Source organism: Thalassospira xiamenensis M-5 = DSM 17429, from assembly GCF_000300235.2.
In the GTDB taxonomy this organism is placed as follows: domain Bacteria; phylum Pseudomonadota; class Alphaproteobacteria; order Rhodospirillales; family Thalassospiraceae; genus Thalassospira; species Thalassospira xiamenensis.
On sequence record NZ_CP004388.1, the window covers coordinates 3,803,895 to 4,034,580 of the forward strand.

Consider the following 230,686-nt stretch of genomic DNA (forward strand, 5'->3'; position numbering starts at 1 on the left):
GCATATGGGAAATGCCGTTGATATCGGGCGTTTCGTTGCGCGCACCCACATCAACCCACGCACCAAGTGCTACGGATTGCACATGTTCAAGGCGGTCGGTCGCAACGATCATCCCGTTGTCAAGCCGGGTGAGCTCGACTGTCATATAGCTTTACTCCTGTGTTTCATTTCATGCCCTCGTATTACTGTATTTCAGGCCGCACGTCGCTTGCCGCGAACATGCGCCATCAATGCACCAACATCATTGGACATGGGCTCAACCTTCTCAGGCCGGTCATATAGGTCAGACAGCCGTTCGGGCAAGTCCGGATAAATCCCCGATGCCTGCTTGACCGCATCCGGGAACTTCGCCGGGTGTGCTGTCGCCAACGCCACCATCGGCACCGATTTGTCGCGATTGCATTTGCGCCCGGCGACAATACCGATCACCGAATGCGGATCAACAAGCTCGCCACTGGTCGAAAGCACATCCCGGATCGCCGCCCGGGTTTCATCATCGCTTAGCCGATAGCCGTCAAAATGTTCCCGCGCCCGGGCAAACTGCCCCTGGGACATTTCCATGATCCCGGTTTCGCGGAACTTCGTCAGCATCCCGGCAATCGCCAGACCATCACGATCATAAAGATCAAACATCAGACGTTCAAAATTCGAACTGACCTGAATATCCATCGACGGGCTGATGGACGGCTCGACACCTTCCATCTTCATCACACCACTTTCGAAAAAGCGTGCCAGAATGTCATTGCGGTTGGCCCCGACCACAAACTGCCTGATCGGAAGCCCCATCTGCATCGCGGCATATCCGGCATAGACATTGCCGAAATTGCCCGACGGGACCGAAAACGATATTTCGCGTTCCGGCGATCCAAGCTGCGCCCCCGCCCAGAAATAATAGGCGATCTGGCACATGATCCGCGCCCAGTTGATCGAATTGACCGCCGAAAGACCGACCTCGTCACGAAACGCATGATCATTGAACAATGCCTTCACAAGGTCCTGACAATCATCAAACGATCCCTCGACCGCGATGTTATGCACATTGTCCGACAGGATGGTCGTCATCTGGCGACGCTGCACTTCGGAAACGCGGCCTTTCGGATGCAGGATGAAAATATCGATATTTTCCCGGTCCCGGCACGCTTCAATCGCGGCCGACCCGGTATCACCCGACGTCGCCCCGACAATCGTGATCCGTTCGCCGCGCTTGGCCAGAACATGGTCAAACAGTCGCCCGACCACCTGCAACGCATAATCCTTGAACGCCAGTGTCGGCCCATGGAAAAGCTCCATCACCCAGTCATTGGCACCAAGCTGTTTAAGCGGTGCAACCGCTTCGTGATCAAACCCGGCATAGGTTTCTTCAAGGATGGTTTTAAGCGCCGCATCATCAACCGATCCGGTCGTAAAGGGCTGTATCACCTTATAGGCAACCTCGGCATAAGTCAGGGTCCGCAGCGCACGAATGTCATCGGCAGTAAAAGTCGGCCAGCTTTCCGGCACATACAATCCACCATCACGGGCCAGACCGGCCAAAAGGACATCATCAAACTGCAAAACCGGCGCGGTTCCCCGCGTGCTGACATAACGCAACGACCTATGCTCCTGAACTGGGCTTTCACAACATTCAGGCACCCCTGCCCCAAACGGGCAAAGACACTCCAAACCGAAAGTTAGTGAGGGGAACAGCCGCCATAGTCAAGGGTCAATCCGGCAGATCAGGCGTGCTTTGCGCAATATCGCGTAACGCCGCGTGATCGCTGCCTATTTATCAAGCTCGATCCCATGTTCCTTGAGCTTGGCTTCCGCCACCGCGGCACGACGCACCACCGTGCGGTAGTTATTCAGCAGAATCCGCAGGATCGCCTTGATGAAGCGATCCGACGCCGCCATTTTCTGCTCAAACGTCTGGCGATTGATCGCAATCAGGACCGTGCGTTCACGCGCCCGCGCCGATGCCATCCGCGGCTGGTTGTCCACCAATGCCAGTTCACCGAAAAGCCCCCCGGCTTCGATGGTGCCAAGGATGACTTCTTCGTTGCCATTCATGGTCTTGAAGATTTCAACCCGGCCTTCCTGCACGACAAAGGCCGTACTGCCGGGTTTTCCTTCCCGGAAGATCACCTGATCGGCGGCATAAACATGCCGATCCATCACATTCTTGTTGCCATCGGTTATTCCCATGACACATCCGGGAAAATGGGCGTTAAATCAGAATATCGTGATGTGGGGCTATTTGCCTGCCGTCACCTGTGCCGGAAGGACGAGTGATGCTAGCAGATACCTATCGCCAATCAATCAGTTTCACCCGCCATATCTGTTTTCCATATGCGCCTTGAAGGCCGCCACGCCAAGCGGTTGACCGGTTGCCTCAATCAGAATCTCGTCGGTTGATTTGCTCGATGCCTTGCCATGGATATTTTCGCCAAGCCACCCCATCAACGGGCTGAAATCGCCCCGTGCCAACGCGCCCGGAATTTCCGGCTTAGCATCTTTGGCGGCGGCAAAAATCTGGGCCGCTGCCATCGCGCCCAGCGTATAGGTCGGGAAATATCCCCACGCCCCCGACGGCCAATGGATATCCTGCAGGCAGCCATCCCTGTCATCGGGCGGCGTAATGCCCAGCAATTTGCCCATCATTTCGTTCCACGCCCCCGGCAGATCGGCAAGCTTCATGTCGCCTTCGATCAGGGCACGCTCCAGCCGATAGCGCAGGATCACATGCGCCGGATATGTCACCTCGTCGGCATCCACGCGGATCAGGCCCGGCTCGACCCGTGTATAAAGCCGATGCAGGTTGCCTGCATTCCATGCCGCGTCATCGCCACCAAACGCCGTCTTGAAGACCGGCCCGGCATAGGTCAGGAATTCTTCCGACCGGCTGGCCTGCATTTCCACCAGAAGCGACTGGCTTTCATGCAGGGTCATGCCGCGCGCCTTGCCCACCGGCTGATTGCGCCACGCGCCGGGCAATCCGCGTTCATACATCGCATGGCCGGTTTCATGCAGAACCCCCATGATCGCCGATGTGAAATCATTCTCGTCATAGCGCGTCGTAATGCGCACATCATCGGGAATGCCGCCACAGAACGGATGATGCGAAATATCCAGACGGCCATGCTCGAAATCAAAACCGACCGCCTGCATCAGATCAAGGCCGACCTTGTTCTGAACCGAAACCGGGAACGGCCCGGTCGGGCTGATCGGGGCCGCTTCGGACTTCTGGCGTTCAATCACCTCGGCGGTGAAAGACGGCAGGAACGATTCCAGTTCGGCAAACAGGCTATCGATCCGATCAGACCGCATCATCGGATCATACTGATCCAGAAGCGCGTCATAAACCGACGTGCCAAGCGCCTCGGCCTTGGCCTTGCCCGCCTCTATCGACAGGTCAAGAACCGTCTGAAGTTTCGGCAGCAGTCCGGCAAAATCATTATCGGCCCGCGCCCCGCGCCATGCGACCTCGCAACTGGTCGCCGCCAGCGACATTTTCTCCACCAGATCAGACGGCACCGCCGTGCCATGCACCCAATTGCGTTTCATTTCCGCCAGATTGGCTTTCTGCCACGCATCAAGGTTTTCACCCCCGGCCGCTTCGATCAGATCCCCCATATCGGGTGCGGTGATCAGTTCATTGGCCATGACATCAAGGGTCGCCAGTTGCTCGGACCGGGCATTGGCCCCGCCATTGGGCATCATTGCCGCCATATCCCAATGCAGCATGCCGCCTATATCGGACAGAACATTGATGCGGCGAAAACGGGCTTCAAGCGATTTATAGGCGTCAGTCATGGAAACTCCTGTTCGGCGGAACCGGAAAACGGGGCAAAAAAAGCACGGCCAACATGCCGCACAATGGCGGCATCCGGCAATCAAAGGGCTGGACCACAGGCAGCCAGATCAGCTGTCTGTGCCATCCTTCTGCGGGCGGCGGTGATACAGAATAAAGATCACAATCAGCGAAAGCGCAAGGCTGTACCATGTGATCGCATATTGAAGATGATTGTTCGGAAGATCGATTTTGGCCTGACCACCAATCGGCAACCCGCCGGGGATTTCCGTTTCGTCAAGTTCAAGATAATAGCGGCTGGCAAGATCCGCCCCGCTATCCTCGGCCATCGCATCGACATCGACAAAGAACCACTGGTTTTCCAGCGGCTCGTTTTCCGGCTGAACCCAGTGTCGGGTCTGCGGCAGGCGCAACACACCCGTCACCCGGACATTGCCCTCAATCAGGCTGTCGGGCCGTGTCGAAGGATCGCGATAATCCTGCGGCACCCAGCCGCGATTGACCAGAATGATCCGGCCATCTTCCTGTTCCAGCGGCGTGATCAGATGAAACCCGATATTGCCCCGGCGTGTGCGCGCCATCAGATACATTTCCTGATCGTTCAGGAAATGGCCGTCGGCATAGGCGGCCCGGAATGCCATCGCCGGGTCCGGTGCCACATCGGTTGGCACGGCAATCGGCGGCTCGGACGCATGCGCCTGACGTTCCGCGATCAGGTTCTGTTTCCAGAACAGGCGATCCACCTGCCAGGACCCAAGTCCCAGAAGGATCACAAGGGCAAGACCGGCACAGATTTTGATCGCAGGGCTGGGGCGTGTCGTCAGAAGGGGCATCTATTGGGTTCAATCCTGTTCGGAAGTCGACCGATGGCGATATTGCAGCGCCACCATGAGGCCTTTTAACGGTCGCAGCAAGGCCAGTGTTACCCCGGTGATGGTCGGAAACCATAACACCGCATGCAACCACAAAGGCGGCATATAGGTCATCTCGACCCAAAGCGCCAGCGGCACCACGACAAAGCCGAGGATGAAAATGATGAAAATCGCCGGGCCATCACCGGCATCATGACCACGAAGGTCAAGACCGCACTGATCACAGCTTTCGCGGACTGTCAGAAAGCCCGAAAACAGCTTTCCCCCACCGCAGCGGGGGCATTTGCATGCCAGCCCGGTGCGTATGGGGGAAAGTGCAGGATAATAATCCGTGGTCATTGGGTGACCGGTATCCTTTATTCGCCGCCCCAGATGTAAACGGCAAAGAACAGGAACAGCCAGACAACGTCAACGAAATGCCAGTACCAGGCTGCGGCTTCCAGACCGAAATGATGATCGGGTTTGAAGCCGTCCTTGATCGCGCGGCCAAGGCACACCGCCAGGAACACCGTACCAACAAACACATGGAAACCGTGGAAACCGGTCGCCATATAGAAGGTCGACGAATAAATGCCATCGGCAAAACCGAATGCGGCATGGCTGTATTCATAAGCCTGAAGACACAGGAAGATAACGCCAAGGGCAACCGTAATCGCCAGCCCCTGCACCATATCCTTTTTCTTGCCTTCAAGGCAGCCATGATGCGCCCAGGTCAGCGTGCAGCCCGACAGAAGCAGGATCAGCGTGTTGAGGAACGGCAAATCCCACGGATCAAGGACTTCAACGCCTGCGGGCGGCCATTCGGTCACGCCGGGGCTGAAAATCACAAACGCGTTGTGGAAGAATGCCCAGAAGAAGGCGACAAAGAACATCACCTCGGACGCGATAAACAGCGACATGCCATACCGCAAGCCGATCTGCACCACCTTGTTGTGGTAGATGCTGGACTCGCTGATCACGTTGCTCCACCAGCGGAACATCACAAAAAGAATGCCCGCCAAACCAAGTGCTGCCAGCCAGAAATCTGTCGGCGCACGATCCGAATGCATGAACATGACCATGCCACCGGTAAACAGCCCTGCCGACATCGCAGCCACCAACGGCCACGGGCTCGGGTCTACCAGATGGAACGGATGTTTCTGAGCGTGATCACTCATTCCTCGCCCCCCTCAATCCTCACAAATGAAACCTTTAAAGCTCTCTTCATTGGAAACCGGGATACCTGCACAATCATCAGGCCCTAGCCTCCATTTTCTTCGTCCCCGTCCGGCCCTTCAACCGATGCCTCGGCCTTATAGAAGGTATAGGACAGGGTAATGGTCTTCACGTCTCGGGTATTCGGGTCTTCTGCAATCGCCGGATCGACATAGAAACTGACCGGCATATCCACACGCTGGCCGGGTTCAAGCGTCTGTTCGTCAAAACAGAAACAGGCGATCTTGCTGAAATACTGTCCGGCCTTAAGCGGCGTTACATTGTAAACCGCCTGACCGGTAACCGGTTTGACCGACATGTTTTCGGCCATGTAATGGGCAAGGTTGTCTTCGCCCAGTTTCACGGTCATTTCGCGCTGCTCGGGCTTGAACTGCCACGGCAGACGGGAATTCACATCGGCATTGAACCGGATTTTGATGGTTTTTTCCGAAACATCGCGCGGCGCATCGGTGCCAACCTGTGTTGTGCCACCATATCCCGTCACCTGACAGAACAGCGCATAAAGCGGGACCGAAGCATAAGACAGGCCAATCATGCCGCCAACAACGGCAACACAACCAAGCAATACGCGCTTGTTGCGCGCCTTTGTTTTGTCCGCATGCTTCTGATCAGCCATATATGCTCTAGCTCATCTTAAGAATGGTGATGGCGAAAAACAGAACCGCCAACCCGCCAAGAATGACAAGAAACGCCCAGTTCTTTTTGCGCCGTTTGGCGTAAAACGCGTCGAGTTCGGCTTTGGTCATTTTGGGCTCGGTCATGCCAGATATCCTCTGATCCAGACATCGGCAACCATCGCCCCGAACAGAACGAACAGATACAGGATCGAATATCCGAACATCTTGTGCGGTGCTTTTTCTTCCGCATTGCGCAACACGCGAACCGCATGACGCAGGAACCACAAACCGGTCAGTCCCGCCGTCACACCGTAAAACACGCCAAGCAACCCGGTCGCGACCGGTACAAACGTGATCGGCAACAACAGGATCGTATAGATCAGCATCTGTTTTTTGGTTGCGGCCTCCCCGGCCACAACCGGCATCATCGGCACACCGACCTTGGCATAATCACCACACCGGAACAGGGCCAGCGCCCAGAAATGCGGCGGCGTCCACATGAAGATGATCAGAAACAGCGCAATCGAATTGATATCGATCCCGCCGGTCACCGACGCCCAGCCGATCATCGGGGGGAATGCCCCGGCTGCACCGCCAATAACGATATTCTGCGGTGTGCTGCGTTTCAGCCACATGGTGTAAACGAACACGTAAAACGCAATCGACACCGCCAGAAGGGCCGCAGCCGCAAAATTGATCGCAACCGCCATGACGGTCACCGAAAGAATGGATAACGCAATCCCCAGCGAAAGCGCCTCGTCGGCGGGCACACGCCCCGCCGGGATCGGGCGGTTCTGGGTGCGTTTCATGTGGATATCAATGTCGCGGTCATACCACATGTTGATCGATGCCGCCGCACCGCTGGCAACGGCAATGCAGGCAATCGCAACCAGTGCCAGGAACGGATGCATTGTTCCCGGTGCAATCAAAAGACCCACGGCACCGGTAAACACCACAAGGGTCATCACACCGGGTTTAAGCAACGCAATATAGTCGCGCACTTCCGACACCGGTAATGCGGCGATGTTATCGATTGCAAGGGTCTGCTGGGCGGCCTGCTTGGTCATGTAATTCTGGTCTTCTTTTCTCGGGGCGGTCGTATGTTCCCCGCCGGGAACCCATGGTCACCGGCGGGGAACGCAAGATCGGATCAATTACTTGATGCGCGGCAGTTCGTCAAAGGTATGGAACGGCGGCGGCGAGCTGACGGTCCATTCCAGTGTATCCGCACCTTCGCCATATGGGTTGGCTTCGGCCTTTTTGCCACGGATGAAGGCATGCGCCACCACCCCGACAAAGAAGATCGTCGCTGCGAATGAAAGATACGCACCATAGGACGAAACAAGGTTCCAGCCCGCAAACGCATCCGGGTAATCGGCATAACGGCGCGGCATGCCGGCCAGCCCCAGGAAGTGCTGCGGGAAGAAGGTCAGGTTGACACCGATAAAGAACAGCCAGAAATGAATCTTGGCGCCCAGATCGGAAATCTCGTAACCCGACATTTTGCTGAACCAGTAATAGAAGCCCGCAAAGATCGAGAACACCGCACCCAGCGACAGCACATAGTGGAAATGCGCCACCACGAAATAGGTATCGTGCAGCGGCAGATCCATGCCGGAGTTCGCCAGGATAACGCCGGTCACACCACCAACGGTGAACAGGAAGATAAAGCCGATCGCCCACAGCATCGGTGCGCGAAGCTCGATCGAGCCGCCCCACATCGTTGCAATCCACGAAAAGATCTTAACCCCGGTCGGCACCGCAATCACCATCGTTGCCGCGGTGAAATAGGCACGCGTGTCAACATCAAGGCCGACGGTATACATGTGGTGTGCCCACACGATGAAACCGACAACACCGATTGCGACCATGGCATAAGCCATCCCGAGATAGCCGAAAATCGGCTTGCGCGAGAAGGTCGAAATGATGTGGCTGATGATGCCAAAGCCCGGCAGGATCATGATGTAAACTTCGGGATGACCAAAGAACCAGAACAGGTGCTGATACAGGATCGGGTCACCGCCACCGGCCGGATTGAAGAAATCCGTGCCAAAGTTACGGTCGGTCAGAAGCATGGTGATCGCACCACCCAGCACCGGCACCGCCAGAAGCAGAAGGAACGCCGTTACCAGCATCGCCCACGCAAACAGCGGCATCTTGTGAAGCGTCATGCCCGGCGCACGCATGTTGAAAATGGTGGTGATGAAGTTCACCGCCCCCAGGATCGAGCTTGCACCGGCAAGGTGCAACGCAAAGATCGCCAGATCAACCGATGCATCGGGATGGCCAAGCGAGGCCGACAGCGGCGGATAAACCGTCCAGCCGGTCCCGGCACCGCTACCGACCACCGCCGACAGCATCAAAAGTGCAAAGGCCGGCACGAGCAGCCAGAACGAAATATTGTTCAGTCGCGGGAACGCCATGTCGGGCGCACCGATCATGATCGGCACGAACCAGTTGCCAAAACCGCCAATCATGGCGGGCATGACAACAAAGAACACCATGATCATGCCATGTGCGGTGACCAGAACATTAAAGAACTGGTGATCTTCGATGATCTGGGTGCCCGGATGGGCCAGTTCCATACGGAACCAGACCGAAAACGCACCACCGATCAGACCGGCAACCAGCGAGAATGCAAGATAGAGCGTGCCGATATCCTTGTGGTTGGTCGAAAGGAACCAACGGGTAAAGAAACCGGGCATGTGATCATCATGCGAATGTGTGTCAGCGTGAGCCATAAATCTCTCCCTCACTCTGCCGAAGCCACGGAAACCGGCGACGGCAGATCAACCGACGCGAACTTCTCCTGGGCCTGTGCGACCCATGCTTCGTATTCTTCCATGGTCACGGCCTTCACCGCGATCGGCATGTAGGCGTGGTTCACGCCACACAGTTCCGAACACTGACCATAGAAGGTGGTGCCTGCATATTCGCCCGGAATGCGGGTCCAGGTTTCGTTCAGGCGGCCCGGCACGGCATCCAGCTTGATGAACAACGACGGCATGGCCCAGTTATGGATCACATCGTCCGATGTCATGATCAGGCGGATATTGGTGTCAACCGGCAGAACGACGGGGTTGTCCACATCCAGAAGGCGCATCTTGCCCTCTGCAACGGCGGTTTCCTCGTCGATCATCAGGGAATCGAACGTGAAATTGCCGCTGTCGGGATATTCATACGTCCAGTACCACTGCTTGCCGATGATCTTCAGCGTCATATCGGCGTCTTCGACGCGGTCTGCGAAATACAGCAGACGGAACGACGGGATCGCAATAATCAGAAGGATCAGGACCGGCGCCACGGTCCATACGATTTCAAGAAGCGTATGGTGGGTGGTCTTGGACGGGATGGGATTCCGTTTCCGGCTAAAGCGGAAAAGAACATAAAGCAACAACAGCAGGACGATCACCGTAACGGCGGTCATCAGCCATGTCAGAAGAATAAAGAAATCATGGCCCTGTACAGCCACCGGCGAAACCGGGTGCTGAAGACCCAGTTGCCATGGCTCAGGCTGACCAACCGCGGCAAGCGCGGCACTATCCAGTCCGGTCAGAACTGCCAATCCCAGCAAAAGAATGGGAAACAGCATCTTGATCGACATGCGAATCTGCCCCCTCGCATTACATCTCAAGGCAATTTGTCCAAAGGAAAGCCACATCGTGACCCTCGACATATACGAACATAACGGGTTGTTCGTTCATCGAAAAGGTATGCCGTGATGACTCAACCATAAATCGGCATAGCCACCAGGATCGCGACGTAACATCAGACAAACCTGATTTTCAAACCCGCATGCACTGCGGCACAACGGTATGGAAGGCGAATAGCCTATCTTAACAGCCTGTTCCAGAAAAAACCTCGCTGCGTTGCACAAAAATATTACTTTTCCTTTCAGGAATTTAGCGCATGGGTTCAATTTTTTTCTAAATCCAATCGCCTACCCTTGCGATAGAAATGGTGCCATTCCTCATCGCGCCGGACCATCATAGCCCGCTTTGCTGCCACGCAACAGACAGGGCAAAATTATCCTTTAGGCGATACAAACCGCAGGTAAAATCCTTATTTAAGTACGGATTTATCGGCATCCCCCGAACGACGCGTGTTTTACCGCCAGAATCACCTCCGTTTGCCCACTTTATCCACAGGCAAAACCATCACAATCAATCATTTACCCTGTTCCGAGTCGTAAAATCATCACTCCCCGTTTCAACACCGGGCCCGGCATGCCCCGACCGCACGCATGAAGTTTTTCGAATGCACCGCACAAAGGTTGATAAACGCGGCGATCTCTGTGATTGTAATCACAAGGAAATCACCGGAAAAAAGCGCACCGGCTTCCGTATTTCGGGACACGAAACCTACATAAAAACGCGCAGATGCCTTTAATTGAGGGAATCTTCCCCAATATCAGGGGAATGGTCTTGCCAAACTGATCGTTTGGCTGAAACCATTCTATGCAAAAGTATTATATTTTTCTGTTCCGGGATGATTTGTCGATTATCATCGGAACAGGATTACCGTGACGTTTCAGATCGAGGTTCGCTCATGTCCCGCCAAGGAAGCAAAAAGCTTTTCACCGCAGAGCTCCGGCTGCTCAACAAGCTGGAAAGTATGAGTGATATCGTCTCCCTGCCGCTACCGGCCCCGTCCCCTGATGGCGGCGGCGCAGTGGGTGGCACGGATATGTCGACACTCCATAATGCGATCGAGGATCTGAAGGCAGAACTTCTGTCCGACATCCGCATCATGATGGAAGAACAGAAGAAGCTGAATGCGCGCGCCGATGATGATGATCAGGACGACGCCCGCAAAGAGCTTCGCATGCTCAAGACCGAAATTCGCGCCCTTGCCAATTCCATTCAGGAAACCAAGCGCGAAATCGCCGCCCTCTATACCGCGCCGGACGACAGCAGCGGCACGCGGATCAACATCGTCAAGGGCGAACTTGATTCCGTCGTCGCCGCGACCGAGGATGCCACCGCCAACATCCTTGAAACCGTCGAAAAAATCGATGCCGTTGCCCATAATATCCGCTCTGCCGCCCCTGATGACTACACGCAAGGGCTTGCCGACGATATCGTCGATCTGGTGGTCAAGGTGTTTGAATCCTGCAACTTCCAGGATCTGACCGGGCAGCGCATCACCAAAGTCGTCAACACCATGAAATATATCGAGGAACGCGTCACCCGCGTGATCGAAATCTGGGGCGAGGATGACTTTGGCGAATTTGATCTGCCCGCCGACCCCAAAGGTCAGGACAATCTCGATAAAACCGTCACCCGCGCACCGCAAAACGTCGAACGCGTCAGTCAGGACGAAATCGATCAGATCTTCTCGCAGGAAGAAATCGACGCCCTGTTTGACTGATCCGTTTACTGGCCTGAAACGTCACCAAAACACCAAAGCCTGCCGGAAACGGCAGGCTTTTCACGTGCAGGGTTTGGTCCCGTGGCCTTAGGCGTGGCCCGCTTCGCCCGAAAGAAGTTCCGGGGCAAAGCCCAGCTTGGCAAAGGCCTGTTCCCATTTGTCTTCGCAATCAACACCAAACAGAAGGTCGGCATCGGCATCGACATGCAGCCAGCCATTGGCAAGAATCTCGTTTTCAAGCTGCCCACTGCGCCATCCGGCATAGCCAAGGGCCAGAATGCTGCTTTTCGGACCTTCGCCCAGCGCAATCTGTTCAAGGATATCGACCGTTGCCGTCACCGAAACACCCGGATCGACATGCAATGTCGCCTCGTTCTCAAAATCGGTGCTGTGCAGAACAAAGCCCCGCCCGCTTTCGACCGGTCCGCCGAAATGCACCTGAATATCTTCAATCGTCGGTGCCGGGCGCGCAATACCAAGCTGTTCAAGCAATTCCGGAAAGGTGATGCTGTCAATCAGCCGGTTGATCACCAGCCCCATCGCCCCATCCTCGTTATGGGCACAGATATAAACCACGCTTTGCGAAAAACGCGGGTCGCGCATGCCCGGCATCGCCACAAGCAGCTTCCCTTCAAGATATTCGCCAGTGTGATCTCTAATTCCCATTCCCGAACTTTTCCTGTGCTGTTCACTCAAGCCTAGCGCGATCCGTCACACATTACCATCGAAAGCCACCCTTGGCGTCGAAACGGGTGAAAAATGACATTGATCAAAGACGCAACGCGCCACTGCGTTACATGTAGGTAGCCTGACACGCAATCGACAGCAACACCGGCATAAAAATATGGTGTTGAAGATCACATCGATGGGCACACTGACCGGCACACCAACCTGCACACATCCCGGTAACGCAGTCGTGCCTTGCCATGAACATCAACAGCTATTAGCCATCGCCACATGGCACAAAGCAGCCGTTTGTGCCATATCCATGAAATGGAACATCATCGTTCCTGCCGCGCCCCGAAAGATGTAAAAAGACTTCACGACCAGAAGGAAGCCACCGTGATCCGATCTTTGTTCCTAGCCCTTGGCCTTGTGATTGCGACTATCCCCCCGTTTGGTGCGGGCGCAAGCGCGCAGACAGCGGCCAGCAACTGGGTTGACGAGGATTTTGCATCACTCCGCCTGATCAGCGCGCGCGATGCCATCAATGGCCGCGATGAAATCCGTCTTGGTCTTGAATTCGAATTGCAGCCCGACTGGAAAATCTATTGGCGCAGTGCCGGGGATGCCGGTTTCCCGCCGCAACTCGACTGGGCCGGATCAACCAATATCGGCGACGGTCAAATCCGCTGGCCCGCCCCGCATCGTTTTTCGATCTTTGGGCTGGAAACCTTCGGCTACAAGGATCACATCATCCTGCCGATTGATGTCCCGGTGACCGATCCCGCACAGGCCGCCCATATCGAGCTTGATGTCGATTATCTGGTCTGTAGCGACGTCTGCATCCCGGCACAGGCAAACTTCACCCTCGATATCCCCGCCAGCCTTTCGGATGGCGCAAACGGCGATACAGCAGGCATCAGCCGCTTTGCCCACGATATCGAAAAATTCGCATCCCGTGTGCCGCTTCGCGGGGACAACCTGCCGATGTCGGTCACCGATATCTGGCAGTCGACCGCACAATCAGGCGAAAATGACCAGACCGTCCTGAATGTCGCGATCACCGGCCTTGATCAGACCGCATCCGACCCGGTCGAAATCCTGATCGAAGGCAATGTCCGCCTTGGCTTTGGCGTGCCGGTCCCGACCGCAACCGATGACGCAACCGGCACACAGCAATTCCGGATTCCGATCTATGGCCTGAAAGACGATCAGACCACGATTGGCGATGACGTGATCGTCACCGTTATTGCAGGCCCCCTTGCCATCGAACAGGACCGCCAGATTGCAGCTTCCCCATCTGGCTCAAGCAGCACCACCAGCAGCAACGCGACGTCTAGCACCAGCATCGCCACCACCAGCCTGTGGTTGCTGGGCGCGCTGGCCCTTCTGGGCGGGTTTATCCTTAATTTCATGCCCTGCGTCCTGCCGGTCCTGTCGCTCAAGGTGATGTCGGCGATGAAGGCCCAAGGTTCTGCGCGCAGTGCGACGCGACGCGGCTTCCTTGCCAGTGCGGCGGGCATCATCACCTCCTTCTGGCTGATCGCGGCCGTCCTGATCGCCATCAAGCTTGCCGGTGGCACGATTGGCTGGGGCATTCAGTTCCAGCAACCCCTGTTCCTGACCGTGATGACGATCATCGTGGCCCTGTTTGCCTTCAATATGTGGGGTCTGTTTGAAATCAATGGCCCGGCCGAACTCGGCAATGCCGCCAACGATACCATCACCGCACGCGAAAAATCCGGTCACCATCTTGGCGGTCACTTCCTGACCGGCATGTTCGCAACCCTGCTGGCAACGCCGTGCTCCGCCCCGTTCCTTGGCACGGCGGTCGGTTTCGCACTGGCCGGCAGCAGCTTTGACATCTTCTGGATATTCACCCTGCTCGGCATCGGGCTGGCCGTGCCCTATCTGGCGATTGCCGCCCGTCCCGAAATCGCCCGCCTTCTGCCCAAACCGGGCCGCTGGATGGGCTTTGTCAAAGGCATTCTGGGCGTGGCCCTTGCTGGCACCGCCATCTGGTTGCTGTCGGTTCTGGCCGTGCAGATCGGGATGGCCGGGGCGATTGCGGTTGGCATCGCCCTTGTCATGGCCGGTATTCTTTTGTTTGCCCGCCATCGCACGACGGTGCAGAAACGCAAATATGTCTTTACCGCACTCGCCACCCTTGGCGTGCTGGCCGCCCTGTTCGCACCGGGCTTTTCCAAGGCCCCGCTCAAGAACACCACATCGCGCACCAGCACCGAAACCCTGCCGTGGCGGCCCTTCGCCCCGGATGAAATCGCCCGCCATGTTGCCGATGGCAAAACCGTGCTGGTCGATATTACCGCCGAATGGTGCGTAACCTGTCAGGTCAATAAAAAGCTGGTCCTTGAAACCGACGATATGACCGCTGCCCTGACCGCCGATGACGTCATCCTGATGCAGGGCGACTGGACCCGTCCCGATCCGGTGATTTCGCAATATCTGGCGGGTTATGGCCGGTATGGCATTCCGTTCAATGCCGTATTCGGGCCCAAGGCACCGGACGGTGTTCTGCTGTCCGAACTGCTCGGCAAACAGGAAGTCCTTGATGCCATCGCCCGCGCATCGGGCGGTACCGACCTTGTGAAAAAGTGATGTGATGCACATCTTTTCGGGATCACGATAAACCGTGACAAAGATTTGAAACCATCGAAACCCCAACGGATATGATTGAAGATCAACCCGTTTTGCTATTTGATGGCCCTAGAGCCTTTTCCGTTTGGATTGAAGCGTTTTGCCGGAGGCATTCTTCTGTCCCGCAAGGAAGGGATCGCAGAGCGTAGCGGGGCTACGGTCAAGATCCCTGACGCTGCGGGGCAGAAGAATGTCCCGGCCCGAAGGGTTCGGGTTTGGCGAACAAAATCGCTTCAATCCCAACGGAAAAGGCTCTACCCAATCACCAGAACAAGGGCGGCAATCAAGCCCCCCGCATGACGGAGAAAACCCCATGACCATCGAAGTCGGCAGCAAACTTCCCGAAGTCACGCTTTTCCGCGCCACCGCCGACGGCCCCGAAGCCGTCAACACCAACGAATTTTTCGCCGGTCGCAAGGTCGTTGTCTTTGCCGTGCCGGGCGCTTTCACCCCGACCTGCTCGGCCAAACATCTGCCGGGCTTCGTTGCCAATGCCGATGCCATCAAGGCAAAGGGTGTTGATGAAATCGTCTGCCTGGCATCGAACGATGCCTTTGTTCTGAACGCCTGGGCAAAGGCCGAAAATGCCGGTGAAAACATCACCATGCTGTCCGATGGCGACCTCGCCTTTGTCAGCAAGACCGGCCTTGAACTCGACCTGACCGGTCGCGGTCTTGGCAAACGCGCCAACCGCTTTGCCATGATTGTCGATGACGGCAAGGTCACTGATCTTGCGGTCGAGGAACCCGGTGCCTTTGACGTGTCGAGTGCCGAAACCGTGCTTGGCAAACTCTAAGCCCGAAACACCTGCAAAAAGCAAAAAGCTCCGCCTGATCCGCGGAGCTTTTTATTTTGATCTCGCATCCTTGCCTTGGGGGCAGGCCCCTAACGCGGCAGCAAAACCGGTATCGGTTCTGACCGGCTGTCAAAATCGCATTCAAAAGTCGGGTCGGTGTGTTTGGCAATGAAATGCACCACACCTTCGCGGAAATCTTCCTTGATCGGCGACCAGCTCATGAAGACACCGCCGCGATTGTCATATTCGCGAATGTCACGGTCATGGGACAGTTCAACAAAACTGTGGCCCAGATCTTCGGTGGCCCCGGCGACAAGCCATGACGGTTTGATCCCGCCATGCCACAGCAGATAGACACCGCCAACATTATCAAGTTTCAGCTCGCTGAAATCATCGATCATGAACAGGCGATAATACTCGCCACGCGGGCTTTTCCGCCATTTGATATCTTGTGCTTTCGGCTGGCGCAAAGTGCCAAGCGACCAGAATCCCATTTCATCCTCCAAGCGCACCAAAACACGCGCAACTGCTCGTTACGCGCATCCCAACGCTGCTTTTGTTTTTATGAACTCGACGATATCCGAAAAATGTAAACTTTTGGTTGACCGATTACAAATCGCGATATCGCAAAATCCTGTTCTTAAACAAGACTTCTTCTGGGTTTCAACCCTGAATATAAGATCATCACCCCGATTTGGAAATACTCAGTCGAACAATTTGTCGATATCGTCCTGACTGATCCCCTCGCCTTCCAACTGCGGACCATTCAGAAGATCGTCATCCTCGTTCTTCGGCGTCCCGTCATCATTTTCGGGAACCGGCAGATCGGTAAAGGCATCCTCGCCCCAGATCAGGATCATGTTGTGAACCCGTTCTTCAACGAATTCAAGGGTCCGAACCACCTTGTTGATACGCTGGCCGGTGATGTCCTGAAAGTTACAGGACTCGAAAACCTTGGTGACCAGAAACGCGATCTGTTCGACATGTTCGGCCACAAAGTCGGATGGTGCCGAATTCTTAAGTGTCATCGCCAGATCGTCGATCTGTTCGGCGGATTCAAGGATCGTATGCGTTGCCATTTCCGTATCCTTGATGATCGCATCAAGTTCGGTGGTCGCACTGACAAGGCGGTCATCCTCGGCCTTCGGATGACGCAGCGACGCGATCTGCATCTTCGCCCTGTGAATATGTTCGTTCATTTCCTCGATCTGCTTGCGGATCAGTTCGAGGTCGTCTTTGTCCGGTTCCGACGCACCCGGACGATTGCTATGGGTAAAATTGCTGCTGACCGGATCGGGCAATACATCCATCGCATCACCATCCGATGCCGGTGCGATATGGGCGGCATCAATACTGCCACCGGCACGCACCGCATCGCGCAGTTGGGCTACTTCCGACCTCAGGGCACGAATTTCATCAAGTACAGCCTGATTGATCCCGGATGCGTCAACGGTCGCAGCCGGTTTCGGCGCTGGCAATGGCGCACCTGCACCCATACCGGTTTCAAGCGTCGGATCGAAAAAGGAATCCGACCAATCTTCGACCACACCACCCGAACGTTCTTTTAAACGGCGTTCTGCGGTGAAAACCTTCTGCACGCGACGTGTCATGGCTGACTTCAATCCTCCGGCAACGGGCTTGACCCGATCCCTGTTCCCCCGATCACCCACCCCCGTGGTCAGATGATCACATTAAAACGAGTATAAGGGTCCAGATTGCTACAAGTCCAATGGGTTTCAAGAACAAGCCCTTGAAAAATAACACCCCGGTCATCTGGCCGGGGTGCGCAAAAAGGTTATGTTGCGTTGCAAATCAAGCAGTTTCAGGCATCCAGCGCAAAACCGGCTTTCTTGCCGCTGCCGTTTCGTCAAGGCGACGACGCGGTGTCAGATACGGCGCATTTTTAAAGAATTCCGCACCACCCGATTCTGCCTTGGCCACCAATGCCAGCACCGCATCGCAGAACTGGTCAATCGATTCCTTGGTTTCCGTTTCCGTCGGCTCGATCAAAAGCGCACCATGCACCACCAGCGGGAAATACATGGTCATCGGGTGGAAGCCCTCATCAATGATCGCCTTGGCAAGATCAAGCGTCGAAACACCGGTATCTTTCAGGAAATCATCGTCAAACAGCGCTTCATGCATGCAATAGCCGGGGAATGCCACGCTCAGCTTGTCTTTCAGACGCGCCAGCAGATAGTTGGCATTCAGAACCGCATCGCCCGACGCCTGACGCAATCCATCCGCACCGTGGCTTTTCATATAGGCCAGCGCACGAATGAACATGCCCATCTGGCCGTGGAACCCTTTCAGACGCCCGAACGGCTTGTTGCCATCCTTCTCGTCTGCCGTTTCCACCAGATGGAATGTCTCGCCCTTGCGCACGACATAGGGGATCGGTGCGAACGGGGCCAGTGCCTCGGAAAACACAACCGGACCCGAACCCGGTCCACCGCCGCCATGCGGGGTCGAAAAGGTTTTATGCAGGTTGATATGCATCGCATCAATGCCAAGATCGGCCGGGCGCACCCGTCCGACAATCGCGTTGAAGTTCGCCCCGTCGCAATAGAAATACCCACCGGCCGCATGGACCAGATCGGCAATCTTGCGAACGTCACGTTCAAACAGGCCACAGGTATTCGGGTTGGTCAGCATGATACCCGCCACATCATCGCCAAGCTTGGCTTCGAACGCGGCAAGGTCGACACGGCCATCTTCGGTGGCCGGGATCGAATCAACCGTGAAACCACATGCCGCGGCGGTTGCCGGGTTGGTCCCGTGGGCCGATTCCGGCACCAGAACACGACGACGGTTTTCACCGCGCGCATCAAGGGCCGCCCGGATCGCCATCATGCCGCAAAGCTCGCCCTGCGCGCCCGCTGCCGGCGACATGGCAACCGCTGGCATCCCGGTCAGAACCAGCAACCAGTGCGCGCAACTGTCAATCAGTTCAAGCGCGCCCTGCACCGTGCTTTCGGGCTGCATCGGATGCAGGTCGGCAAGACCGGGCATCCGCGCAACCTTTTCATTCAGGCGCGGGTTATGTTTCATCGTGCACGAACCCAGCGGGAAGAAGCCAGAATCGATGCCAAAGTTTTTCTGCGACAGGCGCGTGAAATGACGCACCACCTGCGGCTCGGACAGGCCCGGAAGACCAACATCGCTATCGCGATCAAGGCCGCCAAGGCGTGATTTGATGCCCGCTGGCTTCGGAAGGTCAACACCGGTACGACCCGGTTCGCCCATCTCGAAAATCAGCTTTTCCTCGAGCACAAGGCCACGGTTACCGGTATGGGTGGTAAAGCTCATGCCAGCACCTCCTTCAATGCAGACGCAAGGTCCGCGATGTCTTCGTCGGTGTTGGTTTCGGTCGCCGCCACCAGCATGTAATGGTCCAGATCGTCCCGGTTCGGATACAGGCGCGACAACGGAACCCCGCCAAGGACACCCTTGCCAACCAGTGCCTCGACCACCTCGGCTGCCGGTTTGGCAAGCTTGACGGTGAACTCGTTAAAGAAGCTGTCATTGACAAGTTCCGCACCCGGCACCGCATCAATCGCATCGGCGGTCTTGCACGCGGTTTCATGGTTAAGTGTTGCCACACCACGATACCCGTCTTCGCCCAGAAGGCTCATATGCACCGTAAAGGCCAACGAACACAGCCCGGAATTGGTGCAGATGTTCGATGTCGCCTTCTCGCGGCGGATATGCTGCTCACGCGTCGAAAGTGTTAGAACAAAACCACGCTTGCCGTCCTGATCGACCGTTTCACCACACAAACGACCCGGCATCTGGCGTACCAGTTTGCTGGTCGTCGCAAAAAGCCCGACATACGGCCCGCCATAGTTCAGGTTGTTACCAATCGACTGGCCTTCGCCGCAAACGATATCCGCGCCAAAGCTGCCCGGTGACTTGACCGCGCCAAATGCCATGGCCTCGGTAAACACCACGATCAGAAGCGCACCCTTGGCATGGCACGCATCCGCAAGCTTCGTGTGATCCTGAATGCGTCCGAAAACGTCCGGGTACTGGACAACCACACACGCCGTCTGATCATCAATCAGATCGTCAAGCTCATCCGCGGTTGCCTGCTTTTCCGGGTGCCCGTCACGACCGGCAACTTCGGTATCGCTATACTGGCAATAGGTTTCCGTGACTTCACGGTAATGCGGATGCAGACCACCCGACAGAACCGCCTTCTTGCGGCGCGTGGCCCGGCACGCCATCAGAACGGCCTCCGCGCACGACGTTGCCCCGTCCCACATCGATGCGTTGGCCACATCCATGCCGGTGATCGATGCCACCTGGGTCTGGAATTCGAACAGATACTGCAACGTACCTTGCGCGATTTCCGGCTGATACGGGGTATAGGCCGTCAGAAACTCACCGCGCTGGATGATGTAATCGACCGTGGCCGGAACATGGTGGCGATATGCGCCAGCACCCAGGAAACTTGGCACGCTGGCCGTGCCCATGTTTTTGGCGGCCAGTTTCGCCATGTCGCGTTCGACCTGCAATTCACCAAGATGATATGGCAGATCGACCGGCTCGGACAGCAACGCGCCGTCGGGCACGTCGCTATATAACTCGTCAACGGATCCGGCCCCGATGGTTTCAAGCATCGAGGCGCGATCCGCACTGGTTAGCGGAAGATAACGCATATCTTAAAGGCCTTCGACAAAGTCTTTATACGCAGCTTCGTCCATCAGCTCATCAAGCTGGGACTCATCGGAAAGTTCCATGCGGAAGAACCAGCCATCGCTTTCCGGTGCTTCGTTGACCAGTGCCGGATTGTCATCAAGCTCTTCGTTGGCTTCGACAACCACACCATCAAGCGGCGCATAAACGTCGCTGGCGGCCTTGACCGATTCGACAACCGCCGCATCGCCATCCTTGGTCAGCTTTTTGCCAACTTCCGGCAGCTCGACATAAACGATATCGCCAAGCGACTGCTGGGCGTAATCGGTAATGCCAACGGTCGCGACACCGTCTTCATATTCAACCCATTCATGTTCCTGCGAGAATTTTTTAGCCATGGTAATTCGTCCCTGTAAGATCAGTTGTCTCTAAAATCTCGGTATCTTTTGCGGGCCGCAAACGCTGCCCGAACTCTTTTTTTCTGATGATCAGCCGCGATAGTAACGGTGGGCCACAAACGGCAGTTCGACGATTTCCGCCGGGCGTGCCTTGCCGCGCACCATCAGATCGACTTTGGTACCCGGGGCGGCAAATTCAATTGCGACATATCCCATCGCAATCGGGCCATCCACGGTCGGGCCAAAACCACCGCTGGTGATTTCGCCGATTTCTTCACCGTCACTGTTCAAGATCGCGGTATGTTCACGCGCCGGGGCCTTGCCTTCGGGTTTGATCCCGACACGTTTGCGATCCGCGCCATTGGCAAGCTGATCAAGGATGATGTCTGCTCCCTTGAACCCGCCTTCTTCGCGACGACGTTTGTTGATGATCCAGTTAAGGTCGCCTTCGACCGGGGTGGTCGTGGTATCGATATCGTTGCCATACAGGCAAAGACCGGCTTCAAGACGCAGCGAATCACGCGCGCCAAGGCCAATCGCCTCGACCTCTTCCTCGGCCAACAACTTGCGCGCCAGTTCGTCGGCGCGGTCGTTCGGCACGGAAATCTCGTAACCGTCCTCGCCGGTATAGCCCGACCGGGTGACAAAGCATGCGATACCGGCAATGTCGATCTCGGCAAAGCTCATGAATTTCATATCGGCAACCGACGGTGCAAACCGCGCCAGAACCTTGGCCGCGTCCGGGCCCTGCAATGCCATCAATGCGCGGTCATCAATCTCGATCAGCTCGACACCGTTATCCAGATTGGCCCGCATATGGACAATGTCATCATCCTTGCACGCGGCATTGATCACCAGAAACAGGCTGTCGCCCGCATTGGTGATCATCAGATCATCCAAAATCGTGCCATCGTCATTGGTGAATGCGGAATAACGGGTACGGCCGGGTTTGAGGATCGCGATGTCACCGGGTACGAGCTTTTCAAGCTCGGCGACGCGATGTTCGCCGGTCAGGCGGACCTGCCCCATATGCGAAACATCAAACAGACCGGCCTTCGCACGGGTATGCAGATGTTCGCCCTTCACCCCCAGCGGATATTGCACCGGCATGTCATAACCGGCAAACGGCACCATCTTGGCACCCAGTTCCACATGCAAATCATAAAGGGCGGTTTTCAGCAGTTCGGTTTGATGATCGGCCATCAAGGTCTCCAGACAGGCGTTGCGAAACATAGCCGACCAGTGGCCAACCACGTCCCCCTCTGTCTTGGAGCCTGAAAGAATCACAGCCGGTTTGGATACCGGTCTGCTTACATCTTCGGCGAGGCGCACATCGGTTTCTGATGCCGCCTGCTTTCCAGAGTCCCATCTCCCCGCGGTCCGTTTGCCTGAGAGTTTCCGGGGTGGTTGCTCCTTCGGCGTCCGCGCAATCCCTATCGATGTAATCACGCACATCGATCAAGACCGTGGCACTCTCCCACGGGGATCATTTGGGTATGCCTCCTTATACGGATTTGAATCCGACCAGACCAGCCCCAAAAATCATATCCTCTCCACCCCATCCATTGGTATGAGGATTAAAAGCCCTTTTTTGCCCCTCCGGCAAATGCCCATTATTTTGTATGAGGATTACCGAAAACGAACTTTTGTTCAAAAACGAAAATCCCGCCACGCGAGGCGGGCGGGATTTGATTATTCACCAAAAATGAATAATAGGCCGGATTATTAATTTTTTCCGAAGCGTCGATTGTAATCAAGCTGATCGGCACTCAGTTGGAAACCAAGGTAAATTTCATAGTCCGGACCGGCCCAGATATCGTCCAGCGGCACGTTCAAAGTCACCTGCTCGTCGCGATACCGCGCCAGGTTCAAATTGCTCGGAAACGCCATGTCGACATCAAACAGATTCTTCTGGATGAACTCGCCGGACGGGTCCTTAAGTGCCACAAAATACTGGAGTTTTGCGTTGCGGCCCTGTGCGGCCGGGCCCAGTTCGGCATTGATCACCGGGCTGATCACGACGTTCAGGATCTTGTCATCAAGGTCATAACCGCAATCGCCCAGATAACCGCCAAATTCGGCTTCAAGGATCACATCGGTCAGGTCCTTGCCCTGACCGCTGAACTGCACCAGTCGGGCGGTATCATTGGGCAGGAAGGCCCGCGGACATGCCGGAACCGGCTGCTCTTCGAACGGGTTGCTGCTGCACGCCGCCAGAAAACCGGCAAACGACACCAAACCCAATGCACAAACACGCCGCAGTCCGTTCGCAATCGTCATCCAAGCCTCTATAGAACTGGTCAAATTCGCGGTCATCCCCCACCATGGGCACAACCGCGCGCAGTCTATTCGCTCCGATATGGCGACACAACCCGCTTCCGTTTCAAATCGCGGTATGGGGCCTAAATACATGGCCGGACATAGCTGAACATGCATCTTTACACGGTGTCTGTCATTGCGTGCACGGTGCTGGCAGGTTATGTAGCTAGGGTCAGGACCCATTAATTTGGTTGTAATGGCAGGTGTTATATTTGCGAAATCCAAGGAAAAGCCCGCCGTGCGGGTCGGCATCCCGGACAAGGGATTTGACGCCGGAGTTCGCAAATATAACACCTGTCCTTCGGATCAATCAGATTTGCACGGGCTACTTTGTCGCAAAGCCTTGAAAGATAGATATCTTCCTGCGGTTTTGCTTCGCGTATCCGCACAAATCTGATTGACCATTGCAAACAAATTAATGGGTCCTGACCCTACGACATTTGAATAATCGCGCGGCTGGTGTCGCGCATCATGAACATTCGGACCCGTATCATGTCTGACAAAGCCGACCTTCGGATCATCCTTGCCAACCCGCGCGGTTTCTGTGCCGGGGTGGATCGTGCGATCGAGATCGTCGAAAAGGCGCTGGTGAAGTATGGCGCGCCGGTCTATGTCCGCCACGAAATCGTCCACAACAAATTCGTGGTCGACCGCCTGCGCGACATGGGGGCTGTTTTTGTCGATGAACTCGATAGCGTCCCGGACGGCGTGCCAGTAATCTTTTCCGCGCACGGTGTACCGAAATCGGTCCCCGAAGCCGCAGAAAGCCGCCAGCTTGAATATCTTGATGCGACCTGCCCGCTGGTATCCAAGGTCCATCGTGGGGCTGAACGCCACCATGCAGATGGCAAACATATCCTTCTGATCGGCCATGCCGGTCATCCCGAAGTCATCGGCACCATGGGCCAGTTGCCACCGGGCAGCATGACCCTGATCGAGACCGAAGAAGACGCCGAAAACCTTCAGGTCGAAAACCCCGAAAACCTGGCGTTTGTGACCCAGACCACCCTGTCGCTGGACGATACGGCCAAAATCATCTCGATCCTGCAACGCCGCTTCCCGGCGATCGAGGTCCCGAAGAAAGAAGACATCTGCTATGCGACCACCAACCGCCAGCACGCGGTCAAGCTGATCGCGACCGACGCCGATGCCATTCTGGTTCTGGGCGCGCCAAACTCGTCGAACTCGAACCGTCTGGTCGAAGTCGCGAAACGCGAAGGATGTGACCGTTCGGTTCTGGTCGAACGCGCCAAGGATATCGACTGGTCCAAGCTTGACGGTATTTCGACGCTTGGCATTACTGCGGGCGCATCCGCCCCGGAAATTCTGGTCGAGGAAGTCATCGATGCCTGCCGTGAACGTTATAACGTCACGGTCGAAACCCTGACTCTGACCAATGAAAACGTCACCTTCAAGCTGCCCCGCCAGCTTGCCAGCTAACCCCGCCCTGATGCAGGAAGTCCGGATATCCCATGGCCGTCTATACCGACGTTTCTGACGAAGATATCGCCCGTTTTGTTGCCGAATACGATATCGGCAATGTGATTTCGTTCAAGGGAATCGCCGAGGGTGTCGAAAATACCAACTTCCTGCTTCAGACCGATCAGGCATCCTTCATCCTGACCCTGTATGAAAAGCGTGTGAACCCGGATGATCTGCCGTTCTATCTGGGCCTGATGGATCATCTGTCGGCCAAGGGGCTGAATTGCCCGACACCGATCCACGGCAGGGACGGGGTCGCGTTACGCCGTTTGTGCGGACGTCCGGCCGCCATCACATCCTTCCTGAACGGCATGTCGCCGCGCCGGATCATGCCCCATCACTGCACCGGGCTTGGTGCGGCACTGGCACACTTGCACACCGCCGGTCAGGATTTCGACATGTATCTTGGCAATGCGCTAAGCGTTACGGGCTGGCGCCCGCTGTTTGAAAGCTGCCGTACCGATGCTAACGGCGTTCAGCCCGGCCTTGAAAAACTGATCGAGGATGAACTGGCCTTTCTTGAAGCCAACTGGCCCCATCAGTTGCCTGCGGGCGTGATCCATGCCGACCTTTTCCCCGATAATGTGTTTTTCTTCCCGGGCAAGGATGACGTATCGGGCCTGATCGATTTCTATTTCGCGTGCAATGACCTTCTGGCCTATGACATTGCGATCTGCATGAATGCGTGGTGTTTCGAACCTGATAACAGCTTCAACGTCACCAAGGCCCGCAACCTTCTGTCAAGCTATGGCAAGGTGCGTGCATTGTCAGATGACGAACTGGCCGCCCTTCCGATCCTTGCACGCGGGGCGTCTTTGCGGTTCCTGCTGACCCGTCTTTATGACTGGATCAACACGCCCAAGGACGCGCTGGTTACGCCGAAAAACCCGCGCGAATACATCAATAAACTGCGTTTCCATCAACGGATCGACAGTGCCAGTGCCTATGGCCTGGGCGAGGAATAGAATTACATGACCGGAACGGACAATAAACGCGTCGAAATTTATACCGACGGCGCGTGCAGCGGCAATCCCGGCCCCGGTGGCTGGGGCGCGATCCTGCGATTTAATGGCGTGGAAAAGGAAATGTCGGGCGGCGATCCGGAAACCACCAACAACCGCATGGAAATGATGGCCGCCATCAGTGCGCTTGAAGCGTTGAAACGCCCCTGTGTGGTCGATATCTACACCGACAGCAGCTATGTCCGCGACGGAATTACCAAATGGATTTTCGGCTGGCAGAAACGCGGCTGGAAAACGGCGGATAAAAAGCCCGTCAAAAATGTCGAGCTTTGGCAAAGGCTTCTGGAAGCTCTTAAAACGCATAAAGTTGAATGGCACTGGGTCAAAGGACACGCCGGACACCCGGAAAACGAACGATGCGATGAACTAGCCCGTCAGGCCGTGCCGAAATAAATCCGCCCTAAATAAGAAATCCGAAATAAACTGGCATACAAGTGCTTGAAGCTGCTGCACTTCGATCCAAAATAGATGGATCGGATTGCTTTTTGTGAACGCTATATGAAAAAAATGAAATCAAACTTGCTTTTGGGCTGACTTCCAGATTGAGTAACGTCAGTGTCAGGGGTGTTGGACCCCATCCTAAGGTCGGGTATGGTTGCCATTAACTAGTCGATAGTGGGTGCCGAGGAGAAATACGCTTGTCGCGCGGATCGTACGGCTTTTTACAACGGAAGTCGCTTAGCAGCCGATTGCTTTTTATCGCGCTGCCGCTGGTTTCCTTGTTCTCCCTCGCGCTGTTCGTTGTCTTCGGATACGTCAGTTACACGGTTCTGCGTGACGACCTGACTGAAAAAATCGAACAGACCGCCGACATCAATGCCCGCGTTCTGGCGACACCGTTCTGGTATCTGGATGTCGACAATATCGAATCCGCCCTGAATGCCATGAGCCGGGATCGCGATATTGTCGCCGTGCTGGCACTAGGTGCTGACGGCACCGAATTTGCCCATACCGGCGTGTCACAATCCGAACTGAACGACACCCTGCGTCTGTCACGGCGCGTGTTCTTTGAACGCAATAATGTGCGTCATGACGTCGGCGAACTTGTGATTTACTTCACAGAAGCCCGTGTTCAGGATTTGCTGTTCCGCCGGATGGTGATCGACATGATCCTGTTCGGTCTGCTGATTGCGGTTGTCGCCGCCAGCCTTCTGATCGCCAACAAACGGTCGATCAAGGAACCGCTGAACCGGCTTTTGCATTCCATCCGCATGACCAAACATGGCCGCCTGCGCCGCCCGGTGGAATGGAACAGTTCCGATGAACTGGGCCTTCTGATCCGCGAATATAATGAAATGGTGACCCTGCAAGGGCAGGCACAGGAAGAAGCCCAGCGCAAACAGGCCCTTCTCGAAGCAACCCTTCACAATATCGGCCAAGGCATCTGCCTGTTCGATCAGGACCTGAACCTGATGGTCTGGAACGAACGCTATATCGAATTGCTGAACCTGCCGCGCGATCTGGTCAAGGAAGGCACACCGCTTTCCGATATCCTCCGTTACAACGCCGAACGCGGCGAATATGGCGATGTAAGCATTCAGGCCCTGATTTCCGACCGGGTGGCGATTGCGCGCCGTCGCGAACCGTACCGCATGGAACGCACCCGCCCGAATGGCCGGGTCGTTCAGGTGGACCACAACCCGATGCCCGGCGGCGGTTACGTTGCGACCTATACCGACATTACCGAACGCAAACAGACCGAAGCCCGCATGCGCCATCTCGCCGTGCATGACGTCCTGACCAGCCTGCCGAACCGCACCCTGTTCCTTGACCGTCTGCGTCAGGCATTGCTATCCGCCCGCCGGTTCCAGCGCGGGGTCACGGTGCTGTTTGTCGATCTGGACCGATTCAAGGACATCAACGATCACTTTGGCCATGATGTCGGCGATCTGATGATCCAGGAAATGGGGCAGCGCCTGTCGCGGATCATCCGTGATTCCGATACCGCCGCTCGTCTTGGCGGCGACGAATTCGCGATCATCCAGACCGACGTTCAGAATATCGAAGACACCATCGCCCTTGCCCAACGCATCATCGATGAACTGTCCCTGCCCTTCGATTGCCGCGGCATTCGCCTGCATTCAACCGCCAGTGTCGGCATCACCCTGTTCCCCGAAGACGGCGAAAACCCCGAACAGCTGGTCAAAAACGCCGATATGGCGATGTATGCCGCCAAGGCCGAAGGGCGCAACAATTACCGGTTCTTCCTGCCGTCGATGCACGAGAGGGTCAAGGAACGCAAAACCATCGAAGAAGATCTGCGCAACGCGCTCGAATATGATCAGCTTGAACTTTACTATCAGCCGAAAATCGACTGCCGCACCGAGCGGGTTGTCGGGGCGGAGGCACTGGTGCGCTGGCACCACCCGGATCGTGGCCTGATCCTGCCGGGCGAATTCATTTCGGTGGCCGAGGAATGCGGCCTGATCAACCGGCTGGGCGCATGGGTTATGAACAAGGCCTGCCAACAGACGCAAATCTGGCGGGAAACCACGTTGCCGGGCCTTCGGATCGCGGTGAACCTGTCACCGGCACAGTTCCAGGATGCCGAACTGGTCCGTTCTGTTACCAAAATCATGGATCAGACCCGCCTGCCCGATGGCACGCTGGAACTGGAAATCACCGAATCGATCCTGATGAACAACCCGGAAAAGGCCGTTTCAACACTGAACGAGCTCAAGGCCCTTGGCGTGCGGATCGCGATTGACGATTTCGGCACCGGTTATTCATCCCTGAACTATCTGAAACGTTTCCCGGTTTCGTCGATCAAGATCGACCGGTCGTTTGTCAACGACATCCATGTCGATATGGATGACAAGGCAATTGTCGATGCGGTGATCGGCCTAGGCCACAGCCTTAATCTTGAAGTCGTCGCCGAAGGTGTCGAAGAAGTCGAGCAGCACGAATATCTGCGCGACAAGGGATGCGACTTCATTCAGGGCTTCCTGTTTGCCAAACCATTGCCCGCCGCAACCTTTGAAAGCTGGGTTCTTGAACGCCACGGCAGCGAACCGGCACGGGTTGCCGTCAAGAGCTGAGCAAATCCGCAAAACCGCCGCAATCAATAAATCGCCGTTCCGGCCCCTTCCGGCTTGCCTTCGATGTTACGCGGTGCCGGATGTTCGGTTGATTTGCGATCCACCAGATCGACAATTTCGGAAATCACCCGGACCAGTTGGTAATCCTTGGGCGTGTAAACCGCCGATACCCCCATCTGGCGCAGGACAAGCATATCCGCATCCGGGATGATGCCGCCAACAACGACCGGGATATGCCCCGCCCCGTGTGCACGCAACCCATTCACGACTTCGCGCACCAGCGGCACATGCGACCCTGACAGGATCGAAAGCCCGATCACATGCGCGCCTTCGTCGATGGCATTGCGCACCAGTTCATCAGGCGTCCAGCGAATGCCGTCATAAAGCACGTCGATCCCGGCATCGCCTGCCTTGACCGCGATCTGTTCCGCCCCGTTGGAATGCCCATCCAGCCCCGGCTTACCGACCAGCATCTTCATCCGTTCGCCAAGTTTTTCGGAAACCTCGTCCACGCGACTGCGCAGGTTTTTGATGTCATCTGCATCCCCGGTCACGATCATCGATGTGATGCCGGTCGGCGCACGGTATTCGCCAAATACCTGACGCAGCGTTTCCGACCATTCCCCGGTCGTGACCCCGGCATGGGCGCAGGCAATCGAACTTTCCATGATGTTGCGGTCTTCGCGGGCGGCGGCTTCCAGATCGGCAAGGCTTCTGGCAACCGCGGCCGGGTCGCGACCGGCCCGCCATTCTTTCAGTTTTTCGATCTGTTCCTGTTCGGCCATGTCATCGACCGTCAGGATCGATTTTTCCCCCGATGTCAGGGGTGATGCTTCGGTTTCGGTATAGGCATTCACACCGATCACCTTGGTCAGCCCGGTTTCGATATCGGCCAGACGGCGCGCGTTGGATCGCACCAGTTCCTGTTTCATGTAACCAAGATCGACTGCGGCAATCGCCCCGCCCATGGCATCGATTTTCGCCAGTTCTTCGCGTGCACCGTCCTTAAGCAATCCGACCTTGCGTTCAATCGCCGGATTGCCGTCAAACAGGTCGTCATATTCCAGAAGGTCGGTTTCATAGGCCATGATCTGTTGCAGGCGCAGCGACCATTGCTGATCCCATGGGCGTGGCAAACCAAGGGCCTCATTCCACGCCGGAAGCTGCACGGCGCGCGCGCGCGCATTCTTTGACAGCACCACCGACAGCATTTCGATCAGGATGCGATACACATTGTTTTCGGGTTGCTGTTCGGTCAGGCCAAGCGAATTGACCTGCACGCCATAGCGGAACCGGCGATATTTTTCGTCAGAGATACCGTAACGATCCCGCGTGATTTCATCCCACAATTCGCAAAATGCCCGCATCTTGCAAATCTCGGTCACAAACCGGATACCGGCATTCACAAAAAATGAAATGCGCCCGACAACCTTGGCAAAATCTTCTTCGGGCACCTGACCGGATGCCTTGACCGCATCAAGCACGGCAATCGCGGTCGCCAGCGCATAGGCCAGTTCCTGCTCGGCAGTCGCCCCGGCTTCCTGCAAATGGTACGAGCACACATTCATCGGGTTCCATTTCGGCACCTCGCGATAGGTGAAGGCCGCAACATCGGTGATCAGTTTCAGACTGGGTGCCGGCGGGAAGATATAGGTCCCGCGTGACAGATATTCCTTGATGATGTCGTTCTGGGTCGTGCCTTGCAGGCTGTCGCGCGGCGTTCCCTGTTTTTCGGCAACGGCAATATAAAGCGATAAAAGCCATGCCGCCGGTGCGTTGATCGTCATCGATGTGTTCATCTGATCAAGCGGAATAGCCTCAAACAGGGTCATCATGTCGCCCAGATGCGATACAGGCACGCCGACCTTGCCGACCTCGCCGCGCGCCAGAACATGGTCCGAATCGTAACCGGTCTGGGTCGGCAGATCGAACGCGACCGACAGCCCCGTCTGCCCCTTCGCCAGATTCTGGCGATACAGCGCGTTCGATGCGCTGGCCGAACTGTGCCCGGCATAGGTACGGATCAACCACGGGCGGTCGCGTTCCGGCTTTGCTGCACTGCGTTGATTTTCCATCGACATGGCGACCTCGCGTATCTTTATTACCCAAAAGCTTTATGTTTATTACAAGAAAACGTTATTAAATTACCTACTAGACATCACTTGGATAATTATATAACAATTTGTGCAACGCGATAAAAGCAAAAACTAAGAAAGCATTCGGGGAACCCGGCTAAAACCCAAGGGAAACCGGTGCATTTCAGGGAAAATATCACAAGTTCCGTGGCTTGGAGGATTCGTCGACCGCAGCGCACCACAAGGTAATTTTATTACCAGCCATTTACAGCGCATCCCGGATCGACCCCGAACAAGGAGTGAAGGCCATGAATACGACTGCTGAAGTTCTGCCGTTCCGTGGTGGTCATGAAGAAAAAGACCTGTATGAAATCGGCGAAATCCCGCCGCTGGGTCATGTGCCGAAAAATATGTATGGCTGGGCCATTCGCCGTGAACGTCACGGCGAACCCGATACCGCCATGCAATGCGAAGTCCTGCCCGTCATCCAGCCCGACAGCCACGAGGTCCTCGTCCTCGTGATGGCGGCGGGTGTGAACTATAATGGTGTGTGGGCGTCGCTTGGCAAGCCGATCTCGGTCTTTGACGTGCATGACCTGCCCTATCACATCGCGGGATCGGATGCGTCGGGCATTGTCTGGGCGGTCGGGTCAAAGGTCACACGCTGGAAAGTCGGCGATGAGGTCGTCATTCACTGCAATCAGGATGACGGCGATGACGAGGAATGCAACGGCGGCGACCCGATGCTCTCGCCCACCCAGCGCATCTGGGGCTATGAAACACCGGACGGATCCTTTGCCCAGTTCACCTGCGTGCAGGCCCAGCAGCTCATGCCGCGTCCCAAACACCTGACCTGGGAAGAAAGTGCGTGTTACACGCTGACCCTTGCCACCGCCTACCGCATGCTGTTTGGCCATCGCCCGCATATCCTGCGCCCCGGCCACAATGTTCTGGTGTGGGGGGCCTCGGGCGGCCTTGGATCCATGGCGATCCAGCTGATCACCACGGCGGGTGCCAATGCGATTGGCGTGATTTCCGATGAAAGCAAACGCGATTTCGTGCTGGGCCTTGGGGCCAAGGCCGTGATCAATCGCAAGGATTTCAATTGCTGGGGCCAGTTGCCAACCGTAAATGGCCCGGAATTTGGCGACTATATGAAAGAAGTCCGCAAATTCGGCAAGGCGATCTGGGACATCACCGGCAAGGGCAATGACGTTGATATCGTCTTTGAACATCCGGGCGAACAGACCTTCCCCGTATCGTGCAACGTGGTCAAGCGCGGCGGGATGGTCGTGTTCTGTGCCGGGACGACGGGCTTTAACCTGACCTTCGATGCGCGCTTTGTCTGGATGCGCCAGAAACGCATTCAGGGCAGCCACTTTGCCAACCTGAAACAGGCAGCCCAGGCCAACAAGCTGGTGATTGAACGCCGCATCGATCCCAGCATGTCCGAAGTTTTCGGCTGGGACGATATTCCACGTGCGCATATGAAGATGATGCGCAACGAACACAAGCCCGGAAACATGGCCGTTCTGGTTCAGGCCAAACGCCCGGGCATGCGCACCCTTGAAGAAGCAGTCGACGCCTAACCCACATAAAGCGTCGACTGACCGTTGGTGGCCCTGATGCGTTCTCGCCCGATCCGCATCGGGGCTGCCACTTTTCAATCCTTGCCCAACCGGCAGGACAACAATGATAGTCTGCTTCATGCACCAGATGGACCGAACCCGAGGATCAGACCGATGAGCGATAATGCCCTGCTGCCCGAACTGACCCGGCTTTGCGATGATGCGCTGGCGGCCCTTGCCCCGGTGCATCACGCCGCCGAAACCGCCATGCGCGAAAGCGTGACGGTGGATGGCAAAATCGATGCCAGCGCACTGGATGAAAACCAGTATGCCGCCCATGGCTTTGCATGGTTTTCCACCTATGTCACAGCCCTTAAGCAGATGAAGGCATGGTCTGAACGCCTTGAAACGCAGGGCAAATTCGGAACGCTTGAACAATTGATCCTTCAGGCGGCCTTTGGCGAATATCTCGCACAAATTCAGGGCGGCATCGCGATGTCGCAGGGCGAGTTCATCCGTCTTTCAACCCTTGGCGTTCCCGGCGATGTGATAGCCGCCCTTGGCGACAGCCGCGCGGTTGCGACCCTGACCGGTTCGGGCAACAGCGACGCCACCCGGCGCGCCATTGCCGACCAGATCAAGGACAGCCTTGATACCGGCCGCTTTGGCGAAACCGGGCTTGAAGACGAAACCCTTGATATGGTCCGCGACCAGTTCCGGCGCTTTGTCAATGAAAAGGTCAGCCCGCATGCCCATGGCTGGCACGAACGCGATGAACTGATCCCGATTGAAATTATCAACGAGATGTCCGAACTGGGCGTTTTCGGCCTGACCATCCCCGAAGAATACGGCGGGCTTGGCATGGGCAAAACCGCGATGTGCGTCGTGACCGAGGAACTCTCGCGCGGCTATATCGGGGTGGGCTCGCTTGGCACCCGGTCCGAAATTGCCGCCGAACTGATCCGCCTTGGCGGCACCGACGCGCAGAAAGAACATTACCTGCCGAAACTGGCATCGGGTGAAATCCTGCCAACCGCGGTCTTCACCGAACCCAATAACGGATCGGATCTGGCGCATCTGCGCACGCGCGCGACCAAGGATGGCGATACCTATAAGGTCACCGGCAACAAAACATGGATTACCCACGCGGCGCGTTCCGACCTGATGACGCTTCTGGCGCGCACCAACCCCGATGAAACCGGATATCGCGGGCTATCCATGCTGCTTGCCGAAAAGCCGCGCGGCACGAATACCGATCCGTTCCCGGCCAAGGGCATGAGCGGCGGCGAGATCGAGGTGCTTGGCTATCGCGGCATGAAGGAATACGAACTGTCGTTTGACGGCTTCGAAGTCCCGGCCGAAAACCTTCTGGGCGGGGATGAGGGCCAGGGCTTCAAACAATTGATGGCGACCTTTGAATCGGCGCGCATCCAGACGGCTGCGCGTGCCGTTGGCGTCGCCCAGAACGCGCTTGAAATCGGGATGCGCTATGCACAGGACCGCATCCAGTTTTCCAATCCGCTTTACAGCTTCCCGCGGGTTTACGGCAAAATCGCCTGGATGGTGGTTGAAACCATGATCGCGCGCCAACTGACCTATTTTTCCGCCATCGAGAAAGATCAGGATATCCGCTGCGATATCGAGGCCGGCATGGCAAAGCTTCTGGGCGCGCGCGTTGCGTGGTCGAACGCCGATAACGCGCTTCAGATCCATGGCGGCAATGGCTACGCGCTTGAATACCAGATCAGCCGGGTTCTGTGCGATGCCCGCATCCTGAACATTTTCGAAGGGGCGGCCGAAATACAGGCGCATGTGGTGACCCGCGGTCTTCTGGGCCGATAGCCAACGATTGGCCCCCCTGATGTCGTCTCTCTAGCGAACCGTGGCCCCGGTGAAAAACCTGGGCAAACTTGGCCCGTCACCCTTGACGGGCCTCTTTCTTGTGTCAACCTAAAGTATGATATCTCTATACCCACCCGACGGTGGTAACATTACCTTAATCAGCAGGTAAAAAACCGAAAAATCGAAGCCTGCGCGGCCTGATGTGCCGATGGGGAAACAGGGAGAGACGTTTCATGAATCACGCGTCTGCATCACCGGAAAATACAATTTTCACGCGTGCAAATGCTGCGCGTGAAATCTTTGACAAACATGCCGACAAGCTCGCCGAAAGCCTTCTGGCCGAGCTGTTTGGCACAGGCCAAAGCAGCCGCAATCCGCACGATCCGAAGGCCCATGTCAGCGAACTGGCCAAACGCCTGCGCACCTTGATGGCCGCCAATAGCGGATCGGATTTCGATGCCTGCTTTGCCGATCACATTCTGGCCGATGCCATTGCCGGCATCCCCGCCAGCCGCATCGTGCAGGCCTACCACAACACAATCGAAAATTTCGCCAGACTGGCAGCATCCGAGGGACGCGGCCGACGCGATCCCGGCGTTCTCGATGCCTGCCGTTCGATGCTGATGGGCGATATGGCCTGCCTGATGGCCAAGGCCGAACGCCACGCGGCACAGGCAAGGTCGGCATCGGAAATCCAGTCGATGTCGGAAATCATCGAACGCGAAACCGATAACATCATCGCCGAAGTCGGATTTCAGGCCGGGCGCACCAATGACGTCGCGCAAACCATGGCATCCGATGCGCATGATCTGTCGGAACTGGTGGAACGGATCACGTCAACCACCGCCATTGCCAGCAACAATGTCTCCACCGTCGCCTCCGCGACCGAGGAACTGCAGGCATCGAGCGAGGAAATCGCCGATCGCATCCACAAAACCAACGACATCACCAGTCAGGCCGTGACCCGTGCACAGGAAACATCGGTCACGATGAACAGCCTGTCAGACACCGCAAGCGAGATCGGCAAGGTTGTCGATATCGTCAAACGCATTTCCGATCAGACCAAGATGCTGGCGCTTAACGCAACCATCGAAGCCGCCCGCGCGGGCGATGCCGGTAAGGGTTTTGCCGTTGTTGCCAACGAGGTGAAAAACCTCGCATCCCAAACCGAAAAAGCCATTTCCGACATCAACGCCCAGATCACCGCCATTCAGGACGCAACCTCCGACGCCGTTGGCGCGATTGAGGGCATCGGCGGCGCGATTGACGAAGTCAGCCAGCTTTCATCGGATATCGCATCATCCGTCCAGCAACAGACCGCCGCCATCAGCGAGATTTCAACCAGCGCACAGGAAGTGTCCACCCATATGCAGGGCATTTCCAGCGACATCGCACTGGCCAGTGAAAGATCGCACAATGCCAGCAAGACATCGGAAAACCTGCGTATTCTTTCTTCGAATATCCGCAAGGATATCAACGAAATGGAAAACCGGTTCCGCGTTGTTCTGCGCACCAGTGACAGCAGCAACCGCCGCAATCAGGAACGCGTCCCGATTGCCGTTGATATCGAAATGGATTTCGGCAATGGCGACAAACGCAAAGGCGTTTCCGCCGATATGTCGGTTGCCGGTCTTCTGGCGCGCATCAAGGCCAGCGATCAGGACAATGGCAAACCGGTTTCGATCCTGCTTGATGGCAGCACGCGTTTGCATGGCATCCTGAAGGCGGTTTCAGGTCTGGGATCGCATGTCCAATTCACCGAACTGGACGAAGACGCCAACCGCACGATCATGGGGCTTTTGCAAAAAACCCGCGATCACGACAACAAGATCGCCGAACTGGGCGCACCCTTGGCGGCCCAACTGGCAAAGACACTCGAAAACGGTATCCGCAATGGCGAGATCCGCAAAGATGATCTGTTCCGTCCCCGCTACGAACCGATTGAGGGCTCTGATCCGATACAGTTCATGACGCCCTATATCCCCTTTACCGACCGGCATTTCACCCCCTTGCAGGAAGAAATCCTGCAAAAGGACAAACATATCGTGTTTGCCGCCGGGGTGGATATCAACGGCTTCCTGCCGACGCATAACAAGGTTTACAGCCAGCCACAGCGCCCCGGTGAACCGGCATGGAACATGGGCAATTGCCGCAACCGGCGCATCTTTGACGACCGGGCTGGCCTGATGGCGGCGCGCAACACCAAACCCAAACTGTTGCAGACCTATTTCCGCGACATGGGATCGGAAGTCGTGTTCATGAAGGAATGCGACATCCCGGTTGTCGTGAACGGCGAACAATGGGGCAATCTGCGCATCGGATATCGCGCCTGATCAGATCGGGCTGCCCGCCAGATCGCAGATTGAAAAAAGGGGCAGATCACAAGACCTGCCCCTTTTGCATTTTGACCTAGCGAAATTCGAACAGTTCGGTATGGAATGATTTGGCAGGCAACCCCTCGCGGACCAGATCGCGTTTCAGGGCTGCGGCAAACGGCTGTGGCCCACAGAACCAGAAACTGGCGGCATGCCAGTCGGGGATATCGGCTCGAACCCGGTCCGCTTTCAAAAGGCCATCCACATCATCACGCCAGACATGCAGGGTAACACCGGCCTTGTGCGCCAGTTGCCTGATACGGTCCATCAGGGTCGCATCCTCGCTCGGGGCGACCTGATAGAAATCGATCTTCTGTTCGCCCGCAGCCGGTTTCAGCGCGAGTTCTTCAAGTTTTGCAAGGAACGGGGTCAAACCGATACCACCGGCAATCCAGACCTGACGATCATTGCCCTGCCCAAAGGTGAACCGGCCATAGGGCCCTTCAAGCCGGACGTCACCCCCGACGCGCAAATTATCCGGCAATGTTTCCGTATAATCGCCCAGTGCCTTCACCAGCAGGGTTATCTGCGGGAATTCCGGGTTCCAGTGCGAGGAAATCGTAAAGGGATGCGGGCGTTCGTCATCCCCAAAGGCAACGCACGCAAACTGCCCTGCCTTGTGCCCCTTCCAGCCCGCCTCGGGCATGATGGTGATCTGCACGGTATCGATATCAGGCAGACGCACAAGATTGACGATCTTTCCGGCGACCTGCCGGTTACGGCCCACCCGCCCGGCAAGGACAATACATGCCGATATCGTGCCCGCGATCAGAAGCACAGCCGTCACAATGCCAATCGGGCTGATCCAGTTGCCAAATTCAAACAGCAACGTCGCGTGCACCACCAGCACCAGATACGCCGCAGCGATAAAGGTGTGTGTTTTGGCAAACCAGCGATAGGGAAACCATTTGATCAGCGCAATAATCATCAGGGCCGCGGCAACATAGAACGCCCATTCGCCAATCCCCTCGGCAAAGCCGCGCTGACCGGCAAAGAAGCCCTGTAACTGGGAAAATCCGGTCTGATCCCCATGCGACCTGCGCCGACCGCCTTCAATCAGACCAAGGGCCGATGCCCATTTCGGGCCATTCGACCAAAGCCAGTGGATCACGGATGTCACCAGAACCGTAATGCCAAGCCATTTATGCAACCGATAGGTTTTATCCAAGCCGCCAGTATAATCTTCAAGCCATACCGGACGTGTCGCCAGGATCATGATCAGGCTCATGATAGCAATCGACAGGGTGCCAAAATACTGGACCATGAAATTTCGAAGCTGAATGAATTCGGCAACCTCGAACAGGCCCGGATTGGCCGCCAGCCAAAGCAGCGTAATCACAGAAAGAAAACCGGCATAAATGAAGGATATGTTTTTCATGATCGTGGTCCCGAATGTCACCCCGCAGCCGGGAACACCCCGACAACGGAATGAACTAACCAGAAAAACTTCACCATATTATGCCAAATGGGGCATTAACTTGTATCAAACCGTATCAAAATACCGGTTCTGATACAAAAGGCGGGAAATCGATATCCCCGCCCTGTTGCATTTCCCGTCCTGTCAGCTATGCGAATGCAAAACCGCCTCGGCAATTTCGCGTTCGACATCCGCCGGATAGGCATAGAATCCCGGCTTGAATGACGATGCCCCACCCGATGCCAGCCAGTCGATCCCGCGGATCAGAATGGCCGAAAACGGATCAAACAGATCCTTGCCCGATCCCCCCATGCCCGGTGCCAGGTTCAGAAGGCTTCCACGGTTCAGAAGGTAAACTTCCTTGCCATTCTCAAGCGTGAAACGCTCGATATAACGGCGCATGCGGGTGCGTTCCTGCGTATCAAGCCATTTGACGTCAATTTCGGTATTGGAATGCCCGACATTGACCAGAATGACACCACGACGCGCCAGCTTGATCTGATCCGCGCCAAGGATGCCGGAAAAACCCGTCGCGGTAACGACAATCGCACACTCCCGAAGCCCGTCTTCAAGGCCAACAACCCGGCAACCGTGATGCTGGGCTTCAAGGGCCCGGACCGGATCGCGTTCGGCGACCGATACCACCGCACCCAGATTGCGCGCCCGTTCCGCAACGCCGCGCCCGACCGGACCAAAACCGATCACCAGAACCGAACGACCATAAAGCGCCAGACCGGTGACATTGGAAAACACCGGCCACATTTCCTGCGCCACGTGATGGCGATTATGCAGACGATCCTTGATCGCGATATCGTTCCAGTTAAAGACCGGGAAGGTGAAATCAAGCTTTTCAACGCGGTGAACACCCGTCGTGGTCGCTTCAAGCGCGCCATCAACCTTATGGCCCTTTTTCACGAACGCCTCGATCAGCTCCCCACCCATATCGGCCACGATATCGGCCGGGCTGTCTGACAGGATATCGATGCTTTTGGCATATTCATCGGGCGTCATGCCGGAAAAGGCATGAACCTCGACCCCGTTCGCCGCCAGATAGGCCGCCGCAACATCATCGGTACTGTCGGGGTTGCACGCGCCCACCTTGACCGTGGCACCCGCTTTGACAAACGGCAGCAGGGTCGGAATGGTGTCTTCAAGAACGTGCTGGAAACTGACGATGGTTTTGTCACGCAGGTCGCGTTTGGCAACGTAATTGCCGTATTTGGCGGTCACCGGGCAGATCACCTCGCGCCAGGCAAGGGTTTCATCGGTGATATTGGCGGCAAGTGCCGGATCCTTGATACGGCTGGTCGTCGAGGTGGTCATGGGTGGGCTCGCTTGAAACGTGGGACGAATACTGGATTACCCCCATGTGTTAATCCCAGCCCGGCCGGATGAAAAGCATTTCTGACCGGCTGGTCAGATTTTTCATCCGGCGGGCCAATTGATTACACAACCCCGGCAAACTAAGGACGCGCCGGAATTTCCAGACCACGCTTGACCGCCGGTCGCGCAAGCCCGCGTTCAAGCCATGCCGGAACGTTTTTCAGACTGTCATAATCAACCAGTGCCCCGGCATCATAGAAACCGATCAGATTGCGCACCCAGCCAAGGGTCGCGATATCGGCAATGGTATATTCATCACCCATGATCCAGTCACGCCCGGCAAGACGGGTTTCGAGAACCCCCAGCAAACGTTTGGATTCCCCAACATACCGATCCCGCGGGCGTTTATCCTCATACTCGCGCCCGGCAAATTTGTGGAAAAAGCCAAGTTGACCAAATATCGGGCCAATCGCCGCCATCTGGAAAAACACCCACTGGATGGTTTCGATCCGGGCAATCGGATCAGATGGCAGGAATTTTCCGGTTTTTTCCGCCAGATACAAAAGAATTGCCCCCGATTCAAACAGGCCAACCGGTTTTCCATCCGGCCCGTTCGGATCAAGAATGGCCGGAATTTTACCATTCGGGTTCAGCGAAAGGAATTCCGGCGTCCAGGTTTCATCCTTGCCGATATCGATGAAATGCGGCTCGTAATCGATGCCGGTTTCTTCCAGCATGATCGAAACCTTGACCCCGTTCGGCGTCGGCAGGGAATAAAGCTGCAGGATATCGGGGTTCTTCGCTGGCCATCGCTTGGTGATGTCAAATGCGGACAGATCAGCCATCTGATTATTATCCTTCCTGATGAGGGTCATGGCAGTTGATGGGATCGCACATTGCGCCAGACCATCAACCCTTATCCAACGTGATGTCCCCAAGATGCAGGACAAGACGGCCTTCCCGCCAGCGCGAATTTGGCAATTGACTGTTTCCCGCCCTGTTTCAGTCCTGCGACAAAAACAGATCAGGCCAACCCGCACATGCAGATTGGCCTGACTGGACTGCGACATTCGGATCAGTATTCATCCGCTGCCGATATGGGATTGCCTAAACCGCGTGCGATATTACCACGCACGATAAGGCAGGAATTTGCCATCAAGGGTCACAACAACACGATCCCCCTTCGGATCGGCCTTGCGTTCGATATACATTTCGTAATCAATCGCGCTCATGATGCCATCACCGAACTTCTCATGGATGATTTCTTTGATCGTTTCGCCGTAAACGCCCATGATTTCATAAATGCGGTAAACCGCCGGATCGGTCGGCACCGCCTGTTCCCAGATTTTCATCGGGCATTCCTGCAACACGGCGGATGCCTCCGCCGGAAGCTCCAGCAGCGCCACCAGCATATCGGCCTTTTCCTTGGGCGCGGAATTCATGCCAAGGCAGACCGAGGTGGTCCAGACCGGGGACATGCCGATCTTGCTGGCGATTTCTTCCCAGCCAAGGCCCTTGGCTTTTTTGGACGTAATGATCAGTTCTTTCACATCTGCTTTTTTCACAGCTTTTCTCCACTTCACTGTCTGTGTCGTTACGAATTAGTCGGCACCATTCACCACCCGCGCACGCGCAGGTGTTTCCCCGGCACCTTTGTTGGATTTATTGGCGACCGGCCCGTTCAGGCCAAAACGGATGACGTTCGGTTCGGAAACGCCATCCTCGTCGCGTTTTCCGGCCAGTTCGCGGGACCGTTTGGCGAGGAATTCGACCAGATGGTTGCGAATGTCGTAATAGTCGGGATGATGGATGATATCGGCGCGGACACGCGGGCGTTCGATATCGACCTGAACCGATTCCGCGACCCGCGCATAGGGGCCGTTGGTCATCAGAAGGATGCGGTCGGCAAGAAGGATCGCCTCGTCCACATCATGGGTGATCATGAAAACGGTCTGATCCGACCCGGCCCAGATGCGGATCAATTCATCCTGAATGCTGCCCCGCGTCAGGGCATCAAGCGCCCCAAACGGTTCATCCAGCAACAGCAATTCCGGCTGAATGGCAAAGGCCCGCGCAATCGAAACGCGCTGACGCATACCACCTGATAATTGCGATGGCTTGCGAAGCTCCGCCCCGCCGGTCAAGCCCACCATTTCCAGATATTTGATCGAATGATCATGGACCTGCTTCTTGGTCCAGTTGCGATGACGCGCCTGCACGGCAAAGGTCACGTTTTTAAGCGCGGATAACCACGGCAACAGGGAATAGTTCTGAAACACGATGCCGCGATCAAGACTTGGCCCCGATACTTCCTTGCCATTCATGATCACCGCGCCGTCGGTCGGCTCGTCCAGCCCGGCAAGGATATTAAGGATCGTCGATTTGCCGCAGCCCGAATGACCGATGATGCAGACAAATTCGCCCTTTTCGATGCCAAGATTGACGTTTTCAAACACGGTTAACGGATCGGAGCCCTTGGGGCCGGGAAACCGTTTGCTTAGTCCCTGTACGCTCAGGAAGGGTGTTGGCATGGTGCTTTTCCTTATTCCTGGTACTGCACAAGACGGGCGCAATAGGCGAACGCCGTATCAAGAAGCATGCCGACAAGGCCGATCATCAGGATCGAAAAGATCACACTGGTCAGATCCAGATTGTTCCATTCGTTCCAGACGTAATAGCCAATGCCGGTACCCCCCACGAGCATCTCGGCGGCCACAATCACCAGCCACGCAATCCCGATGGAAATCCGCATCCCGGTCAGGATGGTCGGTGCCGCCGCCGGAAGAATGACGATCCACGCGGTTTTAAGCGTGCCAAGCTCATGGGTGCGCGCGACATTGACCCAATCCTTGCGCACACCGGCAACGCCAAAGGCGGTATTGATCAGCATCGGCCAGATCGAACAGATAAAGATCACAAAGATCGCCGATGCCTGACTGTCCTGAATGACAAACAGCGCAAGCGGCATCCACGCCAGCGGCGAGATCGGGCGAAGGATCTGGATGAACGGATCAAGTGCCCGATACATCAATGGCGACATACCGATCAGGAACCCGGCCGGAATGGCAATTGCCGCGGCCAGAAAATAGCCCGACAGCACGCGATAAAGCGAATAACCGATCTGAATGCCAATCCCCTTGTCGTTGGGACCGGCATCATAGAAAGGGTTGGAAAGTTCTTCCCACGCCTTGACGAATACCGCAGATGGCGGCGGCACGGCGGCCTTTGGCTCCGCCCCGCCCATCAGGATTTCATATTCTGTCAGTTCACTGCCCAGTTTCTGCTGGGGGCTGGCGGCCTCCCATATTCCAAGAAGAACCGCCAGCAAAACAGCAGACAACAGCAGCGCCCTGGCATTCAGGGATGCGATCATATCAGCTTACCCCTTTGCCAATCGGGAAGCTGTTGACATAGGCCTCGGGCTGATCAGGATCGAACACTTTGCCCATGATCGTGTATTTCTGATAGGTGCTGTCTGGCGCTTCATAGCCAAGGTCCTTCATGATCTTGGCGCAATCGCTCGCGACATAGACTTCTTCGGCGATTTTCTTGTAATCGACATCGCCGTCGATATAGCCCCAGCGCTTCATCTGCGTCAGAATCCACACCCCCATCGAATGCCATGGGAACGGATCGAAATCGATGCGATCCGGCACGTTTTTGACCTCGCCCAGACCATCGGCATACCGCCCGGTAAGCACCTGCTCGATGACCGGCACCGGCTGGTTCAGATAGTTGGTCGGTGCGATTGCGGCCGAAATTTCCTTGCGGTTTTCCGGCTTGGATGCGTATTGCGTCGCATCGACAATCGATTTCAGAAGCGCGCCATAGGTATTGGGCATTTCATCGGCAAATGCCTTGGAACAGGCAAACGCACAGCACGGATGACCTTCCCAGATATCCTTGGTCAGGGTGTGGATGAAACCGATTTTTTCCCAGACGGCACGCTGGTTGAACGGATCGGGCGACAGATAGCCATCAAGGTTACCCGCACGCAGGTTTGCGACCATTTCGGGCGGCGGAACGACACGGATCTGGATGTCTTTATCCGGATCAAGGCCATGTTCGGCGACGTAATAACGCAGCAGGAAGTTGTGCATCGAATATTCGAACGGCACACCGAACTTGAAGCCCTTCCACTGTTTCGGATCGCGTTTATCAAGGTGGTCGTTATGCAGGACAATCGCCTGCCCGTTGATGTTTTCAACCGCCGGCATCAGGAACGGGGTCGCGGTCGACCCGGCCCCCATGGTGATGGCAAGCGGCATCGGGGTCAGCATATGCGACGCGTCATATTCATTATTCAATGACTTGTCGCGTGCAACCGCCCAGCCCGCGGTTTTGATCACATCAACATCAAGACCGTATTTCTCATAAAAGCCCATCGGCTGGGCCATGATGATCGGGGTCGCACAGGTGATCGGAACAAAACCGATATTAAGCTTGGTCTTTTCCGGCGTGCCCAGATCATCAAGGATGGCCGCCTTGACCTTATCAAGCGGCAGGACGGATGCCAGTGCCGCCATCATCGTGCCGCTACCAACCATTTTGGCAAAGGAACGACGTGAAATCTCGTTATGCCCGAAGACAGAGCGGACCACCGCACTTTCAATCGCGCGATCCAGCATTTCCTCGCTGCTGGCAAGCTTGCCAGACGGTGACGCCGCGCCATCCGCGACCATGTCGCTATGTGCAGGCATCGATGCCAGATCGTATGTGTCTTCGTGATGGTCATGACCGGCATGGTGATGTTTGCCGGTTGCGCAAGCCTCGCAGCCGCACGATTTGCTATGCCGCAGATCGCTTTCGCCACTGAATGGATCGCCCAGACTTTTGATAGACATGTGGTCACCCCCTGTTTTGTTTACGCCGCCCGTCAGGCGACACCGATATTCGGGGTGATAACAGCAACCGGCGTGCCAGATTTGTGCGGCGCGACAAACTCTAGGGAAAGACTGGACTTTGGCCCGAAACAGGCGCAATCTCAGGCCATACGAAATTTCGTAATTTACGATATTTCGTAACCATATTTACGAAATATCGTAGGCCGATCACGATGGATCAGATTGCAAACCCGCCACCCCCAACGGTTTCGGACGCCCTGTATCAACAGGCCCTTGCATCGCATATTCATCCGACTTTGCTGGTGCATCCGCAAAGTGATCGCATCATGTTTGCCAATCAGGCGGCGGCGCATTTGCTGGGCCGCAGCATTACGGACCTTAAATCCACCGCCATGAGCAGCCTGCACAAGGGACAGGTGCCAAGCCTTGTGGTGTTCAGTCAGGCGGCCCTTTATCACGGTTTTGCCTGGACACGGGGCCTGAACCTGATGCATGCGGATGGCACCGAAATCCGGCTTGAACACGAAGCCCGCGCCCTGCATTGGGAGGGCGCGGATTACCTGATCATCATCCTTTGTGATCTCGATGCCCGCCACCGCCGCGACGTTGATGCAGAGGCCGATAATTACCTGCGCGAAGGCATTGCCGAATGGCGGCGCGCCGAACGTTTCTTCCGTGAAATCGAACGCGAAAACCAGTTGATACTGGGTGCGGCGGGCGAAGGCATTTACGGGGTCAACAGCGACGGCGTCACCACCTTTGTCAATCCCGCCGCCGAACGCATGCTGGGCTGGACGGCCGAGGAACTGGTGGGCAAGGAAATCCATTCGATCATCCACCATTCGCATGTCAATGGCGATCCCTACCACGCCGAACATTGCCCGATTTACAATGCGTTTCGCGAAGGCATCGTTCGGCGCGTTGACGACGAAGTCTTCTGGCGCAGCGACGGCAAACCGATCCGGGTTGAATATACCTCCACCCCGATCCGCGATCATGGGCTGGTGATTGGTGCTGTGATCGTGTTTCGCGATATCACCGAACGCAAAATTGCCGAGGAAAAGCTGCATGCCGCCCTGGCCGAGGTTGATCGCCTTCGCGAAAGGCTGGAACTTGAAAACGCCTATCTGCAGGAAGAAATCCTCTCAACCAACAACCACCATGAAATCATCGGCCAGTCCGAGGCGATCAACAGTGCACTTAAACAGATCGATCTGGTCGCACCCACCGATGCCAACGTCCTGATCACCGGGGAATCGGGGACCGGCAAGGAACTGATCGCGCGCGCCATCCATCAGGCAAGCCACCGGCGCGACCGCGTTCTGGTGCGCGTAAACTGTGCCGCCATCCCCCATGAACTGTTCGAAAGCGAGTTTTTCGGCCATGTCCGCGGTGCCTTTACCGGCGCTGTGCGCGACCGCGTCGGCCGGTTCGAACTGGCCGATGGCGGCACACTGTTTCTGGACGAGGTCGGTGAAATTCCGCTGGAGCTACAGGGCAAGCTTTTGCGTGTTTTGCAGGATCAGAAATTCGAACGCATCGGCGAGGAACGCACCCGCGAGGTCAATGTCCGCCTGCTGGCCGCAACCAACCGCGATCTCAAGGAAGAAGTCCGGCTCGGCCGCTTCCGCGAAGACCTGTATTTCCGCCTCAATGTATTTCCCATCGAATGTCGGCCGCTGCGCGAACGGCCCGACGATATCCCGCCATTGGCGACACATTTCCTGCGCAATATCTGCCAGCGGCTGAACATCCCGCAACTGACCCTGACCAACGGGCAGGTCAGAAGCCTGATGAAATATGACTGGCCGGGCAATGCGCGCGAACTTGAAAACATTATCGAACGTGCTGCCATTCTGGCCCGTGATGGTAAACTGAATTTTGACCTGCCCGAACCCAATCGCCGCGAAACCGACCCCGGCAATGCCGACCCCGCGCGTGATCAGATAAACCACGCATCCGCAATCCTCACCGAAGATGACCGGCGCAAACGTGAATATGACAATATCATCCGCGCCCTTGAAACCACACGCGGCCGGATTTTTGGCCCCGATGGCGCGGCGGCCCTTTTGAATGTAAAGCCGACAACACTGGCATCGCGGATCAAAAAGCTTCGGATTGACCGGCGCGATTTCACGCCATCCGGCCAGCAATAGGAACCAGTCATCAGAAATCGCAAAGATTTTTCGATCTGCGACCTTGCCCCCGCCCGCAGTTTGACGCAGCATGTCGCCCCGCCCGGCACATTACCACCGCAAGGGCGGCACAAAGGAGTAGTCCGGTATGGCTGGATTTTTACAGATTGGCGTTCTGATCGCGATGGCCGCGGTCGCGGTTATTCTGGTTCTTGGCATCGTCACCATGGCGCGCGGCAAGGATGCCAGAAAATCCAACAAGCTGATGCAGCTTCGCGTGCTCGTACAGGGGATCGCCCTTTTGCTGCTGGTCATCCTGTCCTTCATGGCGCTTGGCAAATAAGCCCGCCGAAGGTCTAGCCTCAGAAAGTCACGTCTCAGAATAATGGAATTCAAGATGGTTCAACTGACCCGCATCTACACCAAATCCGGCGACAAGGGTAAAACCGCCCTTGGCAATGGCACCCGCGTTGCCAAAAACGATGTCCGCGTTGCGGCCTATGGCACGGTGGACGAAACCAATGCGGTGATCGGGGTTGCCCGCCTGCATGCGACCGGTGACGCTGATGCCATGCTGGCCCGGATCCAGAACGATCTTTTTGATCTTGGGGCTGATCTGTGCACGCCGGGTGACGGCAGCGACGATAACCCGGAACGCCCGGCCCTTCGCATTACGGCCACGCAAACCGAACGGCTTGAGGCCGAAATCGATGCGATCAATGCCGATCTGGACCCGCTGACATCCTTTGTCCTGCCCGGCGGCAGCGCCCTTTCCGCCCAGCTTCATGTCGCGCGCACCGTATCGCGCCGCGCCGAACGGCTGATTGTGGAGCTCTCGGGAATCGAGGCAATCAACCCCGAAGCGGTGCGTTACATCAACCGCCTGTCGGACCATATGTTCGTTCTGGCCCGTCATGCCAATAATGGCGGCAAGGACGATATCCTGTGGCAACCCGGCCTGACCCGCTAGGCAAATATTCGAATAAATCCCTGTCTTTTCGGGGGCTGGTTGCCTATCAATGCCGCCAGATACTTCAGAATTTCAGTAAAGAGGTTATCGTTAACGTTAACCTCTTTACGTAAATTGACAAGCCCCGTAGCACCCCCTATTGTGCATCGCGGGGAAAACAGTAACATCGGGCCCCGCTACGGACTGCCCCGGCAGAACGCAGCAAGCCTATAGCTTCGACAACAAAAACGAACAGGTCTGTCATGAAGGTTCTTGTCGCCGTTAAGCGCGTTGTGGATTACAACGTCAAGATCCGTGTCAAACAGGACCAGTCTGGCGTTGAATTGAACAACGTCAAAATGTCCATGAACCCGTTTGACGAAATCGCCGTTGAAGAGGCCGTCCGCCTCAAGGAAGCCGGCACCGCGACCGAAGTGGTCGCCGTATCGCTGGGTGTGAAACAGTGTCAGGAAACACTGCGTACCGCCCTTGCCATGGGTGCCGATCGCGGCATTCTGGTCGAAACCGACGACGAACTGCAACCGCTTGCCGTTGCCAAACTTCTCAAGGAAGTCGTTGCCAAGGAAAGCCCGGATCTCGTGATCCTCGGCAAACAGGCCATTGATGACGACGCCAACCAGACCGGTCAGATGCTGGCCGCCCTTCTGGACTGGCCGCAGGGCACATTCGCGTCCAAGGTCGCCGTTGCCGATGGCAAGCTTGACGTCACCCGCGAAGTCGATGGTGGCCTTGAAACCATCAAGATCGATCTTCCGGCCATCGTCACCACCGACCTTCGCCTGAACGAGCCGCGCTATGCGTCGCTTCCCAACATCATGAAGGCCAAGAAAAAGCCGCTTGATACGTTAAGCCCGGCTGATCTTGGTGTCGACACCGCGCCGCGCCTGAAAACCCTGAAAGTGACGGAACCACCGGCACGTCAGGCAGGTGTGAAAGTTGCCAGCGTCGCCGAGCTTGTCGACAAGCTTCGCAACGAAGCCAAAGTGATTTAAGCGGGGGCCGATCAAATGAGCATTCTTGTTATTGCCGAACACGACAATACCGAACTGAAGGGCGCAACGCTCAATACCGTTGCCGCCGCACAGAAAATCGGTGGCGACATCACCATTCTGGTCGCGGGCGAAAACTGCCGTGCGGTTGCAGATGCGGCCGCAAAGGTTGCGGACGTCTCGAAGGTTCTGGTTGCCGATAACGCGGCCTATGGCCATTTCCTGGCCGAAAACATGGCGGGTCTGGTCAATGAACTGGCCGGTGATTACAGCCACGTTCTGGTCGCCGCCTCGACCACGGGCAAAAACTTCATGCCCCGCGTTGCAGCACTAAAAGACGTCGCACAGATTTCCGACATCACCGATGTCGAAAGTGCCGATACGTTCGTCCGTCCGATCTATGCCGGAAACGCGATGGCAACCGTTCAGTCGTCCGACAGCCTGAAACTGATCACGGTCCGTACCACGGGCTTTGATCCGGTCGCGGCCGAAGGCGGTTCCGCAACCATCGAAGATATCGCAACTGCGAAAGATGCCGGAAAATCCGCTTTTGTCAGTCAGGAACTGACCGAGTCGGAACGTCCGGAACTGACCGCAGCCAGCGTTATCATCTCTGGCGGTCGCGGTATGGGCTCGGGCGAGAACTTCCACCTGATCGAACCGATTGCCGATAAACTCGGCGCTGCCATTGGTGCTTCGCGCGCCGCCGTCGACGCGGGATACGCCCCGAACGACTGGCAGGTCGGCCAGACCGGCAAAGTTGTTGCACCGCAGCTATACATTGCGGTAGGCATTTCAGGTGCGATTCAGCACCTTGCCGGCATGAAGGACAGTAAGGTCATTGTTGCGATCAACAAGGACGAAGAAGCACCGATCTTCTCGGTTGCCGATTACGGTCTTGTCGCGGACCTGTTCGAGGCCCTTCCCGCATTGGCGAGCGAACTCGACAAATAATCAGATCCCATCTAGGGTCAGAACAATCTAAAGAACGTTGTTCTGACCTTGTTTTGACCCTTGGGGATGAGTGGGGAACAAATGGCTTCGCTTGAAGATATCAAGACCATTGGCGTAATCGGCGCCGGTCAGATGGGCAATGGCATTGCTCATGTGATTGCACTTGCCGACTACGACGTCCGACTGCTTGACGTATCGGCAGAGGCGCTCGACAAGGCGCTTGGCCTGATTGGCAAGAACATGGATCGTCAGGTCAAGAAAGACCTGATCACCGAACAACAGAAAGAAGCAGCCCTCGCCCGGATTACCACGGGTACGGAATACAGCTTCCTGTCTGACTGCGATCTCGTGATCGAGGCCGCAACCGAAAACGAAGAAACCAAGAAACAGATTTTCAAGGCTCTGTGTCCGGTTCTGGGCCCCGAGGCCATCATTGCGACGAACACCTCGTCCATTTCGGTGACGCGTCTGGCATCCTATACTGACCGCCCGTCGAAATTCATGGGCATGCACTTCATGAATCCGGTGCCGCTGATGAAGCTGGTCGAACTGATCCGCGGCATTGCCACGGACGAGCCGACCTATCGCACCATTCATGAATTGACCAAAAAACTGGGCAAAGACACGGCAAGTGCCGAAGATTTCCCGGCCTTCATCGTCAACCGCATTCTGCTGCCGATGATCAACGAGGCGATCTATACGCTTTACGAAGGTGTCGGCAATGTCCGGTCCATCGATGATGCCATGCGCCTTGGCGCAAACCATCCGATGGGGCCGCTGCAACTGGCCGATTTCATTGGTCTGGATACCTGCCTGTCGATCATGCATGTCCTGCATGATGGCTTGGCCGATACCAAATATCGTCCCTGCCCGCTTCTGGTCAAATATGTCGAAGCCGGCTGGCTTGGCCGCAAGGTCGGCCGCGGCTTCTATGACTATAGCGGTGACGAGCCGGTTCCGACCCGCTAATCATTGCCAGGTTACGCATTCAAGGGCCATCGCATCGCTGCGGTGGCCTTTTTGCATTGGATTGATGATTTAACCAACGTGCAAAGCTTTTGATCTTTCGATCAGAAATTGCCCTGCTATGATGACGGCCAAGTAACCAAGACCAAAAAAAGAGTCCAGGTCAGGACCCAGGAGGCCGTCCCACATGTTTCTCGGAATAGATGTCGGCACATCTGCCGTTAAAGCGCTTCTGATGGATGAACATTCGCTCACCGTCGCCGAAACCGATGTGCCCCTGACGCTGAGCAACCCCAAACCATTCTGGAGCGAACAGCACCCCGATGACTGGTGGGCTGCGACCTGCACGGCGCTGGATCAGTTGAAATCATCCAACCCCAAAGCCCTTGCCGCGGTTCGGGCCATCGGCCTGTCCGGCCAGATGCACGGGGCGGTGATCCTTGATGCCGATGATAAACCGCTCCGCCCGGCGATCCTGTGGAATGACGGCCGGGCCAAGGCCGAATGCGATGAATTGCAGGCCGCCCTGCCCGATCTGCCATCGCGGGCCGGTGTGGTTGCCATGCCCGGCATGACCGCGCCCAAACTGATGTGGCTGCGCAAACACGAACCCGAAATCTTTGCCCGAATCAAAACCGTCCTGCTGCCCAAGGATTACATCCGTTTCTGCCTGACCGGCGAAAAGGTCACCGAAATGTCGGATGCCGCCGGTACGCTCTGGCTTGATGAAGAAAGCCGCAGCTGGAATTTTGACGCCATTGCCGCAACCGGCATGGATATCGCCCAACTACCCCGCCTTGCCGAAGGAAGCGACCCCACAGGCCATCTGCGCGGTGAACTGGCCGCGCGCTGGGACATGAAGCCGACCGTGATTGTCGCCGGTGGTGGCGGCGATGCCGCGACCGGTGGCATCGGTGTCGGCGCGGTCAGCCATGGCGACGGCTTCATTTCGCTTGGCACCTCGTCACAGATTTTCGTGGCATCGGACCGTTATCGCCCGAAACCCCACGAACTTCTGCACAGCTTCGCCCATGCCGTGCCGCAGCACTGGTTCCAGATGGCCGTACTGCTTAACGGGGCAAGCTGCCTTTTGTGGGCGGCAAACCTGTTGGGGGAAAAGGATATCGGCGCATTGCTGCAACGGACCGAAGCCGGGCATAAGGCCCCGTCGGATGTTGTGTTCCTGCCCTACCTTAATGGCGAACGGACCCCGCATAACGATCCCTATGCACGCGGCGTGTTCTTTGGCCTTGGCAGTGACACATCGCGCGAAACAATGGTGCAATCGGTACTCGAAGGGGTCGGTTTTGCCCTTCTGGACGGGCAATCGCGCCTGCATGCCGCCGGAACGCATTGCGAATTGCCCGGTGTCATTGGCGGCGGCGCGCGCAGCCGATACTGGATTCAACTGATATCCGACATCATGGGATGTCCGCTTGCCCGATACGAAGGGGCGGCCAAGGGCCCGGCATTTGGCGCGGCCCGTCTGGGGCGGCTGGCACTTGATCACGAAACGGTCGAGGATGTCTGCCAGAAACCGGTCATTCAGGAAGTGATCGAACCCGATATGCGCAAACATGCCGATTATCAGCCGCGATTTGCCAAATTCAGACGAATCTATGCTGCCCTGCGCGATGAATTCCAACCTGTCTGAATACGTCATCAGACCATACCGATTCCCTTACCTGACCGGCCTTTCAGCGGTGTGATGCATTTCACCTGAAATGTTGCATCCGGGTTCTTTAAACACCTGAAAAGATGCCAATATCAGTAAAAGGTATTAGAAATTTTCTAATCGGATAGTCCATGACCATTGCCATCGTCGGAAGTTCCAATATCGATTTTGCCGCCCGCGTTGCCCAATTGCCCAAACCCGGCCAAACCGTATCGGCCAAGGATTACATGACCGGCCCGGGCGGAAAGGGATGCAATCAGGCGATTGCCGTTGCACGACTGGGGCAAATGCCTGTTTTCATTTCCAAAATCGGCAATGATGTTCTGGGACGCAGCCTGATCGATACCCTGAACGCCGAAGGCTTTGACACCAACCAGCTGATCCAGTCGGCCGACGCCCAGACCGGAACCGCCCTGATATCCATCGACGATGCTGGCGAAAACATCATCACGGTGGCCGGTGGGGCAAACATGACCATGAGCCGGGCCGACATCCGCGAAAAACAGGTGTTTCTGGAACATTGCAATTATCTGCTGGTGCAGCTCGAATGCCCGGTTGTTGCCATTGCCTGCGCAATGAAATACGCCCGCGAAGCTGGCGCAACCATCATCCTTGATCCGGCACCGGTGCCCGACCGGGTTGTTTTGCGCGATCTGATGGAACTGACCGACATCGTCACCCCGAATATCAATGAATGTTCTGCCATGACCGGCATTCACCCCGACAATGATGAAACCGCCCACGCGGCCGCATCAAAACTGCACGAAATGGGCGCGCGTATCGTGGTGATCAAAATGGGATCAAGGGGCGCATTTTATTCCGACGGCGACCAGTCGGGCAGGGTCGAACCCTTTGACGTTGCCGCAATTGATACGGTTGCCGCGGGGGATTGCTTTAATGGCGGGCTGGCCGTTGCCCTGCATGACGGACGACCATTGCGTGATGCCGTCCGGTTTGCCTGTGCGACCGGGGCATTGGCGACCACGCGCTATGGTGCTGCCGACGCCGCCCCGACCCTTGATCAGGTACTATCACTGATGGAAAGTGCTGATTGATCCCAATCAGGACGCGGCATCAATCAGATTGTTGAAATAGTCGATAACCCCGTCGGCATCCCATTTGGCCGTGCCTTCCAGTTTGCCGATAACCTGCCCGTTGGCATCGATCACGAAACTGGTCGGAAGGCCGCGCGCGCCAAAGGCCCGTGCGGTTGCCCCGCGCGGATCAAGCACGACATCAAGATGGCCGATTCCGTTTTCATCAAAGAATTCCTGCACGATTTCCGCCCCACCGCGATCCTGACTAAGCGCCAGAACACGGAACGGCTTGCCATCCATTTTCGCCGCCAGTCGATCAAGATCGGGCATTTCTTCAATGCAGGGTGCGCACCATGTCGCCCAAAGATTGACCAGAATAACCTTTCCTTTCAGGTTCTTAAGGTCACTTTCGCTGCCATCGGCCTCGATGAAAACCGCCTTTTCCGGCAGGCTTGAGCCCTCAGGCACCGTCTCCATTTTCGAAAGTTCTTGCGGCAATTGCGTATCTGCAAAGGCAGGGCTTGCATAAATGGCCGATATGGCGACAATCACGCCCAGTTTTACGTAACGAAGCAATGCCTTCACAATACTCACCTTTCCAACGCTTGCGGATCACAATGACCGATCAAAACGCCACCGACCAGAAAAATGCCAACGCCCTGTGGGGAGGCCGCTTTGAAGCGGGCCCGTCCGCCATCATGGAAGAAATCAATGCTTCCATCGGCTTTGACAAACGCCTGTACGCCCAGGACATTCAGGGTTCCAAAGCCCATTGCGCCATGCTGGTCAAGCAGAAGATCATCCCCGCAGAAGATGGCGACAAAATAGTCGCGGGTCTAGACCAGATCCTTCAGGAAATCGAAAACGGCACATTCACCTTCTCGGCTGCCCTTGAAGACATCCACATGAATGTCGAAAGCCGCCTGCGTGATCTGATCGGGCCTGCGGCCGGTCGCCTGCATACCGCGCGCTCCCGCAATGATCAGGTCGCAACCGATTTCAAACTCTGGGTCCGCGACGTGGCACTGGCCGATCTTGAAGCCGGGCTCAAGGGCCTTCAGGAAGCCCTGATCGAACAGGCCGGCACCCATGCCGAAACCATCATGCCGGGCTTTACCCACCTTCAGGCGGCCCAGCCAGTCACCTTTGGCCATCATCTTCTGGCCTATGTCGAAATGTTTGGCCGGGATCGTGGCCGCGTTGCCGATTGCCGCACACGCGCCAATGAAAACCCGCTGGGTTCGGCGGCCCTTGCCGGAACGCCCTATCCGATTGACCGTCACATGACGGCATCATCGCTTGGCTTTGATCGTCCGACCGCGAACTCGCTCGATGCGGTGTCGGATCGTGACTTTGCGCTGGAATATCTGAACGCGGCCTCAATCACCGCCATGCATCTGTCGCGCCTGGCCGAGGAAATGGTGATCTGGTGTTCCGCACAGTTCAAATTTATCGGCATGTCGGACAAATTTTCGACCGGCTCGTCGATCATGCCGCAGAAACGCAACCCCGATGCTGCCGAACTGATCCGCTCCAAGATCGGCCGTATCGTTGGCTGCTATAATTCGCTGATGCTGTCGATGAAGGGGCTGCCGCTGGCCTATTCCAAGGACATGCAGGAAGACAAGGAACCGGTATTCGAAGCCCACGACCATCTGGGTCTTTGTGTCGCCGCCATGACCGGCATGATTGCCGACATGAAGGTGCATAAGGACAACATGCGTGCTGCCGCCGGGGCCGGTTACACCACCGCAACCGATCTGGCCGACTGGCTGGTGGCCGAACTGGGCATGCCGTTCCGCGACGCCCATCACGTGGTCGGTGCGACCGTGAAACTGGCCGAAGGCAAGGGGTGTGATCTCGATCAGCTTTCGCTCGAAGACCTTCAGGGGATCGAACCCAAAATCACCAAGGCCGTTTACGATGTCCTGACCGTCGAGGCATCGGTCAGCGCCCGTCAAAGCTTTGGCGGCACCGCGCCGGTCCGCGTCAGGGAACAGGTCGCAGCGGCAAAGGAAAGGTTCCTGAAATGAGCAACCCGATCTTCAAACGCAGCACAGTGATCGTACTGGCGGTGATGCTGGGCCTGTCTGTTGCCGCGTGTGGCAAAAAAGGCCCGCTTGAACCACCGACCGACGAAGGCCGCAACTATCCACGGACATATCCGGCACAATGAACCATTTTGAATATATTGATGGCGTCCTTCACGCCGAAGGCGTTTCCATCCCCGAGCTTGCCGAAAAAGTCGGCACGCCGTTCTATTGCTATTCCACCGCCACCCTTGAACGTCACTATCACGTTTATGCCAGTGCGTTTGACGGGCTTGATGCCACGGTTTGCTACGCCATCAAGGCGAACTCCAATCAGGCTGTGCTGAAAACGCTGGCCAAACTGGGGGCCGGGGCCGATGTGGTTTCGGTTGGCGAAATGCGCCGTGCCCTACGCGCCGGTGTCGCCCCGGGCAAAGTCATTTTTTCCGGCGTTGGCAAGGCCGATGCCGAAATGCGCGAAGCCCTTGATGCCGATATCGCCCAGATCAATGTCGAAAGCATCCCGGAACTCGAAGAACTCAACCGGGTTGCCCTCGACATGGGCAAAAAGGCCCGCATCGCGATCCGCATCAACCCGCATGTCGATGCCAAAACCCACGAAAAGATCGCCACCGGCAAGGCCGAAAACAAATTCGGCATCGACTGGACCCGCGCGATCGAGGTTTACCGCATGGCCGCCGCCATGGACGGCATCGACGTGACCGGCATTGCCATGCATATCGGATCGCAACTGACCGATCTTGCACCGTTCCGCGAAGCCTTCACCCGTCTTGCCGATCTGGTCGAAAAGCTTCGGGCCGAAGGCATCAATATCCGCAATCTTGATCTTGGTGGCGGGCTTGGCATTGCCTATCAGGGCGAAACACCGCCCCTGCCCGATGCCTATGGCCAGATGGTGCGCGAAACCGTCGGGCACCTTGGCTGTCACATCACGCTCGAACCGGGCCGCCTGATTGCGGGCAATGCCGGTGTGATGATTTCGCGCGTCATGTATATCAAGGATGGCGAGGCCAAACGCTTTGTCATTCTCGATGCCGCGATGAACGATCTGATCCGGCCAACCCTTTACAACGCCTATCACGAAATCATCCCGGTCGATGAACAGGGTGAAGGCGACAAACAGGCAACCGTCGATATCGTCGGCCCGGTCTGCGAAACCGGCGACACCTTCGGCAAGGACCGCAAACTTCCCGATGACCTTAAACCGGGCGATCTGGTCGCCGTCATGTCGGCGGGTGCCTATGGTGCAGTGATGTCATCGACCTACAACACACGCGCCCTGACGCCGGAAGTCCTGGTCAAGGGCGATGAATTCGCCATCGTCCGCCCACGTCAGTCGATTGACGAACTGATCGGTCTGGACCGTATTCCCGACTGGCTGGACTGACCCGGACCGGAATATGCAAACTAACCGGCAATATATTGCCGGTTAGTTTGACGGGGAGCTTGGCCTGTATCAGTATTCGCTATGTTTGAGGCGATATAGGCCGTCAAGATCGGGGTACGCAGATGAGGCGTGGTTATCGGTATTTGTTGCTCTATCTTGACGCATGACTTGGACCGTTGCGGTCATGCCAGCCACCAGTTCTATGCTGGCAGGGATTTTGTCAATTTTGATGCGAACAGGGATCCGTTGGGCAAGACGAACCCATGAAAATGTTGTGGCGACATTGGGGAGGCCGAGATGCCCCGGTGTGTCATTGCTGTTTTCTATGCCGCGGCCAATGCTTTCAACATGACCAAATGCCGGTTGGTCAAAACCCATCAGCTGTATCGATATGGGCGCCCCAATATGAATCCGGCCTATCTTCGTTTCTTCAAAGTATCCGGTGACCCAGAAGCTGGAGGCATCGATGACGGAAATTTTTGTTATACCTGCCGTCGCATAATCGCCTGGGCGGAGCTTTAGATTGGTTACATAGCCGTCAACTGTTGAACGGATTGTCGATCGGGCGAGGTTGAGTTTGGCCAGATCGAGGGAGGCCTGCGCCGATTGATAGGCCGCGCTGGCAACTGCTGCGGCACCATTCGCTTGCTGAATGGCTTCCCGGGATGCGAAATCCTTTAATTGGCGCTGTCGCCGGGCGGTTGCCTGCCGGACAATCATGTCCTGTTGTTTTGCTTCGACATCTGCTTTGGCCAGGGCTACAGCCAGTTCAAGGCGTTCTGGCTCTATCTGATATAGAACGTCGCCCTGTTTTACATATTGGTTATCCGCAACGGAAACAGAACGGATCGTGCCGGAGACTTCCGGGGCGATCTGTACGACATCAACGCCAACGCGGGCGTCTCGGGTCCAGAGTGTTTTGTCATAATGGCTCCAAGCCTTGAACGCGACAAAGGCCGATGCAGCGACCAGACAAAGAGTAACGATGTAGCGGCCGACGAGAGAAATAACAGTTTTCACGGTAAAAATCCGTTTAATGGCAGGTATAGCGTGAGCAGACCGTAAATGGTGATAAAGAGGGCGAGCTCGATGAGCGGTCTGTAGGTAAAGATGCGGGATAAGCGGGTAGCGAACAGCAAGCGTATGGTTGCGATGGTTCCGACCAGTGCCATAGCGGCGAGAACCACCAAGCCGGGAATCAGAACTCCCCAGAAATTGACATCCTGGGTCATGATACGGGTTTTCCCGCCTGCGAAAGGGGCGCTGCACCCAGAGCAGAGCAAAGCAAAGGTCAATGAGCAGATCGCGTATTTGTGTCCGGTTTTTCTTTGGGCCTTGTGTGCTAATCGCCATCACAGTCGCGATGTGCTGGTTAAGCGGCACAGGGTCATGGTTCTTTGTCGGCTTTCTGGCATTGACATAGTTTGCGGTTGCCAAAAGAAGGTCCTTTATCGGGGCTCTTGCTTCGAACGGAAGCAGGGGGATCATCTTGTGGAGCCGACCTGCGACATGGCCGATGCGAAGATGATGCAGCGTGTCGTCCAGGACAGAGCTATAGGCCTTGCCGGATGCCCGAAGTTTGGGCTGCAACAGTGCTGTCCGGTCTATCATCAGGCTGATCCAGCGCGCTTCGTTGGGGGCATGGCCCAATGCGCGGCGTCCGATATCCCGTCGACTAAGGTCGAGCAGTCTTTTGATCGCAGTGTCAGCGCGAACTGTTTGAAACATGGACATGCTTAGTGCCCCGAAGTTTACGGCGACCAAGACTGCAATCGAGATATTGAGCGAGGCAGCAAAGTCACCTGAATAATTGGTGCCGAGGCCTGACAGGATTGGAATGGTCAGGGCAATGCCAAGGGCGGTCATCATGGTGGGCAAGCGTGCCTGAAGGGAGCCCGCGAGCAGGAAAGCCGGTGCGAGAACTGCTACAAGAACGGCGAAATCCGTGACCTGCGGCAGGATGAAGAAACTGTAAAATAGGCTGAAGGCGATGCCATACAATGTGCCAATGGTATATTTGACAACAAAGGGCACCGGCGTATCGAAATTGCCAAACAGGGTGCAACAGACACCGAGAACGGAAACAGCGGTTCCCCCTTCTGTCCAGCCTGACCATATCCAGAATGCACAGCCGCATAAAATGCCCGTAATGGCGCCAAGTGCAGCACGCGCGGCCATCTGGGGGTCCCGGTGATAAACATAGCCCCTGGCATGTTTGGGACCATGCAGCGATCTTGTGTTCCGAAGAGGATTGATAAGAGTTGCACTGAACTTCAATTGCTTGCAGTCATGAAGCAGGCCGATCATCTCGGCAAGATGGCCGGCAAGGTTCGCACCAACCAAATCTACCGAAGATGCCTTTTCTTTCGCCAATTGTTTTTGCACGGTTCGTGCATGCGCGATCAGATCAAACGTTGCGTCGCTCTCATCGGCGATATCTGCGAGTGTGCACCATGTCCTGACATCATCGATCAGGCGGGTAAGTTCGGCAGGGGCAAAGTCGCCATCATGACGCAGAAAATGAATGCGTTCTTCGATTTCTGTCGTGAGCAGAAGCAACCGCGCCAGGCGATCATGAATAAGACGCAGAATTCTGCGATGGGGTATGACAGGTGCCGGATCATAAGGCAGATGGGTGGCCAGATCCTGAAGCGTCAGCAGGTCAAGCGAGAGCTGTTTACGGTCGCTACGGTTTTCTTCTGGCGTGCCATTTAGCGCATCCTTGGCCAGTTGATGCGCATTCTGCATTGTTGTAGCAAGTTTACCGGTAAATAGGCCCGTCATGCGTTTGGGCAGGACATAACGATGTATCAGTACGGCACAGAGAATGCCGATGGAAATTTCCTGCACGCGCAAGGATGCGATGTCGAAAACCGCACCGGGATCAAGGACGCTGGGGAAGCCGATCAGGCTTGCGGTGTAGCCTGCAAGAACGAAGGCATAGGCGCGGGGCGTACGATCAAGCAGCGAAAAGAACAGGCACAAACCAATCCAGCCAGAGAGGATGAGGCTGCATAAAATCGGTTCATTCGCAAAGTTCGGGACGATGGCTACGGTTGCGATAGCCCCGATGAAGGTGCCTGCAAAGCGATATACACCCCGGCTAAGGGATGCACCGGCAGAGGTTTGCGAGACGATATACACCGTTATGATCGCCCAGAACGGGCGGGGCAGCCCGATCCGGAGCGAAATGTAATAGGCCAGCATCGCCGCAATGAAGGTTTTGGCGGAAAATAGGATTGCGTTTGCATCAATCTTCAGGGTGGGAGAACAAAAGAAGTTTATTCCAATTTTTATGGCCTGGGTCAAAAGGGACCTCCTGGAGCGTGTTGTCCTCAATGCCCGCAATTGTGAATGATTTGCAAAAACTAATAAATTCGATATTATGACATAAAATCACTAAAAACTGCCATTCTCATGACGGAATTACGATCTGCTGTTTCTGTTTTTGATCCTGACCTCATACCTGTGCCTGCACTCGCCTATAAGCTGGATTTCTCGGACCACGCTGGTGAAGTACCTTTGCATGTGCATCGCAAAGGGCAGTTGATTTTGGCCTTGCGCGGGGCTGTTACCTGTCGCGCAGGTAACGAGCTTTGGGTGGTGCCACCCAATTGCGGGGTTTGGATTCCGGGTGATGTGCCGCATAGCGCGCGTGCCACGGCGAACGCATGTCTTAATTATCTGTTTGTCGCGCCAGGGGCGGCTGATTTGCCTGCGACCTGTTGTACGTTGTCGATCTCACCGATGATCCGCGAAATGATTGATCGGCTCGCCCGGGATTGCTGTGCGTATCCGCCCGATAGCCATGCGGCGCGGCTTGCGCGTGTCATGCTTGATGAATTGGCCGACATGCCGCGAGAGCGTTTTAATCTGCCAATTTCCAATCATCCAAAAATTAAGCTGATGGCAGATGCCTTGACGCTCGACCCTGCTGATCGCACCACGCTGAAGGATTGGGCCAGGCATGTCGCGATGAGCGAGCGATCTCTCGCCCGTTTGATTGTGCAGGAAACGGGTCTTACCTTTGGGCGCTGGCGACAGCAACTGCATCTGGTTGTTGCCCTGCGGGAGCTGGCCAGTGGTGAGGCGGTGCAGAATGTTGCAGGTGCGCTGGGATATGAGTCCGTGAATGCCTTTATCACAATGTTCAAAAAAGCCCTGGGTAGCACACCAGCTCAGTATTTTGCTCAAAACAGGGATGTCTAGTTATTGTGCCAGAAAAAGAAAGTTCGGTTTCGGAGCTGATAAGAGTATCGGTAACCAGACACCGCGTCGCAAAAATATCGGCGGGAAAGAAAGGTCAGAGCGAACTCATTTCACTCAAATGAACTTGCTCTGCCAATTCTAATTTTATGTGTCGCGTTTCCATTTTTATGCGTCAATTCACACAATGACAGGATAGGAACGCCAAACTCTGGAAGCACGGCAACAGACGGCCCCAACCACTGGCTTACCGCGCGCTCCGGCCACGACCACCGAACCCGGGTCGGACCTCGGACCTCTGCCAGCCTGACCAATGGACGGCTCGCCGACCGCCCGCACCCTCGTTGCCCGCTTCGGCAAAATTCAGCAATGCCGTGACCTCAGAAGCCGAGACACAACTCGGGCCTCCAGCAGCCATCTTCGACGGACAATCAATCGGGCTCTTTGCTGCCTCGATCACCGTCTAGCCACGGCGACAACCTACTACCCCGACGTTCAGACACACCTCGGGCCGCTGCCATTTTCACCGGCAGACGGACTTCGGGCGCACTTGCCCCCAACCTGTCCACCACCGACGGGCCACAATCCGATGCCGTCATCGCTGCCATTGCTGCCGCTTCCGGCAAATCCGGGGTCCCTTCCCCGATAAGACGCACCTCTCCCGTCATGACAAATAAGGGTGTTCGAAACCTGTTAGAACCGGCGCAAAATGCCGCCGTAATGGCTCCGCCATCCGCCGATGAGCATCCTGCGGAGTGCCCCGCCGCCCTGCCTCAATCCTTGCCGCTGCATCCTGATCACCTCTTTGATCCCGCCCCAAAACGCAAAAACCCGCAAGGCACAAGGCCTCGCGGGTTTCGGTCCGGGTGCATTTCTCCCGTTGACTTTGTCCTTATGCCACAACAAAAAGAACAAATCAAGAACTTTCTGAAAAAACTTTATATACCGCCAAAATCCGCCCCATTCGGGCCGGTTTTTATTTTGGCTCACGCGCGATCCTGACTTGACCCGCCACGTCAAAGCCCCAAACTTAGATTAGGGTCTTGCAAGACCCAGCTGGCGTCACATGTCCCGGACACGGGGCGATTGCAGGGGCCGAAATTCGATATGTCGATCATACCACCCAATCCCCGACTGGAACGTCATCTGCGCCTGGCGCGGATGATCATGTCGTGGGAACGGGTATGGCCGCGGCTGATCCCGCCTTTGACAATCGTGATGCTGATTGCCGGTCTAACCCTGACCGGTACGTTTGAAATGCTGCCCGCGACCGGGCATATCATTTTGCTTTCGATCCTCTCGGTTACCGGACTTGTCGCCATCATCCTGCCGTGGCGTCATTTCACATGGCCCAATCGCCGTGCTGTCCTGCAAAGGATCGAACAGGAAAACGGCCTTGAAAACAACCCGCTGCAAAGCCTTGAAGACCATATCGAAGATCGCGACGACCCACTGACCAGCTATCTGTGGCAAAAACAGTTGCAACGCCACGAGGCAATGCTGAACCATCTGCATCTGCCCCGTCCGGTGCCGTCCCTTGCCAGGGTGGATCGATACGGGTTGGTCATCTTGCCCGTATTGCTTCTGAGCGTTGGCCTGTTTGCCGGTCACGACCGCATGAGCGAGCGGTTTTACAAGGCATTCAGCCCGCTGCAACGGCTGGGTGCTGCTGATTTCAGCACGACATTGTGGGTGACCCCCCCGGCCTATACCGGACAAATCCCGCGCGTCCTGCGGTTCGAGCAGGTTAAAGGCCAGCAAAAGCAGGATGATGGCGGCTCTGACGCATCCAGCGCCATTGATGTCGACGTGCCTGTCGGGTCGACACTGGCCGGCAGCATCGGCAGTGTCTGGCAACCGACCCTGCATACGCCGACCGGTGAACGCGACATTTCCGAAAGCAGCGACAACAGCTATGTCCTCTCGACCGCACTTGATCAGGCCGGACCATGGCGCATTTCGGTGTGGGGCACGGATCGGCTGACCCTTAATGTCAATCTGGTTGCCGATAAACCGCCCGCACTTTCATTTGCAAGCCCGCCTTCGATTACCCGGCGCGAACATATCCGGCTGGACTACGTTGCGACCGATGATTACGGCATGAAAAACCTTGAACTGGTTATCACGCCCGCAACCGACGGCGTTGGTCACGAACAGTTTGGCGCCATCGACACTATCCGTATCGATCTGTCTGGTGGTGACACCCCGGGTGGTCCGGCCGCCATGCCGACACGGATCGAAGGCCCCCGTTTCATTGATCTGGTATCCCATCCATGGGCGGGGCTTCCGGTTAATCTGCAACTGGTTTCGCTCGACAACGCCGGACAAAATGGCGAAAGCGACATACGTTCAATCATTCTGCCCGAACGTGAATTCACCCATCCCGTGGCGAAAAAACTGATCACGATCCGCCGCGGATTGCTGCGCTATCCCGACAAGGCACTTGAAATGCGCAACGCCCTTATGCCTGTCATTTATGCCCCGCAGGCATTTAACGGCCATATCGGCATTTTTCTTGCACTTTCCGTGACAGAGGCACGACTTTCGGCCCATCTGCGTGATCGCGACATCCATCAGGACGTGGCCGGTTTGCTTTGGCACATCGCCGAAGAGATCGAACGCGGCAGCTATGGCATGGCCGAACGCAATCTGATGGAGGCTGAGGAACGGCTGCTGGATGCCCTTGCCAACCCGGACGTGACCGAAACCGAAATCGCCGATCTGATCGAAAACTATCGCCGCGCCCTTAACGAATATATGGCCGCCCTCGCCCGCGAGGCACCGCAGAATCAGCAAAACCAGCAACAGGGCCCCGCCGCCATCCTTGAACAGCAGGACCTGTCACGTATCGTCGATCAGATCGAAGCACTCATGCAGGCTGGTGCGCGTGATCAGGCGCGCGCCCTGATCGACCGCCTGCGCGAACTGGTCGAAAACATGCAGGTCACATCGGGCGACGGCGGGGCCGATATCACATCCACCTTGCGCGAAATGCTTGATGGCATTCGCGATCTTGCCCGCCGACAACAGGATCTGATGAATCAGGGGGATAATCCCTCAAGCCCCGGCGGCAATGGCAACCGCGCCCGGCAGCAGCAAAATCTTGCCGGGGACGCACAGAGCCTGACCAACAATTCCGGCTTTGGCCAGTTTGGCAATCTCAGCGGCATAGAAACCGCGATAGAGGCCATGCAACGCGCCGCAGACGCCCTTGACCACAATCGCGCCCACGAAGCCCTGCAACAACAGGGGCTGGCCATGGAAGCCCTGCAACAGGGTATTGGCGAGCTAAGCCGTGCTCTTGAAGGTTTAAGCCAGATGATGCCGATGCTTGATGAACTTCAGGGGTCGGGCAATCGTGATCCGCTTGGTCGGCCGGTGGGCGGCGATGGCACCACCGTCATCCCCGAAGTCGACACGCTTGAACGGGCATGGCGCATCTTGCAGGAACTGCGCCGCCGATCCGGCGACCCGGACCGCCCGGTGATCGAACAGGAATATATTGATCGCTTGCTGAAACGGTTCTAAAGGCCGGTCAAAAGGACGACACAGATAAAACAAAAGGGCAGCGACGGATCGCTGCCCTTGTCATTTTCAGATCAAACCGGTCAGGGTTCGACCGCCTCGCGCGGGTCAAGGAATGTGACCTGCAAACGGGTTGCTGTCGGGTTCGGACGACGGATTTTGGTTTCGACCGTCATGGTTTCGCCAACCGGCAGCATCTGGGCTTCCATCGGCATGTCCGCCCCGCCCTGCACCGCACTTTCGTCATAGATCAGCGGCACTTTTTTGCGCTGAACCACACGATCCAGCGGATCGAGAAGCTCAATCAACAAATAGGGCAACGCCCGGTCGATCTCATCGATATTGACGATCTCGGCGCGAACGACAAGAACATCAACCCCGTCTTCCTCTTCGCGAGTCGGCGGCAATTCACGAATATCAAGGCCTTCGCCAACATGGGGCACATCAAGCCCGACCATGTCATAGACCTTGGCAATCGGCGGCCACAGATTGATCAGGATATCTTTGGCAAAATATCCGCCCGCACCAATCCCGCCAAGGATCAGGAAGAACAGGATCCAGCCAATCACACCCTTTTTCGATTTCGCAGGCGGTTTCGGATTGTTGCGAATCAGCTGCTGCGGGATGGGGGGCGGATCGGGAATTTTGTCCGCATCCTCGAAACCGGGATCAACCTGACCTGGCATCTGATCGGCATTGAAATCGGCACCAAGCGCGCCATCCTGATCGAAAGGCGGCGGCAGCTTGTTTTCCTGCGCTGGCGACGGGGTTTTCATTCCCGGCGGGTCCTGATGCCAGCTATTGCCGCAGTTTTTGCAGCGTACGGTTCTGCCCTTTGGGCCGATCGCCTCTGTTTTCACAGAGTATTTTTTTGAACAATCTGGGCAAGTAATGATCATTGCAAACCTGGCATCTCGATGTCAGCGGCATGAAACCCGGGGCACGGCCATAACCTGAGTGATTTCCGACGATCCCCCGAATTCGCCGGTGTAGGGCAGAACCTACACTATATGTAAATAGCGGCGATTTAACAGACTGTTAAGCACAGATAACTGAAGCTGCCCCAATTTGGATGGCACAGCATTGCACATATGGTGCTTAGATGACATCCGAAGAACTGTTTAAGTCGTCATATTTTCGGCCAATCTATAATGATACCCAATTTGGGATCAGCCAGATCGGACTTTTGCAATTGTTCAAGCGGCCCCATCATTATCATGTTATGTCGGGTCTGATACGTCGTGCTGCGATATGGAGCGCAAGTTTTGACTGAAGTCGTAAGTTTCAGGAATGTGGGTGTCCGCTATGAATCCGGGCCGGAGATTCTGCGCGATCTGAACTTTACCCTGCATCGTGGCAGCTTTCATTTCCTGACCGGGGCTTCTGGTGCGGGCAAATCGACATTGATGCGCCTGCTCTATCTTGCCCTGCGCCAGACACGCGGCGAGATCAATATTTTCGGACGCGACAATATCCGCATTCCGCGCGACGAACTGCCCGCCATCCGCCGCAAGATCGGCGTGGTGTTTCAGGACTTCCGCCTGATCAATCATTTGACGACTTTTGAAAATGTCGCCCTGCCGCTTCGCGTCGCCGGGGTCGAGGATCTGCAAATCCGCAAAAATGTGACCGAACTTCTCGAATGGGTCGGCCTTGGTGATCAGATCAATGCGGTTCCATCGCGGCTTTCCGGCGGGCAGCAGCAACGCGTTGCCATCGCGCGCGCGGTTATCGGCCGCCCGGCTCTGCTTCTGGCTGACGAGCCGACCGGCAACGTTGATGACCGGATCGCCATGCGGCTGTTATATCTTTTTGAAGAACTGAACAAACTTGGCACCACAGTGCTGATCGCCACCCATAACCGGCAACTTGTGCGTCGCTTTGGCCATAATCAATGGCTGCTTGAGGCTGGCACCCTGCACGACATCACGCATAGCGCGTAACCGACCAAACCGACGGCAACTGGCTCAGACAGGACCCAAAATCGATCATGGCTTTTCGTTCGCAACCGTCACATCTGCCACTTGATAGCGACTCATCGACGCGCTTCTTGCCAAGCATCGTCGCATTGATGGTGGCCTTACTGACGTTTTCGATCGTTGGCCTGGCGGCCCTGCATGACAGTGTCGGCAAATGGTCCGGTCAGATCGAAGGCAGCCTTTCGATACAGGTTCCCCCGACCGGCATGGCGGATCGCGACACCGAAGAACGCGAACAGGCTTTGCAGGCAACCGTTGACGATATTATCGAACAGCTCGCCGACATGCCCGGCATCTCCCGGATCGAGGAACTCAGCCCCGAAACCATGTCGGCCCTTCTTGAACCGTGGCTTGGCCCCGATGAAATCGTCAGCGAATTACCAATCCCGCGCATTATCGAAATCACCCCGGAAACCGGGTTTAATTTCGATATGCTTGAACGCCGTCTGGGTGAAATCGCCCCCGAAGCCGTTCTGGATGATCATCGCATCTGGATAGAACGGATTGCCGATGTTGCCTTTTCGGTGGAACTGGCATTGATGGCGTTAATCGTCGTGCTGTTTGGGGCAACCATGCTGTCGGTTGTTTTTGCCACACGTTCGGGTCTTTCAATCCATCGGACGATCATTGAATTGCTGCATCTGATCGGGGCACAGGATTCCTATATCGCGGGCCAGTTTGCCCGCCATAACCTGCGGCTGGCATTTTTCGGGGCATTGATCGGCCTTCTGATCGCCCTGCCGGTTTCGGGTGTGATCGCGTGGCTTGGCATGCGGGCGGGATGGCCTATCCCGACACTGGTTTTCAGCCCGCTTTTCATCGGCATCATCATCGCCATTCCGTTCGTGGTCGCCGGTGTCGCACAGATGACGGCCAAAAGAACTGTGCTGCGTGTCTTGCGCAGAATGTTGTAACCTGCCTCACTCCTCCGTATAGTCGGCCTGCAGCGTCGTGATCATTTACTGTTTCGGATCATGACCTTGTCCCAAAAGGAGAGCCCTGTCGCATGCCAGCGTCCCGTCAGGCCCAATCATATGAATAGGCCGCCCCTTTCCGTTCAGCACCGACGACGCTTTCGCCGGTTCCGGTTTTTGCTATCGACCCTGATCCTGCTGGGGCTGGTCTGGGCGGGTGGGTTTATCTGGTATGTCGACATCATTCCAACTGCGGTTGATGAACCTGATCGCAAGACTGACGCCATCGTTGTTCTGACCGGTGGCAGTGAACGGCTTTCGGAAGGGCGCCGTCTTCTGACCCGCCAGCTTGCCAGAAAGCTGTTTATTTCCGGCGTCTATCGCGGGGTTGAAGTCGACGAGCTTCTATCGGCGGGCAAAGCCGATCCCCGGCTGGTTTCATGCTGTGTGGTTCTGGGTCATGTTGCGGAAAACACCCGCGGCAATGCGCAGGAAACGGCGGTTTGGGTGTATGAGGAAGGCTATAAAAGCCTGCGCATCGTCACGGCAAACTATCACATGCCGAGGTCGCTTCTGGAATTTCGCAGCCTGATGCCCGATGTCGAAATCATCGCCCACCCGGTGTTCCCCGATAACGTCAAGGTCGATAGCTGGTGGCGGTGGCCGGGGAGCGCCAGCCTGATCGCAAGCGAATATAACAAATTCCTGTTTGCCAGCCTCAGGAACTATATCCTGCGGCTGCTGCCAGACGGTGATCGCGCCAACCTGCATGGCCCCGCCCCGACACCAGAACCTTCCGGACAGGATTATTCCGCATCAAATCGCCTGGCACAGAAATCGGGTTGAAGATACAGCGTTTCACTCGTGTCGTATAACTGTTACAAACCCTTTGACTAAGTGTTTGAAGGATCTGTCTGCATGAGAGCCCTGCGCGCGTTTTTGTTTAACGTGTTGTTTTTCGCCGGTACAACAGCACTTTGCATTTGTATGGTTCCCCTGATGCCGTTTGGTCGCAAGGCCAATCAGCTTGTTGGACATATGTGGTGTCATTTGACGCAAGGCGCGTTGGCCATCTCTGTTGGCATGTATAAACGTATTCGCGGCCTTGAAAACCTGCCCAAAGGCCCCTGTATTCTGGTTGCCAAACATCAGTCTGCGTGGGAAACCCTGACCTTTCACACGGTCGTGCCTGACCCGGCCTATATCCTGAAAAAGGAACTGACCCGCATTCCGTTGATGGGGCAGTTCCTGTTGTTTTCCGGGCAGATTGCGGTCGACAGATCGGCTGGATCATCCGCCCTGAAAGACATGATCAAGGGTGCCGAACGTGCGCTTGAGGAGGGCAGGCAGATCGTAATCTTCCCCGAAGGAACCCGCACACCGCCCGGTTCGGATCGGCCGTATCATCCTGGGATTTATGCGCTATACAAGGCGTTCCCCAATACGCCGGTCATTCCGGTTGCCATCAATTCCGGCATGTTCTGGGGACGTCACAGCTTCATGAAATACGGTGGCGAGGTCACCATGGAATTCCTGCCCGCGATTGAGCCGGATCTGGATCGCAAAACATTTATGAAAACGATCAAAAGCAGGATTGATGACCGCACGCGGGAACTTGAACGCGAAGCACAGGCGGAGTTTAATCTGCCGACCCTGACATCACGTGACGTCGAGATCGAGGAAGCCCGCGAAAAAGCCGAAGCCGAACAGCAGGAAGCCAAAACCGCGATTCCGATGAAATCCGTCGACCAGGAAAAAACACCTTCCTGATCATACGGATCGTTCGAACACCCAAAAGGCCGGAGTTTGATCCGGCCTTTTCGATTCTATCCGTCCGGCAGCTTTTATGCTTTCCGGCGTGTCGCCTGCCAGATGCCAAAGGCAATCAATGTGATCCCGCCCAGATGGTAAATATGCAGTTCCTCGCCCAAAAAGATGATGGCAAGGATGCTGGCAAAAACCGGCATCAGATACAGAAACACACCGGCATTTGCCGGGCCGACAACCGCAACCCCCTTGTTCCAGAACAGATAGCCCAAAAAAGCGGGCCCCGCGCCGATATAGAAAATCTTGAGCATATCGGGCCATGCCGGATCAAGATGGGTAAAGAACGGTTCGCCGCGAACAGTCACCGACCAGATATAAAGCGGAGTCAGGAACACCAACCCGATCAGGGCCGAAACAAACACGAGGCTTAGTGGATGCACGCCCTTGGGGGCGCGTTTCAAAAGCATCGAGTATGCCGCCCAGACCATTGCTGAAATCATCGCAAACAGATCGCCCGAGACAAAGTTCATCTCGGCAAAGACCGAAAAGTCGCCTTTGGCAATGATCACCGCCGTCCCGACACCGGCAATCAGCACACCGGCCCACTGGCCAAGCCTGGGTTTATCGGCCGTAAGCACCGCTGCAAATAACAGAACCCAGACCGGGGTTGTCGCATTGAGAAGCCCGGTATTGACCGCCGTTGTGTTGTAAGCCGCCAGATAAATGACGATTGAAAACATGAAAACGCCGGTTGTTCCGATCAGGAACATCGACATTTTATGATCCGCCATCAGCCTCAGATCGCGTTTAAGGTGCGGAATACAAACCGGAAACAGTAATACGGCGGCCACAACCCAACGCCAGAATGCCAATGCTTCAAGCGGCACCGTGGCATTCACCCCGCGTGCAACGACATGGTTTGACCCCCACATCATCGCGCAGGCAACCAGCATCAGATAGGCTGCCATCATCGGTGTGTTTCCACCTTTTGACATCGTGGTGGCATTCGACATCAGATACCGGCTCCCATATTGATTTCACCGTATTCGCGGCGCACCAGATCCATCAGATCATGCAACGGCGGGTCGACAATTCCCATCTCGTCAAGATGGCAGACCGTGTTTTCAAGATATTCCAGGTTCGGGCCAATATTGCCATGTGCCGCAACAATGATTTCAACCGCCGTTCGCACCGGCAGGTTTCCGGCGAACTGTTCATGCGTTGGATCGGCGACATAGGTGTGCGCGATCACCTTGCGTCCGTCGGCAAGCTCGACCTCGACATCGGCGGGAATATAGGTGTTGGTCACCAGTTCGCGTTCATCAAGATAGGCCTTGACCAGCGGCCAGTTGTCAGGCGCGATCCGAAACGCGTTCCCGACACATTCCCCGCCGACATTCAGCCCCAGAACCAACCCCGGATTTTCCGGTGTGCCGCGATAATGATGGGAATAGATACAAAAAGACCGGTGATAGCCGCGCAGCGTCGCGCGTGCCCGTTCTTCAAATTCGAAGCCCGGACGCCACAGCAGCGATCCATATCCAAATACCCATCTTTCCTGGGGCTCAGTCAAAATTTCCTCCGGTCATGCTGGCGTTTTATGTCCGGTTCTGAACCTAGCGTTTCACCATCACCAATGCCACCCCAAGTGCGGCAATTGCAAATCCGGCAAAGCCGAGCATGCCCAGATGTTCATCAAAAAGCAGCCAGGCAAAGAAGGCAGCCGTGGGCGGGACAAGGTAAAACATGCTTGCAACCCGGGTTGCCTCGCCCTGCTTGATCAAAACCATCAGAAGCATGATCGCCCCGATTGACAACACCAGAACCAGCCACGCCATCGCAAGAATGAAGTTCATGCTCCATTCGATCACCAAGGGTTCCTTGATCAGGGCAACCACCCCGACAAAGGCCGCGGCGGCAACATACTGGATGGCCGTACCGCTCATCAGGTCCATGCCCGTGCAGAACCGCTTCTGATAAAGCGTCCCCGCCGTCATGCCAAACAGCGCCATAATGGCAAGCCCGATGCCAAAGGCCGTAATACCGATCCCGTCACCGATTTTGGGCACCAGCACCAACGCCACACCGATCAGGCCAAGAACAAGCCCCGCCCACTGGCGTCCACTGACACGTTCCCCAAGAAGGGCACCGACGACCGATGCGGTCACGACCGGCTGCAATCCGACGATCAAGGCTGCCAAGCCCGACGGAAGTCCCGTATCAATTGCCCAGAAAACACCGCCCAGATAAATCCCGTGCACAAGAACACCGGTCGTGCTGATATGGGCAACCTGCCGCCAGCTTTTGGGCCATTTGGCACCTAGCAACGAAATCACCGGCACCATCAGAACAATCACAATGGCGAAACGGGCAAACAGAAAGGTAAATGGGTCGGCATAGGGAAGTCCGAACTTTGCGCCAACAAAGCCCGTGCTCCAGAGGAACACAAACACGAACGGCATAATCCGTGCAAAAGCCGGATGATCGGTGGCAGGCATGACGTTCCCCTTTTTCCGGCGAAAGATGCTGTTTGGGGCGCATCTTTCCACCCGACGACGGCCTGCCATTTGCAAACCGTGAATTGATTATTTATCGGTCTTGTTTTTGCCCTTGGCGTCGCTTTGGCGGTCTTCACCTTCGGCCGAGAAATTGGTGAAATACTGCCCGGCATCGACAATACCACGGCGGATTTCACGCGTACGGCTGAACAGGTCGAACAGTTTTTCGCCCTCGCCCCAGCGGATCGCGCGTTGCAACGCCATCAAATCTTCCTGAAAACGGCCAAGAACCTCAAGGACCGCTTCGCGGTTGTTCAAAAACACGTCGCGCCACATCGTCGGGTCGGATGCGGCAATACGGGTGAAATCACGGAAACCCGATGCGGAAAACTTGATGACTTCCTGACGCAGTGCATCTTCAAGATCGGTTGCCGTCCCGACGATGGTATAGGCGATCAGATGCGGCAGATGCGATGTGATGCCAAGAATGCGATCATGATGATCGGCATCCATGCACTCAACCTTCATGCCACATGCTTCCCAAAGGGCCTGCACGCGCGCGGTCGCACTTTCCTTTTCACCGGGAACCGGGGTCAGGATGCACCACCGGCCTTCGAACAGTTCGGGAAAACCTGAATCCGGTCCGGAATGTTCGGTCCCGGCCAAAGGATGACCCGGCACGAACGAGACGCCTTCGTCAAGATGCGGCGCAATGTCACGAATGACCGCCTGTTTGACCGACCCGACGTCGGAAACAATCGCACCCTTTTTAAGTTTTCCGGCAAGCTGTGCGCCGATGGCTTCATTGGCCCCCACCGGCGCACAGATCATCACCAGATCGGCATCCTTAACCGCTTCCTTGATGTCGCAATAAGCTTCATCGGCAATACCCAGTTCAAGCACCCGGTCACGGGTGGCTTCGGAACGCACGGCACAGGTGATTTTTTTCGCCAGACCGTCGCGCAGGATACGACGGGCAAGTGACGAGCCAATCAGCCCCATGCCGATAAAGGCAACGGTATCAAAAAGCGGTTCGGATGCGGTGTTGGTCATTTTACCTGTTCACAAAGTCTTTGATCGCCTGAAGGCAGATTTCCATTTCTTCCTTCGTACCGATGGAAATACGCAACATCTGCGGCAGGCCATAAGCACCGATTTTGCGTGGGATAACGCCCTGTGCCATCATGAAATCATTGGCAGCATCGGCGTTTTTGCCTTCTTCCTTGGGGAATTCGACCAGAACAAAGTTGCCATAGCTCGGATGGGCGATCAGCCCGTCAATCGCGTTCACCTGATCGCGGAACCACGCCAGTGTTTCGGCATTGTGACGCACGCAGGCATTGACGAATTCATCATCATCAAGTGCCGCAAGACCGGCTTCCTGTGTCGGAAGGGCCACGTTAAACGGATTGCGCAGGCGTTGCAGAACATCGGCAATATCAACCGGCGCATAGCACCAGCCAAGGCGAATGCCACCAAGACCATAAATCTTGGAAAAGGTGCGGGTCATGACGGTATTTTTACCGGCACGCACCAGTTCTTCACCGGCGGAATAATCTTCCTGACCAGTCATGAATTCGGCATACGCCGCATCAACGACCAGAACGATATCTTCGCGCAAACCATCACGCAGGCGTTTCATTTCCGCATCATTGATGTAGGTGCCCGTTGGATTGTTCGGGTTCGCGACAAAAACGATTTTTGTTTTTTCGGTCACAGCCGCCAGCAACGCATCAACGCTGGTAGTCATATTGGTTTCGGCCGCAGTCACCGGAACCGCACCGACACCCTTGGCCGCAATCGGATACATCAGGAAGCCATGCTGCGAATACAGCACTTCATCCCCCGGACCCGCATAGGCACGGATCAGAAGGGTGATCAACTCGTCCGAGCCGGCACCGCAGACAATCTGATCGGCTTCAATATTGTATTTCTCGGCCAGCTTGTTGCGAAGCGCCTCGCAACCGCCATCGGGATAGCGATGCAGCTTTTCAGCCGCCTTGCGGAGCGCCTCGATGGCCTTGGGGCTCGGGCCAAGCGCGCCTTCGTTCGATGAAAGCTTGATCACGCGGGTTGCACCATCGGTGCGCGACTTGCCGCCAACATAAGGCGCAATATCAAGAATGCCGGGACGTGGGGTGGGCGCAGACATTTCTTAGTTTCTCCCAGTGGGCAGGGCCGGTGACAATCAACCGACCGGTATTATCAACTCAGCGCGTCTTCAGGAATCGGCACGCCATAGGCACCGACAACACTGAGCCCTTCGGGATCAAGTCCCTGATCGGTCAGTGCACGTTGAAACGCTTCGGCGCGATTACAAAAGAATCCCGGCACATCAACAAGAACAAAACGCCGATCACCGGTTTCATCGGCAGAAAAGCCAAGGATTGCCGATCCATCGATGCCATTCGCAATTTTTTTGCGCGCCGTATCCATCGAAATCTCGTTTGGCAGGCTGACGATAAACAGCGTGCGATCATCACCGCTTTCTTCAAGCTCGATTGCCGCAAGGACAAATCCTTCGGTCTGCTCACCCCGTCCGACCGGACGTCCGCCAAATGGCAGTTTCGAGACAATGCGCACCGGGCTGTCATCGGACAACAAGGTCCACCATGGCTGTGCTTCGCCCAGTTCGGGTTTCGGGAACACACCGACCGCCGCGCGCCCTTCTTCAAGGGCATAAAATGCTTCGCGCGGTGTATCGAATTCGACGATTTCGTTCAGGCAGCCAAAGTTAAGGCGCGCAAGTTCCCAGCAATCCACCCCGTCGGCATTGCGGCAAAGGGCGACTGTATAAGGCGCTTCAAGGCGCGTTCCGGCAGCGATCATTTCGCGCCAGATCTGGATCAGGGCCGTTTTCGGAAAGGCACCATCGTGACGATCAACCAGTGTACGCATGATACGGGCTTCACGTGCCGGACGATACGGCACCTTGACCTTGCCACCGGCCGCAATCACCCGGTCCTTATAGGCCCCGACTGCCTGCACAACCTTGGTACGCCGAATGATCAGGGATTGCAGTGCCTGATCGATATCATCGATTTCCGCCCTCAGCCCGTTCAGGTCAAGATTTGCTAAATTTTCGTCGCTTTGCGCCATGATCCGCTCTTTTGTCAAACGGGGCCCAGTATTAGGACAGGGCAACCGAAAAGCAAAGAAAAGATTGACTAAATCCCGGTCTATTCCTAGCTAGAACAGGCTTGTTTTCTTTGATGCCAAGGAACAGCCAGCCCTGCCTGCAACAAAAACAACCTAATCCAAGGGAAACGGACATTCATGTCGACCGCCGCCAGCACAAATCAGCGCAGCAAACTTCCCGGCCATCACATGGTCCTTGGGGAAACGGAAAAGCTGCGTCTTGATAGCGGCATCGAATTCGGGCCGTTCACTATTGCCTATCAGACATATGGTGAACTTAACGCCGACAAGACCAACGCCATTCTGGTGTGCCACGCCTTGACCGGCGATCAGTATGTCGCCGATGAAGTCCACCCGATCACCGGCAAGGAAGGCTGGTGGCGTGAAATCGTCGGGCCGGGCAAAATCATCGATACCAACAAATATTTCGTCATTTGTTCGAACGTGATTGGCGGTTGCCTGGGAAGCACCGGGCCCAAGGAAATCAACCCGGCTACCGGCAAGCCCTGGGGCCTTGATTTCCCGGTGATCACGATTGCCGATATGGTGCGTGCGCAGACCATGCTGATCGATGCATTGGGCATCGATACCCTGTTTGCGGTTATTGGCGGCTCGATGGGCGGCATGCAGGTTCTTGAATGGTGCAAAAGCTATTCCCATCGCGTTTTTGCCGCCGCGCCGATTGCAACCAGCTTCCGCCATTCGGCGCAAAACATTGCGTTTCACGAAGTCGGGCGTCAGGCGGTCATGGCCGATCCGGACTGGTGCGGGGGCAATTACCTGCTTGAAGGCAAAAAGCCTTCCCGCGGGCTGGCCGTGGCGCGGATGACCGCGCACATCACCTATCTGTCGCAACCGGCCCTGCATCGCAAATTCGGCCGCAAGCTTCAGAACCGCGGCGCGATTACCTATAGCTTCGATCATGATTTCCAGATCGAAAGCTATTTGCGCCATCAGGGCAAAAGCTTCGTCGACCGGTTTGATGCCAACAGCTATCTCTATATCACGCGGGCGATGGATTATTTCGATCTGTCCGCCGATGCCGAAGGCCGCCTTGGCGAAGCCTTCGTTGGCTGCAAAACCCGTTTCTGCGTCATTTCGTTTTCCAGCGACTGGTGCTTTACCACCGCCGAAAGCCGCCAGCTTGCCCATGCACTGAATGCGTCGTCATGCAATGTCAGTTGTGTGGAAATCGAAAGCGACAAGGGGCATGATGCCTTCCTGCTCGACGAGCCGGATTTCCATATGGTGTTAAGCGGCTTTATCGAGGGCGCTGCTGAAATCCGGGGATTGAAATAGGTTATGAATCATTCTTTACCAAACGCGACCAGCGTTATCCCTAATGACCGTATTCGTGTCGATCTGCAACTGATTGCCGATATGGTCGAACCGGGTACGCGCGTGCTTGATATCGGGTGCGGCGATGGTGAATTGCTGGGTTATCTGACGCGTAGCAAGGATGTCGACGGTCGCGGGCTTGAACTTTCCAACGAGGGGGTGCGCAATTGCGTGGCACAGGGTCTTCCGGTGATGCAGGGCGATGCGGATCGTGATCTTGGCGATTATCCCGACGGGGCGTTTGATTACGCCATCCTCAGCCAGACATTGCAGGCGACCAATCGCCCGAAACAGGTTCTGAGCGAACTGCTTCGCATCGGTCAGAAGGCCATCGTTTCCTTCCCGAATTTCGGTCACTGGCGTGCGCGGTTTGATTTGATGTTCCGCGGGCGCATGCCCCAAAACCCGAACCTGCCGATCATGTGGTACGAAACCCCGAACATCCATTTTTGTACCGTCCGGGATTTTGTGGCCCTTTGTGATGAATGCGGCTTTAAGATCGAACGGTCAATGGTGCTGAATGAAAGCGGATCAAAAGTCAGTCTGGATAGCCATTCACGGCTTGCCAATTTCTTTGGCAATCAGGCGCTTTTCATGCTGAGCAAGTAGTTCCTGCCAACGCCTTTGTCATTTTTGCCATCACAATTGCCCCCCATCCACGTCAGATGACGAGCATGATCACGTGATGGGGACGTTATGGCAGTTTCATCGATCTACCAATTCACACGCAAGGCAGTTCTGATTATTGGCATCGGGCTCTTGGCCGCCTGTTCGCAAAAGGCCGAAACCCTGAAAATCACGGTCACCCAGTTTGGCAGCGCGACCGAGGATGCCTTTGATGCCTATGGCACGGCACAGACCGCGCAATTTGCGCCATCGCCAAAATCGCAAAACGCCCGGCAATCGGAATTCATCGCGAATATGGAAGCCTTCACAGGCAAGGTGACGCCATCCAATCTGCCCACCCTGCTTGATCCGGATGCGGTTAAAATCGATCCGAATGTTGCGCAACAATGGCAAAAGACACTGGCCAGCCTGCGAAACCAGTATCAGCAATTTGTCGCGATTTTCGATCAGATCGAAGCCGGATCGGCACTTGGGGCATCGGCCGTAACGGATACCGGTCCGATCCTTGAAAAACTACGCAATCAGCTTGACGCCATCACCAGCGATCTGGCCAAAGACCCGCCGCAATTTCTGGTGCGCCGTGACACACTGATTGCCGATTTGAACAAAATCCGTTCCGAACCGAACGATGATGACGATGCCAAATCACTGCGTCTGCAAATCTGGTGGCAGGATTGGAACGCTTTGATGGCCGAAGAAAAACTGCTTCAGGCACATACATTGCGCAGTTTCATGGCGGCATCTGCGTTAGGCAGACATTTGCAAACGCAGATCGATAATTACGCCAAGCTGGATGTAAATGCCCTGATCGGGGCTGCCGAACAAGGCATAACACTGGCCGGAAAAGTGCGCAGCCTGTCCCCAACGGAACTTGTCGCCGAGGGCCGCAATCTGTTTGAGACCGCAACCGGCAGCACAACAGCCACACCGGCACAATAGGGAGATTCCCATGAACAATCTTGATGAATTGATCCGTGCGGCCAAAAACAGCTTTGTTGAAATTGACGCAGCCTATCAGGCAGCCGACATCAACGAAAAACTCGTGATGGCCGAAACGCGCAACAAGGCCGCCGATCAGCTTATAGCGCTTCAGGCCAAGAGACTGATCCGGAATGCATCGGCAATTACCGATGCGGATATAACCGAGATGAAAAGCCTTAAAGACCGGGTCGACGATGCCGCCCAAATCCAGACAGCCCTGCTGCAATTTGTCGGGTTGCTGGCAAAATTTGTCGGTTAATCCGTGTTCCAGCGCTCGGCATCGGCATCGTCCGATGCCTTCGCTGTGACCCAGTGATCGCCTTTGGGGGTTTGTTCGCGTTTCCAAAAGGGTGCACGGGTTTTAAGGAAATCCATGATGAAGTCGCAGGCTTCGAACGCGGCGCGACGATGGGCCGACAACGTGATCACCAGGACAATCCGTTCACCGGGCAACATACGCCCGAACCGATGCACAATCCGCACATCATCAAGCGGCCAGCGTCTGGCGGCCTCGTCTACGATATTTTCAAGTTCGCGTTCGGTCATCCCCGGATAGTGATCAAGGGTCAGAGCCGAAACCTGATCACCGCCATGAATATCACGCACCAGTCCGACGAAACTGACCGCCGCCCCGATATCGGTACGGCCATCGGTCAGGGCTGCCAGTTCGGCGCCCGGATCAAAATCGTTTTCCTGAACGGATACGCGTGCCATGCGGAACCTTATCCTATGCAGCCCTTAGTCGAGATGCTTAAGCCCGGTGCGAAGATAGATATACCCGGTCTGAACCGTCACCAGCCCGGCAATCCATAACAGGATATCACCAATCAGGATCGACGGGATCATGTCCGGCGACGCATCGCCAACCAGAAGAAACCCGATGGCAAGGATTTGCGCCGTGGTTTTCCATTTCGCAAGCACCGTCACCGGCAGCGGTACTTTCAGTTCGGCCAGATGTTCGCGCAGGCCCGACACCATGATTTCCCGGCACATGATGATCACAGCCGGCAAAACAGCCAGACCGGAAATACGTTCAAACGCCACCATCATCATCAGGGCGGCGGCAACCAGAAGCTTGTCCGCGATGGGATCAAGGAACCGGCCAAGCGGCGAAACAACATTCATGCTGCGCGCAAGGTAACCATCAAAAAAGTCCGTTACCCCGGCAAAGGCAAACAGCACAAACCCGATCCAGTTGCCAATCGGCCCGTTGATATAGAAGGACGCGACCAATGCCGGAATCACGATGATGCGCGACAAGGTCAGCAGATTGGGAATCTGGTTTTTCATAAGGGGCCTGTTTGCGGATATGTGCGGCAGTAATAAAATTTCGGATGACCTGTTATGAGCCAAACCGCACAATTATTAAAGTCTTGAATATATGACAACAAGGGCGATGTTTCAGATGTCAAACAACCGAAACATCGCCCTTGCGTTTCAAACGCCTCAGTCTGCGGGGGCCTCGGATGATTTGCGACCAATGCTGAGCAACTGGTAAAGAATGATTGCCGCAAGCGTCGCCGTGCCGATCCCGCCAATCGCGAAACCACCAAATTGCACCGTGAAGTCGCCGCCCCCGAAAATAAGGGTAATACCAACGGTGAACAGATTGCGCGGATCGGAAAAATCGACCCGGTTATCCACCCAAAGGCGCACCATTGCCGCCGCAATAAGTCCAAATACCGCAACACCAAGCCCACCCAGAACCGGCCCCGGGATGGTATGGAGCAACGCCCCGAATTTCGGCGAAAAGCCGAGTAAAATCGCAATTACCGCCGCAATCACAAAGATCAGGGTCGAAAACACGCGCGTTACCGCCATGACACCCATGTTTTCAACATAGGTGGTCACCCCCGTACCGCCACCCGACCCGGCCAGCATGGTTGCCAGACCATCTCCGACAAAGCCGCGCCCGATATAACGGTCCATATTCTGTTTGGTCATGCCACCAATCGCCTTGATATGACCGAGGTTTTCCGCCACCAGAATGAAGGCCACCGGAGCGATCATGAACATTGCCGAACTTTCAAAGCGCGGCGTGACAAAGGATGGCATGCCAAACCACGCTGCCTGCGAGAGTTCTGTAAAGTCAATCGCTGGCATCAGGCCAAACCCGTTCCCCAACACCAGAACCAGCACATAACCCGCCAGAATCCCGATCAGAATCGAAACACGGCGCACTGAAACCGGCGCATAGACAGAAACCATCGCCACCGACAGCAATGTCAGAAGCGCCACCAGCATATGCATGTTATCGCCGGAAATACCGTTGATCCCGACGGGTGCCAGATTAAGACCGATGGCCGCCCCCACCGCCCCCGTCACCGCAGGCGGCATCAGTTTTTCAACCCAGCCCGTCCCGGTTGCCATGACGATCAAACCAATCACGACATAAAGTGCACCCGCCGCAATAATACCGCCAAGCGCGCCACCGATATCCGGGTTGGGGCCAGATCCGGCATAGCCGGTCGCGGCAATCACAACGGCGATAAAGGCAAAGGAAGATCCCAGATAGCTGGGCACACGCCCCGCCGTGCAGATAAAGAAGATCAGCGTGCCGATCCCCGAAAACAGGATCGCAAGGTTCGGATCAAACCCCATCAGAAGCGGGCCAAGAATGGTGGCACCCGACATGGCGACAAGGTGCTGCAAGCCCATCGGGAACATTGCCCCCCACGGCAGACGTTCGTCAGGCATGACGGTAGAAGACCGGGTCAGAGACCAGGAAGGAAAATATCGCATCGGTTTCCTTAAGCTGACTTTTAGACGTTACCCCAGTAACGCACTCTGCCCGATCAGCATGGCGCGTTATCAAACCGCGTCGGGTATCGCGCCCTGACCGGCAAAAAGCAAGATGCCTGCCGCAGGTTTTTTATTCCGTGTCATGAAAATGATCGTAAATCTTGCGGGCAAGGGCGGCACTGATGCCATCCACCGCCTCAAGATCGGTTAAACCGGCATCCGCCACGCCGCGCGCCGATCCGAAATGATGCAGCAACGCCTTTTTGCGTGCCCCACCCACGCCGGGCACATTATCAAGAACGCTTTTGCCGATCTGCTTGGACCGTTTGGCGCGATGCGTGCCAATCGCCCAACGGTGCGCTTCATCGCGCAAACGCTGGATGAAATATAAAACCGGATCCTGCATATCAAGACGCACGGGCGGTTTTCCGGGGATATGCAGCACTTCCTTGCCCGCATTGCGATCAACACCCTTGGCAACGCCGACAAGCATCACGTCTTCGATCCCAAGGTCTTCAAGCACTTCGCGGGCCACGCCAAGCTGCCCCAAGCCACCATCGATCAGGCAAAGGTCCGGCCATGTGCCGTTTTCCCGGTCCGGGTCTTCCTTTTGCGCACGCGCAAAACGCCTGGTCAGAACTTCGCGCATCATGGCAAAATCATCACCCGGCGCGATATCGCCCTTGATATTGAATTTGCGATAGGCACTTTTCATAAACCCCTCAGGTCCGGCAACGATCATGCCGCCCACCATGTTGGTGCCCTGAATATGACTGTTATCGTAAACCTCTATCCGTTCTGGCGTGCCGTCCAGTTCGAGTTTATCGGCCAGATCTTCCAGCAATTTGCGTTGCGAAGCACTTTCGGCCATGCGCCGCCCCAGCGCGTCCTTGGCATTGGTCAACGCATGTTCAACAAGCTTGCGTCGACCGCCACGCTTGGGCACCTGCAAGGTAATCTTACGGTTATTATTGATCGACAATGCGGTTTCGACCAGTTCCTGACCTTCGATCTCATGCGATAGCAGCACCTGTTTCGGGGCCGGTTTATCGGCATAGAACTGCCCGACAAAGGCCGACAGGATTTCGGCAATTTCCGCCCCCTGTTCATGGCGCGGGAAATAGGACCGGTTGCCATAGTTAGAGCCCGAGCGGAAGAAGAAGACCTGAACACAGCTTTGCCCGCCTTCGTGATGCAGGGCGATCACATCGGCCTCTTCAACGCCTTCCAGATTGATGTCCTGATGCGACCTGATCTGGCTTAACGCACGGATACGATCGCGATACATCGCCGCCTGCTCGAAATCCATCCGTTCAGACGCGGCAAGCATGTCGGCTTCAAGCTGCTTGAGGATTTTCTGGCTGCGCCCGGTCAGGAAGTCACGGCAGATATCGACAAGCGCGTCATATTCGGCTTTGGCAACCCGATCCACACACGGCGCGGAACAGCGTTTGATTTGATACAGCAAACACGGACGCGACCGGTTGGAAAATACGGCATCCGTGCAGGAGCGCAGCAAAAAGGCACGCTGCAAATGGTTGATCGTGTTGTTCACCGCCCAAGCGGACGCAAACGGACCAAAGCAACTGCCATCCTTGGCCCGTGCCCCGCGATGTTTGACGATGCGCGGATAATCATGATCCTCGGTGATCAGGATATAGGGGAAACTTTTGTCATCGCGCAGAAGGATGTTGTAACGCGGTTTAAGCTTCTTGATCAGGTTGGATTCAAGAAGAAGCGCCTCGGCTTCGGTGTGGGTGGTGATGATTTCCATCCGCACGGTCTGTGCGACCATACGGGCAATCCGTATCGGCAACTGCATCAGACGGGTATAGGCCACCACGCGCTTTTTAAGGTTCTTGGCCTTGCCGACATAAAGAACCCGGTCCTTGTCATCAATCATGCGATAGACACCGGCCGATCCCGGCATGGTTTTCAGCGCATGTTTGATGGCCTCGACACCGCGCGCAGCCCCCCCGTCATAATCATCGCCTTCAAGCGACAATCCGATTTCCCGAGCGGGGTTTTCGGATGGGGTTTCAGGCTTCATCAGGCGTCTCCGGCAGATTTATTAAAAATCAAAAGTTGTGACGGCTGTCACTTCTCAAAGTGGCTTCCGACAATACCCAAAAAGATTAACGTCGCAACATCACTTCACAGAATCGCAACCCAAAAAAGATGTCCACCAAGGCTGTGGATAAGTTTGTGGGTAATAGGGGGGCTCTTTGCTGCACCCCTTGAGAGTCTTAACGTTCTATGAAGTGCACATTTATTGAGCAAACAATCTAAGTTATTGTTTTTAAACACAAAAAATACTGTCAACCTGAAAACATTCGGTAATACAGGAGTCAAAAAAGAATATTTTCCTTTGATTCCATGCCCCCAGATGCTTGTGCATAAGGGAGACAGCGATTCGGCCTAGAGGAATCACAGAGTCCCCGTCCAAAACCGTTAACAAAAGTAAATTTTAAGCAGATTTACGGATGGGATCAGCGCGCGATATTAAAGCGCTCTATTTCCACTCCGACCGCGGCAACGTCGTCAAAGACATCAAGCTTTTCAACTCGGACGTTTACCTTGCGTACCCGACGATCCGCCAGGCACATATCGGCCAGTTTTTCCCCAAGGGTTTCCACAAGGTTCACATGACCGTCACGGCAAATTTCCCGCGTGCCGGTCACCAGATCTTCGTAGCTTAAAACAGTGGCAATATCGTCATTCTGGACACCCTCGCCTTCCAGAACGGCAAGGTCCAGATTGATACGCACCCGCTGCGGGGCATGTTTTTCATGATCATATACGCCAATGGATGTCTCGACGACCATGTCACGCACGAAGACACGACGCAAACTGCCGGCATGATCTGCGTAGGGCAGTGTCGTAATGTTATCGTCCTGCTTAAGGCCTGCGGTCATGGTCTGGTCTTCCTTGTGCTGCGCTTGGTGCGGCCAGATGTCCGGAACCCAAGCCCGACGCATCATTCCTCTGGCATATTCTGTTCGCCACTGGGCGCCCAATTGAGGTGCTGCCCGCCGTCAAGCGCTAACATTTGCCCGGTGATGGCTGGCGCGGCAAGGAAAAATCGTACCGCGTCGCAAATCTCTTGCGGGTTTGTCCCAATTTTCAGGGGCGTCTGATCGCATTGCTGATCGAAAACTTCCTGTGTTTGCCGGACACTAGGCAGTGCCGGGCCGGGACCAATCGCATTGACCCGGATGTGCGGCGCCAATGCCAGTGCCAGTGTCTGGGTCAGCGTCCAAAGGCCGGCCTTGGACAAGGTATAAGTCATGAAATGCGGTGTCAGATTCCAGACACGCTGATCAATCAGGTTGATGATGACGCCCTTTTGCCCGGCGGGCAGCCGCTTGGCGAAATCCTGCGACAACACAAACGGTGCGCGCAGATTGGCTTCCATATGATAGTCCCAGCCCTCACGCGTGGCGGTGCTGATATCATCATATTCAAAGGTGGATGCATTATTGATCAGCACACCAATCGGGCCAAGTGCAGCCGTTGCTTCGCGTACGACACGGCTGCTGTCTTCTTCCTTGCCAAGATCAGCGGAAATAACGCAGGCGCGACGACCAAGGGACCGGATTTCCTCGGCAAGCTGTTCCGCATCCCTGCGCGAGGAATGGCAATGAAGGGCAACATCATAACCCTGTGTCGCCAGATCAAGCGATAAAGCCCGTCCGATACGCTTGGCAGCCCCGGTTACAAGAGCCGTTTTAGGCATTTTCCCTGTCATCTGGTTTCCATCCCGTTCATCAAGATGCGCCCCTTCCCGGGGAAGGCAGCCCCCTTAAATATCGGCCGCCGTCATTTATGTTTGGTCATTCCGGAACTTACAATCAAACCCGCCAGCCGGTCCATAACCGCATTTATCGCTTCAGGCATGAAGATCAATCATGCCGTAACCAGACTCGCAACATATCCCAGATAAGCCAGAACAAAGACGATCCCGGTGATCCGCGACACTCCGCGCAGGAAATAGCCGACCACCAGCAAAAGAATGGTAACTGCCAGCATGATCCAAAGATCGGATTGCAGAATCTGGTCTGGCACGGCAATCGGCGCAATCAGCGATACACCACCGATGATCACCAGCAGGTTCAAAAGATTGGAACCAACAACATTGCCAAGTGCAACGTCGGAATGCCCGCGGAACGCCGCAACAATCGATGCCGCCAGTTCAGGAAGCGATGTTCCGAATGCGACAAGGGTCAAGCCAATGACGGCTTCGGACACACCGAACTGACGCGCGACAGAAACACCACCATCCACCAGCAGATCCGCCCCATAGGTCAAGGCGACAATCCCGATAACCGTGGCAACAATCGGCTTGAGCCAACCGCTTGGTACTTCACCGACTTCGTCGACTTCTTCTTCATGCAGGTGGCTGGCATCACCCGGGCTTTTTTTGTCATGCTGATAGGTAAAGTACCAGATCGCTGCCAGAACCAGCAGCATCACCGCCCCAGCCCAGCGTTCGACAACGCCAAACATGCAAAGCCCGATGAACAGAACGGTCCCCAGCAGCATGGTGCCGCCATCGCGTACAACCATGGTCCGCGATGCCGTAATCGGTTTTAGAATCGCTGTTGCGCCGAGGATCAAAAGAATATTGGCAATGTTAGAACCAACCACGTTCCCCATCGCGATGTCGCCCGACCCGGCAAGCGCCGCATTCAGCGACACGACAAATTCGGGGGCCGACGTCCCCGCGGCAACCACGGTCAAACCAACAATGATCTTGGAAACCCCCATCAACAGCGCCAGACCGACAGCACCGCGAACAATGAACTCACCACCGGCAGTCAAAAGCACAAGACCACCGATAATCTGCAAATAGGGGATGAACTGTTCCAATTCCGGCCTGCTCGTTTGGGGAAATTTCTGATTGTTTCATGCCCTTTTACGGGCCAGCGGAACATGGCATTGCGAACGCAGAATAGCAAGCTGCGTCGTCCCGTCGTAATACCATTCGTCACATCGGTGTGATGCGGTTCCCACACTGGCACGCATACCGAAAGCAATCGTCGCGGTCGCCTGCTCTTAAGACGTGTCATCCATCACAGATGCCCTCTCATACGCGAAATTTCCATAGAAATCATAGGGGTATTTCCGCTATCCTGATTTGAACGACTTCCTTTACACGCCTATCTGCGCCGGACGCATAATCCATCATGTCACACAGCGTTCTTTTCGAGCTGTTCCTTGTCCTGACCGCCGCGGTGATTGCCGTCCCGCTGGCACAGAAATTACGTGCGAACTCGATCATCGGTTTCCTGATCGGCGGCTTTTGCATCGGCCCTTTCGGTTTTGGCCTGATCAGTGACCGCGAAGACATTTCAACCGTCGCCGAGCTTGGCATTGTCTTTCTGCTGTTCATGATCGGTCTTGAATTGTCGCGCGAACGCTTGCGCGTGATTGGGGGCCGGTTCGCGACCCTTGGTTTCCTGCAGATCGGCGTCACGATGGCCGTGATGTTCGGTGTATTGCTGCTGATTAATTACGATATGCCCGCCTCTATCGTAATTGCCGGGGCACTGGCCCTGTCATCAACAGCCATTATCCTTAAACAGCTTTCCGATGAGCGCCAGTTGCACACACGTTTCGGGCGTGCAGCCCTTGCCATCCTGCTGTTGCAGGACGTTGCGGTTGGTCCCTTCCTGATCATGGTGCAGGCCGCTGGCAATGCCGGGAGCGAAACCAGCCCCTGGATCAGCGCACTAAGCGGTGTGGGGGCGGTTGCTGTATTGTTGCTGACCGGTCGTTATCTGCTGCCGCGACTCTTTCGGTATATTGCGGCTCTTAAAAACCCGGAACTTTTTGCAATCGGGACCCTGTTTGTCGTTCTGGCTGCCAGCACATTGACCGAAGCCGCGGGCCTTTCAATGGCGCTTGGTGCCTTTATCGCCGGGGTAATGTTGGCCGAGACCGAATTCCGCCATCAGATCGAAGCCGACATTTCGCCATTTCGCGGTGTTTTCCTGTCGCTGTTCTTCATGTCTGTGGGAATGTCGGTCAATGCCAATGTGGTCATCGGTCAGGCCGGAACGATCATTTTGTGGCTGATCGGGCTTCTGGTCATAAAGGCAGCGGTTCTTTTCGGATTGTCCCTGCTGATCGGCTTTAACCGTGCATCTTCAATCCGGGTCGCCATGAGCCTGGCCGCCGGTGGTGAATTCGCCTTCGTCATGCTTGCACTGGCATCGCAGAACGGGGCGGTTCCGATTGACATCGCCGTGATGCTGATCCCGGTGGTTGCGATTTCGATGGGTCTGACGCCGACTTTGATTTCGCTCGGCCATCGCATCGAACAGAAGCTTCATCCCAAGGAAACCGATCAGCTAAGCGAGATTTCGGATGAAACCGACGGCATTCAGAAACATGTTCTGGTAATTGGTTGCGGGCGCGTCGGCCGGGTTCTGGCCCGTCTGCTGCGCACCAAGGAAATCCCGTTTATCGTTCTGGAATCCGATGCCCAACAGGTTTCGCGTGGCCGAGCCGAAGGTCTGCCGGTTTATTTTGCCGATGGGTCCCGACCGGAAACATTTCGTGCCGCCCATACCGAACAGGCCCATATTGCCGCCGTTGCCATGGGCAACCCGCACGCAACCGAAAAGACCGTCGCCTTGCTGCGACAGCATTATCCACATCTGAAAATCTTTGCCCGTGCCCAGGACATCACCCATATCGGTCCGCTGTCACGCAGTGGTGCCGATGCGGCCATCCCAGAGGTACTTGAAACCGGTTTACGCCTGTCCGATCACGTTCTGGCGGCCTGCGATATCCCGCAGGAAGATATCGATATCGAAATAGCCAAGTTCCGGCGTGCCGATATGCTGCTGATGAACGAACTTGCCCCGCGCACCGCGCGCCAAAAAACCGAAGACCAGGCACAAAAAACTGCCAAACCGGCAAAATCCAGGAAAAGCACCTGAAACGCAAAGACCCCCATCACAATAATGGGGGTCTTTCGTTTCGTCTTCCGGAATAACCGCAATCAGGCGGCTTCGACATCCAGTGCATAACCCGCGGCACGAACCGTGCGGATCACATCGCGCGTTCCCTTGACGTCATTCAATGCCTTTCGCAGACGACGAATGTGAACATCAACCGTGCGGGTTTCGACATAGATATTCGGCCCCCAAACCGCATTCAGAAGCTGCTCGCGCGAGAAAACCCGCCCCGGATGTTCCAGGAAATAACGCAGCAGACGGAATTCGGTCGGGCCAAGATGGATAGCCTTGCCGTTACGACTGACACGATGGGCGGCCAGATCCATTTCGATATCGGAATAGATCAACTGCCCTTGTGGTTGCGCCGGACCGGATCGACGCAGAAGTGCGCGAATACGGGCCAGCAATTCACCAATCGCAAACGGCTTGGTCACATAATCGTCGGCCCCGGTATCAAGGCCGCGGATGCGGTCACCTTCTTCACCACGCGCCGTGACCATGATCACCGGCAAATCCCGGCTTTCAGGCTTCCGGCGGATCTGGCGGCAAACCTCGATCCCTGACATCACCGGCAGCATCCAGTCCAGAAGGACCAGATCGACATGGGTTTCGGCCAGAATTTTCAACGCTTCGTCACCGTCCCCGGCTTCGACAACCTGCATCCCCTCGCGTTCGAGGTTGTAGCGCAACATGGTTACGATTGCAGCTTCGTCCTCGACGATAAGAACCGTTGGGTCCATCTTCCTATGCTCCAGTGTCACTCATTCGGTTCTACGACGGCAAAGTTCGCCGCGTCATTTTTTGGCCGAGTATCCATCGGCAGGTCTTCGCCCTTGATCCGGTAATAGATCGTTTCGGCAATGTTGGTCGCATGATCGCCAATACGTTCGATATTCTTGGCGATAAACAGCAGATGGGTCGATGCCGTGATGTTACGCGGATCTTCCATCATATAGGTCAGCAGTTCACGGAACAGGGAATTGTACATATCGTCAACTTCCTGATCGCGCGCCCAGACACGCTGGGCCTTTTCCGCATCACCTTCGATATAGGCATCCAGAACGTCCTTGATGATTTCCTGGCACAGCTTGGCCATGTTCGGGATCACCTGAACCGGGCGGATCGGCGGCACCTGGTTAAGAACCTGCGCACGCTTGGCGATGTTTTTCGCCAGATCACCGATACGTTCCAGATCGTTGGACAGTTTAAGCGCGGTCACCACCTGCCGCAGGTCATCTGCCATCGGCTGACGCAGGGCCAGAAGACGAACGGCAAAATCCTGCACTTCCTGTTCCAGCGTATCGATACGGTGATCGGAAAGAATGACCTTCTCGGCCAGTTCCGAATCCCGTTTAACGATCGCACGAATGGCGGAAATCAGCTGGCTTTCGGCAAGCCCGCCCATCTGCGAAATGATGTTGTTAAGACGGGTCAGTTCTTCGTCAAACGAACTGACGATATGATGTTTCTCATCGACCATCGAAAATACTCCTGCCCGGACTTAACCGAAGCGACCCGTAATGTATCCCTTGGTGCGCTCGTCCTTGGGATTGGTGAAAATCTGATCGGTTTCGCCCACTTCGACCAGCTTGCCGAGATGGAAAAACGCCGTGCGCTGCGACACGCGGGCAGCCTGCTGCATGGAGTGCGTCACGATCACAATGGTGTAGTTCGAACGAAGCTCGTCAATCAGTTCCTCGACCTTTGCGGTTGCAATCGGGTCAAGTGCCGAACACGGTTCATCCATCAGGATGACTTCGGGGCTGACGGCAACCGCACGTGCAATGCAAAGGCGCTGCTGCTGCCCACCAGAAAGACCGGTTGCCGGTTCCGGCAGACGGTCTTTGACTTCTTTCAGTAGACCCGCCCGTTCAAGCGAGGTCATGACGATTTCATCGAGCTCGTCGCGCGAATTCACCAGACCGTGAATACGTGGGCCATAGGCCACGTTGTCATAAATCGACTTCGGGAACGGGTTCGGTTTCTGGAACACCATGCCAATGCGCGCGCGCAACTGAACAACGTCGATTGCCTTGTCATAGATATCACGGTCATCAAGCGTTACCTTGCCCTTGATCGTGACACCGTCAATCGTGTCATTCATGCGGTTCATGCACCGCAGGAAGGTTGATTTGCCGCAGCCCGACGGGCCGATAAGTGCTGTGACCTGGCGTTCGACAATGTCAAGATTGACATCAAAAAGCGCCTGGTTGTCGCCGTAGAAAAGATTGAGGTCACGGGCCGTCATTTTCGGGCTAGTGACTGACGGCTCTGCCGTCATTGCGCTTTGAGTTACAACAGCCATTTTACCACTTCCGTTCAAATTTCTTGCGCAGATACACGGCCAATCCGTTCATCAGGATCAGGAAGCCCAGCAAGACCATGATGGCCGCCGAAGTCTTCTCAACAAAGGCACGTTCCGGACTATCCGCCCACAGATAAATCTGCACCGGCAGAACTGTCGCCGGATCGAGTGCCCCGCCCGGGATATCAACAATAAACGCCACCATACCGATCATCAGAAGCGGTGCGGTTTCCCCGAGAGCCTGCGCCATGCCGATGATGGTCCCGGTCAGAATACCGGGCATCGCCAGCGGTAACACATGATGGGTCACCGTCTGAACCGGCGATGCCCCAAGACCAAGGGCAGCCTGCCGGATCGACGGCGGCACTGCCTTGATCGCCGCACGTGATGCGATGATGATGGTCGGCAATGTCATGAGGGCCAACGTCAGACCACCAACAACCGGGGCCGACCGCGGCAGGTGCATGACATTAAGGTAAACCTCAAGCCCAAGAAGACCGAACACGATCGACGGCACAGCCGCAAGGTTGTTGATGTTGACTTCGACAATCGCCGTGAACCGGTTTCGCGGTGCAAATTCTTCCAGATAGATCGCTGCCAGAACACCAATCGGAAACGACAGTATCAATGTCACAACCAGTGTATAGAACGACCCGACCGCAGCGCCCCAGATCCCGGCCAATTCCGGTTCGCGGGAATCACCATTGGTAAAGAACCGCGTATGGAACTGCTTTTCGACCGATCCTTGAGAGACCAGTGTATTATACCAACCAATTTCCTGATCGTTCAGGCGACGGTCGCCTTCGTCTGTGTTTGCACTGATATAACCTTTGTTGAGCATATCAAAGTCGTCACCGGAAATCAGCCAGACCTTCCGGGTCTGTCCGATCAGAGACGGATTTTCAAGCACCCTCTCGCGCAGATCATAAGATGCCCCGCCCGAAACAATGTCATAGAGATCACGCCGTTCGCTACGTCCGCTCACTTCCGGGAACTGTTTGCTCAGTGCATCCCTGATCAGACCATCAAAATTGGCCCGGCCAATAATTGCCGGATCACCTGTTCCGTCCGGATCAATCTTGGCCGGGTCGAAAAAGATTTCCATCTGAACATAGGTCTGGAAAAAGGCACTATAACCTTTCGAAATGATCGAATAGCCAAGCACAACCAGCGCCATAAGGGCGATGGCAATTGCGCTTAAGCCGTAAATCTTGAACCTGCGTTCCGCTGCGTAACGTTTTTTAATGTTACGTGCCAATTTCGGGCTGTCCCAGTCAACCGGCGTGTGCAGATTGCCAGAGATCACTTTTGCGGCGGCTCTGTCTTCCATAAGCGATGCCATATCAGTCATATTTCTCGCGATACTTCTGAACAACCTTAAGGGCAAACACGTTCAGACCCAAGGTGATAAGGAAAAGAAGCAGACCCAGTGCAAATGCCGACAGGGTTTTGGCACTGTCGAATTCCTGGTCACCGACCAGAAGTGTTACGATCTGCACGGTAACAGTGGTCACAGCCTGCAACGGGTTTACCGTCATGTTGGCAGCAAGTCCGGCAGCCATCACAACGATCATGGTTTCACCAATCGCACGCGACACCGCCAGCAATACCGCACCAACAATACCGGGCAGGGCTGCGGGGAAAATCACATGCCGAATGGTTTCAGACCTTGTTGCACCAAGGCCATATGATCCGTCGCGCAACGACTTCGGCACCTGTGACATGACATCATCAGACAGCGATGAGACGAACGGAATGATCATGACCCCCATGACCAGCCCCGCAGCCAGCGCACTTTCGGAACTGACATCAAGTCCAAGCACAGCACCATTGTCGCGCAAGAACGGAGCAACTGTCAGGGCCGCAAAGAAGCCGTACACAACCGTCGGAACACCGGCCAGAATTTCAAGGGCAGGTTTGGCAACCGCCCGGAATTTCGGCGATGCATATTCACCCATATAGATGGCAGAGAACAAACCGACCGGCACCGCCACAAACATTGCAATCAGCGTAATCAGCAATGTTCCAACAAAAAGCGGGATTGCGCCAAATGCACCGTCGGACGCCACCTGATCTGCGCGGATGGCCGTCTGCGGGCTCCATTCCAGACCGAACAGGAAGTCCAGCGGGCTGACCTTGCCAAAGAAATGCAGCGCTTCAAACAAAAGCGAGAAAACAATGCCGACCGTCGACAGGATGGCAATCGCCGAACACACGATCATGATATAGCGAAACAGCCGTTCGACATTGTTTCGCGCACGCATTTCCGAAGAAATCCGGCGGTAAGACAGAGCCAAGCCCACCAGGGCAACAGACACCATCACAACAATAAGAGCAGCATTTGCGATGGTGTTAAGATTGGCAAGCCGATGGCCGGCCTCTACAATCTCGGGAGAAACGGTAAGATGTTCCCCGCCTCCGGCAGCAATTTGCGAGATACTGTTAAGCGCCAAAGATAACAACCCGGAATTGGACGTCACTTCTTCGGGAAGATCGGCAACGATCATTGTCTGAATGATCGTCCCTTCAAACATCATCCAAACCAGCAAAAGGCCCAAAGCCGGCAGGCCGCACCACAACGCCGTATACATCCCGTAATGCGCAGGCAGCGAATGAAGATTGCTGTATCGACCGTTCGACAGGGCCACCGCGCGCTGTCGACCGAAATAAAATGACACGGCACACAGGAGTGCCACAGCAAGCAGCAAATAGGTCAGGGACATTGCGATTAATCCATTTGCCAAAGAATGACCAAAAAACTTGGTGCGCGTTTAAGGCAGGTCCAAGAATAAATCAATTAAAGCCTGAAAACAAAGAAACCGGTGGCAGAAAAGGCTGCCACCGGTTGAAAGATCGCGTTACATGCTCAGCGGAGCAAGGTTCAGCGCAGCATTACGGACTGCTTCACGCTCGGTCGCATCCATCGGGATGAGGCCACGGTCAGCAAGGTAACCTTCGCCACCAAATGCTTTGTCAGAGGTGAATTCGGTCAGATATTCTTTGATACCCGGAATGGTACCAACATGGGCGTTCTTGACATAGAAGTACAGCGAACGCGACACCGGATAAGAACCATCCGAGATGGCTTCGAAGGTCGGCTCGACACCGGCAATCAGGGAACCCTGAAGTTTGTCGCCGTTCTGATCAAGGAACGAGAAGCCGAAGATGCCAAGTGCATCATGGTTTGCTTCGAGTTTCTGAACGATCAGGTTGTCGTTTTCACCGGCTTCGACATAGGCACCGTCTTCACGAACGCCTTTGCAAACTGCACCGTGCTGATCTTTGTTGTCCTTGATTGCCTTGATGGCTTCGAAGGAGTCACAGGCTTCTTCAAGTACCAGTTCGGTGAAAGCGTCACGGGTACCGGAGGTCGGGGGCGGGCCGAGAACTTCAATTTTAACGTCCGGCAGGCTCGGGTCGATTTCGGCCCAGGTGCTGTACGGGTTATCGATCAGCGACTTGCCGTCTTTCGAAGGAACGGTTTTGGCCAGCGCCAGGAAGAGCTGTTCTTTGGTCAGGTCAAGACGCGGAGCATCTTTGGAGTTCGACAGAACGATACCGTCGTAACCGACTTTGACTTCGGTGATTTCGCTGATGCCGTTTTTGGCACAGGTTTCAACTTCGGACTTCTTGATGCGACGCGAAGCATTGGTAATGTCCGGATGCTGTTCGCCAACACCGGCGCAGAACAGCTTCAGACCACCGCCGGAACCGGTCGATTCAATAACCGGCGTCTTGAAGGAGGTGGTTTTACCGAATTCTTCAGCAACCGCAGTTGCGAACGGGAAAACGGTGGACGAACCAACGATACGAATCTGGTCGCGTGCCTGGGCCGCGCCAACAAAGGCAACGCTCATCAGCGCCGCAACAGCAAGAGTCTTCTTCATGGTAAATTCCCCAGTAATTGTTCCAAACCGGAACGGTGCAACGATCTGCGAGGCGGACTCTAACGCTGGGTGCTTACGGTATTGCGTCACTTTTGTTAACGTTATGTGACAACGCATCGGAGATGAAAAAAACCTCGAAAAAACCTTTATTAATCAAAGGTTTTTCTGAAACAGATCCGTGCCGGAATCAAAACTGAAACCGGCATTTTTCCTGTTTCCAGCCGCAGGTTTGACAGCCTTCGTTACATAAACTGTAACATTGCCCTGAAACATCACCCGGACTGGATAGACGACCGCACGGCAGCAGACCGTTAACTGTTTTCGGTTTCCCTGCCTTTACAAAGCCCCCGAAAACACGAAGCTTGTTCATAAGATATCAATCCGTTGGGGAAGTAGCGCAGAACCGCGCAAAAGGGAGACGACCATGAGCACTTCGCTCGACGAGATTCAGGAACTGATCCAGAAGCTTTCCGGTGAACTGGGCGACATGTCCGAGGCCGCATCACGCCACATCGATGACCTGCATGTCGCGGTCAACAACATTGCGTCTCATGTCCTTGCCATGGAAGCCGTCATTGCGGTGATGGCAACAAAGGTCGATGTCAGCGAAGCCGAAGTTCAGAACTGGATTCGCGAAAAAACCGCTGCTTTTGCCGAAGACAGCAGCGTAGGTGGTCGATGGATGGTATCTGATATCGGGGTGCCTGGTCGAAAGTTTCGGCGGGTAGCCAGCATTTACGAGATGCATAAAAGCCCGCACGACGCAACGTCGGCGGGCTTTCAGACCGCTGACAAACCCCGTCATATTTTGGCGGGGTTTTTCTTTTAGAGGTTTTTGAAAGCCGGCTTGAGTGTGCCGAGGGGATTATCCCTCGGCGATTGGCCCCTTGGGGCCCAAAGCCAGGGCTATTTTCTTGATGTTTTGGGCGGCGGCGGCCAGCAGACATTGGCATTTGACATTGATCAGTCCCCGGAACCTTGCATATCGATGACCGTGAAGCTGTTTGGCATCTGCAAAAGAGCGTTCGACCGTCTCTTTTCGGCGCTTGTAAACCCGCTTACCCCACTCTGTCAGACGATAGGCGTCAGCCCGGTCTCTGGCGTCTTGCCAGACATGGCGCGTGACAGTTTTTCGGTGGTGGGCATTGGCGGTACAGGAAGCCAGCACAGGACAGGTGCGGCATTTTTCCGGGTCGCTGTGATAATGGCGGTATCCATTTCGGTCGGTTGTCGCATAAGACAGAAGCTGACCTTCGGGGCAGCGATAAGCATCACGTTCAGGGTCATAAACGTATTTGCGTTTGGGGATGTAGCCTTCCCGAAGGTTCGGGCGGCGATAGCCCGTCACGCCAAGGATGTCACGATCTTCAAGGCCTTTGGCAATCGCGGCGGTCGCATAGCCCGCATCCAGTCCGACGGCGATAACATCAAGGTCAAAACGCTGCCTTTGTCGGTCAAGACGGTCGAGATAGGGAATGCTGTCATGCAGATTGGCCGGGGTGGCGTAACTGTCGGTAATGATCCCAAGCTTGCCATCGACCGTGCGGTGATCGAGATAGAAAAAGCCCTTGGGCTTGCCGTCGCGCACCATATATCCGCTGTCGGGATCGGTTCGGCTGATCTTGGTTTCTTTCTCAACCGGCTGGCGTTCCTTGGCTTTGAGCGGCTTTTTCGCATGAGCCGCCCGGTCTTCCTCAATCGCCAGATCCAGATCATCCCAATAGGCCGCGCGCGATTTGGCAACCACTTCGCGGTCCCATTTGTTCTTGTTGGCATCGGCCTTCAAATGCGTGCTGTCGGTATAGAGAACCTTACCATCCACCAGCCCGTGCCTGATCGCCTGCTCGACGATCTCGTCAAAAATATCCTGCGCAACACTGGCATCATGATATCGACGCCGCCGGTTCTGCGACAGGGTCGAGGCATCAAAGACCTTGTCGGTCAGCTTGAGTTGCAAAAACCAGCGATAGGCGACATTGACCTCAATCTCGCGCACAAGCTGGCGCTCCGAGCGCACGCCAAACAGATAGCCAATGAACAGCGCCTTAAACATCATCACCGGATCAAGGGCGGGACGGCCATTGTTCGCGCAGTACAAATCGGCCACGCGCGCATGGATAAAACTGAAATCGATCACGGCATCGATCTTACGAAGCAAATGATCGCTGGGGACCAAACTGTCGAGTGTCACCATCTCAAGTTCGGTTTGATGTGGGCTGGGTTTCTTAAGCATTCCCCATTGAATCAAAAATCCCCGCCAATGGCGAGGACTTTGTCAGCAGTCTGAAAGCCCGCACGACGCAACGTCGGCGGGCTTTTGTATTTAGACGTCCAAACCGTTGTCTAGGCGATCTTTTCAGCATAATACGGTAAAAGCTTTTCGGGGGTCGGTCCCCCTGCTGCCCAGTCAAGCAATTGCACCGTATGCACAACTTTCAACGCATCGGTTTCAAGCTGCACCATGCAGCCGATATTGCCCGTCGCAACCAGATCCGGTGCCGTGTTTCTGATATTGCCAAGTTTGCGGTCGCGCAGTTTGCCCGCGATTTCAGGCTGCAACAGGTTATAAACCCCTGCCGACCCGCAGCATAAATGCCCTTCGGCAATTTCAAGCACCTCGTACCCGGCCTTTTTCAGAAGGTCGCGCGGTTCACGAATGATCTTCTGACCATGCTGCATCGAACATGCCGAATGATAGGCAACCCGCGCCCCGCCATGAGTCGCCCCGGCAAAACGATCCGCCGGGACATCAATCCCTGCCAGATATTCGGTCACATCACAGGCAAGGTCGGAAATTTTGGCCGCTTTCGCCGCGTAATTCCGATCATGGCGCAACATGTGCCCGTAATCCTTGACCGTTGTGCCACATCCCGATGCTGTAATGACAATCGCATCAAGCCCCTCGCCCGCAAGTTCCCGGCTCCAGGCATCAATGTTGGCTTTGGCCTGTTGATGGGATTGCGCTTCCTTTCCCATATGATGGACAAGCGACCCGCAACAACCCGCCCCTTGGGCCACAACGATTTCGATGCCAAGGCGTGTCAGTAAACGAACGGTTGCCTCGTTTATCTCGGTCTCAAGAACCTGTTGCGCACAGCCGGTCAGGATGGCGACCCGGCCTTTGCGTTGACCAATTGCCGGGATCACCTGCGGCTTGTCGACCCAGCTTGGCGGCGGCATATGGCGCGCCCCCATTTTGACCATGCCCTTCAGACGGCCCGGCAAAAACCGTGCGAATGGCGATGCCAGTTTCGCCCCGATCAGCGAAAGCCTGAAAAGCGTCGGGTTTGGCACGACAATCGATAAAATCCGGCGCAACCATTTATCCGCAAACGGCCGGTCATAGGTTTCTTCGATATGGGCGCGCGCATTGTCGATCAGATGCATGTAATCGACACCCGACGGGCATGTCGTTGTGCAGGACAGGCACGACAGGCACCGATCAAGATGTTTGACCACCTTTTCCGTCGCCGGTTTATCGTTTTCCAGCATGTCCTTGATCAGGTAAATCCGCCCGCGCGGACTATCAAGTTCATCCCCCAAGGTCACAAAAGTCGGGCATGTCGCGGTACAGAACCCGCAATGCACACATTTCCGCAGGATCTGTTCACTTTCGGCAATTGCCGGGTGGGCAAGCTGGGCGGCGGTAAAGTTCGTTTGCATTACGCGTTCCCCCGCTTGGCAATCATGTGTCCGATCCGGCCCGGATTAAGGATACCTTCAGGGTCAAAATTCTCGCGGATTCTCGCATTGATCCGCGCCAAAGCCGCGTCCTCGGCATGGAAAACCGGCACCTGATTTCTAATATCTTCGGGCGCGCGCACCAGAACTGCCCGCGCATCGTAGGACACGGCAATGTCGCGCACTTTATCGGCCATCGCATCACCCCCGGCCAATTGAAGCCAGATTTGCGCCCCGGCCCAATCCATCATGATCTTCCCGCCGGTTTCGTCGGCCAGTTTCGCAGCAATCGCACCGCCAGATGCCGGTGGCCCGGAAACACGCCATAGCAATCCGATCCCCCCTGCAAACGGGACAACATCGGCAACCGCCTGCCAGAACGCGTTGCTGTTGGCGCTATGAAGTTCTTCACTGGCACCGATATCGGCCAGAAGCTTACGCAATGCCTCGCACCGCCAGGCAACCGAGGGTGCAGGACCTTCAACGCGCAGCGCGACAATACCGGTCCCGATGCCGGTCACAATGTCCAGACCAAGTTTTACAACCTGTTCCCGCGCAATCCATGCGGCGGCCGAAACCTCGTTCTCGCTGCCCAGGGCACGCGTCATGGCACTGCCTGCAATTTGCATATCATCACAGGCGATCAGAACGGTTCGGGTTTTCTCGTCGCACGGCATGACTTTCATGGTGATGGTATGCATCACGCTAAGCGTGCCAAACGATCCCGCCATCAGCTTTGACAGATCAAACCCGGTTACGTTCTTCATGACCCGTCCACCGGATTTAAAATCCTCGGCCCGGCCGCTGATGGCTTCAAATCCCAAAAGATGATCGCGTGCCGCACCGACCTTGATCCGGCGCGGCCCGGAAATATTGCACGCAATCAGCCCGCCAATCGTTCCTGCATGATCAGCCACGCCATCGGCCAGCAATCCCGGAAAATTTCCGGGTTCAAAATGGAATTGCTGATTTTTATCGCGCAAGATGCCGTGAATTTCGGCAAGAGACGTTCCGGCACGCACCGACATCACCAGTTCTTCGGGTTCGTAAAACAAAACCCCGGTCAGTTTCGACAGGTCCAGAACATGGCTGGCCGCAACCGCATGCCCGTATGATATCTTGCTGCCCGACCCGATGATTTCCAGCGGGGTTTTTGAGCCAAGCGCCCAACTGATGGCCTCGCGCAATTGTTCGGGCGTGGCGGGGGATATGACTTCCGTCATGACGGTTTCTCTCTTCCTCTCCTGATCCTTGCCGATCGGTTGGTGGGAACCGATGACAGGATTATTTTTCTTCTCGTCTCTCATTCCGGCCTAAAAGCGCGGGATATCCGGGAACTTGCTGGCGACTTCGCGCGCGTGCAGGGTTTTGAGTTCCCCGCAGCCATGCAAGGTCGGGAAAACCTTGCCAGGATTAAGCAATTCATCCTCGTCAAACGCCAGTTTCAGGCGTTCCTGATGCTTCATGTCGTCTTCGGTGAACATTTCAGGCATCAGATCGCGTTTTTCGACGCCAATCCCATGCTCGCCGGATAATACCCCGCCAACCTCGACGCAAAGCTTCAGGATATCCGCCCCAAAGGCTTCCGCCCGTTCCAGTTCACCGGGCTGATTGGCATCAAACATGATGAGCGGATGCAGATTGCCGTCCCCGGCATGGAAAACATTGGCAACCCGCAACCCGTGACGTTGCGACAAAACCTGCATGCCGGTCAGGACTTCGGCCAGACGGCGGCGCGGAATGGTGCCATCCATACAGATATAATCAGGCGAAATGCGCCCAATCGCCGGAAAGGCATTCTTGCGCCCCGACCAGAACAGCAGACGTTCATCCTCGCTTTCGGAAATGCGCGAATAAACCGCACCGCATTCCCTGGCAATCGCGCCGACACGTTCAATCAGATAATCGACCTCGACCTTTGGCCCATCGAGTTCAACAAGCAGCAACGCCTCGACATCAAGCGGATAACCCGCATGCACGAAACCCTCGGTCGCCTTGATGGCCGGGGCGTCCATCATTTCAAGACCGCCCGGAATGATCCCGTCGGCAATGATCCGGGCAACGCAATTGCCACCTTCTTCGCTGCTATTAAAGCCAAGCAGAAGCGCGCGCGCCGTTTCAGGCTTTCGCAGAATCCGCACCGTGACTTCGGTTACAATGCCCAGCAACCCCTCGGACCCGGTAATCACCCCCAAGAGGTCATAGCCCGACTGATCCAGTCCCTTACCCCCGATCCGAAGGATTTCGCCTTCGATCGTGACCATTTCAACACCAAGGACATTGTTGGTGGTTAGTCCGTATTTCAGGGAATGCACACCGCCCGAATTTTCCGCGATATTGCCGCCAATCGAACAGGCGATCTGGCTGGACGGGTCCGGGGCGTAATAAAACCCCTTATGTTCGACCGCGCGCGTGATCCCAAGATTGGTCACACCGGGCTGCACGACGACCGCCCGATTGTCCCAGTCGATATCCAGCACGCGGTTGAATTTCATCATGCTGATCGTGATCGCATCCGCCATCGGCAACGCCCCGCCCGAAAGGCCGGTGCCCGCCCCGCGTGGAACGACACGAATTTTGTGGGTATGGCAATATTTCAGAATGGCCGCGACCTGCCCGGTATTTTCGGGCAGGACCACGATCATCGGAAGCTGGCGATAGGCCATCAACCCGTCGCATTCATAGGGCCTGAGCCGGTCTTCATCGACGATAACCCCGCCTTCGTTCGGAACGATGTCCCGCATGGCGGCGATGATATCCTTGCGACGTGCAAGGGTCGATTGATCCGGCTCAGGCATCCTAAGCATGCGACGTTTACTCCCTTAATTCGATCAGCAGATCCTTGCTGTCGACCTGTGTACCTGCGGGGGCATGAATGGTTGCCACGACCCCGTCCCTTTCCGCATGAACCGCGGTTTCCATTTTCATCGCCTCAAGCGAACACATCACATCGCCCGCCTTGACCTTCTGGCCTTCGGCAACATGGACCTCGACGACAAGGCCCGGCATCGGGGCCGCGATATGAAGCTGGTTACCATCCTCGGCCTTTGGTTTGACCTTGCCGGTGGCGGCCAATGTCTTGTCGGCAACCTTGACTGTCCGGGGCTGGCCGTTCAGTTCAAAGAACACGGTCCGATTACCTTCCTCGTCCCCGCCTTCGGAGGTCGCGAGATAGCGGATCACAAGCGTCTTGCCCTTTTCCAGATCGACGGAAATCTCGTCATTCTGGCTCATGCCATAGAAGAAGATCGGGGTCGGCAGGATCGAGACATCGGCGTTGTGACTACGATGTTCGGCATATTCAAGGAACACCTTGGGATACATCACATAGGATGCAACCTCGGCATCACTGATGCTGCGATGGGTTTTCTTTTCGATTTCCTTGCGGGTTGCTTCGAAATCAATCGGGGCCATGGATTTGCCCGGTCGATCCGAAAGGGCTTCTGCCCCCTTAAGCACCTTGCGCTGAAGGGCTGGCGGGAAGCCACCAACCGGTTGACCGATTTCACCACGGAAGAACGAAATGACACTATCGGGGAATGCGATGTCCTTTTTCGGGTCCAGCACGTCCCTTTCAGTAATACCCGATGTCACCATCGTCAGCGCCATGTCACCGACAACTTTCGAACTTGGCGTCACCTTGACGACATCGCCAAACATCCTGTTGACTGCGGCATAAGCTTTGGACACTTCCGGCCAGCGTTCTTCGATACCAAGGGAACGTGCCTGCTGGCGCAGGTTGGTATATTGGCCGCCGGGCATTTCATGGACATAAACATCCGATGTACCGCTGCGGATATCGCTTTCAAATCCGGCATAATACCGCCGGACCTGTTCCCAATAGGTCGAAACTTCTTTAAGCGCCTCGGTATTAAGCCCCGGATCACGTGGTTGCCCGATATAGTTATTGGCAATCGAACCAAGGTTTGGCTGAGATGTCAGGCCAGACATCGAATCCATGGCTGCATCCACCGCATCCACCCCGGCATCAATCGCGGCAATCACGGTGGCCGCCGAAATGCCGCTGGTATCGTGGGTATGGAAATGGATCGGAATATTGACCGTATCCTTCAACGCCTTGATCAGGGTCGTTGCCGCCGCCGGACGCAGAACCCCCGCCATATCCTTAAGCCCCAGGATATGCGCACCGGATGCCTCAAGCTCCCGGGCCATTTTGACATAGTAATCAAGGTTATATTTCGGGCGTTTCTCGTCAAAGATATCGCCCGTATAGCAAATGGTTGCTTCGCACAGCTTGTCGGTTTTCAGAACCGCATCCATGGCAACCTTCATGTTTTCGACCCAGTTCAGGGAATCGAACACACGGAAAACATCCATGCCGTGTTCTGCCGCCTGCTTGACGAAATACTCGACCGCATTGTCGGGATAGTTGGTGTAACCGACCGCGTTCGACGCCCGCAACAGCATCTGTGTCAGGATATTGGGAACCCGTTCACGCAACTTGACCAGACGATCCCACGGATCTTCCTTAAGGAACCGCATCGCGACGTCAAACGTCGCCCCGCCCCAGCATTCCAGCGAAAACAGCTCCGGCAGCCCATGCGCATAATAAGGCGCGATTTCAAGCATATCGAAGGTCCGCATCCGGGTCGCCAGCAACGACTGATGCGCATCACGCATCGTGGTGTCGGTGATCAGAACGCGTTTCTGATCCTTCATCCAGCGTGAAAAGCCCTCGGCCCCCAACTGGTCAAGCTTCTGCTTGGTGCCCGGGCGGATTTCACCCAGATCAATCGATTTCGGCATCACCGGCGCATGCAGGTTTGTCGGTACCACCCGGCCTTCGACCTCCGGGTTACCGTTGACCGTAACCTCGCCAATGAAACGCAGCAAACGGGTCGCGCGGTCGCGACGGCGCACGAACTTGAACAGTTCAGGCGTTTCATCAATGAACCGCGTGGTATATTCACCGGCCCGGAATTTCGGGTGATTGATCAGGTTCTCAAGGAACGCCAGATTGGTCGCAACACCGCGAATACGAAACTCGCGAAGGGCGCGGTCCATACGGTCGACCGCTTCGCGCGGGGTACTTCCCCATGCGGTGACCTTTTCCAGCATACTGTCATAAAACGGGGTGATCACCGCCCCGGAATAGGCCGTGCCACCATCCAGACGGATGCCAAAACCGTTGGCCCCGCGATACACCTTGATGATCCCGTAATCGGGCACAAAGCTGTTTTCAGGGTTTTCCGTCGTAATGCGGCACTGAAGCGCATGATCACGCAGCTTGATCTTGTCCTGCCACGGAATACCGGTTTCCGACGGGAAACCGATGCGCCCCCCCTGCGCAACAAGGATTTGCGCCTTCACAAGGTCAAATCCGGTCACGCATTCCGTCACGGTATGTTCGACCTGAATGCGGGGATTGACCTCGATGAAGTAAAACTTGGATGTATCAACATCCATCAGGAATTCGACGGTCCCCGCATTGACGTAATTCGCGGCCTTCCCCAGACGAAGGGCTGCTTCGCAAAGTTCTTTGCGCTGTTCTTCGTCAAGGTAGGGGGCGGGTGCGCGTTCAACGACCTTCTGGTTGCGTCGCTGAACCGAACAGTCACGTTCAAACAGATGCACTAAAGTGCCATGCGTATCACCCAGAAGCTGGACTTCGACATGGCGGGCGCGACGGATCAGTTTTTCAAAATAAACCTCGTCATTGCCAAATGCAGCGGCGGCTTCGCGTTTGGCGGCCAGAACCTGCTTGGAAAGATCCTTGGAATTCTCGATGACGCGCATCCCGCGGCCACCACCACCCCAACTGGCCTTCAGCATGATCGGATAACCGACCTGATCGGCGATGCGGGTAACTTCATTCATATCGTCAGGCAATGCACCCGATGCCGGCATTACGGGCACACCGGCACTTTCTGCCAGATTACGCGCGGCAACCTTGTTACCCAATGTCCGCATGACTTCGGAATCAGGACCGATAAACGTTATTCCGGCCTCGGCACAGGCGTCGGCAAAATCGGGGTTCTCAGACAGAAACCCATAGCCCGGGTGAATGGCATCAACACCGGCTTCGCGGGCAACACGCAGGATATCCTCGATATCAAGATAGGCCCGAATGGGTTTGTTGCCCTTGCCAACGGTGTAACTTTCGTCGGCCTTGAACCTGTGCAGGGCAAAACGGTCTTCGTCGGAAAAGATGGCAACTGTGCGAATGCCAAGCTCGTTGGCGGCACGCAGAACACGAATCGCGATTTCACCGCGGTTCGCGACCAGAAGTTTACGGATACGCTTTGGTGCAGAACGCGTCATGGACACCGGGCTCCTACCAGATTTGTAGGGCAGGTGCGTCCCTGTGCGCCCCTGCCGAAAACCAAGAGAAACGCCACGATATGATCCCGGAATGCGTTGCGGTGCGGGATGCCTGCAACGCCATACCATCTGTGGCGATAAAGGATGTCTGTCACGTTAAAACGCGTGCAGCGCATCCAGGGTTCCTGGCGCCCGGTGGGCAGGCGACGTGTCTGATATATGCGCAATGCGCTGCCTCTGTCAAAGCATGATCTTCGAAATTGGTAATACCAGTTTCACTTTACCGCAGCCAGTGTCTTTTCACCATGTGGAAAATCGCGCCCGAACCTAATGCAACCCAAAGGTTCGAAACCTGTTATCAGGCGCAGACTTTTGGTGCTTTTGTGATATTGTCCGGCCCGAAAATTCTTCCTGTATCCGAGACTGTTGTGCCCATGCGGAAAATCAATCTTCGACTAAAGTTTTTGCTGCTGTCGATCCTGCCACTGGTTCTGGCCGCTGCGGCAATATCGTATCTGGTATTTGCACAGGCCGAACGACTGGCCGAAGCAGAAATCAGAACGTTCGAACGCAACATTCTCGAAGCCCGCAAGGAAGAGCTTAAAAGCTATCTTGAACTCGCCCTTGCTTCGATAGATCACATTTATTCGGTCGCAAGCCCGCTGGATGCCGTTTCCAAGGAACGGGTCAAAAGCATCATCGAAGACCTGTCCTATGGCGAGGATGGCTATTTCTTTATCTATGACCGCGATGGTACGGCCCTTGTCGACCCGCCACAGCCATGGCGTCTGGGTCGCACATATTGGAACCTGCGCGATTTGAATGGAAATTCCGTCATTCAGGCGCTGATTTTCAATGCCGAAAAAGGTGGTGGTTTCCTGCGCCATGTCTGGGAAAAACCGTCAACCGGCGAACCCGCCGAAAAAATCGCCTATTCCCTGATGCTTGAAAAATGGGGTTGGATGATCGGTACCGGGATTTATATCGATGACATTTCCGAACAGGTGAAGGAAATCGAGACCGAGGTATCATCCCACATCCGTGACACGACCATATCAATTGTCGGAATCACCATTCTTGCGGTTTTGCTGGTTGGTATTTCGGGCACTGTCGTCACGCTTTCAGAACGCAAACTTGCCGATTCCAAGCTAAAGGAACTGACCCATCGGGTTGTCGACGTTCAGGAACAGGAACGTTTGCGAGTGTCGCGCGAATTGCATGACGGCATCAGTCAGATTCTTGTTTCCGTCAAATATTCGATCGAAACCGCAATCGCACGCCTGGGACCGGAAAAGAATGCCGCGACCGAACCGATGGAAAAGGCCGCCAAGCGATTGCAGGATGCCATCCACGAAGTCCGTCGCATATCGCGCGACCTGCGCCCGGCGGTTCTTGATGATCTTGGCCTGCGCCCCGCGATTGAAAGCATGTGCAAGGAACTGGCAGACCGGTCCGACATGCAGATTGATGTCAAATCGGACAATATCGATGTGGTTCTCGATATCGCAAAGAAAACGACACTGTATCGCGTCTTGCAGGAAACCCTGACCAATATCGAACGTCACGCCGATGCCACGCATATCAAGGTCACGATCCGCCGCGAAGGTCAAAGTGTCGTGATGAAAATCATCGATAACGGTGTCGGATTTGAAACCAACCGGTATATTCGCAACCGTGATCCGCGTGCGGGGATCGGCCTTCGCAATATGCGCGAACGCATGGAATTCCATGGTGGGGGCATGACCGTCAAATCCGAACCGGACGATGGAACAACCATAACTGCCTATATTCCGGTTTCGCGTGATAATGATCTACCCGTCACCGTCATCAGCGGCTAAGGTGGCAACAGATGTTTCGGCCCAGATGTTTCAGCAATGTGACAGAGAACTGAATTGACCATGAGCAGCGCAAATACCCCCTATTCGCCCAACCGTCCCATTCGTGTTTTGCTGTGCGACGACCATGCGCTGGTCATGGATGGCATTCGTTCGCGTCTTGAATGCTATGACCATATCGATATCGTCGGCGAGGCTGGAAACGGCATGGAAGCCCTGTCGCTGGCCGGAAATGTCAAACCCGACATCGTTCTGATGGATATCTCGATGCCGGTCATGAACGGGCTGGAAGCCGCCGAAAAATTCCGCGAAACCATGCCCGATATCAAGGTCATCATCCTGACCATGCATGAGAATCCGGAATATCTTCGTACTGCCCGACTGGCAGGTGCGCGCGGCTTTATACTGAAAGATGTATCGTCAAACGACATGGTGCGCGCGATCGAGGCAATTGCAAATGGCGGCGAAGCTTACAGTCCGACATTTGATCGCATCAGCAACACCGAAGGCGTGCCTGACGATGGCATGCCGCTGACCACGCGGGAACGCACCGTCTTGCGGCTTCTGGCCAAAGGTGCCAGCAACAAACATGTCGCCCGCGAACTTGATATCAGTGTGCGTACCGTGGAAACCCATCGCCGCAACATCAAGCGCAAGCTCGACATCGACAGCTCCGCCGGCCTCGTGCGTTATGCGATAGAAAAGGGCCTTGTCACCCTGGACAGCACCGCCTGACGGCACGCCCGAAAAAGTCGTACTATTGTGATGTTTTTCACCTTTTGATCGCTATTAGGTTGAATTTACAAACCAATAGGGTAGATTGCTCAAAGATTTAGAGTGCTTCCATTTAACAGCCTGCGGCGACCGATCCTGCATCTGTCCCGTTCCGTCAGGGGGTTTTGTGAATTACTCCGCGCCGCAATCAACCATGCCAGACATGTTGCGCTGCCGCCGATGCGGCGTCCGGCAACTTGCGCTTTTCAACGATCTGACGGATGACGATTTCAAACTGGTTCATCTGCCGATTGAGGACATGGCAATTGCCAAACGCGCGATCCTTTACAATGCCGGGGACACTGCAAACGCGCTGTTCACCTTGCGCAGCGGTCTGATCAAATTGACGCATTATCTGGCCGATGGTTCACAACGGGTTGTGCGCCTCGTCCGCCCCGGTGGCACAATCGGCCTTGAAGCCCTCGTCAGCGACAGTTTTGCCCATCACGCCGAAGCCCTTCAGGACAGCGCGTTATGTCGGATTCCGGTTGCGGTTGTTGAAAAACTTGATCGCGAAAGCCCCCATTTACACAAACAGTTGCTCACACGCTGGCATCAGGCGGTAATGGAATCAGATAACTGGTTGACCCAGATGTCGACCGGATCTGCCCGGGAACGGGTTGCACGGCTGTGCCTTTATCTGTGTGATCATGCGGATGACAGTTGCGTTCTGCCCGGTCGGGAAGATATTGGCGCAATGTTGGGTATCACCACCGAAACCGCCAGCAGGATCATCGCCGAATTTCGCCGAAACGGTCATCTAAACCCGCGCTGCCGTTCGGAATTCGATCTTGATGTCAAAGCACTTCAGGTCGTCGCCGGACTTGATCACGAAGCAGCCTGATCAGATTGTGCAAAATCCGTCAGCGCATTGCATCGGGCAATGTTGTCTGGAATGCCGAATTTGGCCCGCACGCCTTCGATAGCCGTTCATATTCATCCGGGGTATCTATCGCGCGATGGTCTTCGCGCCGCGCAAGATCGATGGCGCGCAAACGGCGTTTGAAATCCTGTCCATACTGGTTCAGTAACCGCCGTTGCAGGCGTTGCACCTCGCCCGCACCAACTGGTCGCATGGCGGCAAAGTCCGCCATAATTTCGGAGACCATGGCATCAAGTTCCCGCTGGATATCCTGTTCCATATGCTGATTGATCTGCACGTGCTGCCCTTCATGGGCATAGACCACGTCATATTCACATGTGCCACGCTCTAGCTCGGATGCGACATACACCAGATGCTTGATCACTTCGACCTCGGGGTTAATCCGGATCGGATACAGACAGAATGCCCCAACGCCGACCTCGACCGGCTCAAGGCGCATGTCAAACCGCGCCTGAAGTTCATATTCGGTCAGGCCGGTCACCAGATAACGACTTCCCTGATTGGCCCGGTTGTTAAGCCAGCGCACAGACCGATGACGATCCAGCATCGGGTCCTGATTGATAAATGACAGGCTTGCAACAGGCGCACGCGCAACCGCACAACTGTTTTGCTGTGCGGAGGCATGATCGTTGGGCGTCACAAACAGAAACACCGCGATCAGAATGCATACTGCAACCGCGCCCCACCTGATCGATGATTTGGGTGCAACGTGTTTCGCCCTTTGATCTGCCATATAAAAGATACGTTAATTCGGTCTGACCGGTTTGATCAATCCGTCCCTAACTGTGTTTGACATGGGCAGCGCAATCAACGCAAAGCGGTGTGGTCGGGTCAAATTCCAGACGCTTCTTCTCGATTTCTTCGCCACAATTGTGGCAGAAGCCGTAATCGGCATGCTCGATCCGGGCCAGCGTCTTTTCGATGCGATCAAGTTCGGCAGCACGACGACGCTCCTGTTCCAGATGCATTTGCTGATCCTGAAGCGCATCCATCCGTGACAGGCGGCCGACGGCCTGCTGATCAAGCTCGACCGGCTTTCGATAATCTTCCGAATGATTTGAATGGGCACTTATATCCGCGCGCCGGTCTTCAAGTCGCTGACGCAAGAATGCAATGTCAATATCGCTACGCTCAGACATTCTGGTCCCTCATCGATTTGTTGCCGCCATAAAACATATATATGGGTAGCGACCGATGCATTTCGCCAAGGGGGGATACGAATTTGTTCCACCCCGGCATTCAGCCTTGCCTAGCCACAGTTTCCGCAGGCATCCAACAGCTTCTCCATCGCCGCCTCCGCTTCGTCATCATCGAGTTTTTCGGCCTTCATCTTTTTCTGGATATTGCAGCACAGTGCAGGACCATCGGCAAAGGCATGGTCGGTCCAGAACGGAATATCTGTGCCGAAATATCCAATCTGATCAAGGAACGACACACCATAATAATACGCCGACCCAACCGAATTATAAAAAGTCGGGTCATCGATGAACCCGCCATCCGGCGTCATGGATTTGGTCAGACACCAGTCCAGGATCGTGGAAATATCGGCTGATGCCAATTTCTGACTATCGCTGTCGACTTCCGCCCAGCCAAGGTCAAAGATTTTGGCAACGTCATAATTGTTGTGATTGTTGAAGTCACCATTGTGCTTCCAGCCAAACGGATAGGCATCATCACGGATCGCCAGTGTCGTTTTGAAAATAGCGGGCCAAAGCCCGACCTTGCCATGCTGATACGAAATATTGTGGAACGTCAGACTAAGGTCCGGGCTTTTCAGAATATCGCCCGTATCTGTTTCAAACCAGCCGCCCCAATATCCCGATTGCGCGTCCTGCCAATCATCCAGCCAGCTTTTATAAGCTGCGATATAATCGTCGCTAAGATCGAAACCTTTGACATACTGGCGGAAATAATCGCGGATTTCGCTTTTGAAGCACATTTCCGACAAGGCGGCACTGACCGCGCCCAATGCATCGCGGCGATCCAGACCATCGGCAAAAATCCGTGATGTTTTCTGACTGTCCAGCCAGGCAACAAGATCGGCGGGTTTGGCAATCGGCGACAGAAAAGTCAGCGGATAATCCGGTGCAATCCCCTCGTCTGCCAGCGCGTTGATCGCATCGATCATCGCATCCACCTTCAGGAACCACTGGTCATAGCATGGTCCCCACGAACCATCGCTTGCCACCTGTTCCTCGGCCCAGTCCTGATCCTTGTTTTTCAGCGATTTTTCAAACTGGGCTATCTTCTTTTCCAGCCCATCCCAGTCAGCGGTATAAAGCAGCAACCACTTGCACTCGATCATATACTGATCGGACGCGGCCATGCTGTTGCCGGTCTGCTGGGCCGCAATCAGTTTTTCTTCCAGCGGGGCAAGCTTGTCGGCATAGGCACCTTTTCTATCGGAATAGTCCGGATCAAAAGCACTGAACTGCTGCTCTATCAAGGAATTGAAATCTGTCACGCTGGCCCCCTGTCATCGGTGTGTTCGACGACTTAAAACAGGTGCCGCCCGAAATGCAAAGTGAAACAGAAACAAAGATCAGAAACGACCATCAGTTCTGGGCCAACCAATTTCTGATCACACGCAATGCCTGTCCAGGATCGGTATCGACAATCCGGTTTGCAATATTGGCCTTGCGACGATCAATTTTCCCGTCGATACCGGCCACAGAAAAACTGCCAGCATCAATACCATCTCCCTCATCGTTCGGGCGATGACGGCCCGGCGATGATCCCGGCTGATAACGCGGGATCGGTGCAGACGGCTTTGGCCCGGGCAGATACCCCGGATCAGAAGAAGCCTGCCCGGATGATGCAGATTTTTTTGCCATTCAGAAATTGTCTCTCCGATCCGCTCGTTCTGACAAGAAGAATCACAATTGGTGTCTTTGACGTCAAATGCCCCACGAAACGGCCCAGAACGAAATTGATCGCCGAAAGCTTATATGATGGCAGTACCCATATTAGGTTATGTTAAACTTTAGTCGAATTCGCCGTTGATCGGGGCAAAAGATCATTCCTGTCCAAATGGTCGGGAAACCGGCACAGATCAAGGTCAAAACTCTTGACCTTGGCGTAACCGGGGCCCTTCAATCGCTTCATTTCACATGGTTCAAGCGAAAACACGGCGGACCGATATGTTGTTTATCGATCCCAAAAGGTGCAAATAGGAAAATTATCCGCCTTTGCGTTGTAAAAACGAACAGCTCGCGCATCTTTAAAAGATCAGGGGAAAATCCGCTTTCAGAACTTTACCCGGAAATGGCTTTAGGATATTCACCACCTAAGAGTAGGATAATCGATACCTTTCGATAAGCATAAGAAATTCAGGGGAAGCCCGAAGTGTACAGGGTAGTGGGTTGCTTTATATCGCTGGTATTATTGCTGGCCGTGGTTTTGACCGCGCCCCGGAATAATGCATATGCAGCCGAATTCGGCGAAGCGCCGATGCTTGCCGAGATGGTGGCGAACGGCACATTGCCCCCGGCCGCAGAACGCCTGCCCAAGACCCCGATGATTGTTACCCCGACTGACAAGCTTGGCCAGTATGGCGGCACCTGGATGATGGCGCAAAATTCGGAACGCGATCACGCCCTTCTGATCAGGACGATCGGCTATGAACCGCTTCTGCGCTGGACCCCGCAATGGACAGACACGGTTCCCAACGTTGCTCTTTCGATGCAGGCCAACAGTGACGCCACGGAATTTGTCTTCCGGTTGCGTCCGGGCATGCGCTGGTCGGATGGTGCGCCTTTTACCGCCGAGGATATATCCTTCTGGTACGACGACATTTTACGCAATCCGGCTTTTGGCAATGCGACGCCTGAATGGCTGACCGCAGGCGGAAATCCGGTGCATGTTGAAAAAATCGACGAAACCACGGTCGCGTTCCGCTTCGACACGCCCTATGGGCTGTTTCCGACCTTTCTTGCCCGGCCCGAAGGTGTCGAACCGGTAAGCTATCCCGCCCATTTCCTGAGGCCCCTGCTTCCGAAATATAACAGGCACGCAGATGCCGATGCGCAAAAGCTTGGCTTCAAGGATTGGAAAGATCGCTTCCTTTCGGTGTTCGGAATGCCGGGCACCATAGACGATCCCAGCCGCTGGATGAACCCGCAGGTTCCGACCCTGAACGGCTGGATTCTGACCGGGACATATGGCAAAGACGATCCGCTGGTTGCGGTTCGCAATCCGTTTTATTGGAAAATCGATCCGGGCGGACGTCAGTTACCCTATATTGATCGGGTTTCCTTTGATCTGGTCGGCAGCAAAGATGAAGCCGGTGACACCGCCATCACAGGCAGGGTCAATATGCAGGAACGCCATATTGGCCGCCGCGTGGACGAAATTCTTGCGGCCAATAACAATCTGCAATCCTTCACGCTGATTGAAAGCGACATGAATATCCTGACCCTGTCGCTTAATCTGAACGACAGGGACCCGGTGCTTCGCGACATATTCCAGAACAAGGAATTCCGCGTGGCCCTGTCGCATGCCATCGACCGCGACAGCATCATTGGCCGGTTCGTTCCCGGTGCCCTGCCCCATCAGGCCGCACCACGTCCCGAAAGCCCGCTTTACCACACGGTTCTCGCACGCCAGTTCATTACCTATGATCCGGTACTTGCCGCAAGCCATCTGGCGAATGCCGGTTTGACACGCAAAGACGACGAAGGTTTCCTTCTGCGTCCCGATGGCAAAAGGCTGTCCTTTACCATCGATACCGAAGGCGCATCCCGCTTCGAAATGCTCTCTGCCGTTATCGATTACTGGCGTGATGTCGGACTTGATGTGACCGCCCGCGACTTATCGCGTGATGTATTTGTCGATATGCGTGAAAAAAACAATCACCATGCCAGCGCATGGGGCGGTGATGGCGGGCTTGATGCCATGGTTCTGCCGATCAACTACCTGCCAGTATCCAGTGAATCATCTTGGTACGCCACCGGTTGGGCACAATGGTATTCCGACCCGGAAAATCCCGACGCGGTTGAGCCCCCGGCCGAGGTTATCCGTCAACTGGAACTCTATAACCAGTTGAAAGCCACCGCAGATGCAGAAAAACAGAATAAACTTATGCGCGATATTCTCGACATCAGCGCAAATCAGTTTTACGTTATGGGAATTGCCTTGCCGCCCAATCGCAAAGGGCTTGTGGCAAAGAACTTCAAGAATGTTCCCAAGGTCATCCCGGCGGCTTGGAGCTATGCCACACCGGCACCAACCAATCCATCCCAGTATTATCTTGAGAGCCAATAACAGAATTCACCGGCAATCAGGCTGGGCCAGGGTTTAGAGGTTGGCGTGAAGAAGCTTTTTGACCGCCTGTTTGGCAGTCTGGTTTTCAAGATCGGGATCGCAATTGTCATTGTCGAAACCATACTGCTTGGCCTATTTGGTGGTTACTATGTTCAATATTTCGGTGCAGAAATTGATCGGCGGATCGCCGAACAGATCAGTGCGCCCGGTCGCCTGATTCAGGATGAACAGCTCAAGATTTCCGTCATTAGCGATCCCAAGCAGCTTGAACTGCTGTTGGGACCGCATCTTCGCGAAGCCATGGCCATAGGCTTTGATGGTACGATCTATCACGCTATGGACCCGATGCTGATCGGATCCGATATTGCCTCTGTACCGGATTTCCCCAAAGACCGGCTTTCTGCCGATTTGCGCAGTCAGGTGCTGTTTACCACCGATGGCCCGGATGGCCGCAACATGGTCAGCATCACACCCCTGTTCAGCCTGAATGCCAACCAGCCCTTCATGTTTGCTTATTTCAAGGTCTCGACCCTCGGTCTGGAACAAAGCCAGCGACAGATGCAGTCGGTTCTGCTGATCGGCTCGGTTCTGTGCATTCTGATGACGTCGGGACTGATTTTCCTTTTCATGCAGCAAACCGTTCTGCGTCGCCTGATCACGGCCGCGCAATTTGTTTCTGAAATCCAGTTTGGAAAGCTTAGCGCCCGACTGAAACCGGCTGGTCGCGACGAAATCGGCGCGCTTGAACGTGGCCTGAACACCATGGCCGAAAGCCTGGAGCGGCGCACCAACCAGCACCAGATCGCCCAAGAGGCCCTTCGCGATAGCGAGGAACGTTTCCGCGACTTTACCCTGTCGTCCGCCGACTGGTACTGGGAAATGGGGCCGGACCTTAAAATCGCGTTTGCATCCTACAAATTCTATCAGCTGATCGAAGAACTGAACGGCTCCCCGCAGGGTCAATCCTTTGATAAACTGGGCCTCAAAGCTGAAACAGATCATAGCTGGAACAGTCTGATCAAACGGCTCGAAAGTCATCTTGCATTCCAGAATTTCGAATTTTCCTGGATGTCGCGGGACGGACAAAAACATTTCGGGCGCATCAATGGCGTCCCGGTTTTTGATCTTGATGGCTCGTTCAAGGGGTATCGTGGCACCGGTAGTGACGTCACATCACAGCACCGCGCGACCGAAGAACAGCATGCCCTGCAACGTCAGCTCGCCACGTCACAAAAACTCGAAGCCGTCGGTCAGATGGCAGGCGGCGTGGCGCATGAATTCAACAATTGCCTTGCAGGTATTCTAAGCTTTGCCGAAGTAGCTCGCGCGAAAATTGATGATCCCGAACGGGTCAAGGAATATCTGGACCATGTGATTTCCCTTGGTGAACGCGCCACCAGTGTCGCCGATCAGCTTCTGATGTTCTCGCGCCGCCGGATTGATCAGCCGACCGTCGTTCAGGTCGATACAGCCATTACCGAAATGGAAAAGCTGCTGATCACGCTGCTGGAACACCGTATTGAATTGCAAATCTGGGCCAATGATGCTCCGCTTTACACCTGCGTTGATCCGACACAGCTTTCGGCCTGCATCCTGAACCTTGCGATCAATGCCCGTGATGCGATGCCCGATGGCGGTACATTGCAGATTTCCTGCTATGGCGCGACAATCCCGCCTGCGGATGAACGCTCCCCCGATGACGAAGATGACATCTTCCCGAAGGCCGCCGCAGGCGACTATGTCGTGGTAACAGTTCAGGATACCGGCACGGGCATCCCTGCCGACATTCTTGGCAACATCTTCGAACCCTTCTTCTCGACCAAGGAACCCGGCAAGGGCACCGGGCTAGGACTGTCGATTGTTCATAGCTGGGTCGAAGAATCGAACGGCTTTATCGATGTCGAAAGCGTCGAGGGCGAAGGCACGACCTTCTCGATCTATCTGCCGCGCTCCGAAGCCGGAAAGGTCAAGGCATCCGCCTTGCAGGAAATCGACTATTTTCCGGGCAATGGCGAACGGGTTCTGATTGTTGATGATGAGCAATCCCTGCGCACGACCGCCAAGATCATCCTTGAAGATGCCGGCTTTGATGCCCTTGTGGCCCGCAGTGCCGAAGAAGCCCTACAAATCATTACCGAATCCCAGAAAACAGATCGCATTGATGTCATTCTGACCGACGTTGTGATGTCGGGACTGAGCGGACCGCAACTTGCGATCGAAGCACAACGTCAATATCCCGATCTGGCCGTCGTCTTCATGTCGGGCTATCCGGCACGCACACGCAAGGAAATGGAAAAGATGCTGGGCGACTATATCTTTGTCAAAAAACCGTTCCGCCCGGCCCAATTGCAAAAAGCCATTCACGAGGCCCTGGCCCATAAAACCGAACGCCAGCGTCTTTAGAAACCTTGTTCGATTCGTTCAAGCTCATCCAATGTTCTGGTCTTCCGCACGGCAAGCCCCCCCCCCGCACGCAAAAATTTTATTATTCCAGCCATAGATAACCCATTGATATAAAACGGCTCACAAAAATGTCATCGGGTTCAAATGCCACATTGTGACAGCTGTCACTTTAAAAGTGTTAATTGAAACCTAATCTCTAAGTCAGAAGCAGCAATATCTGATTTTACAGATACTCAACTTCACGAAATTTGAGGCGAGGACACAATGGTCGGTTCAGTAGGTTCAGGACTGAGTTCAGCAGCTCAAGCCGTGAGTAACGCAATCACACCCGGAACTGGTGTATCTGCGCCGCTTGATGCGGCAATGTCTGCAACCAAGAAGGCACAAGGCCTTACCGAAATGATTGGGTCGATTATCACCGACTATCAGCCACTTGAAACCAGCGGCCCACGTGGCACCCGCGTCAATCTTCTAGCGTGATTTTTCCCTCTCGTTAGCTTCCTTGGGTGGTTTTGACCACCCCTTTTTCTGTGTGCGTCCCTGTCCACAACGGTCCCACCCGCTACCCGCTTCAACGTCATGACAAAACCCGTTGATCATGCTAATGTTTTTGCAGTTTCAGAACGGATAAACTCATGGCAACCAACCGGATTGGCAGCAGCGCCACACAAACGGGCCTTCTTGATGCCCGATCCATGCCGCAAGGCGTGCCTTCGGGTACGCGCGGCCGTGTTGCCGCGAACATGGATCAACCTTCATCCGACAGCTTCATCGCCGCCCAACTTGCCCGTCTGCGCAATCTGATCGCTGCTGACCAGATTGACCACAACGCGCGGCGCGGGACATATCTGAACATTGTCCTTTGATCAGGCCTTATCCCGGCCTATCCTTGCCTTGTGGGATGACCAAAAACCCGGATGTAACGTTCGACCTGCCTGGGATCGCCAGAAATCTTTTCCGGATTGTCTGAAAGCTTGACCGCCGGATGACCATTGGCACTTGTCACCTTGCACACCAGTGACATCGGCTCAAGCCCTTGTTCCCCCGCCGGATCACAACCGCGAAAATCATTGGTCAGGTTCGTGCCCCAGCCAAAGCTCATGCGGACCCTGCCATGGAAATGCAGATAGGTTTCGATAATCGCATCAATGTCGAGATTGTCAGAAAACACCAGAAGCTTCTCGCGCGGGTCCCTGCCATGTTCTTCCCACCATCGGATGATCTGTTCGCCACCCTCAATCGGTGGCGCACTGTCGGGGCGAAATCCGGTCCAGTCTGCCAGCCAGTCGGGCGCGCCTTCTAGGAACGCCGCCGTTCCATATGTATCGGGCAACGCGATCAGAAGATTGCCGCTGTAATGCTGGCGCCATTGCTCCAGCACCCGATAAGGCGAAGCCGCAAGTTCGTCATCATTCTTGGAAATCGCCGCTTCGACCATCGGCAATTCATGGGCGTTGGTACCAATCGCCTCGATATCCGCGGTCATTGCCAGCAACACATTTGACGTGCCGATGAACCGGTTGCCGATCCCCTCTTTCAGGGCTTCGACACACCAGCGCTGCCACAAAAAACCATGCCGCCGCCGGGTGCCGAAATCGGCAAGAACAAGGTCTGGCAAATCGCGAAGCCGTTCAACCTTTTCCCAAAGCTTGGCCTTGGCACGCGCATACAGCACATCAAGTTCGAACCGCCCGCGATTGCGCAACACAGCACGCGACCGCAATTCGGTAATGATCGCAAGGGCCGGTGTTTCCCACATAGAACTATGCGTCCATGGCCCCGTAAAATGCAGTTCAAACTGCCCGTCGATCTTGCGCAATTCATATTCCGGCAATTGGAAATCGCCAAGCCAGCGGATAAATTCCGGCTTGAACATATGGTTGCGCCCGTAAAATGTCGCCCCCGCCAGCCAGATCAGTTCCTGGCGGGTAAAACGCAGGCTGCGTGCATGGTCAAGCTGCGCACGTAATTCGCCTTCATCGATGATATCGCCAAGCCTTATATGTCGGCTGCGATTGATCAGCGAAAAGGTAACGTCCACATCCGGGTGTTCCTGCCAGATCGCCTGCAACATCAGAAGCTTGTAAAAATCGGTATCCAGAAGACTGCGGATGATCGGATCAAGCTTGAAATTGTGGTTATAGGTCCGTGTGGCAATATCGGTAACGGTCATGAACCACCTGTCAGATTGGCAAAGATGTTCGCTTTGACATAAGTATCAATGTCCCCCGGCGAAAGCGCCACCCCGCAAACATCCCGACCGGCAAAAAAAGAAGCCCCGTACAAAGTACGGGGCCAGTTTGTTTGTCCGGGTGTATGGACAAGGGAGCTTGCGCAAAAGCGTGAAAAATGGTTCACGCAGTTGCCTGGTTTTCGCTCATCGAGCGAATGGGGTTTTCCAGCTTGTCGACGATTTCTTTCGGCACGATCTGCCAGAAATTGCCGCGTTCGCGATCCCAATTGTCAAGGATGGTGCGTGCAAAACCGCTATCGGTTTCCGCAACATGCTCTTCAATCAGCGAACGACAGACTTCGTCCCAATGCTGGGTTTCAATACGTTGGTACAGGATGGAGCCATCGTTGACGACATCGCCAAAGGTGCCCTCGACGTCATAGATGAACGCCATGCCGCCGGTCATGCCTGCACCAAAGTTCTCGCCAACCGCGCCAAGGATCACGGCGGTACCGCCAGTCATGTATTCACAACCGTTCGAACCACATCCTTCGACCACAACCGTCGCGCCCGAGTTACGAACGCAGAAACGTTCCCCGGCCTGACCGGCTGCAAACAGCTTGCCCGCCGTTGCACCATAAAGGATGGTGTTGCCGATAATCGTGTTTTCGTTGGTCTTAAGCGGGCTTGATGGCCGCGGGCGCAAGACGATGGTACCGCCCGAAAGACCCTTGCCGACATAATCGTTGGCATCGCCCTGAACTTCGATTTTCAGCCCCTGAACCGAAAACGCGCCCAGCGACTGACCGGCAGAACCGCGCAAACGCACATGCAGATGGCCCGGTTTCAGGCCGGTCATGCCATATTTCTGCGTGATCAGCGACGAAATACGCGTCCCGATAGCACGCTGCGTGTTCTGAATGTTGTATTGCAGCTGCATCTTTTCGCCGTCTTCAAGCAATGCGCGCGCATCCTTGATCATCTGGGCGTCAAGCGTATCGGGCACTTCGTTGCGCCCCTCAATCGTGCAGTAACGCTTGTGATCACCGGCATCGGCCTGTGCAAGCAGCGGGTTCAGGTCAAGGTCAACAAGGTCCTTCGCACCGCGGTGAACCTGCTGCAGCAGATCCGAACGACCGATGATTTCCTGCAGGTTGTCATAGCCAAGCTCGGCCAGGATATCCTTGACCTCTTCGGCCATAAACGTGAACAGGTTGACCAGTTTGTCCGCCGTGCCGACGAACTTGGCACGCAATGCCGGGTCCTGGGTACAAACGCCAACCGGACAGGTGTTCGAATGGCACTGACGCACCATGATGCAGCCAAGCGCGATCAGGGATGCGGTACCGATACCGAATTCCTCAGCACCCAGCATCGCACCGATCACCACGTCGCGGCCGGTTTTGAACCCGCCATCGACACGCAGTTTCACCTTGCTGCGCAGATTGTTCAGCGTCAGAACCTGGTTGACTTCCGAAAGGCCCATTTCCCACGGAATACCGGCATATTTGATCGAGGTCTGCGGGCTGGCACCGGTGCCGCCATCATAACCTGAAATCAGGATGACGTCGGCCTTTGCCTTTGCCACACCGGCCGCAATCGTGCCGACCCCCGAACGCGACACCAGCTTGACGCAAACGCGGCAACGCGGGTTGATCTGTTTCAGGTCATAGATCAGCTGCGCCAGATCTTCGATGGAATAAATATCGTGATGCGGCGGCGGCGAAATCAGGGTCACACCCGGCGTCGCATGACGCAGCTGTGCGATTTCAACCGTAACCTTAAAGCCCGGAAGCTGACCACCTTCGCCCGGTTTTGCACCCTGGGCGACCTTGATCTGGATTTCTTCACAGTTGTTCAGATATTCGGCAGTCACACCGAAACGACCCGATGCCACCTGCTTGATCGATGAACGCGCATTATCCCCGTTCGAACGCGGACGGAAACGTTCACGCGATTCACCGCCCTCGCCAGAGTTCGATTTCGCACCGATGCGGTTCATCGCAATCGCCAGCGCCTCGTGGGCTTCGGTCGAAAGCGCACCGTGGGACATGCCCGGCGTTACGAACCGTTTGCGGATTTCGGTGATGCTTTCAACCTGTTCCTGACGAACCGGCTTACGGTCGGAACGGAAATCAAGCAAATCACGAAGATGAAGCGGTTCACGCGAACGAAGCCCCTCCGAAAACTTGCGGAAGGTATTATACGACCCCGTGGTGACGGATGACTGCAACGTATGGATCAGCGGACCGGTCCAGACATGGCGCTCACCCGAACGGCGATATTTGTAAAGACCACCGACCGGGAGGGTCACGACATTGCCGTTAAACGCTTCCTTGTGCTGGGCAATGCAACGACGCTGGATACCCTGAAGGCCGATACCCGAAATGCGCGACGGCATACCCGGGAAGAATTCCGCCACCAGCGACCGCGACAGGCCGATACTTTCAAAGTTATAGCCACCGCGATAGGAACTGATGATCGAAATGCCCATCTTGGACATGATCTTGAGCAGTCCGGCATCAATCGCCGCCTTGAAACGCTGCATGACTTCGGCCGTGCTGCCGACATTGGGGAACAGCCCGCGCGCATAACGGTCCAGAAGACCTTCCTGCGCCAGATAGGCGTTCACCGTCGTCGCACCTACACCGATCAGAACCGCAAAGTAATGCACATCCATGCATTCCGCCGAACGGACGTTAAGCGAGATATAGGTACGCAGCGACGTTTTCACGAGATAGCTGTGCACACCACCCGTCGCCAGAACCATCGGGATTGCGGCACGCTCGGCCGAAATGCCCTCGTCAGTCAGGATGATATGAAGCGCGCCACCACGAACGGCTTCTTCGGCTTCGCGCTGGATGCGGGTAATCGCATCGCGCAGTGCTGACGCGCCGCCATTAATGTCGAACGTGGTGTCGATTTCGACCGCCGTATCGCCCATATAGCCGCGCATCGCGTCATACTCGGCATTGGTCAGAACCGGGCTTTCAAGCTGAAGCAGGTCACACTGGCTTTCATCCTCGTCAAGGATGTTGCCAAGGTTGCCAAGGCGCGTTTTCAGGCTCATGACGCGGGCTTCGCGCAAAGAGTCAATCGGCGGGTTGGTTACCTGCGAAAAGTTCTGGCGGAAGAAGTGATGCAAACCGCGATACCGATCCGAAAGGATCGCAAGCGGGGTATCATCCCCCATCGAGCCAATGGCTTCCTTGCCGTCTTCACCCATCGGATGCAGGATCAGTTCAAGGTCTTCGTGCGTAAGACCCATTGCCTTCTGCAACCGCAGAAGCGCTTCCTTGCCGAGGCGCGCGGGTTCAGTGTGCTCCGGCGAAATCAGGTCATCAAGCACCTTGGTGCGACCCACCCATTTCGACCAGTCACGACGGTTCGCAAGCTTATCCTTAAGCTCGCTGTCATGGTACAGCTTGCCTTCTTCAAGGTTGATGGCAATCATCTGCCCCGGGCCAAGCCGCCCTTTTTCAAGGCAGCTTTCCTCGTCGATATGCACCATGCCTGCTTCGGAACCGGCAATCAGAAGACCATTGCCCGTCACCGCATAACGCAGCGGACGAAGACCATTGCGGTCGGTCCCCCCCATCAACCACTTGCCGCCATAAGCTGCCAGTGCCGCCGGGCCGTCCCACGGTTCCATCACCGCGTTGCAATAGGCATAAAGGTTTTTATAGCTGTCCGGCGTCGATGCCTTTTTCGACCATGCTTCGGGGACCATCATGGTTTTCACCATCGGCAGGTCACGACCGGCACGCACCATCAGTTCGAACACGGCATCAAGGGCGGCCGAGTCCGATGACCCCGGCTGAATGACCGGTTTCAGATCTTCGATGGTGTCGGAAAATGCCTCGTGCGCCATGCGGGCTTCGTGGCTTTTCATCCAGTTGACGTTACCGCGCAGCGTGTTGATCTCGCCGTTATGGGCCAGAACACGGAACGGCTGCGCCAACGGCCAGCTCGGGAAGGTGTTGGTCGAATAACGCTGATGATAGACGCAGAAATTCGAAACAAACCGCTCGTCACGCAAATCCGGATAGAAAATGTCGACCTGCTCGGCAAGGAACATGCCCTTGTAGATGATCGAACGGCACGACATCGAACAGATATAGAAATCCTTGATCGCTTCGGACAGGACCGCTTTCTCGACACGACGACGGATGGTGTAAAGATCGACCTCGAACTGGTCTTCATCAACGTCACCCCGCGCACCGATCAGAACCTGTTCGATTTCAGGCCGCGTCTGGTTGGCTTTTTCACCGACAACCGAAACATCCACCGGAACCTGACGCCAGCCAAGAATGCCGTAACCCTGTTTCAGGATTTCGGTTTCAACGATGGCACGGCACCGTTCCTGTGCCGACATATCGATACGCGGCAGGAATACCTGACCAACCGCAATCAGGCTTTCCGGGGCTTCCTGATTGATAACCTTCAGATACGCCTTGAAGAAATCCTGCGGGATTTGCAGGTGAATGCCTGCGCCATCGCCGGTTTTGCCGTCGGCATCAACGGCACCACGATGCCAGATCGCCTTAAGCGCTTCGATACCGGCTTCAACCACCTCGCGACGTGGCTTGCCATCAATCGCACCGACAAGACCCACACCACAGTTGGCATGTTCTTCGGCCGGGTCATACATACCGTTTACCGACAGATGTTCGGCATTCTTTTCAAAACGGGCGATCTCTTGCGCGCCACGGTCATGAATAATCTTGTTCATAACTCTCTCTCCTAATGCGGCAGCGGGCTTAAGCAGCAGCTTCTTTGCGCGCCAGCAGATATTCATCGATCCGGTCAGCCGCATCGCGACCGTCACGGATGGCCCAAACCACCAGCGACGCACCGCGCGCAATATCACCGGCGGCAAAAACGCCATCCAGATTGGTCATCATCGAACGGAAATCGATTTTAACCGTGCCCCAGCGCGACACACCGAGTTCCGGCGCATCAAACAGGGTCGGCAGGTCTTCCGGCTCAAAACCAAGTGCCAGAATGACCATGTCGGCATCCATGGTGTAGTTCGAACCTTCGATCAGTTCCGGGCTCTGGCGGCCACCGGCATCCGGGGCACCAAGGCGCATCTTGACCGCACGCACACCGGTCACCTTGTCGTCGCCAACAAAGGCTTCCGGGTTGGTCAGCCAGACAAACTCAACGCCTTCTTCCTCGGCATTGGCCACTTCGCGCTGGGATCCCGGCATATTCGCACGGTCACGGCGATAAAGACATTTGACCGACTTCGCACCCTGACGGATCGCGGTACGAACACAGTCCATGGCCGTATCGCCACCGCCAATAACCACAACGTTTTTGTCTTTGGCATTCAGCGTGCCATCGTCATAGGCGGCAACCGTGTCGCCAAGGCCGATGCGGTTCGACGTGGTCAGATATTCAAGTGCTGGATAGATATTGCCAAGACCAACACCGGGCAGCTTCAGATCGCGGGACTTGTAAACACCCGTAGCGATCAGAACGCTGTCATGTTTGCGGCGCAGTTCATCAAGCGTCGCGTCGCGGCCAACCTCGAATTCGGTGTGCATGACGACACCACCTTCTTCAAGCAGCTTCACCCGGCGTTCAACGATATGTTTTTCAAGCTTGAAACCCGGAATCCCGTAAACCAGCAACCCGCCCATGCGGTCATAGCGGTCATAGATATGGACTTCATATCCTTTAAGGCGCAGTTGTTCCGCCGCCGCCATGCCTGCCGGACCACCACCGATGATCCCGACCGACATGCCGTTTTCCTGCGTCGGCTTGGGTGCCTTGACCCAGCCATTCGCAAAGGCGGTATCGGTAATGTATTTCTCGACCGACCCAATCGTGACTGCACCGTGCGTTGACTGTTCGATCACGCAATTGCCTTCGCACAGGCGATCCTGCGGGCAGATGCGGCCGGTCACTTCGGGCATGTTGTTGGTGGCCGCCGAAATGGCATAGGCTTCTTCCATGCGACCTTCGGTCGTCAGGCGCAGCCAGTCCGGGATGTTATTATACAAAGGACAATGGGCCTGACAGAACGGCACGCCACATTGCGAGCAGCGCGCAGACTGATCCGCCGCGGCTTCTGTCTCGAAACCTTCGTAAATTTCATTGAAGTCCGTGCGACGCTCGGATGCTTCTCTCTTGTGCGGATATTTTTGTTCAAGATGAACAAACTTCAGCATCTTTTCTGTCATAGCGGCCCTCTAAAAGGGTTTTATGTTGCGGGTTGGCTTTTGTATACGCGCCGGTTTTGCAAGAATCCAGCACAAAATGCACGATAGGTCAACATTACTGACCATTATATCCCCAAATAAAATCAGGACATCGGGAATTTCGGGATTTAAAGCGCTGAAAGAAAGTTTCATTAGTACCACAATGGTACTATTAATGCATTTCGTCTGTTTGCGCTAAGCTGCTATAAGCGGTGAGTTTTTGCCGATAACAGCGATCGAGGCCGGGGTGACGTTACAACATATAATTCTTCTGGCGGTCATCCAGGGGATCACGGAATTCCTGCCCATCAGTTCATCGGGTCACCTGATCCTGACCCCCGCCCTGACAGGGGCCGCAGATCAGGGTTTGTTGGTAGATGTTGCCGTTCATGTCGGTACACTGGCCGCCGTCCTGATCTATTTCTGGCGCGATGTTTTCGCGATGATCGGCGGATTCTTCTTCCTTTTGTCCGGTCGGATCAACCCCGGGGCCCGACTCGCCCTGCACATCATCCTTGCCACCATCCCGGTTGTAGCGGTCGGATTCTATCTGAAGGTCTCCGGAATCGAAGAACAGATGCGCTCGGTCGAAATCATTGCTTGGACCACACTTGTATTTGGCATCGTGCTTTGGATTGCCGACAAGATCGGCATGACGATCAACCGGCTTGAACATATGCGTTGGGGCGGGGCGCTGTTCATCGGCCTTGCACAGGTCATTGCCCTTATTCCCGGCACCAGCCGTTCGGGCATCACCATGACGGCCGCACGCCTGATGGGCTATGAACGCGCCGATGCCGCACAGTTTTCCATGCTGCTGTCGATTCCGGTTATTCTGGGCGCGGGTCTTCTGGCCGGTATTGACCTGCAACAGTCCGGTGACATGGCCCTGACCATGGATGTCCTTCTCGCGGCGGGCCTGTCCTTCATTACCGCCCTGATTGCCATTGCCATGCTGATGAGCTGGCTTAAACGCTCCACCTTCACACCGTTCGCAATCTATCGCATCCTTCTGGGCGGCGGTTTGCTGGTGTGGATCTATGGCTATGGCGGCGGTCCGATCCCGTTCCTTGGGTAAAACCGCAACTGACCATGTGATTGACGATGCCAACCCGAATGTTTCTGAGTCCGCTTGATCCTGTTGCTGACGGTGCGGCACTCCACGCCATTTTTGGTGATCTGGAATGCTGCACATGGCTTCCCGAACCGGCCTTTGCATCGGTCACGGATACCATTGCAAAGCTCAAACACTGGAACAGCGGCTTTGAAAAGACGTCATGGGTGGTCGCCGCGTCGCCGGATGGCCCAGCCCTTGGCCGCATCGCCCTTTATAATACCGGCGATGATCCTGACGTGTGGGAAGCTGCCTGCATGATTTCCCCTGCGGCACGCGGGCAAAACCATGCCGCCCGTGCCCTGTCCCATGCAGTTGGATATCTGTTTGAAACGACAAGCGCACGTCGCGTTTTTGCCGATATCGATCCGGATAACATTGCATCAATCCGGGTATTTGAAAAACTGAGCTTTACCCGCGAAGGTCTGCTTCGCGGGACCTGGAACACCCATATCGGCATTCGGGATTCGGTCATCTTTGGATTGATGAAAACAGATCCGATGCCCGATATCGGCCCGGCCCCCGTCGTGATGATATGAATCCGGTCCGACAACACGACCGGAAGGCATCAATCCTGCCAGATCGGCCCACCCGAAAGGATGACTTGCGCGCGCGCCGGGTCTTCCGGTGCATAACCGCTATCTTCGGCAAAACGCATTAAAAACGGCTCATGCGACATTAAAAAGTCAATCGCACCCAGTTGGACTTCATTGCTGGTAATCCCGGCTTTCAGGTCATCAAGCCCCATACCGGTTTGCGCAAAAAGCCCCTCCAGCAACTCGTCATCACCTACAATATGCGCGATTGCCCGAATGGCAAGCGTTTCTGCTGCTTCCTTGTTCATCGTCCATCTGCCCTTTGCCGCAAGACCTGTTTGTTGACCAAAAGTACTAGCTGAACCACTTGGCCTTGGCCAACGCACGCCAGACAACCAGCCCGGCAATCACGATCAGAACCGTGCCGATCATACCGAAATTCTGCCCAAGCAACACGACAAGCCCCCAGAACCCGATAGTACCAAACCCGACAGCAAGTGCGAGGAATGCCGATTTTGTAAGGCTATCCTGATTTTTCTGGGCGGCTTCGGCGCGTTTGAGTTCGTCAACAATCTCGTACCAGGCAATCTGTTGCCAGCGGGAATATTTAAGGCCCTTGCGCGGACCTTTGCGCAGGAACTCGTCAAGCAGCTTGACGATATTGTTCGCGCGCTCCTCGGGTACGACATATTTGCCGAACCGCTCTTTCTTGCGCGGGCCTTCGTCTTCACTATCGATATCGTTCACCCAACCACTCCGAAAGCTGCCCGTTTTCAGGCCATGTCATCGGTCATAAGCGTTTCTGATTTATATCCGGTAAATCAGAAACGCCATGATGACGATCACACAGCACTTTATGTCCCGCAATGGATTGCAGGAAAAAGATCACGGCAGAAACCAGACGGTTGGAAATGTCCAGGCTCAGGCAACAACCATTGCGGTAATTGCAATCACGCCAAATGCAAGAAGATGGATCATCATTTTCTCCTGTTGCTAGGGACATTCGTCCCGGTCAAACGTATGCATCTTACGTTTGTTCCTGATCCCTAATCTGCAAAACAGGTAATTTGATGGCGCAATTCCGCGCCAAAAACGGTGATCAAACAATCGTGACTGGGGGATATGGTGCGGGCGGCCGGACTTGAACCGGCAAGGTCTTTAAGGACCGGCGGATTTTAAGTCCGCTGCGTATACCAATTTCGCCACGCCCGCAAAGCGCTTACAAGGTTGGTGTCCAACCGGCAGAACAGGGTTCTAGCGCGGCTTTAAAAACGGCGCAATACCGGAATGCCTGATTTTATCAATCCGTAAAAGCCGAAATCCGATGCCATCGCACAAAAGCGAATGCGGCATTGCGACAGAATTGCCTGTCTTTCACCATATTACCCCCATTTTTCTGCGACACGGTTGCAAGGATCCCATCGGAATCAAACAGGCGTACCGGTTGACCGTGAAGAGGCGCAGATACATTTCACTGGCTATCTCAGCATGTCTGGCACTTGCCATGCTTGGCCTTTTGCTGCGTCACGAAATCGTCCCGAATGCCAATGCCGAAGATGACGGCTCCGGTCGCCCCGACGCCCCGATTTTGCGCAGCGAAACACTGAACCGCGCCGCCAACCAGCAACGCCATATCGACCGCCTGTATGACAAGATGGAAAATGACCTGCTGGGCAGCACCATCGGGCCCCTGTTTCTTGACGATTCTGTTCCCGCGCCCGAACAGCCGCCCAATGCCCTTGCGCTTGGCACCGGGAATGCGACCACGATTGAAACCTTTGGCGGGCGCTCGGCACTGGCATCCATCGCCAAGAAACTGGATTTCGATACCGCAAATGGCACCTTCCCCAACCAGACCCGCCGCGGTGCCTCCCCGATCAGCCTTTGGGTCCATGGCAGCCAGACCGACATCGAAAACAGGGTTACCGAGACCGGCTATAACCCGAACCTCAGCGGCGACGTCATTTCAATCGATACCGGGGTCGATTATCTGGTGGATGACAGCCTGATCATCGGGCTTGGCGTTGGCTGGGGCAGCACGCTTAGCGAGGCCGCCGCCCGTCAGGTACTGTATCGGGAAAACAACGTGACCTTTTCCCCCTATTTCGTGTCGCGCATGACCGAATGGCTTAACATTCGTGGCAGTGTGGGGATGGGCACAAGTACCATCACCCAGTCCGCCATTGATGGCGGCCCGAATGATCTCAGTTACGCCGAAAATCTTGAAAGTTCGACACTATCAAGCTCGATCGGTTTTGGCACCGAATACGACCTTGGTTTCCTGCCCGTCACCGTAAGCCTTGATGGCGACATCATCACCGCCCGCGAAGAATTTGAAAGCGCACGCGGTGCCGACGGGTCACTGATCCCCGCCCGAACAGCCCTGACCCAGCTTTTCGACAGCACCGCCGAGGCCCGCTACAACCTCGTGCTGGGTGATCATCGCCTTGTGCCCTTCGCCGGACAGGATCAAACCATCACCCTGATGAACCAGGGATACGGTCGATCCACCAATCGCCGCTACTTTGCCGGAAGCGAATATGCCTATGACCCGTGGAATTTCGGTTTATCACTCGAAGGATTCCGCGAATTTGCCCCCAATACCGATCCCTTGGAAGGTGTTCGCTCGGAACTCAGCCTCAGTTCCGAACTCCCCTATGGCTACGGTATTCTAAGCCCCTATGTGACAAGTGAAAATACCAGTACCTATTCACAGCTGGGCGGCGGCATCACCCATGACTGGGGTGGCATTCCCGGCCAGATGAGTCTCGAAGTACAGCGCAAACTGACCTTTGCGACCGAACACAACAACCTGTCAGGGCTGATGACAATCCATTTCGATTTCTGATGCTTTCCCATGCGCGCCCCCATCTTGTGTCTTGGCGTAATAGTGCTGTGCGGTTAGGGTGCACAAAGAATTGAAACCGCCAAGACCAGCAGGTTCGCGCCATGACCCGATCCGATCGCGATGCGCCCGATACGTCCGACGCGCCCAACGCGCCCACCGCGACAGATACACTGACCCCGCCGGTGTTTGATCGCACCTTTCAAAAACAGTTCATCGATCTGTTGTTATGGCGGCGTGACGTGCGGCGTTTTCGCACCGATCCGATCCCCGGGGACGATATTGACGACCTGATCAAGGAAGCCTGCCTTGCGCCATCTGTTGGCAACTGTCAGCCATGGCGCTTTGTAAAGGTCAACGATCCCGACCGCCGCAAAACCATCCGCGACAGTTTCGAACGCGCCAATCAGCAGGCGCTTAACGACTATCACGGCGAACGTGCCAGACTTTATGCGTCGCTGAAATTGCAGGGCATGGATCAGGCCCCCATACAGCTCGCCGTTTTCGCCGACGAGGAAACCGAGGCTGGCATGGGACTGGGCCGCAAAACCATGCCCGAAATGCTCGATTATTCCGCCGTCGCCGCCGTACAGCTTTTGTGGCTGGCCGCGCGCGTCAAGGGCATCGGGGTCGGCTGGGTTTCGATCCTTGAACCCGAAACCGTTCTCAAAACGCTAGACGTTCCGTCGCACTGGCGTCTGATCGCCTATCTGTGCATCGGCTATCCCGAAGAAGACCACGTCGTTCCCGAACTCGTCCGCGAAGGCTGGCAGGATCGCATCGATCCGGCTGCCCTGACGCTTGAACGCTAACCAAATTCGATCACCAAAGGAAACCCCGATGTCCGCCGACAAAGGCCAACCGACCAATCCCGAACAACCCGCCAAGAAAAGCCTGCCGAACGGTCACTATTTCAAGATCATGGGCTATCTGCTGACTGCGGCATGGGTCGGCTACATTCTGGCGATTTCCGGGGGCGATACCACGCACCCGATGTTTGATTATATCTTTGTCGTTCCGCTGGCATTCTGGATTGGCGGCATGATCATCGGCAAAATCCTGCGCGCGCGCAGTGGTGCAGATCGGCCCTAGAGCCTTTTTATTCGCCCCTGCCGTCATTGCGGTCATTCCGGTGGCTTTTGCGTTCGTCCTCATAACGGTCGTTATCGGAAAAACCGCCCAGATTCATGATCCCGATGCCAAGACTGATGCCGCCAAACGTGATGAACAACCCGAAAAACAGCAACATGATAAAGATCGGCGCATCGCGTGATGCCATGGCAAGGCTGTAAATCCCGCCAATATCAAAAAACAGCACCAAGGCACCAAAAACCAGCGCGCCGAACCCGCCATAGGCGGTATGTTCAATCATGAATTTGACAATCGACCGGGCTTCGCGCGCAGCCCGGCTGTTGCGAATTTCATCCGTTTCCTTCGGGTCACCTGTCATACCGGTCCCTCCAACGCACCCTCAAACGATTGTCATAGCCGCAATGATAGCCCCGCCAAAATGATCAATTGCAATCCGCACGTTACGAAACGGCACCACTATCTTCGATAATCTCGCGGCCCAGCTCAATGATCACCGCGCGAATGCGCTCTGATGCAAGGTCAACATCCTTGGCCTCTTCGCCCCGCACCACAAGCGTCGTGCCCAGCTTCCCTTCGCGCAGGAACGGATAGGACCCGATATCGGTATCGGGGAAATCATGCTGGATCTCGCCCAGCACCTTGGCAATCGCGCCTTCCGGGATATAACCGCCAACCGATCGCGATACCATTGGTCGCCCGCCGGTCAGCTGATGTTTGATCCCCTGGAACATCGCCTGCATGATCATCGGCACACCGGCCATGACATAGACATTTTCCATCCGGAACCCTGGTGCCTTGGAAACCGGGTTATCAATCAGCTCCGCCCCCACCGGAATATGCGCCATGCGCAGCCGCGCCTCGTTCAGGTCGGCAGGGTTCTCATAATGGCTTTTCAGCAATTCATGCGCTTGCGGGTTCAGTTCGATCTCGACCCCGAACGCACGCGCCACACAGGGCGATGTAATATCATCATGGGTCGGACCTATGCCGCCCGTGGTAAAGACATAGTCGAACTTTGCCCGGCATTCATTGACCGTCTCGATGATCGTGGTTTCGATATCGGGAATTACCCGCGTTTCTGCCAGGCGAATTCCAAGCTTGTTCAGCTCCTCCGCCAGATAAGGCAGATTCTTGTCATGGGTCCGTCCCGACAGGATTTCATTGCCGATAATGATCAGACAGGCCCGAACCGCTTCAGACATCACAACCTCGCAAACTTGAACTCAGTATTCAAATACGACCGCCAAGAGGGGTCGGATCGTCACAGAAAATCGCGCAACATCGCCACCAGCGGCACATCGGCCGGCGGCATCGGATAATCACCCAACCGGATCGGGCGCACCCATTTTACCTGCTGGCCTTCCATCGGGGTGATTTCCCCTTTCCAGACCCGGCACAGATAAAGCGGCATCATCAGATGGAAATCATCATAGGTAAATGACGCAAAGGTAAAAGGTGCCAGACAGCTTTCGGTAATATCAATGCCAAGCTCTTCCTTAAGCTCCCGCACCAATGCCATTTCCGGCGTCTCGCCGGCCTCGACCTTGCCGCCGGGAAATTCCCAAAGCCCCGCCATGGATTTGCCTTCGGGGCGTTGTGCGATCAAGACACGATGATCGGCATCCACCAGCGCCACCGCACTGACAAACACCGTTTTTTCGGGGATTTTTCCCTGCCGCAAGTCCACCGACATGCAGCCTCTTTCTGGATTTTGAATGGTCATGCGATTGTTTTATCCTGCATGGCGGCTTTCGCCAAGAGATGCATTTGACGGATACCCGCCCCTTCCCGATCCGGGTTGAAACGGCAATATCCTTTGCGTCATATTTCCCTGAAATAAAAAAGAACCCGATAGCGGGCTATCGCGTACAACAGTCAAAATCAAATCAATAATATCTGTTTTACGGTGACAATGCGCGTATTCAAACTGACGGCAAATGCCCTCATCGCGGCCCTGTTTCTCGCCGGTTGCGATAAGCTCGCCGCATTCAATCACCTTCAGGCTGGCGACTATCAGCCGACCCTTGCCGATCTGCAATATGGCGATGCGGATCGCCAGAAACTTGATCTTTATCTGCCTGCTGATCGCACAAAACCGGCCCCGTTGATCGTCTGGTTTTATGGCGGATCATGGGATTCGGGCGATAAGGCAAAATACGCTTTCGTCGCCAAACGCTTTACCGAAATGGGCTATGCCGTCGCCATCCCCGATTATCGTCTGGTGCCTGAAATCCGTTTCCCGGAATTCATCAAGGACGGCGCAAAAGCCCTCGCCTTCATCAAGCAATACAGCCATGACCATCCCGACCGCATCACCACAGGTCCAATCATCCTGGCCGGTCATTCCGCCGGTGCCTATAACGCGGTTCAACTGGTGGCCGATCAATCCTATCTGGCATCCGTGGGGATGACCGCCAACGACATTGCCGGGATCATCGGGCTGTCCGGCCCCTATGATTTCTATCCCTACGACGTCAAGGCAACCCAAATCGCCTTTGGCGATACCCCCGCCGCCCAAAGCCAGCCGGTCGAGCAGGATTTATTCCACATGCCGCCGATGCTTCTGATCACCGGCAACCGCGATCACACGGTCTATCCCCGCAATTCCCGCCGATTGGCCGAACTCGCCCCGGATACGAAACTCGTGATTGTCAAGGACACCGGCCACGCCGGAACTCTGATTGCTCTTGGGAGCGTCCTGACCGAAAACCGGGCAGTACTGGACCCTGTTGGGGAATTTCTCGACACACGGATCGTAAAACCAGCGCCTTCAAAATCGGAACCGTAATCTGCCCCCCCAAAAAAAACAAAACGCGCCGATGGTAAACAGCGCGTTTTGTCTATCAAGTTCCGTTTAAGGCAGCCTTACGCCAGCTGACCGTGGCAATGCTTGTACTTTTTGCCTGATCCACACGGGCAGGCGGCATTGCGTGCAACACGGCCCCAGGTCGATGGATCGTTCGGATCAACATTACCCGATGCAGCCCGCGAATGGACCGTTGCGCTGTCACCACCCTCACCTGCCATGGCTTCGGGTTCCGGGTGATTTTCGTGCATTTCCTGCGGCGCGCGGCGCGGTTCCAGATCTTCCGGGCGGGGTGTCGATTGCAATTCAACATGTGACAGCATCTGGGTCACGCGTTCGCGCAATGTCACCAGCATGCCTTCAAACAGGTTGAACGCCTCGCGCTTGAACTCGTTTAACGGATCGCGCTGGCCATAAGCACGAAGCCCGATGCCCTGACGCAAATGGTCAAGGGCGAGAAGATGCTCTTTCCATGTCTGATCAAGCAGCTGAAGCACAAGGCTCTTTTCAACCTGGCGCATGATATCGGCACCATAATTGGCAACCTTGGCCGCCATCTTGCTCTCGACCGCCTGCTCGATCCGCTGGCGCATGACTTCGACATCAATGCCTTCTTCCTTGACCCACTCGGCCACCGGAAGATCAAGACCGAACAGACGTGTGCATTCTTCATGCAGGCTGGCGGCTTCCCACTGTTCCGGATAAACCTTTTCCGGGCAGTATTTGGTCACAAGGTCTTCGACAACCTCGCTGCGCATATCCGCCACATCTTCGGCAACATTCTTGGCCTGCATCAGATCGCGGCGCTGTTCATAAATGACCTTGCGCTGGTCATTCATCACATCATCGAATTTCAGTACGTTCTTACGAATATCGAAGTTACGCGCCTCGACCTTCTGCTGTGCCTTTTCAAGCGCCTTGTTGATCCACGGATGATAGATCGCCTCGCCTTCCTGAAGGCCAAGCTTCTGAAGCATCCCGTCCATGCGCTCGGACCCGAAAATACGCATCAGGTCATCTTCAAGCGACAGGAAGAATTTCGATCCCCCCGGGTCACCCTGACGGCCAGAACGACCGCGAAGCTGGTTATCAACGCGGCGCGATTCATGGCGCTCGGTACCGATCACAAACAGACCACCGGCATCAAGAACCTTCTGCTGATCGGCTTTGACCTCGGCCTTGATCCGCTCGATCCCCTCGGCGCGCTTTGCGTCGTCTTCGATATTGGCAAGCTCGATCTCGGCACGCATTTCAACGTTGCCACCAAGCTTGATGTCAGTACCACGACCGGCCATGTTGGTGGCAATCGTGATCGCGCCCGGCGCACCGGCCTGTGCCACGATGAACGCTTCGCGTTCATGCTGCTTGGCGTTCAGGACCTCGTGCGGGACTTTTCGTTCTTTCAGCAACGCGCCAAGAATTTCCGACTTTTCAATCGACACCGTGCCGACAAGGGCCGGCTGGCCGCGTTTGTGGCAATCTTCCAGAAGATCGGCAATCGCGTTCCATTTTTCCTTGGCCGTCCGATAAATTTCATCATCGGCGTCTTTACGGGCAATCGGGCGATGGGTCGGGATTTCGACAACCTGAAGATTGTAGATTTCCTCGAATTCCTCGGCCTCGGTCATTGCCGTACCGGTCATGCCCGCAAGGGTCGGATAAAGACGGAAATAGTTCTGGAAGGTGATCGATGCCAGGGTCTGGTTTTCGTTCTGGATCTTGACCTTTTCCTTGGCTTCCAGCGCCTGATGCAAACCGTCCGAATACCGGCGGCCTTCCATCATGCGGCCGGTGAATTCGTCAATGATCACGACCTTGTCGTCCTTGACGATGTAATCGGTATCCTTCTGGAACAGCTTGTGCGCCTTAAGCGCCTGATTGACGTGATGCACCAGATGCACGTTGGCAACGTCATAAAGCGTGCCTTCGGTCAGGATGCCCATCTGCTGCAAAAGCTGCTCGGCATTCTCGGTGCCATCTTCGGTCAGGGTGACGGCACGTGCCTTTTCATCCTTCTCGTAATCGTCCTCGGTCAGTTTCGGGATCAGCGCATCAATCGCGCGATACAACTCCGAACTGTCTTCGGCCGGGCCGGAAATGATCAGCGGCGTCCGTGCTTCGTCAATCAGGATGCTGTCAACCTCATCGACAATGGCAAAGTTGAACGGGCGCTGCACCATGTCTTCAAGGCGGAACTTCATGTTATCGCGCAGATAATCAAAGCCCAGCTCGTTATTGGTCGCATAGGTGATATCACATGCATAGGCCGCACGCCGCTGGTCATCGGTCATGCCATGCATGATCACGCCAACAGAAAGCCCCAGGAAGCCGTAAACCTGCCCCATCCATTCCGCGTCACGACGCGCAAGGTAATCGTTGACCGTCACAACATGGACGCCCTTGCCTTCGATCGCGTTCAGATAAACCGGAAGCGTCGAAACAAGCGTTTTACCTTCACCGGTTTTCATCTCGGCGATCTTGCCAAGTGTCAGAACCATGCCGCCCATCAGCTGCACATCGTAATGACGTTCGCCGCGGACACGCTTGGCAGCCTCGCGAACGGTGGCAAATGCGTCAGGAAGAATATCCTTCAGAGTCTCGCCCTTGGACAGACGTTCGCGCAGCCAATCGGTACGGGCGCGCAGTTCGTCGTCACTAAGCTTCTCGACTTCGGGTTCCAGGGCATTGACTTGCTCGACCGTGGCCCGCAGGGCTTTGACTTCACGATCGTTAGCTGAACCGAAAATTTTCCGGGCAATTACGCCGAGCATTAAAACGTTCCTGAACAAATGAAAAAACAGTTATGGGGCAACGGCTATATACCGAGGCCCGATCACAGATAGAACCCTGTCTGCCATCTGTCAACGGAACGAACCATTATCACTAATATGTTCACGTCCAGCAGCGAAAACCATCGCCCTCAAAAATGGTACTCGCCCCCTGTCCTTCGCGCTTGAGCAAACCATAAAAAACACGTATATTCCATGTTCAACCCAGAATTTGAGAGCAAGTAGCTCACCTTTCGTAAAGAGACGACAGATTTCTTTGCGGAAAAACCTCAGGAGGAGGAAATGGTGAATCTCACCACGCTAAATCCCTTTCAAAGGGGGCAATCGCCCCAGACTGACTCGCGTCAGTTGGTAAACGCATCGGACAGGCAAGCTGATCCGAATGCGGCAAAGTCCGACAAAAATTCCCGTCAGATCGTCGATCCCGTTGATTTGTCCACGGACGCGGTTGCGGCCAAAGCATCCGATGACAAAGCCGTGCAGACATCAGCGGCAACCGAAGAACTGTCAACCAAAGACCTGTTTGAACGCGCACTCAATGCCGCCCTTGAACTGATCAAGGATGACGTGATCGAAATGTTCAGACTAAGCGGCATGGACGGCCGCGAAGCCATGCTCGCCACCGATGCATTGTTCGAAGGCATCCGCGGCATGTTCTCTGACGATGGCAATGTTGATTTCAACTTCCAACAAGCCGTCGCAAAATATTCGCGCACCGAAATTGCCTATGCTGGGTCCAAGGGTGCCGGTGCTGCGGTTTCCGAATCCGCGATGATGGGGGTGCAGTCCCTGAACATCAACATCAACAGCACCACGGGCGAATTCCTGTTTGATTTTAAGACCGCCAAGGTCGAAGTTGTCACCACCAAAGCCGTCGCCATCGGTGATAGCACCGCTGGCGTCATGGGGGCGATTGACTCCATGATGGACGGTCTTAAAAACAACAATCTGGTGGATATGCTGGGCAATCCGACAAGTGCGGATAAAGGCGGCCTCATGTTCGATATGAATGACGGCGGTGTTGCCGAATTCATCCGTCAGCTTATGGCCGACACCACCGGCACGCAAACCGCGGCCGCAACACCAGACGAAAAAACCGATGCCGCAAGCGGTGCGGATGACGCCGCCATGATGGCCGAACTGATCCAAAGCCGCATGGCAAAACTCAATGCACAGATCATGGAACAGGCGGGCGCCATCGTCCGCGGCATTTCCCAATCCACGGCTCCCGATGGATCGGGCAATAAGATGCTTAATCTGTCTGTTGATATGATCTTGCCGATGGGCATCTTCGGACAAAACGAAAACGGTGCAACCTTCCAATTCCCAAAAGGTGAAACTGTCGCCGTGGCCGATCCCAGCCAGGAACAGGACGTTCTGGCTTAATCGTAAATGCTGGATCGGGGGGCAATCCCCGATCCCACAGCATTTCGTCAAAATGCCTTCAGGAAGGAGGCGACCAAATGTTTGAACATTCCGATTTTTCACGTCCCCGCGCCGACCGGTCTGCGCATCGCGATCTTGGCCTGTCGGGAAAAATGGCTAATAAAACCGCCAACGATGATCCCACGGTCGATGTCGACGAAGACATCAGCCGTCTGCGTCGCATTGTCGATAATATCGATATCAGTCTCGAAGCATCCAAACGCCTTCAGAAACTGACCAAGCAGGCAACCGAGGTAACTTCCCCACCCTGGAGCAAAATGCCCGATTTCCTGCGCCTCAGCGAAATATCATATGACGAGGTTATGGACAAAATCCAAACCGACGCGCTGATTTTGTTTGCGATGTTGGGAATCCCGCCTGAAAAAGCCCGCGCAATGGCAAGGGAACTGACAGGCACCTCCCCCGAGGATGTCACCTTTACCGGCTTTCAGGATTATATCCGGGCGCTCGTCGGGCAAAAAGTCCCGTTCTCGGCAAACCAGCTCGCCGCGATCGGAACCTTCAGCGGCACCGCCGTTATATCGCAAACCGTGCAAATCAATCTGTCACAGATCGAAGGTCATCTATCGTTCTCCGGCGACGAGACCAACGCCAGTTGGTCCTACACCGAGGTTAATGTCGAAATCAGTAAACTTCGCGTCGAATTCGGCCAGGTGGACCCGCTGATCCTTGATCTTGACGGGGACGGCATCACCACCTCACACGTCAATGATAACAAACAGTTCGATATTGATGGCGATGGAACTGTTGATCAGACCGCATGGGTTGACGGCAATGATGCCTTGCTGGCGCTTGATCGCAACGATGATGGCATCATCAATGATGGCACCGAATTGTTTGGCGATCAAAACGGTGCCAAGGACGGCTTTGCCGAACTCGCCAAATATGACGACAACAATGATGGCGTGATCGACAGCAAGGACAAGGTCTTTTCCTCTTTGGTCCTGCTGCGTGCTGATGGCAGCCAAAGCTCGCTTGAAAACGAAGGCATCAAATCGATTTCGCTGACAATGATCACCCCGCTTGATCAGCGTCTGATCGGTGGTGATCTGGTTGCCAAATCACAATTTGAGCGCGATGACGGCACCACCGGCACCGTCGGCGAAGTCTTTTTTGACGTTCGCGCCTGACGGCTATTTCTGGATTCTGGCAGAAACCGTTGGGCAAGGGCGCGAAATCCCCCTTGCCCGCGCCATTATATTTTCCGCACTACATCAGCATTTCACATTTTAGCCAGATTGCTTTGAAAAAACCGTGACATCCGAGGGGAACCCTTGTGTGTCACGAGCGGATGTGATTTATCCGTGGGGTGAGGCATGGGGAAAAATCCCCCTTAAATGAAAAGTCTGGAGAAAATATGCTGCGCAAAACCCTACTCGCTGCGTCACTTGCGACCGTCATGTTTGCAAGCCCGGTTATGGCACAGGACGCTGCACCGGCCGAAGACCAGGTTCTTGCAACCGTCAATGGCGAGGAAATCCTGGAATCCGAAGTGCGCGCGACACAACAGGGCCTGCCCCAACAGTATCGCCAGCTCCCGTTTGAAATGCTCAAGCCGATGCTTGTCGACCGCGAAATCAATCAGCGCCTGCTGATGCTTGCCGGTCAGGATGCGGGTCTTGCCGACGATGAAGAGGTCAAGAATCAGCTCGCCGCCCTTGAGCGCCGCCTCGTTGCCGAAACCTATCTTGAGCGCGCAATCGCCGAGAAAGTCACCGACGACGCGATCAAAGCCCATTACGACGAATTCATCAAAACCAACGAGCCAGAGCCGCAGGTTCACGCGCGTCACATCCTTCTGGAAAACGAAGACGACGCCAAAGCCGTGATTGCCGAGCTCGATGACGGTGCCGATTTCGTCGAACTCGCCAAAGAAAAATCAACCGGCCCGTCCGGTCCCAATGGTGGTGATCTTGGCTTCTTCAACAAGGGCGACATGGTCGCACCGTTCGCCGAAGCCGCCTTCGCGATGGAGCCGGGCACATACAGCAAGGAACCGGTTCAGACCCAGTTCGGCTGGCACGTGATCCTAGTTGAAGAGAAAAAAGACGGCGTCCAGCCGACCCTGGAAGAAATCCGTCAGCAGATGGAAGCAGAAGTCACCCAGCAGGCCGTTCAGGACCTGATTGAAGAACTTCGATCTGATGCCGAGGTGGTGAACAACACCGAAACCCCGGCCACAGACGACAGCGCAGAAACCCCGAAAAACTAAGCCCCACGGCTTAACCGGTTTCAAAGCTGAGATCCAAAACGGGGTGAGCCGTCCGGCATCGCCCCGTTTTTTTGTCATCCACCCGTGCCAAATGCGCTACCTTTGGATTAATGGCAGGGTTACGTTCAACGAAGGAAATTGAACAGATGGTTGCGACGTCGCTTTCTCCGCTGGCCCCGGCCGGCTTCCCCGATCTTCCGGCAATTCCCGGTGTCAAACTGCATACCGTGACCCTTGGTATCCGCTACAAGGGCCGCCCCGATGTCCTTCTGGCCGAACTCGAACCGGGCACACAGGTTGCGGGGGTCTTCACCACCTCGACCACGGCATCGGCCGCTGTTCGCTGGGGACGCGAGGCGCTTAAAGGCGGCACCGGTCGGGCATTCTTTGTCAATGCCGGTAACTCGGTTGCCTTCACCGGCAAGGCGGGCGAAAAATTCGTCGCAGACAAGGTCGAAGCCGCCGCAAAGGCGCTGGGCTGCGACAAGACCGAGATTTTCACCGCCTCCACCGGTGTCATCGGCGAGCCGACCACCGCAAACCGCATCACCGATGCCCTGCCCGATCTTCTGGCAAATGACGCTGGCTGGCTTGATGCCGCCAAGGCGATCATGACCACCGACACCTTCCCCAAGGGCGCATCGGCCACCGCCACCATCCACGGTGCCAAGGTCAGCATTGCCGGTTTTGCCAAGGGTTCAGGCATGATCGAACCCAACATGGCCACCATGCTTGGCTTCATCTTTACCGATGCCGCCGTGCCCCATGCCGTGCTGCAATCCCTGCTTGCCGATTGCACCAACCGGTCGTTCAATGCGATCACGGTCGATAGCGATACCTCGACATCCGATACCGTCCTTCTGGCGGCAACCGGCAAGGCCGGTAATGCTGCCGTCACCGGCATTGATGATCCGGCACTGGCCGGTTTCAAAACCGCGCTTGAAGACGTCATGCGTGATCTTGCCCATCAGGTCGTGCGCGACGGCGAAGGGGCGTCGAAATTCATCACCGTCAATGTCACCGGCGCCATCAGCGAAGCAGAAGCCAAAATCACCGCCAAGGCGATTGCGAACTCTCCGCTGGTCAAAACCGCGATTGCCGGTGAAGACGCCAACTGGGGCCGCATCGTCATGGCGGTTGGCAAATGCGGCGTGCAGGCCGACCCGAACAAACTGACCGTTTCCATCGGTGGTATTATTCTGGCGAAAAACGGCGAACGCGTCGCCGATTATGACGAAGCCCCGGTCGCAGCCCACATCAAGGGCCAGTATATCGATATCGATGTCGATCTTGGCTTTGGCGATGGCACGGCCACCGTCTGGACCTGCGATCTGACACATGGCTATATCTCGATCAATGCGGATTACCGCAGCTGATCAGCTTGCCAGACCCCAAAAGATCAAATCCGCCTTTCACCCGAAAGGCGGATTTTTTACAGATACCCCCGACCTTCAAAATCAGGCGTGATCGGGCAAACGCCCATTCAGGGCCGCGGCTACATTGGCTCCGGCAAAATCCACACTGCTCAGGTCCGTTTCACCAAATGCAACGCCGGAAATATTGGCGCGCACCATTTTGACTTCCGCCATCTTTGGCTGGCTGAAACTGGCATTGCGCATATCGGCCTTGGAAAAATCCGCACCGCTCAGATCGGCATACCAGATCACACCTGTTTTTTGCCCATTGCCATCACGTTGTTCAACGGCACCAAACCGCGCGCCCTGGAATATCGCCTTCTGGCAGTTGGCTCCGTTCAACCGCACACCGTTTAATATCGCACTATTGAATTTCGCCAGTTTAAGGTCTGCCCGCCGCAGTGATGCCATGGCAAGAATGGTGTCGACGAACAACGCACCGCGTAAAACGCAATTTTCAAAACATGCCGCCGAAAGATCCAGGCCCGAAAAATCCATCCCCGAAAGGTCACGCCCGGTCGCATCCAACGGCTTGCCCTGTCGTCCACCGGTCGAAAGCCATTCGCTATGTGCATTGACCAGATCGCGAATATCTTCGGGCAAAGGGGCCACTGCCTTGCTGCCAAGGCTGTTGGCGGTATTGGCCTGCGAAAGATCGACACCGTTCAGATCGACATTGCGAAGGTTCGCTCCGCTTAAATCGGTACCGGCCAGAACTGCATTATGAAGCTTCGCCCCCTTGAGGTTGGCGTTCTTCATCTTCGCCCCCGAAAGATTGCAGCCCGTTAAATCCGCCCCGGCAAGATTGACGGCAAACATGTTTGCATCACTCAGGTCGGCATCCACCAGGCTGGAACCCGACATATTGGCTTCCGAAAGATTGGCCCCCGCCATCATCGACCCTGCCATGTCGGCATTGCCAAGATCGGTGGCCCGTTTGACCCGGCGTTCCCGCCCGGCATCCATCACGATCATCACTCCGGACCGAAGGTCGGCCGCCTTGAGACTGGCGTTTCGCAACTTGGCCCGCGCCATATTCGCCCCGCGCAAATCGGCCCGCTCAAAGCTTGATCCTTCAAGATCGGCTTCGACAAAGTTGGTTCCAAACAGGTCACAGAAATTGAAACTGACATCCTTGATCACGGCCTGGATGAAGTTTGCTCCGGGCAGGATGGCGTCTTCAAGGCTGATCTTGCTCATTTTGATACGCGAAAGGTTCCCGTTGCGAAGCTGCATGCGCTTGCCACCGGGCTGCTTTAAAACATATCGCTGATGCTTTTTGATCGCCTCGATCAGCTCCGGTCGTGACACCATGTGATAGAATCAATCCCCTAGCAACCTGCCCCAACCGCAAAATGCAACGTTACAAAATTAGTATAGCCGGGCCGGGCCCGTTATTTTCTGACACTATATGACATCTTGGAATTTGCCGGGCGCTTTCCAACAACCAGCCAACATAAATTGTAAAACAATTATGCTCGCCCGGGGCCTGTTCGATGCGGCATTGATCGACCCTGTATCGCCTGTGCACGACTCGCGGCCCGCCGCCGAAATGCGCCATCACATCCTGAACGTGCAGAATGTCTTTTCCTGCAATTTTATTTAAATGTGATCGAGACCTTTGATCTGGCGGACAAAATCACCAAATTCATAGTCAGTTCTCGTGGCATGGACCTATTTTATGAATAATATCCTGTTCGTTGATGATGACGAAAACATCCTGAACGGCCTGCGGCGGCGGTTGCGCGGCATGCGTCCGGACTGGCACATGGTTTTTGCCACCAGTGCGGCTGCCGCCATTGAACTTGCAAGTCACGAAGAATTCGATGTGGTCGTATCGGATATGCGGATGCCAGGTATGGATGGCGCAACGTTGCTGAGCACCCTGCAAAAATCCCATCCACACGCCACCCGCATCATCCTTTCGGGCTTCGCCGAGGAAGAGGCCGTTCTGCGAACCGTCGGGCCAGCCCATCAATATCTTGCCAAACCGTGCGAAGACCTGGTGCTGATCGAAACCATCGAAAACGCGCTTGATTTGCGCAGTCTGCTGACCCGACCGGAATTGCGGTCCCTCGTTGCCAGCATCGACACACTCAGTTCCCCGCCCGATACTTACCTTCGGCTGGTCAAGGCACTCGAAGACCCGAAAATATCCCAGGATCAGATCACCCGGATCGTTTCATCCGATATCGCCCTGACCGCCGAAGTCCTGAAACTGACCAACTCCGCCTATTTCGCCATCGCCCAGAAAATCAGTTCCGTCTCCCATGCCGTACGCATGATCGGGACCGAGACGCTAAAAGCACTGGCCCTTTTTGTTGGCATTTTCCGCGGATTTGATGGCCCCAAAAGCGAAGCCGACAAATTGCTGCGCCTCTGCCATCGCAGCCAGCAGATCGGCGTCACCGCCGCCCTGATTGCCGAATATGAAAAACTGCCGCGCGCCATCTGCCACGCTGTTCCCTCGACCGGCATGCTCAGCCACGTCGGCAGCCTGATCCTTTATGCCAACCGCAATGCCGAAATGGCCAAGGTGATTGATCGGGTCGAACAGGAACATATCCCCATCGAACAGGCCGAAATCGAGCAGTTCGGCGCCGGTCATCCGGAAATAGGCGCCTATCTTCTGGGTTTATGGGGCTTCCCGGCACCCGTGGTACAGGCCGTTGCCTATCACCACCGCCCGATGGATACCCCGCATCGCGAAATGAACGTCCTTACCGCAATTTATGTCGCACAGGACCTCACCCGGCAGGTTGCCGCCGAAGAAACCGGCAAACAGGTCGAAAGCCATATCGACATGGAATATCTGAAAACCATCGGCAAAGCTGACCAGCTTGACGAATGGCGCATGATCGCGCGCGTTGTCGCCGACAAATACAAAACCCTGACCCAGTAAAGATCCGTGGCCATGGAAAAAAGCAAAGTCCTTTTCGTTGATGACGACAAAAACCTGCTGCATGCCCTGCAACGCAAGATGCGCCACAAATACGATTTTGAAATCGCCATTGGCGGGCAGGAAGCCCTACGTATCCTGATGGAAGACGGTCCCTTTGCCGTCTGCATCGCCGATATGCGGATGCCCGGCATGGACGGTGTGAAACTTCTGACCGAAATCGGGCGCGTCAGTCCCGATACGGTTCGCATGATGCTGACCGGCAATGCCGACCAGCACACCGCCGTCGAGGCCATCAATCGCGGCCATATTTTCCGGTTTTTCAGCAAACCCTGCGATGACGAGGTGCTGGAACAGGGGATCAACGATGCCATCCGCCAATATCATCTGATCACGGCGGAACGCGATCTTCTGGAACAGACACTGGCAGGCAGCGTCAAGGTTCTGACCGATGTTCTGGCCCAGCTTAATCCCCTGATATTCGGCCGGTCCATGCGGGTGAAATCATGGTGCGACATGATTGCGCGCGATATTGGCTATCCCCAGCCGTGGGAACTTGGTCTGGCCGCCCTTCTTGCGCCGATTGGCCTGGTCTCGCTACCACCTGAAACGCTGGCGCGTCTGGCCATGGGCAAGGTTCTGCAACCGCTTGAACGCGACCTTTTGAAACGCACGCCAGAGGTCGGAAAACGACTGATTTCCAATATCCCGCGTTTGAACCATATCGGCGAAATCGTCTATCTTCAGTTCCGCAATTTTGACGGGACGGGCTTCCCCACCGACAACAGTCCGAAGGGTACGGATATTCCTCTTGGCGCGCGCGTGCTGCGTATCCTCAATGACCTTGCCGAAATCAGCACCAGCGACATGCCACTGGCCCAGAATTTCGATGAATTGAAAGAACACCCGCATCGCTACGATCCGGAACTTTTCGGTCAGATTTCCGACCTGCTGGCAATAGTTGACGACTCTTACGATGTCGATATCCATCCCAAGGGCCGCGAACAGGATATCTTGCTGAAATCGCTGCGTGTGCACGACTTCCTGATGACCGATATCGAAACCGTCGATGGTCATGTGCTGCTGACCCACGGCAACCACGTTTCCGAGGTCCAGTTGCAGCGCCTGCGCGTGTTTCAACAGATCCACAAATTCCATGAACCGATCCGCATTCGTCGTGGCGGCATGAAACCTTCGCAAAACGGTTGAAACACGGAAAGCCGGTATGAACGACACACACCACAATGACGAAAACCTCAAGGTCATCCACCCGACCAGCGATTCGGCGGGTACCGACGACTTGCTCGACGCGATTGATCAACTTGATGTCAGCCCCGAAGCCCTGAAGCAGATTCATGCTCTTCTGAACGAACAGAAGAAACGCGAAACCGAGTCAAATCAGCGGCTTAAAACCATCCTCAACAGCGTTGTCGAAGGCATTCTGGTCATTGATGGTGCCGGGATGATTTGCGATTGCAACGAGTCCGCACTCAATCTGATGCGGGGCACAATGTCCGATATGCTGGGCCGGTCGGTTGATGCATTGTTTGTCGATCGAAAATCGACCGTGCGTCACAAATTACTCAACCGTTGCATCAATATCAGCAGCGGCACACTACGCTATGATTATACCGAAACCATGGGACAGCGCCTTGATGGCGATACCTTTCCGATGGAAATCACCGTAAGCCCCGCCAATTTCACCGGCGAAATGAGCTACCTTTACATTTTCCGCGATATCACGCGCCGCAAACAGGCCGAAGAATCGCATCAAAAGCTCGAAGGTGAATTGCGCGAAGCCTTGAAACTCGAAGCCATCGGTCATCTTGCCGGGGGCATTGCCCATGAAATCAATACGCCCAGCCAGTATATCCGCGACAACCTGAAATTCCTCAATGACGGCTATGGGGCGCTGTCGCGCATTCTGGGGCTGGCCTTGCAAACGCTGTGGCAGAATCGCGACCGGTTGCCTGAAAACACCTTCAATAATTTTGCCCGCAAAATGCGCGATGCCGATCTGGAATTCCTGCTTGATGAAATCCCGCACGCCACCCAGCAATCCCTTGACGGCATCAATCAGGTGGCCCGCATTGTGCTGTCGATGAAGGAATTTTCCCATCCGGGCGGGGCGGAAAAAACCGCGACCGATATCAATCGCGTCCTGTCAAACGTCACCGTGATTTCGCGTAACGAATGGAAACATTACGCGCAGCTCGTCGAAAATTACGAACCGGAACTGCCGCATATCCCGTGCCACATCAACGAAATCAATCAGGTCTTCCTCAACCTGCTCGTGAATGCCGCCCAGGCGATTGACGCCGCCGGACGCACGCCCGAAGAAGGCGAGATCAGGATCAAAACCACCTTCCTCGATGACAGTGTCCTGATCAGTATTTCCGATAACGGCACGGGCATCGCCAAGGAAAACCGATCCAAAATCTTCAACCCGTTCTTCACCACCAAGGAAGTCGGCAAGGGCACCGGTCAGGGCCTTGCCATCACCCACGACATCGTGCAGGTCAAGCATGGCGGGCGCATCTGGTTTGAAACCGAAATGGGCAAGGGCACAACCTTCCATGTCCTGCTCCCGGCCGAGGATCGAACAGGCAAAGCCGATACGGTCAAAAAACCGGTTAACGCGGTGCGAACAAAATGATCCCCGCCCCGACCAGACAGACCGCAACCCCGGTCATGTCCCATCTATCGGGCATTTTACCCTCAATCAGCCATAACCAGCCCAACGACGCCGCGATGTAAACCCCGCCATAGGCCGCATAGGCCCGCCCGGCAAAATCGCTTTCAACCCTGGTCAACGCCCAGGCAAACACAATCAGCGATAAAATGCCCGGCACGATCCAGAATGCGGATTTGCCAAGCCGCAGCCACGCCCAGAACGCAAAGCATCCGGCGATTTCGGCAATTGCTGCACCGGCATAGGCCGCAATGCTGTGCATCTTTCCCCCAAATCAGAATGCGGGTCGCAGATCCCCGGCATATTTGCCCGCCCAGTTGGTCAGAACCGGCGTCAGATAATTTTTAAGTGTTTCGGCGCGGGCATCATCAATCACGCCATGCTGGCGCAGGATCGCGCCCATTGCGACCTCGGCCCCGCGCTGGGTGCCATCATCGATCTTAAGCGCAACGCCAAGACCCTGTTTGGGGAATGCTGCGCAATAAACGCCTTCCGCCCCAACCTTGACCAGCGCATCCTCGCCGCACACTTCCATGATCCCGGTGCAAAAACGCCCGGTGCCCGCCACCATGAACGGGGCTTGCGCACATCCCTTGCGAATACGTTTGATCGCCTCAATACGTTTCGGTGCCAATCCGCTCGGATCGGCCATCCGCGCCATCGCAAGGCCAAGGTCACGCAACCGCATCCCGATCACCGGAATGCCGCATCCATCAATGCCACGTGGCGTGGACGACAGATCGCAATCGCCCATTTCCTCCAGAACCCGGATCAGGCGCTGCTGAACCGGATGGGCTTCCTCGATATACCCTTGCGGATCATCGCCCAGATACTGCGCGGTCGTCAGGAACCCCGAATGCTTGCCCGAACAATTGTTATGCGCCTTTGAAAGCTTCACATGATCAGACGCCTGCTTGATCGCCGCATTCAGGCTTAACGAATAATGCGGCGCGCATTCCAGCGTATCGACCGACAACCCGATTTTCTCAAGCCACGCCGCCACCGTCCGGGCATGTTCTTCCTCGCCATTATGCGACGAACAGGCCAGTGCAATATGCTTATCCTCAAGCCCGAACGCATCCGCCGCCCCGCTTTCAACCAGCGGGATCGCCAGCAACGGCTTGATCGCGGATCGCGGATACATCAGCGCGTCGATATCCCCGCCCTCGGCAACCACCGTGCCATCGGCCTTCATCACGACATACCGCCCGCGATGGAAACTTTCGACCATTTCGCCACGGGTGGCTTCGACAAGGATCGGATTGGCAGCAATCTGGTTGGCAGAATTGGCAGACATCTTGGGGCTCTCCATGACTGGGCACATTCAAAGACCTGGCGCATTCAGAACAGGATCAAACCTATGCCCGAAATCACCAACCAAAAGCAAGCATCACCCGTGACGCAGTGCAGCGCGATCAAAACGATCACCCGCCCGCCAGATGACCAACCGGGATGGCCGTCTGGTTTTTGTATTCCTTGAGCACAAGGCTTGACTGCACATCACGCACATTGGGCATCGAGAGCAGCTTGTGCGTCACGAAATCCCCAAAGCTTTCAATATCGCGCGCCAACGCCACCAGAAGGAAATCCTGCCGCCCGGTCATCGCCCAGCAGGACATGATCTGCGGCAGGTCGTTCATCGCCTTGGCAAAATCCTCCGCCCCTTCTTCGGTGTGGCGTTGCAGGCGGACCTGAATGGTTGCCAGCACGCCAAGCCCGGCCTTCCTGCGGTCCAGCAACGCCACCGTCTGGCGAATGATGCCCGATGCCTCAAGCTGCTTGACCCGGCGCAGGCAGGGTGAAGGCGACATGCCGACCTTTTCGGCCAGCTGCACATTGCTGATCGATGCGTCGCGCTGAAGGATTTGCAGGATTTTGATGTCGGTCGGGCTTAACAGCACATCGGTCATTTTTCGCCCTCAAAATGGTTTATACGGTCATATTTGATCAACCATAACGCATTTTGATCCCTATATCGCGCGAAAATGACATTTGAATTGATGTAAAATAGTCCATGCAGAAAGTCTCATCAGGGAGCAAACGAGGACCGCTATGGACCAGAACAAAAATCTGCGCGGCGATTACAGCCACATCAATGATGACTACACCGTGGCCCAGGACTGGGCATCCTATTCTGAGGCCGAACATGACCTTTGGCGCAAACTTTATGCCCGTCAGAAGGCGATCCTGCCGGGCTATGCCGCCCCGGACTATATCCGCAATCTTGAAAAACTTGATGCCGCCGATGGCATTCCGCATTTCGGCCGGGTCAGTGAGAAGCTCCATGCCGCCACTGGCTGGCACCTTGTCGCGGTGCCGGGGCTGGTGCCCGATGATGTGTTTTTCGATCATCTCGCCAACCGGCGTTTTCCGGTGACCGTCTGGCTGCGCAAGCCGGAGGAGATCGACTATCTCGTCGAACCCGACATCTTCCATGACTTCTTTGGTCATGTGCCGATGCTTTATGCCCCGGTCTTTGCCGATTATCTGGCGGCCTATGGTGCCAAGGGCCCCGAAGCCATTGCCAAAGGCGGGCTCAAGAAACTCGCCCGGATGTACTGGTACATGGTCGAGTTCGGCCTGATCATGACCGACCATGGATTGCGCGCCTATGGGGCGGGCATGCTGTCATCGCAAACGGAAACCATCTATTCCGTCACCGATCCAACCCCCAACCGGGTGGCGTTTGACCTCGAACGGGTGATGGCAACCGACTATGCGATTGACGATTTCCAGAAAACCTATTTCGTGCTGACCGACTATCAGCAGCTTTTCGATGCGATGGATGCCGATTTTGCGGCACTCTATGACCGCCTTGCCCAACGTCCGACCATTGATCCGTCGGTCACACTTGCCGGTGATCAGCTTTATCATGTCCACGGGGACGAAAACCACACGATCACCATGCCATCAGGTGATCCGGCGCAGCTTCGCCACGCCTGAGATGGCATTTAAATAGTATGATATGAGGAATACGAAAAATCGGGTCCAACGGCATTTTTTGCCAAAAGACCCGACTTTTTGATTATTCACTGAAAATGAAAAATGCAGGCGATTACCAAAAACAGCTCAGCAATGGCTCATGGATTTATCAAGCGCCCGGTTAAGCTGCTCGATCACCACCATCGGGCTGGCGTCCTTGCTGATAAAGTCCGCCGCGCCAAGGGCATCGGCCTGGGCCCGCGTATCGGCATCATAATGGGCCGAGAAGAACAGAACCGGCACTTCAACCGCGTTCGGATAGCGGCGGCGAATCTCGCAAAAGGCTTCAAACCCGCTCATCCCGGGCATTTCAAGATCCAGAATGATCGCCCGCGGATAAAGACCGTCCAGCTGGTCGATCAGATCGTCGGCACAATCAAACCCTGCCACGTCATAGCCGGCACGGCGCAAAACGGTTTCAAGAGCCGCCTTGGCGCTGGGGCTGTCGTCGGCAAACACCACCAGACCGTCATTCATTGGTCGGGGCGGCACGGCGCTAAGCGCATTCATGGATGGCAATACTCCGAGATTTGGGACAGCGCCAATCTGGCAGACGAAAATGTCAAATTGGTTAAACCCCGCAATTTTTCCCAGAAACCATCACAATCCGGCCAAAGTATAATGGCAGCGGCACGCCATTAATATCCGTTCATCAATCTCGTCCTTGGCAGAAAACAACCATTTTTCAGAAGGATAACGTTACGGAATGCTGATGGATGACCGCGACATTGACCTAAATAGGTATTTCCATGCCTATTTACGTAATTATGGGCGGGTGCTATAAACACCGCCATGTCGCAGATGCGATATGAAACATTCTTTCGGGAATTCGGTGCGGTCCGGCGCATGTCCGCGATCAAGGCCGAAGCTGCCCTCGCAACTGTAAATGCGCCGTTTTTGGCGGCGCATAAGCCAGATACCGAAAGATGGCTCTTGTTTCTGCCGGACCGGGCGGGGTGTACCGGGCGGAGGGAATCCGTTGTAAAATAGATATCGGCCCAGATCCGAAAGATCCGACCGCGACCGGGAGAGAGCATGACAGACCCGTTAAAGCTGGCCTCAGAGTTTCCAGCCGCCGATTATGCAAGCTGGCGTCAACTGGCGGAATCCGGCCTGAAAGGCGCATCCTTTGACAAGAAACTGGTCACAAGGATGCTTGACGGTTTCGCGATGCAGCCGCTTTACACCAACGACGATCAGGACGACGCAACCCGCCTGATCCATCAGGTCCTGTGTGCCGCGGTCGATGCCAAGGACGCCGCCAGCGGCTGGGACATCCGCCAGCTTCATGCCCATCCCGATCCCAAATCGGTCAATGCCGCGATTCTCGATGATCTGGAAAACGGCGCAACGTCGGTCCTGCTACGTCTGGATGCCGCCGCACGCACGGGCGCGGATATCACATCGGGCGATGCTGGCATTGACGGCATTGCCATTCACTGCCTTGCCGATCTCGATGCCACACTTGACGATGTCTATACCAACCTTGCGACCGTTGCACTTGATGCCGGTGCCGCCGCAATCCCGGCCGCCGCCCTTTTGGCCGCGCGCCTTGAAAAGGATGGGCAAAACAGCGCCGACGCGGATGACGATTTTGCAAGCGACGCCGCACCGGCCTTCAACATCGATCCGATTGGCACCTTGGCCGCAACAGGGTGCCTTCCGGTTTCAGTCGATGATGCGATCAAACAGGCCACCGATATTGCCGCTGATCTGATCGACCGTTTCCCGCATGCCACCGCCATCACGGTAAATGGCGCGCCGTTTTACAATGCCGGTGCAACCGATGGGCAGGAACTCGCCTGCCTGCTGGCAGGTGGTGTGACCTACCTTCGCGCGCTGACCGATACCGGTATGGTGATTGATCAGGCGGCAGGCGCGATTGCGTTCAATGTGGCGGTTGGCACCGATTTCTTTGCCGGGATTGCCAAGCTTCGTGCGCTTCGCCTGATGTGGAGCCGGGTTCTTTCGGCATCGGGTGTCGATGATGCCACTATCACGATCAATGCGGTATCGGCCGAAATGTCGCTGTCGAAGGTTGATCCGTGGGTCAATATGCTGCGCACCACCGTCACCAGCCTGAGCGCCGGTCTGGGCGGTGCCGATAGCGTTATCTGCCTGCCCTATGATCATCTGATCGGCCTGTCTGATGGCTTTGCGCGCCGCATTGCGCGCAACACCCAACTGATCCTTCAGGAAGAAAGCAACGTTCATCGTGTGATCGACCCGGCGGGCGGTTCATGGTTCATCGAAAACCTGACCCGCGAACTGGCATCCAATACCTGGGGCCGGTTCCAGTCACTTGAAGCCAAGGGCGGCATTATCAAGGCCCTTGCCGACGGGTCCCTGCAAAAGGAGATTTCGGAAATCTGGCAGGCCCGCGAAAGCCGCGCTGCCACCCGGCGCGATCCGCTGACCGGCGTGTCGGAATTCCCCAACATCACAGAGGCCAAAGTCACCTGCGATGCGCCAGACCTGACGACAATTCGCAAGGAAGCCAAAGCCCGCCAGACCGGGTTTAAGGATGCAATCGGCATCAGCCTTGAGGATCTGATCACGGCGGCCAAATCCGGTGCAACCATCGCACAGATGTATGAAGCCCTTTATGGCAAGGCCGCGGGCACACATATCGATCCGCTGCCAACCCATCGTCTTTCGGAAAGTTTCGAAACCCTGCGGGATCGTGCGGATGGCCACAAGGCATCAACCGGCAAATTTCCGCAAATCTTTCTGGCCAATCTGGGCCCGGTTGCCAAACATACCGCGCGCGCCATGTTTGCCCGAAACTTCTTCGAAGCTGGCGGGATCGAGGCGATTACCAATAACGGCTTTGCCGATGCCAGCGATGCCGCCAAGGCATTTGTTGAAAGTGGTGCCAGGATCGCAGTCATTTGCGGATCGGACCCGCAATATGCCGAAATGGCCGCCGATGCCGCCAAGGCCCTTAAACAGGCCGGGGCGACCCGCATTTACCTTGCCGGGCATCCCGGCGATGCGAGGGCCGATTACGAGGCGGCGGGTATTGATGATTTCATTTTTATCGGGGCGGATGTTCTTGCGATCTGCGAGACGGCCCTTTCACATCTGGGGGTAAAATAACCATGACCCGGATTCCGGACTTTTCCAATCTGCCGCTGTTTGATCGTGCTACTTCCGGCCCGACCAGCCCGGTCAATACAGCGCCCTGGACCACGCCCGAAGGCATCGATGTCAAAGCGGTGTTTGGCGCGGATGATCTGGTGGGACTTGATCATCTCAACACCATGCCGGGCATGCCGCCCTTCCTGCGCGGTCCCTATCCGACCATGTATGTCCAGCAACCCTGGACGATCCGGCAATATGCCGGTTTTTCGACCGCCGAAGAATCCAACGCATTTTATCGCCGAAACCTCGCCGCCGGCCAAAAGGGCCTGTCGATTGCCTTCGACCTTGCCACCCATCGCGGCTATGACAGCGACCACCCGCGGGTAACCGGTGATGTCGGCATGGCCGGTGTGGCAATTGACAGCATCTATGACATGCGGACCCTTTTTGATGGCATTCCGCTCGATCAGATGTCGGTCTCCATGACCATGAATGGTGCGGTCCTGCCGGTGATGGCGCTGTATATCGCGGCTGCCGAAGAACAGGGCGTGAAACATGAACAGCTTTCAGGCACCATTCAGAATGACATTCTGAAGGAATTCATGGTCCGCAATACCTATATCTATCCGCCGAAACCCTCGATGCGGATCATTTCGGACATCTTTGCCTTTACCTCGCAAAACATGCCGAAATTCAATTCGATCTCGATTTCCGGCTATCACATGCAGGAAGCTGGGGCCACGGCGGACCTTGAACTGGCCTATACCCTGGCCGATGGCATCGAATATGCCCGTGCCGGTCAGGCTGCTGGTCTTCCGATTGATAAATTCGCGCCGCGTCTGTCGTTCTTCTGGGCGATTGGCATGAATTTCTTTATGGAAATCGCCAAAATGCGCGCCGCCCGCATGATCTGGGCCAAGCTGATCAAACAGTTCGATCCGCAGAACCCCAAATCCCTGTCACTGCGCACGCACAGTCAGACATCGGGCTGGTCACTGACAGCACAGGATGTATTTAACAACGTCATCAGAACATGCGTTGAGGCAATGGCATCAACCCAAGGCCACACGCAGTCGCTTCATACCAACGCCCTTGACGAGGCATTGGCCCTGCCGACCGATTTTTCGGCCCGCATTGCCCGCAATACGCAGCTTTTCCTGCAACAGGAAAGCGGCACGACCAAGGTCATCGATCCGTGGGGCGGGTCCTATTATGTTGAACGTCTGACCCGTGATCTGGCGGAAAAGGCATGGGCCCATATTCTTGAGGTCGAAGAACAGGGCGGCATGGCCAAGGCGATTGAAGCCGGCATTCCGAAAATGCGCATCGAAGAAGCGGCTGCGCGCACACAGGCCCGCATCGATAGCGGCCGACAGACACTGGTCGGTGTGAACAAATACCGTGCTACCGATGATCGCCCGGTCGATGTTTTGCAGGTCGATAATGCCGAAGTCCGCCGTCAGCAGATCGCCAAGCTGGAACGTCTGCGTGCCGAACGCAACAATGCGGATGTTGAAGCCGCCCTTACCGCCCTGACCAATGCCGCCGATCAGGGGAATGGCAACCTTCTTGATCTTGCCGTGCAGGCCGCCCGGTCGAAATGCACGGTGGGCGAGATTTCCGACGCGCTTGAAAAGGTTTATGGCCGTCATCAGGCGGTGATCCGGTCAATTTCGGGGGTCTATAAAACCGAAGTCGGTGCCGATAACGAAGCACTGGCCAAGGTTGACCGGCTGGTAAACGAGTTCGAACAATCCGAAGGCCGCCGCCCGCGCATCCTGATTGCCAAAATGGGGCAGGACGGGCATGACCGCGGCCAGAAAGTCATCGCAACCGCCTTTGCCGATCTTGGCTTTGACGTCGATATCGGCCCGCTGTTCCAGACACCCGAAGAAGCCGCGCGGCAGGCGGTTGAAAACGATGTCCATATCGTCGGTGCCAGTTCGCTTGCAGCCGGTCACCTGACACTCGTGCCGCAGCTTCGTGCGGAACTGGACAAGCTTGGCCGCGAAGACATCATGATCGTTGCCGGTGGTGTTATCCCACCGCAGGACTTTGACAAACTTTACGAAGCCGGGGCAGAGGCGATCTTCCCGCCGGGAACCGTGATTGCCGAAGCGGCCTGTGACCTGTTAGAAAAGCTGAAGGAATCAACGTCCGAGGAAGCGGCCTGATTGTGAAGGCAAGATCGTGACAGAAACCGCGCCAAAGAGTGTACCCCAAAATGCACCGGAAACACTGCGCACCGTATCGGGCGGTCCCAAGGGCCAGCCCCGCAAAACGGTGCGCAGGCGGGTTCTTTCAACCGACGAGATTGTTGATGGCATTCTGGCCGGTGACCGCACCATTCTGTCACGCGCGATCACGCTGGTCGAAAGCCGCAATGCCAGACATTTTGATCAGGCGCAGGACGTTCTTTCGCGCCTGATGCCCCATACCGGCGGATCACAGCGGATCGGCATTACCGGCGTGCCCGGTGTCGGCAAATCCACCTTTATCGAGGCCTTTGGCAAAAACCTGACCAAGGCGGGCAAAAAGGTCGCCGTGCTGGCGGTTGACCCGACAAGTGCGCGGTCAGGTGGATCGATCCTGGGTGACAAGACCCGGATGAATGAACTTTCCATCGATCCCAATGCCTATATCCGCCCATCGCCCAGCAGCGGCTATCTTGGCGGGGTCAATCGCATGACCCGCGAAACCATTTTGCTATGCGAGGCGGCCGGTTTTGACGTGGTTCTGGTCGAAACCGTCGGGGCCGGTCAAAGCGAAACCATGGTCGCCCAGATGACCGATTTCTTTCTGGTCCTGATGCTGCCCGGTGCCGGGGACGAATTGCAGGGGATCAAGAAAGGCGTTCTTGAAATCGCCGATCTGATCGCGGTCAACAAGGCCGATGCCGACCCGGCCAAGGCGCGCGAAGCCAAACGCGAATATTCATCCGCCCTTCGCATCCTGCAACCCAGCAGCCATCATTGGCGACCGCAATCGATCATGGTTTCCGCCCTGATCAATGACGGCCTTGATCAGGTCTGGGATTTGATCAACCAGCACCGCACCATCATGGAAAACGAAGGCGAGTTCACTGCGAAACGGGCGCGTCAGCAACGCGACTGGATGTGGACCATGTTGCGCGATCGTTTGCTTGAAACCTTTACCGCCCGCGAAGATGTCGCCGGACGCCTCAAAGCCCTAGAAGCCGATGTTCTGGCCGGGTCAACCAACCCGACCGCCGCGGTCGAGGAAATGCTTGGGCTGATCAAGACACCACATGCTTGAAATAGTCGGCAATTAGTCATTTATTTCAGTGCCTTCCAATCGCCCTGCGTGTAAAAGCTTTAACACACTCTGCATGATTTCATTTGTATGAAGGCACTGATGCAATCACAAAAGACTGTATACGTGCTTGGCGGTTATGGCCTGATCGGTTCCGCCTGTATCAGAGCCCTTGTAAGAGACGGCTTTTCCGTTGTTGGAATTGGCCGGTCGATAGACAAGGGAAAGCAATCCAATCCGGCGATAGAATGGCGAGAAATCAATATTTCCACTGCCAGCACCCAAGATTGGCGGGAATTGCTGTCCAATGCCGACATCATCGTCAATGCCGCAGGCGCACTGCAAAATGGCGCGCGTGACAACCTGATTGCGATTCATGAAACATCCATTGCCAGAATCACGGAAGCGATTGGAGATTCTGGCAAAAAATTCATTCAGATATCAGCCGTTGGTGCAGACATTCAGGCATCAACAGATTTCATGCGCACCAAAGCCCGCGGCGACCAGATCATCATGCAGTCCAAACTGGAATGGTATGTGTTACGCCCCAGTCTGGTGATCGCTCGTGACGCATATGGCGGCACGGCACTTCTACGTGCAGCATCGGCATTTCCCATCGTCAATATGCGCATCTTTCCTGAAGTCCCGGTTCAAATCGTCTCTGTTGACGATGTTGCAGATGCCGTGGTTCAGGCAGCGTCAGGATCAATACGGCCAAAACTGCTGACCGATATTACAGCGGACGAGTGTTATGCGTTTGATCAATTGAAGACAATAATCCGCAAATGGCTCGGCTTCCCGGACTGGCGATACCGTTTTGATTTTCCGCCCTTCCTGTTAAAAGCCATTGGCGCGTTTGCCGATATTCTGGGGTGGTTTGGCTGGCGATCCCCGCTGCGTAGCAATGCTCTTGCGGTACTCGATACAGGCATCACAGGCAATTCGAGTACGTGGATTTCAAATGGTGGCAGGCCATGCAAACCCCTTGAACAGGTACTTGATACGATGCCTGCAACCATTCAGGAACGCTGGTTTTCTCGTATCTATCTGTTGGTTCCTTTTTCTATCGCGATCTTGTCGCTGTTTTGGATTTCGTCAGGCTTGATCGGATTTTATGCGCAGCAAAATGCGCAAAACCTGCTGATTTCGCGTGGCGTTGAACCTTCCCTTGCGCACCTGTTTGTTTTTGGCGGTTCAGTCGCCGACCTTTTGCTTGGCCTATGCGCCCTTGCAAAAAGGACCTGCAAAAGCGCCTGCCTTGCAATGATAGGTTTATCGCTGTGTTACGTGTTTGGCAGTATCGTTATAGCACCCGACCTTTGGCTTGATCCAATGGGACCCATGATAAAAGTATTTCCGGGGATTGCCCTTTCCATGATCACACTGGCGGTTCTAAACGAAAGATGATTTACGAAATCGTTTTGTTCCTGCACGTTATCGGGGCGTTTGTTCTGTTTGGAACCGGTGCGGGAATAGCTTTCTTCTTCGTGATTTCAAACCGTTCAGGAAATCCCGCATTCATCGCGCACACAGCTGGCACTGTTGTTCTGGCAGATGGTATTTTCACCGCAACAGCAGCAGTCGCCCAACCCATTTCGGGTTATATCCTGACGCAGCTCGTTGGCTGGGAGCTGAGCGAAGGGTGGATTGCGCTGTCTTTGGGGTTATACGTGTTTGTCGGGCTATTCTGGCTTCCTGTCGTCTGGATTCAAATCAAACTCCGTGATTTGGCAAGAATTGCAGATTCCGAACAAATTCCCTTACAACCAGCCTATCGCCGTCTTTATCGCATTTGGTTCGCCTTTGGGTTTCCCGCATTTTTCGCGGTTCTGGCGATCATTTGGCTTATGCTGACCAAGCCTTCTTTCTGATAAAAAGGCCGCGCAAAAGCGCGACCTTTGATCGGATAGATCATCGCAGCAGGTCTTATTTCTTTTCGCCCGCTGCTTCGAGTTTTGCCTTAAGAATTTTCAGCTTTTCGACGGCTTCATTGATTTCGGTGTCGAGATGCGCCAGGTCTTCGCGCTTGTCACGCGGCATGGCTTCGATCTCGTTCAAAGCTTTTTCGATGATATAAAGCAAATTCTGTCCTCCGTTATTGGCTGCCGGTTATATGACAGCTCGAAATCTCTTTGTCTTAAGCAGGCCGTAATTCGGCCTGTCATAATCGCCACCGTCATAGCCCGGTTTGCTGTCAGCCCCCATGATCCTGATCAACAATCCGGTCAAACCGGGTCAACGGCTTATGGGTGGCGCACCCGTTTTAGTGCGCACCAATGAGCCGCCCGGATCGTATGCCGGACCTGCGCGTTATTCTACCCAAAACAGGGGTAAAGAAACAGGGATACAAGACAATGTCTGGTGAAAAAAGACCGGCAGGCTAACCGTTGGTGACAGGCTGTTCGAGTTTGTCTTTGAGGATTTTCAGATTTTGCGCCGTTGATTTCATCACGGTTTCAAGACGTGACAGTTTTTCACGGGCATCGCGCGATACGGCTTCGACTTCGTCCAGCGCACTTTCGATGACATACAGCATTTCCACACTCTCCTGCCCGAACCATTCGTTCGGGTCGTTTTATTGTGATTAGACCTTATGAAGGTGGGCGGGAAATTCGCTGAAACCTTGTCGGAAATAAGCCAAATCGGCCTTAATTCGCCGATCCTGCTGTTGGCAAGGCAAACCTGATCTGTGATTTTTGACCGGCATGATGTTGCGGTTTGTGTTAAAAGCCGCGCACTTGATTTCATGAAACGGGATAATCGGCACATGACGCATCTGGTGCTTGCACCAATGGAAGGACTGGTCGACTGGCGCGTTCGGCAATTGCTGAGTGCGACGGGCGGGTTTGACCTGTGCGTGACCGAGTTTATCCGTGTGTCGCAAAACCTGTTTCCGGCCCATGTGTTTTACCGTTACTGCCCCGAATTGCTTCAGGGCGGCAAAACGGCATCGGGCACGCCGGTTCTGGTGCAGTTGATGGGGCATGATCCCGAACTGATGGGTGAAAATGCCGCCTTTGCCGCATCCCTTGGCGCACCGGGGATCGATATCAATTTCGGCTGTCCGTCCAAGACGGTGAATAAACGCGAAGCCGGTGCATCGCTTTTGAAATGCCCCGACAACCTGTTCAACATTGTTTCGGCCGTTCGCCGTGCGGTTCCCGATCATATCCCGGTCAGTGCAAAAATCCGTCTGGGTTATGCCGACAAGGAACTGTTTCTGGACAATTCGCGCGCGGTTGAGGCCGCCGGTGCCCAGCACCTGACAGTGCATGCCCGCACCAAGCTTGAGGGATACAAACCGCCCGCACATTGGGAATATCTGGCGCGCATCCGCGACGCCATTTCAATCCCGATGACCGCCAATGGCGAAATCTGGACGGTCGAGGATTACGCGAAATGCCGCGATATTTCCGGCTGCACATCCTTCATGCTGGGCCGCGGGGCGATTGCCGCCCCGGATATCGCCAATCGGATCAAGGCGTTTGAGACCGGTCAGAATCTCGAAAAACAAAGCTGGTCAGATGTCCTGACGATGCTTTTGACCTATATCGATCTGATGAGTGCCGATGACACCACCGAAAACCATCAGGCCGGGCGCATCAAGCAATGGGTGGCGATGATCCGCAAGGGGCATGAACAGGCCGCCGATTGCTTTGACGAGATCAAGCGCATTCGCGACATTCACGAACTTCGCGCCAAACTGACCATAGACCGCGATAACCCGGAAAATCAGCGGCCAAATGTTCCGATTGCCGCCGAATAGCCGGTAAAGACAGACAATCAAAAGAAAAGGCAGCATGGTTGGCTGCCTTTGTCATTTCCGGGTCAGGTGATCCAAACGATCCGCGATCAGGTGCCGAACCCGAAATCATCAGCATCAAGATCATCGGTATCATGGACGCCCATCAGGGTGACAGACGCATCATTGCCAAGTTCAATCACGACATTGCCATCGGTATCAAGATGCATGTCATTTTTGATCTGGTTGAAATTGCTGTAATTCCATTCCGACAGATTGATGATGTCCTCGCCCGGCGTGAAGTCGGTGATGATGTCGTGACCGTTGGTTTTGCCGATCTCGAATTCATCCCAGCCCGAACCACCGGTCAGGGTATCGTCACCGGCACTGCCATACAGTCGGTCGTTGCCTGCACCGCCCAGAAGCACATCGTCACCCGAATTGCTCCAGAGGATGTCATTGCCGTTGCCACCATCCAGCGTAACATTGTCATAGGTTTCATAGGAGCTGGTCAGATCGATGATGTCATCGCCATCACCGGCCTCGATCACCTCGATATTGCGGATGCGCGGCGAAATGCCCGGATCGCTGACCGTATCGGCAAGGAATAGCGCGTCATTACCGCTGGTCAGTTTCAGGGTATCGGTGCCATCGCCACCTTCGAAGATGTCATTCGACTGGTTATAGCCGTTCAGATTGACATATTCGCCAGTCCCGGAATCGCCACTGTAATCATGGCCCCAACCGTTACCGTGATGGCCGGTATGGCCCCAGCCGGTATTGTTGTCATGGCCGTCTTCGCCCGGCGCGCCATCATTAAGCGCATGCCAGTTCGAGCTCCAGGTGTCGTCGGCATTGTATTGCAGAACGTCATCACCCGCACCACCATTCAGGATGTCGATCCCGGCACCACCGGCAAGAGTGTCATTGCCCGCACCACCCCAAAGCGTGTCGTTGCCTTCGCCGCCATCAAGGACGTCGTCACCGGCGTTGCTCCAGATGATGTCATTGCCGGTTCCGCCAAGAACTGTCACATCGCCATAAGACTGGGTTTCGCTGGTCAGGTCGACGATGTCGTCGCCATTACCGGCATCGATGACTTCGATATTCGAAATGCGCGGCGAAACGCCCGGATCGGTGATCTTGTCGTCAAGGAACAGGGCATCATTGCCGCTGGTCAGGGACAGGGTATCGGTCCCATCGCCACCGTCGAAGATATCCTGCGAACGGGTATAGCCTTGCAGATTGATCTGTTCGTTGGTGCCGTCCATATCCGGATCGCCGACATTCTTTGCGGCATAGCTGCCCGACCAGGTCGCGTCTTTCTGATATTCGATGACGTCATCACCGGCACCGGCATCGATCAGATCGCTGCCCGATCCGCCATTGATGACGTCATTGCCATCGCCCCCCCAGATGGTGTCATTACCGCCATCGCCGCCCAGAACGTCATCGCCCGACAGGCCCGACAGCAGGTTCGCACCGTCATCGCCAAACAGATAATCGTTGAAGTTCGACCCGATCAGATCTTCGATCGAAGACAGAACGTCATATCCGTCACCACCAACGGCGGTACCGTTTTTCAGGCTGACACCAACCGCGGATGTTGCATTGGCATAGCTTGCGGTATCGCGGCCCGATCCACCCGAAAGGGTATCGTTGCCCTGACCACCCATCAGGGTGTCATTGCCGCCATCACCATAAAGCTTGTCATCGCCCGATCCGCCGAACAGGGTATCGTTGCCTTCGCCGCCCCACAGGCGGTCGTTGTTTTCGCCGCCATCCAGAACGTCGTTACCGTCCCCGCCAAGGATCGAGTCATCACCGGTGCCGCCGTTGATCACGTCATTGCCGGCTTCGCCATACAGCCTGTCCTGACCCTGACCGCCCAGCAGCGTATCGGCCCCGTTTCCACCCCAGACGCGGTCATCACCCGACCCGCCATCCAGCGTATCGTCGCCTTCGCCGCCGGTGATGCTGTCCTGACCGCTGCCGCCGTCGATAAAGTCATTACCGCCGTCACCATACAGCTTGTCGTCGCCATCACCGCCATAAAGGCTGTCATTGCCATCCATGCCCGACAGCGTGTCCTGACCATTCAGGCCAAAGACGGTATCGTCACCCGCAAGGGCGGCAATCGTGTCATTGTTGCTGGTGCCATACAGGACATCGTCATAGGGCGTCGGCCCGGTCGAGGCTTCGACACCGACAAACATGTTCGCATTAAGATCGCTAATCGCGACACCCAGCAGGGTCAGGGTACCCTGACCATTCAGGTTGATAACGGTGTTGCCATTGACCTCGGACATCAAGCTGCGCAACTCGGCCCAGTTATCAACATCAAGCGCAGACAGATTGATCTGGTCACTTGCCCGATTGAAATCGGTGACGACCTTGTCGCCGGAATTATCCGATACGATGATCTGATCCGAACCGGCGCCACCGGTATAGGTATCGTTGCCAGCCCCGCCATCAAGCGTATCGTTGCCGTCCCCGCCCAGCAGCGTGTCGTTACCGGCATCGCCCGACAGGGTGTCGCTTCCGATACCGCCTTCGAGCAGGTCATTGTCATTTCCGCCCGACAGGACATCATTGCCGCTACCACCCGAAAGGGTATCGGCGCCATCGCCGCCAGAAATGACATCATCACCCGCTTCGCCCGAAAGCTGGTCATCACCGGCCGCGCCATAGATCGTATCGGTATCATCACCGCCGGTGACAACATCGTCGCCATCCATCGCATCGATGAAGTCCGAACCGCCACCGCCGGAAATCACATCGTTGCCCGATCCACCGATCAGGGTGTCATTGCCCGCACCACCCGCGATCACGTCATGGCCGTCATTACCATTCAGGCTGTCGTCGCCATCGCCACCGTCAATCACGTCATTGCCGTTGCCGCCCGAAATCGTATCGTTCCCGGCACCACCCGACAGGTTATCGTCGCCGTCATTGCCAAGGATGGTGTCATTGCCATCCCCACCATCGACCACGTCATTCCCGGCAAGCGCATCGATATAATCATCTTCGCTGGTGCCCAGCAGGACATCATCAAACGGCGTCGCGCCAACAGGGCCTTCGATGCCGACAAACATATCGGACGTGACTTCGTTCAGGCGCACACCCAGCAGCGTGACCGAGCCATCCGGGCCCAGATCGATCACGGTATTGCCATTGACCTGACTCAGACGCGGGGCCAGTTCGGACCATTCGGAAATGCCAAGGGCATCAAGGGAAATCTGATCAACGCTTGTGTTGAAATCGGTAACAACCTTGTCGCCGACAAGGCTTGTGACCTTGACCAGATCGGCACCCGACCCGGTCGAGATCCGGTCATTCCCCGATCCGCCATCCAGCGTATCGTTGCCATCGCCGCCCACAAGGCTGTCATTACCAGCCCCACCGTCAAGCGTGTCGTCGCCTTTTTCGCCGTTCAGATAATCGTTGCCATTGCCACCGATCAGGGTATCGGCGCCATCGCCGGTCCAGATCGTGTCATTGCCTTCGCCGCCATCGACTGTATCGGCACTGACATCGGCTTCGACATTGTCAAACGTATCGTTGCCATCGCCCAGATCGACAACGTTGTTCTGGCTGTTGCCATAGACATAGTCATCATGCGCCGACGCAATGACGCGTTCGAAATTGGCAAGAATATCGCCCGCGGCATCACCGCCAAACGCACGGCCACCTTCGCCCGGTGCTCTGGCATTGCCATCGGTATCGCCAAGATAAATCTCGACCCCGGCGCTTGAACCCTCATAGCTGATGGTATCAATGCCATCGCCACCATCAAGCGTATCGGCACCCGCACCGCCTTCGATGGTGTCATCCCCGGCACCGCCCGAAAAGACGTTATCGCCATCCGATCCGGTAATGTCGTCATTGCCCGCCGATCCGATGACATTTTCAAAACCGGAAATAGTGTCGTTGCCGGTTTCGGCACTGCTTGCGGTACCGGCCGACAGATCGACCGTGGCACCACTTGCCGCCTGTGTCAGGTCAAGGGTATCGGTGCCCGCACCACCCGAAAGCGTATCATTCCCGGCACCGGCGATAATGGTGTCGTTACCGGCCCCGCCATAAACGGAGTCATCACCCGCACCGCCGTCCAGAACGTCATCACCATCCGCACCAGACAGGACGTTTGCCCCGCTCGATCCGATAAGCGTATCCGCCCCCGCCGTGCCCAGAACATTCTCGAAGCCGGAAATGGCGTCCGTACCGGTGGCATCGCTGCTTGCGGTGCCGGTCGACAGGTCAACCGTCACACCATTGGCGGCAGCGAAATCAAGGGTGTCGGTGCCATCACCACCGGCAAGGATATCGTTGCCCGCACCGGCAACAACCGTGTCATCACCCCTACCCGCATCAACCGTATCTGCACCGGCACCTGCGGTGATGACGTCATTGCCATCGCCCGCCAGAATAACGTCGTCGCCCGCCCCGGCATCAAGGGTATCGTTACCAGCACCCCCGTCCAACGTATCATTGCCTGCCCCGCCATAAAGGCGATCAGCACCGTCGCCGCCAGTCAGGATGTCATCACCATCGCCACCATCGAGCATGTCGTTGCCGATACCACCATCAAGGGTATCGTTGCCGCCATTGCCGATCAGGCTGTCATTGCCCGCACCGCCCGAAAGCAGGTTATCGCCATTCGATCCGGTCAGGGTGTCGCTGCCGCCCGAACCAATCAGGTTTTCAATGCTGGTCAGGGTGTCTTCTTCGCCATTGGCAAGCTGTGCGGTACCGGTTGCAAGGTTCGCACGAACCGCCGCGGCCGAATTGCTGTAATCCGCCGTATCGTTGCCATCACCACCGCGCAGCGCATCATTCCCGGCACCACCCGAAAGGGTGTCATCACCAGAACCGCCATCCAGCGTGTTGTTCTGCGCATCCCCCCTGATGATGTCATCATGGGCAGATCCGACAACGTTTTCGACCCAGTAGATGCCGTCATTCCCGGCACCACCCGTTGCGGTGTAATTGGCCAGATCGACATTCACGCCCGATGCCGCGTCGTCATAGGTCACGGTATCGATGTCACCACCTCCATGGATGATATCGTCGCCTTCACCACCGCGAAGCGTATCGTTACCCGCACCACCGATCAGCGTATCATTGCCTTCGGCACCATCAAGGACATCACGGCCATAACCACCATCAAGATAGTCGTCACCCGCACCGCCATAAAGATTGTCGTCGCCAAGTTCGCCATTGATGCGGTCATTGCCTTCATTGGCCCAAAGCGTATCGTTGCCGCCGCCACCATTGATGGTGACATCGCCATAGGCAATCGTATCGCTGGTCAGATCGACAACGTCATTGCCTTCGCCCGCGTTGATAACCTCGACGCCGTCAAGGCGCGCGCCGTCGGTGACAGTTTCTTCGACCACCGCATCAAAGGTGATGGAACGCACGAAATAGTCGCTGCTGTCACCACCCGATGAACCATCGGCGTAAGGTTCGCTTTCGAAGGCGAGGTAACGGAATTCAACCGGATTGCCGAGACTGTCGGTAACACTGATCGTTGCCGTGCCGACACCGCCACTGGTGTAACTGATCGTGCTTTCGTCAAGCACACCCGATGCCACCAGATTGCCATCGGCATCAAAGGCCTGCCACGAACCGACTTCGCCGCCATGTTCGGCCGCGATCAGGTTGGAAACCTGAACCTTGGCATTCCGCGCATTGGCACCAAGATCGACAACAACGGCTTCGCTTTCGCCGGTATTGCCATTGTGGTTGATCTGGCTTCCGGCCGGTGAACCGCCGTTATTGCCAATACCGTTGCCATCAAAGGTCACGGTGTCATCGGCCGCGGCAAGGTTCAGTTTGCCGTCTTCACCGACATAGGATGTGCCAAAATCAAAGGCATAAAGATTTGCATCCGACCATGCGGCCTGCACGGCACCCGATGATGCCGAATCCGTCAGGCCCAATGTCCGGGTTTCAATCGTGCTACCCGTCGTCTGGCCATCGCCCAGTTTGCTGCCATCAAGGATCAGCGCATCACTGCCACCGGTCAGGTTCAGGGTATCGGTACCATCACCACCGACAAAGGTATCGTCCGAGATGTTCTTGCCACCGATATCGGCAAGATCGCCGGTACCATCGACGCCCGGGCTGCCGGTATTTTCGGTGGTGTCACCGCTTGCGCCCGTGCCATCGGCTTCAAAGTTCAGGACATCGTCGCCAGATCCACCATCAAGGGTGTCGTCACCCGATCCACCCGAAAGCGTATCCGCACCATCGCCGCCACTCAGTTCATCATTGCCGGTGCCGCCGCCAAGCGTATCCGAACCGGTCCCGCCATCGACCGTGTCATCGCCCGAACCACCCGTCAGGGTATCGTTGCCCGCACCACCATCAATCGTGTCATCACCGGCACCACCATCGACAACATCGTCACCGGCAAGGGCATCAATGACATCATCGCCATCGCCGCCGGTCAGGCTGTCGTCATAAGGCGTCCCGCCATCGGTAACCCCGGTGAAATCATCGGCTGAAAGATCAAGCGGATTGACACCTTGCAGCGTGATCGTGCCGCCGGACGGCAGATTGATCACCGCATCACCAAGCGAATTGCCGGTGATCAGATCACGAAGCTGGGTCCAGGTTTCAATGCCCGTGCCATCAAGGGTCAGCTTGTCGGTCCCGACTTCAAAGTCGGTGACAACATCATCATCGGTGCCATCGGCAAAGATAAAGCTGTCATTGCCAGCCCCGCCCGAAAGCGTATCGTCGCCAGCCCCACCATCAAGGGTGTCGTTACCCGCTCCTGCGGCCATGACGTTATTGGCGTCCGATCCGGTCAGTTCATCATAGCCCGAACCGGTTGTGACATTTTCAAAGTTCGAAATGCTGTCCGAACCGGTTTCCACCGATTGCGCCGAACCTGCTGCCAGATTGACCGTGGCACCATTGGTTGCGTTGCGCATGTCGATGGTGTCATTACCCTGGCCACCATCAAGACTGTCATCACCGGCACCCGCGATAACCGTGTCATCGCCCGCACCGGCATCGACATAGTCACTGCCTGCACCATCAGACACGACATCATTGCCGTCACCGGCCACGATCCGGTCATTGCCATCGGCACCGTCAATCGTATCGTTTCCTGCGCCGGACGATATGGTGTCATCGGCGGAACTTCCGGAAATCGTATCGTCACCAGCACCCGTAACGACCTGTTCAAAGCCCGAAATGGTATCAGAACCGGTTTCCGTGCTGCTTGCCGTGCCATTTTCAAGATCAATGACGGCCCCGCCATCGGCATTGGTCAGATCAAGCGTATCGGTGCCATCGCCACCGGCAAGAATATCATTCCCGGCATCACCGATAACGCTATCGTCACCCGCACCGGCATCGACCGTATCATTGCCATCACCCGACGAAATCACATCGTTGCCGTCACCCGCAGCAATCACATCATCGCCAGAACCCGCCGCGATATCGTCATCACCCGCCCCGGCGTCAATCACGTCACTGCCAGAACCCGTATTGATATGGTCATTGCCATCACCGGCAAGGACGCTGTCATCCCCGGCACTGGTCCAGATGGTATCGTTGCCAGCCCCGCCATCAACCGTGACATCGCCATAGGAATGCACCTGGCTGGTCAGATCGACAACGTCATCACCGTCGCCGGTTTCAATGATTTCAACGCCACTGATTGACGGATTGGCAGCACCATTTTCATGATCGCGATCCAGAATGATCGCATCACCGCCCGACGTGCCCACCAGCGTATCGATGCCGTCACCGCCATCATACTGATCATCACTGACGCCAAGCCCGTCAAGATCGGCAATTTCGCCGGTGCCATCGACACCCGGACTGCCCGCATGATCGGTGGTATCACCCGATTGGCCGGTGCGATCCGCGCCAAATTCCAGAACGTCATCACCCGCACCACCGGCAAGCGTATCCGTGCCAGGCCCGCCGATCAGGGTGTCGTTGCCGTCACCACCGTCGAGCGTGTCATCACCATCCCCGCCATCAACCGTATCGTCCCCGGCACCACCACCAACAGTGTCGTTACCAGCACCACCACCGACGGAATCATTACCATCACCGCCATCGACCGTGTCATTACCGTCGCCACCGTCGACCGTGTCGTTACCGGCACCACCGCCAACACTGTCATCGCCCGTGCCGCCACCAACGGAATCATCTCCGTCGCCGCCATCGACCGTGTCATTGCCATCGCCACCGTCGACCGTGTCGTTACCGGCACCACCGCCAACGCTATCGTCGCCCGATCCGCCACCAACGGAATCATCACCGTCGCCGCCATCGACCGTGTCATTGCCATCGCCACCGTCGACCGTGTCGTTACCGGCACCACCGCCAACACTGTCATCGCCCGTGCCGCCACCAACGGAATCATCGCCTTCGCCGCCATCGACCGTGTCATCACCATCGCCACCGTCGACCGTATCGTTGCCATCACCGGCACCAACCGTATCGTCACCGCTGCCACCGCCAAGTGTATCATCACCCGGCGTTCCGACATTTTCGATTCCGGCAAAGTGATCCGGCGTCAGGTCGCCAACAGCAACACCCGAAAGCGTTACCGTGCCACCGGAAGGCAACGTGATCACCGCACCATCCGGACCATCGGACAGAATCGACTGCAATTCGGTCCAGCTTGTAACACCGATATCGGGCAGGGAAATCACATCGCTGGCAAGATCAAAGTCACTGACCAGATCGGCATCGCTGCCATCCTCAAAAACAAAGACATCCGCGCCATCGCCACCGGTCAGGGTGTCGTTGCCGTCACCTGCGGCCAATGTATCATTGCCCGCACCGCCCGAAAGGACGTCGTCGCCAGCCCCGCCATCGATCACGTCATCACCAGCACCACCATCAATCGTGTTGGCCGCATCATTGCCGGTAATGGTATCGGCATCTGCCGAACCGGTGACATTTTCGAAATTGGCAATCGTATCGGAACCGGTTTGCGCACCATTCGCCGTACCAGCGGCAAGATCAACCGTTACCCCGCCACTAGTGCCCGACAGATCAAGCGTATCAATGCCGTCGCCGCCATCAAGGTGATCGTTACCGGCATCAATCGAAACCGTATCGTTGCCTGCACCGGCATCAATCACATTGTTCGCGGCATTACCGGTGATGGTGTCATCACCATCCGTCGCGATCACATTTTCAAAGCCGGAAATGCTGTCCGAGCCAGTGGCATCGCTGCTTGCCGTACCATTGGCCAGATCAATTTCCGCGCCATTGGCCGCAGACATATCAAGCGTATCGGAACCGTCACCACCCGAAAGCGTATCATCGCCGATACCGGCCATGATCGTATCGTCACCGGCACCGCCCGCGATGATGTCATTCCCGGTTCCGCCATCAAGGATGTCGTTATCAGCACCCCCATCGATATTATCGGCACCCGCACCGCCCAGTATATTGTCAGAACCGGCACCACCAAGGATGACGTCATCACCATCATTGGCCCAAAGGGTATCGTCACCGGCACCACCATCAATCGTGACGTCACCGTAAGAATGCGTTTCACTGGTCAGGTCGACAACATCGTTACCCGCACCGGCATTGATGTTTTCAATATCCACAATCGACGGGTTGGCGGCACCGCCACCGGCGTGATCGCGATCCAGAATGATGGCATCATCACCGTCGCCTGCCTGCAGGGTATCGTTGCCTTCGCCACCGACAAAGCTGTCATCAGAAAGGTTTTTGCCACTGATATCGGCGACGTCACCGGTGCCATCCGTCGTCGGGCTGCCGACATGGTCGGTGGTTTCACCCGACGCCGCGACATGGTCCCCGTCGAAGGTCAGGACATCATCACCGGCCCCACCGTCAAGCAGATCGGCCCCGGCGCCACCGGCAAGGGTGTCGTTCCCTGCACCGCCCGAAAGGGTGTCATCACCCGCACCACCCGAAAGGATGTTATCGCCATCCGATCCCAGAAGGGTATCGTTGCCCGAACCACCGGTCGCCCCTTCGATATCGATCAGCGTATCGTTGCCATCGCCGGTCGTGCCGGTCCCCGCGGCCAGATCGACCACAACCGGATCGGTCCGATCCGAATAATCGGCGATATCGGTGCCATCGCCACCGACAAGGGTATCACTGCCGGTACCCGCCTGCAGGGTATCGTTACCCGCCCCGCCCAGAATGGTGTCATCGCCCGCACCACCGGCCAGCACATCATCCCCGGCACCGCCTTCGATCACGTTGTTGGCATCATCGCCCGAAATGGTATCGGCATGGTCGGACCCGATCACGGTTTCAAAACCGTCAATCACATCATTTCCGGCACCACCGGTTGCGGTACCATTGGCAAGGTCGACGGAAACGCCTTCTTCGGCCCCTTCGTAGGACAGCGTATCATCGCCTTCGCCGCCAATCAGGGTATCGTCGCCGCCATTGCCATAAACTGTGTCGTTGCCTGCGCCGCCATCCAGGATATTGGCGTTTTCATCGCCGATCAGGATATCGTCGCCATTCCCGCCGATGACATTTTCGATGCTATCAAGGGTATCGTTTCCGGCTTCACCGGTTGCGCTACCTGTGCTCAGGTCAATGGTGACACCTTCGGATGTGTCGGAATAATCGGCGGTATCGTTACCGTCACCGCCATTCAGTTCGTCATCACCGGCACCACCGGTCAGGGTATCATTGCCCGCATCACCATTGATGACATCATCCCCGGCACCGCCATCAACAACATCGTCACCGTCCAGTGCATTGATTTCATCGCCAAGCTGGCTGCCCTGCAGGACATCGTCAAATTCGGTGCCGTTGATCGCGACATAACCAAAGAAGTTTTCAGGACCAAGGTCCTCGACCGAAATACCTTCAAGCGTGATGGTTTCACCGGGTGCCAGATTTATAACGGCATTCCCATCAGCATCATTAAACATGCGATCTTCAAGATCGCTGTATGTTTCGATACCATATGCAGACAGATCGACAACGTCTTTGGACGGATCAAAATCGGTAACGGTGTCACTGCCACCACCCGGCGCAACAACAACCACATCCTCGCCTGCACCCGTGATGACGATGTCATCGCCCGCACCGCCGGACAATGTATCGTTACCCGAACCGCCATCAAGCGTATTGACGCCATCCGAGCCAATCAGCGTATCGGCAAAATCGGTTCCGACAACATCTTCGATATTCAAGATGACATCGTTGCCCGCGGTACCGCTGGCATATTTATTCATCAGATCGACGACAACCGGACCATTCACATTCGAATAATCGACCGTGTCGTGATAACCGCTTTCGCCATCAATGATATCGTCCCCGGAGTCCCCCATGATCCGGTCGTCGCCAGTACCGCCAAGAAGAATATCATCCCCATCGCCACCAGATAGCGTGTCATCATCAGCACCAGCAACAATGACGTCGCCACCGTCTCCGCCGGACAGCGTATCCTGCCCCGTGCCACCATCAATCTTGTCGTTACCAGCACCACCTTCGACAACGTCATTACCATCGCCAGCAACAATGGTGTCATCCCCGCCACCGGCGATGATAGTGTTTGCGTCTGCATTGCCAACGATATTGTCGGAGAAATCCGTCCCGACGACGTTTTCGATACTTTCAAGAAAATCATTGCCCGCGCCAGAACCGGAACGGTTTGCCAGATTGACATCAATACCCTGATTTGTGGCGCTGTAATCTACCGTATCGCTGCCTGCACCACCGACGATGTGGTCATCACCCAGTCCGGCAAAAATGGTATCATCCCCGTCAAGCCCGAGAATGGTATTGTTTCCGGCATCATCGTAGAACACATCGTCAAACAGCGTGCCGGTAACATTCTCGATGCTTTCAAGTCTATCATTGCCGTCCGCACCGGCAACGCTACCCGCACCGATATCGGCAACAATCGCCCCACTACTTGTGGAGTAGTCAGCCGTATCCGACCCGTCACCGCCGACAAGCGTATCGTCGCCCGCTTCGCCAGCCAGAACATCGTCACCGGTATCGCCATAAAGCGTATCGTTACCATCACCACCGATAAGACGATCATCGCCGTCACCGCCATGGACAACATCATCACCGCCAAGCGCATTGATAACATCGTCGTTCACGGAGCCCGGCATATCATCATTTTCGCCCGTACCAAGACGAACGTCGACACCGCTGAAATTACCACTTTCCAGCATTTCAGGACGAACATCATTCAATGTGACGCTGTCGCCGGTGTCGAAACGAATGACGACATCACCCGCGTCGTTGGTATCAAACAACAGCTTCAGGGCATCAAACCCCGCAATGTTGAAGCCGGTCAGATCCAGAACATCGGTAACCGGATCAAAATCCGTGACAACATCATTGCCGCTACCGGGGCCAAAAACGATCCGGTCATTACCCTTACCAGTCGAAAGGGTATCGTCGCCTTCGCCCCCGCGGAACGTATCGTTTCCTTGACCGCCAAGGAAAATATCGTTGCCTTCGCCACCGACGAAGGTGTCGTTGAAATCAGAACCCTCGACGATTTCAATACCGTCAAGGCTATCTGTCCCCTCGTTCGCAGATACGACGGTTCCCGCATTCATATCCACAATGACCGCGCCGGTTGCATCGGCGTAGGATGCCGTATCCTGACCAGATCCGCCTTTCAGGACATCATTACCCGCACCGCCGACAAGCACATCATTGCCCGCACCGCCATCAAGCGTATCGTCGCCGTCACCGCCAAAGACGGTATCATCCCCCGCACCGGAGTTGACCGTATCATCCCCCGCGCCGGTTTTGATCACATTGTCATTTTCATCACCGGTAACGCTGTCTTTACCGGCACCGGTCAGGATGTTTTCAATATTTGCAAAGCTGTCAATTTCATTGCCAGTCGTGGCCTGCCCCGCCACCATATCGACGACGCTGTCATCTGTCAGATCAGACAGATCAAAAGTATCATTCCCGTCGCCACCGTCGATAACGTCATTGCCCAGACCACCGCGGAGCGTATCGTTACCCTCGCCCCCCGAAAGGACGTCATCACCGGACCGTCCATCGACGAAATCGTTACCCGCACCCGCTGCAATCGTATTTGCGCCAGCATCACCCAAAAGCTCATCAGAAGCGGTCGAGCCGACAATGTTTTCAAAATTCCGGATAACGTCACTGTCCGAACCACTTGCTTGTCCGGATTGAAGATCAACACTCACACTACCTGTCGACGACGCATAAGAAACGGTATCTTCGCCGCTGCCGCCATCAAGTGTGTCACGACCAGCTCCACCTTCTATGGTGTCATTGCCAGCCCCGCCCATCAGATGATCGTTGCCAGCCCCACCGGTCAAAATATCATTCCCGGCGCCGCCATCCACACTTACTGCATTGTTTCCGGCGGCAAATACATCGTCAAAATCGGATGCAATGATACTCTCAAAACCACTGATCATGTCGGTTCCGATATCGGCACCACTTGCCGTACCGACATCAAGATCAATGTTCAGACCAGACCCGGAACCGCTATAATCAAGGGTATCTTTTCCACGTCCGCCATCAAGGACATCATTTCCGGCATCGCCATAAACGGTATCATCACCATCACCTGCAGCAATGGTGTTGTCATCGGTATCGCCCCTCAGTTCATCCGAATGCGATGAACCAATAATATTTTCGATATTCGCAAGGGTGTCATTACCGTCTGCCCCCGTCGCGGTTTCCGCACCAAGATCAACGGAAACGGATCCATCCGCCTGAGCATAGCTTACGGTGTCGCCCTCGGCACCACCGTCCAGAACGTCATCGCCACGGCCACCTATCAAGGTGTTTTCGCCGTCATCCCCGATCAGGGTATCGTCAAAATCACTGCCGATTACATTTTCGATATTTGCAAGCGTGTCGTTACCGTTCGCGCCAGTCGCCGTTCCCGCACCAATGTCAACGAACACCGCACCGTCAGCATCGCCATAGGTTGCGACGTCACGCCCCTCGCCGCCATCCAGAATGTCGTTTCCTGTGCCGCCAAGAAGAGTATCGTCCCCTGATCCGCCTTCCAGGGTGTCATCGCCAGCGCCACCATCAAGATGATCGTCATCCATCCCGCCCAGAAGATGATCCTTCCCGCCCAGACCGCGCAAAGTATCGTCCCCGGCCTCGCCGGATAAGATATTGTCACCCTCATCACCGGAAATCCGGTCCTGCCCCTTGGCGCCAATAACGTTTTCAACGTCGATCAGAACATCATTGCCAACCGAAGAATCCGCTGTTCCCGCGGCCAGATCGACAGTTACGGATAAATTTTGACTATAATCTGCAGTATCATTGCCCACGCCACCATCCAGCGTGTTCTGGCCAGTGCCGCCTGACAGCGTGTCATCCCCGGCACCGCCATAGATGATATCGTCACCTCCGGCCCCGTCGATCGTATCATTGCCATCAAGACCATCGATTATTTCGCCAAATCCGCTGCCGACAATTGTGTCATCAGCTTCGGTCGCGCCGATGAATTTGATGTCGACAAAATGATCCGGGGTCAGGTCTTCGGGCGCAATGCCGGTTAATGTGATCTTGCTTTGTCCAAGGTCGATAACCGTCCCGCCGTTGCCGTTCGAGACAATCATCTTCCGTAAGGCTTCCCAGGTCGGAACACCAAAGGCCGAAAGATTCAGACGATCTGCAGAAAGATCAAAATCAGCAATGGTATCGACACCAGACCCGGGCGCGAACACGAAGGTATCAGCTCCTTCACCGCCAACCAGAAGATCGTTTCCGCCGCCGCCAATGATAAGATCATCGCCCGCACCACCTTCGAGCGTATTGGAAATCAAAGATCCGATGATCGTGTCATTGCCGTCAGAACCGATAACGTTTTCGATACCGTTCAGATGACTGGTTCCGCTCTCGGTCGTTGCAGAACCCTCGTCAAGATCGACCGAAACCCCACCATCGATACCATCATATGTAATGGTATCTTTGCCTGCACCGCCCAGAAGGCTGTCATTTCCGGCCCCTGCAATCAGGGTGTCATCGCCAGCACCACCATCGAGAAGATCATCCCCCGCGCCCCCTGAAAGGGTGTCGGCACCCTCTCCGCCCAGAAGAGTATTGTTTGCATCATTCCCGGAAATCACATCATCAAAGTCAGAACCCGTAACATTGTCGATGTTGGCAAGTGTATCGTTGCCCGCGCCACCCGACGCGTTACCTGCCGCCAGATCGACCTGCACCCCCGCAACGGCATCGTCATAAGCAACGGTATCATTACCATCACCACCATCGATCAGGTCATTGCCCAGACCACCAGAAAGCGTGTCGTCGCCTTCCCCGCCAAACAATGTGTCGTCGCCATCCATGCCAAGAATGGTGTCATTCCCGGCCAAACCATCGATGACATCACCAAGCGAAGTACCGATCAAAACATCGGCATTTTCCGTACCCTCAAGTGACCGAATGCCAACGAAATTCGAATATTTCAGCATATCTGGCGATATGCCGAGCAACGTCATGGTCGCATCGCCAAGCGAAATCGTCGTATTGCCCGCTTCATCAACACCGACCAACCCGGCAATATCGGAAAGCAAACCAACGCCATCGATCCCCTGAACATCAATCATATCCAGTTCCGGATCGAAATCAGTCACGGTGATCTGACCGTCGTTTGCGGAAATCACAAAGGTATCGCCGCCCGCACCACCGGTCAGCGTATCGTTACCGCCTCCACCGGAAAGCGTGTCATCACCGGCATCGCCAAGCAGGGTGTCGTCACCGGCACCGCCAAGCATAACGTCGTTACCAGCGCTACCCTTGATCGTTTCGAAACCGTCAATCGTGTCAACAAAGGTGGAACTGGTAACGGTGCCTGCATCCAGATCAAAGGTAAGCCCGGTATTGCTCTGACCTGAGCCTTTTACTGACTCATAACTCAGAACATCGTTACCATCGTCACCCGATAGCGTGTCCGACCCAAAGCCGCCCAGAACAGTGTCATCACCCGCCCCTGCAGCAATGATATTGTCAGACGATGTACCTGAAATCACATCATTGCCATCACCGGTGACGACATTTTCAAATCCCGTAAATTCATCCGTCCCCATGCCGGATGCCGTTCCCGCCGCAAGATCAATCGTCATATCGGCAGAAAATTCGCTATAGTCGACGGTGTCGGTTCCTTCTCCACCGATGAAGGTGTCGTCGCCCCCGCTGCCAAGAACCGTATCGTCAGAACTTCCGGCATCTATAATATTTTTGCCACTGTCGCCGCGAATGATATCGGCTTGGCCCGAACCGGTCACATTTTCGATATTTTCCAGCGAAACAGTGCCGGACGCGTTTTTTGCGTATCCCGCGGAAAGATCAATCTCGACCCCACCCTGACCGTTGAAAAGGGCAGTATCGATACCGTCGCCACCGTCAAGCGTATCATCGCCACCACCACCGGTAAGTGTGTCATCGCCTGCACCGGTGGAAATATGGTTGTCATCGGCATTGCCAATCACCGTATCGTTGCCCGAACCGGTGACGATGTTCTCAATTCCGCTCAGACGATCCGTTTCACCGTCTGTCGTATCGTTGGCAACACCGCTTTCCAGATTGACGAATTGGTCGTTGATCTCTGCGCTGTAATCAACGGTGTCGATCCCGCTACCGCCGCCATAGCTGTCGTTCCCCGCCTCGGCAAAGAACATGTCGTTGCCATCGCCACCCGATAGGACATCATCGCCGTCACGCCCCACAAGCGTGTCATCACCGGTACCGCCAGACAGGGTATTTGTTCCGGCATCCCCCATAAGGGTGTCGTCGTATTCAGAACCGATAGCGTTTTCGATACGATCCAAAATGTCATTGCCATCGACACTGCTGGCCGTTCCGGCATCAAGATCGAGCGTCACACTACCGGTAGCGCGGGAATAATCGACGGTATCGTCACCCTCCTGCCCGCGAAGCGTATCGTTCCCGGCCCCGGCAATCAGCGTGTCATCACCAAAACCACCAGACAGAACATCGTTCCCGGCACCACCCGCAAGGATATCGTCACCATCATATCCGTATATCGCGTCATCGCCATCGGTTCCCTGCTGATCATCATTGTCATCAGACGCAAGGATTCGGCCAAAACCGCGGAAATTATCATGCGACAACTGGTCAACAGAAACGTTTTCAAGCGTCAGGACACCGTCATCACCAAAATCGATAACGGTGTTGCCGTTACCGTCGTCGGACATCATCGACTGCAAGGTCACAAAATCCGTGATACCGAGCCGCGCCAGATCGACCGTATCTTCTGCAACATCAAAGTCGGTAACGGTGTCGTTGCCAAATCCGACAGTCAGTTCAAAATCGTCTTCACCCGTCCCCCCGGTCAGGACATCGTCACCCGCCCCCCCGGTCAGCGTATCAACACCCGCCCCACCGATCAGGACGTTGTCTCCGGCATCACCTGTCAGGTGATCGTCGAAATCGGACCCGACAAGATTTTCAAACATCTGGACGACGTCGTTACCGGCAGCACCGGTTGCGATGCTTTTCGACAAATCAACAAACACGGCACCGGTTGCATCGGCATAGCTGGCTGTATCTATGCCATCGCCACCCTGCATGTGATCATCGCCCGCCCCGCCTTGCAGGAAGTCATTTCCATCCCCGCCTTGCAGAACATCATTGCCCGCTGCGCCATAAAGGGTGTCGTCCCCCTTGCCACCTTGCAGAACGTCGGCCCCTTCACCTCCATAAAGAGTGTCGTTGCCGTCACCGCCCTGTAAAATGTCGTCGCCCGCATTGCCAAGCAGGGTGTCATCCCCCGCCCCACCCTGAAGGGTATCCAGATCAGAAGACCCTTCCAGAACGTCATTGCCCGTCGTGCCTTCAACGATGATACCGTCATCGACGGGCTCCTGATCAGGCGGCGCGCTTTCCCCCACATTACCTTCGCCGGGGTTTTCCGGGGTGTCAGGGTTCTCTGCGCTATCATTGTCACCAGAAGTCTGATCTTCACCCGTCGTGCCGGATGTATCAGGGTCACCTTGGTCAATGTCTGCTTGACCGGTTTCACCGCCAACTGCTTCTTGCGAACCGTCTGCACCGGCCTGCGCGCTGTTATTATTGTTGTCCTGCTCACTCTGGGATGGCTGTTCTTCGCCGTCCGTGCTGTCATCCCCCTCACCCGACGCAGGCGTATCTTCATTCAGAACGTCTTCGCCCGCACCGTCCGAACCGCCAAGACTGTCATCTTCGGCACCGTCACCCGCGTTCGTTTCATTACCCGCCGCGTCCGAACCGGTTTCAGCCGGGGGTGTTTCCTGATCGGGCGGGGTTTCCCCGTCGATGACCTCATTCGGTAAACCATCGGAAGTCTCACCATCGGCTTCAGTCGAAGGGCCTTCTTCGGTTTCGGATGTTTCCGAACCGTTTTCTGCCGGGGCCTCTTCGCCTTCCGTTACCGGATCAGCCGAACCTTCCTCGGTTGTCTCCGCAGTATCGGTGCCATCCGCGCCATTTGAAGTTTCTTCACCAGATGCACCGGCTTCACCCGAACCATCACCCGATGCCGTGTCCTCGACCTGATCCGGCGATGTGTCATCAGATGCGTTATCGGATGCGTTATCGGATGCTTCATCCTGTGCACCGGTTTGCGTCTCACCCGTCTGCGGCTGATCCCCGCCGGTGGTCGATCCGGTTTCAGTTTCCTGCGAAGTGCCACCGGTTTCGTCGGCACCATCCGTCCCGTCACTGCCGGTTTCCGATCCCGTACCGGCATCGGATTCGGTATCAGACCCCGTTTCGGTGCCATTTTGATCGGTCGGGGTTGTTTCATCGACAGTGGTGTTCGGATCGGTTTCTTCATCCGCTCCGGCATCACCAGTGGCTTCATCACCCACACCCGAACCTGTGTCGGTTCCTGCATCGGCTCCTGTGTCGCCGGTTTCTTCAGCAATGGTGTCATCACCCGATCCACCAGATGCAGAATCATCGCCAGCCCCGCCATCGGTTTCCGACTGGGAACTGTCTCCACCGTTACCGGAAGAAGCCTGATCACCGGTTTCGTGATCGGTCGTATCACTGCCGGACGTATCAGTTTCGCCAGCCACCGGCCCCTCCGACGGGTCCGATGCCTCGTCGGTCGCGTCACCACTATCTGCCCCGGCAGTATCGCCGGTCGTTTCACCAGAAGCTTCGGTGTTCGCGTCCGTGCCGGTGTCAGTTGCCGTTTCACCGCCGGATGCATCGCCACTTGCCGTGCCGGAATCCGTGTTGCTGCCGGTTTCAGATGCGGCATCATCGCCGGTTTCAGTTTCTGTCCGGCTTTCGGTCGCGCCATTTTTCAGATCGACAACAACACCCTGTTCGGAGGTGCTGTAATCAAGGGTGTTGCGGCCCGCGCCACCGTCAATAGAGTCATTACCGCCACTGGTGCCAAAGGTATCGTCGCCTGCACCACCCAAAAGCGTATTGTTTCCGGCATCCCCGCGCAGAACATCATCGCCCGATGTCCCGGTCAGATTTTCGATATTGCCAAACGAAACGGTATCGTTGCCTGTCGCACTGCCTGCCGTACCGGTCGAAAGATCGGCCGTTACGGCATCATCCGAACCGTCAAATGACAGCGTATTGTTGCCAGAACCGCCATCAACAATATCGCCGCCGCCATTGCCCGAAATCACATCGTCGCCAGACGTGCCCTGGATAACGTCATCACCCGACGTTCCGTCAATGACGGTTGCGTCGCCCGACGACAGATCGCCGGAACTGTCCAGCGCGACATCGGTCAGTTTCGGGGCATCAACAAGGGTGATTTCGGAAAGCTGGGCAATGCTAATGCCCTTAAGCGTAAGCTGATCGCCGGACGCAAAGGTAATGACGACATTGCCCTGACCGTCATCCGAGGCGCGCGAAACCAGATCGGCCGCACTTTCAATGCCGAGATCGTCAAGGGCCAGATAATCTTCGCCAAGGGTGAAATCGGTGATGGTCGCCTGACCAAATCCGGCCTGCAAAACAAATGTATCGCGGCCTTCGCCACCCGTCATTTCATCCTGGCCCTCGCCCGGTACCAGGATATCGTCACCCGCACCACCGATCAGGGTGTTGTCGCCCGCATCCCCGATCAGGATGTCGTTAAACGACGTGCCGATGACGTTTTGAATATTGGTGAAGGCCTGCGTTGCAGGGGATTGTGAACCTGACGCGCCCGACGAACCGGAATCAGAATTACTCGCAACAGAGCTATCCTCTGCGCGGTCATCCAGCACCTGTTCGATATCAGCATCCGTTAAACCGGTGCCATCGTCCTGATTGGCGGGCGAAGCCAAGATTCTGCTCCCTACTTGGGATTAATTTTTCAATCCATTGAATACAGAAGACAAAGCGGCCTTCTATATACAGTAGTATAGACACCAATCAAGCACCCATCAACGGAAGATGCGCACTGGAATCGCTAAATTACATTTTTTTCATGTTTTCCCGCGATTTGAAAGGCGAAATTCGCCTCTGACAGAATCTGTCAGGTTGTATAGGGTAGGTAGAAAGACCCCGAATCGGGCTGGAAGACCTATTGTTCGCGGAATGCGCGATCAAAACTGTCGGTGATCGGAGCAAACAGATAGGCGAGAATCGTTCTGGCACCGGTGACGATTTCAAGCTGTGCTGCCATTCCCGGCGATAAAATCATGCCTTCATGTTCGGCAAGGCTTTCCGAATCGATTTCGATCATTGCCTGAAAATACGGGCGGCCTTCCGGGTCGGTCAGACGATCCGGCGACACATCCGCCACAACGCCCTTTACCGGCGCAAACCAGCGCTGGCTGAAAGCCGTCACCCGGATATTAACTTCAAGCCCCTCATGCACGACATCGATATCGTTCGGCGATACCCGCGCCTCGATCACAAGCTTGTCGTCCTGCGGCACGATTTCAAGCACTTGCGCACCGGGCGGGATCACTCCGCCAACGGTGGAAAACTGCAAATTGGTGACCGTACCGGAACGCGGTGCCTTGATGTCGGACCGCACCAGAATATCCTCGGCCGAGCGTAACCGTTCATTCAGGTCTGAAATCTCGCCCTGGATATCGCGAAGCTCGGTATTGATGGTTTGCAGATTATCGCGAGTCAGCTGGGCCTGACTGGATTTGACCTGTTGGATTTGTTGTTCGATGCGCGCGATATCGGCCGAAAACCGCCCGATATTACCAAGAACCTCGACCAACCGGCTTTCAAGCTGAAGCAGACGGGTGCGTCTGGCATAGCCAAGATCGACCATGGGTTTGACCATGGCAAGCTCCTCCTTGACGATACCAACCTGTTGTTCGGATGCGGTTTTCTGTTCCTGCGTGCCGATGATTTCGCGGCGCAGTTCCTTGATCCGTTCGTCATACAGTTCAAGTTCACCGCGAAACGCGTTCATGCGGCTTTGAAACAGGGTTTCCTGCGATTCAACAATCCCGGCATATTTCGGATCATAAAGCGGCGCGGGAAACTGGATTCTGTCCTTGCCGCCACGTTCGGCAATCAGGCGGGCCTGTGTCGCCAGCGCATTGAGATAGCGGTTGTTAAGCAGGTCATAACTGGCCCGCGCACGCGTATCGTCAAGCCGGATCAGGACATCGCCACCCTGCACACGCGCACCATTGCGCACCAGAATGTCACGAATGATCCCACCTTCAAGATGCTGAACACTCTGCCTGCCCGAAAACGGTGCGACCACGCCGCTTGCCGTTGCGGCGGAATTGATGCGCGCGGTTGCCGCCCACAAGAACACCGACCCGACACCCAGGATCAGGATCAGAAGGCCGATCCGCACCAGCGGTCTGACATCGGTTTCAAGTTCACGCGCGGTTGGAAGCTCCACCCCTGCCATCAGCCACCACCCTGTCTGCGACCAGCCGATCCCTCAACCACCCGAAGCTGTGGCGGGTCACTGCGTTTCGGGCGCGGGGCGGCGGCGGGCTGTTGTGCCGGGCTGCGCTCGCTGGTACGGCGCGCCTTGCGCGCCTCTTCACGGGCAGCGGCCTTTTTCGCCAGAACCTGTGCACGCGCTTCCTTGCGGCTGGCCTCAAGGGCGGCTTCGCGGGCGGTCTTGCGTGCGCTCAGTCTTTGTTTTTCCTGTTTTTCACGGGCAATGCGCATCCGTTCGACACGGTCGTCCGCTGTTGTTTCGGCCTTCTTGCGGGTGGCCGGGCGCATGGTCATCATGGTGCCACCCGGAGTCGGTTGCGGCACCATTTCGGTGCGCTCGATCCCGGCCTTTGCCCTGGCTTGTGTTGCACGCCCTGCCTGTGCGCGGGTTGGGGTCGGCATAATACCGGCGGGCAAAGGCGGCTGTTCCGGCGTCTGATTTTGCGCCGAATTCTTTTCAATGATCGGACGCGGTGCATCCGGGTTGGGCACGGCAATCCGTTTGGGCGTGATCCGCATTTGTCCATCACGCGCCGGTTCGGCAGCAGGCGATGCCACGGGTGCAGGTGGTGGCGCGATCATCTGATCGGCCTTGGCCCGCACCGGCACAACCTGAATCTGCCCATTGGCAAGGGCAAGGATCGCATCGGCACGCACCAGAATTTCGCGTTCGTGACTGACGATAAAGGTCGTAATCCCGGCCCGGCGCACGATATCAATCAGCGCGCTGATATGACCAACACCATTATCATCAAGGGCGGTTGTCGGTTCATCAAGCAACAACATACGCGGCCGCCCGAACAGCGCCGCGGCAAGGGCGATCAACTGTCGCTGCCCGCCCGAAAGGTTGCGCCCGCCCCGTTCAACCCGGGTTTCATAGCCATCGGGAAGATCAAGGATGAATTTATGTGCCCCGGCCAGTTCGGCGGCCTGAATGATGTCGCGCATTTCGGCATTGCCAAGACGGGCAATATTTTCGGCAATCGTCCCGGGAAACAGGAACGGGTTCTGCGACAGATAGCCGACCTGCGGGCCAAGTTCACCGCGATCAATACGCGATGCTTCGATTTCATCAAGCTTGACCGATCCCGATCCTGGCACCCAGATGCCCATGATCAGCTTCAAAAGGGCTGTTTTACCAACCCCGTTGAACCCGGCGATGGAAATCACCTGCCCCGGTCCGGCCTTGAAGGAAAATCCCTTGAACAGAACATTGCGGCTGCCCGGCGGGGCAAAAACCAGCCGATCGACCGTCACCGAGATACCGCGTCCGCGTGGCAGCGGCGCAGGTGTCGATTGACGTTTATCCAGAAGGATCTTGTTGAGCCGTTCGAACGAATTGCGCGCCGAATTCCAGCTGCGCCATGCCGAAACCGCGCCATCAAAGGGCGCCAGCCCGCGCATCCCCATGATCATGGAGGCCACCATGATCCCGATCGTGATGCTCTCGGACAGCACCAGATAGGCACCAACCCCGATAAAACAGACCTGCATGGCCAGACGGATGAAATGCGAAAGCGTGGTCGATGTTCCCACCCGGCGGCTGGCCTGACCTTCCCAATACAGGGCATCGGACTGGTCTGCCTGCCAGCGCTGGCGCGCGGCCGGAGTCATGCCCATGGCTTCCATCGCCTCGGCATTGCGGATATAGGTTTCTTCCTGCGCAATACCCCGGTTCTGGCTTTCTTCGGACCGGTCGACGGAAATCTTTGCCGCCGCCTCGTTCGCAATCGCGATCAGGATCAGGATCGTCGCCCCGGCACAGGCGACAAGCCCAAGCCGCGTGTCAAAGATGAAAACCACACCGATATAGACCGGGGCCCACATGAAATCGATCAGGGTAAAGGGCCCCGACCCGGTCAGGAACCCGCGCAGACCATAAAGATCGCGCAACGGTCGCTGGCGCATATTGTTGCCGCGTGCGGCCTGTTGCACGACATGGGCAAACAGATCCCCGCCAAGCCGAAGATCAAGTGCGGTGCCAACCCGGATCAAAAGGCGCGAACGCAACTGTTCCATCGACGCAATGAACAGCAGCACCAACGCGATGCCAAGCGTCAGAAGCAAGAGCGTATCGACACTGCGGCTGGAAAGGACACGGTCAAACACCTGCATCGAATAGATCGGGATGACCATGTTCAGCATATTGATGACCATGCTGAATCCGCCGACAAGGGCAATCGACCGCCAGAACACCCGTTCCAGCGGGGTGCGATCCCCTTCCCGTGTCGCGCCCGCCTTGCGGACCGACTGGATTTTGTCCAGCAGGGTCATTGTGTTCCTTCCCAAACCCCGTTCGCAGCAAATCTTGTATCACATCAAATATGGCGCACGCGCCAAGCGACCCGCGACAAACCTGTTACGAGCCACCTATCCGATTGCATAAGCACTATTCTAGGGCAACATATAAGGATGTGTTAACAAATTAAGGAACTTCAACGATTTGCGGGCAATAATACGCTGGTTCCGGCATTGCGGAATGCTGCGTTTTGCCGCGAATCCGAAAAAACATGCCCGAAGGCGGACATGCCGGAATTTCCGACAACCTGTTGGAAATCTTCCTTTTTCTCATTTGAATTGCGCCAACTCAAATCAGGCGGCGCGCGTTTGGCTTACCCTTGGAGCACGTCGCAAGGCAAAGGCAAAGGTACGTTGCCCTTGCCCTTAACATCTAAAAACATACCTTTTAAATCAGGGAAAAAGAATCGGGACACCCCATGGAAAACGAACCCTCAAGCCTGCCTGTCTTCCTGCAACGCTTTCTTGCCATCAGTCCGGGCGGCAATTCGCACACCTTCCCGTTAATGGCCTGCATGGCCGGGGTTCTGGCGACCTGCGCATGGATGCTCGGTGGATTATCCATGGCAATTTCGGCCGCGATTGCCGTTGCACTGATGCTTGTGCTTGCCCCGATGATATCCCCCGAAGTCCTGATGAAATTATTGCGCGCCCGCCCGCTGGATGCCGCTTCCTTCCCTGCCATTCACGAAATGGCGGCGATGCTGGCGCGCCGTGCGGGACTTGATTACCTGCCAAAGCTTTTCCTGCTGCCGGGCAAGGGGGTGAATGCAATCACCACCGGCACCGCCGAAGAAACGACCATCGCGATATCAAATGATGCCCTTCATACGCTTTCCCCGCGCCAGATGCGCGCCCTGCTGGCCCATGAAATCGCCCATGCATGGCACGGCGATACGCGCATCCTTCTGATGACCGACGTGCTGTATCGGGCCACATGGACCATTGCCCTGTTCGGATTGATGCTTTTCATTTTTGGCGATTTTGATCCGCCGAACTGGATGGTCATTGTCTTTGGCGTGGTCCCGACCGTAAGCTTCCTGTTGCAGCGCGCCGTGATCCGGGATCGTGAATTCATTGCCGATCACGGCGCAAGCGACCTGTTGAACGGCCCCGAAGACATGATCGAGGCCCTTTTGCATATCGATCAGATCAATCGCCGCCGTTTGCGCCTGATCCCTTATCGCAGCACGCAACCACCCTCATTGCTTGATACCCACCCACCGGTCAGCGCCCGCATCCGGGCATTGCGCGACCTTAAACCCGGCACGTGGCAGAAATTCTTTGAAAACCGGCGACCTCCCGGCACAAAATAGCCCAACCTGACAATAACCACGTGCTTCTTTCATGCCCCTCTCGCCCACGCCCGATCAGGAACTTGGTCCCTGCCCGATTTGCGGACGGATGATGATCGCAGGCGACAGTGTCGACCGCCATCACTGGACCCCGAAATCAAAGGGCGGCACGGATACCCAATGGCTGCACCGCGTCTGTCATCGCATGATCCACCGATTGTTTGACGAAACCACCTTGGCGCGCGATTTCGATACACCGGAAAAAATCATCGCCCATCCCGATATGCAGACATTCATCCGATGGATACGCAAAAAGCCCGTTGATTATATCGACTGGCCGGAAAATGCCGGACGATACGGACGCAATCGCCGCCGCAGCCGTTAAAATCACGAAAACACATAACAGGCCGATTGCATTTTGCAGCCGACATAAAGGTTTACCTTGGGCGACCGGGCCGATATACGGCCCCAGTTTTGCGGCGACAAACCGTGTTGCAATTGGCACTATGAAGACCAATCACCCCAAGAACGGACAAAGGAAACCAGATGCCAAGCCTCGACATGCTGAGCGAACTGATCCCGGCCTTTGTCACGTTATTTGTGATCATCGATCCGATCGGGCTGGTGCCGGTCTTCATCGTCCTCACACAGGGGACCGATACCAGACATCGCCGCCGCATGGCGATCCGGGCCTGTATCGCAAGCTTCCTGATCCTTGCCGCCTTTGCCGTTATCGGCGAAAGCGTGCTTGGCATTTTTGGCATACATATGCCGGCCTTCCGGATTGCCGGCGGAACGCTTCTGTTCCTGATCGCGCTTGAAATGCTGTTTGAACGCCGCAGCCAGAAACGCAACCAGCGCGCCGAACAGGTTCATCAGGAACTTGAAGACGAACACGAACTTGATCAGCAGATCACCGATGCCAAACCGGCGCAACCCGACGAAGAACCGGACGATATTTCAATCTTCCCGATGTCGATCCCCTTCCTTGCCGGTCCCGGTTCCATCGCAACCGTGATGCTGCTTATGGGAAAATATGAAGACAGCGTGGTGATGCAGGTCAGCGTCGTCGCGGTTGTCGGCCTTGTCATGCTCTGCGCGCTTACCATGTTCCTTCTGGCCAATCTGGTCGCCAAACGCCTGAGCCCGACAGTCGCGACCGTGATCTCCCGCCTGCTCGGCATGATCCTGGCCGCCCTTGCGGTCCAGTTCATCATTGATGGCATCAAGCAGGCGTTTTTCTGATCGACACCTTCGACGTTACCTAGCCTTTCAAACCGGCATGAGCCAAAGCAGCAATAAGGTCCGTTCGGGTGACGATGCCGATGATCCGGTGATCTTCAAGGACCGGAACCGCATCACAGGCCCCATCCGCCATCAATGGCAGCAGGGCGGCAATCGGGGTATTTGCCGTTGCCCGCGGTTCTGTCACCGACATGATTTCGATGGCCCGGATCGGGACATTGCGACGACGATCAATCAGGCGCGCCATCGACGCCAGCAATCCGCGATCCAGACGAAGGGCGTCTTCGGTTGCACGCCGGATCAGATGTATCTGGAAAATCACGCCGATAAATCGTCCATCATCCTCAATGACCGGCAATGATGTAAACCCGTGACGGCGGAACAGGTCCGCGACCTCGTTAAGCGGGGTTTTGGCATTCACCGTCACCAGATCGCGTGACATGATCTGACCGGCCGTAATTGGCCCGGCGCGATGGGCCGCGACCTGAAATTCGGCCGCCCCGATCAGGCGTGCGAGGTCTTCGACGCCAAGGTTAAGCGACTGGCGATATTGCTGCAAAATCGAATTCAGCTCCCCCTCGTCCAGACCAAGCCGTTCAATCGGGGAACGGTCGGTTGTCTGAAAGGGGCTCTTGTCATCGAAATGGCGTAACGGATATTTCCGCCCGGTTGCCCGGGCATAAAGTACTGCCGTCAGAACAAGAATGGCCGTGATTGCGGCAACCGGTGTCAGGGCGAACTGAAAGCCAAGCTCGGTCGCGATATCCGGGTTCATCGCAACAACCATCGCAACCGCCCCGCCCGGCGGATGGACGGCACGCGCAACGATCATCACGGTAATCGCAAGCCCGACCGCCACCGCCACCCGCAAAACCGGATCGGGAATCACGTAACAAACCGCAACCCCGGCAAGGGCGGCAACAAAGTTGCCGACAATCGCCGACCACGGCTGCGCAAGCGGACTGTTTGGCACGGCAAACAGCAGCACCGACGACGCCCCAAACGGCGCAATCAGATAAAGCCCCGCCCCCTGCAGATCAAGGAACGACAGAAGAAAACCGGCAATCCCCAGCCCGATCAGCGCCCCAAGCCCGGCACGGATGGCTTCCTTATGCGTGCTGGCCGGTATCGCCGGATAAAGCGCGCGAAAATTGCGAAATTTCATCGGATTGTTTCATTTCCCGGCCCATTATTGAACATTTAATTATTGTTCAATTTTTATAAATGCGATTTTTTCTAGTACTTATAATCCGCATCCCCGTCAATAACGGCAACCGATAAGCGCCCAATAAAAAGGAGGGCACCGGGCCCTCCTTTCAAACTTTTACCGGCAAGACCTTCGGTCGCAATATCTTGCGACAGGCGGGACCACACCCGTACTGGCTGGTAATATTTTACTGTGCGGCAAAAACATATCCGCCATAGGCAACAAGCATCACAATCCCGATCCCCCGCCCGATGGTTTGACGGCGCAACAGCAAAGTCAGGACCAGCGATACCGCGATCATGATCGGCAGATCAAAGGTCAGGAAACGGCTGGCAACCGGGATCGGGGTAATGATCGCGGTCAGGCCAAGAATACCCAGAATGTTGAAAATGTTCGATCCGACGATATTGCCGATGGCAATTTCCGACTGCTTTCGCAACGCCGCGATTAACGAGGTGGCGAGTTCCGGCAAGGATGTGCCAACCGCCACGACCGTAAGCCCGATAAACGCCTCTGACACGCCAAAGGTCCGGGCAATCGTTACCGCCCCATCGACCATGAAGCGCGCGCCAAACATCAACGCCACCAGCCCGCCAATCACCCAGATCAGCGACAGCCACAATCCACGCGCCGGAACCGGCAGATCACCCTCATCGGCAAGTGGCGCATTGGGCGCATTGCGCGACTGGCGATAGGCAAACACAAGATAGGCAACAAGCGACGCAAACAGGATCCCCCCGGCAACCCGCCCCATCATCCCGAAGGCAAAGATCGGCACAAGGGCAATGGCTGCCGCCATCATCACCGCCGTGTCGCGTTTCAGGGTATCGCCAGAAACCCGGATCGGCCAGACAAGCGCTGACACACCCACGATCAGCAGAATATTGGCGATGTTCGATCCCACAACATTGCCAAGCGCAATATCAGAAACCCCGCGCAACGCGGCATCAACCGAAACCAGCAATTCCGGGGTCGATGTGCCAAAGCCAACCACGGTCAAACCAATCAGAAGCGGCGGCATCGCCAGACGCTGCGCAATCCCGACACTGCCACGCACCAGCGCCTCGCCGCCGAAAAACAGACCAACAAGGCCCGCCAGCAACATCAGATATTCCATAACCAAAGCCCCCAAAGCGCTAATGATCAATAGTGTCACAGCATACAGCGCGCAGATGTGTGTGCGTTTCCGACCCTGCGCAAGTGACCCCGATTACATTTCCGCCCGCAAAGCAAAATGGCCGGGAAATTCCCGGCCATTGATGCAGATTTCCAGATGGATATCAATCCCAGCGCTTGGTCGCGCGGATGATTGCATCGGTGTCGATCTGGTAATATTTATACAGATCAATGCTGTCGCCGCACTGACCAAACGCATTGACGCCAAGCGGGGCGACGGCGTGACCGCGGACCGAACCCAACCACGCCAATGCCGCCGGATGACCGTCAATCACCGTGACAAGGCGCGCATCCGATGCCAGCGGTTTCAGAAGGTTTTCGATATGGGCCATGCGGCCATCGGCCTTTCCTTCAAGGCGCGCCCGTTCCAGATCCTGCCATTCGTTATAAAGACGGTCGGTCGATGTCACGGCAAGCAAGCCAGTCCCCGGATGATCGGCTTCAAGCTTTTCCCATGCGGCAATCGCTTCGGGGGCCATCGCCCCGCAATAGGCAATCGCCATTTTGCAATTTTCGCCCGGTTCACGCAGCCAGTAGCCCCCCGATACGATTTCGGATTTGGTGGCATCGGAAAGGTCACGTTCGGGCTGTGCCAGCGGCTTGGTCGACAGGCGCAGATAAACCGATCCGCCATCGGGATTTTGCAGATGATCAAATGACCAGCCCATGATGGTCGCAAGTTCGTCGCCAAAGCTTGGCTCGAAACTGGTCAGACCCGGCTGCCCCATGCCGATCATCGGGGTTGAAATCGACTGATGCGCGCCCCCTTCGGGCGCCAGCGTAATACCGCTTGGCGTGGCAACAACCATAAACCGCGCATCCTGATAACAGGCATAATTCAACGCATCGAGGCCGCGCGCAATGAACGGATCATAAAGCGTTCCAATCGGAAACAGGCGTTGGCCAAACAGGCTGTGCGACAGGCCAAGGGCGGCCAGGTTCAAAAACAGGTTGTTTTCGGCAATGCCCAGTTCGACATGCTGGCCTTCGGGCGATCTGATCCATTTCTGGGCCGAGGGCACCTTGCGTTCGCGGAATTCATCGGCAAGATTTTCGCGCGCAAACAGCCCGCGCTGGTTCACAAACCCGCCAAGGTTGGTCGATACCGTCACATCGGGCGATGTGGTGACGATCCGGTCCGCCAGATCGCTATCCTTCAGTTTCGCAAGCTCGTTCAGGATTTTGCCAAAGACTTCCTGCGTGCTCGATGTATCAACCCGCGCATAGGGCATTTCGGGAATATCGATGACGGTCGCCAGCTTCTTGCGCGATTTGCCATCATTAAACGGGGCGGCGTCGATATAGGCACGCACCTTATCCTCGGCCACGTCAAGACCGGCGGCATAATCCCATTCCTGCCCGTCCCCGATATTGTTCTGTTTTTTGAATGCGTCCATCTGGGCCACATTCATAAGGCCCGCATGGTTGTCCTTGTGCCCCTGAAGCGGGGTGGCATAGCCCTTGACCGTATAGGCGATAAAGATTGTCGGCTTGTCATTGGGCACGGAATCAAACGCATTAAGGACCGCTTCCATGCAATGCCCGCCCAGATTGGTCATCAGGTCATGCAGGGCATCATCATCATAATCGCCAAGCAAACTTGCCAGCGCATTGTCGCCCGGCATATCGCCAAGGATCTGTTTGCGCCATGCAGCTCCCCCCTGGAAGGTCAGGGCGGAATAAACATCGTTCGGCGCCTCGTTCAGCCATTTTTTCAATGACCTGCCACCCGGCTTGGCAAAGGCATCATGCAGTTTGCGGCCATATTTGATGGTGATCACGTTCCAGCCAACCGCACGGAAAAACCGGCCGATCACCCGGAACAGATGCGCATCAATCATGCCATCAAGGCTTTGACGGTTGTAATCGATCACCCACCAGACATTGCGAATGTCATGCTTCCAGGTATCAAGAAGCGCCTCATAGATATTGCCTTCATCGAGTTCCGCATCACCGACAAGGGCCACCATGCGACCGGGCTGCTCCCCACGCGGCAGCATATCCTTGTAACGCAGGTAATCCTGCGTAAGCGCCGCAAAGTTGGTGACCGCCGCCCCAAGCCCGACCGACCCGGTCGAAAAATCAACAACATCGCCATCCTTGGTCCGCGACGGATAGGATTGCGCGCCGCCAAAGGCGCGGAAGTTTTCAAGCTTTTCCCTGGACTGGCGACCGAACAGATAATTGATCGCATGGAAAACCGGCGATGCATGCGGCTTCACCGCGACCCGGTCCTGCGGGCGCAGAACATTGAAATAAAGTGCTGTCATCAGGGTTGTCATCGATGCGCAGCTTGCCTGATGGCCGCCGACCTTGATGCCATCGCGCTTCGGGCGGATATGGTTGGCGTTATGGATGGTCCAGCTTGATAGCCAGCGCACCTTTTTTTCAATCTGGCCCAGCATCTCAAGATCCTTGGCCGCCACGCGCCCGGTCGAGGTTGCTTCGATCATTTCGCCAATTTCAGGTGTGCTGTTCTGTGCTGACATCTTTATCTCGCCTCTCGCTGGCGTTTCGGCCCGGTTGCACCGGTTTTGCCGTACGCCTTATTTCGGTATGGATTTGCGTATTTTTGCTGCTACGCGATGCCAATCAAGCGAAAGCACCAAAAATCGCAGGATTGACGAAACTTTCAAAAAACCCTCGTTCAGCCCACGCAAGTTTTTTGAAATTCGTCGAATGTGGCACACAGGCCCGGAAGGGGTTTTTAGCCGTTTGCGATCCCGATTCGGGAGGCCCTAACGCTGCCAAGGCGGTTGCCGCATGGCGCGGACATTATCCACGCCATGTGCAACCTTAGTACGGAAAATGCCGGATTATTCAGCGGCAATCGCCATCTGATCCCCATCCAGCGCCTGTTCAAGATCAGCCAGAATATCGTCGATGCTTTCAAGACCGGCGGACAGACGGATCAGGCCATCGGTGATCTGATATTCGGCGCGTTCTTCGGGCGTATAGGTCGAATGGGTCATCGATGCCGGGTGCTGGATCAGGGTTTCGGCATCGCCAAGGCTGACCGCGCGCGTGATCATGTTAAGCCCGTTCATAAGCTTGCGGCCCTCTTCGATCCCGCCTTTAAGTTCAAACGCGATCATGCCGCCAAAACGGGCCATCTGCTTTTTCGCCAGTTCATATTGCGCAAAGCTTTCAAGACCGGGATAGAAAACCTTTTCGACCTTCGGGTGGTTTTCAAGGAAGGTCGCGATTTTTTCGGCATTGTCGCAATGGCGTTCCATACGAAGTTCAAGCGTCTTGAGCCCCCGCATCACCAGATTGGCATCCTGCGGCGACAGAACCGCACCGGTCATGTCTTTCAGGCCGACCAGACGGACCTGCTCAAGGTCTTCCGCACGGCCAATCACCGCCCCCGCCGTCAGATCCCCATGACCGCCCAGATATTTGGTTGCCGAATGCACAACAATATCAGCCCCCAGCTCAATCGGGCGCTGCAGATACGGCGTGCAATAGGTGTTATCAACCACGACCTTCGCCCCATGTTTATGGGCAATGTCGGAAATGGCTTCGATATCGACCAGACGCATGTTGGGGTTGGCCGGGGTTTCGAAATAAACGATCTTGGTTTTGTCCGAAATCGCCTTTTCAAGTTCCTTCGGATCGGTCAGATCAACATGGGTATGCTTGATCCCGAATTTCTCAAGCCCGTGGCGGAAATAGGCGAATGTGCAGCCATAAAGCGTGCGATCGACAATGATCTCATCCCCCGGCGCAATGAATGTCCAGAAGACCGACGTAATCGCCCCCATGCCCGATGCGGTCGCAAGGGCCGCCTCACCACCCTCAAGCACCGCCAGACGGCTTTCAAGAAGGGCCAGCGTCGGGTTGCCGATCCGCGAATAGATAAAGCCCTGTTCTTCCCCGGCAAACATCCGCCCGCCCTGCTCGGCGGTTTCGAATGCAAAGGTGGAGCTCATGTAAACCGGCGGGTTCAGCGCGCCATTATGGCTTTGCGGATCATACCCATGATGGATGGCGCGGGTGGCAAAACCGGATTTGGTGTGACGCGGATCAGACATGAAAGGCTCCCGTTATTTGAAATATTCTGCCCCCATCTCCGCAAAGCCCGTGCCAGAATTGAAAAACGTTCCTTTGCAAGGACTTAACGCCATTCCCCATTCATTAACTGTAAACTTAAGTTTACAAAAATCTTCCCATGCACCACGGACAGCACGAAACCATTGGAAAACAGCCCCTTACGACTGTATAGTTTTCGATACAGTGTAAACATTTCGGTACAGTCATGCGTTTTGAAATCACCGGGGAAAACAGGGTCGGCATCACGCGGGACGTCGTCAATGTGCTGGCGGATTTCAAGCTTGATATTCGCGCCTTTGAGGTCACAACCCACCATATCTTTGCCGATATCCCGGCAATCCGCCCGGAACGTTTTCCTCTGCTCGCCCATCGCCTGATGCAGCTACCCGGCATTGAGGACGTCAAACCGATTGACCGCCTGCCGACCGAACGCAGGCGCGCGCAACTTCACGCAACCCTTGCCGCCCTTGGCGATCCGGTGATCGCGGTGGATGCCAACGGCCTGATCGCCCAGGCCAACCCCGCCGCGCAAAATATCGCTGGCTCCCCCGATGCGCCGCTGCGTGACCGGCCACTGGCCGATTTCCTGACCGACCCGGATATTGATGACCTGCGCCAAAGCCATTTCCGCCTGCCGGAACGCGAGGTTACGCTGGGCGGGCAGACCTATCTGCTACAGGTCGAACCCATCGGCCATGTCGATGACGGTACCGATGCCGCCGATGACGCACCATGGGGCGGGGTCATGGTATTTCACCGGGCCGCACGCCTTGGCCGCGTCATGACCGCCCTTCAGGATCGAAGCCACACCGGATTTGACGACATCATCGGCCAAAGTAAGGTCCTGGCACGGGTCAAGGCACAGGCAAAACGCCTGGCTTCGGTCGATGCCCCGCTTCTGATCCTGGGCGAAACCGGCACGGGGAAGGAGCTTTTTGCCCGCGCCTGCCACCGCGCAAGCAACCGGGCCGATCAGCCTTTTCTGGCGCTAAACTGTGCTGCCATGCCCGAAGGACTGGCCGAAAGCGAACTGTTTGGCTATGCCGCCGGGGCCTTTACCAGTGCGCGGCGTGGTGGCAAGCCGGGACTTCTGGAACTGGCCGATGGCGGCACATTGTTTCTCGATGAAATCGGCGAACTGACACCGTATCTGCAGGCGAAGCTTCTGCGCGTGTTGCAGGATGGCCGGTTCCGGCGCGTCGGCGGGACGGATGAAATTGCGGTTGATGTCCGCATCATCAGTGCGACCAACCGCGATCTTGACGCCATGTCGCATGACGGCACATTCCGCGAAGACCTTTATTTCCGCCTTAACGTCCTTGGCATCACCCTGCCGCCCCTGCGCGACCGGCGCGAAGACATTGCCGAACTGGCGCTTTATTTCGTCACCCGCACCGCCCAGCAAACCGAACGCGCAACACCCCATATCGCAAGTGATGCCCTGTCCTGGCTTGCCAGCCACGATTGGCCCGGCAATGTCCGCGAACTGGAAAACACATTATTCCGGGCGGTCGCCCTTCTGGATGGCGACATCCTTACCGCACGCGACCTGACCACAACCGCAAGCAACCCGCCTGCCACGGTCGCGGATGATCCCGGCAGACTCCGCGATCCGGCAAACTCCGCCCCAGCAACCGACCCGATCAATGCCGCCATCGCCCAAGGAACCCTTGCCGAGGGGATGGACATGCTGGAACGTGAAATGCTGATACGCCTATACCCGGATTATCCAAGCTCGCGGAAGCTTGCCGAACGGCTTGGCGTCTCGCACACGGCGATTGCCCGCAAGCTTCGCAAATATGGCATTTCCGGTTGATCTTGCCACCCATGTTGCATTGCGGCATGATCCATAGGGTCAGGACCCATTAATTTGATTGAAATGGTCAATCAGATTTGTGCGGATACGCGAAGCAAAACCGCAGGAAGATATTTATCTTTCAAGGTTTTGCGACAAAGTAGCCCGTGCAAATCCGATTGATCCGAAGGACAGGTGTTATATTTGCGAACTCCGGCGTCAAATCCCTTGTCCGGGATGCCGACCCGCCCGGCGTGCTTCTCCTTGGATTTCGCAAATATAACACCTGCCATTACAATCAAATTAGTGGGCCCTGACCCTCACTTATGAGGAGGAACAACTCCTCACCCACAGGGAGAAACATCATGCTGACAGGCAAATGCGCACTTGTTACCGGCTCCACCAGCGGCATCGGACTTGCGATGGCCAAGGCCCTCGCAGGGGCCGGGGCGGATATCATGCTGAACGGCTTTGGCGACAAGGACGAAATCGAGGCCACCCGCAAATCGCTTGAAACCGAATTTGGCGTGACCGCGCATTACAATGGCGCGGACCTCTCCAAACCCGATCAGATCGAAGCAATGATGATGGACGCCGCCGCAAAATTCGGTGGTGGTGCCGATATCCTGATCAACAATGCCGGCATCCAATACACAGCACTCATCGAAGATTTCCCGCCGGAAAAATGGGATGCGATCATCGCGATCAACCTGACTTCGGCCTTCCACACGACGCGCTTTGCCCTGCCGAACATGAAAAAGAAAAACTGGGGCCGGATCATCAATACCGCATCAGCCCACGGTCTGGTCGCATCGGTGCAAAAGGCCGCCTATGTCGCGGCCAAACACGGCATCATGGGCCTGACCAAGGTAACAGCCCTTGAAACCGCCGAAAGCGGCATCACCGCCAATTCAATCTGCCCGGGCTGGGTACGCACCGAACTGGTCGAACGCCAGATCGAAGCCAAGGCCAAGGAAGGCGGCATTTCCATCGAACAGGCCGCAACCAATCTGGTCTCGGACAAACACCCGTCCAAACAGTTCGTCACCCCCGAACAGATCGGCCAGACCGCCCTGTTCCTGTGCTCGGACGCCGCATCACAGATGACGGGTACGCATATGTCGGTCGATGGTGGCTGGACCGCACAGTAAATTTTTCATGCGCTACTTTGATACCGTTTGGTGTCAAAGTAGCGCATTTTGCTTGAATGATACCGAATAGTTACATAACCTTGCCTCAGGCAAGAAAAAAACCGTTCGGTGACATCATGATCATTCGAAACATTGACGATATTCGGGCGGCCGCGCGTAGCTTACGCAAGCAGCGCGGCCTTACCCAAAGCCAGACCGCGGCCCTTATCGGCTACAGCCGAAAATGGCTATCGTCATTCGAGCGGGGCAGCAGCACCCCACCCATTGACATGATCATTCGCCTGTTCGTTTTACTGGGCAGTCCACTATCGCTGACCGATCTTCAGGCCACCACAACACCAAACGATGCTTCCGAAATCATCGACATTGACGAGGGGCTTTAATGGCACAGGAAGCCTCTGTTCGATTGCACGGTATCGAAATCGGCACACTTGGCACCGACGATAAGGGTGGCCTGCGCTTTCGCTATAGCCCCGATCACATCCAACGATCTGCCACTGCTCAAACCGTCACCCCCCAACTGTCCCTTCGCCTGCCGGTGCCGCCCCAAGCGGTTGAAAATCACTGGTTTGATGATGCTGAATGCGGGCCTTTCTTTGCCGGGCTGTTGCCGGACAACAAATTGACCCGCCGAAAACTTGCTCTTGTTCTAAGCAAAGATCACGACATCGCCGCAGATGACGAATTTGCAATGCTATTTGCCCTTGGCAAGGATTGTGCGGGGGCCGTATCCATCGCCCCGGTCGGTACTGCTGAAACCCCCGAAGATACAACCCATCCGGAATATCGCATTCTCGACGAAGCAGAACTTGCCAGGCACATCCGCGACTTGCCCGCACGTCCCCTATTCGTTGATGCGCAAGGCGAAGTCCGCATTTCGCTGGCAGGCGTGCATGACAAGGCCGTTGTTATTCGAACCGGCGAAAAGATTGCCCTGCCGCATGGCAACACACCAAGTTCCCACATCCTCAAGACCGATATTCAGGGCCTTCCGGAATCGATCCGCGTCGAACATTATTGCCTTGAAATCGCCCGTGAAATCGGGCTTCCCTGCCCCCGGTCACACATTTTGCAGGCAGAAGATCAGATTTTCATGCTTGTCGCACGATACGACCGGACATTGCGCGAAAGATCCGGCCAACGATATCTGACCCGCCTGCATCAGGAAGATTTCTGTCAGGCGCTCGGATATTTTCCGCACCAGAAATACGAGCGTGACGGCGGCCCAAACTGGAAAAAAATGTTTGCCGCGCTGGATTTCAGCCTCGATCCTGCCCGCGATAAACTGCTGCTGCTACGATATGCGATTTTCCAATATCTTGTCGGCAATCCTGATGCGCATGCCAAAAATTACAGCCTGATCTGGCAGGCTGGCGGTGTGCGCCTCGCCCCGCTTTATGACCTCAATAACGCCGCAGCATTCCGTAATTTTTACAAAGAGCAACGCATTCTCCTTGCCATGTCCATCGGTGGCGAACGCAACCCGAAACTGCTTGGCCGCGAACATTGGGAATCTTTTGCATCCGATATCAATATCAGCCCGAAACTGGTGATCGACGAACTTGCAACACTCGCCAGCCTGACCGAAAAAGCAGCAACCAAACTGCGCCAAGCCACGCGCGGAACAATTGCGGATACAAGCCTGCTTGATCTCGCCTTGGAAGACATTAAATCGCGCTGCCAGAACCATTAAGCGATACCGAACGGTATCATTTCCTCGATTTCAAGACGAATGATACCGTTCGGTAACAAAGTCACCCCAAATACCGCCCCAAATGCTCCACCAGCATCCTGATCTTGGGGCTAAGGTGCCGATTGGTCGGATACAGCGCCCAGATGCCCTCATCGGTCGGCTGGAATTTGGACAGGACCGGGATCAGATCACCACTGGCGATCCACGGATCGACGTAATAATCCGGCAACTGGACAATGCCGATGCCCTTAAGCGCCGCATCCAAAAGCGCCTGCCCGCTATTGGCGTGGATCGAGCCATGAATGCGGATGGTCCGTTCGCGGCCATCTTCTTCAAACCGCCAGTAATCCAGCGTCCCGACAAGGCAGTTATGGCGCGCAAGCTCCGAAAGCGAATGCGGCTCGCCACGCTTGGAAAGATAGGCTGGCGATGCGCAGGCATAAAGGCGGCGGGTTGAAAGCTGCTGGCTCATCAAACTGCCGGTCGTGCCATCAAGCCGCCCAAGCCGGATCGCCATGTCATAGCCTTCCAGCACCAGATCAAGTTTCTGGTTGGTAAACCGACACTGGACTTCAAGTTCCGGATAGCGGGCGACGAAATCATTGACCAGCGGTGCAATCACGGTTTCGCCATAGGTTGTCGGCGCGGTCAGTTTAAGCTTGCCGCGCGGCACCTGTGTCAGGGTACCGATTGCCCGTTCCGCATCCTGCAAACCATCCAGCAATTGTCGGCAATGCTGGTAATAAACCTGTCCGGCTTCGGTAGCACTAACCTTGCGCGTGGTGCGGTAAAAAAGCTGCACGCCAAGCTTTTCTTCTAACGCGGTGATCTGGCGGCTGACCTGGGCCACGGAAATGCCAAGCTGCCTGGCGGCTGCCGTAAAGCTTTTGCGTTCCGTCACCGCGACAAATTCGCTGATCCCGTCCCACGCATTCATTATTACATCACCGTAAAAGTCATTTACCGAAATACCGGATTATCAGATCAGGGGAAATAAATACACTGTTGGCAGTAAATCATTCAAGCCGGAGGAGCGACATGAGCGCCCAAACCATCACCTGCAAAGCCGCCATTGCCTGGGAAGCGGGCAAGCCGCTATCGATTGAAGACGTTCAGGTCGCCCCGCCCAAGGCCGGTGAAGTCCGGGTGCGCATCGTTGCCACCGGCGTTTGCCACACCGATGCCTTCACCCTGTCGGGCGAAGACCCCGAAGGCATTTTCCCCGCCATCCTTGGCCATGAAGGCGGCGGGATTGTTGAATCAATCGGCGAAGGTGTCACCAGCGTTGCGGTCGGCGATCACGTGATCCCGCTTTACACTCCGGAATGCGGCGAATGCAAATTCTGCAAATCGGGCAAAACCAACCTGTGCCAGAAAATCCGCGCCACCCAGGGCAAGGGCCTTATGCCCGATGGCACCACGCGCTTCTCGCAAAACGGCAAGCCGATTTACCATTATATGGGCTGCTCGACCTTCTCGGAATATACCGTTCTGCCGGAAATCTCGATTGCCAAGGTCAACAAAACCGCCCCGCTTGAAGAAGTCTGCCTGCTGGGTTGCGGTGTCACGACCGGCATGGGGGCTGCGACCAACGCCGCCAAGGTCAAACCGGGCGATAGTGTTGCCATTTTCGGTCTGGGCGGCATCGGCCTTTCGGCCATCATCGGCTGCAAAATGGCCGGTGCCAGCCGCATCATCGCCATTGATATCAACGAAAAGAAATTCGAACTCGCCAAGCAGCTTGGCGCGACCGATTGCATCAACCCGCAAAAATTCGATAAGCCGATTCAGGAAGTCATCGTTGATATGACCGATGGCGGCGTTGAATACAGCTTTGAATGCATCGGCAATGTCAATGTCATGCGGTCCGCCCTTGAATGCTGCCACAAGGGTTGGGGGGAGTCGGTGATCATCGGTGTCGCCGGTGCCGGTCAGGAAATCTCGACCCGCCCGTTCCAGCTTGTCACCGGTCGCGTCTGGCGCGGCACCGCCTTTGGCGGGGTCAAGGGCCGGTCGGAACTGCCCGATTATGTTGAACGCTACCTTAAGGGCGAATTCAAACTGTCCGATTTCATCACCCACACCATGAAGCTTGAAGACATCAACGAAGCTTTCGACCTGATGCATGAAGGCGAAAGCATCCGTTCGGTCATTCACTATTAAGACCAATCAGCTTCATGAAATAAAACCGCCTTGCCGGTAAAATTCCGGCAAGGTGGACGAACGGGAGAATAAAATGGGCATCGAAAATTCATCCAGCAACAAGGTATTCGGCGGCTGGCACAAACAATATACCCACAGGTCCGATGTGCTGGGCTGCGATATGCGGTTTGCCATCTTCCTGCCGCGTCAGGCGGGCAAGGGCAACCGTGTGCCGGTGATGTACTGGCTATCGGGACTGACCTGCACGGATGAAAACTTCATGCAGAAGGCCGGCGCGTTTCGCATCGCAAGCGAGCTTGGCATTGCCATCGTCGCCCCCGACACCAGCCCGCGCGGCGACCATGTGACCGATGACGAAGAAGAAGCCTATGACTTCGGCAAGGGGGCCGGTTTTTACGTCAACGCGACGCAGGAACCCTGGGCGCGCAATTACCGCATGTATGATTACGTGACCCAGGAGCTTCCGGCCCTTGTGCGTGATCATTTCCCGATTTCCGATGATGCGGTGATTTCCGGCCATTCGATGGGCGGGCACGGCGCGCTTATGATCGCGCTTAAAAACCCGGGCATGTTCAAATCGGTAACGGCCTTTTCGCCGATTTCAAACCCGATCAATTGCCCGTGGGGCCAGAAGGCGCTTGGCAATTATCTCGGTGATGACAAATCCGCCTGGAAACAGTGGGACAGCTCGGAACTGATGAAGGCCGCCACCGCCAAGGATATGCAAACGCCAGCCCTTGTCGATCAGGGCGATGCCGATGGCTTCCTGACCGAGCAGCTTAAACCCGATACGCTTTTTGCCGCCGCAAGCCACGCCGGTTATCCGCTGAACCTGCGCATGCAGGAAGGCTACGACCACAGCTATTACTTCATCGCGAGCTTTATCGAAGACCATCTGCGTTTCCACGCATGGCACCTTGGTATCGCCTGAGATCAGGCAATCACATCAGAACCCGCACCCAAGCGGTTTTCACCCGGCACGCGCCTCGTCCCTGTAGGCGTGCCGGGTCTTTTTTTGATTAATCCGGGTCGAAGCTGCGCGCATCAATGGCATCGGCCACATCGTCCGCCGTTTTAAGCGTGCGGATGATCAGCGGCACGACAAGTGCCAGCACCGATTTATCATGTCCGCGCGCCCGTTGCGCATCGCGGATTTCATGACCGATTTGCGCAATCACCGGGATGAATCGCAACACCATCGAAAACGCCAGACTGACCTTTTCCGGGTTAACCCCAAACCGCGCCAGCGGCTTCATCGCCCGCTCCAACGCGGCCAGCATGTCCGACGTTCTGGTCGTCAGGGTGACAAGCCCGGCGAAGGTAACAATCGCGGCGAGCCGGAAAATCACCACAAGCCCCGCCTGCCAGTCATGGAGCCAAAGCTGCACGGCAAAGAACAAAGCCAGCAACCACAGGATCGGCCTGATCTGCGCCCAAAGGATGCGCGGGCCAAAACCCGAAACCGGATACAGGACAAAAACCGTCACCAGCACCCCCGCCAGAACCGGCCAGTCAGGGATCAGAAAAACACCGGTCCCCAGCAGGACAAGGGCAAGCACCTTTAACCCCGCCGCCGCCCGATGCAGCGCGGAATTGCCATCGATGTAAAGTCCGGCAATCACGCCATCATCTCCCGATAGCGGGGAATGGCGATGGCCGGGACATCGTCACAGGCGATGCGGCCATTTTCAAACACCAGAACCCGGTCATAACCGGCGATCAGATCAAGGTCATGGGAAACCGTAATCACGGTCTGATCCAGTTCGGCAATCGCCCGTTCGACCCGGTTACGATTGCGCAGGTCAAGCAAGGTGGTCGGCTCGTCAAAGATGATGTAACGCGGCGCCATCACCAGCACCCCGGAAATCGCCAGAAGCTGTTTCTGCCCCCCGCTTAACAAATGGCTGGGATGGTTGCGAAATTCCGACAGGCCATATCGCGCAAGGACTTCGTCGATACGACGGTCAATCTCGTCCTTTGGCAGTTTAAGCGCCTTCAGGCCAAAGGCGATGTCTTCCTCGACCACCGGATAGACGATCTGATTATCCGGGTTCTGAAAAACAAAGCCGACATGGCGGCGCAATTTGCGCCCGTCCTTGGCAGCATCGAAGTCATCGACGCGCACAATCCCCGACGATGCCACCTGAAGCCCGTTCAGCAGCCGGACAAAGGTGCTTTTGCCCGATCCGTTGGCCCCGACAATCCCGATCCGCTTTTCGCAAAGTGACAGTGAAATATCGTCAAGCACGCGACGCTGATCAAATTCCACGGTGACATTTTCAAGCGTGATCATCGGCACCCGGCGCAAAATTTCAGACAAGGGATAACAGCAAAAGGCGCGACCTTCGGATCGCGCCTCATCAAAACCTAGCGTGCCTTGGAAATCAAGGGATAGGCACGGCGCACGGCAAGGCAGGCTGCGGTTGCAATCGCAACCTTGATCACATCGCCAATCAGGAACGGTGCGGCCCCGACGGTCGCCTTCCAGTAACTGACATCAACAACGATGCTGACCCAAAGATTGCCAATCGCATACAGGACAACAATCCCGCCAACCGCAATCGACAATGCCGCGTTGAAGATATTCAGCCTGTCCCAGAATTTTTCAATCAGCAGGCCGATCACGAAGGCCGAAATCACCCAGCCAACGATAAATCCGCCCGTCGCCCCCAGAAGAACACCAAAACCACCGCGACCACCCGACAGAAGCGGCAGACCAAGCGCCACCAGCACAACAAACAGCAGGATCGAAAGCCCGCCACGACGCGCCCCCAAAATCGCCCCGGCCAGCATCGGCCCCAACGATTGCGCGGTCACCGGCACCCCGGTAATCGGCAGGGTGATGGGTGGAAACAGCCCAAGCACAGCGGTCACTGCGGCAAACAGCGCGACATAGACGATATCTTTGGTGTTCATGATTTTACGATCCTTCCTTCCCGTTCTCCCCGGCGAAGGGATAGCCGCAAAACCGCAGACCGCCAAGCAAAATGACGCTTCATTCCCATCAGGATGGGATAAGGATCGCCAAATAGGTTTTTGGTTTCAGAAACTTGTCGCGGATTAATCGCTGCTTTGCTCAGCAAAGGATTTAAGCCGCATCAGGGCAGAATCCCAGCGCCCCGCAACATGGTCAAGCCACGCCCGCGCAAGGGCCAACCGATCCGGGCAAAAAGCATATCGGCTTTCGCGGCCGATCCGATGACTTTCGACCAGCCCCGCCATTTCAAGCACGCGCAAATGTTTCGTCACCGCCTGCCGGGTCATGTCGGCATCATTGGAAAGAGATGCGATTGACCGCGCCTGACCGTCCGATAGCCGATCAAAAATCGCCAGTCGGGTCGGATCGCCCAAAGCGGCAAAGATTTCGGCAAAACCCGGATCACCACCAGATCCCGGCATGTGATTTTCAGTTTTCGACATATTTCCTGATATTTTCCAACTGGAACGCCCAGCCATTTGTGTTGGCCTGCAAGGCCGCCGAAAGACGATGTGCAGGCAGTTTGTCAAAGCCGATTTCACGCACGGTCACCCGTGTCACACCCGCTTTTTCTTCAAGCCAGAATTCGACAAGCGTTTCCGGCTCCCTGCTGTAATCCACATCCGGCTCAATCGCATAGGGATGCCACGTATAGGCAAAATAGGCCGGTTCCTCCATCGCCTTGATGGTCGATTGCCATTTCACATGCGTGAAACCTTCAATCGTGATCTGGCCATTTGAAACCTGCCCGACGACAAAGGCATCTTTGATATTCACACCAAACCATGTTCCGAATTGCCTGTGATCCGTCAAGGCAGTCCAGACACGCTGGCGCGGAGCGTTGATCTCGATTTTCTTTTCAATGCTATTGGTCATTTAAGCAACCTCCTGGTTGCATTTAATCTGACATACAACATCCCAATACGCAACCCAGAAGTTGCGCATTTAATTTACCATCCTCGCCCACAAACGGCCTTCGGTCCCACAGCGCACTCCGATCACTCCCGGCCATGTCAACATTTCCGACAACCGAAGAAGCCCAGACACATTTCGGGCGTCTGCCATCCTCGCCAACTGACAATCTCCGCGCCCACCACCCGCTTCGGTCACTTTCGGCCAAGGTGACATTTCCGGCAAACGATGAAGCCCGGACGCACCTCGGGCGTCTGCCATCCTCGCCAACTGACAATCTCCGGGCCCACCACCCGCTCCGGTCACTTTCGGCCACGGTGACATTTCCGGCAAACGATGGAGCCCAGACACACCTCGGGCGTCTACCATCCTCACCGACGGACAGCCTTCGGGCTCACCCCTCGCTCCGGTCACTTTCGGCAATCGTGGTTTTACCGCAACCGATGGAGCCCGGACACACTTCGGGCGTATGGCCCCCAATGGTCCACCATCGACGGGTCACAGATCACCGCTGCCCGCTGCTGCCATCGCTGCCGCTCCCGGCAAATCTAACGCTCCCTCTCCAACAAGACGCACCTCTCCCGTCATGACAAATGACCGGGTTAGCCCCCTTAGTCCTCTGCCTTAGTCCTTAGGCAGAATGCCGCCGTAACGGCTTCGCCATCCGCCGGTCAATACCCTGCGGATCGCCCCGCCACCCTGCCTCAATCTTTGCCGCATCATCCTGATCACCTCTTTCATCCGGCCCCAAACGCAAAAACCCGCAAGGCTCAAGGCCTCGCGGGTTTCGGTCCGGGTGGATTTCTCCCGTTGACTTTTCTCTTATGCCATAATTAAAAGAACAGATCAAGAACTTTTTGAAAAAAGTTTTATATGCAGTCCGCGCACGCGACTATCGTCCGTGCTCCACCTTCCGGCCAAATAGTTCAGGCCCGGCCATTTTCAGGCCGGGCCTGTGTGCTCCCGTCATCCGGTATTATTGCGTCCTGATCCCCATCAGGACGCGGCGGATTGACGGAGCCCCCCTGTCTCGATGATGAAATTCTTGACGTCTTCAAGGCCATCCATCGCCTTGAGATTGGTAAACAGGAACGGACGGGTGCCGCGCATTTTTCTGGCGTCGCGGTCCATCACCCCCAGATCGGCCCCGACAAGCGGTGCCAGATCGGTTTTGTTGATCACCAGCAGATCGGACCGCGTGATGCCAGGCCCCCCTTTGCGCGGGATTTTGTCGCCCGCCGAAACATCGATGACATAGATGGTGATATCGGCCAGTTCCGGCGAAAAGGTCGCCGACAGGTTATCGCCACCCGATTCAATAAAGATCGCCTCAAGCCCCGGATGTTTGGCGCTCATATCCTCGACCGCGGCAAGGTTGATCGATGCGTCTTCGCGAATGGCGGTATGCGGGCAGCCCCCCGTTTCAACACCGGCAATGCGGTCCGCGGCCAATGCACCCGACCGGGTCATGAATTCGGCATCTTCGCGGGTGTAAATATCATTGGTGATCGCGGCGATATTGAACTCGTCGCGCATGGCCTTGCACAGCCGTTCCAGAAGGGCGGTTTTGCCCGAACCAACCGGGCCACCGATACCGATGCGAAGGGGGGAGCTCATGATCTGAAAAGCCTCGTATATTGGGTTTCATGTTTCATCGACGTCCAGTCAACCATCGGGGCCGCCGCCCCAAGATTGACCAGATCGCTATTCATCGCGGTTTCGGTCGCCATCGCCACCGCCGCATCAAGGGATGCCAGGGTTCGCACCCCATCGGTCTGCCCCAACGGCACCAGACGCACGGCACTCGACACCAGATTGGCCGCCATCGCGTGCAAAAACGCGCTCAGCGCATCGCGCAACGGCACATCCGCCTCGGCCGCGGCAATACCCACCGCAACCGGATAGGATGGCAGACGATCATCATCGCGCATTCGTTTGGCCCAGCGGGTCAAAATGCCATCGCCCCAGACCTTTTGCGCGGTCGAGACAAAGGCACGCCCCTGCGCCGTTGCCTCCAGCGCCATTTCAGCCGTCCCGCGCCAGCAATCGGCATCCACCCCGATATCAAACAGCGCATCCATATCCCCTGCGCGCGCCGCCCGCCATGCGGCACAAAACAGCACCGCATCAATCCGCCCGGCACCGAATTCCAGAACCCCTTCGATCCAGGTCGTCAGGCTTTCGGCACTGATGACCCGGCGATCCTCGACCGCGTATTCGACACCATGGGAATAGGTATAGGCACCAACCGGGAATGACGGGCTAAGCCATGTCATCAACCGCATCAGGCCACCCGGCGTCAGGTTGGCGGGGGAACGGGGATCAAGTTCAGTGGTCATGCGGCTCCCCGATTGCGTGGGCGTGCGCATGAGAATGGGAATGCCCGTGAGAATGCGCATGATCATGATTGTGACCGTCATGATCATGCGGTTCTTCGAAATGATCATTGCCGTGGCTGTGACCATGGCCACCGCCGCCCAGCCCGTGATAGGCCCCATTCAGCGGATCAAACGGGGCAACTTCGGCAAAAACAACACCGCCCAGCCCCTCCACCATATCGCGCATGACATGATCATCAATGATGCGAAGCCGCCCGTCTTTCAGGACCTGAAGCGGGGTATGACGGTTGCCGATATGCCATGCCATTTTGGTAGTCGCAATCGGGCCGGAACAGGTAATCGTCAGGACATCTTCGGCAGCCGCGCGCACCACGATCACCCCGCCATCGACCAGACGCAACCGGTCGCCATCCCCCAATCGCACGGCATGGGGCAGATCAAGCAGGAACGCATCCCCGGCATCATCCAACAGCCGGATACGCCGCCGGTGACGGTCGGCAAAGGCAAGTGTCACCGTACCGCGCACCTCGGATGTGTCGGACTGGCTGACCGGGATATGTTCAATGGCGCGACGCATGATCCGGGCTCCTAGAACAGGAAGTAACGCTGTGCCATCGGCACGCGATCAACCGGCTGGCAGGTCAGAAGTTCGCCATCGGCACGGACCTGATAGGTTTCCGGATCGACTTCCATTTTCGGCAGGGCATCGTTCAGTTTCATGTCCTTTTTGCCGATATTGCGCGTGTTCGAAACCGCCAGAAGCTGCTTTGCCAGACCAAACTCGGCGGCAATCCCGGCATCGATCCCGGCCTGGGACACGAACGAGAAGCTCGATTTCGACAATGCCGAACCATAGGCGCCAAACATCGGGCGATAATGAACCGGCTGCGGTGTCGGGATCGAGGCATTCGGATCCCCCATCGCCGCCCCGATGATCATGCCGGCCTTGATGATCATGTCGGGTTTGACGCCAAAGAACATCGGTTTCCAGACCACGATATCGGCGATCTTGCCGACCTCGATTGATCCGACATGCGATGCGATCCCCTGCGCGATTGCCGGGTTGATCGTGTATTTCGCGACATAACGCTTGGCACGGAAATTATCATTCCCCGGCCCGTCTTCCGACAGGTTGCCACGCTGCTTTTTCATCTTGTCCGCCGTCTGCCAGGTGCGCGAAATGACTTCGCCCACGCGGCCCATGGCCTGACTGTCCGATGAAATGATCGAAAACGCGCCAAGGTCATGCAGGATATCCTCCGCCGCGATGGTTTCACGGCGAATACGGCTTTCGGCAAAGGCGACGTCTTCGGGGATTTTCGGATCAAGGTGATGGCACACCATCAGCATATCAAGATGCTCGTCGATGGTATTGACCGTAAAGGGTCGCGTCGGGTTGGTCGAACTTGGCAGAACGTTGGCCTCGCCGCACAGCTTGATGATATCGGGTGCATGGCCGCCACCGGCCCCTTCGGTGTGGAAGGTATGAATGGTGCGGCCCTTGAACGATGCGCGGGTATGTTCGACAAAACCACTTTCATTCAGCGTATCGGTATGGATCATCACCTGCACGTCAAGGTCATCGGCCACCGACAGGCAGGTATCAATCGCCGCCGGGGTCGTGCCCCAGTCTTCATGCAGTTTAAGCCCGCAAACACCGGCTTTGACCTGTTCGATCAATGATCCCGGCAGGGTCGCATTGCCCTTGCCAAAGAAACCGATATTCATCGGCAATCCGTCGGCGGCCTGCAACATGCGGGCAATGTGCCACGGGCCGGGTGTGCAGGTGGTGGCGTTCGTGCCCGCCGCCGGGCCGGTCCCGCCGCCCAGCATCGTGGTCACACCGGAATACAGCGCATCTTCGACCTGCTGTGGGCAAATCCAGTGAATATGGGCGTCAATCCCGCCTGCGGTGATGATGTTGCCTTCACCGGCAATCACCTCGGTTCCCGGACCGATGATGATATCGACACCGGGCTGCACATCGGGGTTTCCGGCCTTGCCGATCCCGGCAATGCGGCCATCGCGAATGCCGATATCGGCCTTGATGATACCGGTATAATCAAGGATCAGCGCGTTGGTGATCACGGTATCGACCGATCCCTCGGCCCGCGATGCCTGCGACTGGCCCATGCCGTCGCGGATGACCTTGCCACCGCCGAATTTGACTTCTTCGCCAAGGATCGTGAAATCCTGTTCGACCTCGATCAAAAGCTCGGTATCGGCCAATCGGACCTTGTCGCCCACGGTCGGGCCAAACATGGCGGCATAGGATGCGCGATCAATTTCATAAGCCATTTTTACGCTCCCAGCTTGCCGTTGATTTTGGCATTAAAGCCATAGACCACACCCGACCCGGCATATTTCACCAGATTGACCTCCCGCGTCTGGCCCGGCTCGAACCGAACGGCGGTTCCGGCCGGGATATCAAGGCGAAAACCACGCGCGGCCTCGCGATCAAAATCAAGACCCGGATTGGTTTCATAAAAATGATAGTGCGATCCGACCTGCACCGGGCGGTCCCCGGTATTGGCGACGGTCAGTGTTTTGGTTTCGCGATCCTGATTAAGGATCAGGCTGCCTTCTTTGGTAATGATTTCACCTGGAATCATGGCCTGTTTCCTTTGCCTAGCGGATCGGTTCGTGAACGGTCACAAGCTTCGTCCCATCGGGAAATGTCGCTTCGACCTGAATTTCGTGGATCATTTCGGCAATGCCATCCATCACCTGATCACGCGTGATCACGGTCGCCCCGTCGCGCATCAGATCGGCAACCGATTTGCCGTCGCGCGCGCCTTCGACCACAAAATCCGTGATCAGGGCGATGGCTTCGGGATGGTTCAGTTTCACACCGCGCTCAAGGCGGCGTCGCGCCACCATGGCAGCCATTGAAACCAGCAATTTGTCCTTTTCGCGTGGCGTCAGATTCATGCCGTTCTCCTAAATTTCCCAAAGACGCGGCAGGCGCGCCGGAAGTCCCCTTGTTTCATGGCGGAACTGTTTCCACCACGCGCCGTAAACCCGGCGCCATTTCATCGGATCGCGCGCCATGAAACGCGTGACCACAATCCCCTTCATCGCCGTTGCCGCACACAACACATCCGTATCCGTCAAACCCTCGGATGCGCGCACAAGACAATCGCGGGCAATATCAAGCTTATCTTCGGCACCCTGCCCGACCAGAATGGCGGTCGCCGCCGCCCGCGCACCATCAAACGATGCGGGATGATCCAACATGCGCAAAACATCACCTTCCAGATGCAGCGCATCGCGCCAGACCGGCCGCCCGTCAATCGACACATCCCATGCATCACGTGCCAGCCCGGTCGTGAAAACCTCACCGCGGGCAAGGCGGCCAAACACCATGATTTCCCCGGCCATCACCTGCCCGGAACCGACAACGGAAACCGTCGTCTTGCGGCGCAGACGCGCCTGATCAAACAGGATGGTTTCATGGGGCAACCATTCCAGCCAGCCGCTATCTTCAGCCACCAGATCAACCGACATCACGCAATCAGGTCCGGCGGAACGGTAAATCTTTTCGGCGGCCTGGGCGGTAAATAGCGCAGATGCCCCTGCCTTGACCCGGCCTTCAAATGCCAGATGATCGCCCCCCACCATGCCACCCGACGTCGTCACCAGAACGGCAGTCACCAGATCCCCGGCAACCGGCCGCGGGAACAGGATTTTCATCGGGTCGCGGTAATAAAGATGATCAAGGGTCGCAAACCCCGCACCCGGCGCGCCCGGCTTGAACGCAACCTCGGCCCGGCCATCGGTGACGATCGGGTTGGAAGCATCTGACATTTGCGGTTCCGCCTTCAAATCGCTGCGAACCGGGTTTTCGAATTTGCGAAGCTGCACAAAGCCACCTGAATATTTCAGTCGCACAACCGGTTAACCCATGGTCAGACCGGTTGGCCCATCGGCAAGCACAGCAAGATACGGGCCAAACCGCGCCGCCCGCAATCGCGCCACTTGCAGGGCCGTGTCCAATTTCCCCATGCGCAAAATTTTGGCAAATGCTGATCAAACAGTCAGATGGGACCGGACCTTTTCGCGGTCCAAAGTATCCTTTGCCCCCGCCAGCACCACCTCGCCACGTTCCAGCACGACAATCTCGTCGGCCAGTTCATGGGCGAAATCGAAATACTGTTCGACCAGAAGGATCGCCATATCGCCTCGATCCGCCAGCTGTTTGATCACGCGCTGGATATCCTTGATGATCGATGGCTGAATGCCTTCCGTCGGTTCGTCCAGCACAAGAAGCCGCGGGCGTGTCACCAATGCCCGCCCAATGGCAAGCTGCTGCTGCTGCCCGCCCGAAAGATCGCCGCCACGACGGCCCAGCATGTCGCGCAGGACCGGGAACAGTTCAAAAATCTCGTCGGGGATATGACGAAGGGCGCGCGGAAGGGCGGCAAACCCGGTTTCAAGGTTTTCCTTCACGGTCAGAAGCGGAAAAATCTCGCGCCCCTGGGGCACAATTGCAATCCCCGATGCTGATCGTTTCCAGGCCGGATCACGCGAAATGTTTTTACCTTCCCAGGTGATGTTGCCATCGGCAATCGGATGTTGCCCGACAACGGCGCGCATCAACGATGTTTTACCGACACCGTTGCGCCCCAGAACCGCCGTGACCTTGCCGGTTTCGGCACTAAGCGACACCTTGCGAAGCGCGTGCGACGCGCCATAAAACAGATCGATATTGGCAACTTCCAGCATGATCAGCGCCCCAAATATACTTCGATGACCCGCGGGTCTTTCTGAACATGGTCAAGGCGGCCTTCGGCCAGAACCGATCCTTCGTGCAGGACCGTCACCTTGCAATCAAGGTCGCGGACAAATTCCATGTCATGTTCGACAACCACAACCGACCGGTCCGTTGCAATGGATCGCAGCAATTTCGCGGTCTGTTCGGTTTCGGAATCCGTCATGCCGGCAACCGGTTCATCCACCAGAAGCAATTCCGGCTCCTGCATTAGCAACATGCCAATCTCAAGCCACTGTTTTTGCCCGTGCGACAGGTTGGCTGCCGTCTCGCCCCGCTTGTCGGTCAGCATGATGGTTTCAAGCGTCTGTTCGATGCGGCGTTTTTCGTCATTGCCCAAGCGATGGAAAAGCGCCTGAAACACCCCCCGCCCGCCCGAACAGGCCAGCAGCAGATTGTCAAACACCGTATGGCTTTCAAACACGGTCGGCTTCTGGAACTTGCGTCCAATGCCAAGGTTTGCGATCTCGGCCTCGTCCAGTTTGGTCAGGTCGACTTCGCTTCGGAACATCACATCTCCGGTATCAGGCCGGGTTTTACCGGTGATGATATCCATCATCGTCGTCTTGCCCGCCCCGTTCGGGCCGATAATCGCGCGAAGTTCACCCGGCTCGACATAAAAGGACAGGCTATTGAGTGCACGGAACCCGTCAAAGGTGACGGAAACGCCATCGACATAAAGGATGGTGTTGGCTTGGGCCGCCTTGCGTTCGGCCTGCTCGATCATGATTTCGGCTGCCTCGCTCATGCCTTGCCTCCTTCGTTTGCGCGCCCGTTCAGGAAACGCTTGCGCAGGGTGCTAAACGCCGATTGCCGGTCCGGTGACCCAAATGCCGGGACCGCACCGATCACACCCTTTGGCAGGAACAGGGTCACGGCGATGAACAACCCGCCAAGGAAGAACAGCCAGAAATCAGGCATCACACCGGTAAAGAAGGTTTTGGCATAGTTCACGATGAACGCCCCCAACACCGCACCATACAGCGTACCGCGCCCGCCAACCGCCACCCAGATAACGATTTCAATCGACAATGCCGGGGCAAATTCACCCGGATTGATGATGCCGACCTGCGGCACATAGAGCGATCCGGCAATCCCGGCCATGACGGCCGATACGGTAAAGACGAACAGTTTGTAATATTCGACCCGGTAACCGGTAAAACGCACACGCGCCTCGGCATCGCGGATGGCGATCAACACCTTGCCCAGACGGGAATTGGTGATGCAGCGCGCAACGACGTAACAGATGCCAAGCATCACACAGGATACAACGAACAAGGTCGCCCGCGTACCATCCGATTGCAGGGAAAATCCAAGCAGATCCTTGAAATCGGTCAGGCCATTATTGCCGCCAAAGCCCATGTCATTGCGGAAGAATGCCAGCAACAGCGCATAGGTCATTGCCTGGGTTATGATCGAAAGATACACACCGGCTACCCGCGACCGGAAGGCAAGGAAACCAAACACAAAGGCCAGAAGCCCCGGCACGAACATTGCCATCACGATGGCAAACCAGAACATGTCAAAGCCGTACCAGTACCACGGCAATTCGGTCCAGTTCAGGAACACCATGAAATCGGGCAATTCCGGGTTACCATAAACCCCGCGGTCCCTGATCTGGCGCATCAGATACATGCCCATGGCATAACCGCCAAGCGCAAAGAACGCCCCGTGACCAAGGCTTAGGATCCCGCAGAACCCCCAGATCAGATCAACCGAAAGCGCCAGCAACGCATAGCAAAGATATTTGCCGAGCAGACTCATCATCCATGTCGGAACATGAAAGGCCGATCCTTCGGGCACGATCAGATTGCCAACCGGGATCAGAACCGATGCCGCAATCAGGATCGCAAGCAGGATCATCCCGCCACGATCCCGCAACAGCCACCCGATCACCGGCGTCATTTGGTATTTCGTGCGATAGTCGGTCATATATCAGGCCTCCACCGCGCGACCCTTAAGGGCAAACAGGCCCTTTGGTCGTTTCTGGATAAACAGGATCAGCGCAATCAGAACAAAGATTTTCGCCAGCACCGCCCCCGCCGCCGGTTCAAGGAACTTGTTCACAATGCCAAGACTGAATGCGCCAAGGACCGTGCCCCAAAGATTGCCAACCCCGCCAAACACCACGACCATGAAACTGTCGATGATGTATGTCTGACCAAGGTTCGGACTGACGTTTGAAATCTGGCTAAGCGCGACACCGGCTATCCCGGCAATCCCCGAACCAAGCCCGAATGTCAGGGCATCGACATAACCGGTGCGGATGCCAACCGATCCCGCCATTCGGCGGTTCTGGGTCACGGCACGCATTTGCAGACCAAAGGCGGTATAGCGCAGCACAATCGCGATCCCGCCGACCACAATCAGGCTGAACAGGATGATCCAAAGGCGGTTGTAGGTCAGGACCAGACCGCTTGACAGCTCAAGCGCGCCACTCATGAAATCGGGTGCGGTAACCTGCTGGTTGGTTGCGCCAAAGATGCTTCGGATCGCCTGTTGCAAAACAAGGCTCACCCCCCATGTCGCCAGAAGCGTTTCAAGCGGACGCCCATACAGGAAGCGGATCACGCACCGTTCGATCACAATACCGACCAGCCCCGCGACAACAAATGCCGCAGGTACCGCAATCACCAACGACCACGGCGAACCGGACGGGAAGACAGATGAAAAAATCTGCTGCACGACAAAGGTGGTGTAGGCACCGATCATGATCATTTCGCCGTGCGCCATATTGATCACGCCCATCACGCCAAAGGTAATGGCAAGACCAACCGCGGCAAGTAACAGGACAGAACCAAGGCTGATACCGCGATATACATCGCCCAGCGTCTGCCACATCGAAAGTCGCCCCTCGACATCGGCGAGCGCGTCTTTGGCGGCGGCAACGACTTCGGGCTGATACCCTTCGGCTTCGGCACTGGCAACGAATTGCGACAATACCGCACGGATTTGCGGTGTGGTTTCGCTGGCCAGCACTTCGATGGCCGTCAGGCGTTCCTCGGTGGTTTCACCAGCCGCCAGCGCCATGGTTGCCCGTGCAAGCTCCATCCGCGCCAAAAGTGTCGCATCTTCTTCACGTTCGATCGCGCGGATCAGCAATGGCAACATCGACGGATCGCGGGCATCCATGACCTGTTCAACGGCAGCGGTACGGATACCGATATCCTGACTAAACAGGTTAAGGGCCGCCAACGCATCGCGCAGCGCACCGCGCAAACGGTTGTTGATCTTGATCTTGTCGAGTTCTCCGGAACCGCTTTCGCCCACCACCTCGCCGCTGACGACATCGATATGGCTCCAGACCTTGCCCTTTTTTTCGCCAATCACGACATGCTCGTCGCTGGCACGCACAAACAGATTTCCTTCAAGCATCGCATTCAGGATCGGCGCCACACGGGGGTCGCCATCGGCCGCCATGGCCTCGATTGCGGCAAGCTTTTTGGTCGAACTTTTATCGTTCAGCTGTTCCGTTACATTGCGCAGTTCTTCGTCGCTAAATGCGTGTGCTGGCTGCGGAAATGCCAGCGTCATAACCGCGCAAATTGCGGCAACAGCAAACAGAGCGGACAGGGAATTTTTTGCGCGGAAACAGAAACGGCACAGGACAGCGGTCATGACAGTACGCATGGTCACCAAGCCTTTGAAAATCGGATGTCAGAAAATTACAAAAAGAATAGTCGCCCGATGATAAGGGCAACGAAAAACAGGCTGGCTGCATCAACAGCCAGCCTGTCCAATCCCGATCAGTACATCGGTTTTTCACAGTTGCCGCAGACCCACGGATAGGTCCAGTCGGCGGTCAGCTTCGCGCTTTCGGGCAGGAAGTCCGACCATGCATCGCCAACGACGGTGCCTTCGGTTTCCCAAACGATGTCAAACTGGCCATCATCCTGCACTTCGCCGATCAGAACCGGCTTGGACAGATGATGGTTGGTGTTCATGACAGCGATGCCACCGGTCAGGTTCGCAACTTCCTGGCCATACATGGCCTGACGGACGGCATCAACATCGGTGGTGCCAGCCTGTTCAACAGCCTGTTTCCACATGTTGAAACCGATATAGGTTGCTTCCATCGGATCGTTGGTTACGCGTTTTTCGTCACCGATAAAGGCATGCCATTTTTCGATGAAGGCCGTGTTGGCATCGGCTTCAACCGACTGGAAATAGTTCCAGGCCGCCAGATGACCGACCAGCGGCGAGGTATCGATACCAGCCAGTTCTTCTTCACCGACCGAGAAGGCAACAACCGGAATGTCTTCGGCTTTGATGCCCTGGTTGGCGAGTTCCTTGTAGAACGGCACGTTGGCGTCACCGTTAATGGTCGAAACCACCGCGGTTTTCTTGCCGGTGGATGCGAATGCCTTCACATCGGCAACAATCGACTGCCAGTCGGAATGACCGAACGGGGTGTAATTCTCCATGATGTCTTCATCGGAGATACCCTTGCCATTCAGGTAGGAACGCAGGATTTTGTTGGTCGTTCGAGGATAGACATAGTCCGTTCCCAGAAGAACGATACGCTCGGCACCGCCGCCATCTTCGCTCATCAGGTAGTCAACAGCCGGGATTGCCTGCTGGTTCGGCGCGGCACCGGTATAGAACACGTTGCGCGAGCTTTCCTCGCCCTCGTACTGAACCGGATAGAACAGCATGCTGTTCAGTTCCTCGAACACCGGCAGAACCGACTTGCGCGAGACCGAGGTCCAGCAGCCGAACACGACATCGACCTTGTCTTTTTCAATCAGTTCACGTGCTTTTTCGGCAAAAAGCGGCCAATCCGACGCCGGATCGACAACAACTGCCTCAACCTGTTTCCCCAACAGGCCACCATTTTTATTCAGATCGTCCACCAGCATCAGGACCGTGTCCTTCAGCGTGGTTTCCGAAATCGCCATCGTCCCAGAAAGAGAGTGCAGAACGCCGACTTTAATCGTATCAGCGGCCTGGGCATTTGACATGGTCATTGCAGACCAAGCCAAGGCCCCTGCGCCCATAAGCGCCTGAAGCTTCTTATTCATTCTATTGCCTCCACTGCGAGTTTATTGCACCGCAGTGTTGCTTGCTAAAATCGTGCCAGATTCCGAATAATATGCTACAACGCCAGAAATCGCGGCGACTCAACGCAATATCCAACTATTTAACAGGCAGAAAATGGAAAATATTTGCGCTACACGCGATTTCAATGATCACTTTTCGATCATTAATTAAAATTTGATTATTTTTTAATCACGTTGACCTTGGGCTTCTTCCCCCTTATCTGAGGGGCGGAAGTTTCGCCTTTCTGCGGTTATTGCACCACAATGCCCATAGGCCGAAGCATCCCGCCCCGCCGGTTCGCCGGCGGGGTTGTTTATATATGACAATGCGGAACAATCATTGCGCCGCGATGGCAGGCAGATCCGTTGAAATGTCACCGATCACCGATCTGATCTGATTGCGCAACCAGACCAGCCCGACATCTTTATCCGCCCAGATCGGCCAGTTCATGGTTACCGGCGGGAAATTCAGTGGAATGGGCATTTCACAGAATACCAGCCCGAATAAGGGCGCATATTGCGCCGCAATCCTGCGCGGTACAGTCGCAACAATCGGGGCATTCCGGGCAGCGGCAAGCAACGGCATGAAATCTGGTGCGGCCAGAACAACATCAAGATCGATGCCAATCGCACGTAATGCATCCCCAACGCAGCCTTCGACATTTCCGGTCTGAGACAGAACCGCGTGGCGCGCGCCAAGGTATGTTTCGCGCGATAAAGGCAGTGTCAGCTTGCACATATCGGGGTTAAAGCAACACGCAACACTGGACTCAAACAGCACTTCGCCGATCTGGCGAGACTCCTTGCATCCGATTGCCAGATCGATTTCACCTGCATTCAACATCAGATCGACCGTTTCAACCGTAATCGAACGACTTACCAGACGCACACCGGGTGCGGTTGATTGCAAATGGTGCACCAATGCTGGCAACAGGACCATTTCCATTTCGCCAGTGATACCAATGCGAAATATGCGATCTGCCGTGTCCGGATCAAAACTGTCCGTCGCCTGAAGCGCACTTTGTGCCTGCGTCAAAGCCGCCCGAACCGGCCCGGCAAGGGCCCGCGCCTTTGCGGTTGGCTGCATTTTCTGTCCGACACGGACAAAAAGATCATCCTGCAACAGCATCCGGAGCGTTGATAAATTGTGGCTCATGGCGGACTGACCAATCCGCAATTTTTCCGCAGATTTTGTGACGCTCAGCTCTTGCATCATTGCGTCAAACGCAATCATGAGGTTGAGGTCAAATGACCTTAAATTGAAATGATCAATAGTATCCATGACCCACATCGATTTGATTACTGACTGATTGGAACATAGCCTTTCCCTATCGCGTTACAAGCTGCCGGTTAAATCCCGGCATTTGATTGAGGGAGAATATTCTGATGCTGTCACGCAGAGACATGCTTAAAGGTTCGCTCGCTGCCGCTGCCATCGGGGCGACGGCCAGCACCGTTTTTATTCCATTGCGCGCCGCAGCCAAGGCACCATTGGTTGGCACACAGGCGCCGGGCTATTACCGCCTGATGGTGGGCAACGTCGAAGTTACCGCACTTTCGGATGGCACCGGGCAGTTTCCACTTGCCGATCTGTATCTCAATACCAGCCCCGAACACGCACGCACGGCCCTTGCCAATGCATTTCAGGGAACTCCGACATCGACATCGGTTAATGCCTATCTTCTAAACTTCGGTGATCGTCTTGTGCTGCTGGATGCCGGGACCAGCGACCTGTTGGGACCTGCCCTTGGCAAATTACCGGCCAATATCATCGCATCGGGCTATCACCCCGATCAGATTGATGATGTGGTGATTACCCACATTCATACTGATCACACTGGCGGACTGACGTTTAACGGCAAGAAAGCCTTTCCCAACGCTACGGTGCATTTACCGAAACTTGATGCCGAATACTGGCTAAGCACGCAAAATCGCAACAAGGCCCCGGAAAATGCCAAGCAATATTTTGATCAGGCCGTCCTATCGACCAAGCCCTATATCGACAGCGGCACACTTTCGACTTTCGAAACCAATGGCTCGCCGGTGCCGGGCCTGATCAATTCAACACATCGTCCGGGGCACACACCGGGGCACAGCGCCCTTTGGTTTGAAAGCAAAGGCGAAAAGTTCGTTTATTGGGGCGACATCACCCACGGCGATGTCATCCAGTTTGATGAACCGGGCGTCTCGATTGCCTTTGATGTTAATCCCGCTCAGGCGATCATCACCCGTGAAGCCGCCTTTGCCGAAGCCGTATCGGAAAAATATCTGGTTGCCGGGTGCCATATCGCCTTCCCGGGCATTGGGCATGTCATCGAAGACAGCACGATGTTTGACTGGGTGCCGATGAACTATCGCGCTGACGTCTGATCAGGCTCCCCACGCGCATTTAAGACGCCAGACGAAAAAGGGCGACCTGCATCACGCAGGCCGCCCTTGATTTCCGTCATCAACAGAACCGGCTATTCCGGCATCCCGGCACGGATCCACTGCCCCAGTTGCCCCCGTTCCTCGTCCGTCATTTCGGTCATGTTGCCAAGCGGCATGGCACGCCCGATGACGGCCTGTGCCAGAACGCGCTGCGCATTGGCTTTGACCTGTGCGATGTCATCAAACATTACGCCCATCGGCGCCTCGTCAAAGCCTTCATCGGTCGGGTTGGCAGAATGACAGGCCGTGCAGCGGGTCTGAACAATCGCCAGCGCATGATCGCCGGTGATGATTTCCTGATCGGCCAGCTTGGCGGCATCGGGATCATAGGACGCAAACATCGCTAGGATCGCCATGCCCACCGCAGCCGATGGCAGTTGCCATGCAATCGCCTTGCCGCTGCCCCCGGCATTACGCGTGTTGAAGAAATGGCGCACCAACCCACCAATGATCAGGATCAGACCGACAATCAGCCAAGACTGATTATGGGAAAACAGCATCGAATAATGGTTGCTGATCATCATCAGCAACACCGGAAGCGTCAGATAGTTGTTATGCGTGGACCGTTGCTTGGCCTGCAATCCCAGGGCCGGATCGGGTTTCTCGCCCGCCATCAGACTGGCGACGACCTTTTTCTGGTTAGGGATAATGATGCGAAACACATTGGCGGCCATGATCGTACCCAGCATCGCACCAACATGGATGAACGCCCCACGACCACTAAACACATGGGTAAAGCCATAGGCCGCAACCATCGCCAGAATGAACACGCCAATCGCAAGTTTTCCGGTGCTTTGGCCAATCGGACTTTTGCACATCAGATCGTAAATCACCCAACCGGCAAACAGGCTGGCAAGCCCGATCAGGATGGCATCCCATTTGCCAAGCGGCATGACATTCGGATCGATCAGATAGCTCTCCGCACTCCAGTAATACATTGTCACCAGAAGCGCAAAACCGGTCAGCCAGGTGAAATAGGCCTCATACTTGAACCAGTGCAGTTCGGGCGGCATGGATTTCGGCGCAACCATCCATTTATTCACATGGTAAAACCCGCCGCCATGGACCATCCAGGCTTCGCCATAAACGCCTTCATCCATGCCCGGACGCTTACGCAGGCTCAGATCCAGCCAGACGAAGTAAAAGGATGAACCGATCCACGCGATACCGGTAATCAAATGCGCCCAGCGCAGGATCAGATTGATCCAGTCCTGAAACAGAATATCCACCCGTTGAAACCTCCGTCTTGCAGGGCGTCGCTCATACCGCCCCGCTGCCCCCTTGCCGGTGATGCGCATCATGCGACCGCACTGATCCGGAATTATTCCAATCAGAGTCCTAACATAGCGTATCCGGGTGCTCTATTATTAAGGGCAGGTGCATAATCGAAATGACTTTCAAGTTATTTTTTAAAATGGCACAGTAGCCGTCAGGATTTGGAAACACACAAATTCAGAAAATAAAAAAGCTGTATCAGGAGCCCGTAACCCATGTCCGACTTTGAGGACATCCAGATTTTTGTCCGCGTAGCCGAACTTGGAAACCTGTCTGCCGCCGGGCGCGAGCTGCGCCATTCGGCGGCGGTCGTTTCAAACCGGATTGCGCGCCTTGAAGAACGGCTGGGTGTTCGGCTTTTGAACCGCACAACGCGCCGGGTCAATCTGACGACCGAGGGCGATGTTTATTACCGGCACTGCCTGCGCATTCTGGCCGAAATGCAGGAAGCCGAAAATGCCATCGCCAATCAGAAAAACACCACGCGCGGTCCGGTCACGCTGACGTGCCCGATTGCGTTTGGCAACAAATATGTCGCCCCTATCATCCCGAAATTTGTTGAAAAAAACCCGGACGTTCAGATCAGGCTACACCTTTCCGACCGGTTGCTGGACCTGCTGCAGGACAAGGTCGATCTCGCCATTCGCATTGCCGAGTTAAAGGAAAGCTCTTTGATCGTGCGCAAGCTTGCAGCCAATAAACGTATGCTGGTGGCAAACCCGGCCTATCTGAAACGACATGGCATTCCCAAGGCGCCGGGCGATTTGTTGCATCACAACTGCCTGTTGTTGCGTTTTCCCGGATCACGGCAATATCAATGGACCCTTCATGGTGCCGAGACGGAAGGCCCGGTAACCCTGTCGGTTTCCGGATCCATGGATTCAGACAATGGTGAAGTGCTGACCCCTGGTGCCTTGATGGGCATGGCATCGCGCTTAAATCCCACTGGGAAGTCGGCGACCATATCCGCAACGGCCAGCTTCAGGTGGTTCTGCCCGATTATACGCCTCCAGCCCATGCGGTTTACGCGCTTTATCCCGAAAACCGTTACCTGCCAACACGTGTGCGGGCATTTGTCGATTTTCTGGTAAGCGAGTTTGGCGGGACACCGCCATGGGATAAGAGCTGATACAAATCCGTATATCCACAAAACGCTCCGATAGATGCAAGGCGTTTTGAGGCTTTTGTTTGTATTACTTTTTGATTTCGGACAGATACCCACCCAGCACAGCCGCGACATTGAAACCGATGACGTCATGGGCATAACCACCTTCCATGACAAAGACGGTTTTCAATCCCAATCGCCCGATCATCTGGCCAATCCGTTTAAAATCATCGGTTTGCAGTTTGAAATCGCACAGCGTTTCGGCCTCATGAGCATCAACGCCGAGCGCGATTACCAAAGCTTGCGGCTGCCAGGTGATAATTTTTTGAATAGCCTTTGCAAAACCTTGTGACCACGGCCCGAAATCCGATCCGCCGGGAAGCACGATATTCAGGTTCGCCCCCTGCCCGTCCAGACGACCGGTTTCGTTTTCATAACCCATAAAGAACGGGAATTGATGCTTGGGATCTGCGTGGATCGACACGGTCAGAACATCACCACGGTCATAGAAAATATCCTGCGTTCCGTTACCGTGATGGTAATCGATATCAAGGATCGCGACCTTTTTCGCACCTTTGGTAATCATCTGCTGGGCGGCAATGGCAGAGTTATTAAGGAAGCAATATCCGCCATAACGATTGGCATGTGCATGATGCCCCGGCGGGCGGGTCAGGGCAAAGGATGCCTCTCCATCGTTCCAAACGGCTTCGGCCGCCGACACCACGGTTTGTGCGCCCCAATAGGCCGCCTTCCATGTCCCCTTGGTGATCGGGGTATCCGATGAAATGGCATATTGCCCAAGACGCGCGCTGATATGAGCGGGATAACCACCGGAAAAACCGGCTGTCGGCCAGACATAGGGAAAAGCATCATGATCATTGCCTGCGGCATTCCAGTCCGCCCAAGCGTTTTCAAGAAAGGACAGATAATCCGCATCATGAATGGCGGCAATCGGTGCCATGCCATGATCGGTCGGGTCAACCAGCTGCGCCTGTACGGAATGGGCCACCGCATCGCGGATGATTGCCATCCGGCGGGAATTTTCAAAGCATGGAATCAAACGCCCATGGTGCATTTCACCATTCCCGTCATGGGCATCGTGGCGGGAATTAAAAAACACACGCATGACTGACTTCCTTTCCGGCAAAGACGATAAGGGGCATCTATCCCCTTATCGTAGCAGAAAGTTCTTAACAGGTAGCTATTTGCGCGCGGTGCTGTACAGCAGTTCGGCGATGGTATCGAGGAACCCGCCCAGCTGCTTGCGCAGATTTTCAGACTCCCGCGCCAGTTTGCCCGCCATATCGCGGGTGGTATCGGCGGCCTCGCCAGTCTGACCGGCCATTTCGGAAACCACGGTGATATTGTCGGTCACTTCCTGTGCGCCGCTGGATGCCTGTTCGACATTGCGGGTGATGTTTGATGACAATGCCGTCTGGGTTTCAACATTATTCGAAATCAGATCCGAACGGATGGCCAGATCATCAATGACAGATGCAATCTCGCGGATCGAATTGACCGATGCCTCGATTGCATTCTGGATGTCCTGTACTTTTTCCTCAATCGATTCCGTTGCCTTGCTGGTCTGGTTGGCAAGGCCCTTGACCTCGTTTGCGACCACGGCAAAGCCCTTGCCCGCCTCGCCTGCACGGGCCGCCTCGATGGTCGCATTCAGAGCCAGAAGGTTGGTCTGTGCCGCGATATCGCGGATAAAGCTGACAACTTCGACAATCTCGCCTGCTGCTGCTTCGAGCTGGCCGATACGCCCATCCGTTTCCTGTGCCAGGCCATTCGCACGATTGGCAATTTCTACCGATTCACGAGCCTGATCGGCAACAGTGCGGATCGACTGATTGAGTTCTTCGGATGCCTCGGACACACCAGCAACATTGGCCGCCGTTTGACGGGCCGCGGCGGCAACGTTTGTCGAACGCGAACTGGTTTCATGTGCAATACGATTGGCGTCACCCGATGCGCTTGAAAGCGCACCCGCGGCCTCGGCAATCTGATCAACGGCTTCGAATGAACCGCTTTTGAATTCTTCAACGATGGTATTGAAACCGGTCAGTTTTTGTTCAATCGACGCGGTCGCCGCATTGATTTTCTGTGCCGACGTCAGATAGGCCCCGACAAGCCCGGTTTCGACAATCCGACGATAATACCGGTTTTCAGAAACAGCCCCCATCGAAGCCGCACTTTCGCGCAAGAAAGCGTCATTTCGGTCAATCAACCTGTTGATCGCGATGAAAAGTTCGCGCATGTCGGGATGACTGTCGACGCTGGTTATGCGCGCTTCGTAATCCCCTTCGGCCGCGGCCAGAACAACGTCCAGTGCCTTTTTGATCCCCGATTTGCTAGAACCACCAAATAGCGACATTTTGAAACCTCGAATTAGCAAACAGCCTAAAGGCTTTGAATGAATTTGTCGTATGCCAGACCGGCATCTGAAAGCTTTTGCGCCAGAGCTTTTTCCGCGGCGATCATGCCGTCCTTACGATTGGCGGTGCTTTCTTCGATCTGGCGGAGTTCCGCATAAAGCGGGATGATCGTGTCTTTAAGAACCTTTGGATCAGCCACCCGACGGTTCGAGTGGTAGCCGATGATTTTGCCATTCGCGTCAAGACTGGGCGTGATATGGGCGTACACCCAGTAATGATCGCCATTCTTTGACATGTTGACGACATAAGCGAAGATCTCGTGACCGGCGGCGATTTCATCCCACAGCAATTTGAAAACACAGCGCGGCATATCGGGATGACGAATAAGCGAATGAGGCTGCCCGAGAACTTCCTTTTCATGGTAGTCAGATAGACGCAGGAAAACCTCGTTAGCATATGTAATCCGGCCTTTAAGGTCAGTTTTGCTGACGATCAGTTCTTCCGGCTCGAAATGACGTTCCTTGCCCGTTGGCTTGGCCCTGACTGGCGTTTGGCTCACGTTTCTTTCCCCGATTTTCTGTCCGATTACCTGCTATTTTAGATCACAGCAGTTTGAATGCCCGGATACCATGTAACGATATATCCGAGAATGATAAATGTAAAATATCCATGTGATACATAGACTAAGCGTGATGATAAAAATTAGATAAATATAATTGGCGCCCACAATCCCAACATACAATAGTAGGATCGACCAACGATCATGTCTTGTCAGGCGGTCATCCTTTTGATCTTCTGATAAGGGGGTGTTTGCAGGGAAGCAACATGACAAAAGATCTTCGGGACTTTCCATTTCGCGTGGTGATCCATGAAAAGCGCTCTGCCCAGGGCGTGCTTGACTGGCTGGACAAGAATATCCGCAGCGACAGATGGACCATGGGCATTCGCAATATCGAACTGCCGCGCGCGACCCAATCCGCCCCCATCGTCGATCTGGTGATCTATTTTTCCCGGCGGGAGGATATGGAGCTTTTTCGCGAACGCTGGGCGGGTAAAACGCGCGAGCACAAGGTCAAACTGAAATTCTGGCGCGCTGCACTTTATGCCTTGCTACACCCGAAGATGGAAATGATCGCCTACGAAAAAGTCGATGACAGCCCAAAACGCATCCGTCCGGGGGATCCGGAAACAAGCATCAAGAACCCCTGAAACGAAACAACCCCGCACATCAGATGCGGGGTTGTTCAGTACGTCGCCGTTACAGGACGTGCAAATCGTGATTATTTCGGCAGTTCGGCATCAATGCCTTTGATGTACCAGTCCATGCCCAGAAGCATTTCGTCGGTTGCATCTTCGCCTTCCTTGATGCGCAATTCGCCAGCCTGATCATAGATCGGGCCTGCGAACGGATGAATTTCACCTGATGCGATCTTGGCTTCGGTTTCTTCGGCCAGTGCTTTTACGTCGTCCGGCATGTTGGTGTAAGGTGCCATGTCCACCATACCGGAATCAATACCGCCCCATGTGTCGATTGATTCCCAAGTACCATCCATGACAGCCTTGGCGCGTGCGACATAATATTCATCCCAATGGTCAACAATCGCGGTCAACTGTGCCTTCGGGGCGAATTTGATCATGTCGGATGCCTGACCAAAACCAACGATACCGCGGTTCTCGGCAACCTGAAGCGGAGCCGGGCTATCGGTGTGCTGGACCATGATGTCAGCACCCTGATCAATCAGGGCCTTGGCTGCGTCGCCTTCTTTGCCCGGATCGTACCAGGTGTTTGCCCAGACGATTTTGACTTTCACATCCGGGTTAACCGACCATGCACCCAGCATGAAGGCGTTGATGCCACGAACAACTTCCGGGATCGGGAACGAACCGACATAGCCGACAATGTTCGACTTGGTCATTTTACCTGCGATCACACCAGCAACGTAACGGCCTTCATAGAAACGCGCGGCATAGGTCGAAACGTTTGCATCACGTTTGTAACCGGTTGCATGTTCGAATTTCACATTCGGGAACTGCTTGGCGACCTTGACAGTCGGGTTCATGAAACCGAACGAGGTGGTGAAAATCAGGTTATGGCCGGTCTGGGCCAGCTGACGAATCACACGTTCAGCATCGGCACCTTCCGGAACGCTTTCGACGTAACTGGTGGTGGCATTGTCACCAAGGGCCGCTTCGATCGCCTGACGACCGATGTCGTGACGATAGGACCAGCCATGGTCACCAATCGGTCCGACATAAACAAAGCCGGCTTTGACGTCTTCGGCCTGGGCTGCACCCATGCCGAGTGCAAGTGCACCGGTTGCCACAACGGCGGCAAGCGTGCGCTTCACGAGGTTTGCATTCATTATCTGGTCTCCCTGTTAATCAGCTAATCAGGATTTAAACCCAATTGTTTACGCAATCAATGACGTGTTCTTGTCCAGACCAAGACTCAGCCAAACCGGCCTGATGATATCCAGAGATAATATTCAGAACGGCTTGATTGAGTTTTGGTCCGATACGCACTTCCTCCCACCGGGTCGGGGAATCTTTTTGGCGTTCCCCGATCCCGTTGCACCAGCCCTATTGTGCGGGCCGGAACGCCTGCCCGATACAGGCAGGTGCATTCAATCTGATCTTGGCGCGATCACTGGAAATGATCACCAGAACAATCACGGTCGCAAGGTAAGGCAACATCGACATGAATTGTGACGGGACATGAACACCCGCACTTTGCGCATGAAGCTGCAATACCGAAATAAGCCCGAACATATAGGCCCCGGCCAACAATCGCCCCGGACGCCACGTTGCAAACACCACAAGTGCCAATGCGATCCAGCCACGACCCGCGGTCATGTTTTCGGCCCACATCGGCGTATATGAAAGTGACAGATACGCCCCGGCAAGCCCCGCCATTGCCCCACCAAACATGGTCGCCATATAGCGGATTTTGATCACCGAATAACCAATGGCATGCGCGGAATGATGCGAATCACCAACCGCCTTGAGGATCAATCCGCCACGGGTCCGTGACAGGAAAAATCCGACCGCAATCACCATCACAATCGACAGATAAACCAGAAAATCCTGACCAAACAGAATTTCACCAACCAGCGGAATATCGGTCAGAACCGGGATATGAAGCCCCGGAAGCGGTTCAATCGCAAAACCGACAAAGCCGGAGCCAACAAGCGCTGAAAAACCGACCCCGAATATGGTTAGAGCCAAACCCGTTGCCACCTGATTGGCCATAAGGGTCAATGTCAGGAAGGCGAAGATCAACGACATCAGCATTCCGGCAACGATTGCCGCTAGGATACCCAGAATGGCCGATCCGCTTGACGCGGTAACCGCAAAGCCGGAAATTGCCCCGACCAGCATCATGCCTTCGACGCCAAGGTTCAGCACACCGGATTTTTCGGTGATCAGTTCGCCGGTCGACGCCAGCAAAAGCGGGGTCGATGCCGTAATCACAGTCAGCATCAGTGGAATGAGCCAATCCATTATGCGGCCTCCCCTTTGGCAGCAGGGGTTCCGAAACGAACCCGATACTTGGTCAAAACATCACATGCCAGCAGGAAGAACAGCAAAATCCCCTGGAACAGGCCGGTTACTGCATTTGGCAGCCCCAACGTAATCTGGGCCAATTCCCCCCCTAGGTAGGTCAGCGCCATGATCAGCCCACCAAACAGAATACCCAGCGGATGCAACCGCCCAAGGAAGGCAACGATAATCGCGGTAAAGCCATAACCGGGCGATATGGCGGGTTGCAACTGACCGATAGGTCCGGCAACCTCAAACAGACCGGCAAGACCGGAAAGACCGCCGCCCAGCAACAGGGTAAACCAGACCATGCGTTTCTGCCGGAACCCAACATGACGCGCGGCCTGCGGGGCCTTGCCCACCACGCGCAACTGGAACCCGATCACGGATTTCGACAGCAAAATCCACCCGGCAATCACCACCAGTACCGCAAAGGCCGTTCCAAGGTGGACCCGCGTACCGTCATAAATGATCGGCAACAGGCCTGCATCCGGGAACGGGCGGGATTCAGGGAAGTTGAATCCTTCGGGGTTGCGCCACGGCCCATGCACAAGGAAGCTCAGGAACAGTGTTGCGACATAGGTCAGCATCAGGCTGGTCAGGATTTCGTTGGCATTGAATCTGGTGCGCAAAAGCGCCGGTATCGCCCCCCAGAAGGCCCCGCCAATCGCCCCAAGAACAAACATTGCGGGCAAAAGGAACATGCTTTCACTGTCATGAAAATACAGCGCAAGACCACCGCCGAATATGGCGCCCATGGTCAATTGACCCTCGGCACCGATGTTCCAGACATTGGCGCGGAACCCCATCGACAGCCCGATGGCAATGATCACAAGCGGAGTTGCCTTAACAAACAGTTCCGAAAGTCCGTAGCTGTCGTTGATCGGCAGGATGAAGAAAGTATAGAGCGCATCGAACGGGTTCTTGCCCATAAAGGAAAAGATGATCCCGCCGACAAACAGCGTCATGAGAATTGCCAGAACCGGCGACAGATAAACCATCGCCTGACTATGCTGGCGACGGGGTTCAAGCCTGATCAACGTGATCTCCTTCGATAAGCTCTTTCGTCTTCAGGGTTACGTCGCCGTCCAGATCGTGAAGTCCCCCCATCAACAAACCGATTTCCTCGACACTGACGTCGGCCATCGGCCGCGGGGCGGACATCTTGCCTTCGGCCATCACCACCACCTGATCACAGATGGCGAAAATCTCGTCCAGATCCTGCGAAATCACCAGAACCGCCGTGCCCTTCGCCGCCAGATCAAGCAATGCCTGATGGATGGCACTTGCCGCACCGGCATCCACACCCCAGGTCGGTTGGGAAATCACCAGTACGCCCGGATCCTGAAGGATCTCACGCCCGACGATGAATTTCTGGAGGTTGCCACCCGAAAGGCTTCCGGCCTCGGCCGAGGCACCGGTGGTGCGTACATCAAATGTCTTGATGATCTTGTCGGCAAAGGTACGGGTCGGCACTTCGCGGATCAGACCACGTGCAGACAACGCCATACGACGAAACGCTGTTAAAAAACCGTTTTCCGACAGGCTCATATCGGGAACGGCACCATGCCCGTTACGTTCTTCGGGCACAAACGCAGCACCAAGCCGACGGCGGCGGCGCGGACCCAAATGCGCAACCGGATTACCATCAATTTTGATGCAGTCGGGCGTGCCGATGATTTCGGTTTCGCCAGCCAGTGCCTGAAACAGCTCGTTCTGACCATTTCCGGCGACACCGGCAACGCCCATGATTTCGCCGCCGCGCACCTTAAGGCCAATCCCCTTAAGGTCGGTGCCGAATTGTTCGTCGCTGATCAGTGAGAGATCGGAAATATCAAGACGCACATCCCCGAATTTGCGTGTCCCGCTGCGATCGGGTGCGGTCAGTTTCTGGCCGATCATCATTTCGGCCATGGATTTCGCCGTTTCCGCGCGCGGATCACACCCGCCAACGACCTTGCCGCCGCGCAAGACGGTCGCCTTCTGACACAGTGCTTTGACTTCGTGCAGCTTGTGGCTGATATACAGGATCGCGCAACCTTCATCTGCAAGACGGCGCAATGTTTCAAACAGCTTTTCGACTTCCTGCGGGGTCAAAACCGATGTCGGCTCGTCCAGAATAAGCAGTTTTGGATTTTGCAGAAGGCATCTGACGATTTCGATCCGCTGACGTTCACCAACCGAAAGTGTATAGACATGCCGATCTGGATCAAGCGGCAGACCATAGGTCTTTTCGACCTCGATCACCTGCTGACGCAGGGCGGCCATATCGCGCACGTCGTTCATCGCCAATGCGATGTTTTCCAGAACCGTCATGGTTTCAAACAGCGAAAAATGCTGGAATACCAGCCCAATGCCCATTTCGCGTGCGTCATGCGGGCTATGGATCGTGACCGGCTTTCCTTCCCACAGCAATGCGCCATGATCGGCCTGCAACACGCCATAGATAATTTTCACAAGCGTACTTTTACCCGCGCCATTTTCCCCCAGAAGGGCATGGATTTCGCCAGGTTCGATACGGAAACTGATATCGTCATTTGCCAGACAGCCCGGAAAGGCCTTGGTCACACCGCGCACTTCAAGCTGTGCCGGTTTCACCGCGCCTGTCATCACCAAGCCTTTATCTGAGCCGGTATTCCCGGTCCTCGACGTCACTGCTGCCACCCCTATTTTGCGATCCGATCACGCGCACCGTTGGTATTACCCGTTCACGGTTTGCTAATCAAACGGTCTCAATACGCGATTTTATCTTCTTTGGCATCCCAGGCCGCAAAGACATCACGCGCTTCCCCTAAATCCAGATGTTCGCACGGCAGGCTCCGATCCGGGATCGGTTTTGCCACTTCATCATACAGGAATTGATCGTCAAAGCCGATTGCCGCGGCATCTTCGCGGGAATTGGCATAATAGATTCGGTCAAGACGGGCCCAATAGATCGCGGCAAGGCACATCGGGCAGGGTTCGCAACTGGTGTAAATCTCGCATCCGGCAAGATTGAAGGTACCAAGCTTTTCGCAGGCCGCGCGTATGGCACTGACTTCGGCATGGGCGGTCGGATCGTTGCTGGATGTGACATTGTTCCATCCTTCGGCAACGACTTCACCGTTCCTGACAATGATTGCCCCGAACGGACCGCCACAGCCTTCTTCCATTTTTGCCCGCGATAAATTCACGGCATGGAGCATGTGTTCATGCTTGGCATCACACACAGCCAAATCTCCCTATATGAACTCCTGATCCGGTGAACGGATCCTCCTGATCAGGCCACTATTGGCGCGGCCCTTTATCATTTATATGCCTTGCAAAGAAGGCCTTTATCATCCGGCAAGGCCGTCTTGTGCGACCCTGTTCACCAGATTTTGCGCCATTCGTGCTTCACGCACGGACAGCAATTGCACAGCGACCGATGCCGCGATGATTGCCGGTTGTTTGCCCACAATGCCTTGAATTCCAATCGGGCATGTCAAACGACCGATTTCCGCATCTCCCAACCCGCGATCTTTTAATCGCCGGACAAAACGCGCGCGTTTGGTTTGGCTTCCGATCATGCCGACAAAACCAAGATCATCCCGCATCAAAGCCGCCCGGCAGATGTCAAAATCCTGCGCGTGACTGTGCGTCAGGATCAGAGCAAAGGCACCAGGCGGCATGTCGCCCACTTCGTTCTGTGGCCTATCGCTTTGATGCAGATGCAGTTTTGCTGTTTCTGGCAGGGTCAGGTATTCATCACGCGAATCGATCAGATGAAGATCGAACGGCAAGGGCGCCAGTGCCTGAACAATCGCCTGCCCGACATGCCCGGCACCAAACAGCCAAAGCGGTGTTGCCCCGTCGTCAAGCCGCAGGCAAAGTTTCCGTTCCTCGCCCGCCCCCGACAAACCGCCGCACACGCCTGTAAAAAGACGATCCAGTGCTTCGGCATCCGCAGCGCTGGCAGTTTCAAGATGTCGACTTTCGCCCATCGGCAACAATACCCAGTCACCATGACCAATACCGGCGCGGTTTTGTGTGCTGCTTATTGCGGTGGCCAGCTGATGCTTTTGCATCGGGTTCAGCCGGTGAAATGCAATATCGACAGCGCCCCCACAACATTGCCCAAGCCCCGGCCCCAAGGGGAACGGGACCAGTTCCGTGATGATATCGCCCTGCGAGGCAAGAGTTTGACGGGCACGCAATGTGACCTGATGTTCGAGATTGCCGCCGCCAATCGTTCCGGCAATGGCATTTTCGCTGACCAGCATAAACGCCCCTGCCTCCCGCGGGGTGGACCCGCGAATGGCCGCCACACTGATTAGCATCACCGGATCAGGGGACTGCAACACAGCAATATGGGCGTCATGGGACAGGCGCATGATGCTATTCCCCCGCCACCGGAACCGCATCATGACTTTGGGCGATCATGCCCTTTGCCACATTTGCGACCGCATTCAGGACGGCTTCGGGGGTTGCCGGCGCATCGAGCATCGGGATCACCTTGTAATTCCCGACCGATGCAATCGCATCAGCAATTGCACGATGCACTGAAATCGCCAGCATCAGGGGCGGCTCACCAACCGCCTTGGATCTGTGAATGGTTTCTTCAACATTTCTTCCGGATGACCACAACTCAAGCCGGAAATCATCCGGACGATCCGAACATGCGGGAATTTTATAGGTGGACGGCGCATGCGTGCGCAAACGACCTGCATCATCCCACCACAATTCCTCAGATGTCAGCCATCCCATCCCTTGAATAAAGCCGCCTTCGATCTGACCGCGATCAATCGCCGGGTTCAACGACCGGCCGACATCGTGGCTGATATCAACGCGGGTCACCTTGTATTCACCGGTCAGGGTATCGATCATCACCTCGGAACAGGCCATGCCATAGGCGAAGTAATAGAACGGCCGACCCGATGCGGTTTCACGGTCATAATGGATTTTCGGTGTCGCATAATAGCCGGTTGCCGAAAGCGAAACACGCGCCAGATAGGCCTGTTTGATCAGATCGGCAAATTCCAGTTCGGTCACATCACCAACAATCACCCGGCCCGGAACAAAGCGAATGGCAGCCTCGGCCACACCGTATTTTTCAGCCGCAAATGCAATCAGGCGGGATTTGATTGTGATGGCGGCATCGCGCGCTGCCATGCCGTTCATATCCGCCCCGCTTGATGCCGCGGTTGCCGATGTGTTGGGAACCTTGCCGGTATTGGTTGCCGTGATTTTGATCCGGTCCAAATCAATCTGGAATTCTTCGGCAACAACCTGGGCAACCTTGATAAACAGGCCCTGCCCCATTTCCGTCCCGCCATGGTTCAGATGCACTGATCCGTCCTGATAAATATGGATCAATGCGCCTGCCTGATTAAGGAAGGTCGTGGTAAAGGAAATGCCAAACTTGACCGGCGTGATTGAAATACCGCGCTTGATCACCGGGCTTTCGGCGTTAAACGCATCTATTTCTTTGCGGCGCTTGCGATAATCGCAAGATGCCAGAATGTCGTCCGTCAGTTCCGCAAGGACATTATCCTCGACCGTCATGTGATACGGTGTCGTGTTGCGGTCGGTTGTCCCGTAATAGTTGGCGATCCGTACATCAAGCGGATCGCGGCCAATCGTCATAGCGATTTCATCGATGATCCGTTCAATCGCCACCATCCCCTGCGGCCCGCCAAAACCGCGAAACGCGGTATTGGATACCAGATTGGTTTTGCAGCGATAGGACCGGATTTCAACATCGCCAAGGAAATAGGCATTGTCGGTATGGAACATCGCACGATCACAGATCGCGGCCGACAGATCGGCCGAGAAACCGCAATTGACGGCATATTGAATATCCAGCCCGCAAATCCGGCCATCATCGTCAAAGCCGACATCATATTCGACAATAAAGTTATGGCGTTTGCCGGTCATGACCATGTCATCATCCCGATCCAGACGCATTTTTGCCGGACGCCCGGTTTTGACCGCAACAATCGCGGCCAATGCCGCCCATTGCGATGCCTGGGTTTCCTTGCCGCCAAAACCACCGCCCATACGGCGAACTTCGACCGTTACAGCATTGGCCGGACGACCAAGGACATTGGCGATATTGTGCTGAACCTCGGACGGATGCTGGGTCGAACAATGCAACAGCACATCACCGTCTTCCTGCGGGATGGCAAAGGTGATCTGTCCTTCAAGATAGAAATGATCCTGCCCGCCGATTTCCATCACCCCGGACCGGCGA

The 230,686-nt window shown here is 55.7% G+C and carries 185 protein-coding genes, 1 tRNA gene, 1 pseudogene and 3 riboswitches (2 of these 190 only partly in view); of the genes and pseudogenes, 73 read left to right on the forward strand and 114 right to left on the reverse strand.

Features of this window, described 5'->3' with window-relative positions:
• From TH3_RS17715 to coxB, 12 genes are all read right to left on the reverse strand, one after another.
• On the reverse strand, positions 1 to 145 hold the 5' end (the start) of the coding sequence (locus TH3_RS17715; protein WP_007092266.1) for a M16 family metallopeptidase. 1,115 nt of this gene lie to the left of the window's left edge; only the first 145 of its 1,260 coding nucleotides appear in the window; it begins with the start codon at positions 143 to 145; the stop codon falls past the left edge of the window.
• Between the two features lie 47 nt (positions 146 to 192).
• Positions 193 to 1,590, reverse strand: a complete 1,398-nt coding sequence (thrC, locus tag TH3_RS17720; protein ID WP_007092267.1) for a threonine synthase — start codon at positions 1,588 to 1,590, stop codon at positions 193 to 195.
• A gap of 171 nt (positions 1,591 to 1,761) precedes the next feature.
• Complete coding sequence (locus TH3_RS17725; RefSeq protein ID WP_007092268.1) at positions 1,762 to 2,181, reverse strand: cyclic nucleotide-binding domain-containing protein; 420 nt, start codon at positions 2,179 to 2,181, stop codon at positions 1,762 to 1,764.
• A gap of 120 nt (positions 2,182 to 2,301) precedes the next feature.
• Positions 2,302 to 3,789, reverse strand: a complete 1,488-nt coding sequence (locus tag TH3_RS17730; RefSeq protein WP_007092269.1) for a carboxypeptidase M32 — start codon at positions 3,787 to 3,789, stop codon at positions 2,302 to 2,304.
• A gap of 108 nt (positions 3,790 to 3,897) precedes the next feature.
• Positions 3,898 to 4,620 carry an SURF1 family protein gene (locus tag TH3_RS17735; protein ID WP_007092270.1) on the reverse strand — a complete coding sequence of 241 codons (723 nt, stop codon included), beginning with the start codon at positions 4,618 to 4,620 and terminating at the stop codon, positions 3,898 to 3,900.
• A 9-nt stretch (positions 4,621 to 4,629) separates the two neighbouring features.
• Entirely contained in the window at positions 4,630 to 4,998 is a 369-nt protein-coding gene (locus TH3_RS17740) for a DUF983 domain-containing protein (protein ID WP_007092271.1), read from the reverse strand.
• 17 nt (positions 4,999 to 5,015) lie between these two features.
• Complete coding sequence (locus TH3_RS17745; protein ID WP_007092272.1) at positions 5,016 to 5,816, reverse strand: cytochrome c oxidase subunit 3; 801 nt, start codon at positions 5,814 to 5,816, stop codon at positions 5,016 to 5,018.
• Positions 5,817 to 5,899: 83 nt separating this feature from the next.
• Positions 5,900 to 6,490: a cytochrome c oxidase assembly protein gene (locus TH3_RS17750; RefSeq protein ID WP_007092273.1), complete on the reverse strand. Its 591-nt coding sequence runs from the start codon at positions 6,488 to 6,490 to the stop codon at positions 5,900 to 5,902.
• 7 nt (positions 6,491 to 6,497) lie between these two features.
• Positions 6,498 to 6,635, reverse strand: coding sequence for a hypothetical protein (locus tag TH3_RS23095; protein ID WP_156487974.1), 138 nt, complete (start codon positions 6,633 to 6,635; stop codon positions 6,498 to 6,500).
• Entirely contained in the window at positions 6,632 to 7,558 is a 927-nt protein-coding gene (gene cyoE, locus TH3_RS17755; protein ID WP_007092274.1) for a heme o synthase, read from the reverse strand. Before cyoE ends, TH3_RS23095 begins: the two co-directional genes overlap by 4 nt.
• Positions 7,559 to 7,645: 87 nt before the next feature.
• Positions 7,646 to 9,232 carry a cytochrome c oxidase subunit I gene (ctaD, locus tag TH3_RS17760; protein WP_007092275.1) on the reverse strand — a complete coding sequence of 529 codons (1,587 nt, stop codon included), beginning with the start codon at positions 9,230 to 9,232 and terminating at the stop codon, positions 7,646 to 7,648.
• An 11-nt stretch (positions 9,233 to 9,243) separates the two neighbouring features.
• Complete coding sequence (gene coxB / locus TH3_RS17765; RefSeq protein WP_007092276.1) at positions 9,244 to 10,095, reverse strand: cytochrome c oxidase subunit II; 852 nt, start codon at positions 10,093 to 10,095, stop codon at positions 9,244 to 9,246.
• Positions 10,096 to 11,039: 944 nt separating this feature from the next.
• On the opposite strand from coxB, the gene TH3_RS17770 reads away from it, so the two are divergent.
• The gene (locus tag TH3_RS17770) at positions 11,040 to 11,861 is read left to right on the forward strand and encodes a hypothetical protein (RefSeq protein ID WP_007092277.1); all 822 of its coding nucleotides are present in this window, start codon (positions 11,040 to 11,042) and stop codon (positions 11,859 to 11,861) included.
• An 87-nt stretch (positions 11,862 to 11,948) separates the two neighbouring features.
• Here TH3_RS17770 and TH3_RS17775 read toward each other — a convergent pair whose 3' ends face one another.
• The gene (locus TH3_RS17775) at positions 11,949 to 12,527 is read right to left on the reverse strand and encodes a YqgE/AlgH family protein (RefSeq protein WP_007092278.1); all 579 of its coding nucleotides are present in this window, start codon (positions 12,525 to 12,527) and stop codon (positions 11,949 to 11,951) included.
• A gap of 396 nt (positions 12,528 to 12,923) precedes the next feature.
• Here TH3_RS17775 and TH3_RS17780 point away from each other — a divergent pair, with 396 nt between their 5' ends.
• Together TH3_RS17780 and TH3_RS17790 are read left to right on the forward strand one after the other, a co-directional pair.
• Positions 12,924 to 15,143, forward strand: a complete 2,220-nt coding sequence (locus TH3_RS17780) for a protein-disulfide reductase DsbD family protein (protein WP_040061206.1) — start codon at positions 12,924 to 12,926, stop codon at positions 15,141 to 15,143.
• A gap of 352 nt (positions 15,144 to 15,495) precedes the next feature.
• Positions 15,496 to 15,978, forward strand: a complete 483-nt coding sequence (locus TH3_RS17790) for a peroxiredoxin (protein ID WP_007092280.1) — start codon at positions 15,496 to 15,498, stop codon at positions 15,976 to 15,978.
• A gap of 89 nt (positions 15,979 to 16,067) precedes the next feature.
• Here the strand turns inward: TH3_RS17790 and TH3_RS17795 are convergent, their stop codons facing one another.
• From TH3_RS17795 to TH3_RS17825, 7 genes are all read right to left on the reverse strand, one after another.
• Positions 16,068 to 16,472 carry a hypothetical protein gene (locus TH3_RS17795; RefSeq protein WP_007092281.1) on the reverse strand — a complete coding sequence of 135 codons (405 nt, stop codon included), beginning with the start codon at positions 16,470 to 16,472 and terminating at the stop codon, positions 16,068 to 16,070.
• Positions 16,473 to 16,682: 210 nt separating this feature from the next.
• Positions 16,683 to 17,588, reverse strand: coding sequence for a protein phosphatase CheZ (locus tag TH3_RS17800; RefSeq protein WP_007092282.1), 906 nt, complete (start codon positions 17,586 to 17,588; stop codon positions 16,683 to 16,685).
• 202 nt (positions 17,589 to 17,790) lie between these two features.
• Positions 17,791 to 19,287, reverse strand: a complete 1,497-nt coding sequence (gene gcvPB / locus TH3_RS17805; RefSeq protein WP_007092283.1) for an aminomethyl-transferring glycine dehydrogenase subunit GcvPB — start codon at positions 19,285 to 19,287, stop codon at positions 17,791 to 17,793.
• Positions 19,284 to 20,639: an aminomethyl-transferring glycine dehydrogenase subunit GcvPA gene (gene gcvPA, locus TH3_RS17810; protein ID WP_007092284.1), complete on the reverse strand. Its 1,356-nt coding sequence runs from the start codon at positions 20,637 to 20,639 to the stop codon at positions 19,284 to 19,286. The genes gcvPB and gcvPA overlap by 4 nt, the downstream gene beginning before the upstream one ends.
• A 3-nt stretch (positions 20,640 to 20,642) precedes the next feature.
• Entirely contained in the window at positions 20,643 to 21,014 is a 372-nt protein-coding gene (gcvH, locus tag TH3_RS17815; RefSeq protein ID WP_007092285.1) for a glycine cleavage system protein GcvH, read from the reverse strand.
• A 90-nt stretch (positions 21,015 to 21,104) separates the two neighbouring features.
• Complete coding sequence (gene gcvT, locus TH3_RS17820) at positions 21,105 to 22,217, reverse strand: glycine cleavage system aminomethyltransferase GcvT (protein WP_007092286.1); 1,113 nt, start codon at positions 22,215 to 22,217, stop codon at positions 21,105 to 21,107.
• A gap of 57 nt (positions 22,218 to 22,274) precedes the next feature.
• A riboswitch (glycine riboswitch) is annotated at positions 22,275 to 22,377 on the reverse strand.
• Between the two features lie 3 nt (positions 22,378 to 22,380).
• Positions 22,381 to 22,504, reverse strand: a riboswitch (glycine riboswitch).
• Between the two features lie 235 nt (positions 22,505 to 22,739).
• Complete coding sequence (locus tag TH3_RS17825) at positions 22,740 to 23,294, reverse strand: hypothetical protein (RefSeq protein WP_007092287.1); 555 nt, start codon at positions 23,292 to 23,294, stop codon at positions 22,740 to 22,742.
• 531 nt (positions 23,295 to 23,825) lie between these two features.
• Here TH3_RS17825 and ispH point away from each other — a divergent pair.
• From ispH to TH3_RS17850, 4 genes are all read left to right on the forward strand, one after another.
• Entirely contained in the window at positions 23,826 to 24,773 is a 948-nt protein-coding gene (gene ispH / locus TH3_RS17835) for a 4-hydroxy-3-methylbut-2-enyl diphosphate reductase (protein WP_007092365.1), read from the forward strand.
• A gap of 32 nt (positions 24,774 to 24,805) precedes the next feature.
• A complete protein-coding gene (locus TH3_RS17840) occupies positions 24,806 to 25,780 on the forward strand; it encodes a homoserine kinase (protein ID WP_007092364.1) in 975 nt (324 codons plus the stop codon).
• Between the two features lie 6 nt (positions 25,781 to 25,786).
• Positions 25,787 to 26,230: a ribonuclease HI gene (rnhA, locus tag TH3_RS17845; protein ID WP_007092363.1), complete on the forward strand. Its 444-nt coding sequence runs from the start codon at positions 25,787 to 25,789 to the stop codon at positions 26,228 to 26,230.
• A gap of 245 nt (positions 26,231 to 26,475) precedes the next feature.
• Positions 26,476 to 28,875: a putative bifunctional diguanylate cyclase/phosphodiesterase gene (locus TH3_RS17850; RefSeq protein ID WP_139328184.1), complete on the forward strand. Its 2,400-nt coding sequence runs from the start codon at positions 26,476 to 26,478 to the stop codon at positions 28,873 to 28,875.
• A 23-nt stretch (positions 28,876 to 28,898) separates the two neighbouring features.
• Here the strand turns inward: TH3_RS17850 and TH3_RS17855 are convergent, their stop codons facing one another.
• On the reverse strand, positions 28,899 to 30,956 hold the full coding sequence (locus tag TH3_RS17855) for a protein meaA (protein ID WP_007092361.1): 2,058 nt from the start codon (positions 30,954 to 30,956) through the stop codon (positions 28,899 to 28,901).
• Positions 30,957 to 31,258: 302 nt separating this feature from the next.
• Between TH3_RS17855 and ccrA the strand changes: the two genes are divergently transcribed.
• From ccrA to TH3_RS17870, 3 genes are all read left to right on the forward strand, one after another.
• On the forward strand, positions 31,259 to 32,539 hold the full coding sequence (gene ccrA / locus TH3_RS17860; RefSeq protein WP_007092360.1) for a crotonyl-CoA carboxylase/reductase: 1,281 nt from the start codon (positions 31,259 to 31,261) through the stop codon (positions 32,537 to 32,539).
• A 153-nt stretch (positions 32,540 to 32,692) separates the two neighbouring features.
• Positions 32,693 to 34,360 (forward strand): acyl-CoA dehydrogenase family protein, encoded by a 1,668-nt coding sequence (locus TH3_RS17865; RefSeq protein WP_007092359.1) that lies wholly within the window; start codon positions 32,693 to 32,695, stop codon positions 34,358 to 34,360.
• Positions 34,361 to 34,593: 233 nt separating this feature from the next.
• The gene (locus tag TH3_RS17870; RefSeq protein WP_007092358.1) at positions 34,594 to 36,693 is read left to right on the forward strand and encodes a methyl-accepting chemotaxis protein; all 2,100 of its coding nucleotides are present in this window, start codon (positions 34,594 to 34,596) and stop codon (positions 36,691 to 36,693) included.
• 76 nt (positions 36,694 to 36,769) lie between these two features.
• Here TH3_RS17870 and TH3_RS17875 read toward each other — a convergent pair whose 3' ends face one another.
• From TH3_RS17875 to TH3_RS17905, 7 genes are all read right to left on the reverse strand, one after another.
• Positions 36,770 to 38,113 (reverse strand): ferredoxin reductase family protein, encoded by a 1,344-nt coding sequence (locus TH3_RS17875; RefSeq protein ID WP_007092357.1) that lies wholly within the window; start codon positions 38,111 to 38,113, stop codon positions 36,770 to 36,772.
• Positions 38,114 to 38,296: 183 nt separating this feature from the next.
• Positions 38,297 to 39,475 (reverse strand): adenosylhomocysteinase, encoded by a 1,179-nt coding sequence (locus TH3_RS17880; RefSeq protein ID WP_007092356.1) that lies wholly within the window; start codon positions 39,473 to 39,475, stop codon positions 38,297 to 38,299.
• Positions 39,476 to 39,615: 140 nt separating this feature from the next.
• Positions 39,616 to 40,320, reverse strand: coding sequence for a glutathione S-transferase N-terminal domain-containing protein (locus tag TH3_RS17885; RefSeq protein ID WP_007092355.1), 705 nt, complete (start codon positions 40,318 to 40,320; stop codon positions 39,616 to 39,618).
• 279 nt (positions 40,321 to 40,599) lie between these two features.
• A complete protein-coding gene (gene cynS / locus TH3_RS17890; RefSeq protein WP_007092354.1) occupies positions 40,600 to 41,040 on the reverse strand; it encodes a cyanase in 441 nt (146 codons plus the stop codon).
• Positions 41,041 to 41,076: 36 nt separating this feature from the next.
• Positions 41,077 to 42,006 carry an ABC transporter ATP-binding protein gene (locus TH3_RS17895; RefSeq protein WP_007092353.1) on the reverse strand — a complete coding sequence of 310 codons (930 nt, stop codon included), beginning with the start codon at positions 42,004 to 42,006 and terminating at the stop codon, positions 41,077 to 41,079.
• Between the two features lie 11 nt (positions 42,007 to 42,017).
• Entirely contained in the window at positions 42,018 to 42,848 is an 831-nt protein-coding gene (gene ntrB / locus TH3_RS17900; RefSeq protein ID WP_007092352.1) for a nitrate ABC transporter permease, read from the reverse strand.
• A gap of 1 nt (position 42,849) precedes the next feature.
• Positions 42,850 to 44,319 carry a CmpA/NrtA family ABC transporter substrate-binding protein gene (locus TH3_RS17905; RefSeq protein ID WP_007092351.1) on the reverse strand — a complete coding sequence of 490 codons (1,470 nt, stop codon included), beginning with the start codon at positions 44,317 to 44,319 and terminating at the stop codon, positions 42,850 to 42,852.
• 212 nt (positions 44,320 to 44,531) lie between these two features.
• Here TH3_RS17905 and TH3_RS17910 point away from each other — a divergent pair, with 212 nt between their 5' ends.
• From TH3_RS17910 to rbsK, 8 genes are all read left to right on the forward strand, one after another.
• Positions 44,532 to 46,475 carry a sigma 54-interacting transcriptional regulator gene (locus tag TH3_RS17910; protein WP_007092350.1) on the forward strand — a complete coding sequence of 648 codons (1,944 nt, stop codon included), beginning with the start codon at positions 44,532 to 44,534 and terminating at the stop codon, positions 46,473 to 46,475.
• Positions 46,476 to 46,602: 127 nt separating this feature from the next.
• Positions 46,603 to 46,797, forward strand: coding sequence for a twin transmembrane helix small protein (locus tag TH3_RS17915; RefSeq protein ID WP_007092349.1), 195 nt, complete (start codon positions 46,603 to 46,605; stop codon positions 46,795 to 46,797).
• 54 nt (positions 46,798 to 46,851) lie between these two features.
• Positions 46,852 to 47,424, forward strand: a complete 573-nt coding sequence (locus TH3_RS17920) for a cob(I)yrinic acid a,c-diamide adenosyltransferase (protein ID WP_007092348.1) — start codon at positions 46,852 to 46,854, stop codon at positions 47,422 to 47,424.
• Positions 47,425 to 47,666: 242 nt separating this feature from the next.
• Positions 47,667 to 48,416: an electron transfer flavoprotein subunit beta/FixA family protein gene (locus TH3_RS17925; RefSeq protein WP_037987118.1), complete on the forward strand. Its 750-nt coding sequence runs from the start codon at positions 47,667 to 47,669 to the stop codon at positions 48,414 to 48,416.
• Between the two features lie 15 nt (positions 48,417 to 48,431).
• Complete coding sequence (locus tag TH3_RS17930) at positions 48,432 to 49,367, forward strand: electron transfer flavoprotein subunit alpha/FixB family protein (protein ID WP_007092021.1); 936 nt, start codon at positions 48,432 to 48,434, stop codon at positions 49,365 to 49,367.
• 81 nt (positions 49,368 to 49,448) lie between these two features.
• On the forward strand, positions 49,449 to 50,336 hold the full coding sequence (locus TH3_RS17935) for a 3-hydroxybutyryl-CoA dehydrogenase (RefSeq protein ID WP_007092020.1): 888 nt from the start codon (positions 49,449 to 49,451) through the stop codon (positions 50,334 to 50,336).
• 184 nt (positions 50,337 to 50,520) lie between these two features.
• On the forward strand, positions 50,521 to 51,987 hold the full coding sequence (xylB, locus tag TH3_RS17940) for a xylulokinase (RefSeq protein WP_007092019.1): 1,467 nt from the start codon (positions 50,521 to 50,523) through the stop codon (positions 51,985 to 51,987).
• A 152-nt stretch (positions 51,988 to 52,139) separates the two neighbouring features.
• Positions 52,140 to 53,063 carry a ribokinase gene (gene rbsK / locus TH3_RS17945; RefSeq protein ID WP_007092018.1) on the forward strand — a complete coding sequence of 308 codons (924 nt, stop codon included), beginning with the start codon at positions 52,140 to 52,142 and terminating at the stop codon, positions 53,061 to 53,063.
• A gap of 6 nt (positions 53,064 to 53,069) precedes the next feature.
• Here rbsK and TH3_RS17950 read toward each other — a convergent pair whose 3' ends face one another.
• Complete coding sequence (locus TH3_RS17950; protein WP_007092017.1) at positions 53,070 to 53,630, reverse strand: TlpA disulfide reductase family protein; 561 nt, start codon at positions 53,628 to 53,630, stop codon at positions 53,070 to 53,072.
• A 32-nt stretch (positions 53,631 to 53,662) separates the two neighbouring features.
• Between TH3_RS17950 and argH the strand changes: the two genes are divergently transcribed.
• Genes argH through lysA form a run of 3 tightly spaced genes read left to right on the forward strand, consistent with a single transcriptional unit; the run spans position 53,663 to position 56,483 of the window.
• On the forward strand, positions 53,663 to 55,078 hold the full coding sequence (argH, locus tag TH3_RS17955) for an argininosuccinate lyase (protein ID WP_007092016.1): 1,416 nt from the start codon (positions 53,663 to 53,665) through the stop codon (positions 55,076 to 55,078).
• Complete coding sequence (gene lptM / locus TH3_RS22910; RefSeq protein ID WP_007092015.1) at positions 55,075 to 55,221, forward strand: LPS translocon maturation chaperone LptM; 147 nt, start codon at positions 55,075 to 55,077, stop codon at positions 55,219 to 55,221. Before argH ends, lptM begins: the two co-directional genes overlap by 4 nt.
• Positions 55,218 to 56,483, forward strand: coding sequence for a diaminopimelate decarboxylase (lysA, locus tag TH3_RS17960; protein WP_007092014.1), 1,266 nt, complete (start codon positions 55,218 to 55,220; stop codon positions 56,481 to 56,483). The genes lptM and lysA overlap by 4 nt, the downstream gene beginning before the upstream one ends.
• 69 nt (positions 56,484 to 56,552) lie before the next feature.
• Here the strand turns inward: lysA and TH3_RS23615 are convergent, their stop codons facing one another.
• Positions 56,553 to 59,792 (reverse strand): efflux RND transporter periplasmic adaptor subunit, encoded by a 3,240-nt coding sequence (locus TH3_RS23615; protein WP_007092013.1) that lies wholly within the window; start codon positions 59,790 to 59,792, stop codon positions 56,553 to 56,555.
• A 108-nt stretch (positions 59,793 to 59,900) separates the two neighbouring features.
• Here TH3_RS23615 and TH3_RS17970 point away from each other — a divergent pair, with 108 nt between their 5' ends.
• The gene (locus TH3_RS17970; RefSeq protein WP_040060160.1) at positions 59,901 to 60,692 is read left to right on the forward strand and encodes an AraC family transcriptional regulator; all 792 of its coding nucleotides are present in this window, start codon (positions 59,901 to 59,903) and stop codon (positions 60,690 to 60,692) included.
• 428 nt (positions 60,693 to 61,120) lie between these two features.
• On the opposite strand, the gene TH3_RS23100 is transcribed toward TH3_RS17970, so the two are convergent.
• Entirely contained in the window at positions 61,121 to 61,297 is a 177-nt protein-coding gene (locus TH3_RS23100; RefSeq protein WP_167710588.1) for a hypothetical protein, read from the reverse strand.
• Between the two features lie 499 nt (positions 61,298 to 61,796).
• Here TH3_RS23100 and TH3_RS17980 point away from each other — a divergent pair, with 499 nt between their 5' ends.
• Positions 61,797 to 64,217 carry a DUF4175 domain-containing protein gene (locus tag TH3_RS17980; RefSeq protein WP_040060162.1) on the forward strand — a complete coding sequence of 807 codons (2,421 nt, stop codon included), beginning with the start codon at positions 61,797 to 61,799 and terminating at the stop codon, positions 64,215 to 64,217.
• An 80-nt stretch (positions 64,218 to 64,297) separates the two neighbouring features.
• On the opposite strand, the gene TH3_RS17985 is transcribed toward TH3_RS17980, so the two are convergent.
• Complete coding sequence (locus TH3_RS17985; protein ID WP_074624793.1) at positions 64,298 to 65,113, reverse strand: DUF3426 domain-containing protein; 816 nt, start codon at positions 65,111 to 65,113, stop codon at positions 64,298 to 64,300.
• 366 nt (positions 65,114 to 65,479) lie between these two features.
• Here TH3_RS17985 and ftsE point away from each other — a divergent pair, with 366 nt between their 5' ends.
• The 4 genes from ftsE (at position 65,480) to TH3_RS18005 (ending at position 68,877) form a co-directional block, all read left to right on the forward strand.
• Positions 65,480 to 66,157, forward strand: coding sequence for a cell division ATP-binding protein FtsE (ftsE, locus tag TH3_RS17990; protein WP_037987102.1), 678 nt, complete (start codon positions 65,480 to 65,482; stop codon positions 66,155 to 66,157).
• 47 nt (positions 66,158 to 66,204) lie between these two features.
• Positions 66,205 to 67,107, forward strand: a complete 903-nt coding sequence (locus TH3_RS17995) for a cell division protein FtsX (RefSeq protein ID WP_007092007.1) — start codon at positions 66,205 to 66,207, stop codon at positions 67,105 to 67,107.
• A 120-nt stretch (positions 67,108 to 67,227) separates the two neighbouring features.
• Complete coding sequence (locus TH3_RS18000) at positions 67,228 to 67,953, forward strand: YdcF family protein (protein WP_052268382.1); 726 nt, start codon at positions 67,228 to 67,230, stop codon at positions 67,951 to 67,953.
• Between the two features lie 72 nt (positions 67,954 to 68,025).
• Complete coding sequence (locus TH3_RS18005; RefSeq protein ID WP_007092005.1) at positions 68,026 to 68,877, forward strand: lysophospholipid acyltransferase family protein; 852 nt, start codon at positions 68,026 to 68,028, stop codon at positions 68,875 to 68,877.
• 74 nt (positions 68,878 to 68,951) lie between these two features.
• On the opposite strand, the gene TH3_RS18010 is transcribed toward TH3_RS18005, so the two are convergent.
• The 6 genes from TH3_RS18010 to TH3_RS18035 form a co-directional block, all read right to left on the reverse strand.
• Entirely contained in the window at positions 68,952 to 69,887 is a 936-nt protein-coding gene (locus tag TH3_RS18010) for a DMT family transporter (RefSeq protein WP_007092004.1), read from the reverse strand.
• Positions 69,887 to 70,447, reverse strand: a complete 561-nt coding sequence (locus TH3_RS18015) for a gamma-glutamylcyclotransferase (protein ID WP_007092003.1) — start codon at positions 70,445 to 70,447, stop codon at positions 69,887 to 69,889. The genes TH3_RS18010 and TH3_RS18015 overlap by 1 nt, the downstream gene beginning before the upstream one ends.
• A 43-nt stretch (positions 70,448 to 70,490) precedes the next feature.
• Positions 70,491 to 71,372, reverse strand: coding sequence for a DMT family transporter (locus tag TH3_RS18020; protein ID WP_007092002.1), 882 nt, complete (start codon positions 71,370 to 71,372; stop codon positions 70,491 to 70,493).
• Between the two features lie 87 nt (positions 71,373 to 71,459).
• Positions 71,460 to 72,425: a prephenate/arogenate dehydrogenase family protein gene (locus TH3_RS18025; RefSeq protein WP_007092001.1), complete on the reverse strand. Its 966-nt coding sequence runs from the start codon at positions 72,423 to 72,425 to the stop codon at positions 71,460 to 71,462.
• Between the two features lies 1 nt (position 72,426).
• Positions 72,427 to 73,524 (reverse strand): histidinol-phosphate transaminase, encoded by a 1,098-nt coding sequence (hisC, locus tag TH3_RS18030; protein ID WP_007092000.1) that lies wholly within the window; start codon positions 73,522 to 73,524, stop codon positions 72,427 to 72,429.
• Positions 73,525 to 73,577: 53 nt separating this feature from the next.
• On the reverse strand, positions 73,578 to 74,471 hold the full coding sequence (locus TH3_RS18035; protein WP_007091999.1) for a chorismate mutase: 894 nt from the start codon (positions 74,469 to 74,471) through the stop codon (positions 73,578 to 73,580).
• A 177-nt stretch (positions 74,472 to 74,648) separates the two neighbouring features.
• Here TH3_RS18035 and metX point away from each other — a divergent pair, with 177 nt between their 5' ends.
• The 4 genes from metX (at position 74,649) to TH3_RS18055 (ending at position 77,715) form a co-directional block, all read left to right on the forward strand.
• Positions 74,649 to 75,809, forward strand: a complete 1,161-nt coding sequence (metX, locus tag TH3_RS18040) for a homoserine O-acetyltransferase MetX (protein ID WP_007091998.1) — start codon at positions 74,649 to 74,651, stop codon at positions 75,807 to 75,809.
• A gap of 3 nt (positions 75,810 to 75,812) precedes the next feature.
• Positions 75,813 to 76,457: a methionine biosynthesis protein MetW gene (metW, locus tag TH3_RS18045; protein ID WP_007091997.1), complete on the forward strand. Its 645-nt coding sequence runs from the start codon at positions 75,813 to 75,815 to the stop codon at positions 76,455 to 76,457.
• Positions 76,458 to 76,544: 87 nt separating this feature from the next.
• A complete protein-coding gene (locus TH3_RS18050; RefSeq protein ID WP_007091996.1) occupies positions 76,545 to 77,414 on the forward strand; it encodes a hypothetical protein in 870 nt (289 codons plus the stop codon).
• A 10-nt stretch (positions 77,415 to 77,424) separates the two neighbouring features.
• Complete coding sequence (locus TH3_RS18055) at positions 77,425 to 77,715, forward strand: hypothetical protein (protein WP_007091995.1); 291 nt, start codon at positions 77,425 to 77,427, stop codon at positions 77,713 to 77,715.
• Here the strand turns inward: TH3_RS18055 and moaE are convergent.
• The 7 genes from moaE to TH3_RS18090 form a co-directional block, all read right to left on the reverse strand.
• Positions 77,712 to 78,170 (reverse strand): molybdopterin synthase catalytic subunit MoaE, encoded by a 459-nt coding sequence (gene moaE, locus TH3_RS18060; protein ID WP_007091994.1) that lies wholly within the window; start codon positions 78,168 to 78,170, stop codon positions 77,712 to 77,714. The genes TH3_RS18055 and moaE overlap by 4 nt on opposite strands.
• A 24-nt stretch (positions 78,171 to 78,194) precedes the next feature.
• Entirely contained in the window at positions 78,195 to 78,746 is a 552-nt protein-coding gene (pgsA, locus tag TH3_RS18065) for a CDP-diacylglycerol--glycerol-3-phosphate 3-phosphatidyltransferase (protein WP_007091993.1), read from the reverse strand.
• Positions 78,747 to 78,902: 156 nt separating this feature from the next.
• On the reverse strand, positions 78,903 to 80,153 hold the full coding sequence (locus TH3_RS18070; RefSeq protein WP_233421796.1) for a uracil-xanthine permease family protein: 1,251 nt from the start codon (positions 80,151 to 80,153) through the stop codon (positions 78,903 to 78,905).
• Positions 80,154 to 80,328: 175 nt separating this feature from the next.
• On the reverse strand, positions 80,329 to 82,248 hold the full coding sequence (gene uvrC, locus TH3_RS18075) for an excinuclease ABC subunit UvrC (RefSeq protein ID WP_007091991.1): 1,920 nt from the start codon (positions 82,246 to 82,248) through the stop codon (positions 80,329 to 80,331).
• Between the two features lie 439 nt (positions 82,249 to 82,687).
• Positions 82,688 to 83,113 carry a dihydroneopterin aldolase gene (gene folB / locus TH3_RS18080; protein ID WP_051682075.1) on the reverse strand — a complete coding sequence of 142 codons (426 nt, stop codon included), beginning with the start codon at positions 83,111 to 83,113 and terminating at the stop codon, positions 82,688 to 82,690.
• A 62-nt stretch (positions 83,114 to 83,175) separates the two neighbouring features.
• The gene (locus TH3_RS18085) at positions 83,176 to 83,946 is read right to left on the reverse strand and encodes an SDR family oxidoreductase (RefSeq protein WP_040060167.1); all 771 of its coding nucleotides are present in this window, start codon (positions 83,944 to 83,946) and stop codon (positions 83,176 to 83,178) included.
• Positions 83,947 to 84,104: 158 nt separating this feature from the next.
• Positions 84,105 to 85,067 (reverse strand): calcium/sodium antiporter, encoded by a 963-nt coding sequence (locus TH3_RS18090; protein WP_007091988.1) that lies wholly within the window; start codon positions 85,065 to 85,067, stop codon positions 84,105 to 84,107.
• 317 nt (positions 85,068 to 85,384) lie between these two features.
• Here TH3_RS18090 and TH3_RS18095 point away from each other — a divergent pair, with 317 nt between their 5' ends.
• The gene (locus tag TH3_RS18095; RefSeq protein ID WP_007091987.1) at positions 85,385 to 87,145 is read left to right on the forward strand and encodes a cation:proton antiporter domain-containing protein; all 1,761 of its coding nucleotides are present in this window, start codon (positions 85,385 to 85,387) and stop codon (positions 87,143 to 87,145) included.
• Positions 87,146 to 87,207: 62 nt separating this feature from the next.
• Here TH3_RS18095 and phoB read toward each other — a convergent pair whose 3' ends face one another.
• The 6 genes from phoB to TH3_RS18125 all read right to left on the reverse strand — a co-directional run bounded on the left by phoB (position 87,208) and on the right by TH3_RS18125 (position 93,355).
• Positions 87,208 to 87,903, reverse strand: a complete 696-nt coding sequence (gene phoB, locus TH3_RS18100; protein WP_007091986.1) for a phosphate regulon transcriptional regulator PhoB — start codon at positions 87,901 to 87,903, stop codon at positions 87,208 to 87,210.
• Positions 87,904 to 87,920: 17 nt separating this feature from the next.
• On the reverse strand, positions 87,921 to 88,643 hold the full coding sequence (gene phoU, locus TH3_RS18105) for a phosphate signaling complex protein PhoU (protein WP_007091985.1): 723 nt from the start codon (positions 88,641 to 88,643) through the stop codon (positions 87,921 to 87,923).
• 21 nt (positions 88,644 to 88,664) lie between these two features.
• Complete coding sequence (gene pstB, locus TH3_RS18110; protein WP_037987065.1) at positions 88,665 to 89,468, reverse strand: phosphate ABC transporter ATP-binding protein PstB; 804 nt, start codon at positions 89,466 to 89,468, stop codon at positions 88,665 to 88,667.
• Position 89,469: 1 nt separating this feature from the next.
• Positions 89,470 to 90,819, reverse strand: a complete 1,350-nt coding sequence (gene pstA / locus TH3_RS18115) for a phosphate ABC transporter permease PstA (protein ID WP_007091983.1) — start codon at positions 90,817 to 90,819, stop codon at positions 89,470 to 89,472.
• Positions 90,812 to 92,191, reverse strand: a complete 1,380-nt coding sequence (gene pstC, locus TH3_RS18120; RefSeq protein ID WP_007091982.1) for a phosphate ABC transporter permease subunit PstC — start codon at positions 92,189 to 92,191, stop codon at positions 90,812 to 90,814. Before pstC ends, pstA begins: the two co-directional genes overlap by 8 nt.
• Before the next feature lie 135 nt (positions 92,192 to 92,326).
• Positions 92,327 to 93,355: a PstS family phosphate ABC transporter substrate-binding protein gene (locus TH3_RS18125; RefSeq protein WP_007091981.1), complete on the reverse strand. Its 1,029-nt coding sequence runs from the start codon at positions 93,353 to 93,355 to the stop codon at positions 92,327 to 92,329.
• A 424-nt stretch (positions 93,356 to 93,779) separates the two neighbouring features.
• Between TH3_RS18125 and TH3_RS23365 the strand changes: the two genes are divergently transcribed.
• Complete coding sequence (locus TH3_RS23365; protein ID WP_233421797.1) at positions 93,780 to 94,184, forward strand: hypothetical protein; 405 nt, start codon at positions 93,780 to 93,782, stop codon at positions 94,182 to 94,184.
• 36 nt (positions 94,185 to 94,220) lie between these two features.
• On the opposite strand, the gene TH3_RS18135 is transcribed toward TH3_RS23365, so the two are convergent.
• The 5 genes from TH3_RS18135 to TH3_RS18155 form a co-directional block, all read right to left on the reverse strand.
• Complete coding sequence (locus TH3_RS18135; RefSeq protein ID WP_040059618.1) at positions 94,221 to 95,588, reverse strand: IS1182 family transposase; 1,368 nt, start codon at positions 95,586 to 95,588, stop codon at positions 94,221 to 94,223.
• 110 nt (positions 95,589 to 95,698) lie between these two features.
• On the reverse strand, positions 95,699 to 97,018 hold the full coding sequence (gene glcF / locus TH3_RS18140; RefSeq protein ID WP_007091657.1) for a glycolate oxidase subunit GlcF: 1,320 nt from the start codon (positions 97,016 to 97,018) through the stop codon (positions 95,699 to 95,701).
• Positions 97,018 to 98,259 carry an FAD-binding protein gene (locus tag TH3_RS18145; RefSeq protein WP_007091658.1) on the reverse strand — a complete coding sequence of 414 codons (1,242 nt, stop codon included), beginning with the start codon at positions 98,257 to 98,259 and terminating at the stop codon, positions 97,018 to 97,020. Before TH3_RS18145 ends, glcF begins: the two co-directional genes overlap by 1 nt.
• Positions 98,260 to 98,349: 90 nt before the next feature.
• Entirely contained in the window at positions 98,350 to 99,834 is a 1,485-nt protein-coding gene (locus TH3_RS18150) for an FAD-linked oxidase C-terminal domain-containing protein (protein WP_007091659.1), read from the reverse strand.
• A 16-nt stretch (positions 99,835 to 99,850) separates the two neighbouring features.
• Positions 99,851 to 103,318 (reverse strand): pyruvate carboxylase, encoded by a 3,468-nt coding sequence (locus TH3_RS18155; protein ID WP_007091660.1) that lies wholly within the window; start codon positions 103,316 to 103,318, stop codon positions 99,851 to 99,853.
• Between the two features lie 434 nt (positions 103,319 to 103,752).
• Here TH3_RS18155 and TH3_RS18160 point away from each other — a divergent pair, with 434 nt between their 5' ends.
• From TH3_RS18160 to TH3_RS18170, 3 genes are all read left to right on the forward strand, one after another.
• Complete coding sequence (locus tag TH3_RS18160; protein WP_040061224.1) at positions 103,753 to 105,156, forward strand: cache domain-containing protein; 1,404 nt, start codon at positions 103,753 to 103,755, stop codon at positions 105,154 to 105,156.
• A gap of 60 nt (positions 105,157 to 105,216) precedes the next feature.
• Positions 105,217 to 105,888, forward strand: coding sequence for a response regulator (locus TH3_RS18165; protein WP_007091662.1), 672 nt, complete (start codon positions 105,217 to 105,219; stop codon positions 105,886 to 105,888).
• Positions 105,889 to 106,054: 166 nt separating this feature from the next.
• On the forward strand, positions 106,055 to 106,771 hold the full coding sequence (locus TH3_RS18170; RefSeq protein WP_139328056.1) for a Crp/Fnr family transcriptional regulator: 717 nt from the start codon (positions 106,055 to 106,057) through the stop codon (positions 106,769 to 106,771).
• A gap of 19 nt (positions 106,772 to 106,790) precedes the next feature.
• Here the strand turns inward: TH3_RS18170 and TH3_RS18175 are convergent, their stop codons facing one another.
• The 4 genes from TH3_RS18175 to TH3_RS18190 all read right to left on the reverse strand — a co-directional run bounded on the left by TH3_RS18175 (position 106,791) and on the right by TH3_RS18190 (position 109,644).
• Complete coding sequence (locus TH3_RS18175; RefSeq protein ID WP_007091664.1) at positions 106,791 to 107,543, reverse strand: lipase chaperone; 753 nt, start codon at positions 107,541 to 107,543, stop codon at positions 106,791 to 106,793.
• A 46-nt stretch (positions 107,544 to 107,589) separates the two neighbouring features.
• Positions 107,590 to 107,949: a TraR/DksA family transcriptional regulator gene (locus TH3_RS18180; RefSeq protein WP_007091665.1), complete on the reverse strand. Its 360-nt coding sequence runs from the start codon at positions 107,947 to 107,949 to the stop codon at positions 107,590 to 107,592.
• A gap of 110 nt (positions 107,950 to 108,059) precedes the next feature.
• Positions 108,060 to 109,274 (reverse strand): hypothetical protein, encoded by a 1,215-nt coding sequence (locus TH3_RS18185; RefSeq protein WP_007091666.1) that lies wholly within the window; start codon positions 109,272 to 109,274, stop codon positions 108,060 to 108,062.
• 91 nt (positions 109,275 to 109,365) lie between these two features.
• Positions 109,366 to 109,644 (reverse strand): hypothetical protein, encoded by a 279-nt coding sequence (locus TH3_RS18190; RefSeq protein WP_007091667.1) that lies wholly within the window; start codon positions 109,642 to 109,644, stop codon positions 109,366 to 109,368.
• A gap of 616 nt (positions 109,645 to 110,260) precedes the next feature.
• Here TH3_RS18190 and TH3_RS18195 point away from each other — a divergent pair.
• The 4 genes from TH3_RS18195 to TH3_RS18205 all read left to right on the forward strand — a co-directional run bounded on the left by TH3_RS18195 (position 110,261) and on the right by TH3_RS18205 (position 115,341).
• Positions 110,261 to 112,072 carry an ABC transporter substrate-binding protein gene (locus tag TH3_RS18195; protein ID WP_139328057.1) on the forward strand — a complete coding sequence of 604 codons (1,812 nt, stop codon included), beginning with the start codon at positions 110,261 to 110,263 and terminating at the stop codon, positions 112,070 to 112,072.
• A 45-nt stretch (positions 112,073 to 112,117) separates the two neighbouring features.
• Positions 112,118 to 114,475 carry an ATP-binding protein gene (locus TH3_RS18200; RefSeq protein WP_007091669.1) on the forward strand — a complete coding sequence of 786 codons (2,358 nt, stop codon included), beginning with the start codon at positions 112,118 to 112,120 and terminating at the stop codon, positions 114,473 to 114,475.
• Between the two features lie 309 nt (positions 114,476 to 114,784).
• Positions 114,785 to 114,955, forward strand: a complete 171-nt coding sequence (locus TH3_RS23105) for a hypothetical protein (protein WP_156962614.1) — start codon at positions 114,785 to 114,787, stop codon at positions 114,953 to 114,955.
• 155 nt (positions 114,956 to 115,110) lie between these two features.
• Positions 115,111 to 115,341: a hypothetical protein gene (locus TH3_RS18205; RefSeq protein WP_007091670.1), complete on the forward strand. Its 231-nt coding sequence runs from the start codon at positions 115,111 to 115,113 to the stop codon at positions 115,339 to 115,341.
• 17 nt (positions 115,342 to 115,358) lie between these two features.
• Here TH3_RS18205 and pncB read toward each other — a convergent pair whose 3' ends face one another.
• The 3 genes from pncB to TH3_RS18220 all read right to left on the reverse strand — a co-directional run bounded on the left by pncB (position 115,359) and on the right by TH3_RS18220 (position 122,839).
• Positions 115,359 to 116,648, reverse strand: a complete 1,290-nt coding sequence (gene pncB / locus TH3_RS18210; RefSeq protein ID WP_007091671.1) for a nicotinate phosphoribosyltransferase — start codon at positions 116,646 to 116,648, stop codon at positions 115,359 to 115,361.
• Positions 116,649 to 116,829: 181 nt separating this feature from the next.
• Positions 116,830 to 121,380 carry a glutamate synthase large subunit gene (gene gltB, locus TH3_RS18215; protein WP_007091672.1) on the reverse strand — a complete coding sequence of 1,517 codons (4,551 nt, stop codon included), beginning with the start codon at positions 121,378 to 121,380 and terminating at the stop codon, positions 116,830 to 116,832.
• 28 nt (positions 121,381 to 121,408) lie between these two features.
• Positions 121,409 to 122,839 carry an NAD(P)-dependent oxidoreductase gene (locus tag TH3_RS18220; RefSeq protein ID WP_007091673.1) on the reverse strand — a complete coding sequence of 477 codons (1,431 nt, stop codon included), beginning with the start codon at positions 122,837 to 122,839 and terminating at the stop codon, positions 121,409 to 121,411.
• A 265-nt stretch (positions 122,840 to 123,104) separates the two neighbouring features.
• On the opposite strand from TH3_RS18220, the gene TH3_RS18225 reads away from it, so the two are divergent.
• Both TH3_RS18225 and TH3_RS18230 read left to right on the forward strand, forming a co-directional pair.
• Positions 123,105 to 123,935, forward strand: coding sequence for an undecaprenyl-diphosphate phosphatase (locus TH3_RS18225; protein WP_037987449.1), 831 nt, complete (start codon positions 123,105 to 123,107; stop codon positions 123,933 to 123,935).
• A gap of 38 nt (positions 123,936 to 123,973) precedes the next feature.
• Complete coding sequence (locus TH3_RS18230; protein ID WP_007091675.1) at positions 123,974 to 124,510, forward strand: GNAT family N-acetyltransferase; 537 nt, start codon at positions 123,974 to 123,976, stop codon at positions 124,508 to 124,510.
• Positions 124,511 to 124,539: 29 nt separating this feature from the next.
• Here the strand turns inward: TH3_RS18230 and TH3_RS18235 are convergent, their stop codons facing one another.
• From TH3_RS18235 to TH3_RS18245, 3 genes are all read right to left on the reverse strand, one after another.
• The gene (locus TH3_RS18235; RefSeq protein WP_007091676.1) at positions 124,540 to 124,815 is read right to left on the reverse strand and encodes a DUF3572 domain-containing protein; all 276 of its coding nucleotides are present in this window, start codon (positions 124,813 to 124,815) and stop codon (positions 124,540 to 124,542) included.
• A gap of 46 nt (positions 124,816 to 124,861) precedes the next feature.
• Positions 124,862 to 125,254: a hypothetical protein gene (locus tag TH3_RS18240; protein ID WP_007091677.1), complete on the reverse strand. Its 393-nt coding sequence runs from the start codon at positions 125,252 to 125,254 to the stop codon at positions 124,862 to 124,864.
• Between the two features lie 376 nt (positions 125,255 to 125,630).
• Positions 125,631 to 125,719, reverse strand: a tRNA-Leu gene (locus tag TH3_RS18245).
• A 238-nt stretch (positions 125,720 to 125,957) separates the two neighbouring features.
• Here TH3_RS18245 and TH3_RS18250 point away from each other — a divergent pair.
• The 3 genes from TH3_RS18250 (at position 125,958) to TH3_RS18260 (ending at position 128,444) form a co-directional block, all read left to right on the forward strand.
• Positions 125,958 to 127,355, forward strand: coding sequence for a hypothetical protein (locus tag TH3_RS18250; protein WP_233421798.1), 1,398 nt, complete (start codon positions 125,958 to 125,960; stop codon positions 127,353 to 127,355).
• Positions 127,356 to 127,456: 101 nt separating this feature from the next.
• On the forward strand, positions 127,457 to 128,164 hold the full coding sequence (gene bluB / locus TH3_RS18255) for a 5,6-dimethylbenzimidazole synthase (protein WP_007091679.1): 708 nt from the start codon (positions 127,457 to 127,459) through the stop codon (positions 128,162 to 128,164).
• 28 nt (positions 128,165 to 128,192) lie between these two features.
• Positions 128,193 to 128,444, forward strand: a complete 252-nt coding sequence (locus TH3_RS18260) for a hypothetical protein (protein WP_007091680.1) — start codon at positions 128,193 to 128,195, stop codon at positions 128,442 to 128,444.
• 7 nt (positions 128,445 to 128,451) lie between these two features.
• Here the strand turns inward: TH3_RS18260 and TH3_RS18265 are convergent, their stop codons facing one another.
• From TH3_RS18265 to mutT, 3 genes are all read right to left on the reverse strand, one after another.
• A complete protein-coding gene (locus tag TH3_RS18265) occupies positions 128,452 to 128,802 on the reverse strand; it encodes a hypothetical protein (protein ID WP_007091681.1) in 351 nt (116 codons plus the stop codon).
• 82 nt (positions 128,803 to 128,884) lie between these two features.
• Entirely contained in the window at positions 128,885 to 129,646 is a 762-nt protein-coding gene (locus TH3_RS18270; RefSeq protein WP_007091682.1) for a competence/damage-inducible protein A, read from the reverse strand.
• 59 nt (positions 129,647 to 129,705) lie between these two features.
• Positions 129,706 to 130,137, reverse strand: coding sequence for an 8-oxo-dGTP diphosphatase MutT (gene mutT, locus TH3_RS18275; protein WP_007091683.1), 432 nt, complete (start codon positions 130,135 to 130,137; stop codon positions 129,706 to 129,708).
• Between the two features lie 219 nt (positions 130,138 to 130,356).
• On the opposite strand from mutT, the gene TH3_RS18280 reads away from it, so the two are divergent.
• Positions 130,357 to 131,232, forward strand: a complete 876-nt coding sequence (locus TH3_RS18280) for an alpha/beta hydrolase (protein WP_007091684.1) — start codon at positions 130,357 to 130,359, stop codon at positions 131,230 to 131,232.
• Positions 131,233 to 131,309: 77 nt separating this feature from the next.
• Here the strand turns inward: TH3_RS18280 and secA are convergent, their stop codons facing one another.
• Positions 131,310 to 134,021, reverse strand: coding sequence for a preprotein translocase subunit SecA (gene secA, locus TH3_RS18285; protein WP_007091685.1), 2,712 nt, complete (start codon positions 134,019 to 134,021; stop codon positions 131,310 to 131,312).
• Between the two features lie 300 nt (positions 134,022 to 134,321).
• Between secA and TH3_RS18290 the strand changes: the two genes are divergently transcribed.
• From TH3_RS18290 to argJ, 4 genes are all read left to right on the forward strand, one after another.
• Positions 134,322 to 135,425: a hypothetical protein gene (locus TH3_RS18290; RefSeq protein WP_007091686.1), complete on the forward strand. Its 1,104-nt coding sequence runs from the start codon at positions 134,322 to 134,324 to the stop codon at positions 135,423 to 135,425.
• Positions 135,426 to 135,502: 77 nt separating this feature from the next.
• On the forward strand, positions 135,503 to 136,615 hold the full coding sequence (locus tag TH3_RS22505) for a hypothetical protein (protein ID WP_007091687.1): 1,113 nt from the start codon (positions 135,503 to 135,505) through the stop codon (positions 136,613 to 136,615).
• A gap of 227 nt (positions 136,616 to 136,842) precedes the next feature.
• On the forward strand, positions 136,843 to 137,697 hold the full coding sequence (locus TH3_RS18300; protein ID WP_007091688.1) for a peptidylprolyl isomerase: 855 nt from the start codon (positions 136,843 to 136,845) through the stop codon (positions 137,695 to 137,697).
• Between the two features lie 146 nt (positions 137,698 to 137,843).
• Positions 137,844 to 139,073, forward strand: a complete 1,230-nt coding sequence (gene argJ, locus TH3_RS18305; RefSeq protein WP_007091689.1) for a bifunctional glutamate N-acetyltransferase/amino-acid acetyltransferase ArgJ — start codon at positions 137,844 to 137,846, stop codon at positions 139,071 to 139,073.
• A gap of 81 nt (positions 139,074 to 139,154) precedes the next feature.
• Here argJ and TH3_RS18310 read toward each other — a convergent pair whose 3' ends face one another.
• Entirely contained in the window at positions 139,155 to 140,426 is a 1,272-nt protein-coding gene (locus TH3_RS18310; protein WP_007091690.1) for a pentapeptide repeat-containing protein, read from the reverse strand.
• Between the two features lie 367 nt (positions 140,427 to 140,793).
• Between TH3_RS18310 and TH3_RS18315 the strand changes: the two genes are divergently transcribed.
• From TH3_RS18315 to TH3_RS18325, 3 genes are read left to right on the forward strand one after another with little or no spacing between them, the layout of a single operon-like run.
• A complete protein-coding gene (locus TH3_RS18315) occupies positions 140,794 to 142,014 on the forward strand; it encodes a response regulator (protein ID WP_007091691.1) in 1,221 nt (406 codons plus the stop codon).
• A gap of 12 nt (positions 142,015 to 142,026) precedes the next feature.
• Positions 142,027 to 143,220 (forward strand): HD domain-containing phosphohydrolase, encoded by a 1,194-nt coding sequence (locus tag TH3_RS18320; protein ID WP_007091692.1) that lies wholly within the window; start codon positions 142,027 to 142,029, stop codon positions 143,218 to 143,220.
• A 16-nt stretch (positions 143,221 to 143,236) separates the two neighbouring features.
• Positions 143,237 to 144,667 carry a two-component system sensor histidine kinase NtrB gene (locus tag TH3_RS18325; protein ID WP_007091693.1) on the forward strand — a complete coding sequence of 477 codons (1,431 nt, stop codon included), beginning with the start codon at positions 143,237 to 143,239 and terminating at the stop codon, positions 144,665 to 144,667.
• Here the strand turns inward: TH3_RS18325 and TH3_RS18330 are convergent.
• From TH3_RS18330 to TH3_RS18340, 3 genes are all read right to left on the reverse strand, one after another.
• Positions 144,645 to 144,965 carry a YnfA family protein gene (locus TH3_RS18330; RefSeq protein ID WP_007091694.1) on the reverse strand — a complete coding sequence of 107 codons (321 nt, stop codon included), beginning with the start codon at positions 144,963 to 144,965 and terminating at the stop codon, positions 144,645 to 144,647. The two genes, TH3_RS18325 and TH3_RS18330, sit on opposite strands and share 23 nt — an antisense overlap.
• 12 nt (positions 144,966 to 144,977) lie before the next feature.
• On the reverse strand, positions 144,978 to 146,000 hold the full coding sequence (locus TH3_RS18335; RefSeq protein ID WP_007091695.1) for an asparaginase: 1,023 nt from the start codon (positions 145,998 to 146,000) through the stop codon (positions 144,978 to 144,980).
• Positions 146,001 to 146,127: 127 nt separating this feature from the next.
• On the reverse strand, positions 146,128 to 146,613 hold the full coding sequence (locus TH3_RS18340) for an Lrp/AsnC family transcriptional regulator (RefSeq protein ID WP_007091696.1): 486 nt from the start codon (positions 146,611 to 146,613) through the stop codon (positions 146,128 to 146,130).
• Positions 146,614 to 146,755: 142 nt separating this feature from the next.
• On the opposite strand from TH3_RS18340, the gene phhA reads away from it, so the two are divergent.
• Complete coding sequence (phhA, locus tag TH3_RS18345; RefSeq protein WP_007091697.1) at positions 146,756 to 147,646, forward strand: phenylalanine 4-monooxygenase; 891 nt, start codon at positions 146,756 to 146,758, stop codon at positions 147,644 to 147,646.
• A 126-nt stretch (positions 147,647 to 147,772) separates the two neighbouring features.
• On the opposite strand, the gene TH3_RS18350 is transcribed toward phhA, so the two are convergent.
• Positions 147,773 to 148,195: a response regulator gene (locus TH3_RS18350; RefSeq protein WP_007091698.1), complete on the reverse strand. Its 423-nt coding sequence runs from the start codon at positions 148,193 to 148,195 to the stop codon at positions 147,773 to 147,775.
• A gap of 266 nt (positions 148,196 to 148,461) precedes the next feature.
• Positions 148,462 to 148,628: riboswitch (cobalamin riboswitch) on the forward strand.
• A gap of 92 nt (positions 148,629 to 148,720) precedes the next feature.
• Between TH3_RS18350 and TH3_RS18360 the strand changes: the two genes are divergently transcribed.
• From TH3_RS18360 to TH3_RS18380, 5 genes are all read left to right on the forward strand, one after another.
• The gene (locus TH3_RS18360) at positions 148,721 to 150,784 is read left to right on the forward strand and encodes a methylmalonyl-CoA mutase family protein (RefSeq protein WP_007091699.1); all 2,064 of its coding nucleotides are present in this window, start codon (positions 148,721 to 148,723) and stop codon (positions 150,782 to 150,784) included.
• A gap of 2 nt (positions 150,785 to 150,786) precedes the next feature.
• Positions 150,787 to 152,943 (forward strand): methylmalonyl-CoA mutase, encoded by a 2,157-nt coding sequence (scpA, locus tag TH3_RS18365; protein WP_007091700.1) that lies wholly within the window; start codon positions 150,787 to 150,789, stop codon positions 152,941 to 152,943.
• Between the two features lie 16 nt (positions 152,944 to 152,959).
• A complete protein-coding gene (meaB, locus tag TH3_RS18370; protein ID WP_007091701.1) occupies positions 152,960 to 154,045 on the forward strand; it encodes a methylmalonyl Co-A mutase-associated GTPase MeaB in 1,086 nt (361 codons plus the stop codon).
• A 99-nt stretch (positions 154,046 to 154,144) separates the two neighbouring features.
• A complete protein-coding gene (locus tag TH3_RS18375; RefSeq protein ID WP_040061236.1) occupies positions 154,145 to 155,449 on the forward strand; it encodes an SDR family oxidoreductase in 1,305 nt (434 codons plus the stop codon).
• Positions 155,446 to 155,913: a DUF2269 family protein gene (locus TH3_RS18380; RefSeq protein WP_007091703.1), complete on the forward strand. Its 468-nt coding sequence runs from the start codon at positions 155,446 to 155,448 to the stop codon at positions 155,911 to 155,913. The genes TH3_RS18375 and TH3_RS18380 overlap by 4 nt, the downstream gene beginning before the upstream one ends.
• Positions 155,914 to 155,968: 55 nt before the next feature.
• Here TH3_RS18380 and TH3_RS23110 read toward each other — a convergent pair whose 3' ends face one another.
• Together TH3_RS23110 and TH3_RS23115 are read right to left on the reverse strand one after the other, a co-directional pair.
• A complete protein-coding gene (locus TH3_RS23110; RefSeq protein ID WP_156487990.1) occupies positions 155,969 to 156,124 on the reverse strand; it encodes a hypothetical protein in 156 nt (51 codons plus the stop codon).
• A 298-nt stretch (positions 156,125 to 156,422) separates the two neighbouring features.
• Entirely contained in the window at positions 156,423 to 156,578 is a 156-nt protein-coding gene (locus TH3_RS23115; protein ID WP_167710589.1) for a hypothetical protein, read from the reverse strand.
• A gap of 231 nt (positions 156,579 to 156,809) precedes the next feature.
• Between TH3_RS23115 and TH3_RS18385 the strand changes: the two genes are divergently transcribed.
• Complete coding sequence (locus TH3_RS18385; RefSeq protein WP_040061238.1) at positions 156,810 to 157,808, forward strand: tRNA dihydrouridine synthase; 999 nt, start codon at positions 156,810 to 156,812, stop codon at positions 157,806 to 157,808.
• Between the two features lie 86 nt (positions 157,809 to 157,894).
• Here the strand turns inward: TH3_RS18385 and TH3_RS18390 are convergent, their stop codons facing one another.
• The 3 genes from TH3_RS18390 to TH3_RS18400 form a co-directional block, all read right to left on the reverse strand.
• A complete protein-coding gene (locus tag TH3_RS18390; RefSeq protein WP_040060181.1) occupies positions 157,895 to 178,051 on the reverse strand; it encodes a hypothetical protein in 20,157 nt (6,718 codons plus the stop codon).
• 239 nt (positions 178,052 to 178,290) lie between these two features.
• Complete coding sequence (locus tag TH3_RS18395; RefSeq protein ID WP_007088890.1) at positions 178,291 to 179,595, reverse strand: HlyD family type I secretion periplasmic adaptor subunit; 1,305 nt, start codon at positions 179,593 to 179,595, stop codon at positions 178,291 to 178,293.
• Positions 179,595 to 181,907, reverse strand: a complete 2,313-nt coding sequence (locus TH3_RS18400; RefSeq protein ID WP_007088889.1) for a type I secretion system permease/ATPase — start codon at positions 181,905 to 181,907, stop codon at positions 179,595 to 179,597. Before TH3_RS18400 ends, TH3_RS18395 begins: the two co-directional genes overlap by 1 nt.
• A gap of 443 nt (positions 181,908 to 182,350) precedes the next feature.
• On the opposite strand from TH3_RS18400, the gene TH3_RS18405 reads away from it, so the two are divergent.
• The 3 genes from TH3_RS18405 (at position 182,351) to TH3_RS18415 (ending at position 184,471) form a co-directional block, all read left to right on the forward strand.
• Positions 182,351 to 183,247, forward strand: coding sequence for a M48 family metalloprotease (locus TH3_RS18405; protein WP_007088888.1), 897 nt, complete (start codon positions 182,351 to 182,353; stop codon positions 183,245 to 183,247).
• Between the two features lie 31 nt (positions 183,248 to 183,278).
• Positions 183,279 to 183,611, forward strand: coding sequence for an HNH endonuclease signature motif containing protein (locus TH3_RS18410; RefSeq protein WP_040060184.1), 333 nt, complete (start codon positions 183,279 to 183,281; stop codon positions 183,609 to 183,611).
• Between the two features lie 161 nt (positions 183,612 to 183,772).
• Positions 183,773 to 184,471 carry a MarC family protein gene (locus tag TH3_RS18415; RefSeq protein WP_114093483.1) on the forward strand — a complete coding sequence of 233 codons (699 nt, stop codon included), beginning with the start codon at positions 183,773 to 183,775 and terminating at the stop codon, positions 184,469 to 184,471.
• A 19-nt stretch (positions 184,472 to 184,490) separates the two neighbouring features.
• On the opposite strand, the gene TH3_RS18420 is transcribed toward TH3_RS18415, so the two are convergent.
• The 4 genes from TH3_RS18420 to TH3_RS18435 form a co-directional block, all read right to left on the reverse strand.
• Entirely contained in the window at positions 184,491 to 185,636 is a 1,146-nt protein-coding gene (locus TH3_RS18420) for an HPP family protein (RefSeq protein WP_007088885.1), read from the reverse strand.
• 229 nt (positions 185,637 to 185,865) lie between these two features.
• Positions 185,866 to 186,795 carry a calcium/sodium antiporter gene (locus TH3_RS18425; protein ID WP_007088884.1) on the reverse strand — a complete coding sequence of 310 codons (930 nt, stop codon included), beginning with the start codon at positions 186,793 to 186,795 and terminating at the stop codon, positions 185,866 to 185,868.
• A gap of 163 nt (positions 186,796 to 186,958) precedes the next feature.
• Positions 186,959 to 189,343, reverse strand: a complete 2,385-nt coding sequence (locus TH3_RS18430) for a transketolase (protein WP_007088883.1) — start codon at positions 189,341 to 189,343, stop codon at positions 186,959 to 186,961.
• 327 nt (positions 189,344 to 189,670) lie between these two features.
• Positions 189,671 to 190,888: a methionine gamma-lyase gene (locus TH3_RS18435; protein ID WP_007088882.1), complete on the reverse strand. Its 1,218-nt coding sequence runs from the start codon at positions 190,886 to 190,888 to the stop codon at positions 189,671 to 189,673.
• Between the two features lie 224 nt (positions 190,889 to 191,112).
• Here TH3_RS18435 and TH3_RS18440 point away from each other — a divergent pair, with 224 nt between their 5' ends.
• The 4 genes from TH3_RS18440 to TH3_RS18460 all read left to right on the forward strand — a co-directional run bounded on the left by TH3_RS18440 (position 191,113) and on the right by TH3_RS18460 (position 195,546).
• Entirely contained in the window at positions 191,113 to 192,723 is a 1,611-nt protein-coding gene (locus TH3_RS18440; RefSeq protein ID WP_007088881.1) for a sigma-54-dependent transcriptional regulator, read from the forward strand.
• Between the two features lie 344 nt (positions 192,724 to 193,067).
• Entirely contained in the window at positions 193,068 to 193,853 is a 786-nt protein-coding gene (locus tag TH3_RS18450) for a 3-hydroxybutyrate dehydrogenase (protein WP_007088879.1), read from the forward strand.
• Positions 193,854 to 193,969: 116 nt separating this feature from the next.
• Positions 193,970 to 194,236 (forward strand): helix-turn-helix domain-containing protein, encoded by a 267-nt coding sequence (locus TH3_RS22510; RefSeq protein ID WP_007088878.1) that lies wholly within the window; start codon positions 193,970 to 193,972, stop codon positions 194,234 to 194,236.
• Positions 194,236 to 195,546 (forward strand): type II toxin-antitoxin system HipA family toxin, encoded by a 1,311-nt coding sequence (locus tag TH3_RS18460; RefSeq protein ID WP_007088877.1) that lies wholly within the window; start codon positions 194,236 to 194,238, stop codon positions 195,544 to 195,546. Before TH3_RS22510 ends, TH3_RS18460 begins: the two co-directional genes overlap by 1 nt.
• 61 nt (positions 195,547 to 195,607) lie before the next feature.
• Here TH3_RS18460 and TH3_RS18465 read toward each other — a convergent pair whose 3' ends face one another.
• Complete coding sequence (locus TH3_RS18465) at positions 195,608 to 196,483, reverse strand: LysR substrate-binding domain-containing protein (protein WP_007088876.1); 876 nt, start codon at positions 196,481 to 196,483, stop codon at positions 195,608 to 195,610.
• Positions 196,484 to 196,599: 116 nt separating this feature from the next.
• On the opposite strand from TH3_RS18465, the gene TH3_RS18470 reads away from it, so the two are divergent.
• Both TH3_RS18470 and fghA read left to right on the forward strand, forming a co-directional pair.
• On the forward strand, positions 196,600 to 197,709 hold the full coding sequence (locus TH3_RS18470) for an S-(hydroxymethyl)glutathione dehydrogenase/class III alcohol dehydrogenase (protein WP_174441870.1): 1,110 nt from the start codon (positions 196,600 to 196,602) through the stop codon (positions 197,707 to 197,709).
• A gap of 73 nt (positions 197,710 to 197,782) precedes the next feature.
• Entirely contained in the window at positions 197,783 to 198,640 is an 858-nt protein-coding gene (gene fghA, locus TH3_RS18475) for an S-formylglutathione hydrolase (RefSeq protein WP_007088874.1), read from the forward strand.
• An 88-nt stretch (positions 198,641 to 198,728) separates the two neighbouring features.
• On the opposite strand, the gene TH3_RS18480 is transcribed toward fghA, so the two are convergent.
• The 18 genes from TH3_RS18480 to TH3_RS18565 all read right to left on the reverse strand — a co-directional run bounded on the left by TH3_RS18480 (position 198,729) and on the right by TH3_RS18565 (position 215,029).
• Complete coding sequence (locus tag TH3_RS18480; protein WP_007088873.1) at positions 198,729 to 199,331, reverse strand: energy-coupling factor transporter transmembrane component T family protein; 603 nt, start codon at positions 199,329 to 199,331, stop codon at positions 198,729 to 198,731.
• A complete protein-coding gene (locus tag TH3_RS18485) occupies positions 199,328 to 200,002 on the reverse strand; it encodes an energy-coupling factor ABC transporter ATP-binding protein (protein ID WP_007088872.1) in 675 nt (224 codons plus the stop codon). The genes TH3_RS18480 and TH3_RS18485 overlap by 4 nt, the downstream gene beginning before the upstream one ends.
• A 74-nt stretch (positions 200,003 to 200,076) precedes the next feature.
• Positions 200,077 to 200,625, reverse strand: a complete 549-nt coding sequence (locus TH3_RS18490) for a biotin transporter BioY (RefSeq protein ID WP_007088871.1) — start codon at positions 200,623 to 200,625, stop codon at positions 200,077 to 200,079.
• A 144-nt stretch (positions 200,626 to 200,769) separates the two neighbouring features.
• Entirely contained in the window at positions 200,770 to 201,129 is a 360-nt protein-coding gene (locus TH3_RS18495; protein ID WP_007088870.1) for an ArsR/SmtB family transcription factor, read from the reverse strand.
• Complete coding sequence (locus TH3_RS18500) at positions 201,116 to 201,562, reverse strand: SRPBCC family protein (protein ID WP_007088869.1); 447 nt, start codon at positions 201,560 to 201,562, stop codon at positions 201,116 to 201,118. The genes TH3_RS18495 and TH3_RS18500 overlap by 14 nt, the downstream gene beginning before the upstream one ends.
• 1,032 nt (positions 201,563 to 202,594) lie before the next feature.
• Positions 202,595 to 203,215, reverse strand: a complete 621-nt coding sequence (gene ureG, locus TH3_RS18505; protein WP_007088868.1) for an urease accessory protein UreG — start codon at positions 203,213 to 203,215, stop codon at positions 202,595 to 202,597.
• Complete coding sequence (locus tag TH3_RS18510) at positions 203,212 to 203,937, reverse strand: urease accessory protein UreF (RefSeq protein WP_007088867.1); 726 nt, start codon at positions 203,935 to 203,937, stop codon at positions 203,212 to 203,214. The genes ureG and TH3_RS18510 overlap by 4 nt, the downstream gene beginning before the upstream one ends.
• On the reverse strand, positions 203,927 to 204,514 hold the full coding sequence (locus TH3_RS18515; RefSeq protein ID WP_007088866.1) for an urease accessory protein UreE: 588 nt from the start codon (positions 204,512 to 204,514) through the stop codon (positions 203,927 to 203,929). Before TH3_RS18515 ends, TH3_RS18510 begins: the two co-directional genes overlap by 11 nt.
• Before the next feature lie 11 nt (positions 204,515 to 204,525).
• Positions 204,526 to 206,235, reverse strand: a complete 1,710-nt coding sequence (gene ureC, locus TH3_RS18520) for an urease subunit alpha (protein WP_007088865.1) — start codon at positions 206,233 to 206,235, stop codon at positions 204,526 to 204,528.
• A gap of 2 nt (positions 206,236 to 206,237) precedes the next feature.
• Positions 206,238 to 206,549: an urease subunit beta gene (locus TH3_RS18525; protein ID WP_007088864.1), complete on the reverse strand. Its 312-nt coding sequence runs from the start codon at positions 206,547 to 206,549 to the stop codon at positions 206,238 to 206,240.
• Between the two features lie 16 nt (positions 206,550 to 206,565).
• Positions 206,566 to 206,868 carry an urease subunit gamma gene (locus TH3_RS18530; RefSeq protein ID WP_007088863.1) on the reverse strand — a complete coding sequence of 101 codons (303 nt, stop codon included), beginning with the start codon at positions 206,866 to 206,868 and terminating at the stop codon, positions 206,566 to 206,568.
• Between the two features lie 9 nt (positions 206,869 to 206,877).
• On the reverse strand, positions 206,878 to 207,744 hold the full coding sequence (locus TH3_RS18535) for an urease accessory protein UreD (protein WP_139328061.1): 867 nt from the start codon (positions 207,742 to 207,744) through the stop codon (positions 206,878 to 206,880).
• Positions 207,745 to 207,966: 222 nt separating this feature from the next.
• Positions 207,967 to 208,662 carry an urea ABC transporter ATP-binding subunit UrtE gene (urtE, locus tag TH3_RS18540; RefSeq protein WP_007088861.1) on the reverse strand — a complete coding sequence of 232 codons (696 nt, stop codon included), beginning with the start codon at positions 208,660 to 208,662 and terminating at the stop codon, positions 207,967 to 207,969.
• Between the two features lie 2 nt (positions 208,663 to 208,664).
• Positions 208,665 to 209,456, reverse strand: a complete 792-nt coding sequence (gene urtD / locus TH3_RS18545) for an urea ABC transporter ATP-binding protein UrtD (protein ID WP_007088860.1) — start codon at positions 209,454 to 209,456, stop codon at positions 208,665 to 208,667.
• Positions 209,453 to 210,640, reverse strand: coding sequence for an urea ABC transporter permease subunit UrtC (gene urtC, locus TH3_RS18550; RefSeq protein WP_007088859.1), 1,188 nt, complete (start codon positions 210,638 to 210,640; stop codon positions 209,453 to 209,455). The genes urtD and urtC overlap by 4 nt, the downstream gene beginning before the upstream one ends.
• A gap of 3 nt (positions 210,641 to 210,643) precedes the next feature.
• Complete coding sequence (urtB, locus tag TH3_RS18555) at positions 210,644 to 212,338, reverse strand: urea ABC transporter permease subunit UrtB (RefSeq protein WP_007088858.1); 1,695 nt, start codon at positions 212,336 to 212,338, stop codon at positions 210,644 to 210,646.
• A 116-nt stretch (positions 212,339 to 212,454) separates the two neighbouring features.
• Positions 212,455 to 213,729, reverse strand: a complete 1,275-nt coding sequence (gene urtA, locus TH3_RS18560; RefSeq protein ID WP_007088857.1) for an urea ABC transporter substrate-binding protein — start codon at positions 213,727 to 213,729, stop codon at positions 212,455 to 212,457.
• Positions 213,730 to 214,084: 355 nt separating this feature from the next.
• The gene (locus tag TH3_RS18565) at positions 214,085 to 215,029 is read right to left on the reverse strand and encodes a LysR family transcriptional regulator (protein ID WP_040061250.1); all 945 of its coding nucleotides are present in this window, start codon (positions 215,027 to 215,029) and stop codon (positions 214,085 to 214,087) included.
• 104 nt (positions 215,030 to 215,133) lie between these two features.
• Here TH3_RS18565 and TH3_RS18570 point away from each other — a divergent pair, with 104 nt between their 5' ends.
• Complete coding sequence (locus TH3_RS18570) at positions 215,134 to 216,117, forward strand: MBL fold metallo-hydrolase (protein ID WP_007088855.1); 984 nt, start codon at positions 215,134 to 215,136, stop codon at positions 216,115 to 216,117.
• 92 nt (positions 216,118 to 216,209) lie between these two features.
• Here the strand turns inward: TH3_RS18570 and TH3_RS18575 are convergent, their stop codons facing one another.
• Entirely contained in the window at positions 216,210 to 217,406 is a 1,197-nt protein-coding gene (locus TH3_RS18575) for a urate hydroxylase PuuD (protein ID WP_007088854.1), read from the reverse strand.
• Positions 217,407 to 217,667: 261 nt separating this feature from the next.
• Here TH3_RS18575 and TH3_RS18580 point away from each other — a divergent pair.
• Together TH3_RS18580 and TH3_RS23480 are read left to right on the forward strand one after the other, a co-directional pair.
• Positions 217,668 to 218,288 (forward strand): annotated as a pseudogene (locus TH3_RS18580) (LysR family transcriptional regulator); the annotation flags it as partial.
• 128 nt (positions 218,289 to 218,416) lie between these two features.
• The gene (locus TH3_RS23480; protein ID WP_267958679.1) at positions 218,417 to 218,581 is read left to right on the forward strand and encodes a LysR substrate-binding domain-containing protein; all 165 of its coding nucleotides are present in this window, start codon (positions 218,417 to 218,419) and stop codon (positions 218,579 to 218,581) included.
• Between the two features lie 64 nt (positions 218,582 to 218,645).
• Here the strand turns inward: TH3_RS23480 and TH3_RS18585 are convergent, their stop codons facing one another.
• From TH3_RS18585 to TH3_RS18595, 3 genes are all read right to left on the reverse strand, one after another.
• Positions 218,646 to 219,683, reverse strand: coding sequence for a histone deacetylase family protein (locus tag TH3_RS18585; protein ID WP_007088852.1), 1,038 nt, complete (start codon positions 219,681 to 219,683; stop codon positions 218,646 to 218,648).
• Positions 219,684 to 219,758: 75 nt separating this feature from the next.
• On the reverse strand, positions 219,759 to 220,934 hold the full coding sequence (locus TH3_RS18590; protein ID WP_007088851.1) for a methyl-accepting chemotaxis protein: 1,176 nt from the start codon (positions 220,932 to 220,934) through the stop codon (positions 219,759 to 219,761).
• A 26-nt stretch (positions 220,935 to 220,960) separates the two neighbouring features.
• The gene (locus tag TH3_RS18595) at positions 220,961 to 221,494 is read right to left on the reverse strand and encodes a PAS domain-containing protein (RefSeq protein WP_007088850.1); all 534 of its coding nucleotides are present in this window, start codon (positions 221,492 to 221,494) and stop codon (positions 220,961 to 220,963) included.
• A 266-nt stretch (positions 221,495 to 221,760) separates the two neighbouring features.
• On the opposite strand from TH3_RS18595, the gene TH3_RS18600 reads away from it, so the two are divergent.
• The gene (locus tag TH3_RS18600) at positions 221,761 to 222,144 is read left to right on the forward strand and encodes a hypothetical protein (RefSeq protein ID WP_007088849.1); all 384 of its coding nucleotides are present in this window, start codon (positions 221,761 to 221,763) and stop codon (positions 222,142 to 222,144) included.
• A 71-nt stretch (positions 222,145 to 222,215) separates the two neighbouring features.
• Here the strand turns inward: TH3_RS18600 and TH3_RS18605 are convergent, their stop codons facing one another.
• From TH3_RS18605 to xdhB, 7 genes are all read right to left on the reverse strand, one after another.
• Positions 222,216 to 223,298 (reverse strand): BMP family ABC transporter substrate-binding protein, encoded by a 1,083-nt coding sequence (locus TH3_RS18605; protein WP_174441863.1) that lies wholly within the window; start codon positions 223,296 to 223,298, stop codon positions 222,216 to 222,218.
• Positions 223,299 to 223,515: 217 nt separating this feature from the next.
• On the reverse strand, positions 223,516 to 224,436 hold the full coding sequence (locus TH3_RS18610; protein ID WP_007088847.1) for an ABC transporter permease: 921 nt from the start codon (positions 224,434 to 224,436) through the stop codon (positions 223,516 to 223,518).
• Positions 224,436 to 225,515 carry an ABC transporter permease gene (locus TH3_RS18615; protein ID WP_007088846.1) on the reverse strand — a complete coding sequence of 360 codons (1,080 nt, stop codon included), beginning with the start codon at positions 225,513 to 225,515 and terminating at the stop codon, positions 224,436 to 224,438. The genes TH3_RS18610 and TH3_RS18615 overlap by 1 nt, the downstream gene beginning before the upstream one ends.
• On the reverse strand, positions 225,502 to 227,085 hold the full coding sequence (locus TH3_RS18620) for an ABC transporter ATP-binding protein (protein ID WP_040060194.1): 1,584 nt from the start codon (positions 227,083 to 227,085) through the stop codon (positions 225,502 to 225,504). Before TH3_RS18620 ends, TH3_RS18615 begins: the two co-directional genes overlap by 14 nt.
• 122 nt (positions 227,086 to 227,207) lie before the next feature.
• On the reverse strand, positions 227,208 to 227,684 hold the full coding sequence (locus TH3_RS18625) for a nucleoside deaminase (RefSeq protein ID WP_007088844.1): 477 nt from the start codon (positions 227,682 to 227,684) through the stop codon (positions 227,208 to 227,210).
• 108 nt (positions 227,685 to 227,792) lie between these two features.
• Positions 227,793 to 228,827 carry a xanthine dehydrogenase accessory protein XdhC gene (gene xdhC, locus TH3_RS18630; protein ID WP_007088843.1) on the reverse strand — a complete coding sequence of 345 codons (1,035 nt, stop codon included), beginning with the start codon at positions 228,825 to 228,827 and terminating at the stop codon, positions 227,793 to 227,795.
• Between the two features lie 4 nt (positions 228,828 to 228,831).
• Positions 228,832 to 230,686, reverse strand: the 3' portion of a protein-coding gene (gene xdhB / locus TH3_RS18635) for a xanthine dehydrogenase molybdopterin binding subunit (RefSeq protein ID WP_007088842.1). 554 nt of this gene lie beyond the right edge of the window; 1,855 of the gene's 2,409 nt are visible here — the last part of the coding sequence; its start codon lies off the right edge, out of view; the stop codon is at positions 228,832 to 228,834.

Bases quoted from the DNA above. Each gene is read 5' to 3' on its own strand.
- TH3_RS23115 (WP_167710589.1), bottom strand. From the start codon at position 156,578: ATGCTGTATGTCATCGAAAGTGCGCTGGACGAAGTCGAAGCCGTATCG.
- bluB (WP_007091679.1), top strand. From the start codon at position 127,457: ATGACCCGATCCGATCGCGATGCGCCCGATACGTCCGACGCGCCCAAC.
- TH3_RS23100 (WP_167710588.1), bottom strand. From the start codon at position 61,297: ATGGCAGCGATGACGGCATCGGATTGTGGCCCGTCGGTGGTGGACAGG.
- TH3_RS17840 (WP_007092364.1), top strand. From the start codon at position 24,806: ATGGCCGTCTATACCGACGTTTCTGACGAAGATATCGCCCGTTTTGTT.
- xylB (WP_007092019.1), top strand. From the start codon at position 50,521: ATGTTTCTCGGAATAGATGTCGGCACATCTGCCGTTAAAGCGCTTCTG.
- TH3_RS17800 (WP_007092282.1), bottom strand. From the start codon at position 17,588: ATGACACGTCGCGTGCAGAAGGTTTTCACCGCAGAACGCCGTTTAAAA.
- TH3_RS18160 (WP_040061224.1), top strand. From the start codon at position 103,753: ATGCGGAAAATCAATCTTCGACTAAAGTTTTTGCTGCTGTCGATCCTG.
- scpA (WP_007091700.1), top strand. From the start codon at position 150,787: ATGACCCGGATTCCGGACTTTTCCAATCTGCCGCTGTTTGATCGTGCT.
- pstB (WP_037987065.1), bottom strand. From the start codon at position 89,468: ATGGCTGTTGTAACTCAAAGCGCAATGACGGCAGAGCCGTCAGTCACT.
- TH3_RS18155 (WP_007091660.1), bottom strand. From the start codon at position 103,318: ATGACGCGTTCTGCACCAAAGCGTATCCGTAAACTTCTGGTCGCGAAC.
- TH3_RS18125 (WP_007091981.1), bottom strand. From the start codon at position 93,355: ATGAAGAAGACTCTTGCTGTTGCGGCGCTGATGAGCGTTGCCTTTGTT.
- TH3_RS18005 (WP_007092005.1), top strand. From the start codon at position 68,026: ATGAGAGCCCTGCGCGCGTTTTTGTTTAACGTGTTGTTTTTCGCCGGT.
- TH3_RS18025 (WP_007092001.1), bottom strand. From the start codon at position 72,425: ATGACCAACACCGCATCCGAACCGCTTTTTGATACCGTTGCCTTTATC.
- TH3_RS18530 (WP_007088863.1), bottom strand. From the start codon at position 206,868: ATGAATCTGACGCCACGCGAAAAGGACAAATTGCTGGTTTCAATGGCT.
- TH3_RS17795 (WP_007092281.1), bottom strand. From the start codon at position 16,472: ATGGGATTCTGGTCGCTTGGCACTTTGCGCCAGCCGAAAGCACAAGAT.
- TH3_RS18165 (WP_007091662.1), top strand. From the start codon at position 105,217: ATGAGCAGCGCAAATACCCCCTATTCGCCCAACCGTCCCATTCGTGTT.
- TH3_RS18175 (WP_007091664.1), bottom strand. From the start codon at position 107,543: ATGGCAGATCAAAGGGCGAAACACGTTGCACCCAAATCATCGATCAGG.
- coxB (WP_007092276.1), bottom strand. From the start codon at position 10,095: ATGTCGATCAAGATGCTGTTTCCCATTCTTTTGCTGGGATTGGCAGTT.
- TH3_RS17905 (WP_007092351.1), bottom strand. From the start codon at position 44,319: ATGTCTATCAAAAGTCTGGGCGATCCATTCAGTGGCGAAAGCGATCTG.
- argJ (WP_007091689.1), top strand. From the start codon at position 137,844: ATGGTTGCGACGTCGCTTTCTCCGCTGGCCCCGGCCGGCTTCCCCGAT.
- TH3_RS18410 (WP_040060184.1), top strand. From the start codon at position 183,279: ATGCCCCTCTCGCCCACGCCCGATCAGGAACTTGGTCCCTGCCCGATT.
- urtE (WP_007088861.1), bottom strand. From the start codon at position 208,662: ATGCTGGAAGTTGCCAATATCGATCTGTTTTATGGCGCGTCGCACGCG.
- TH3_RS18415 (WP_114093483.1), top strand. From the start codon at position 183,773: ATGCCAAGCCTCGACATGCTGAGCGAACTGATCCCGGCCTTTGTCACG.
- lptM (WP_007092015.1), top strand. From the start codon at position 55,075: ATGAGCAACCCGATCTTCAAACGCAGCACAGTGATCGTACTGGCGGTG.
- TH3_RS18430 (WP_007088883.1), bottom strand. From the start codon at position 189,343: ATGTCAGCACAGAACAGCACACCTGAAATTGGCGAAATGATCGAAGCA.
- ispH (WP_007092365.1), top strand. From the start codon at position 23,826: ATGTCTGACAAAGCCGACCTTCGGATCATCCTTGCCAACCCGCGCGGT.
- TH3_RS18620 (WP_040060194.1), bottom strand. From the start codon at position 227,085: ATGACAGGCGCGGTGAAACCGGCACAGCTTGAAGTGCGCGGTGTGACC.
- TH3_RS22510 (WP_007088878.1), top strand. From the start codon at position 193,970: ATGATCATTCGAAACATTGACGATATTCGGGCGGCCGCGCGTAGCTTA.
- TH3_RS18230 (WP_007091675.1), top strand. From the start codon at position 123,974: ATGTTTCTGAGTCCGCTTGATCCTGTTGCTGACGGTGCGGCACTCCAC.
- TH3_RS18035 (WP_007091999.1), bottom strand. From the start codon at position 74,471: ATGGCGCAAAGCGACGAAAATTTAGCAAATCTTGACCTGAACGGGCTG.
- TH3_RS18310 (WP_007091690.1), bottom strand. From the start codon at position 140,426: ATGGTGTCACGACCGGAGCTGATCGAGGCGATCAAAAAGCATCAGCGA.
- urtD (WP_007088860.1), bottom strand. From the start codon at position 209,456: ATGAGCGAGGCAGCCGAAATCATGATCGAGCAGGCCGAACGCAAGGCG.
- TH3_RS17730 (WP_007092269.1), bottom strand. From the start codon at position 3,789: ATGACTGACGCCTATAAATCGCTTGAAGCCCGTTTTCGCCGCATCAAT.
- TH3_RS17970 (WP_040060160.1), top strand. From the start codon at position 59,901: ATGACGGAATTACGATCTGCTGTTTCTGTTTTTGATCCTGACCTCATA.
- TH3_RS17735 (WP_007092270.1), bottom strand. From the start codon at position 4,620: ATGCCCCTTCTGACGACACGCCCCAGCCCTGCGATCAAAATCTGTGCC.
- TH3_RS18300 (WP_007091688.1), top strand. From the start codon at position 136,843: ATGCTGCGCAAAACCCTACTCGCTGCGTCACTTGCGACCGTCATGTTT.
- TH3_RS18485 (WP_007088872.1), bottom strand. From the start codon at position 200,002: ATGATCACGCTTGAAAATGTCACCGTGGAATTTGATCAGCGTCGCGTG.
- TH3_RS23095 (WP_156487974.1), bottom strand. From the start codon at position 6,635: ATGACCGAGCCCAAAATGACCAAAGCCGAACTCGACGCGTTTTACGCC.
- TH3_RS18395 (WP_007088890.1), bottom strand. From the start codon at position 179,595: ATGGCAGGGGTGGAGCTTCCAACCGCGCGTGAACTTGAAACCGATGTC.
- TH3_RS17775 (WP_007092278.1), bottom strand. From the start codon at position 12,527: ATGGGAATTAGAGATCACACTGGCGAATATCTTGAAGGGAAGCTGCTT.
- argH (WP_007092016.1), top strand. From the start codon at position 53,663: ATGACCGATCAAAACGCCACCGACCAGAAAAATGCCAACGCCCTGTGG.
- TH3_RS18510 (WP_007088867.1), bottom strand. From the start codon at position 203,937: ATGACCACTGAACTTGATCCCCGTTCCCCCGCCAACCTGACGCCGGGT.
- TH3_RS18180 (WP_007091665.1), bottom strand. From the start codon at position 107,949: ATGTCTGAGCGTAGCGATATTGACATTGCATTCTTGCGTCAGCGACTT.
- TH3_RS18460 (WP_007088877.1), top strand. From the start codon at position 194,236: ATGGCACAGGAAGCCTCTGTTCGATTGCACGGTATCGAAATCGGCACA.
- TH3_RS18320 (WP_007091692.1), top strand. From the start codon at position 142,027: ATGGAAAAAAGCAAAGTCCTTTTCGTTGATGACGACAAAAACCTGCTG.
- TH3_RS18095 (WP_007091987.1), top strand. From the start codon at position 85,385: ATGTCACACAGCGTTCTTTTCGAGCTGTTCCTTGTCCTGACCGCCGCG.
- TH3_RS18150 (WP_007091659.1), bottom strand. From the start codon at position 99,834: ATGCCTGAGCCGGATCAATCGACCCTTGCACGTCGCAAGGATATCATC.
- TH3_RS18360 (WP_007091699.1), top strand. From the start codon at position 148,721: ATGACAGACCCGTTAAAGCTGGCCTCAGAGTTTCCAGCCGCCGATTAT.
- phoU (WP_007091985.1), bottom strand. From the start codon at position 88,643: ATGGTCGATGAGAAACATCATATCGTCAGTTCGTTTGACGAAGAACTG.
- TH3_RS18340 (WP_007091696.1), bottom strand. From the start codon at position 146,613: ATGACCGATGTGCTGTTAAGCCCGACCGACATCAAAATCCTGCAAATC.
- TH3_RS17985 (WP_074624793.1), bottom strand. From the start codon at position 65,113: ATGATCATTACTTGCCCAGATTGTTCAAAAAAATACTCTGTGAAAACA.
- TH3_RS18205 (WP_007091670.1), top strand. From the start codon at position 115,111: ATGGCAACCAACCGGATTGGCAGCAGCGCCACACAAACGGGCCTTCTT.
- TH3_RS23365 (WP_233421797.1), top strand. From the start codon at position 93,780: ATGAGCACTTCGCTCGACGAGATTCAGGAACTGATCCAGAAGCTTTCC.
- TH3_RS18220 (WP_007091673.1), bottom strand. From the start codon at position 122,839: ATGACAGAAAAGATGCTGAAGTTTGTTCATCTTGAACAAAAATATCCG.
- metW (WP_007091997.1), top strand. From the start codon at position 75,813: ATGAATCATTCTTTACCAAACGCGACCAGCGTTATCCCTAATGACCGT.
- TH3_RS18290 (WP_007091686.1), top strand. From the start codon at position 134,322: ATGGTGAATCTCACCACGCTAAATCCCTTTCAAAGGGGGCAATCGCCC.
- TH3_RS18385 (WP_040061238.1), top strand. From the start codon at position 156,810: ATGACGCATCTGGTGCTTGCACCAATGGAAGGACTGGTCGACTGGCGC.
- TH3_RS17925 (WP_037987118.1), top strand. From the start codon at position 47,667: ATGAAGGTTCTTGTCGCCGTTAAGCGCGTTGTGGATTACAACGTCAAG.
- TH3_RS18450 (WP_007088879.1), top strand. From the start codon at position 193,068: ATGCTGACAGGCAAATGCGCACTTGTTACCGGCTCCACCAGCGGCATC.
- mutT (WP_007091683.1), bottom strand. From the start codon at position 130,137: ATGTCGGTGGACTTGCGGCAGGGAAAAATCCCCGAAAAAACGGTGTTT.
- TH3_RS18535 (WP_139328061.1), bottom strand. From the start codon at position 207,744: ATGTCAGATGCTTCCAACCCGATCGTCACCGATGGCCGGGCCGAGGTT.
- TH3_RS18010 (WP_007092004.1), bottom strand. From the start codon at position 69,887: ATGTCGAATGCCACCACGATGTCAAAAGGTGGAAACACACCGATGATG.
- TH3_RS17875 (WP_007092357.1), bottom strand. From the start codon at position 38,113: ATGAAAAACATATCCTTCATTTATGCCGGTTTTCTTTCTGTGATTACG.
- gcvH (WP_007092285.1), bottom strand. From the start codon at position 21,014: ATGGCTAAAAAATTCTCGCAGGAACATGAATGGGTTGAATATGAAGAC.
- TH3_RS17885 (WP_007092355.1), bottom strand. From the start codon at position 40,320: ATGGCTGATCTGTCCGCATTTGACATCACCAAGCGATGGCCAGCGAAG.
- lysA (WP_007092014.1), top strand. From the start codon at position 55,218: ATGAACCATTTTGAATATATTGATGGCGTCCTTCACGCCGAAGGCGTT.
- TH3_RS17935 (WP_007092020.1), top strand. From the start codon at position 49,449: ATGGCTTCGCTTGAAGATATCAAGACCATTGGCGTAATCGGCGCCGGT.
- TH3_RS18440 (WP_007088881.1), top strand. From the start codon at position 191,113: ATGCGTTTTGAAATCACCGGGGAAAACAGGGTCGGCATCACGCGGGAC.
- TH3_RS18405 (WP_007088888.1), top strand. From the start codon at position 182,351: ATGGAAAACGAACCCTCAAGCCTGCCTGTCTTCCTGCAACGCTTTCTT.
- phhA (WP_007091697.1), top strand. From the start codon at position 146,756: ATGGACCAGAACAAAAATCTGCGCGGCGATTACAGCCACATCAATGAT.
- rbsK (WP_007092018.1), top strand. From the start codon at position 52,140: ATGACCATTGCCATCGTCGGAAGTTCCAATATCGATTTTGCCGCCCGC.
- TH3_RS17855 (WP_007092361.1), bottom strand. From the start codon at position 30,956: ATGTCGATGGAAAATCAACGCAGTGCAGCAAAGCCGGAACGCGACCGC.
- TH3_RS18335 (WP_007091695.1), bottom strand. From the start codon at position 146,000: ATGTCTGCCAATTCTGCCAACCAGATTGCTGCCAATCCGATCCTTGTC.
- TH3_RS18435 (WP_007088882.1), bottom strand. From the start codon at position 190,888: ATGTCTGATCCGCGTCACACCAAATCCGGTTTTGCCACCCGCGCCATC.
- TH3_RS18490 (WP_007088871.1), bottom strand. From the start codon at position 200,625: ATGAACACCAAAGATATCGTCTATGTCGCGCTGTTTGCCGCAGTGACC.
- TH3_RS18195 (WP_139328057.1), top strand. From the start codon at position 110,261: ATGCTTGCCGAGATGGTGGCGAACGGCACATTGCCCCCGGCCGCAGAA.
- TH3_RS18270 (WP_007091682.1), bottom strand. From the start codon at position 129,646: ATGTCTGAAGCGGTTCGGGCCTGTCTGATCATTATCGGCAATGAAATC.
- TH3_RS18605 (WP_174441863.1), bottom strand. From the start codon at position 223,298: ATGAATGCAAACCTCGTGAAGCGCACGCTTGCCGCCGTTGTGGCAACC.
- pstA (WP_007091983.1), bottom strand. From the start codon at position 90,819: ATGACTGATATGGCATCGCTTATGGAAGACAGAGCCGCCGCAAAAGTG.
- cyoE (WP_007092274.1), bottom strand. From the start codon at position 7,558: ATGACCAAGCAGGCCGCCCAGCAGACCCTTGCAATCGATAACATCGCC.
- rnhA (WP_007092363.1), top strand. From the start codon at position 25,787: ATGACCGGAACGGACAATAAACGCGTCGAAATTTATACCGACGGCGCG.
- ureG (WP_007088868.1), bottom strand. From the start codon at position 203,215: ATGAGCTCCCCCCTTCGCATCGGTATCGGTGGCCCGGTTGGTTCGGGC.
- secA (WP_007091685.1), bottom strand. From the start codon at position 134,021: ATGCTCGGCGTAATTGCCCGGAAAATTTTCGGTTCAGCTAACGATCGT.
- TH3_RS17740 (WP_007092271.1), bottom strand. From the start codon at position 4,998: ATGACCACGGATTATTATCCTGCACTTTCCCCCATACGCACCGGGCTG.
- TH3_RS17910 (WP_007092350.1), top strand. From the start codon at position 44,532: ATGGATCAGATTGCAAACCCGCCACCCCCAACGGTTTCGGACGCCCTG.
- TH3_RS17980 (WP_040060162.1), top strand. From the start codon at position 61,797: ATGTCGATCATACCACCCAATCCCCGACTGGAACGTCATCTGCGCCTG.
- ctaD (WP_007092275.1), bottom strand. From the start codon at position 9,232: ATGGCTCACGCTGACACACATTCGCATGATGATCACATGCCCGGTTTC.
- phoB (WP_007091986.1), bottom strand. From the start codon at position 87,903: ATGGACCCAACGGTTCTTATCGTCGAGGACGAAGCTGCAATCGTAACC.
- TH3_RS22505 (WP_007091687.1), top strand. From the start codon at position 135,503: ATGTTTGAACATTCCGATTTTTCACGTCCCCGCGCCGACCGGTCTGCG.
- TH3_RS18465 (WP_007088876.1), bottom strand. From the start codon at position 196,483: ATGAATGCGTGGGACGGGATCAGCGAATTTGTCGCGGTGACGGAACGC.
- TH3_RS18135 (WP_040059618.1), bottom strand. From the start codon at position 95,588: ATGCTTAAGAAACCCAGCCCACATCAAACCGAACTTGAGATGGTGACA.
- TH3_RS18515 (WP_007088866.1), bottom strand. From the start codon at position 204,514: ATGCGTCGCGCCATTGAACATATCCCGGTCAGCCAGTCCGACACATCC.
- urtB (WP_007088858.1), bottom strand. From the start codon at position 212,338: ATGCGTACTGTCATGACCGCTGTCCTGTGCCGTTTCTGTTTCCGCGCA.
- TH3_RS18600 (WP_007088849.1), top strand. From the start codon at position 221,761: ATGACAAAAGATCTTCGGGACTTTCCATTTCGCGTGGTGATCCATGAA.
- TH3_RS17930 (WP_007092021.1), top strand. From the start codon at position 48,432: ATGAGCATTCTTGTTATTGCCGAACACGACAATACCGAACTGAAGGGC.
- TH3_RS18565 (WP_040061250.1), bottom strand. From the start codon at position 215,029: ATGGATACTATTGATCATTTCAATTTAAGGTCATTTGACCTCAACCTC.
- TH3_RS18000 (WP_052268382.1), top strand. From the start codon at position 67,228: ATGAATAGGCCGCCCCTTTCCGTTCAGCACCGACGACGCTTTCGCCGG.
- xdhC (WP_007088843.1), bottom strand. From the start codon at position 228,827: ATGCGCCTGTCCCATGACGCCCATATTGCTGTGTTGCAGTCCCCTGAT.
- TH3_RS18495 (WP_007088870.1), bottom strand. From the start codon at position 201,129: ATGTCGAAAACTGAAAATCACATGCCGGGATCTGGTGGTGATCCGGGT.
- TH3_RS18425 (WP_007088884.1), bottom strand. From the start codon at position 186,795: ATGGAATATCTGATGTTGCTGGCGGGCCTTGTTGGTCTGTTTTTCGGC.
- TH3_RS18590 (WP_007088851.1), bottom strand. From the start codon at position 220,934: ATGTCGCTATTTGGTGGTTCTAGCAAATCGGGGATCAAAAAGGCACTG.
- TH3_RS18085 (WP_040060167.1), bottom strand. From the start codon at position 83,946: ATGACAGGGAAAATGCCTAAAACGGCTCTTGTAACCGGGGCTGCCAAG.
- TH3_RS17895 (WP_007092353.1), bottom strand. From the start codon at position 42,006: ATGCCAACACCCTTCCTGAGCGTACAGGGACTAAGCAAACGGTTTCCC.
- gcvT (WP_007092286.1), bottom strand. From the start codon at position 22,217: ATGGCCGATCATCAAACCGAACTGCTGAAAACCGCCCTTTATGATTTG.
- ureC (WP_007088865.1), bottom strand. From the start codon at position 206,235: ATGGCTTATGAAATTGATCGCGCATCCTATGCCGCCATGTTTGGCCCG.
- glcF (WP_007091657.1), bottom strand. From the start codon at position 97,018: ATGCAAACGAACTTTACCGCCGCCCAGCTTGCCCACCCGGCAATTGCC.
- urtA (WP_007088857.1), bottom strand. From the start codon at position 213,729: ATGAATAAGAAGCTTCAGGCGCTTATGGGCGCAGGGGCCTTGGCTTGG.
- TH3_RS18610 (WP_007088847.1), bottom strand. From the start codon at position 224,436: ATGGATTGGCTCATTCCACTGATGCTGACTGTGATTACGGCATCGACC.
- folB (WP_051682075.1), bottom strand. From the start codon at position 83,113: ATGACCGCAGGCCTTAAGCAGGACGATAACATTACGACACTGCCCTAC.
- hisC (WP_007092000.1), bottom strand. From the start codon at position 73,524: ATGTCTGCGCCCACCCCACGTCCCGGCATTCTTGATATTGCGCCTTAT.
- TH3_RS18375 (WP_040061236.1), top strand. From the start codon at position 154,145: ATGCAATCACAAAAGACTGTATACGTGCTTGGCGGTTATGGCCTGATC.
- TH3_RS18070 (WP_233421796.1), bottom strand. From the start codon at position 80,153: ATGCCTGACGAACGTCTGCCGTGGGGGGCAATGTTCCCGATGGGCTTG.
- TH3_RS17995 (WP_007092007.1), top strand. From the start codon at position 66,205: ATGGCTTTTCGTTCGCAACCGTCACATCTGCCACTTGATAGCGACTCA.
- TH3_RS17745 (WP_007092272.1), bottom strand. From the start codon at position 5,816: ATGAGTGATCACGCTCAGAAACATCCGTTCCATCTGGTAGACCCGAGC.
- TH3_RS17825 (WP_007092287.1), bottom strand. From the start codon at position 23,294: ATGACGATTGCGAACGGACTGCGGCGTGTTTGTGCATTGGGTTTGGTG.
- TH3_RS17725 (WP_007092268.1), bottom strand. From the start codon at position 2,181: ATGGGAATAACCGATGGCAACAAGAATGTGATGGATCGGCATGTTTAT.
- fghA (WP_007088874.1), top strand. From the start codon at position 197,783: ATGGGCATCGAAAATTCATCCAGCAACAAGGTATTCGGCGGCTGGCAC.
- TH3_RS17915 (WP_007092349.1), top strand. From the start codon at position 46,603: ATGGCTGGATTTTTACAGATTGGCGTTCTGATCGCGATGGCCGCGGTC.
- pgsA (WP_007091993.1), bottom strand. From the start codon at position 78,746: ATGAAAAACCAGATTCCCAATCTGCTGACCTTGTCGCGCATCATCGTG.
- TH3_RS17880 (WP_007092356.1), bottom strand. From the start codon at position 39,475: ATGACCACCTCGACGACCAGCCGTATCAAGGATCCGGCACTTGCCGCC.
- gltB (WP_007091672.1), bottom strand. From the start codon at position 121,380: ATGAACAAGATTATTCATGACCGTGGCGCGCAAGAGATCGCCCGTTTT.
- TH3_RS17870 (WP_007092358.1), top strand. From the start codon at position 34,594: ATGAATCACGCGTCTGCATCACCGGAAAATACAATTTTCACGCGTGCA.
- TH3_RS18265 (WP_007091681.1), bottom strand. From the start codon at position 128,802: ATGACAGGTGACCCGAAGGAAACGGATGAAATTCGCAACAGCCGGGCT.
- TH3_RS18350 (WP_007091698.1), bottom strand. From the start codon at position 148,195: ATGAATGCGCTTAGCGCCGTGCCGCCCCGACCAATGAATGACGGTCTG.
- TH3_RS18570 (WP_007088855.1), top strand. From the start codon at position 215,134: ATGCTGTCACGCAGAGACATGCTTAAAGGTTCGCTCGCTGCCGCTGCC.
- TH3_RS18050 (WP_007091996.1), top strand. From the start codon at position 76,545: ATGGCAGTTTCATCGATCTACCAATTCACACGCAAGGCAGTTCTGATT.
- gcvPB (WP_007092283.1), bottom strand. From the start codon at position 19,287: ATGAGCTTTACCACCCATACCGGTAACCGTGGCCTTGTGCTCGAGGAA.
- TH3_RS18235 (WP_007091676.1), bottom strand. From the start codon at position 124,815: ATGAACAAGGAAGCAGCAGAAACGCTTGCCATTCGGGCAATCGCGCAT.
- TH3_RS18380 (WP_007091703.1), top strand. From the start codon at position 155,446: ATGATTTACGAAATCGTTTTGTTCCTGCACGTTATCGGGGCGTTTGTT.
- moaE (WP_007091994.1), bottom strand. From the start codon at position 78,170: ATGGCACGCGTATCCGTTCAGGAAAACGATTTTGATCCGGGCGCCGAA.
- TH3_RS18020 (WP_007092002.1), bottom strand. From the start codon at position 71,372: ATGCCTGCCACCGATCATCCGGCTTTTGCACGGATTATGCCGTTCGTG.
- ntrB (WP_007092352.1), bottom strand. From the start codon at position 42,848: ATGATCGCATCCCTGAATGCCAGGGCGCTGCTGTTGTCTGCTGTTTTG.
- TH3_RS18525 (WP_007088864.1), bottom strand. From the start codon at position 206,549: ATGATTCCAGGTGAAATCATTACCAAAGAAGGCAGCCTGATCCTTAAT.
- TH3_RS18330 (WP_007091694.1), bottom strand. From the start codon at position 144,965: ATGCACAGCATTGCGGCCTATGCCGGTGCAGCAATTGCCGAAATCGCC.
- TH3_RS18145 (WP_007091658.1), bottom strand. From the start codon at position 98,259: ATGACGGAAGTCATATCCCCCGCCACGCCCGAACAATTGCGCGAGGCC.
- TH3_RS17790 (WP_007092280.1), top strand. From the start codon at position 15,496: ATGACCATCGAAGTCGGCAGCAAACTTCCCGAAGTCACGCTTTTCCGC.
- uvrC (WP_007091991.1), bottom strand. From the start codon at position 82,248: ATGAAGCCTGAAACCCCATCCGAAAACCCCGCTCGGGAAATCGGATTG.
- urtC (WP_007088859.1), bottom strand. From the start codon at position 210,640: ATGACCGACTATCGCACGAAATACCAAATGACGCCGGTGATCGGGTGG.
- TH3_RS18585 (WP_007088852.1), bottom strand. From the start codon at position 219,683: ATGCGTGTGTTTTTTAATTCCCGCCACGATGCCCATGACGGGAATGGT.
- TH3_RS17770 (WP_007092277.1), top strand. From the start codon at position 11,040: ATGTCCCGCCAAGGAAGCAAAAAGCTTTTCACCGCAGAGCTCCGGCTG.
- metX (WP_007091998.1), top strand. From the start codon at position 74,649: ATGTCGACCGCCGCCAGCACAAATCAGCGCAGCAAACTTCCCGGCCAT.
- TH3_RS18400 (WP_007088889.1), bottom strand. From the start codon at position 181,907: ATGACCCTGCTGGACAAAATCCAGTCGGTCCGCAAGGCGGGCGCGACA.
- TH3_RS17865 (WP_007092359.1), top strand. From the start codon at position 32,693: ATGAGCGATAATGCCCTGCTGCCCGAACTGACCCGGCTTTGCGATGAT.
- TH3_RS18500 (WP_007088869.1), bottom strand. From the start codon at position 201,562: ATGACCAATAGCATTGAAAAGAAAATCGAGATCAACGCTCCGCGCCAG.
- pncB (WP_007091671.1), bottom strand. From the start codon at position 116,648: ATGACCGTTACCGATATTGCCACACGGACCTATAACCACAATTTCAAG.
- TH3_RS18325 (WP_007091693.1), top strand. From the start codon at position 143,237: ATGAACGACACACACCACAATGACGAAAACCTCAAGGTCATCCACCCG.
- TH3_RS18315 (WP_007091691.1), top strand. From the start codon at position 140,794: ATGAATAATATCCTGTTCGTTGATGATGACGAAAACATCCTGAACGGC.
- TH3_RS18260 (WP_007091680.1), top strand. From the start codon at position 128,193: ATGTCCGCCGACAAAGGCCAACCGACCAATCCCGAACAACCCGCCAAG.
- TH3_RS17920 (WP_007092348.1), top strand. From the start codon at position 46,852: ATGGTTCAACTGACCCGCATCTACACCAAATCCGGCGACAAGGGTAAA.
- pstC (WP_007091982.1), bottom strand. From the start codon at position 92,191: ATGTCCCTGACCTATTTGCTGCTTGCTGTGGCACTCCTGTGTGCCGTG.
- gcvPA (WP_007092284.1), bottom strand. From the start codon at position 20,639: ATGCGTTATCTTCCGCTAACCAGTGCGGATCGCGCCTCGATGCTTGAA.
- TH3_RS17750 (WP_007092273.1), bottom strand. From the start codon at position 6,490: ATGGCTGATCAGAAGCATGCGGACAAAACAAAGGCGCGCAACAAGCGC.
- TH3_RS18280 (WP_007091684.1), top strand. From the start codon at position 130,357: ATGCGCGTATTCAAACTGACGGCAAATGCCCTCATCGCGGCCCTGTTT.
- TH3_RS18420 (WP_007088885.1), bottom strand. From the start codon at position 185,636: ATGAAATTTCGCAATTTTCGCGCGCTTTATCCGGCGATACCGGCCAGC.
- TH3_RS18055 (WP_007091995.1), top strand. From the start codon at position 77,425: ATGAACAATCTTGATGAATTGATCCGTGCGGCCAAAAACAGCTTTGTT.
- ccrA (WP_007092360.1), top strand. From the start codon at position 31,259: ATGAATACGACTGCTGAAGTTCTGCCGTTCCGTGGTGGTCATGAAGAA.
- TH3_RS18190 (WP_007091667.1), bottom strand. From the start codon at position 109,644: ATGGCAAAAAAATCTGCATCATCCGGGCAGGCTTCTTCTGATCCGGGG.